This window comes from Corynebacterium suedekumii (assembly GCF_030252185.1).
Lineage (GTDB): Bacteria > Actinomycetota > Actinomycetes > Mycobacteriales > Mycobacteriaceae > Corynebacterium > Corynebacterium suedekumii.
This window is the reverse complement of record NZ_CP126970.1, coordinates 2,272,041-2,502,726: the sequence shown is the minus strand read 5'-3', so window position 1 is coordinate 2,502,726 and position 230,686 is coordinate 2,272,041. Positions and strand designations below refer to the sequence as shown.

Sequence of the window (230,686 nt, the reverse complement as noted above, 5' to 3'; positions counted from 1 at the left end):
TCGGTGCCGGAGCCGCGCATGCTGCTGATCAAGCCGTACGAGATGAACGTGATGAACGAGATCGAGAACGCGATCCGCAACTCCGATCTCGGCGTCAACCCGACCAACGACGGCCAGGTTCTGCGCGTGACCATCCCGCAGCTGACGGAGGAGCGTCGTCGGGATCTGGTGAAGGTGGCCAAGTCCAAGGGTGAGGACGGCAAGATCGCGGTCCGCAACATCCGCCGCAAGGGCATGGAGCAGCTGAAGAAGCTGCAGAAGGACGGCGACGCCGGCGAGGACGAGGTGCAGGCGGCGGAGAAGGAGCTGGACAAGGTCACCCAGGCCTATGTGGGGCAGATCGATGAGGTCGTGGCGAAGAAGGAAGCGGAGCTGATGGAGGTCTAACCTCCGCATGCTTGTCGACGATCCCTTGTACCCCACCACCGCAGGAGGCTCCAGGTGAGTGCACAACCCACCCCCGGGGCTTCCGAGTCACCCCATCGGCGGCTCATGCCGACCGAACATCTGCCCCGGCCGAAGAACTCGGCGGGGCGCAACCTCCCGGCGGCCATCGGGGTGGGGGTCGTCCTCGGTGCTCTGGTGCTGCTGGCGGTGTGGGCCGGTCCGATCGGCTGGTACCCGCTCGTCGCCGCCGCGGTGGCGGTGGCGACGTGGGAGGTGATCTCCCGGCTGCGTGAGCACTCGTACCACATCCCGCGGGCCCCGATGATGATCCTCGGGCAGGCGATGGTGTGGTTGTCCTGGCCGTTCGAGGCCAGGGGACTGATCGCTGCCTACGTCACCGCGGTGCTGGTGATGATGTTCGGCCGGCTGTTCTACCACGGCCGCACCACGCCGCCGCAGCACTATCTGCGGGACACGGCGGTGTCGCTGTTCGTGCTCACGTGGATCCCGATGTTCGCCTCCTTCGCGGCGATGCTGTCGACGATCTCCTCGGACGGGGTGCCGTCGGGGGCGTACATCGTCACGTTCATGCTCTGCGTCGTCGCCTCCGACACCGGCGGCTACATCGCCGGTGTCATGTTCGGTTCCCACCCCATGGCCCCGGCCGTGAGCCCGAAGAAGTCCTGGGAGGGTTTCGCCGGCTCCATCATCTTCGGCACGATCACCGGAGCGCTGACGGTGTCCCTGCTGCTGGGGTACCAGTGGTGGGCGGGCGCGATCCTCGGCATCGGCCTCGTCGTCTGCGCCACGCTCGGTGATCTGGTGGAGTCCCAGTTCAAGCGCGAGCTGGGCATCAAGGACATGTCCATGCTGCTGCCCGGGCACGGCGGTCTCATGGACCGGCTCGACGGGATGCTCCCGTCCGCCATGGTCACCTGGCTCGTCCTCGGACTACTGGGCAGCTGACCGGAACGACGACGGGGACCCCGCCACTGTGTCACCGTGGCGGGGTCCCCTTCTGTTGTGCCCGGGCTCAGCGACGACGCTGCCTGCGCACCTGGCGACGCAGCTCCAGCATGCGCACGCCACCGACGAGCGCCATGATGAGCGCGCCGGTGATCGCGGAGAACAGGTAGCCGATACCCGCCGGGAAGGCGAAGGACCAGGCGAAGAGGTTGAGTTCGACGGACTGCTGGTTCTGCAGGATGAAGATGAGCAGCAGGATGAGCAGGAGGGCGCCGATGATCAGCGCCGCCCAGGTGCTGCCGGCGACCGAGCTCTTCACCTTGGTCTCGGTGACCACCTCGTCATCCTCGACGTGGACGTCGCGGTGCTCGTCCAGGTGCTGCGGCATCGGTTCATTGCGGACGGCCGGGGCATCAGCGGAGCGGTCGTGGGTGGTGTCGTAGGCGGGGTCGACCGGGTCGTGGCGTTCCGCCGGCTGCTCGCCGTACTCTGGGGTGCGTGAAGTCATACAGTCATTCAACGCTGGCACGGTGACTTTTGCCACCAGCCCACACCGGTGACGTGCCAACAATTCGGTAACGGGCACCGGCACATGCAAGGATGAAGGCATTATGGCTGAACCGATTGCCCTCCAGTTCTCCGCCCCGAAGCGGGGCATGCCGCCGACCCACTTCGCCGACCTGACCCGTGAGCAGCGTATCGACGAGCTCAAGGAGCTCGGCCTGCCGAAGTTCCGCGCCGACCAGATCGCCCGCCACTACTACGGGCGTTTTGAGGCGGACCCGTCCACCATGACGGATCTGCCGGCGCAGGCACGCGCGGACGTCGCAAAGAAGCTGTTCCCCACGCTGCTCACGCCGGTGCGCGTGATCGAGACGGACGAGGGGGACACCACGAAGTCCCTGTGGCGTCTCAACGACGGCACCCTGCTCGAGTCCGTGCTCATGCGCTACCCGGGTAGGGCGACGCTGTGCATCTCCTCCCAGGCCGGATGCGGCATGGCGTGCCCGTTCTGCGCCACCGGCCAGGGTGGGCTCGACCGCAACCTGTCCACCGGCGAGATCGTCGACCAGGTCCGGGCCGCCGCCGGCGCCATGGAGGCCGAGGGCGGTCGCCTGTCCAACATCGTGTTCATGGGCATGGGCGAGCCGCTGGCCAACTACAAGCGTGTCGTCTCCGCCGTCCGGCAGATCACCTCGCCCGCGCCGGAGGGCTTCGGCATCTCCCAGCGCAACGTCACCGTCTCCACCGTGGGGCTCGCACCGGCGATCCGGAAGCTGGCGGACGAGGACATGTCCGTCACCCTCGCTGTGTCGCTGCACACCCCGGACGATGAGCTCCGCGACACCCTCGTGCCCATCAACAACCGCTTCTCCGTCGAGGAGGTCCTCGACGCCGCCCGCTACTACGCCGACAGGTCCGGCCGCCGCGTGTCCATCGAGTACGCCCTCATCCGCGACATCAACGACCAGGGCTGGCGCGCCGACCTGCTGGGAAAGAAGCTGCACAAGGCCCTCGGCCCCAAGGTCCACGTCAACCTCATCCCCCTCAACCCGACCCCGGGCTCGAAGTGGGACGCCTCCCCGAAGGAACGCCAGGACGAGTTCGTCCGCCGCGTCATCGCCCAGGGCGTGACCTGCACGGTGCGTGACACCAAGGGCCAGGAGATCGCTGCGGCCTGCGGTCAGCTCGCCGCCGAGGAGACTACCGGAGAGACTGCGGGCGCGTAACTGCGCCGATAGGCTCGGGGCATGGATCATCCCGAGCAGTCTCCACAGCCCCACCTGCCGCCCCTGTCGCCGGATCCCACCGAGCCGGCCCTGGCCGTGCGTGACCTGACCAAGATGTTCGGCGACCAGACGGCGGTCGACCGGCTGAGCCTCGACATCCCCCGCGGCGCCCTCTACGGCATCGTCGGCCCCAACGGCGCCGGCAAGACGACGATGATCACCCTGGCCACCGGGCTCGCCCGCCCCGACGCCGGCCGCGCCTGGATCGCCGGGCACGACGTGTGGGCCGACCCGCAGCCGGCGAAGCAGTCCATGGGCCTGCTCGTCGACGGCATCCCCGTCTTCGACCGCCTCTCCGGCCCGGAGTACCTCTCCTACCTCGGCGGCCTGCGCCGCATGGACCCCGCCGTGGTGCAGGATCGTTCCACCGAGCTTCTCGACGCCCTCGGCCTCACCACCGCAGGCGACAAACGCATCGTCGACTACTCCGCCGGCATGACCAAGAAGATCCTGCTCGCCGGCGCCCTGCTCCACGACCCGGACGTCCTCATCCTCGACGAACCCCTCGAGGCCGTCGACCCCGTCTCCGGGCGTCTCATCCAGCAGATCCTCCGCGACTACGCCCGCCGCGGCGGCACCGTCGTCCTCTCCTCCCACGTCATGGAACTGGTGGAGGGCCTGTGCGACCACGTGGCCATCATCAATGACGGCCGAGTCCTCACCGCCGGCCACGTCGACGAGGTCCGCCAGGGACGCAGCCTGGTGGACACGTTCATCGGCTTCGTCGGCGGTGGCCAGCTGCAGGAGGGCTCGCTCGGCTGGCTCCGCGGCGGCGACCGCGTCGACCAGAACAACCTGGGGGAGGGGCGCGCATGACCCGCCTGCTCATCCGGCTGCACACCACCCTGCGGGCCCGACTGGTGGAGGACAACCCGGCGGCGCTGATGGTCACCCTGCTCATGTACCTCTACGCCTTCGGCGGCCTCCTGTTCCTCAGCATCGCCGCGTTTAACGGCGTCGACCAGAGCCACTGGTCGGTGCTGGCGGGCATGGCGGGCATCGGCACGCTCGCGTTCCTCGGCGCAACCCTGATCATCCCCTCCGGAGAGAATGCCCTACGACCCGCCGCCTTCTCCGTCCTGCCCGTCACCGGCCGGGACCTGATCCCCGCCATGGCCTGGGCGTCGCTGCTGACCAGGCGCGGGATCCTGGTGGTCCTGTGTTCCCTCGTCACCGCCGGCGTCGGCGCCGTGCTGCTGTTCGGCCGGGCCGGCCTGGGGTGGTCGGTGGCCTGGGTGCTGGCGATCATCGTGGCCGCCGCCACGACCCTGCTTCTCGCGGAGCTGGCCATGACCGTCGGCGGTGGGGGAGGACGGGCGAAGAAGGAGTCCGCGAACCTCATCGGCTCCGTCATGGTCATCGTGTTCATCTTCGGCTTCAGCTTCCTCTCCGGCACCGGATTCGACCTGATCCCGCTCGACACCGTCGGCGCAGTGCTGGCCTGGACCCCGTTCGCCGCCGCCCCAGGAGCAGTGATCTCCGCAGTCGGCGATGCCTGGGGCAGCGCGGTCATCCAGACGCTCATCGCCGTTGCCACGGTCATCGTCGGGTTCTGGTGCTGGGGCAGGCTCATCGACCGGCAACTCGACGCCCCGCTCGACGCCCTCGGGGGACAGACGGCCGAGACGAATCAACGCCGACGGGGCAGTGGTGAGATCCCGCTCCTGCTGCCCGGGATGCGCCCCACCGCGGGCGGATTCATCTACTCGCGGGTCATCCGCTACCTGCGCCGGGACTCGCGCATGCTCGCCACCATCGTCACCTACCCGATCATGGCCCTGTTCTTCATCGTCCAGGGAGTGCTTGTCGACTCAACCATGATCTACCTCGGCATCTTCTTCACCGCCCTGCTCGGCGGCACCATCGCCTCCAACGACTTCGGCTACGACGGCCCCGCGAACTGGGTCCACATGAGCACCGGTGTGCCCGCCCGGACCGTCCTCCTCGCCCGCCACGCCGCCTACCTCACCCCCATGGCCATCGCCCTGGTGGTGATCTCGGCGGTCTCCTTCCTCTTCGCCTCCGACCGGGGCATCACCGTGCTCGTCGTCGCGGCCGCGGTAGGCATGTTCGCCACCGGCGCCGCCTTCGCCCTCCTGTTGAGCACCTACAACGCCTATGCGACCTCCCGCCCGGGGACCAACCCCTGGGCGGACAAGTCCGGGTACTCCGGACCGGCGTTCATCTCCGCGTTCGCCATGCTGCTGCTGGGCTGGATCCCCTCCGTCCCCGGCATCGCCGCGATGCTCTTCGGCTACCAGTCCGGGGTGACATGGGTTCTCGTCCTCGGTGTCATCCTGGCACTGGCTGTCCCGGCCGCCCTCTACGCCGGCGCGGTGGTCCTGGCCACCCGTCGGGTGGAGCAGCGGTACCCGGAGATCTTCGCCAAGGTCCACGCCTGGGTGAACTGACGGGTCGCCCAGAATCAGCACTGACGTCTGACACCGGGCTCGGTTTCGCGTGTTTTCGCCTCCAGTGTCAGACGCAACTGCCACTGTGCCTACTTGGTGTCTGCGAATCAGCACCAACGTCTGACACCAGGGGGCACATCACCCGGCTTCGGACGCCGGTGTCAGACGCCAGTGCTGCGGGCCTGTCCGGATCCTAAGAATCAGCACCAACGTCTGACACCAGGGGGCACATCACCCGGTTTCGGACGCCGGTGTCAGACGCCAGTGCCACTCATGCGCCTGACCGCGAGAACAAAGAACCGCCCGTCCCGGGTAGCCGGGAGGGCGGTTGTTCGGTGTGTGACCGGACCTAGCGGGTCTCGGTCTCCAGCTCGCGGGAGGCGGTGGAACCGGAGCCGATGTATGCGTCGGTGTTGTTCGCGGCGGGGGAGGTGGCCGGGATCTCGCGCAGGTGGGAGACGCGGGCCGGGTCGATGTTCATGGACCGCAGCTGGGAGTCGGTGAGGGTGGCGTAGGTGCCGGAGAGGGTCTTCTGGTTGTAGACCCAGTCGGGCTCGACGTGGCCGACCGGCTTGTTGCGGGCGGTGACGGTGCGGACCTGGGAGCCGTTGGGCTCGAAGAGGTGGATGAGCAGGCCGACCGCGATGAGGGCGGCGATGACGAGCAGCCAGATGGTCTCGACGTGGCCGGTGTGGTTACCGAAGTTGTAGCCCAGCAGGATCAGCACGGACACCCAGCCGGACACCTGGACGGTGGTGCGGGAGAGCTCGCTCCAGCCGATGGCCGCGGAGGGCACATCCAGGGTGGAGGTCCCCTTGTGGACCTCAGGCACGATCTCGTGGGAAGCAGCCACGTTCTTCTCCTTCTCGCAAAACGTGGTCAAGCCACCGCGGGGGTGGCCTGCACGTTGAACATCCGTCAGTTACTTGCCCCTCATCTTTGCACATCGTGACCCCCACCGCGAGAAAACACCCCCACCTCGTGACAGTGATCCGGGCCATGCGCGCCGGTTGCCCCCGCGGGGTGAAACAATAGGTGGTGTGACTTCACCCAAACGCATCCTCATTCTCGGTTCGACCGGCTCGATCGGCACGCAGGCCCTCGAGGTCATTGCCGACAATCCCGACCGCTTCGTGGTGGTGGGGATCGCGGCGGGCGGGTCGGATCCGGACCTCATCATCAATCAGGCGCGCCGCCTGGGGCTGTCCCCTGGGCAGGTGGCGGTCGCCGACACCGGTGCCGCGGACACGGTGGGCCGCCAGCTGGGTGGGCCGGTCATCGCGGGCCCGGATGCGGCGGAGAAGCTCGTCGACTCCCGCGACGCGGACACTGTCCTCAATGCGTTGGTCGGTTCGCTGGGTCTGGCGGCCACCCTGGCGACGATCACCAGTGGGCGGACGCTGGCACTGGCGAACAAGGAGTCGCTGGTGGCGGGCGGTGACCTGGTCACGGCCTTGGCGGCCCCGGGACAGATCGTGCCGGTGGATTCTGGAGCATTCGGCGATGGCGCAGTGTCTGCATTCGGGGACGGCGGAGGAGGTCGCGCGACTGGTGCTCACTGCCAGTGGTGGGCCGTTCCGCGGGTGGACGCGGGAGCAGATGTGGGATGTGACGCCGGAGCAGGCGGCGGCGCATCCGACGTGGTCGATGGGGCAGATGAACACGCTGAACTCGGCGACGATGGTGAACAAGGGGCTCGAGCTCATCGAGGCGACCCTGCTGTTCGACATCCCGGCCGAGCGCATCGACGTCACCGTGCATCCGCAGTCGATCATCCACTCCATGGTCACCTTCCTCGACGGTGGCACGATCGCGCAGGCGTCGCCGCCGTCGATGAAGTTGCCGATCGCCCTGGCGCTCGACTGGCCGCACCGGGTGCCCGGGGCCCAGCCGGCGTTGGATTTCACCCGGGCGCATGACTGGCGGTTTGAGCCGCTGGATGATGCGGCGTTCCCGGCGGTGCAGCTGGCGAGGGAGGTCGCCACGCGTCGTGGCACCCATCCGGCGGTGTACAACGCGGCGAACGAGGAGGCGGCGGCCGCGTTCCTGCAGGGTCGGATCCGTTTCCCGCAGATCGTCGACACCGTCGCCGAGGTGCTGGCGGGGGCGGACCAGTTCGCCGGTGTACCCTCAAGCGTCGACGACATCCTCGCAGTGGAGCGGGAGGCACGCATGCGGGCCAACGCGGTCGTCGACAAGCTCAGTTAAGTAGAGGAGATCCGTGGCCGCCTACCTGCTCGGCGTGTTCCTGTTCGCCCTCGGCATCGCGGTGACCATCGCGCTGCACGAGGCGGGCCACATGTTCACCGCGCGTGCCTTCGGCATGCGGGTGCGCCGGTACTTCATCGGCTTCGGGCCGACGGTGTGGTCGGTGCGGCGCGGGCACACGCAGTACGGCATCGCCGCGCTGCCGTTCGGTGGTTTCTGCGACATCGCCGGCATGACCGCGCAGGATCCCGTCACCCACGATGAGGCGCCGCACGCGATGGTGAACAAGCCGTGGTGGCAGCGGGTCATCGTGCTCTCGGGCGGGGTGGCGATGAACCTCATCGTCGGTTTCCTCATCCTCTACGGCGTGGCCGTGACCAGCGGTATCCCCAACCCCTACGCCGACACCACGCCGACGGTTGGGCAGGTCGCGTGCGTGTCCGACCAGGTCGACGCGGAGACGCTGGCGGACTGCACCGGCACCGGCCCCGCCGGGGAGGCCGGCATCGAGGTGGGCGACCGCATCCTCGCCATCGACGGGGAGGAGCTCAGCGACTTCTACGCGCTTCGCGACGCCGTCCTCGAACGCCCCGGCGACACCCTCACCCTCACCGTCGAACGCGACGGCGCGACCTCCGAGGTCGACGTCACCGTCGCCTCCGTCACCCGCCTCAACGCCCAGGGCCAGGAGATCCAGGCTGGGGCGATCGGTGTGACCAACGCGCCCATCGTCGACGCCGTCAAGCAGTTCGGCCCCGTCGAGGCCGTCGGCGCCACAGCCACCTTCACCGGCCAGCTGCTCGACGCCACCGTCGAGGGACTGCTGTCCTTCCCGGCGAAGATCCCCGGCGTGGTGGCCTCCATCTTCGGCGCCGAGCGCGACGTCGAGGGGCCCATGAGCGTCGTCGGTGCCTCCCGCGTCGGCGGTGAGCTGGTGGAACGTTCCCTGTGGGACATGTTCTGGATGATGCTCGCCTCCCTCAACTTCTTCCTCGCCCTGTTCAACCTCGTGCCCCTGCCGCCGCTCGACGGCGGGCACATCGCGGTGGTGCTCTACGAGAAGGTCCGCGACTTCTTCCGTCGCCTGCGTGGCCTGGGCCCGGGCGGCCCGGCCAACTACGAGAAGCTCATGCCCGTGACCTACGCCATGGCGGCGGTGCTGCTGACGGTGGGCATGATCGTCATCGTCGCGGACGTGGTCAATCCGGTTCGCCTGTTCGGCTGAGCAGGGGAGTGCGGGGTGCGGTGCTAGAGTGAGGGACACCAAAACTGTTGTCCCCGTCAGGAGAATGTGCACTGTGTCTGCCCCCACCGGACGTCCCGTCGGCCTCGGCATCCCGGACGGCCCGCCGCCGGTGCTGGCGCCGCGACGTAAGACCCGCCAGCTGATGGTCGGCTCCGTCGGCGTCGGCTCGGATCACCCGATCTCGGTGCAGTCCATGACCACCACCAAGACGCACGACATCAACGCCACCCTGCAGCAGATCGCCCAGCTCACCGCGTCCGGCTGCGACATCGTCCGCGTGGCGTGCCCGAAGACGGTGGACGCGGAGGCGCTGCCGATCATCGCGAAGAAGTCGCCGATCCCGGTCATCGCCGACATCCACTTCCAGCCGAAGTACATCTTCTCCGCCATCGACGCCGGCTGTGCCGCCGTGCGCGTCAACCCCGGCAACATCAAGGAGTTCGACGGCCGCGTCAAGGAGGTGGCCAAGGCCGCCGGTGACGCGGGCATCCCGATCCGCATCGGCGTCAACGGCGGTTCCCTGGACAAGCGCCTCATGGAGAAGTACGGCAAGGCCACCCCGGAGGCCCTCGTCGAGTCCGCGATCTGGGAGGCCGGCCTGTTCGAGGAGCACGGCTACGGCGACATCGCCATCTCCGTCAAGCACTCCGACCCGGTCATCATGGTCGAGGCCTACCGTCAGCTCGCCGAGAAGACCGACTACCCGCTGCACCTCGGCGTCACCGAGGCCGGCCCCGCCTTCCAGGGCACCATCAAGTCCTCCGTTGCCTTCGGTGCGCTGCTCAGCCAGGGCATCGGCGACACCATCCGTGTGTCCCTGTCCGCCGACCCGGTGGAGGAGATCAAGGTCGGCGACCAGATCCTGCAGTCGCTCAACCTGCGCCCCCGCAAGCTCGAGATCGTCTCCTGCCCGTCCTGTGGCCGCGCCCAGGTCGACGTGTACACCCTCGCCGAGGAAGTCACCGCCGGTCTCGAGGGCATGGAGTTCCCGCTGCGCGTCGCCGTCATGGGCTGTGTGGTCAACGGCCCGGGTGAGGCCCGCGACGCCGACCTCGGTGTGGCCTCGGGTAACGGCAAGGGCCAGATCTTCGTCAAGGGTGAGGTGATCAAGACCGTGCCCGAGTCCCAGATCGTGCAGACGCTCATCGAGGAGGCCCTCCGCCTGGCCGAGGAGCAGGGACTCGAAGAGGTCGAGGGTGCCCGCCCCGACGTCAAGGTCACCCGCTAGGGCCCGACCATGAGACGCACGACGGCCGCCCTCACGGCGACGCTGCTCGCCTTCTCCCTGGCCTCGTGCACCCCCAAGCCCGCCGACGCGGAGCCGGTCGCCGCGGACTTCCTCGCGGCGCTGAGTGAACGCGACGTCGATACGCTCGGTGAGCTCGTGGACATCCCCGCCGACGCCACGGGAGTCATCGCCGCCACCTACGACGGCCTGCAGGCCGAGGGGCTGAGCACCACGCTCGGCGACGTGACGGTCAACGACAACGTCGCCACCGCCCACTACACCCTCGACTGGCAGCTGCCGCGCGACCGCACCCTCACCTACGACACGTCCATGACGCTGACCCGCACCGGGGAGGACTGGACCGTCCGTTGGCAGCCGACCATCCTGCATCCGCGCCTCGGCGCCAACCAGCACCTCGAACTGCGACCCGTCCCCGCCGGCCGCGCCAGCGTCATCAGCTCCGACGGCGCGGACGTCCTCGAACCCGGCACCACCTGGCGCATCCTGGTGGACACCGACATGCTTGACGACGTCCGCCCCGTCGCCGCCCGCATCGCCGACGCCGTCAACGCCGCGCACGAGCGCGACGACACCGTCGCGCGTATCGACGCCGGCGCCCTCGCCGAACGCCTCAGCCGCGTCGACGGCACCTACTCCGTCACCATGGTCAACCCCACCGAAGGCCCCACCGTCGCGGAGGAGCTGACGGGCGTGGAAGGGGTGATCGTCAACGAGGAGGCCGCGATGGTCACCGTCGACCCGCACTTCGCCCCCGACATCATGTCGCGAGTGTCCGGCATCGTCGCCGATGAACTCGACGGCGCCAACGGCTGGCGCGTCATGGCCGTCAACGAACACGGCGCCCCCATCGACGACGTCGCCTACCACGCCGCCCAGCCCGCCCCCGCCGTCCGCGTCAGCCTCGACCGCGACATCCAACGCGCCGCCCAGGAGGCCGTCAACCTCCAGGCCGGGGCACAGGCCATGCTCGTCGCCGTCCGCCCCTCCACCGGACAGGTCCTCGCCGTCGCCCAGACCGAGAAAGCCGACGAATCCGGCGACCTGGCCCTGACCGGCCAGTACCCGCCCGGCTCCGTGTTCAAGATCGTCACCGCCGTCGCCGGCATCCAGGACGAAGGCCTGACCGCCGACACCGTCGTCCCGTGCCCCGGAGCCATGAACATCCACGGTCGCCAGGTGGTCAACTACAACCAGTTCTCCCTGGGCAACGTCCCCCTCGAGCGGGCCTTCGCCTCCTCCTGCAACACCACCTTCGCCGACATCTCCACCCGACTCGAACCCGGCGAACTCAAGGACACCGCCAAACAGTTCGGCCTGGGCATCGACTACGACATCCCCGGCCTCGGCACCGTCACCGGCTCCGTCCCCGAAGGCGAGACCCCACTCGACCGCACCGAAGCCGGCTACGGCCAGGGTCTCGACCTCGCCAGCCCCTTCGGACTGGCGCTTGTCGCCGCCACCGCCGCCCGTGGCGAGACCCCCGTCCCCGTCCTCATCGAAGGCCACGAGACCGCCGTGAGCGAGGACGTCCCCGCGCCGGACCCCGCGGCCATCGAACAGCTGCAACGCATGATGCGCTCCGTGGTCACCACCGGCACCGCCCGTGGCATGCAGGCCGGTGGCGTCATCCACGGCAAGACCGGCGAAGCCGAGATCAACGACGGCTCGCACGCCTGGTTCGCCGGCTACCGCGACGACGACATCGCCTTCGCCACCCTCGTCGTCCTCGGCGGCGGCTCCGAGGTGTCCGTGGCCATCACCGACCACTTCTTCCAGACCCTCGACAGCTACCGCTCCGGAACCACCCTGCCCGTCACGCCCTAGCAGACCACTCCTGACATGCGGGGACTACGATGTCCCCTATGTCTACGCGAGCACCTCTGACCCCCGGAAAACTGTCCCCGATCCGCACCGTCCCGGACCACATCGAGCGTCCCGAGTACGTGTGGAAGGACGAGGTGCAGGAGAACATCGGCGAACCCTTCGTCCAGACCCCCGAGGTCATCGAGGCCATGCGCGAGGCCTCCAAGATTGCCGCCAACGCCCTCGCCGAGGCCGGCAAGGCCGTCGTCCCCGGGGCGACCACCGACGAGGTCGACCGCATCGCCCACGAGTACATGTGCGACCACGGCGCCTACCCCTCCACCCTGGGCTACCGCGGCTTCCCCAAGTCCACCTGCACCTCCATGAACGAGATCATCTGCCACGGCATCCCCGACAGCACCGTCATCGAGGACGGCGACATCGTCAACATCGACGTCACCGCCTACAAGAACGGCGTCCACGGCGACACCAACGCCACCTTCCTCGCCGGCAACGTCACCGAGGAACACCGCCTCCTGGTCGAGCGCACCCACGAGGCCATGATGCGCGGCATCAAGGTGGCCAAGCCCGGCCGCGAGATCAACGTCATCGGCCGCGTCATCGAGTCCTACGCCAACCGTTTCGGCTACAACGTCGTCCGCGACTTCACCGGCCACGGCGTCGGCCCCACCTTCCACAACGGCCTCGTCGTCCTCCACTACGACTCCACCGTCTACCGCGACATCCTCGAACCCGGCATGACCCTGACCATCGAGCCCATGATCAACCTCGGCGGCCTGGACTACACCATCTGGGACAACGACTGGACCGTGCAGAACAACGACCACCGCTTCACCGCCCAGTTCGAGCACACCATCGTCATCACCGAGGACGGCAACGAGATCCTCACCCTGCCCGACGAGGAGTAGAACTCGCTTCGGGTTCGGTTGGACCCTGCAAACGGGGAGATACCCTGCGCTGCAGCGCAGCGGATCTCCCCGTTTGCAGGGGCCTTCGTTGTCCCGGTAGTCGGCGGACGCGAAAAGGCGCCTCCCACCCGAAGGTGGCAAGCGCCTGATTCAGCTGAGCTGATCAACCCCGCAAGGGGCGTGATGATCAGTAGGGGAGGATGCCCTGGAACTTCAGCCAGTTGATGCCGGCGACGATGGCACCGATGATGGAACCGGCAACGCCGACGTAGGCGATGTTGCGCCAGTCGTCAGCCCACTCGGGGACGCCCGGCTTCTCGTCGGTGGCCTTGTCAGCGGTGGAGGAACCGAGCAGGTCGGTACCGGTGACCTGGTTCGGGCCATCGATGTACGGGCCGTCTTCGCCGTCTTCCCAGGCATCCTTCTTCTCACCCAGCTGGGAGGAGTTGGAGGAGATGTTGAAGGACTGGGTGTCCTCGGCGGCGTCGTCCTGAGCAGCGGCGACGCCGGTGCCGGCGATGGTCAGGGAGAAGGCGGTGGCGGCGGCCACGGCAGTGGTGCGGAACTTACGCATGTGAATTTCCTGCTTTCGAGAGGAGTGGAACGACTCGGACTTAGGCCTGCGGGCCGTGGACGAAGAAGTTGTAGATCGGGCCGACGATGGCGCCGATGACGGTGCCGAAGGCGCCGAGGATGGTGCCGGCGTAGAGGAGCTGAGCCCAACGCGGCTGGGAGTCGAGGTCCTTGGAGGAACCGAAGATTGCCGGGCTCTGGGCTGCGTGGTCACCGTCGAGGTTCAGACCATTGTTGATCTTGGAGGACAGGGAGCCGCCTTCGGCCGGCTCATCGTCGGTGCCGACCGGGGTGTGCGGGAGGACGGGGACGCGCTTGTCCTCGCCGTTCTCCTCGCCCTGGACGATCTCCTCAGCGCCCGGAGCCGGCTCGACGGCATCCTGTGCGGAGACGGCGGAGATGCTGCCGAAGGTCATGGCCAGAGCGGAGGCGCCGGCCACTGCTGCGATGCGGAAAGAACGCATGGTGGTAATTCCTTACTGTTTCGGTTCGATCTAGAAGCCCGGTTGATCGGGTTTCTAGGTGTCTCGGCCTATGGTGCGATAGGCGTTGACACGCGGTCGCCGCAGGGGCTCAGTCCGGTGTCAGATGGAGACTTTAGTAAACCTTACGAGTTAATTCATGCTGACCATGAAAATCTTCAGAAACCCTGTCAGTGGGTCCCTCAATTCGGGTGAAAACTATCCCTGATTTGCGGTGAATGTTATTTGTGTACTGGGCTTATGTGGTTCCTGTGCGCCCTCAGCAGTGATCTGTGAGTTAGGTCACAAAAAGGAGCCTTAAGAACCCTCCAGTCACAGCTCTCACATGCGGCACATGAGAGTAATAAGTATTTTCACAGACTCGACCTCATGAAGGCCCGTAAAAGAGCCGGAAACTAGAACTCCAGGCCCAGAAGAGCGTTCTCGGTGACCTCCGGGAGCGCGGGGTGGATCCAGTACTGCCTGGTGGCCACGTCGCGGACGTCGAGGTCGAAGGCCATGACGGTGATCATCTGCTGGATGAGGGTGGAGGCCTGGGCGCCGAGGTAGTGGGCGCCGAGCAGCTTGCCGGTCGTGCGGTCGGCGATGAGTTTGGCGATGCCCTCGGTGTCCTCCATGGCCCAGCCGTAGGCGACGTCGCCGTAGTTCTGCACCTTGACGGTGATGTCGTGGCCGGCTTCCCGGGCCTCGCGTTCGGTGAGGCCGACGGTGGCGATCTGGGGGTGGGTGAACACGGCGGAGGGGACGTGGTCGTGCGGCATCGGCTGCAGGTCGTCGGGGTGGAGCAGGTTGTGGCGGACGGCGCGCATCTCGGCGTTGGCCACGTGCTTGAGCATGTAGGGGGAGGAGACGTCGCCGAGCGCCCAGACACCGTCGGCGGAGGTGGAGCGGCCGTACTCGTCGACGGCGACCCGGCCGTCGGGGGTCATGGCGACGCCGCCGGCGGCGAGGTCCATCTGGTCGGCGTTGGGGATGCGTCCGGTGGCGACAAGGAGGACGTCGGCGGTGAGGGTGGCGCCGTCGTCAAGCGTGACGGTGACGCCCTCGGCGGTGTCGGCGGCGTCGGTGATGGTGCGGCCGACGCGGAGGTCGAAGCGTTTCGCGGAGATCTCGTTGACGCGGGAGCAGATGTCGGCGTCGGACAGGCGCAGCAGCGAGGAGCGGGAGATGACGTGGACCTTCGTGCCCAGGGCGTCGAAGACGTGCGCGAACTCCATGGCGATGAAGCCGCCGCCGACGATGATGATGGATTCCGGCTGCTCGGGCAGCCGCATGATGTCCTCGTTGGTGTGGTAGGTGACGCCGGAGTCGGCGATGTTGGCGGGGATCATCGGGCGGGAACCGGTGGCGATGACCACCTGGTCGCCGGAGATGACGTCGTCACCCACGCGCAGCGTCCGGTCGCCGACGAAGACGGCGTGCTGGTCGTAGACGTCGATGTTCGGGGTCTCCGGGCCGCGGCGGTAGGCCTCGCCCCCGGCGGCGATGAGGTCGATGCGGTTGTCGAAGGTGCGCCGGATGATCTGCTTCCAGTCCACCCCGTTGACCTGCGAGTCGATGCCCAGGCGCTCCGCGTGGTTGGCGTGGAATGCGGTGTCGGCGGCGTAGACGTACATCTTGGTGGGGATGCAGCCGACGTTGAGGCAGGTGCCGCCGAAGGTGCCCTTCTCCACGATGGCGATGGACCGGTCGTCGAATTCCGGGCCGGGGATCGAGTTGCCCGATCCGGTGCCGATGATGATGAGGTCGTAGTGCTTCTCGACGGGGCCCGGGGTGCTCATTGCGTGCAGTTCTCCTAAAGACGGGTGGATATCCCCGCCAATCCTACAGCTGCGCCAGCCACCTCTCGGTGACGTCGAGGGCCTCGGCCAGTGGCTCCGGGGTGGAGAGGAACACGTCGTGGCGGGCGCCCGCGACGGGGTGGACGGTGACGTCCTCGCCGAGGTGCGGTGCCCAGCGCTGGATCTGTTCGACGTCGAGGACCGTGTCCGCCGTGTTCGCCTTCTCCGAGTAGGGGCGGTTGAGCCGGGAGGTGGCCGAGCACAGCGTGAGCACCGGGACCTGCACGTTGATGGCGTCGGAGTGGACCAGTTTCTGGTTGAGCACCACCTGCCGCAGCCAGCCGAGGTACTTGCGGTGTCCGCCGACCGGTTTGTACTCGGTGTTGAAGTCCCAGTGGCCGTGGTGGTCCCGGTGGATGGACACGCCGTAGGAGCCGAGGTTGCCGCCGGGGATCTCCAGGTGCGGGGCGAGCCTGCCCAGCGCGTTGATCACCGGTCGGCCGAGGGCGACGATCGGGCGGGGGTACATCATGTCCAGCCACGGGCTGTTGAGGATGATGCCCGCCACCTTCGCGTGCAGCGCCCGGTTGTTCCGCGCGAGGTGGTTGGCCCACATGGCCACGATGAGCCCGCCCGTGGAGTGCGCCAGCGGCACCATCGTCGGATGCGTGGCGGTGACCAACGTCAGAGCCGCGGTGAGATCGGGGTAGTAATGGCGGAAGTCATCGGCGTAGTGCCAGTGCTGCCCGGGCTGCCGCGCACGCCCCATCTTCCGCAGGTCCAGCGCGTAGAACGCGTGGCCGGCGGCGTGCAGCCGCTCGGCGACATGCGCCTGGAAGAAGTAGTCCGTCATCCCCGGCACCCACAGCACCGCGCTTCTCGACGCCCAGTCGTCCGGCACCGCCGCATCCTGCGGCAGGTAGCGCACCAGCGTCGCCACCGCCTCGCCCTCACCCTCCGGGTCGGGGCCGAGGCGGATGTCGCGGGCCTGGAAATCGGGTCCGAGGATGTCCTCGCGCCAGTCGGTCACCTCAGGAAGAGTCATGCCTCCACTCTAAAGCCCCGCCCGGACTCCCGGCGGGGGAGGGCCGAGGGGGTGGGAAACCCTCTGTTGCACAACAGAAATCCCGATGTCATGTCCGACCCTGGAATGGGTAGGCGTAAGGTGGAGGGGCACCGAACGATGGGCAAGGTACACCGCCGAGGACGGATCCGTGGCAGGTTCCGGCCCTTCCGCCTGGTTAGAGCAGCGATCAGGTGGGGCCCACCACTTCGACGACGAATGAGGTAATTACAGGTGTCCACCGACAACAAGAACTCCACCCAGGTCACTGACGAGGTTGATGTCGCCCTCGTCGGTGCCGGCATCATGAGCGCCACCCTGGGTGCCATGCTCCGTGAACTGGAGCCCAGCTGGTCCCAGATGATCTTCGAGCGTCTCGACGGCCCCGCACAGGAGTCCTCGTCCCCGTGGAACAACGCCGGCACCGGCCACTCCGCCCTGTGTGAGCTCAACTACACCCCGGAGAAGAACGGCAAGATCGACCTCTCCAAGGCCGTCGCCATCAACGAGAAGTTCCAGGTCTCCCGCCAGTTCTGGTCCCACCAGGTGGACAACGGCGTCCTCGCCGACCCGCGTGACTTCATCAACCCCGTCCCGCACCTGGCCTTCGCCCAGGGCGACGACCAGGTCGACTACCTCCGCCGCCGCTACGAGGCCCTCGCCGGCAACGTGCTGTTCCCGGGCATGGAGTTCGTCGACGACGACGCCGCGTTCGCCGAGAAGCTGCCCGTCATGTCCAAGGGCCGTGACTTCGCCGCCGAGAAGGTCGCCTACTCCGGCACCGAGATCGGCACCGACGTCAACTTCGGCTCCCTGACCAAGCAGTTCCTCACCGCCGCCAAGGCATCCGGCACCGAGGTCCGCTACGGCCATGAGGTCAAGAACCTCACCAAGGAGGGCGGCAAGTGGAAGGTCACCGTCAAGAACGTCCACACCGGTGACACCTCCGTGGTCAAGGCCAAGTTCGTCTTCGTCGGCGCCGGCGGTTACGCCCTCGACCTGCTCCGCAAGGCGGGCGTGCCCGAGGTCCGCGGCTACGCCGGCTTCCCGGTCTCCGGCATGTGGCTGCGTTGCACCAACGAGGAGCTCATCGAGCAGCACGCCGCCAAGGTCTACGGCAAGGCCAAGGTCGGCGCCCCGCCGATGTCCGTCCCGCACCTGGACACCCGCGTCATCGACGGCGAGAAGGGCCTGTTGTTCGGCCCCTACGGCGGCTGGACCCCGAAGTTCCTCAAGGAGGGCTCCTACCTCGACCTGTTCAAGTCGATCCGCCCGGACAACATCCCGTCCTACCTCGGTGTCGCCGCCCAGGAGTTCGCCCTGACCAAGTACCTGGTCCAGGAAGTGGCCAAGGACTTCGACGACCGCCTCGTCGACCTCAAGGACTACGTCCCCTCCGCACAGCCCGAGGACTGGGAGACCATCGTCGCCGGCCAGCGCGTCCAGGTGATCAAGCCGACCGCCGCCCCGCGTTTCGGCTCCCTGGAGTTCGGCACCGCCCTGGTCAACTCCATCGACGGCTCCATCGCCGGCCTGCTCGGCGCGTCCCCGGGTGCCTCCATCGCCCCGGCCGCCATGGTCGAGCTGCTCGAGCGCTGCTTCGGTGAGAACCTCATCGACTGGTCCCCGAAGCTGCACGAGATGATCCCGTCCTACGGCAAGAAGCTCGTCGATGATGAGCAGCTGTTCAACGAGATGTGGGATTACACCCAGAAGACCCTGAAGCTCGACCAGTAGTTTCCGGTCAGCCCGTTCGCCCTCGTCAGCCCCCTATCCGGGGAGTTGACGGGGGCGTACGCTTTTGCCCATGCAGCGAATCATCCCGAACATCTGGTGCAACGGCACCGCCGACGAGGCTGTGGCCTTCTACGTCGACGCCTTTCCCGAAGCCACCGCGGGCTACAGTTACACCTACCCCGAGGAGGGCCTGCCCGACTTCCAGCGGGACATGGCCGGTAAAGACCCTCGGCGCCAACGTGGACATCGACGGCTACACCCTCACCCTCATCAACGCCGGCGACGAGTTCTCACCGACCCCCGCGATCAACTTCTTCGTCAACTTCGACCCCTCCGTGCGGGACGACGCCCGCGGCGATCTCGACCGCCTGTGGGCCAAGCTCACCGACGGCGGACACGTCCTCATGGACCTGGGCTCCTACCCGCACTCGCAGCACTACGGGTGGGTCGCCGACCGCTTCGGCGTCAACTGGCAGCTCATGCTCACCGACCCGACCGGTGACTCGCGGCCGATGATCATCCCCAACCTCATGTTCTGCGGTCCCGCCCAGAACAAGGCGGCCGAGGCCGCCGACCACTACCTCAGCGTGTTCCCCGACTCGCGCCTGGCGCACCGGGTGCCCTACGGCCAGGCCACCGGCCGGGTGACGCCTGAGTCGGTGGTGTTCTCCGACTTCCAGCTCTACGGCGAGTGGCTGTCCGCCATGGACTCCGCGGTGGATCAGCCCTTCACCTTCACCGAGGGCCTGTCGCTGTCGGTCAACTGCCGCGACCAGGCGGAGATCGACCGGATCTGGGAGGCACTCTCGGCCGTGCCCGAGTCCGAGGTGTGCGGCTGGTGCAAGGACTCCTGGGGTGTCAGCTGGCAGATCGTTCCGGAGAACATGGACGAGCTCATGACCCGCCCCGGCGCCTACGAGACGATGATGGGCATGAGCAGGATCGTCATCGACAGGCTCTAGGAGCGGGTCAGTCGAGTCAGGCGGGCACCGTCGCCCTGGGGGAGGCACCGGAGGCGGCGGGCTCGTCTGACGGCAGGGTCGGCCGGAGCAGGAGCATGGCGATGCCGATGACCAGGAGCACGGACGCCTCATGGACGAGCATGCCGAGGGACATCGTCACCCCGCCGAAAAGCACCCCGGCCAGCAGCAGGGCCACGGTGGCCAGTGCGATGGAGATGGTCACCCGCATGGTGCGCACCGTTCGCCGCGCCAGGCCGAGAGCGTAGGGCAGCCGTGGAAGACGGTCGGCCATGAGGGCGATGTCGGCGGTGTCGATGGCGGCCGGTGAGCCGGCGGCGCCCATCGCGACACCGATGTCGGCCTGGGCCAATGCCGGGGTGTCGTTGACACCGTCGCCGACCATCGCCACCGTGTGACCGCGTTCCTGCAGCTGACGCACGAGTGCGAGCTTGTCCTCCGGCAGCAGGCCGGCATGAACCTCGTCCACGTTCAGTTCCGCGGCGATGGTCCGGGCCACCGCCTCGGCGTCCCCGGTGGCCATGATTACCCTCACCCCCTTCTCGTGGAGGGCGCGGACCGCGGCGGGAGCATCCGCCCGGATGGTGTCGGCGACGGCGATAATCCCGACGGGCTCCCCGTCGACACCGACGTACATGGCGGTGCGGCCGAGCTCGTTGAGGTGACGCAGCCGGGTGGGATCCGGCACGGAGTCCAGCAGGTCCGCCGAACCGACGGAGACCAGGTGGCCGTCGATCTGCGCGACGATGCCCCGCCCGGTCACCGGGCGTGCGGTGTGCACCTGACCGATGGACAGGCCCCGGGCGCGGGCACCCCGGATGACAGCCTCGGCGAGCGGATGCTCCGAGGCGGTCTCGGCGCGGGCGGCGAGTTCGAGGACGTCGTCGGCCGAGTAGGCGGGGTCGAGGACGTCGACATCGGTCAGCTCGGGACGTCCGTGGGTGAGGGTGCCGGTCTTGTCGACCACGACGGCGTCGACACGCGCCGAGGTCTCCAGGTACTCACCGCCCTTGATGAGCACCCCGTCCCGGGCCCCGCGCCCGATGCCGGCGACGATGGAGACCGGGATGGCGATGACGAGTGCGCCGGGGCAGGCGATGACCAGGAGGGTCAGCGCCAGGTTGATGTCCCGGGTGAGAAGTCCGACGGCACCGGCGGCGACCATGACGCCGGGGGTGTACCAGCGGGAGAACTTCTCCAGGAAGGTCTGGGTCCGGGCCTTGTCGTCCTGGGCGTCCTCGACGCGGTGGATGATCCTGGCGAGTGTGGAATCCGATCCGACCCGCACGGCCTCGACCCGCAGGATGCCGCTGCGCAGCCACGTGCCCGCGAAGACCTCGTCTCCCGGGGCCTTCTCGGCCGGGACCGATTCACCGGTCATGGTGGATTCGTCGACACCGCCGTGGCCGGAGATGATGTGGCCGTCGACGGGGACCTGCTCACCGTTTTTCACCAGCACGACGTCCCCGGGGACGAGTTCCCAGGTCTCCACCGTGTGGGGCTGACCGTCGCGCAGGACGGTGGCGACGTCCGGGGCGGCGTCGACAAGATCGCTCAGTGCCTGGCGGGTGCGGTTCATCGTCGCCCGCTCCAGCGCCTTGCCCAGGGCGAAGAGGAAGGTGACGGCGGCGGATTCCCACCAGTTCTGCAGGAACAGCGCGCCGATGGCGGCCACGACGACCAGGAGGTCGATGGACACGACCCGGCTTCGCAGGGCATGGAGGGCGGACATCGCGATCGGCCAGCCGGCGACGACGGCGGCGGCGATCATGAGCAGATCGGAGAGTAGGGACCCGGACGGGGTGATGAATGATCCTATGATGAGTAGCCCTGAGACGGCGACGACGCCCCAGGTGCGGGGGATGGTGGTCATGGTGTGCTCCTTTGGGGAGAGGGGAGGTGGTGTCAGCTCTGACGTTATGGCCGCCGCCGGACCGGTTCCTTGACGTGGATCAATCGTCCCGACAGTGGTCCGCAGACGGAGGAACCCCCGCCGATCCCGGGGAAGCCGGGATCGGCGGGGGTTAGGAGGCCGCGTCAGATGGTGGAGGGGCGGGCGGTGTAGCCGGCGTCGGCGACGGCGCGGACGAGCTCCCGGACACTGACCACTTCCGGGTCGTGGGAGACGAGGATGCGGCCGGAGGAGAACTTCACCTCGGCATGGTCAACACCGGGCAGGCCGGAGAGTTTCTTCTCGATCTTTGACACACAGCTCGGGCAGGTGAACTCGTCGGAGCGCAGGGTGGTGAGTGTGAGGGCGGACGGGCTGGTCATGGCAATCAGGTCCTTGTCGTGGGAGTCGGGGTGGATCTTCTGACACCTCTGACGTTAGGAACCGCGCGGGTCGGGTTCCTTGACCCGGATCAAAGATCGCCGGATTCGGTGGCCGACGGGATCAGGACCGCGGCACCAGGGTCTCGAGGGCGTCGTGGTCGGTGATCGCCGTCCACTCCCGGCCGGAGTCGATGACCCCCGACTTCTTCATTCGGGCCAGGACCCGGGAGGCGGACTCGACCGTCGTGCCGGACATGCCGGCGATGTCGTCCCGGCGGAGCCGTACCTGGAGGAGCCGGGAACCGTCCCGCCGGGTCTGACCGAGCTTGCGGTCCAGGTGGATGAGGGTGGCGGCGACCCGCTCTTCGACGGTGGCCGTGGCCTGGGCGATCTCCCGGTTGCGTCCCTGGGCGAGACGCTCCTGCTGGAGACGGATGATCGCGAGGCCGACCGCCGGGTAGTCGGTGACCACTGAACCGAGGGCAGCGGCGGGCAGGAAAAGTCCGCAGGTGGTCTCCATCGCCCACGCCGAGTCGGCGGCGCGGGCACTGTGGGTCTGCAGGGGGCCGATGATGTCCCCGGGGGCGGCGATGTCGACGGTGATCTGCCGGCCGTCGGCGGTGTCCCGGGTGATCCGTGCGCGTCCCGCCACGAGGAGGTAACTGCCGTCGACCTCCTCACCGGCCACCTGGATGGGATCGTCCACACCCCACGACCAGGAACTGACGTGGTGGTCGAACGCCCGGTGCTGTTCCGGGGTCAGGTCCCTGGTCAACGGGGAGCGTGCCATGGCCGCCAACCGGGTGTCCAGGGAACAGCGGTGGGGGCGGGCGCAGTTGGAACGGACAGGGTTGGCGGACATGACTACAGGGTATCTCCCACCCGGAGAGCCTTAGGTGCCGCAGAACGTGCGGTAGGGCCCGAAGTCCTCCGGTGCCGGGTGGGCGTAGCGGACCAGGTCGAGCTTCTCGTCGAAGGGGTGGGTGACGGCGTCGAGAAGCTTATCGAAGGGCGCGAGGTCCCCGTCCACCGCCGCGGACAGCGCCTCCTCCACGAGGTGGTTGCGCGGGATGTAGACGGGGTGGATCCGGCCCAGACGACCGGCGTCGGGGGAGTGCCCGAGCCACCGGGTCAGCCACGGGTCGAGATCGTCGGCGGGGATCATCTCCCGCAGCGTGGTGTCGTCACCGCCGGCGGCGCTGACCAGCCCACGGTGGAAGCGGGTGAGATCGGGGGAGTGGTCGAGCAGGAGCTGCTCGTAGCCGGCGATGACGTCGGTGGCGGTGTCGGGGACGTCGAGTGCCCGCGCCAGCTCGGTGGTTGTCGCCTTCTCCCACCGGTCCTGGAACGTGCCCATGGCCTGGCGGGCATCGTCTACGGCGCGGTCCTCGTCCTCGTTGAACAGCGGAAGCATCGCCTCGGCGAGGCGGGCGAGGTTCCAGCCCAGCACGGCGGGCTGGTTGCGGTAGGCGTAGCGGCCCTGGGTGTCGATGGAGCTGTACACCGTCGTCGGGTCGAAGGAGTCCATGAACGCGCACGGCCCGTAGTCGATGGTCTCACCGGACAAGGTGGTGTTGTCGGTGTTCATCACCCCGTGGATGAATCCGAGCCGCATCCACTGGGCGACGGTGGCCACCTGCCGGTCCATGACCGCGGTGAACACCTCCAGGGGGTCGGTGAGCTGGGGGTAGTGGCGGGCACGGACGTGGTCGGTGAGGCGGGCGGCCAGCCCGAGGCCTTCGTCGCGCAGGCGGGCGTACTGCATCGTGCCCACCCGGAGGTGGCTGGCGGCGACGCGGACGAGGATGGCGGCGGGGACGACGCGGCCGCGCTGGATCTTCCGGCCGGTGGTGATCACCGCCAGGGAACGGGTCGTGGGCACACCGAGGGCGTGCATCGCCTCGGAGACCAGGTACTCGCGGAGCATGGGGCCGAGCGCCCCGCGGCCGTCGCCACCCCGGGAGAACGGGGTGGGGCCGGAGCCCTTGATGTGCAGGTCGACGAGCCCTGCCCCGGTGGGGAGTTCGCCGAGCAGGAGCGCGCGGCCGTCGCCAAGCTGGGGGGAGAATTGGCCGAACTGGTGCCCCGAGTACGCCATGGCGTGGGTGTCGCCGCCGTGTCCGAGGAGGAAGTCCACGCCCTCGTCGCTCCGCAGCCAGTCGACGTCGAGGCCGAGTTCCCGGGCCAGCGGCTCATTGAGGATCAGCAGCGCCGGGTCCGGGGACTCCTCGGCCTGCCAGGAGATGACGAGTTCCGGCAGGTCGTGGGCGAAGGTGTGGTCCAGACGCGGGGTTGTCATGGCCCCAGGGTAACCACCGATAGACTGATCCACCATGACCTCTGACTCTGCCCTGCCCGGCGTCACCCTGGTCGGCGGGGGTCCCGGTGCGTGGGACCTCATCACCGTCCGCGGGATGAACGCGCTTGTCGACGCCGACGTCATCCTCACCGATCACCTCGGCCCCACCGACCAGCTCGACCGCCTCATCGACGTGCCCGGCAAGGAGATCATCGACGTGTCCAAACTGCCGTACAAGCGGCAGGTCTCCCAGGGCAAGACCAACGAGCTCATCGTCTCCCACGCCCGCGCCGGTCGGAAGGTCGTCCGCCTCAAGGGCGGCGACCCCTACGTCTTCGGCCGCGGCTTCGAGGAACTGCAGGTCTGCCGTGAGCACGACATCCCCTGCGAGGTGGTCCCCGGGGTCACCAGCGCCGTCTCCGTCCCCGGTGCCGCGGGCGTGCCGATCACCCAACGCGGTGTCGTGCACTCCTTCACCGTGGTCTCCGGGCACCTGCCGCCCGGCCACCCGTCATCCCTGGTGGACTGGTCCGCCCTGGCGCGGACCGGGGGGACCATCTCCGTGATCATGGGCGTGCGCCACGTCGCCGCCATCGCCGACGCCCTCATGGCCGCCGACCTCGCCCCGGAGACCCCGGCCGCGATCATCCAGGAGGGCACCACCGACGGGCAGCGCAGCTTCCGCTGCACCCTGGGCACCCTCGCCGAGACCATGACCGACCACGCCGTCGAGGCACCGGCTGTCTACGTCATCGGTGAGGTCGCCGGGCTGTGACCCGTGGGGTGATTCCGCCGCTCATCCTGGGCGTGCTCGCGCTGGTCTCCATGGCCGAGCCGTTGTCGATCAACATGTACCTCTCGGGCATGCCCCAGCTGGCGCGTGACCTCGACCTCAGCCAGGCCGGCGCGCAGCTGACCCTGACGTTCTTCCTCGCCGGCATGGCCGTCGGCCAGCTCGCCGCCGGGCCCTGGTCCGACGCGCGAGGACGCCGCGGCCTGTTCCTCACCGGATCCGTGGCCCTGGCCGTGGCGACGGTGCTCGCCGCCGTGGCGCCGCACGCCTGGCTGCTGTTCCTCGCCCGTTTCCTCATGGGGCTGGCCGGCGGCACCGCCGTCGTCCTCGCCCGCGCGGTGGCCGCCGACCTCACGCACGGGCCCGAACTCGCGCGGGTGTTCTCCCTGCTCATGCTCCTCGGCGGCATCGCCCCGGTCATCGGACCCGTCGTCGGCGGCATCCTCGTGGACGGCGTCGGCTGGCGGGGCGTGTTCTGGGTGCTCGCCGGCCTCAACGTCATCGTCGCCCTCGGCGTGTGGCGGGCCGTCCCGGAGACCCTGCCCGCGTCCGACCGCACAGCCGGTGGGTGGCGGCCCCTCCTCACCTCCGTCCGGAAGCTCCTCGCCGACCGGGCCTACGTCTCCTTCACCACCGGCTTCATCTTCTCCTTCGCCACGATGTTCGCCTACGTCTCCGCCTCCCCGTTCATCCTCCAGGAGCACTACGGCTTCAGCCCGGTCCAGTACGCCATGATCTTCGCCGCCAACACCACCGGCATGTTCCTCGTCGCCCTGCTCAACGCCCACCTGGTGACGAAGGTCGGCCCGCTGCCGCTGGCCCGGATCGGCAACATCGTCATGCTCGTGGCCACCGGCTACCTGCTCACCGTCGCGCTTCTCGACGCCCCGCGGTGGTACATCCTCGCCGGACTCTTCACCGTCGTCGCCTCCATGGGACTCAACTTCGCCGACAACTCCGCCCTGGCCATCTCCCGCGCCGGCAAGGCCGCCGGCTCCGCCTCCGCGTTTCTCGGCTCCGGCCAGTTCCTGCTCGCCGGAGTCCTGTCCCCGATCGTCGGCCTCGTCGCCTCCGCGGGACTGTCCCAGCCGGTGGCCATGGCGGCCGTCATGGTGGTCACCGCCATCATCGCCACCGTCGGCGTGCACTCCGGGGCGCGGGCACTGGGGCACGTCAACTGATCCGGGTGACCCGCCCGTCACTGCGCAGGAAGTCGGCGAGGTAGGGAAGGGTGAACGCCACGCGACCCCAGGCGGGGGACTCGATGAGCCCCCGGTCGAGCAGCTTGCCGCGGGTGTCGGTGGCCTCGTTGGGTTTCTTGCCCACTGCCTCCGCGACGGCGGTGGAGGCGACGTCCGCATCATCGCCGATGAGGTCCGCCATGGCCCGTAGGTAGGCCAGCTGCGCCGGTGGCACCCCCTTGAGGGAGGGGGCGTGGACCTGGGAGCCCATGGTCATGACGGCCTCGTCCCGGACGGCCGCGACGTCATCGGCGGTGATCGTCCCCGCGGAACGGTTCCACGCCAGGTAACCGACCAGCTGCACCAGGTAGGGATACCCCTGCGCCACCTCGACGGCCGCCGCGGCACCCGGCTCGTCGAAGGGCCGACCGGATCCCTCGGCGGTGGCGGTCAGCGTGGCTCGGGCGTCCTCGGCGGTGAGCGGTCCGAGCTCGAAGCGGCGGGCCCGGCGCAGGAAGGTGGTGCCGGGCAGGTCGAGCAGTCGGTTGACCCCGTGGGTCAGTCCGGCCATGGCCAGCGACACCTCGAGGTCGTCCCGGATGAGGTCCTGGTAGGCGACGGCGACCTGGGTGAGGTTGTCCGGGTCGGCGTCCTGGACCTCGTCGACGGTGATGAGCACGCCCGCGCCCTGCAGATGGCCGAGGAGATCGCGCAGCCGGGTGATGAGCGTCGGCGTCGGGTCCTGTCCCGGGGTCAGCTCGGTGTCCACCCGCCCGAGACCGGAGATGCTCACGGCGGTGACCTTGCGTCCCGGGGTGGGGCGAGCTCGCGGATCTTCGCGGGGATGGTGGAGTCGACGAGGGTGCGCACCATGTCGTGGCGGCCGGTCGCCCGCAGGACGATCCAGCCCCGCTGGGCGGCGATGTCCTCCAGCTCCGTGAGGAGGACGGTCTTGCCGATGCCGCGCGCCCCGTCGATGATGAGGCTGCGCGTCGGGTCACCGGGGTTGCCGTCGATCGCCAGGGCGAACTCGTCGAGGATGACCCGGCGGCCCGCCCAGTACAGGGGAGAGGCGCCGAAGGTGGGGCGGAAGGGGTTGGTCATGGCCTCATCCTAGCGGTGGTTGATACTTTGATACTTTCCTGAAAAGGCACTTATCTGTCTACTTTCGCTGACAAACCGCCCGGAAAAGCGGCAAAGTGGACAGAAAAGCGCCTCCGGCCTCAGCGGTAGTCCGCGAAGACGCGCTTCTCCCCACCGTCGAGCCGCACGGTCCCGCCGTAGGGGAGGATCCATTGCGGCCGGGTGTGGCCGAAGGGGACACCGACGCAGACGACCGCGTCGGGGTTGTAGCTACGCACGGTGTCCACCACGACGTCGATCTGCTCGCGCCGGGCGAGGGCACGCTCCTCCTCGGTGCGAGGGGGCTCCTGGTGGTGGGTGGTGGGGGTGCGGGCGAGCATGACGCCGGCGACCACGCCGAGGAGTCCCCGTTCGCCGAGGGCGCGGACGATGTCTCGGATCTCAGGAGCGGGTGTCAGGCGCTCCGAGGCCTCGAGCAGCAGAATGCCGCCCCGCAGGTCGTCGACGGCGGGGAACCGGCCGGCGATGCCGAGCTGGGAGAGCACCTCCAGGCAGCCGCCCCACGTCCGGCCCTCGACAGCCTTCTCCGGGCCGGACCACTCCAGCGGGTCACTGGGGACGCGGTGGCCGAACTCCGACAGTGACCTCGGGTCGCCCCAGTCCACGCAGAAGTCCTCGGACTCGGCAGGGTTGGTCACCTCCACCTCGCTGCCGGTGAACAGGGCGGCGCGCAGGGCGGTGAGGTGGGCGGCGTCGATACGCGGGCCGGGGCCGATGTGCACCTGGGTGGAACCGCCGTAGAAGCCGGGGATGCCGAGACGCCACAGGTGGTTGAGCAGGTTGGTGTTGTCGCTGTAGCCGAGGAAACGCTTGGGGTTGGCGCGGATGACCTCGTCGTCCAGGTGAGGGGTGACGGTGATCTGGTCGTTGCCGCCGATGGTGGCCATGATGGCGCGGATGGACGGGTCCGCGAATGCGGCGGTGACGTCCCGGGCGCGATCCACGGGGGACGCGCCGACCTGGCGGGTCGTGGGGTACTCGACCGGCTCTACCCCCAGGTCACGCAGCCGGGTCATCGCCTGCTCGTGCACCGCCGGGTACGCGCCGGGCACGGCGAAGGAGGGGGAGAGGATGGCGACGCGGTCACCTGGTCTAAGCAGGGCAGTCATGGCGATCAGACTACACGCGTCAACGCGGTCGCTGAGGTCTGTTCGATGGTCATGCCGGCGCCCCGGGCGATGTCCGCGACGTCTCCCGCAGTCGCCGCCTCCCCGGGGAGAGCGCGAGCACCCGGGCCAGTTCGCCCTTGTACTGCTTGTTGAAGTGGCTGACCACCTTCCGCGACCCGTCCGCCAGCACCGACTCCACCCGCACGGTCACCGCGCCAGGCACCCGGCCGAGCTGTTGGTAAGTCCCGGACCGCAGGTCGACGACCAGGCCGTCGTGGGACAGCGCCTCGGTGATCGCCTTGCCCCAGCGGGCCTTCATCGTCGGCCGAGTGCCATCGGCGAGGGGGAGCTTCGTGCCGCCGGAGAGCCGGTAATGGGGGATGAGGTCGTCGGCGTGGACGACGCCGAACAGGGCGGAGCCGACGGCGAGGCGTGCGGACGCGGAAGGGGGCAGGGAGGCGGCGTCGAGGGCGTCGAAAAGCACGCCGGTGTAGCGGTGGATCGCCGGCATCGTCGGGGACGTGCGCAGCTGCGTGTTGGCCTCCGCCTCCGTGCGGAGTTTCTCCGAGATCCCCAGAACGCCGAGGGCGTCATCGACCGGGAGTGACTCAAGGTCCGAGATGATCTGCCCGCGCACCGGATTCAGCGTGGGAAACGCCAGCGATCCGAGGTCGAGCGGGCCGTGGGACCCGCCGTGAGCTTTGGTTTCGGACGGTGGCAGCACGATCAGCATGTCGAACAGGGTACCGGGTACAGTTACGGACCATGATCACACGTCTGTCCTCGCTGTTCCTGCGCACCCTGCGCGATGACCCCGCCGACGCGGAGGTCCCCAGCCACAAGCTCCTCGTCCGCGCCGGGTACATCCGCCGTGCCGCGCCGGGCGTGTACACGTGGCTGCCGCTGGGGCTGCGGACGCTGCGCAAGATCGAGGATGTCGTCCGTGAGGAGATGACCGCCATCGGCGGCCAGGAACTGCTGTTCCCCGCGCTGCTGCCGCGCGAGCCCTACGAGAAGACCAACCGCTGGACCGAGTACGGCCCCTCGCTGTTCCGCCTCCAGGACCGCAAGGGCAACGACATGCTGCTCGGCCCCACCCACGAGGAGATGTTCGCGGGTGCGGTCAAGGACATGTACTCCTCCTACAAGGACTTCCCCGTCACGCTCTTCCAGATCCAGACGAAGTACCGCGACGAGGAACGCCCCCGCGCCGGCATCCTCCGCGGCCGCGAGTTCGTGATGAAGGACTCCTACTCCTTCGACATGACCGACGAAGGCCTCGACGCCTCCTACGCCGCCCACCGTGGCGCCTACCAGCGCATTTTCGACCGTCTCGGGCTGTCCTACGTCATCTGCCAGGCCACCTCCGGCGCGATGGGCGGTTCCGCCTCCGAGGAGTTCCTCGCCGTCTCCGCCAACGGTGAGGACACCTTCGTCCGCGCCACCGACGGCGACTACGCCGCCAACGTCGAGGCCGTGGTCACGCAGCCGGGTCAGCCCCGTCCGGTGGCGGGCCTGCCGGAGGCCGTGGAGTACGACACCCCGGACTCCGAGACCATCGCCACCCTGGTGGACTGGGCCAACTCCGAGGGCGTGCGTATCGACGACCGCGAGGTCACCGCCGCAGACACCCTCAAGTGCGTCGTGCTCACCGTCCTCGAACCCGGTGCCGAGGAGCGTGACCTGCTCGGCGTCCTCGTCCCCGGTGACCGCGAGGTGGACATGAAGCGCCTCGAGGCCTCCCTCGAGCCCGCCGAGGTCGCCATGGCGGAGGAGAAGGACTTCAAGCGCAACCCCTTCCTGGTCAAGGGCTACGTCGGCCCGCGCGGCCTCGCCGCCAACGGCGTCCGCGTCCTCGCTGATCCCCGCATCGTGGAGGGCACCTCCTGGATCACCGGCGCCGACGCCCCGAACCGCCACGTCGTCGGACTCGTCGCCGGCCGTGACTTCGAGGTCGACGGCTACGTCGAGGCCGCCGAGATCCGCGAGGGCGACCCCGCCCCCGACGGCCAGGGCACCCTGACGCTGGAGCGCGGCATCGAGATCGGCCACATCTTCCAGCTCGGACGCAAGTACACCGAGGCCTTCGACGTTCAGATCCTCGACGAGAACGGCAAGCGCTCCGTGCCCACCATGGGCTCCTACGGTGTCGGCGTCTCCCGTCTCATGGCCGTGCTCGCCGAGCAGCGTCACGACGCCAAGGGTCTGAGCTGGCCCGTCGAGATCGCCCCGTTCCAGGTCCACGTGGTCGTGGCGAACAAGGACGCCGCCGCCCTCGAGGCCGGCGAGCGGTTGGCCGGGGAACTCGACACCGCCGGCATCGAGGTTCTCTTCGACGACCGCCCCAAGGTCAGCCCCGGCGTGAAGTTCAAGGACGCCGAGCTGCTGGGCATGCCCTTCGCCGTGGTGCTGGGCCGCTCCTTCGCCGACGGCATCGTCGAGCTGCGCGTCCGCGACGGGGAGACCATGGAGGTCCCGGCCGACGAGGTCGTCGCCCGCGTCGTGGAGCTCGTCCGCGGCTGACCTTCGGGATCAGCCTGTCGGGATCACCCTGAATTCGTGGTCCGATACTCGGGATCAGTAGTCCTCCCGACAACGTGATCCCGAATCCGGGACCCGGCACAGCACAAGGCCCTCGACCCCACCCGCACCGGGTGGAGTCGAGGGCCTTTCCGCGTGGCTGTTCCGCTGGCTGCTACAGCTCCGAGGCGGCGGTGGAGCCGGTCAGCTCGCGCTCACCGCGCTCGGTGTCCGCCGAATCCTTGGCGGGCTTGAGCTTGTTGGGCCACCAGAACTTCTCGCCGAGCATCTGGACGATGGCCGGGATGAGGATGGTGCGGACGATGAGGGTGTCCAGGAGCACGCCGATGAAGATGACGATGCCCACCTGGGCCAGCGCGACCAGCGGCAGGACGCCGAGGGCGGCGAACACGGCGGCGAGGAGGATACCGGCGGAGGTGATGACACCACCGGTGGCGGACAGGGAGCGCAGGACACCTTCCTTGGTGCCGTGGTGGCGGGCCTCCTCGCGGGCGCGGGTGATGAGGAAGATCGAGTAGTCGATGCCGAGCGCGACGAGGAAGACGAAGGAGTAGAGCGGGGTGGTGGAGTCGAAACGCTCGAAGCCGAAGATCCCGGTGGAGATCCACCAGCCGAGACCGAGGGCGGCGACGTTGGTCAGCAGCACCGTCGCGGTCATGATGAGCGGGGCGACGAAGGAGCGCAGCAGCACTACGAGGGCGGCGAAGATGAGCGCGAGGATGAGCGGGAAGATGAGGGTGCGGTCCTCGGCGGCGGATTCCTCGGTGTCGACGAGCTGGGCGTCCTGGCCGCCGACGAGGGCGTCCGTGTCGCTGAGCAGCTCGCGCAGTTCGACGGTGTCGGGGCCGGAGATCTGGAGGATCTCGTAGTCACCGGCGGGCTCCTGCGGGATGACGTTGGCGTCCTCGCCCTCGAGGGCGGCGGCGACGGCCTCGACATCCTGGGTGGCCACGATGGACGGGGTGGCCTCCTGGTCGGGGAAAGCCTCCTCGAGGTCGGCGGCGGCGGAGATGGACTCCGGGGTGTCGATGAACTGGTCGGCCTGGGTGACGCCGGTCTTGATCTGGAAGGCACCGATGCAGGCCAGGGCCAGCGCGACCAGCGAGACGGCGGCGACGACGACGGGGCGGGAGCGGACGACGTCACCGATGCGGTTCCAGAACCTGTGCTCGGTCTCGTCGCCGACCTGCGGGACCTTCGGCCAGAAGATCCAGCGGTTGAAGGCTACGAGGGCGCCCGGGAGGACGAACATGGCGAAGAGGAACGCGATGGCGATGCCGATCATCGACGCCAGGCCGAGACCACGGGTGGTGGGCACGGCGGAGAGCAGGAGGCAGCCCACGCCGATGACGACGGTGACGGCGGAGGCGAAGACCGTCTTGATGGTGGGCACCCAGGCCCGGGCCATGGCTTCGAAGCGGTCCTCGGTCCTGTGCAGCTCGTCGCGGTAGCGGGAGATGAGCAGGAGGGCGTAGTTGGTGCCGGCGCCGAAGACGAGGACGGAGAGGATGCCGGCGGTGGATTCGTTCCACACCACGCCGACGGCGTCGAGGACCCAGGTGAAGGCGATCTGCGCGAAGCGGTCGGCGACGGCGATGACCAGCAGCGGGATGATCCACAGGATGGGGGAGCGGTAGGTGACGATGAGCAGGACGGCCACGATGACGCCGGTCACCGCCAGGAGCAGGAAGTTGGCGCCGGAGAACACGCCGGAGAGGTCGGCGTCGATGGCGGCGGGGCCGGTGATCTGCGAGGTGATGTTCCCGGGCAGACCTTCGGCGGCCTGGTCGCGCAGGTCGTTGACCACGTCGACGTTGTCGGTCAGGCCCTCGGACTGCACCTCGATGGGCACGAGGGCGGCGGTCATGTCCTCGTTGGGGATCAGCGGTCCGCCGAGTTGCTCGGCGCGCTGACCCAGGTCGGCCATGTCTATGGTGGTGCCGTCGTCGGTGGTGAACAGGACGATGGCGGCGGCGCCGTTGTCGCCCGGGCGTTCCTGCAGGATCTCGGCGACCTGGGAGGATTCGGCGTCGTCGGGCAGCATGGCGGTCGAGGAGGAGGGCTGTTCAGCCGCTCCGATGGACATCGCGCCGGCGGCGAGGGCTATCAGGAGGAGGGCGAGCCATCGGAAGGCTCTCATCGTGGAAGAAGTCACGACAACGCAGCATACCTTGCCGACGCCGCGTCGTTAAAAGGTCTACGCCCCCACGTCGGGGTGAGTTTCACCACGTCCCGCGACCAGGGCGAGCCACCGGCGCCAGGTGTCGTCATCGGCGTCCCTCACGGCAGTCAGCCAGGCGGCGTCGAGCTCGGTGGCCACCATCCCAGGGAAACCGGGGTCGGCGGGGCCCAGGTCACCGGCGACCTCGTAGCCGGCCTCGGCGACGGGCACGTCGCCGGTGGGGGACAGGACCTCCCGCAGGAGGTCGATGCGGTGCTCGGCGGCGTCGATAAGCGGGTCCACCTGCTCGGCCGGCAGGAACGCGCGGGCGGTACCCAGACCGGAGGTCGCGGCGTACTCGGCGCGCAGCAGCGTGCGGGCCTGCTCGGCCGCCTCAGTGCTCAACTCCACCGCGGGAAGCTCGGCGTCGCCGGCCAGCTGCACGGCCTGGCGGGCGATGAGGTCACGGGAATCGTCGGGGACCTCGTCGACCGCGTCGACCGTCGCGGTGAACGCGTCCGCGGCAGTCGCCTCGCCCGGGGTGTAAGAGCAGGACTCCGGGACAGTGCCGTCGGCGTGGGTGCCGCACAGGCGCGTGATCTCGGCGGCCAACTCGTCCTCGTGGCCCGTGCGCCCGTCGGCGTGGGCGAGGTCGGCGAGCTCCACCAGCTGGCTGTCCGGGCGCGGGCCGAAAGCCTCGACGACGTCATCGACCGTGCACGACGCCAGGAACGGCAGGGCGAGCAGGACGGCGAGACTCCGGATGCGCTGGTTCACGTTGGTCACCCTACCGGCCCGCTATAGGCTGGTGGCCATGGCATTCCCCACCGAAGAACAACTCACCGCGCTCATCGCGCCCGCCGTCGACGGCCTGGACGTCGAGGACATCCGGATCACCCGGGCGGGGAAGAAGTCCGTCATCGCCATCCGCCTCGACGCCGACGACCGCCCCGACCTCGACCGCCTCGAGGTCGTGTCCAGGGACATCTCCGAGCTTCTCGACGCCGCCGAGGACCGCGGCGACGCCTCCTTCGGCGCCGGCTACACCCTCGAGGTCTCCACCCCCGGCGTCGACCTGCCGCTGACGGCCCCGCGCCACTGGCGCCGCAACCGCCACCGCCTGGTCACCCTCGGCGAGCAGGGCACCTGGCGCATCGGTGCCCTCTCCCCGGACGAGAGCTCCGTCGTGCTCGTGCGCACCGTGAAGAAGGACCGCGAGATGCGCATCCTGGAATTGGCCGAGCAGGTGCCCGCGGTGGTAGAAATTGAGTTCGCGAAAGCGCCGGAAGCGGAGACCGAGCTGACCGGCATGGATTTTGATCAGGCACTGGCCTGGCGAGAGGACAACAAGTGAATATCGACATGCAGGCGCTCGTGGCGATTGAGAAGGACAAGGGCATCGCCGTCGATGACCTGCTCGGCACCATCGCCGGGGCCCTCATCCACGCCTACCGCGAGTACCGCGGACTGGGCGAGGAGACCCCGGTCCGCATCGACTTCGACAAGTCCACCGGCTCCGTCACCGTCATCGCCGCCGAGGTCGACGAGGACGGCGAGATCGTCTCCGAGTACGACGACACCCCGGACAACTTCGCCCGCCTCGGCGCCCACGCCGTCCGCGACGCCATCGTCCGTCGCCTCCGCGAAGTCGAGGCCGGCCGCGCCTTCGACGAGTACCAGGAGTTCGAGGGACGGGTCGTCTCCGGCGTGGTCCAGCGCGACGCCACCGCCAACTCCCGCGGCATCGTCATCGTCCAGCTGGGCACCGAGACCGACCCCCAGGACGGCATCCTCCTGCCCGCCGAGCAGATCCCCGGCGAGAAGCTCCGGCACGGCGACCGCGTCAAGGCCTACATCGTCGGCGTGAACAAGGGCCCCCGCAACGTCCAGGTCAACCTCTCACGCACCCACCCCGAACTCGTCCGCGGACTCTTCGAGCTCGAGGTCCCCGAGGTCGCCGACGGCTCCGTCGAGATCATCAACATCGCCCGCGAGGCCGGCCACCGCTCCAAGGTCGCCGTCCTGGGCAAGGTCAAGGGACTCAACGCCAAGGGCGCCTGCATCGGCCCCCGCGGCCAGCGCGTGACCAACATCATGACCGAGCTCGGCGGCGAGAAGATCGACATCATCGACTACTCCGAGGACCCCGGCACCTACGTCGGCAACGCCCTGGCCCCCTCCAAGGTCATCCGCGTCGAGGTCACCGACCCCGAGGCCCAGACCGCCAAGGTCACCGTGCCCGACTACCAGCTCTCCCTCGCCATCGGCCGCGAGGGCCAGAACGCCCGCCTCGCCGCCCGCCTCACCGGCTGGAAGATCGACATCCACTCTGACGCTGAATAGGGGCGCCGAGTGTGTGGGATGAACCGCGCGCGGGTACGGAAGTTCAAATTCAGGTGACGATAGCGTAAACTGGCCGATGGCCCACGTGCGGTCAGAAGTACCCAGATCCACCAGACACCTTCAGATTCCTGAGGAGACGAATGCCGGAGACCCGCGAACGTGCGACAGCACCCCGCGAAATCCGTGTCCGTACCTGTGTCGCGACCCGGGAGCGCAAGCCCGACACCGAGCTGCTCCGGGTGGTCCTCGATCCCGAGGACTCCACCCGAACCCGCCTGCTGGCGGATCCCGCCCGTCGCCTCCCCGGCCGGGGAGCCTGGATCACTCCTGACATCACCGCACTCGAGCTGGCGGAACAGCGCCGCGCCTTCGGGCGGGCGTTCCGGGTGTCCACGGCCGTGGACACAGGTCACGTACGCACGTACCTCGCAGCACCAGCTGCCGGACCCGACATTGTAAGGAAGACCGAACACTGATGAGCACACCACGATGAAGCATCAGCGATGAACGTCAAAGACATCATCTAGAGGTCGAGTCCACCCTCCCCGGGGCACTCTCGACCTCTAGGAAACCCCAGAGGAGAGAAGTGCCCGGAAAGCTACGCGTACATGAGCTGGCGAAACAGCTCGGCGTAACCAGCAAGGAACTGCTTGCCACGCTCAAGGAGCAGGGCGAGTTCGTCAAGACCGCATCGTCGACCATCGAACCCCCGGTGGTCAAGAAGATGCGCGCACACTACAACGCCAACGGCGGGGACGACGGCGCAGCTGCGCCCGCGACCCCGTCCGCCAAGCCCGGCGCCCCCAAGCCGGGTGGCGCCAAGCCGGGAGCCCCGAAGCCGGGCTCCGGCCCCAAGCCGGGTGCCGCCGCCAAGCCGGCCGCCCCCGCACCGGCCGCGAAGCCCGCAGCCGAGAAGCCCGCTCCCCAGGCCCCGAAGCCGGCGGCCGCCGAGAAGCCCGCCGCCCCGGCTCCGAAGCCGGCCGCAGCGGAGAAGTCGGCTGCCCCGGCCGCCAAGCCGGGAGCCCCGAAGCCGGGTGGCGCCAAGCCGGCCGCCCCGGCCCCGAAGCCGGGTGCCGACGGAGCCATGCCGCGCCCGATGCCCAGGCCGGGCGGACGCCCGCGCGTGGCCAACAACCCCTTCTCCTCCGGCACCGAGCGTCCGGCACCCCGTCCGGGTGGCGGCCGTGGCCCCGGCCAGGGCGGCCCGCGCCCGGGTGGGCAGGGTGCCCAGGGTGGTCGCGGTGGCCAGGGTGGTCGCGGCGGTCAGGGTACCGGCCGTCCGGGCGCTGATCGTCCGGCACAGGGCGGCGGACGTCGTCCGAGCCCGGCCATGATGCCCAACCACCCGAGCCCGGGCCAGATGCCGGCCAAGTCCGCCGGCACCGGTCGCGGTGGCCGCGGTGGCTCCGGTGGACCCGGCGGCGGCGGTGGCGGTTTCCGCCCCGGCGGCGGTGGTGGCCGCGGCGGTCGTCGCGGCGGTACCGCGGGTGCCTTCGGACGTCCGGGCGGCGCTCCGCGTCGTGGACGTAAGTCGAAGCGGCAGAAGCGGTCCGAGTACGAGGCAATGCAGGCCCCGAACGTCATCGGTGGCGTTCGCCTGCCCGACGGTCGTGGCGCCACCGTGCGTCTGCGCCGCGGAGCCTCCCTGTCCGATTTCGCGGAGAAGATCAACGCGGATCCGGCAGCTCTCGTGCAGGCTCTGTTCAACCTCGGTGAGATGATCACCGCCACCGCGGCAGTGCCGGAGGAGACCCTCCAGCTGCTCGGTGCCGAGATCAACTACAACGTCGAGGTCGTCTCCCCCGAGGACGAGGACCGCGAGCTGCTCGAGTCCTTCGACCTGCAGTTCGGTGAGGACGAGGGCGACGAGGACGATCTGGCGAAGCGTCCCCCGGTGGTCACCGTCATGGGCCACGTCGACCACGGTAAGACCCGCCTGCTGGACACCATCCGCCAGGCGAACGTGGGTTCCGGCGAGGCCGGCGGCATCACCCAGGGCATCGGCGCCTACCAGGTGCCGATGGAGATCGACGGCCGCGAGCGGAAGATCACCTTCCTGGATACCCCGGGCCACGAGGCGTTCACCGCCATGCGTGCCCGTGGTGCCAAGTCGACCGATATCGCGATCCTCGTCGTCGCCGCGGATGACGGCGTCATGCCGCAGACCGTGGAGGCGATCAACCACGCCAAGGCCGCCGATGTGCCGGTCGTGGTCGCGGTGAACAAGATCGACAAGCCGGAGGCTCAGCCGGACAAGATCCGTGGCCAGCTCACCGAGTACGGGCTGATCCCGGAGGAGTACGGCGGCGACACCATGTTCGTCGACATCTCCGCGAAGCAGGGGACCAACATCGAGGATCTCCTCGAGGCTGTCGTCCTCACCGCGGACGCCTCCCTGGATCTGCGCGCCAACCCGGACATGGCCGCTCAGGGTGTCGCCATCGAGGCGCACCTCGACCGTGGTCGTGGCCCCGTGGCCACCGTCCTGGTCCAGCGCGGCACCCTGCGCGTCGGCGACTCCATCGTCGTGGGTGACACCTACGGCCGTGTCCGTCGCATGATCGACGAGCACGGCCAGGACGTCGACGAGGCGAGTCCGTCCCGTCCGATCCAGATGCAGGGCCTCAACGGCGTCCCCGGTGCCGGTGACAACCTGCTCGTCGTCGAGGATGACCGTGTGGCACGTCAGATCGCCGCGCAGCGCGACGCCCGTAAGCGTGCCGCGATGCAGGCCAAGACCCGCAAGCGTGTCTCCCTCGAGGACCTGGATTCGGTGCTCAAGGAGACCAGTGTCCTCAACCTCATCCTCAAGGGCGACAACGCCGGCTCCGTCGAGGCGCTGGAGGAGGCGCTGCTCAAGATCGAGATGGAGGACGAGGTCGAGCTCAACATCATCGACCGTGGTGTCGGTGCCGTCACGCAGACCAACGTCTCGCTGGCCGCCGCCTCCGACGCGGTGATCATCGCCTTCAACGTCCGCGCTGAGGGCAAGGCGACCGAGGAAGCCAATGCCGAGGGCATTGACATCCGCTACTACACGGTCATCTACCGCGCCATCGAAGAGGTGGAGCAGGCTCTCAAGGGCATGCTCAAGCCGATCTACGAGGAGCGCGAGGTCGGTGTCGCGGAGATCCGCGCGATCTTCAAGGCATCCTCCATCGGCCTCATCGCCGGTTGCATGGTCGAGTCCGGCAAGGTCCGCCGCAACGCGTCGGTCCGCGTCATCCGCGACGGTGCCGTCGTCGCCGACAAGGCGACCATCGAGTCGCTGCGTCGCGAGAAGGACGACGTCACCGAGGTCACCGCCGGCTACGAGTGCGGTATGGTCCTGTCCTACCCGAACATCGAGGTCGGGGACAAGATCGAGGTGTTCGAGCAGGTCGAGGTCCCGCGCGACTAGCATGCCGCGCACCCTCTGGGTGGTCTCTGACCTCCACGTCACCTGGCCCGCCAACCGCGAGCGCGTCGAGCGCCTGCGGCCGGCGGATCCGGGGGACTGGCTGATCGTCGCCGGAGATGTGGCGGAGGCTGTCGACGTTGTCGTCGACACCCTCGCCGCTCTCCGGCGGCGATTTTCGCGTGTCATCTGGACCCCGGAAATCACGAGCTCTTCGCCCGCCCGACGGAACGTTTCAAGGGCCGCGAACGCTACGACCGGCTCGTGGACCTGCTCCGGGAGGTCGGCGTGGACACCCCGGAGGACCCGTACCCGGTGTTCGGTGACGTCACCGTCGCCGCGTTGTTCACCCTCTACGACTACTCCTTCCGGCCGGCGGCTCTGGCCGGTCTGCCGCCGGCGCAGGCCCTCGCCGCCGCCGACACCGCCCGCGCCACGCTTGACGACGTCCTGCGCATCGCCCCCTACGTCGACATCCCCGCGTGGTGCCGCGAACGCGTCGCCTACTCGCAGGCCCGCCTCGACGAGGTGGCCGGACCGACCCTCCTGGTCAACCACTGGCCTCTGGTCATCGAACCGACCCGGGCGATGCGCCAACCGGAGATGGCCCTGTGGTGCGGCACCACCCTGACCCGCGATTTCACCCACCGCTACCGGGCGGTCGCCGCCGTCCACGGCCACCTCCACATGCCCCGGGAGATCCGGGTCGAGGGAGTACCGCACGTCGACGTCTCCCTCGGTTACCCCTTCGAGCAGGCCCATCAGCCACCCCGGGCGTGGCCGCTGCCGGGTCTGCGCATTCCGTGAGGCGCGGAGTCGGTAGACTCACTGTTCTGAAATAACCGTCGACGAGAAGGAGCCGTTCCGACATGGCCGATCATGCCCGCGCCGCCCGTATGGCCAAGCGCATCCAGACCATCGTGGCCTCCGCCATCGAACGCGAGGTCAAGGACCGTCGCCTGGAACTGGTCACCGTCACCGACACCCGTGTCACCGGTGACCTCCACGACGCGACCGTCTTCTACACCGTCCGCGGCCGCACCATCGACGAGGAGCCGGATCTGGACGAGGCCGCGGAGGCCCTCCACCGCGCCCGCGGTCAGCTCCGCAAGATCGTCGGCGATCAGCTCGGTGTTCGTTTCACCCCGACGCTGTCCTTCGAGTACGACGCCGTCCCGCAGGCCTCCGCCCACATGGAGGAGCTGCTCGCCCGCGCGAAGGCCCGCGACGAGGAGCTCGCCCGTCTGCGGGAGAACGCCCGCCCCGTCGGTGACGCCAACCCCTACAAGACCGAGGACCAGGACTAGTGACCCAGTACTCCGAGGCGGCGTCGCTTATCGGGCAGGCGCAGACGGTGGCCGTGGTCGGCCACGTGCGGCCCGACGCCGACGCCATCGGGTCGGTCTGCGCGACAGTCGCGGCGCTGCGTCAGCAGGGCAGGCAGGCGACCGGCTACATCGGTCAGCCCGGACCCTTCGCCGCCAACCTGCTCTCCATCCCGGGGGCGGATGAGGTGGAACTGGCTGCCGAGCTGCGGGAGGTCGACCTCATCATCACCGTCGACTGCGGTTCCCTCGACCGGGCCGGGGCGCTCGCCGAGGAGATCGGCCGGCGTGCCGACATCACCCTGGTGGTCGACCACCACTCCACCAACTCCGGGTTCGGGGTGGTCAACCTCATCGACCTGGACGCCGAGTCCACGACGACGATCCTGGGCCGGCTGTTCGAGGAGCTGGAGATCCAGCTCGATGAGCGGATCGCCCACTGTCTCTACGCCGGTCTGCTCACCGACACCGGCAGCTTCCGGTGGGGTTCACCGGCGATGCACACCTTCGCCGCCCGCCTCATGTCCACGGGTATCGACGTCCGCGCCATCGCCGTCGACCTCCTCGACTCCGGTTCCGTGGCGGACCTGCGCATGATCGGCCAGGCATTGTCGGGGGTGACCGTCCACGAGGCCGGAGACCACCGAGTGGCGGTCATCGTCGCCCCGCACGAGCTGCTCTCCACCGGTTCGTTGTCCGCGGTCGAGGGGCTGGTCGACTTCGTCCGTTCCCTCGGCGGCACCGACCTGGGCGCGGTGTTCAAGGAGACCGTCCCCGGCGTGTGGCACGTCTCGCTGCGCTCCAACGAGATGGACGTCTCGCGGGTGGCTGTGGCACTCGGCGGCGGCGGGCACATTCCGGCCGCCGGGTACACCGCCCGCGGTGACGTGGATGAGGCCCTGGCCGCCCTGCTGGGGGAACTGCGGTCCCGGTGACCGGCCAGGTCCCGCAGGTCACGGCACGGCAGATCTTCGCCCTGGCGCTGCCCGCCCTCGGCGTCCTGGCGGCGACCCCGCTGTACCTGCTTCTCGACACCGCCGTCATCGGCCACCTCGGCTCCTTCGAGCTCGCCGCACTCGCGGCCGGCACGACGGTGCAGTCGACCGTCACCACGCAGCTGACCTTCCTGTCCTACGGCACCACCGCCCGCTCGGCCCGCCTGTTCGGCGCCGGTAATCGTCGCGAGGCCGTCGCCGAGGGAGTCCAGGCCACCTGGGTGGGCCTCGGGGTGGGGCTGGTCATCGCGACCCTGGTGTGGATCTTCGCCGAGCGCATCGCTCTCGCCCTGACCGGCAACCCCGACACCGCGGCCGCGGCGGCCAGCTGGATGCACATCGCGGCACTGGCGATCCCGCTCACGCTCATCGACATGGCCGGCAACGGTTGGCTCCGCGGCGTCCAGAACACCCGCTGGCCGCTGTACTTCACCCTCGCCGGCGTCATCCCCGGGGCGATCCTCATCCCCGTGCTCGTCGCGCGTTACGGACTCGAGGGCTCCGCCATGGCCAACGTCATCGGCCTGACTATCACCTCGGTGTGTTTCCTCGTCGCCCTGCACCGGGAACATGAGGGCAGCTGGGCTCCGCAGTGGTCGATCATGAAACGTCAGCTGGTCATGGGCCGAGACCTCATCCTCCGGTCCCTGTCCTTCCAGGTGGCCTTCGTCTCCGCCGCGGCGGTCGCCGCCCGCTTCGGCACCTCCTCGCTGGCGGCGCACCAGATCATGCTGCAGCTGTGGAACTTCATCACCCTCGTGCTCGACAGCCTGGCCATCGCCGCACAGGCGCTGACGGGTGCGGCGCTCGGCCGGGGGACGGTGGGCGTCGCAAAGCAGGTGGGCGTGCGCGTGACGGCGTACTCCATGGTCTTCGCCGGGGCACTCGGCCTCGTGTTCGCCGTGCTCGCCGGCGTGATCCCACGGATCTTCACCCGCGACGCTGACGTGCTGGCCACCTTGTCGACGCCGTGGTGGCTCATGATCATCATGATCGTCCTCGGCGGCGTCGTCTTCGCCCTCGACGGCGTGCTCCTCGGTGCCGGCGACGCGGCCTACCTGCGCACCATCACCATCGCCTCCGTCCTCATCGGATTCCTGCCCGGCGTGTGGATCTCCTACGCCGTCGACGGCGGCCTCACCGGCATCTGGATCGGCCTCCTCGCGTTCATCGCGATCCGTCTCGCCGCCGTGGTCTGGCGTTTCCGGTCCATGCGCTGGGCCGTGGTCGACCCTGTGGTAGACACAGAACAAGGAGGTAGGTCATGACAACAACACTGTGGGCGGTCAGCGACCTCCACGCCGCCGTCAAGGCCAACGCGGCCCGGATCGACGAGATCCAGCCCGCCGACCCCTCCGACTGGCTCATCGTCGCCGGTGACGTCGCCGAACGCACCGACCTGGTCATCCAGATCCTCGGCCAACTGCGACGCCGCTTCGCCCAGGTCATCTGGGTACCCGGCAACCACGAACTGTTCTCCCGCTCCACCGAACGCCACCAGGGCCGGGAGAAGTACGACGAACTCGTCGAGAGCTGCCGCGCCATCGACGTCCTCACCCCCGAGGACCCGTACCCCGTGTTCAACGGCGTCACCCTCGTCCCGCTGTTCACGCTCTACGACTACAGCTTCCGCGGCGCCGGCATGACCGTCGAACAGGCCGTCGCCGCCGCCCGCGACAAACAGATCATGATGACCGACGAGTTCGCCATCGCCCCCTTCGTGGACATCCGCGCCTGGTGCTGGGACCGCCTCGCGTACTCCATCAAACGACTCTCCCGGATCAACGGGCCGACCATCCTCATCAACCACTGGCCCCTCATCCAGGAACCCACCCTGGACATGCGCATCCCCGAGATCGCCCTGTGGTGCGGCACCCGCCACACCCGGACCTGGGCCGAACGCTACAACGCACAGGCCGTCATCTACGGCCACCTCCACATGCCCGGCGAACGTGAGGTCGCCGGCGTCCGCCACATCGAGGTCTCCCTCGGCTACCCACGCGAATGGGAACGCCACGGCCACCTCAACCCCTGGCCCTACCCCGTGATGACGATGGGGGAGTCCGATGCTTGACCACTCCCTCTTCCCGTCCGACTCGCAGTTCTGTTACGTCATCACCGACAGGCACCGCCCCGACCTGCAGAACTACCTCGGACTCCACCCCCTGGAACAGGCCCTCGTGTCCCACTCCGTGGATATCCGCAAGGCCGAGTTCGGCGACGCCCGCTGGTGCGCCCACAAAGCCCTCGGTGACCTGGGCATCCCCGGACTCGACAGTCTGGAGCCCATCCTGCGCGGCGAACGCGGCATGCCCCTGTGGCCCGCCGGGGTCACCGGTTCCATGACCCACACCGAAGGGTTCCGGGCCGCCGTCGTCGCCCCGACCACCACCGTCCGCTCCATGGGCCTCGACGCTGAACCCGCCGAGGCGCTGCCCCGCGAGATCATCGGCTCCGTCGCCCGACGAGGCGAGATGGCCCAGCTCGACCGACTCCGCGCCAACGGCGTCGACTGCGCCGACCGCCTGCTGTTCTGCGCCAAGGAAGCCACCTACAAGGCCTGGTTCCCCATGACCCACCGGTGGCTCGGATTCGAGGACGCTGAGATCGACCTCCGCGACGACGGGACCTTCATCTCCTACCTCCTCGTCCGGCCGACCCCGGTCCCGTTCATCACCGGCCGGTGGGTCGTCCGCGACGGCTACGTCATCGCGGCGACGGCGGTGACGTAGGGCGGGGCAGTCCTGGGGTATTCGGGAAGGGGCATTTGAGTAGGGGTATCAATCGAGAGCGACCTCTCCAGAACCCGTCATATGCCCCTGCTCGAATGCCCTTTAGCTCATGCCCTGTGGACAAGTCCTCGCCCACGGCCATTCATCCACAGCCAGAAGGCACTGTCGGTGGACCTCGTGGGCGGTCGGGGTGATACTGCGGTCATGCAGAACTGGCACGACAGGATCGAGTTGATCCGGATGCGGTCACACCAGGCCGGGACACCGGCCTTTCGGGCGGAGCTGGCTCGTGGACGATTCACCCTGTTGTGCCCGGAGATTGCTGTGCCGACGCAGGAGTATGCGGCGCTGCGTGTGTGGGAGAGACAAGAGCTGAGAGCATTCAGAGTCGGGCTCGGTACCCGGAAAGCGGTCGTGGTGGGCAAGTCTGCGGCCCGGCTGCACGGCATTCCGGTCCTCGGCTGGAATGAGCCGGTGACGTTGTCTCTGCCGGGACTGTCTCGGCCGCCGAGGGGTCAGTGGCCGCAGGGGGTGGAGTATCGCAAGGCGGCGTTGTTTCCGGAGCACGTCACGGAGCACCACGGCGCCCGGGTGACCCGGATCATCCGGACGGCGGTGGATCTGTCCCGGCACCACGGGGTGATCGACGGGATCGTGGCGTTCGACCACATCCTGGCCATGCCGGGGATGACCCGGGCGCGGGCGGAGGAGACGATCGACCAGCTGGGCCGGATGCGTGGGCTCCAGGCAGCCCGCCGCGCACTGGAGCTGGCGGACCCGCGGGCGGAGAGCCCCATCGAGTCGTGGGCCCGGGCGCAGATTCTCACGGCGGAGCTGCCGGAGGTCACCAGCGTGGAGCTCCAGGTCAGCGTGTTGGACGGCCGGTACCGGGTGGACATCCTGGTCAACGGGTTCCAGGTCGTGGAGACGGACGGGGATCTCAAGTATGACGGGGTGAGCACCGGTATCGCCCCGGAGGAGCAGATGCGGCGGGACCGGGAGCGGGACCGGGCGTTGACGAATGCGGGGATTCCCCGTCTGCATGTCACGCATGCTGATCTGGCGGAGGGCAGTTTCCTCGGCATGCTGCGGGACGCGTTACGGGCCCACGCGGCGAAGGCGGCTTAGAGCGTGGACGGCCGGGCGACGAAGACGGTGGACAGGCGGGTGCCCTTCTCGCGGACAAGCGCGATGGCCTTCCCGTCCGGCGCGACGGCGGCGTGGACACCGTCGAGGCCACGGGGTTCGAGCCATTTGCCCATGGCCAGTGCGGCCGCCTCGTCGGCGGTCAGTTCCAGGACGGGGTAGGAGCGGGTGAGGGCCTGGTCGAGGGTGAGGGAGAGCTGCGGTGAGGTGGTCAGGGTGTCGAGGGTGAGGGCGTCGTCAAGCTGGAAGGGCCCGACGGAGGTGCGGCGCAGGGTGGTGAGGTGGCCGCCGACTCCGAGGGCGTCGCCGAGGTCGCGGGCCAGCGAGCGGATGTAGGTGCCCGACGAGCAGTCGACGCGCACGTCGACGTCGAGGAAGGGGCCGTCGCGGCGGAAGGCGCGGGCGTCGAAACGCGTGATGGTGACCGGGCGGGCGGGGATCTCGACGTCTTCGCCGGAGCGGACGAGTTCGTGGGCGCGGCGGCCGCCGATCTTGATGGCGCTGACGCTGGCGGGGCGCTGCATGATGTCGCCGGTCAGCTCCGCCATCCCGGCGAGCACCTGCTCCGCGCGTATCGACGTCGCGTCCCCCGACGAGACGACCTCACCCTCGGCGTCGTCCGTGGTCGTCGCCGCACCCAGGCGGATGGTCGCGTCGTAGGACTTCGTGGTGGCAACGAGGTGGGCGAGGAACTTCGTGCCCCGTTCCACCCCGGCGACGAGCACACCGGTGGCCATCGGGTCGAGGGTGCCGGCGTGGCCGACGCGGCGGGTGCCGAAGATCCTGCGCAGGCGGGCGACCACATCATGGGAGGTCATGCCCGCCGGCTTGTCCACCACGACGAGTCCGGAACCGGCAAGCGCATCAGTCATACGGGAAGTGTATGCCGTAGTCTGAAGCGGTGATTGTTTGGTACGGCATTGACAAGGTCCCCGACGCGATCGAGGCGTCTGTGGTGACGATCGGGGTGTTCGACGGGGTGCACCGGGGGCACCGACAGCTCATTGAGCGGGCCTCGCAACTCGCCGACGAGCGGGGCGTCCCGGCCGTCATGGTGACCTTCGATCCGCACCCGCTGTCGGTGTTCCTGCCCGAGCGCGCCCCGATGATGCTCACCACCCTCGAGCAGCGGCTCGAGCTGGCGGAGCAGATGGGCATCGACGCGACCCTGGTCATCGACTTCACCCGCGAGCTCGCCGGGCTGACGCCGGACGAGTACTTCACCACCCTGCTGCAGGGCACCCTCAAGGCGTCGGCGGTGGTGGTGGGGGAGAACTTCACCTTCGGCAAGGACGCCGCCGGTACCGCCGACACCGCCTGCACGCTGGGTCAGCGGCTGGACATCGACGTGGAGATCGTCTCCCTGCTGCACGATGGCGACCAGCGGATCTGCTCCTCGAGCATCCGTGACCTGCTGCGCGCCGGCAACGTCGAGGGCGCGGCCTGGGCACTCGGCCATCCCTACACCGTCAACGGCCCCGTCGTCCGCGGCGCGGGCCGGGGCGGCAAGGAACTCGGTTTCCCCACCGCCAACCAGTACTTCACCGACGACGTCGCCCTGCCCGCCGACGGCGTGTACGCCGGCTGGTTCACCGTCCGCGGCCCGCGCGCCATCGACGGCGACATGGAACCCGGTGTGGCCTACCCGGCGGCGATCTCCGTGGGCACCAACCCCACATTCGGCGACGACCGCCGCAGCGTGGAGTCCTTCATCCTCGACCGCGACGCCGACCTCTACGGCTACGACGCCGACGTCTCCTTCATCGGCTACGTCCGCGACATGGTCAAGTTCAACTCCGTCGATGAACTCTTGGCGGCCATCAACAACGACGTGGCCAGGGTCCGCGAGATCCTCGACCTCGACCGAGACCTCACCTAGGAGCACGCTGTGGCACGCAAGATCATCCTCGACCTGGACACCGGCATCGACGACGCCCTCGCCCTGGCGTACGCCCTCGGCTCACCCGAGCTCGACCTCATCGGCGTGACCGGCACCTACGGCAACGTCCTCGTGGACACCGGCGTGCGCAACGCCCTGGCCATCCTCGAACTCTTCGGCCGCCCGGACGTCCCTGTCTTCGCCGGCCCGCCGCACGCCAGCGACCGGGACGGTTTCGAGGTCCTGGAGATCTCCGAGTTCATTCACGGCACCAACGGCATCGGCGAGGCCGTCCTCCCCGAGCCGACCGGCCAGGTTCAGAAGGAAGGTGCCGTCGACTTCCTGCTGCGCTCCGTCCGCGACCACGGCGACGACCTGGTCATCGTCCCCACCGGGCCGTCCACCACCATCGCCGCCGCCGTCGAGGCCGACGACACCTTCGCCGAGAACGTCCACATCATCATGATGGGTGGCGCCCTGAGCGTGCCCGGCAACGTCCGGCCCTGGGCCGAGGCCAACATCAACCAGGACCCGGCCGCCACCGACCTGCTCTTCCGCCGCGCCCACGACGTCACCATGATCGGCCTCGACGTCACCCTGCAGACCCTGCTCACCACCGAACACACCGCCAAGTGGCGGGAACTGGGCACCCCGGGCGGCGACTTCCTCGCGGATGCCACCGACTACTACATCACCGCCTACGAGACGACCGCCCCGCACCTCGGCGGCTGTGGCCTCCACGACCCGCTCGCCGTCGCCGTCGCCGTCGACCCCACCCTGGTCGACCTGTTCCACACCAACCTCAAGGTGGACACCGAGGGCGAGACCCGGGGCCGCACCATCGCCGACGAGACCCGTCTCAACGACCCCGTCAAGACCGCCCACGTGGCTCTCGGTGTCGACGCCGAACGATTCCTCGGCGAGTTCATGACCCGCCTGACTAGGATTGCGGAAAACACCTAGGAGGAACCCCCATGGAGCTGCGCAACGGCATCGCCGCATTCGACCCCGTCACCCTCCGCATCGCGGCCGAACAACTGCTTACCGTGCAGCTGCCGGAGGCCTTCGACGGCGACCTGCCCGACCACCTGGTCGACCTGTCCGAGGTCGAAGTCGGCCCCTTCGCGGTCATCGCCCGCATCGACACCGGCCAACTGACCTGGGACCGCGACGCCAGCCGGGAGGTGTTCACCACGTACCGCGGCACCGAGGCCAGCGGCGTGCGCTTGTCCGGCGCCAAGGTCGCCCAGCTTGACGACGTCCCCGTGGCCCGCGTCAGCGTCCGCCTCAACGGCGACAAACTCCGCGCCTGGTTCGCCGAACTACCCGCCGAGACCCCGTTGGACTCCCTGGAGATCACCGAGCGCGTCCGCACCTGGATGCGCGACTTCTCCCGCCACGACAAGCGCGTGGACACCCTCACCGTCCCGCAGCAGAACGTCAACTACGAAGCCTTCGTCAAAGGCCTCGACCGCTCCGCCCGCCAGAAGATCACCGCCGTCATCGACGAACACGGCGCCCACGTCACCGCCGAGACCGTCATCCCCATGAGCCTGCCCTCCTTCGGCGGCCGACGCGACGCCAAGCTGGGGGAGAAGGGGCCGGTCCTGTTCTGGTTCAGCGAGGGCAACGAGAACAAGGCACTGCCGTTCGCGATCGTGTACACGCAGGCGGAGGCGTGGGTCGTCGCAGAGGGATCGGATTTGTTCCAGCCCCCGGTGACCAGGTAACATTCTCGGAGGCTTTATGCGACTGCGGTCCACAGCAGTCGCGCCACCCGGATGACCGGGACATTTCATGTGGACTGAAACAACGAAAAGAGACACATCATGGCTCTGACTTCCGAGCAGAAGAGTGAAATCCTCAAGGAGTACGGCCTCCACGAGACCGACACCGGTTCCCCCGAGGCGCAGGTCGCAATGCTGACCTCCCGCATCAACACCCTGACCGAGCACCTGAAGTTCCACAAGCACGATCACCACTCCCGTCGTGGTCTGCTGCTGCTCGTCGGCCGTCGTCGTGGCCTGCTGAAGTACCTGGCAGCCAACAACATCGACCGCTACCGTGACCTGATCGCCCGCCTGGGCCTGCGTCGCTAAGGTCGCCAAGAGCGCCACATTTCACCCGCCGTCACCGTCCAGGTGCGGCGGGTTTCGTGATTCACACCAGCAGCAGCCCGGTGCCCACGTTGGTGATCACGTGAGCTACCGCGGCCGGCCAGAGGGAATCGGATCGCAGGCGCAGCCAGCCGAGCAGGATGCCGACGCCGAACTGGACGATGACGAGGGGGTACAGGTGGACGTCGATAAGCAGGAGCAGGAGGTGGGGGATAAGGAAGGCGAACGCCTGCCCCCAGAGGGCGAGGTGGGGGCCGCGCCAGCGGTCGAGCAGGCCCTGGAGGAAGCCGCGGAAGAAGATCTCCTCGCCGAGGGCGGCGGCTGCGACGGACAGGCCCCCGACCAGGGAGACGATCGGGCCGGTGACGTCCGGGTGATCGAGCGACGAGGCGGGGATGAGCGACAGCGCCAGCCAGCCGAGGCCCAGCGACAGCACACCAACGCCGACGCCGGCAGCCAGCCATCGCCACCGCGGCCAGAACAGACCGGCCACCCCGACAGCGCCGGGGGAGAAGCGGTGGACAAGCAGCCACAACAGAGTGGGGATGATCCAGATCACCAGCATTGACATACCTGATAGTGTAGAGACTCGTTGCATTTGACAGCATTTCCGGCGGCACCGACGATCGTCGAGCACGACCCCTTTGAGGAGTAACCCCCTATGACAAACGTTGAAATCAACGTTGATGAAGATTTCGGCATCACCGAAGTTAAGGCCCACATCGACAACGGCGACTTCGGTCAGCGCACCATCACCTTCGAGACCGGGCAGCTCGCCCGTCAGGCCGGTGGCTCCGTCACCACGTACCTGGATGAGGACAACATGCTGCTGGCCACCACCACGGCATCGAACCAGCCCCGCGAGGGCTTCGACTTTTTCCCGCTGACCGTGGACGTGGAAGAGCGGATGTACGCCGCCGGCCGTATCCCCGGTTCCTTCTTCCGCCGCGAGGGTCGCCCGTCGACCGACGCGATCCTGGCCTGCCGGCTGATCGACCGTCCGCTGCGCCCGACCTTCGTGAAGGGTCTGCGCAACGAGGTCCAGGTCGTCATCACCGTCATGTCCCAGGTTCCGGAGGACTACTACGACGTGGTGGCCATCAACGGCGCCTCCGCCGCCACCCAGCTCTCCGGTCTGCCGGTCTCCGGCCCGGTCGGTGGCGTGCGCATCGCCCTGATCGCCGATGACAAGCACCCGAAGGGCCAGTGGGTCGCCTTCCCGAACCAGGCGCAGCGCGAGCAGTGCGTGTTCGAGATGGTCGTCGCCGGCCGCATGGTCGAGCGTAAGCAGGGTCGGAAGACCACCGAGGACGTCGCCATCATGATGGTGGAGGCCGGCGCCGGCAACAACGTCTACGACCTGATCAAGGACGGCGCCCCGGCACCGACCGAGTCCACCGTCTCCGAGGGCATCGAGGCGGCCAAGCCGTTCATCGAGACCCTGTGCAAGGCGCAGGCCGAGCTGGCCGAGCGCACCGCCAAGGAGACCCAGGACTTCCCGCTGTTCCCGGCCTACACCGACGACGTGTTCGCGGCCGTGGAGAAGAAGGCCTCGAAGAAGCTCGCCCAGATCATGACCATCAAGGGCAAGCACGAGCGCGAGGACGCCTCCAACGACTACATGGTGGAGATCGAGGAGCAGCTCGTCGGCTCCTTCGCCGAGAACCCGAACGCCGCCAAGGAGGTCCGCGCGGCCTTCAACGCCGTGATGAAGAACATCGTCCGCTCGAAGATCCTCACCGAGGGTTTCCGTATCGACGGTCGCGGTGTCACCGACATCCGTGACCTCAGCGTCGAGGTCGAGCTCATCCCGCGCGCCCACGGCTCCGCCCTCTTCGAGCGCGGCGAGACCCAGATCCTCGGCGTGACCACCCTGGACATGCTCAAGATGGAGCAGCAGATCGACTCGCTGTCCCCGGAGAAGTCCAAGCGCTACATCCACCACTACAACTTCCCGCCGTACTCCACCGGTGAGACCGGCCGCGTCGGTTCCCCGAAGCGCCGCGAGATCGGCCACGGTGCCCTCGCCGAGCGTGCCCTGGTGCCGGTGATCCCGTCCCGCGAGGAGTTCCCGTACACCATCCGCCAGGTCTCCGAGGCCCTCGGCTCCAACGGTTCGACCTCCATGGGTTCCGTCTGCGCCTCCACCCTGTCGATGTACAACGCCGGTGTGCCGCTGCGCGCCCCGGTCGCCGGCATCGCCATGGGCCTCGTCTCCGGTGACGTCGACGGCGAGACCGAGTACGTCGCCCTGACCGACATCCTCGGTGCCGAGGACGCGTTCGGCGACATGGACTTCAAGGTCGCCGGCACCTCCGAGTTCATCACCGCCCTCCAGCTGGACACCAAGCTCGACGGCATCCCGTCGAAGGTGCTCTCCGATGCCCTGGAGCAGGCCAAGGAGGCCCGCACCACCATCCTGGACACGATGGCCGATGTCATCGACACCCCGGACGAGATGTCCGAGTTCGCCCCGAAGATCACCGCCGTCAAGGTCTCGGTGTCCAAGATCGGTGAGCTCATCGGCCCGAAGGGCAAGACCATCAACTCCATCACGGAGGAGACCGGCGCCGACATCTCCATCGAGGACGACGGCACCGTCTACGTCTCCGCCGCCACCGGCAAGGCCGCGGACGCCGCGATCGAGAAGGTCAACTCCATCGCCAACCCGCAGCTGCCCAAGGTCGGCGAGCGCTACCTGGGCACCGTGGTCAAGACCGTGCCGTTCGGCGCGTTCATCTCCCTGACCCCGGGCCGCGACGGCCTGGTCCACATCTCCAAGCTCGGCGGCGACGAGCGCATCGAGAAGGTCGAGGACGTGGTCAACGTCGGTGACAAGCTCCAGGTCGAGATCGCGGACATCGACAACCGCGGCAAGATCTCCCTGGTCCCCGTCGAGGACTGATCCACCGCTTGACGACGCCCCTGTTCACCCGTGAGCAGGGGCGTTCGGCGTCGGTGGGGTTGGCCCGCGTCATCTAGCCCGGAGCGTCGCCAGATCTGACGGTGCTACTGCCTGACGAAGTCCACCACCACGCGCTTCGGGCCCTCCAGGTAGGTCACCGAGAACGGGTACCGGCCGTCGAGGCCGATGATGAACTCGGAGTGAGCCTCGAAGACGCTGGAGAAGTTGATGCCGGTGATCCCGCCACCACCCGGGTGCGGGCCGTGGTCGATGAGATCAGCGTCCCGGTCCGTGCCGGTGGGGTAGGGGGTGCCCTGGATGGTGAGGTAGAGAGCGGTGGCGCCCTCGTACTCCACGGGGAATCCGGATCCCTGCTGGGCGGGAGTGTCGGTCAGTTCGGCGTACCAGCCGGGCTCACCCTCGCCGGCGAGGTCGAAGACCACTCGGTCGAATCCCTCATGTTCACCGACGCGGATGCCGGTGACCATGAGTTCTTGCTCGCCGCCCGGCGGCTGCATCTTCACCGACATGTCGGGGGAGCCCAAGGCGGAGGTGCCGGGCTCGTCGGCGGGGGTCTCATCTGCACCTTCCGTCGTGGTGGCCGCGCCCCGTGACTGCTGGGTGGCCGGCGACGGAGAGGCCGTGGATGTCACGGTCGACGGGGCGGGCGGGTCCGAGTTATCTGGGGTGGTGCCGCCGCCGGTGCCGCAGGAGACGAGGACCAACGACGTGGCGGTCAGCAGCGCGAGTGACGGGAGAGACGCATGTGTTTTCATACCTTTACCGTAGATGCGATCTGCCAGGAAGAACAGGAGTACCGGTGTTTTGACTCCCAGTTGCAACCTTCGCCGCCGTGTCGGTCGACCTATTCCTCGATGAGCTGGATGTAGTGACCGCAGGTGTCATCGAACACGGCGACGGTCGCCGGGCCGGCCGCGGTCGGCTCCATGGTGAACCGCACCCCGGTCTCACTCAGGCGCCGGTACTCCGCCGCGAGGTCGGAGACCGCGAACTGGGTGAACGGCATGCCGTCCGCATAGAGAGCCTCGCAGAAGGCCCGCGCCGCGGGGTGCCCCATGGGCTCGAGAAGTAGTTCGGGCCCGTCGGGCTGGTCGGGGGAGACGAGGGTCAGCCACCGGGCGTCACCGTCGACCGGGACATCGTGGTGTACCTGAAAACCCAGGACGTCGCGGTAGAAGGCGAGGGCGGCGGACTGGTCGTCGACGTAGATGCTGGTGATGTTGATACGCATGCCGACAGACTACCGGCGCCCGCCTACACTGGGTGGGCGTAGAAAGCAGCGACAGAGCAGAGCACACAGGAGGCAGCATGACGATCAGGGTTGGAGTTCTCGGGGCGAAGGGTCGCGTCGGGTCGGCCGTGTGCGAGGGCGTGGAGGCCGCCGACGATCTGGAGCTGGTGGCCCGGGTCGACCACGGGGATGACCTCCAGGTGCTGGTGGACAATGAGGTGCAGGTCGTCGTGGACTTCACCACCCCGGGTGTGGTCATGGACAATCTGGAGTTCTGCATCGGCCACGGGATCCATGCCGTGGTGGGTACCACCGGTTTCGATGAGGAGCGGCTGACCCAGGTCCGCGAGTGGTGCGGTGCCGAGGGTGCGGGGCATGTGCTCATCGCCCCGAACTTCGCCATCTCGGCGGTGCTGGCGATGGCCTTCGCCACGCAGGCGGCTCGATTCTTCGACTCCGCCGAAGTCGTCGAGTACCACCACCCGAACAAGCTCGACGCCCCCTCCGGCACGGCGATCCACACTGCGCGGGGCATCGCCCAGGCGCGGAAGGACGCCGGCCTCGGCCCGATCCCGGACGCCACCGAGCAGACCCTCGACGGTGCCCGCGGCGCGGACGTCGACGGGGTGCGGGTCCACGGCGTGCGCATGACCGGCATGGTCGCGCACGAGGACATCATCTTCGGCGCCCAGGGCCAGACCCTGACCATCCGCCAGGACTCCTATGACCGCACCTCCTTCGTCCCCGGTGTGCTCGTCGGCGTGCGGGAGATCGCCTCCCATAAGGGGCTGACGGTGGGGCTCGACTCCTACCTGGAGATCTGACGGTGGCCATCCCTGTGGAGCTGGACGTCCAGCTCATCGCCGCCACTGAGTTCCGCGCACCCACCGGGGTGGACTGGCAGGTCGACGAGACCGCGACGGATGCGGAGGCGCTCGTCGAGTTCGCCGGTCGGGCATGTTACGAGACATTCGACAAGCCCAACCAGCGCACCGCCGCCAACGACGCCTACCTGCGCCACATCATGGAGGTCGGGCACCACGCCCTCCTGGAGCACCCCACCGCGACGTTGTACATCCGGGGGATCTCCCGCGCGGCGACGCACGAGCTCGTCCGGCACCGCCACTTCAGCTTCTCCCAGCTCTCGCAGCGTTTCATCCATCCGGACGACTCCGAGGTGGTCCTCCCGCCGCTTATCGCGGGCGATCCGGAGCTCCGCGAGCTCATGCTGCGTGCCGTGAACGAGTCCCGGTTCGTCTACCAGGAGCTTCTCGACGCCCTCGAGGAGAAGCTCGCCGACGAGCCCAACGCCCTGCTCCGCAAGAAGCAGGCGCGCCAGGCCGCACGGAGCATCCTGCCCAACGCGACGGAATCGCGCATCGTGGTCACCGGCAACTTCCGTGCCTGGCGCCACTTCATCGGCGCCCGCGCCACCGAGCATGCGGACGTGGAGATCCGGGCCCTGGCCGTCGCGTGCCTGCGCGCCCTGTCAGCCCAGTCGCCGGTGTTGTTCTCCGACTTCCAGATCTCCACGCTGGCGGACGGCTCCGAGATGGCGGTCAGCCCCTACGCAACCGGGCTGTAGCCCGGTCGTGTCCGAGTCGATGCGCCTGTTCGGGTGCCGAGCGGGTACCCTTGACGCTCATGAGTACAGGTTTGACAGCGAAGACCGGAGCCGAGCACTTCGGTACCGTCTGCGTTGCCATGGTCACCCCGTTCGACCGTGACGGCGCACTTGATATTGACGCTGGACGACGCCTCGCCGCGCATCTGGTCGACAACGGCCTTGATCTCGTTGGTTCTCGCGGGAACCACCGGGGAGTCTCCGACGACCACCGTCGCGGAGAAGTTGAACCTGCTCAAAGCTGTGAAGGAGGAGGTGGGGGACCGCGCCAAGCTCATCGCCGGCGCGGGAACCAACAACACCGCGGCCTCCATCGAGCTGGCACGGGCCTCGGCCGACGCGGGCGCAGACGCCCTGCTGGTGGTCACCCCGTACTATTCCAAGCCCAGCCAGGAAGGCCTCTTCCAGCATTTCTCGGCCGTCGCAGGCGCCACGGATCTGCCGATCTGCCTGTACGACATCCCGCCGCGTTCCTCCATCCCCATCGAGGCGGACACGATCCGCCGCCTGGCGGAGGTCCCGACGATCCTCGCCGTCAAGGACGCGAAGGGCAACATGGCCGAATCTGCCCAGCTCATGCACGAGACCGGCCTGGCCTGGTACTCCGGCGACGATCCGCTGAACATCCCGTGGCTGTCTCTCGGCGCCTCCGGGTTCATCTCCGTCGTCGGGCATGCCGCCCCGGGTCCTCTGCGTGAGCTGTACACGAGTTTCGAGGAAGGCGACCTCGCCCGCGCGCGGGAGATCAACGCCACTGTTCTTGCCCCGCTGATCGAGTCCCAGGCCCGCCTGGGTGGTGTCAGCATGGCCAAATCTGCTCTGCGTCTGCAGGGCTTCGAGGTGGGGGATCCCCGGCTGCCTGTCGTCGCGCCTGACGAGCAGGAGATCGCGGACCTCCGCCGTAACATGGAAAAGGCTGGAGTCCTTTAAATATGACTGAATCCCGTAATCGTCCCAGGAAGGTCAGCCGCAAGGCCGGCCCGCCGGAGGCCACCACCACCGGCTCGCCCGTCTTCCAGGCACCTGAAAAGGTGACGAACGGCGACGCCACCGGTGCGTCCGCCGACACCGCCGAGAAGTCGGCCCCCGCCAACAACTCTTCCGAGAACTCCGGGGCCCGCGACAACGGTGACAACAACCGGAACGGCGGCGACGGCAACAACCGCGGTCGCAGCGCCAACAAGCGCGGCGGCGGCCGCGGGGTCGCGGTGACCGTGGTGGCCGCAACGGCGGCAACCAGAACAACCAGGGACAGGACCAGAAGGGTGGCGGCCGCGGTCGTCGCAACGTGGTCAAGTCCATGCAGGGCGCTGATCTGACCAAGCGTCTGCCGGAGCCGCCGAAGGCCCCGAAGAACGGCCTGCGCATCTACGCGCTCGGCGGTATCTCCGAGATCGGCCGCAACATGACGGTCTTCGAGTACAACAACCGTCTGCTGATCGTCGACTGCGGTGTGCTCTTCCCGTCCTCGGGTGAGCCGGGCGTCGACCTGATCCTGCCGGACTTCGGTCCCATCGAGAACCACCTCGACCGCATCGACGCGCTCGTGATCACCCACGGCCATGAGGACCACATCGGTGCGATCCCGTGGCTGCTCAAGCTGCGTGCGGACATCCCGATCCTCGCCTCCCGCTTCACCGCCGCCCTCATCGCGGCGAAGTGCCAGGAGCACCGCCTGCGTCCGAAGCTCATCGAGGTCAACGAGCAGTCCGACGAGAACCGCGGCCCGTTCAACATCCGTTTCTGGGCCGTCAACCACTCCATCCCGGACTGCCTGGGCCTGGCCATCAAGACGGGTGCCGGCCTGGTCATCCACACCGGCGACATCAAGCTGGACCAGACCCCGACGGACGGTCGCCCGACCGACCTGCCGGCCCTGTCCCGCTTCGGTGACGAGGGCGTGGACCTCATGCTCTGTGACTCCACCAACGCCACCACCCCGGGTGTCTCCGGCTCGGAGGCCGACGTCGCCCCGACCATCAAGCGCCTGGTCATGGAGGCCAAGCAGCGCGTCATCCTCGCCTCCTTCGCCTCCAACGTCTACCGCGTCCAGGCGGCGGTCGACGCCGCCGTGGCCGCCGGCCGCAAGGTCGCCTTCAACGGCCGCTCCATGATCCGCAACATGGAGATCGCCGAGAAGATGGGTTACCTCAAGGCCCCGCGCGGGACCATCGTCTCCATGGACGACGCCTCCCGCATGGCGCCGCACAAGGTCATGCTCATCACCACCGGTACCCAGGGCGAGCCGATGGCGGCCCTGTCCCGCATGGCCCGTCGTGAACACCGTCAGATCACCGTCCGCGACGGCGACCTCATCATCCTGTCCTCCTCGCTCGTCCCGGGCAATGAGGAGGCCGTGTTCGGTGTCATCAACATGCTCGCCCAGATCGGCGCGACCGTGATCACCGGCAAGGACGCCAAGGTCCACACCTCCGGCCACGGTTACTCCGGTGAGCTGCTGTTCCTCTACAACGCGGCCCGCCCGAAGAACGCCATGCCGGTCCACGGCGAGTGGCGCCACCTGCGCGCCAACAAGGAACTGGCCATCTCCACCGGTGTCGACCGGAACAACGTGGTCCTCGCGCAGAACGGCGTCGTCGTCGACCTCGTCGACGGCCGTGCCCAGGTGGTCGGTCAGCTGCCCGTCGGTCATCTCTACGTCGACGGCACCAAGATGGGTGACGTGGACGCGGACGTGCTCGCGGACCGTACCAGCCTCGCCTCGGGTGGTCTCATCAACATCACCGCGGTGATCGACAACCGCACCGGCCGCCTCATGGAGGCGCCGCGGGTGGACACCAAGGGCTTCTCCGACGAGTCGCGCACCATGATGCCGGAGGTCAAGGAACTCGTGGAGACGGTCATGAACGATCTCGCCGCCGAAGGCGAGAACGACCCGTACCGCATGGTCCAGCAGCTGCGTCGCAAGGTCTCCCGCTTCGTGGAGCAGAAGTGGCGTCGTGAGCCGATGATCCTGCCGACGGTCGTCCCGATGTCCTCGGACCTGGACCACCACATCGACGACGACGAGGTCCACGCCTCGGCCCGCCCGTCGCTGTAGTTTCCGGCCACACCCTCTCATGCACCCCAGCACCTATGCTGGGGTGCATGACTTTTTCCAGCGCTGAACGACGCCGCCTGGCCGACCTGTTCCTCGAGCTCGGCCCCGACGCACCGACCCTGTGCGAGGGCTGGACCACCAAGGACCTGGCTGTCCATCTGCTCCTGCGGGAGACCAACCCGATGGCCGCCGCCGGAATCATCGCCCCGGCCGCCCAGGGTCTGGTGGACAAGGCCACCCGCAAGGAGGAGCAGCGGGACTACGCTGACATTGTCCGCGACTGGGGTGAGGGCCCGGGCCGGTTCAACCCTGTCCGCTACATCGACCCGGTGATGAACACCGCCGAGCATTTCATCCATCACGAGGACGTTCGTCGGGGTGGGGGAGTCGTGGAGCCGCGCGACTTCAGTGCGGCGGTCAACGGGCAGCTGTACAAGACGTTGAAGATGATCGCCCCGCGGATGCTGGCCAAGTCGGCTGTCCCGGTGATCCTCCTGCCGACGGATCAGCCGCGTATCGTCACCGCCGATAAACGGGGAGTCTCACCCGACGGGGACGCTGTGGTCCGGGTCAGTGGTGACGTCGGCGAGCTCCTGCTGTGGGTCTACGGCCGGGAGGCGGTGGAGGTGACCGTCGACGGGAACCCGGAGGACATCCACCGATCAAGCCTCTGACCTTGATTGGCCGGGGCGAAATTCTGCCTGTGGTTCCGGTGTGGCTAATGTGATTAGTGGGGTGGGAGCCACTACAGTGGGGGCCATGTCTGTTCGAAGCTCGTCACCACGATCGACCAAGCGCTCCCCGGCCCGCGCCCGCGACAAGGGGCGGTCGGCCGACCGCACCCGTCCCGCCGGGTCCTCCCGCGCCCGGTCGAGCGCTCAGACGGCGCCCACCACGACCGCGTTCCGCGCTGCCGAGACCTCCGAGGAGAGGACCGGCAGCGCTTTCCGTGCGGTCGGGGACGGCCTCGGAGCCATCTTCGGTGCGTCGGCGCGAGGGGTGGGCAACCTCACCCGTGGGGCGGGTCGTCTCGGCCGACGCCGGGATGACGACTACTACGAGGAAGAGGACACCACCACGGTGATCGACAAGCAGGCCGACAGTCCGGACGACACCGCAGATTCCCGCGCGGAGGCCGACCTCGACGGACTGGCCCTGCTCCTCATCGGTCTGGCCGCCGTGCTCGGCGCCTCTGTGTGGCTCGACATCGCCGGTCCCATCGGTGCCGCGATCTCCACGGCGGCACACCTGGCCATCGGTGCGGGCGCCCTGGTGCTGCCGGTCGCCCTCGTGGGCGCGGCCATCGCCCTCATGCTCAATCTGCGTCAGGCCCCGGGGACCGCTCCCGCATAGCCGTGGGCACCGTCCTCATCGTCGTGGCCATGCTCGGACTCGTGCACCTGTTCGCCGGCAACCCCGCCGACTGGGAGGGGCGACTGACCGCCGGTGGCGCGATCGGTGCATGGACCGGCGGGCTGCTGGCCGCGGGATTCAGCGCCTACGTGGCCATCCCGCTGCTCATCCTCGTCATCGTCTACGGTGCCCTCAAGGTCACCGGCATCACCACCCGCCAGGCCGTTGACTTCCTCCGCGAGCAGATCAACGAGTCCCGCCGCCGCATCGGCGACGACGGTTACGCTGACGAGGATGACGATGACCTCTACGGCCACGTCGCCGACGACATCGAGGACCTGGCCGAGGGGCGCGAGCGCACCCCCCGGGCGCTCCCGGAACGCCGTTCCACGCCGCGGGCACTGCGGGCACCGAGAGCGGAGCGGGCAGAGCGACCCACGCGGGCGTCGATAAGCACTCCGTTGGACAACTACCCCGTCGAGGAGCCGGACAACGAGGGGGAGTTCGAGCACGACACGCAGCACACGCTGTTCAACACCCCCGTCACGGGTGCGGCGAAGGACATCTCCGACACCGACGAGTTTCCGGCCGTCACGGATACCCCGGATGCGGTGGACACCTCCCGGGAGGCGATCCGCCAGGCGATTGTCGCCCGTTCCGGTATCGACGCCGCCGCCATCCCCGCCGCCACCCCGAAGTCCGAGCTGGAGAAGGACGTCCCCGTCCCCGAGGCCCGCCAACCGGAGAGCGAGAGCGACTACCAGCTGCCGAGCACCGACCTGCTCGTCGCCGGTGCACCGCCGAAGACCCGCACGGAGACCAACGACCGGATGATCGAGGCGATCACCGACGTGTTCACCGAGTTCAAGATTGACGCCACCGTCACCGGCTTCTCCCGCGGCCCGACGGTCACCCGCTACGAGGTCGAGCTCGGCCCGGGTGTCAAGGTCTCCAAGATCACCAACCTGCAGTCCAACCTCGCCTACGCCGTGGCGACCGAGAACGTCCGACTGCTCACCCCGATCCCGGGCAAGTCCGCCGTCGGTATCGAGGTGCCCAACCTCGACCGTGAGATGGTTCGTCTCGCCGACGTGCTCAATGCGCCGGCGACCCGGGGCAACCACGATCCGATGCTCATCGCGCTGGGCAAGGACATCGAGGGTGAGTTCGTCTCCGCCAGCGTGCAGAAGATGCCGCACCTGCTCGTCGCCGGCTCCACCGGCTCGGGTAAGTCCGCGTTCGTCAACTCCATGCTCGTCTCCCTGCTCACCCGGGCCACGCCGGAGGAGGTCCGCCTCATCCTCGTCGACCCGAAGATGGTGGAGCTGACCCCCTATGAGGGCATCCCGCACCTGATCACGCCGATCATCACCCAGCCGAAGAAGGCCTCGGCCGCGCTGCAGTGGCTCGTCGAGGAGATGGAGCAGCGGTACATGGACATGAAGTCCGCCCGCGTGCGTCACATCAAGGACTACAACCGCAAGGTCAAGGCCGGTGAGATCCAGGCGCCGCTGGGCTCCCAGCGTGAGTACCGCCCGTACCCGATGATCGTCTGTGTCGTCGACGAGCTCGCCGACCTCATGATGACCGCCCCGAAGGAGATCGAGGAGTCGATCGTCCGCATCACCCAGAAGGCCCGTGCGGCCGGTATCCACCTGGTCCTGGCCACGCAGCGACCCTCCGTCGACGTGGTCACCGGTCTGATCAAGACGAACGTGCCCTCCCGCCTGGCGTTCGCCACCTCCTCGCTCACCGACTCCCGCGTCATCCTCGACCAGGCCGGCGCCGAGAAGCTCATCGGCATGGGTGACGCACTGTTCATCCCCCAGGGTGCGGGCAAGCCGCAGCGCCTGCAGGGCTCCTTCGTCACCGACGAGGAGATCCAGGCGGTCGTCGAGGCCGCCAAGAATCAGGCCGCCCCGAACTACACTGAGGGTGTCACCGAGGACAAGGCCGCCGACGCCAAGAAGGACATCGACGAGGACATCGGCAAGGACATGGATGACCTGCTCGAGGCCGTCGAGCTCGTGGTCACCTCCCAGCTGGGCTCCACGTCCATGCTGCAGCGGAAGCTGCGTATCGGCTTCGCCAAGGCCGGCCGGCTCATGGACCTCATGGAGACCCGCGGCGTCGTCGGACCCTCCGAGGGCTCCAAGGCCCGCGACGTGCTGGTCAAGCCGGAGGAGCTGGACACGATCCTGTGGATGATCAAGGGCGCCGACCCGGCCGACGCGCCGAAGGACCTCGACGACGGATACGGCGACGACCTCGGCGCCGCCGTCTCCGGTGATGACGGCAGCGACGGTGGCAGCCCCGGCGATGTTCGCGTCGTCCAGGCCAACCCCGCCGGTGGGGTGTTCTGAGCCACAGGCGTGCTATAGTCGGCGATTGTCATGGAGGGGAGTACCCCGAAAACGGCACAGATCGTCAACACGGATTCCCCGCGGGGAGCCCGGTCGTGCCGGCCCGGTAGCGGGTGGGGGAGACCTCCGGTCATTTTTTCTACCCTTTCAACGACCGGAGGATCAATACCTTGACTGTCCCATTGTGGATCTGGATCGCCACCATTGTGGTGATCGCCGGATTCTTCATCTTCGACTTCTACTCCCACGTCAAGACCCCGCACGAGCCAACCCTCAAGGAGTCGGCGTGGTGGTCCGCGTTCTATGTCGGCCTGGCCCTGTTGTTCGGCGTCTTCGTCTACTTCATGTGGGACCACCAGCACGGCGTGGAGTATTTCACCGGCTACGTGACGGAGAAGGCCCTGAGCGTGGACAACCTCTTCGTCTTCGCCCTCATCATGGGTGCCTTCAAGATCCCGCGGAAATACCAGCAGAAGGTGCTGCTCATCGGCATCGCCCTGGCGCTGATCTTCCGCCTGGTGTTCATCCTCCTGGGTGCCGCCGTCATCGCCGCCTGGTCGGACGTGTTCTACCTGTTCGCCATCTTCCTGCTGTGGACCGCCATCAAGCTCATCTGGGATGAGGCGACCGACGCCCCGGAGACCGACCCCAACGACATGCGCGTGATCAAGTGGCTGCGCAAGGTCGTGCCGGTCACCCCGGGTTACCACGGTGACTCGCTGACCACCCGTTTCCACGGCAAGTTCGCGCTCACCCCGCTGTTCGTGGCGCTGGTGGCCATCGGCATGGTGGACATCATGTTCGCCTTCGACTCCATCCCGGCGATCTACGGCATCACCACCGAGGCGTACCTGGTGTTCACCACCAACGCCTTCTCCCTCATGGGTCTGCGCCAGATGTACTTCCTGCTCGACGGCCTGCTCGACCGCCTGGTGTACCTGCCGTACGGCCTGGGCCTCATCCTCGCGTTCATCGGCGTGAAGCTGCTGCTGCACGCCCTGCACGAGAACAACCTGCCGTTCGTCAACGGTGGTGAGAACGTCAGCGTGCCGGAGATCCCGACGGAACTGTCCCTGGTGGTCATCGTCGGCATACTCGTGGTCACCGTCCTGCTGTCGCTGTGGCGCAACAAGTACGACCAGGCCCAGGGCGGTATCGACACCCGCGTCCGTGCGGAGGAGTGGGACCACGAGCTCACCGACGAGGAGATGTACGACCAGGTGCCGGACGCCCCCGAGGGGCGCGGCGGCTCCGGCAGCACCCGCCTCTAGTTCCTCAGCTGCTCAGCAGCTACTCAGCGAAGACGTTGAGCACCGGGTTCCATTCCCGGATCTCGCGTCCGGCCAGGGCCCCTTCCTGCTGGAAGGGGTCCTGGTCCATGAGTGCCTCCGCATCGGCGACGGTGGCCGGCTCGGGCAGACGGATGATGATGAGCGCGCCGCCGAGCCCGTCGGTGTACGGGCCGGAGCCGACCAGAATGTTCTCGTCGCGCAGACCGCCGAGCCAGGCCCGGTGCTCAGGGCGCAGGGTGATGATCTGTTCGGAGTCGCCGGCGTAGAGGTAGTGGACAGCAAAGTAGTTCATGACCGGGATTCTAGGCCGGTGGCGGTGCCGACGCGGTCGGATCACCCCGCCGGGGTAGGGTGTGTGGCGTGAATGCAGCAACCCCGTCCCCCGCGAGCACGCCGAGCAACCTCAATCTGCCGAACGTGCTCACCAGCCTGCGGATCCTGTTCATCCCGGTGTTCGCGTGGCTCGTGCTCAAGGGGGACGACCAGCACACCACGTGGATGTGGTGGTCCTTCGGTGTCTTCGCTGCACTGATGTTCACCGACAAGCTCGACGGTGACATCGCCCGGGCGCGGGGGCAGATCACGGACTTCGGCAAGATCGCCGACCCCATCGCGGACAAGGCCCTCATGGCCGCCGCTCTCATCTGCCTCAACATCACCGGTGCGCTGCCCGTGTGGATCACGGTGGTCATCCTCGTCCGCGAGTTCGGCATCACCTTCTGGCGCATGTACATGCTGCGCCGCGGCCTGGTCGTCCCGGCGAGCAAGGGCGGCAAGGTCAAGACCGTCCTGCAGTCCCTGGCCGTCGCCCTCTACCTGGTCCCGTTCCCGTCTTGGATGGACATCCCGACGATTGCGGTCATGCTCGCCGCCGTCGCGGTCACCGTGGTCACCGGTGTCCAGTACCTGCTGGACTCCCGACAGAAATGATCGCCCGGCTGCTTGTCGACGCCCTCCGTACCCGGCGTCTGACCGTTTCCTTCTGCGAGTCCCTCACCGCCGGCCTCACGGCCGCGACCCTCGCCGACGTCCCCGGCGCCTCCACCGTCCTGCGGGGCGGCCTGGTCACCTACGCCACCGACCTCAAACACAGCCTGGCCCGCGTTCCCCAGGAGCTTCTCTACGCCCACGGCCCTGTCGCCGAACCCACCGCCGCCGCCATGGCCGCCGGATGCCGCTCCGTGTGCGGCTCTGACTGGGCCGTGGCACTGACCGGCGTCGCCGGCCCCGACACCCAGGACGGTCACCCCGTCGGCGAGGTGTGGCTCGCCTGGGCGGGGGACGGGGGCGTCGATACGCAGCAGCTGGCGCTGAGCGGCACCCGCCGGGAGATCCGGGAGCAGGCCGTCGAGGCCGCGTTGGCCGGCCTGCTGGCCCGGGTGGAGAAAAGGTGAACGGACGGGGAACAAACCGGGACCGTGCGTCGTTATACCGGGTAATGGTTACCACCGCTGTTCTTCACACTCCGATCACCCCGTCCCGCACCACCTCCGGACCCGCTCCCGAGCTGCTGCTGCGCGAGGCACTCGGTGGTGCGCTGCGGGCCTTCCGGGCCGACAAGGGCATCACACTGCGGGAGCTCGCCGAAGCCGCCCGGGTCTCGCCCGGCTACCTCTCCGAACTGGAACGAGGCCGCAAGGAAGTCTCCTCCGAACTTCTCGCCTCGGTCTGCCATGCCCTGGACACCTCCGTCGCCGACGTACTCATTGAGGCCGCCGGTTCCATGGCCCTGCAGTCCGTCGCGGAAGAGCTGGCACACGAGGCCATGTAATGCCCGAGTAGCACCCACGTACAGGTCACTGCTCCGCTACCATGGTGGCGACAGAGGACATGTGCCCTCACCCGATAAACAACATTTAGGAAGGTCCCGATCCGACATGGCTAACCCCTTCGTCAAGGCATGGAAGTACCTGATGGCACTCTTCGACTCGAAGATCGAGGAGAACGCCGATCCGAAGGTGCAGATTCAGCAGGCCATCGAGGATGCCCAGCGCCAGCATCAGGAGCTGTCCCAGCAGGCCGCCGCCGTGATCGGCAACCAGCGCCAGCTGGAGATGCAGCTCAACCGCCGCCTGGGTGAGATCGAGAAGCTGCAGGCCAACACCCGCCAGGCCCTGCAGCTGGCCGACAAGGCCCGCGCCGAGGGCGACGAGAAGAAGGCCGTCGAGTACGAGAACGCGGCCGAGGCCTTCGCCGCTCAGCTAGTCACCGCAGAGCAGTCCGTCGAGGACACCAAGCAGCTGCACGACCAGTCCCTGCAGCAGGCCGACCAGGCGAAGCAGGCCGTCGAGCGCAACGCCATGGCACTGCAGCAGAAGGTCTCCGAGCGCACCAAGCTGCTTTCCCAGCTGGAGCAGGCCAAGATGCAGGAGAAGGTCTCCGAGTCCCTGCAGTCCATGAACGCCATCACCAACGGCTCTACCCCGAACCTGGACCAGGTGCGCGAGAAGATCGAGCGCCGTTACGCCAACGCCCTCGGCCAGGCCGAGCTGGCCCAGAACTCCGTCGAGGGCCGCATGGCGGAGGTCCAGCAGGCCGGTATCCAGATGGCCGGGCACTCCCGCCTCGAGCAGATCCGCGCCGAGATGCAGGGCGGTGGCCAGCTCACCTCCGGACAGAACCCGGCCATCGAGGGCGGCGCCGCAGCCCCCGCCGACGATGCCGCGGCCCAGCGCATGCGCGAGCTGCGCGGCGAATAGCCCCGGAACAATGTCAACCCGCACACCGACCGACCGGTGTGCGGGCTGTGTCGTGCGTACGTAGCCTGGGGCCATGACCACATATCACTTGGACCCGGCCCTGTCCCAGATCGCCTTCGAGGTGCGTCACGCGATGATCACCCGCGTGCGAGGCCTGTTCACCGACGTGGAGGCGACGGTCGTCAACGACACCGTTCAGGCCACCATCGCCGTCGCCTCCCTCGACTCCGGTGTGCGATACCGAGATGACCATCTCCTGGCCGGTGACTTCTTCGACGCCGTCACCCACCCCGAGATCACCTTCCGCTCCACCGAGGTCGAGCGCGACGGGGACGGTGACCGGGCGCGGGTGGTCGGCGAGCTGACGATCAAGGGGATCACCCGGTCGGTCACCCTGGAGGTCATCGACATCGCCGAAGCCGACGTTCCCGTGCCGGCCACCGGAGAGATCGAACACCGACTGGGATTCCGTGCCACCACGACGATCAACCGGAAGGATTTCGGCATCGCCTTCCACGCGGAACTTCCCGGCGGTGGCCTGCTGCTTTCCGACGACGTCCGCATCGAGATCGACGGATCAGCCGTTCAGGCCCCTTGACGTGGGCCCGGACACAGTAAAGGTGAGCCGCATGAGTCTTGTCACGCAACTTGCCACCCAGTTCAAGTTCCTCCTCATCGGCGGAGGGATGATCCTCTCCTCACTCGCCGGCATACCGATGCCGCAGTAGGGGAACCAGAAAGATTGGGCCCCACGGGTGTCGTCAGCCAGACCACTGTGTCTGAGGCGGCCGGCGTCAGTCCGCGGCACCCCGGGCGATGAGCGCTTCCGCGAGCAGACGCGCCCGACGGATGGAACGGACCATCACCGGCGTGCCGAACGCCGTGACGGAGAACCCGGCACCGCGCGCCTTCCGGGCGGCCAGCACGTCCTGGACAGTCGCCAGCTGCAGCGGGATCAGCCGCAGGGTCAGCGAAACCGCCAGAGAGATCGTCTCCACCGGCAGGCCGAACCGCTCGAAGGGGGACAGGCCACGTTCAATCGCGGCCATCAGTTCGGCGATGCTCGTGGTCAGTGTGAGCAGGGCGGCGGCGGCCACCGAGGCGAGCAGGATGAGCACCGTCGTGGCGGCGAACTCCCACCCCCGCTGCCACCACTGGAACGCGCCCAGGACCAGCAGAACGGGCAGAACGGGCAGTGTCTGCCCCAGTGCCGTGCGCACCGGTATCCGGGCGACGATGTAACCGGCCACCACCACCGCGAGCCAGGCTGCGGCCACGAGCGGATCCTTCACCAGGATGGTTGAGGCGAGGATGAACACCAGGAGCAGGATGAACTTCCCGCCGGCCGGAAGTTGATGGATGGGGGAGTCACCGGGCAGGTACACTCCGAGCGGAATGTTCCTCATGTCAGCATGAGTTCCCGGTAGTGAGCGCAGACCTCGGCGGGGTCACCGTCGGCGACGATGCGGCCGTTGTCGAGGCAGAGGACCCGGTCGAAGCCGTCGAGGATGTCCAGATCATGGGTGACCACGATGAGCTGCTGGTCGAGGGCGGCGAATTCCCGGGCGATCCGGGCGCGGTTGCGCAGGTCCAGCAGGGTTGTCGGCTCGTCCGCGATGATGAGGTCCGGTTCGATGACCAGGACTGCCGCCAGGGCGAGCAGCTGCTTCTGGCCGCCGGAGAGGGTGTGCGGTGAGTTGTCGGCGAGGTCCTCGAGGCCGAAGCGGGCCAGGGCGGCGTCGACACGCGTGTCGCGCTCGGCGCGGGCGAGTTTCAGGCGACGGAGGGAGAAGGCGACGTCGTCACGCACCTGGGGCATGACGATCTGATTCTCGGCGTCGGAGAAGACGAATCCGACGCGGCGGCGAATGTCGCGGCCATGTCGGGCGACATCGACGCCGTCGACGAGCACGCGGCCGGAGGTCGGCTCGCCGAGGCCGTTGATGAGCCGGGCCAGGGTGGATTTCCCGGACCCGTTGGCGCCGATGATGCCGATGCGGTGCTCGGTCAGCGACAGGGAGATCCGGGCGAGGGTGGGGTGGGTGTCGCCGTCGAAGGTGGCGGAGACGTCCTCGAAGGTGACGGTGGGCATTTACTTCCTGCGGGCCAGCAGATCGGGGAACGCGGCGTGGATGCCCAGGGCGATGACGACCATGACGGCGAACTTGGCCACGTCCGGGACGAGGAACGCACCCTGTGCGATGATCGCCTCCGTCAGGCTCATGCCCGCGCGCCACACCAGGCCGAGAGCGCCGCAGAGGTACTGGACCAGGAGGCCGACGACGGCCGCGAGAGTGAACCAGCCGATCTGCCCGCCCCGCTTCCTCGGCCGCGCCCGGTAGGCCATGACGCCGGCGACGCCCGCGGACAGGAGGTAGCCCACCAGGTACCCGACGGTCGGGCCGGCCAGTGCCGCCAGGGTGGTGCGACCGCCGGCGAGCACCGGCAGGCCGATGAGACCGAGGAAGAGGAACAGGGCCGCGGCGAGGAAGCCGCGACGGCCGCCGAGGACCAGGCCGGCGAGGACGATGGCGGCGTTCTGCAGCACGATGGGCAGGCCCGCCGCACCGACGGGGATGGCGACGAAGGCCAGCACGATGATGAGTGCGGCGAACACGGCGATGTAGGCGAGATCCTGCACGCCGGACCGCGAGGACGTACGGCCGGATACTGTTGTTGTCATGGTGCGAAAGCCTAACACTGAACATTGTTCAGCCACCACATCGGGTGTTTTGAATGGCGTTCAAGTGGGTGGTTCCGGAAGTGCGGGGTGCGTCGGTATCATCGGCCCCATGCGTTTGACGGAGTTCCACCAGCTCATCACCGACGAGTTCGGGAAGGTCCAGGGCAACTGGATCGTCCATTCGCATGTCCTCGCCGGTTTCGGCCGTACGCCCGAGCAGCTCATCGAGGACGGTGCGGATCTGCGGAAGGTATGGCTTCAGCTGAGTGATGACTTCGACGTCCCGGACAGTCGCCGCCTCGGGCTGGATCAGCCCGGACACTGACCCTCCGACACGGGCGGGCGACACGCCGCCACAATCATTGTGTTCGAACAGTTGTGCGTGTATGTTCGAAGTCGATGTCGCGCACCGCGCCTAACGTGATCCCGGTCAGCACCGCCGGACAGCACGGAGGCGGCGCCGGCGGCACCGTCGCAGAAAAGTTTCCGGCTTCCGGGAGCCGGAGCGGGGAAACCGGAGTCTAACAGTGATGTGGACCCCACCTTCCCGGCCTCAGCGCCGCCGACCACCACCACGACAAAAGGACGAGAGAACACCATGGCACCCAAGAAGAAGACCACCGCAGCAGGCGCCGGCGCCGACCGGCAGAAGGCCCTCGACGCGGCCCTGTCGATGATCGAGAAGGACTTCGGCAAGGGGGCCGTCATGCGCCTGGGCGATGAGAACCGTCCGCCGATCCAGGTCATCTCCTCCGGCAACACCGCCATCGACGTCGCACTCGGCATCGGTGGCTTCCCCCGCGGACGCATTGTCGAGGTCTACGGTCCGGAATCCTCCGGTAAGACCACCGTCGCCCTCCACGCCATCGCTCAGGCCCAGAAGGCCGGCGGCATCGCCGCCTTCATCGACGCAGAGCACGCGCTCGACCCGGACTACGCCAAGAAGCTCGGCGTGGACACCGACGCCCTGCTGGTCTCCCAGCCGGACACCGGTGAGCAGGCACTCGAGATCGCCGACATGCTCGTGCGTTCCGGTGCCATCGACATCATCGTCATCGACTCGGTGGCGGCCCTGACCCCGAAGGCGGAGATCGAGGGCGAGATGGGCGACAGCCACGTCGGCCTCCAGGCCCGCCTCATGAGCCAGGCACTGCGCAAGATGACCGGCGCCCTACACAACTCCAACACCACCGCCATCTTCATCAACCAGCTGCGTGAGAAGATCGGCGTGATGTTCGGCTCCCCGGAGACCACCACCGGCGGTAAGGCTCTGAAGTTCTACTCCTCGGTGCGCTGTGACGTCCGCCGGATCCAGACCCTCAAGGACGGTCAGGACGCCATCGGCAACCGCACCCGTCTCAAGGTGGTCAAGAACAAGGTCTCCCCGCCGTTCAAGATCGCCGAGTTCGACATCATGTACGGCGAGGGCATCTCCCGCGAGTCCTCCATCATCGACATGGGTGTGGAGAACGGCATCGTGAAGAAGTCCGGCTCCTGGTTCACCTACGAAGGAGACCAGCTGGGCCAGGGCAAGGAGAAGGCCCGCCTGCTGCTCAAGGAGACCCCGGAACTCGCCGACGAGATCGAACGCAAGATCCTGGGCAAGCTCGGTGTCGGCCCGGAGGCCGCCAACGCCGCCGACGACAACCTCAGCGACGATCCGGTGGACATGGTCCCCAACGTCGACTTCGACGACGACGATGAGGACACCAGCCTCGTCGCCGGCGGAGCGGCAGCCGCCGAACGGTAGGACGGTGACGTGGTGAGCGTTCACCAGACGGAAACCCAGCAGGAGAAGCTCGACCAGCTCCGCCGGGCCCTGGAGGAGTACGCCTCCGGCGACACTCCGGGGCTGTTCGACCACGAGGCGGAGGCAGCCAAAGCGGCCGTGCGTAAACGCGCGCTCGGGCTGCTCGACCAGCGAGCCCGCTCCCGGCACGAACTGCGGACCCGGCTCATCGATGCCGAGTTCGACCCCCGGGTCGTCGATGACGTCCTCGACGACCTGGCCGGGGTCGGCCTCCTCGACGACCGCACCTTCGCCCATGAATGGGTCCGGCAGCGCCACGCCCGCCGCGGCAAATCCGCCAGGGTCCTGGACATGGAACTGAAGGACAAGGGGGTCGAGCCGGGCATCCGGGCAGACGCCCTCGATCAGATCGACTCCGCCGACGAGGAATCCACCGCCCGCACGGTGGCAGAGAAGAAGGCCCGGACCATCCGGAAGGTGCCGGGCGACCGGGCCGAATCGGACAAGCAGTTGCGGCGCATCGTCGGCGTGCTCGCCCGGCGAGGCTACCCGCAGGGCATGAGTCTGCGCATCGCCCGGGAAGTACTCGACGAGCGGGTCACCGCACTGCAGTGACCCGCTCGACGGGGTGGGGGACTACTGGCCGGGATTCTTGATCTCGGTGTAACCCGGAGCCTGCCAGTCGACGTTGACGTTGTCCTTGGTGTCCAGGCCCTGTTCCGGCTGGTGCGGAACCTTGGCCACGATGTTCTTCCGGGCCCGGCCGGCACGCAGCTGACGCTCGATGCGCTGGGCCAGGGAGGTCAGACCCCAGTTGATGAGGATCATGACGATGGCGACCACCGTGAGCGAGGCCAGGAAGTTCTGGTTGACGGACGCGGACTGGATGCCGGAGCGGACGACCTCGACGTAGCCGATCTGGTAGCCGAGTGCGGAGTCCTTGAGCGCAATGACCATCTGGGCGATGAGCGCCGGCAGCATGGCGGCCACGGCCTGGGGCAGCAGGATCTTGCGCATCGTCTGCTGGTGCGACATGCCCAGGGCACGGGCGGCCTCGGTCTGGCCCTTGGGCAGGGAGTTGATGCCCGAGCGCAGGATCTCGGCGATGACGGAGCCGTTGTACATGGTCAGGCCGAAGACCACGGCGGAGAACGCCAGCTGGCGGGGCGGGACCATGTTGTACACGGCGAAGAGCTGGTAGGCGAAGATCATGAGCAGCAGCACCGGAATGGCACGGAAGAACTCGACGATCACCGCGCAGAACCACCGCAGCGGAGCCAGCTCAGAGAGGCGACCCAGGCCGAGCAGGACGCCGAGGACCAGTGCGAGGATGATGGAGAAGAATGCCGCCCGGAGGGTGCCGAACAGGCCGGGGAGGAGGTAGGTCTCCCAGGTGCGGGCGTCGAGGAACGGGGTCCATTTGTTCGCCTCGAGCTGGCCGTTGGCCTGCATGGTCCACAGGATCCAGGCGACCACGGCCAGGGCGACCAGGGCGGAGATCACGGTGATGGTGAGGTTGAGCCGTCGGCCCTTGGGGCCGGGGGCGTCGTAGAGGACGGTGGCGCGTACGGTCATTACTTCTTCACCGCCATTCGGGTCGACAGGCGGCCGAGAGCCAGCCCGGTGGGCAGGGTGAGGATGATGAAGCCGAGCGCGAAGATGCCGAACACGATGAACAGCATGTTGGCGTGATTCTCGATCGTGGACTTCATGAGCAACGACGCCTCCGCCACGCCGATCGCCGAGGCGATGGTGGTGTTCTTCGTCAACGCGATGAGCGTGTTGCCCAGCGGGACGATGGCGGCGCGGATGGCCTGCGGGAAGATGATCCTGCTGAAGATCTGCCCGAAGTTCAGGCCCAGGGAGCGGGCGGCCTCGGCCTGTCCGAAGTGGACGGTGTTGATGCCGGAGCGCAGGGACTCGGCGACGAAGGCTGAGGTGTAGGCGATGAAGCCGATGATGGCGAGGCGGAAGTTGTTGTCCGCCAGGAACGTGGGTGATTCCCGGTCGGCCATGGCCAGACCGAGGTTCTGGTAGAGGCCGAAGGAGCAGAAGATGATGATGAGCGTCAGCGGGGTGTTGCGCACCGTGTTGATGTAGAAGGTGGCCATGCCCCGCAGAACCGACACGGGGGAGACCCGCATGGCCGTGAGGATGGTGCCGAAGAACATCGCGCCGATGGCGGAGTAGACGGTCAGCTGAATGGTCAGCCAGAACGCCGGCCACAGGTCAGGACCGAGGTCGGCCCAGAGTGCGTCCATGCGGGGTCTCCTAGGTGGAAGCGGTGGAACTGTCGGGCAGGGGTGGGGCGGGTCCGCCGGGACCCTGGGTGACTACTCGATGAAGGAGAGGTCACCCGGGGTGCCCGGCGAGACGGCCTCGTCGCCACCGAGGTTCTTGTCCAGCAGGGTGTCGAACTCACCGGACTCGTGCAGCTTGGTCAGGGCGTCGTTGATGGCGTCGGTGGCCTCCTGGTCGTCCTTGGCCAGGCCGATGCCGTAGTACTCGTCGGTGAACGGCTCACCGTCCTGCTCCATCTCGATGACCTTGAACTGGCCCGGTGCCTGGGCGGAGTAGCCGAGGAGGATGGTGGCGTCGGTGGTCATGGCGTCGATGTTGCCCTGGCGCAGAGCCTCGACGCAGGAGGAGTAGGTGTCGTACTCCTGGAGCTGGACGCCGGGGAGGGCGTCCTTGACTTTCTGGGCCGGGGTGGAGCCGGTGACGGAGCAGAGGATCTTGCCGTCGAGGCTCTCGAGGTCGGTGATCTCGTTCTCGTCCTCGCGGACCAGCAGCGCCTGGTGGGTGACCAGGTAGGGGCCGCCGAAGTTGACGGACTCGGAGCGGCCCTTGTTGATGGAGTAGGTTGCGGCGATGAGGTCGACCTCACCGTTCTGGATGAGGGTCTCGCGCTGTGCGGAGGGGGTCTCGCGCCAGGTGATGGTGGGGGCGTCCCAGCCGTTCTCCTCGGCGATGGAGTTGACCACGTACTCGGCGACGTCGACGTCGAGGCCGGACATGGAGCCGTCCGGGTTGTGCAGACCGAGGCCCGGCTGATCGTACTTGGTGCCGACGGTGACCTCGCCGGCCTCGATGGCGGCGAGCATGCCCTCGGAGGAGGAGCCGGAGCCGCAGGCCACGAGGGCGGTGCCGGCGAGCGCGGTGGTGGCGGTGACGGCGGCGGTACGGAGAATGGTGGAGCGCTTCATGATGACAGTCCTTTGAGTAAGTGGTGAGCGGTGTTAGTGGGACAGGATCTTGCCCAGGAAGTCCTTGGCACGGTCGGTCTTGGGGTTGGAGAAGAACTCCTCGGGGGTGGAGTCCTCGACGATCGCCCCGTCGGCCATGAACAGGACACGGTCGGCCGCCTTCCGGGCGAAGCCCATCTCGTGGGTGACCACGACCATGGTCATGCCTTCGCTGGCCAGGCCGGCCATGACGTCGAGGACCTCGTTGACCATTTCGGGGTCCAGGGCCGACGTCGGTTCGTCGAAGAGCATGATCTTGGGGTTCATCGCCAGTGCGCGGGCGATGGCCACGCGCTGCTGCTGGCCGCCGGACAACTGGGCCGGGTACTTGTCGGCCTGGTTGGCGATGCCGACGCGTTCTAGCAGCGCCATCGCCGTCTTGTCGGCCTCCGCCTTCTTCATCCGGCGGACCTTGAGCGGGCCGAGGGTGACGTTGTCCTTGATGGTCAGGTGGGGGAAGAGGTTGAACTGCTGGAAGACCATGCCCACGTCGGCGCGGAGCTTGGCCAGGTCGCGGCCTTCCTCGGGGAGCAGGTGGCCGTCGATCTCGATGGTGCCCTGCTCGATGGTCTCCAGGCGGTTGATGGTGCGGCAGAGGGTGGACTTGCCGGAGCCGGAGGGGCCGAGGACGACCACGACCTGACCGCGTGGGACCTCGAGGTTGATGTCGGTGAGGGCCTGGAAGTCGTCGAAGAACTTCTGCACGTCGGTCATCCGGATCATGGGATGCTCGCCGGAGGGGGTGACTCCTGCGTCATGATCCGCGGCAGATGTGTTCTGTGTCATAGGACAGATATTAGACACACTCGGCCATTCCCCGAAGCTTTTCCCGCAACATTTTCGCAACATCGTTAATTCTGCACATAACTGCCTAGCCAGGCGCATACACACAAACTTCGCAGACCTGCATTGACCGCGCACTCAGGCGGCCGGCCGGCCGGTTGGGAGGGGGTGGTCCGGGTGGCTACAATGACACCCCGTGGCTCAGCAGACGGAACAGCAGACAAAGCAGCACCCCCGGACCTACGAGGTCCGCACCTTCGGGTGCCAGATGAACGTGCACGACTCCGAGCGGCTCTCCGGACTGCTGGAGGAGGCCGGGTACACCGCCGCCGGTGATGCCGATCCGGATCTCATCGTCTTCAACACGTGCGCCGTCCGGGAGAACGCCGACGAGCGTCTCTACGGCACCCTCGGCCAGCTGCGGGCGACGAAGAAGGACCACCCCGGCATGCAGATCGCCGTCGGTGGCTGCCTCGCCCAGAAGGACCGCGACTCCGTCGTCTCGAAGGCACCGTGGGTGGATGTCGTCTTCGGCACCCACAACATCGGTTCCCTGCCGACCCTGCTGGAACGTTCCCGCCACAACGAGCAGGCCGAGGTGGAGATCGTCGAGGCCCTGGAGGCCTTCCCCTCCGTGCTGCCCGCCAAGCGGGAGTCCGCATACGCGGGTTGGGTGAGCGTGTCCGTCGGCTGCAACAACACCTGCACCTTCTGCATCGTCCCGAGCCTGCGCGGCAAGGAGGTCGACCGCCGTCCCGGGGACATCATCGCCGAGGTCCAGGCCCTGGTGGACCAGGGGGTGACCGAGGTGACCCTGCTCGGCCAGAACGTCAACGCCTACGGCGTGAACTTCGCCGATCCGGAGATGGAGCGCGACCGTTTCGCCTTCTCCTCCCTGCTGCGGGAGTGCGGGAGGATCGAGGGTCTGGAGCGGCTGCGTTTCACCTCCCCGCACCCGGCCGAGTTCACCTCGGATGTCATCGACGCGATGGCGGAGACCCCGAACGTCTGCCCGCAGCTGCACATGCCGCTGCAGTCCGGTTCGGACAAGGTGCTCAAGGAGATGCGCCGTTCCTACCGGTCGAAGAAGTTCCTGGCCATCCTCGACGAGGTCCGTGCGAAGATCCCGCACGCCTCCATCACCACCGACATCATCGTCGGATTCCCGGGTGAGACGGAGGAGGACTTCCAGGCCACCCTGGATGTCGTCGAGCAGGCCCGCTTCACCTCCGCCTACACCTTCCAGTACTCCCCGCGCCCCGGCACCCCGGCGGCGACCTACGCCGAGCAGATCCCCAAGGAGGTCGTCCAGGAGCGTTTCGAGCGTCTCGTCGCCCTCCAGGAGCGCGTCTCCGCTGAACTCAATGCGGAGCTCGTCGGCACGGAGGTCGAGCTGCTCGTCCAGGAGGGTGGCCGCAAGAACAACCGCACGCAGCGGATGACCGGCCGGGCCCGCGACGGCCGGCTCGTCCACTTCGACCCCGCCGGAGCCACCGACGGTGACATCCGTCCCGGAGACGTGGTCACCGTGGTCGTCACCGATTCCGCTCCGCATTACCTGCTTGCCGACGCCGGCGTCCTCACCCACCGCCGCACCCTCGCCGGCGACATGTCCGCTGCCGGGCAGGTGCCCACCACCGCCCCCATCGGCGTCGGCCTCGGCCTGCCGTCCATCGGCGCCCCGGCACCTGCCCCGCAGGCTGCGGGGAGTGCGGCTGCTGACACCCCGGCGGCTATCCTGTTGCCATGAGCGAGACCACCCCGAATCCCGAGCAGATCCGAGCCGACGCCAACAAGGTGCGTGATCTCGCCGCGCAGGAGAAGAAGGCGGCCCGGCGCATGACTCTGGGCACGCATCTGTACACGCTGGTCGCGGCGGTGCTCCTCTACGTGGTCACGCTGATCCTGCCCCAGGCGGGCGACGTCCGGGGCTTCGAGGTTCTGTTCCGCACCCAGGCGGCCAGCGACGCCGGCATCAAGATCACCGAGTACATCTACGCCACCCTCATCTTCCTGGGCCTGGGTGTGTTCACCACGCTCACGCTGCTCACCCGCCGGTCGGTGTTCGGTCTCATCGGCTGGATGCTCACGACCGTGGGCCTGGGTTACTCGATTTTCGCCATCTGGCTGCGGCAGACCCGGAGCAGCACCGGGGACGGGGTGGACCTGGGCATCGGCATGTGGCTGTCCATCATCGCGGTGGCGTTGGCGTTTGTCGCCTACTGCATGGTGGCGCTGCGCCGGGATGACCGTCAGGCGGAACTCGCCCGTTCCCGGGCTGAGCAGGACAGCCTCGACGAAGTGGGCTACGCCCAGCGTTCGGCGATGGTGAGCAAGCAGAACACCGCGGCGGACGACAACCCGCTGCTGCGGGATGACCGGCGCCGCCGGGCCACTGAGCGGCACCAGCGACACCAGGACTGACGGCACTTAAGTGTCCACTGTGCCCTCCAGCGGGGCGCAGAATCGACCAACCTGGACAGTGAATGCCCTCAGAGGCGTTTCTCCCAGCCGGAGCCACCACTGAAACGGGTCCACCCGAGGGCCTCGTTCACCGCGATCATGGCGTGGTTGTCCACCGCGCAGGACGTGTACACGCGGGCGGCGGCGGGGAAGAACGCACCCGCCCGGTTGAGCAGCTCCTGCTTCAGCGCCGTGGCCACCCCGCGCCCCCGGGCCGGGGTGGCCACGGCGGTGAGATCCTGCTCCAGGACCGTCTCGTCGGAACCCTGGTGCATCCTCACCTCGGTGAGGCCGACCGGTCCGGAATCGTCATGGGCGAGGACGATGAGTGAGCGTCGGCCGGTGTCCCGGAGCCGGGCGGCAGCGTCCGTCAGCCGTTGACGGTTCCAGGTGATGTCTGATTCCTGCAGACCACCGCGGGGCATGTCGTCGGAGCCGAGCTGGTAGAGCCCGATGACGTCGTCGGTCAGATGATCCGGCACGTCGAGGTCCACGATCACCGAGATCTCCCACGGGTGGTCGACCGGACGGGGGATCACCGGCAGGTGGCCCTGGATCTCGGTGAGACCGAGCCGGTAGCCGGCGGAGCGCAGCACGGCGGCGAACTCCCCGGTGCCGGGCTCCTCGTCGGCCGGGTGCAGCAGCCAGGTCTGCAGGGTGGTGCGGCCCAGGCGGGCGCCGATGGTGTCGGCCTCGGCGAGCAGCTCGTCGATGATCGCCCGTCCCTCCGGTTCGAACGCAGCCCCGGGGAGCGGTAGGTGGCCAGCGTCGAGGATGACCTCCACGTCGAGGACGTCCCGGTCCTCGGTCAGCGGCATGCCGAGCAGGAGGAAACCGGCCACCTCGGAGTCCGGGTCGGTGACCACGGGATAGCCGAGGGAGGAGAGGGGGAGTTCATGGGGGCGTCGACACGCGCGAGGGCGACCGAGTCGTAGACGGCGGAGCCTCGCAGGCGGTGGGCGAGGCGTTCGACGGACAGGGACGTGGCGGTGTCGCCGGTGGTCTCCTGCGCGGCGAGGTTGGCCATGAAGACCAGCTCACGGAGCACGACGGCCGGCTCCGTTCCCGGAACCGGCCGTTGCAGCTGGATGAACACTACTGGTTGTCCACCGCGTGCTGGGCGGTGTCGGCCCACTCCTGCCACTGGGCGGCCTGCTCACGCAGCTGCGCGGCCTTCTTCGTGTTGCCCTTGGCCTCGGCGGCCTCCGCCTGGGCGGTGAAGTCCTCGACCTTGGCGCGGAATTGGTCGACGCGGGCCTGGGCCTCCGGGTCGGTGCGACGCCACTGGGACTCCTCGAACTCGGCGACGCGCTTCTCGATCGCCCCGATCCTGTCCTCGTACTCCGAGACCTTCCCGCGCGGGACGAAACCGATCTCGTCCCACTTCTCCTGCAGCTCCCGCAGCTTGGCGCGGGCGGACTCGAGCCCCTTGGCCGGGTCGACCTGGGGGTCGTACTCCGCGATGAGGGCGTCCTTGGCCTCGGCGTTGGCCTCGAACTCCTTGTCGCGCTCGGCGTGTTCGGCGTTGCGGGCGTTGAAGAAATGGTCCTGGGCGCCGCGGAAGGCGGCCCACAGCTTGTCGTCGACCTCGCGCGGGGCGCGGCCGGCCTCCTTCCACTCCTTCATCAGGTCACGGAAGGCGCGGGCCGTCTCGTTCCAGTCGGTGGAGTCCTTGATGGCCTCGGCGCGTTCGACCAGCGCCTCCTTGGCGCGGCGGGCGGCGGCCCGGCCCCGGTCGAGGTCGGCGAAGTGGGCGCCCCGGCGGCGGTTGAAGGCGTCGCGGGCACGGGAGTAGCGCTTCCACAGGGAATCGTCCGTCTTCCGGTCGATGCCCCGGATGGTCTTCCACTCCTCCAGGATGGCGCGCAGCCGGTCGCCGGCGGCCTTCCAGTCGGTGGAGTTCTCCGCCAGGTCCTCGGCCTCCGCGGCGAGGGTCTCCTTGCGGGCGACGGCTTCGTCACGACGCCGCGCCTTCTCCGCCTTCGCCTGCTCCCCGGCGGCCTCCGAGTGGTCCATGATGGTGGCCAGTCGCTTGTCCAGGGCGGCGAGATCACCGATGACCGCCGCCGTCGGCAGCGTCTCCCGCAGCTGGGCGGCGGTGGACTTGATGGAGTTCGCCTCGTCGGGACGGGCGGTGAGACGGGTCTCCAGGAGCTCGACCTCGGTCGCCAGGTCGTCGTACCGGGTGCCGTAGTGGGCCAGCCCCTCCTCCGGGGTGCCGGCCTGCCAGGAACCGATCTGACGTTCCCTGTCGCCGTCCTTCACGTAGACGGTGCCGTCCTCGGCCACCCGGCCCCACTTCGCCGGATCATTCTTCGGCGGCACCGGCAGGGAGGCGGCCGGCCGCGGGGAGGGGGTGGGACGCACACCCGGAGTGGCCCCCGGTTTCGGACCCGGCTTGGGCATGTTGCCGGGCGAGGGGGAGGGAGTCGGGGGAGTGGTCATGTCGGATGCCCTTCTTGTCATCATGCCGCGCGACACGGCTGCCGGGGCCTGACCTCGTCAGACCCATGAGTGCTCCAACTAACATACCGTGGCCCCCGTGACCGTGTCAGTAGTATGTCGGTGATGAGTGCGAACCTGATCGTCATGCCCGCCGGCCCGGCCCTGGTGGCGGAGCTCGCTCCGAAGGACCTTGCCGGCGCCCGGCTCCGGCGGTGCCTCCGCGCACTCCTCGACTCCCGGGCGACCGGGGAGATCCACCTCGTGGGCAGCCGCGATCCGCGGTGGGAGACCGGCGTGCCCGGGTCCTTCCGGGCCTGGGGGGCACCGCAGGTCACCGTCGGGGCGGGCCGTCACCTGCCTGAGCTGGTGCAGCGCCACGTCCTCGGCGGTCACGCGGACCGCGTCACCGACACCCGGGAGCGCCTGGGCACCCCGGACCGGGAGGCGCTCACCCTCGTCGCCGTCGACGGCAGTGCGGGCCTGACCCCGCGCGCCCCGCTGGCACTGCTCGACACCGCGGAGGAGGCCGACCGGTGGTGCCGGACGGTGCTCGGCGGGGAGGAGCCGGCGGCGGGGATGGACGCGGCGTCGTTAAGAAACGCCGGTGTGCTGGAACCGGAACTGTGGCTCGAGCTGGCGGCGCTCACGCCGCGGCAGGCGCGGTTGCATGACGCCGACACCACCCACGGGGTGGGCCGCTACGTCGCCGGATGGGAGATCTGACTTGGGACCGATCGCCGTCGTGGGGCCCACCGCCTCCGGGAAATCCGCCCTCGGCCTGGCCCTGGCGCACGAACTGGGCGGGGAGGTGGTCAACGTCGACTCCATGCAGCTCTACCGTGGGATGGACATCGGCACCGCCAAACTCACCGTCGCCGAACGCGAGGGGATCCCGCACCACCAGCTCGACGTGTGGGACGTCACCGAGACGGCGTCGGTGGCCCGTTTCCAGGCCGACGCCATCGCGGACGTGGAGGACATCCTCGCCCGGGGGAAGGTGCCGATCCTCGTCGGTGGCTCCATGCTTTACGTCCAGTCGCTCGTCGACGACTGGCAGTTCCCGCCCACCGACCCGGTCGTCCGGGCGCGGTTCGAGCAGCGCCTGGCCGACATCGGCATCGACGCCCTCCACGCGGAACTCACCGCCGTGGACCCGGCCGCGGCCGCGGTCATCGAGGACAAGGACCCGCGCCGTACCGTCCGGGCCCTGGAGGTCATAGAGCTCACCGGTCGGCCCTTCCAGGCGTCCCAACCGCCGAAGGACGCGCCCCCGCGCTGGGGGACCACCATCCTCGGGCTGCGCACCCACGCGGACTGGCTCAACCCGCGCATCGAGCTGCGCACCCGCCAGATGTTCGACCGGGGCCTGGTGGAGGAGGTCGACCACCTCGTCGCCGACCACGGCCTGGTCGCCGACTCCACCGCCGGCCGCGCCATCGGCTACGCGCAGGTCCTCGCCGCCCGGGCCGGGGAGATGACGTGGGACGAGGCCGTCGAGCGGACGATCACCGGCACCCGCCGGTACGTGCGCCGCCAGCGTTCCTGGTTCAACCGGGACCCACGGATCCACTGGCTCGACGCCGCCGCGACGCCCGTCGGGCAGGCGCTAGAGTTGGTGCGGTGAACAGCATCGACTTCGCCAAAGGCCACGGCACCGAGAACGACTTCCTCATCCTGCCCGACCCCGAGGACCAGCTCGACCTCACCGCGTCCACGGTCGCGAGCCTGTGTGACCGGCGGGCCGGGCTCGGCGCGGACGGCATCCTCCGGGTTGTCCGCGGGGACCACGCCTGGTTCATGGACTACCGCAACGCCGACGGCTCCGTCGCCGAGATGTGCGGCAACGGCGTGCGCGTGTTCGCCCACTACCTCCGCTCCCGTGGCCTGGTGGACTCGGACGAGTTCGTCGTGCGCACCCGCGCCGGCGACCGCACCGTCCTGGTCACCGACTGGGACGAGCAGGACGCGACGGTGAGCGTGGGCATGGGTCCGGCCACCGTCACCGGGGTCTCCACCGCCCGGATCGGTGACCTCTCCCTCGCCGGTCTCGGCGTCGACCTGGGCAACCCGCACCTCGCGGCGGTCATCCCGGGGCTGACACCCGAGCGGTTGGCGGCGCTGGATCTGGTGGCACCGGAGTTCGACGAGGAGTTCTTCCCCGCGGGCGTCAACGTGGAGATCCTCACCGAGCTTGTCGACGACCGCGTCCACATGCGCGTCCACGAACGCGGCGTCGGGGAGACCCGCTCCTGCGGGACCGGCACCGTCGCCGCCGCCCGCGCCGCGCTCGCCGACGCCGGCCTGACCGACGGCGCCGTGACCGTCACCGTCCCCGGTGGGGAGGTCACCGTCACCATCGCCGGCGAGGAGTCGACGTTGACCGGCCCCAGCCGCATCATCGCGACCGGAACGGTGCAGATCTAGTAGTTCGTCCCCAGCCGTTTCGCGGCGTGGCGGGCCGTCAGCCACGCCTCCTTGATGTCCATCGCCCGCTGGTCGGTGACATGCAGCAGCGACTCCAGCTGCCCGACCTCCAGACCGGGGTGCGCCAGGCGTGCCTCGAGGCGGCGGAGGAAACGACGCGAGGTCGCGTACTGGTGATGGAACGCCTCGATGGCCTCGTCATCACAGTCCAGGTCCACCAGTGCCGGACGGAGCAGCGTGCGGTCCGCCAGGGTGTCGGCGTCGGTGGCCGAGGCGAAACGGTCATACTCGGCGAGCACGTCGCTGATGTCCTCCGCCGACAGGGCGATGGAGGAGCGCAGCGCATTCGTCTCCGTGGAATCCGGTCGCTTGCCCAGCACGAGGAAGGCGATCGCCAGAATCGGCAGGAGCAGCAGGAGCCCCTGCAGCTTGAACCAGAAGAGGATGAGCAGACTGCCCGCCAGAATGACCACGAGCGGCCAGCGGAACCGGCGGGGCTCCGGGCGGATCGGCAGTCTCTCAGGCATGGGGTACACCGTCCGTCACCAGTCCTCTAATGGCCCCCACAGCCGCAGGAGCCACCGCAACCACCACAGCCGCCACCGGTGGACAGGGGGGACAGGACCGCCGCGGTGAGCATGGCGGTACCGGCGATGACGCTGTCCTTCGCCGGGACCTCCGCGCCGTCCGGCAGGCACACGTCGAAGGGGAAGGCGCCGTCGACGGTGGCGTGGATGAACCGCTGACCGGTCAGCTGGTTGTGCCGGTACTCGGCGTCGAGCACCCGGGCGGAGAAGGACGCCGACGCATCCGGGGCGGCGGCACCGGAACCGGCGGCCACGACCTGCGCACCCTCGGAGACCAGCAGGCCGAGGACCTCGCCGGTGGCGGCCTCGTAGGACTCGGCGTCCGGGTACACCGTCGTGTCGATGCCGAGGGCGGTGACACCCACCTGCTGCCACTCCTGCGTCGGCTGATCCACCAGCAGCGGACCCTGGGACAGGTTGACCGTCACCGACGTCAGGACCGTGCCGAAGGAATCGAGGATCTCCAGGAACGCCAGCACGTCATTGACCATGCTCACGTGGGCGAACGTCTGGGTCACCGACTCGAACCCCGCGAAGGCGGCGTAGGGCTCGACGGCCAGGATGTTGATCTGGGCGCCCGAGGCGTCCGCGAACTGGATTAGCTGGCCACCTCGGATCTCACCCGCGACCACCAGTTCATTGGTGGCGATGGCGGCCTCGACGGCGTCCTGCCAACGGTCGAATCCCAGTCCGATGCTCTTCAGGTCGGTGCTCATGGCAGACAGTGTAACGGTTAGGGTCGGCTGACAGAACACCACCTGATCACCCGGTCCATGCCCGCCGGGGTGGTGCGCCGTGGAAGAATGAGCGGCAATGACTGAATCGACTGACCGACCCACCCGTGATCACGACGACCTGCTGGCCCGCGCCTTCCGCGACAACGCACCCCAGCCCACGGAAGCGGAGGATCCGGGCGCGGACCTCTCCGACCTGATCAGCCCCACCGTCGGCGAACTTGACCTGGCGGAACGTAACCGATTCCGCCGTATCACCCGCGACACCGAGATCCGCTCCAGCGACGTCGAGGACATCACCGAGGTCGAGTACCGCAAGCTGCGCCTCGAGCAGGTCATCCTCGTCGGCGTGTGGACCGAGGGCACCGCCGCCGAGGTCGAGGCGGCCATGGCCGAACTCCAGGCACTCGCTGAGACCGCCGGCGCCGAGGTCCTGGAGACGCTCTACCAGCGCCGCGACAAACCGGACCCCGGCACCTTCATCGGCTCCGGCAAGGTCACCGAACTCAAGGAGATCATCGCCGCCACGGGAGCCGACACCGTCATCTGCGACGGTGAACTCAGCCCCGGCCAGCTCGTCGCCCTCGAGACCGCGCTGAACACCAAGGTCATCGACCGGACGATGCTCATCCTCGACATCTTCGCCCAGCACGCGAAGTCGAAGGAGGGCAAGGCGCAGGTCAGCCTCGCGCAGATGGAGTACCTCTACACGCGCGTGCGTGGCTGGGGCGGCAACCTCTCCCGTCAGGCCGGTGGCCGGGCCGGCTCCAACGGCGGCGTCGGCCTGCGTGGCCCCGGTGAGACCCGCATCGAGGCGGACCGTCGACGTCTGCGCACCGACATGGCGAAGCTGCGCCGTGAACTCGCCGGCATGAAGACGGCGCGCGAGATCAAGCGCCAGCGCCGGCAGGACTCGACGATCCCGCAGGTGGCCATCGCCGGGTACACCAACGCCGGCAAGTCCTCGCTCATCAACGCGATGACCGGCGCGGGTGTGCTGGTGGAGAACGCCCTGTTCGCCACCCTCGACCCCACGACCCGGCGCGCGGAGCTGGCCGACGGTCGGGCCGTGGTGTTCACCGACACCGTCGGCTTCGTCCGCCACCTGCCCACCCAGCTCGTCGAGGCGTTCAAGTCCACCCTCGAGGAGGTGCTCGCCGCCGACCTCATGCTCCACGTCGTCGACGGCTCGGACCCGTTCCCGCTCAAGCAGATCGAGGCCGTGAACAAGGTCATCTACGACATCGTCAAGGAGACCGGGGAGAGCGCGCCGCCGGAGATCATCGTGGTGAACAAGATCGACGACGCGGACCCACTCGTCCTGGCCGAACTGCGTCACGCCCTCGACCGTGACAACGTCGTCTACGTCTCCGCCCTGACCGGCGAGGGCATCCCGGACCTGCAGGCCCGCATCGAGATCTTCCTCAACTCACTCGACGCTCACGTGCATCTGCTCATCCCGTTCACCCGGGGTGACATCGTCTCCCGCCTCCACGAGTTCGGCACCGTCCGCAGTGAGGAGTACACGGAGGAGGGCACGTTCGTCGACGTCCGGCTGCCGCGCCAGCTGGCGGATGAGCTGGCTGAGTTCGTCGTCGCGGAGCCCGCGGGTGATAATAAGGATTCGTGAGCACACCTACGAGCACGAATCAGGGCCGATACTTCGGCTGGACCGTCCACGGTGACGGCAGGAAGATCCTCCCCGGCGCGGTCGTCGCCCCCGAGGAGCGGCTGAGCTGGCCGCGGACCATCGGCATCGGCATGCAGCACGTCATCGCCATGTTCGGCGCGACGCTGCTGGTGCCCACCCTCACCGGCTTCCCGGTCAACACCACACTGCTGTTCTCGGGCCTGGGCACGATCCTCTTCCTGCTCATCACCCGCAACCGGCTGCCCTCCTACCTCGGGTCCTCCTTCGCGTTCATCGCCCCGCTGGCGGCGAGCCAGGGCTACGGGCCCGGCGCGCAGATCGGCGGCGTCCTCGTCGCGGGCCTGGTGCTCGTGCTCATCGGGTTCATCGTCAAGGCTGCGGGGCGCAAGGTCCTCGACGCGGTCATGCCGCCGGCCGTGACGGGTGCGATCGTCGCGCTCATCGGCCTCAACCTGGCGCCGACGGCGGCCGCGAACTTCGAGACCCAGCCGCTGGTGGCCACGATCACGATGGTGGCCATCCTCGTGGCCACCGTCGCCGGCCGCGGCATGGTCGCCCGCCTGGGCATCCTCATCGGCGTGGTCATCGGCTGGGTGTTCGCGGTGGTGACCGGCAACCTCGCCGAGGGGGCGACGGAGACGATCCGCCAGGCCGCGTGGTTCGGCCTGCCCGAGTTCCACTCCCCGGAGTTCCACCTCTCCGCCATCCTGGTCACCCTGCCGGTGATCATCGTGCTCGTGGCGGAGAACGTCGGTCACGTCAAGGCGGTCAGCGAGATGACCGGCCGCAACCTCGACGACCTGGCCGGCGACGCCCTGGTGGCCGACGGCCTGGCGACCACCCTGGCCGGCAGTTTCGGCGGCTCCGGCACGACGACGTACGCGGAGAACATCGGCGTCATGGCCGCCACCCGCGTGTACTCCACTGCCGCCTACTGGGTCGCCGCGTTCACCGCGATCGCCCTGGCGTTCATCCCGAAGTTCGGGGCGCTGATCTTCACCATCCCCGCGGGTGTGCTCGGCGGCGCCACGCTCGTGCTCTACGGCCTCATCGGCATGCTGGGCATCCGCATCTGGCAGGACAACAACGTCAACTTCAACAACCCGGTCAACCTCACGGCGGCGGCCGTGGCGCTGGTGGCGGGCATCGGCAACCTCACCCTCACCGTCTTCGGTGTCGAGTTGGAGGGCATCGCCTGGGGCTCGGCGGGCATCATCATCGCCTACCCGATCCTCAGGCGCCTGTACGTCACCATGGGTGAGGGACGCAACGCCACCTTCTGACCCACCCGTATGACTCCCGGGGCCGACATGAAGAAACCTTCATGTCGGCCTCATCGGCGCTTCATGGGGGCTTCCTATCGTCAGAACTGTCAGAGACAGACGACGACAACAGGAAGGACCACCGCGATGAGCATCACGGTCGCCATGTACTCCCACGATTCCGTGGGACTGGGTCATCTGCGCCGCAACCGCGCGATCGCGTTCGCCCTGGCGGAGCATCTGCCACCCGGGTCGAGCGGCATCCTCATCGCGGGCCACCCCGCCGCCACCCGCTTCAGCCTCCCGGCCGGCTGGGACTGGTTGGTGCTGCCCGGCTACGCCCGGACCCCGGACGGCTACACCGCCCGTGCCCTGCACATGGGTGTCAGCGGGCTCTCGGAGCTGCGGTCGCTGACCATCACCGCCGCGCTGGCCGCCCTCTCTCCGGACCTGTTCATCGTCGACCGTCACCCCTTCGGCGTCGACGATGAGCTCCGCCCCGTCCTGGACATGCTGCACACCACCGGTTGCGTGACCGTCCTGGGCCTGCGGGAGGTGCTGGACACCCCGGCCGTGGCCCATGCCGAATGGCGCACCGCCGAGACCGCGGCCGCCTATGACGCCCTGTGGGTCTACGGTGACCCGGCGATCCATGACCCGGTGGCCAGCGGCGAGATCCCGGCGGAGCTGGCCCCGCTCGTCTCCTTCACCGGTTACCTCTCCCGCGGCCGCCACGTCGACGAGGGCGACCCGGTCGAGGCGCCCTACCTGATCACCACCGTGGGCGGGGGATCCGACGGCGGGCAGCTGGCCCGGATCGCGGCCCGCACCCGGCCACCGGAGGGGCACCGCCATCTCGTCGTCACGGGACCCCAGATGTCCGAGGCGGAGCTGCTGGCCGTCCGCGCCCTGGCGGCCACCCACCACACCCAGGTCACCCGCTTCGTGCCCAACCTGCCCACCCTCATCCGGGACGCGGCGGGCGTGGTGTGCATGGGCGGCTACAACTCCCTGGCGGAGGTCATGGCCACCGACACCCCGGCGCTGGTCATCCCCCGCAACACCCGCCGCGCGGAGCAGCCCATCCGGGCCCGCGCCCTGGCGGACGCCGCGGTGTCCGACACGATCGACATCAACGACCTCACCCCACGCCGGCTCGGCGAGTGGATGGCCGGCGCCGCCACCCGCCGGGTGTCCCGGGAGCATGTCGACCTCGACGGTCTGCACCGCGTCGGCCACCTGGCCTGCGACCTGCTCGCGGAGGTGAGCTCCCATGTCTAGGACCGGTTACGTGCTCAAGATGTACCCGCGGTTCTCCGAGACGTTCGTCGTCTCCGAGATCCTCGCCCGGGAGGCGGCGGGAGAGGACATCGTCATCTTCTCCCTGCGTCCGTGCACCGACGCCCGGTTCCACCCGGAACTCGCGCGCGTGAAGGCCCCGGTCATCCACGTCGACCGGCCGCGCAGCGCGAGCACCCTGTGGTCCCGGCTCACCCCAGAGGCCGCGCCGGTCCTGTCCGAACTGCTCGATCATGACGTCGACGACGCCGTCCAGGCGGTGCAGGTCGCGCGACTGGCCACCGAGCTCGGCGTGACGCACCTGCACGCCCATTTCGCCACCGTCGCCACCACGGTCGCGCGCCTGGCGGGGAAGATCACCGGGCTGCCGTACTCCTTCACCGCGCACGCCAAGGACATCTTCCACGAGGACGTCGTCGAGGAGGACCTGGCGGCGAAATTCGCCGACGCCCACCACGCGGTGACCATCAGCGGCTACAACAAACGTGACCTCGACGCGCGGTTCCCGGCCTCGGCCGACCGCATCCACCTCGTCCACAACGGTCTCGAACTCGACCGCTTCCCCTACGCCCCGCGCCCCGAATCAGGCCTGCGGCTGCTGTCGGTGGGACGCCTGGTGGAGAAGAAGGGCCTGCACCTGCTCGTCGACGCCGCCGCGGCCCTCCACGGACGGGGCGTGCCCGTCACCGTCGACATCGCCGGGGACGGCCCGCTGCGCGAGGACCTGGCCCGCCAGATCCATTCCCTCGGCCTGGGCGGGCATGTCCGCCTGCTCGGCCCGGTCACCCAGGCCGAGGTCACCCGCCTGCTGGGGGAGTGCGACGTCTTCGTCGCCCCCTTCATCGTCGGGGCGGACGGCAACGCCGACGGCCTGCCCACCGTCCTGCTCGAGGCGATGGCCCGCGGCATGCGCATCGTCGCCGCCGACGTCACCGCCGTCGGCGAGGTCATCACCGAGCAGACCGGGTGGCTCGTCCCCACCGGTGACGTCCACGCGCTTGTCGACGCCGTGGCCGACGCCACCGGCGACACCGGGACGGGGCGGGCGGACGCGGGACGCGCGCTCGTCGAGAAGCTCTGTGATTCCACCCGGCAGGCCCGGGCCCTGCGTGACCTCCAGGAGGCATGATGAACATCGTCTATCTGCTCGCCGACCCCGGCATCGGGGTCTTCGGCTCCAAGGGCGCGTCCGTCCACGTGCAGGAGGTCGTCCGCGCGATGCGTGGGCTGGGACACCACGTCACCGTGCTGTGCATCCGCCGCGGGGAGCGCGACGGCACCGAACTCGTCCCGGACGACCTCGCCGACCTGCCGGTGATCACCGTGCCCGTCCGTTCCGCCTCCGGGTCCGCGAACCGCGAGTTCGAGCTCATCGCCACGGTGGACAAGATGGTGGAGATCGCCGCCGGCCTGCCCTGCGACCTCATCTACGAGCGCTACTCCCTGTTCTCGGACGTCGGCGCGCGGCTCAACCACCTCGCCCCGGTCATCCTCGAGGTCAACGCGCCGCTCATCGACGAACAGACCACCCACCGGCGCCTGCACCACGTCACCCTCGCCCGGGTGCGCACCCTCGCGGCGTTCAGCGGTGCCAGCCTCCTGTCGTGCGTGTCCCGGCCGGTGGCGGACTGGGTCGCCACCCTGTGTCCCGCCGCGCCCGTGGTGGTCACCCCCAACGGCGTCAACACCGACCGCGTCCGCCCCGGCGTCCGCCTGCCCGGCCAGCCGCTCACCGTCGGCTTCCTGGGCACCCTCAAGCCCTGGCACGGCACCGACGTGCTTCTCGACGCCGTCGGCACCGCCCGCAGCACCTGGCGGGTGGAGATCTGCGGCACCGGCCCCGAACTCGACGCCCTGCGTGAGCAGGCCACCCGCCTGAGCCTGGACGTGGTCTTCCACGGCGCCGTCGCCCCGGCGGACGTGCCCGAGATCCTCACCGGCTGGGACGTGGCCACCGCCCCCTACCCGGCCACCGACAACCACTACTTCTCTCCCCTCAAGGTCTACGAGTACCTCGCCGCCGGGCTGCCGGTCATCGCCTCCGCCGTCGGCGAGCTGCCCGAGCTGCTCGGCTACTGCGGTGTGCTCACCACCCCCGGTGACACCGATTCCCTCGCTGCCGCGCTCGACCGCCTGGCCGGCGACCGGGCGGAACGCGAACGGCTCGGCCGACGGGGCCGGGTGCTCGTGGAGACCCACCACACCTGGCGCAGCCGCGTCACCGACCTGCTGGCGGGGGTGTTCGTGTGAGATCCGTGATTCCCGCCCCACTGCGCCGCACCCTCGCGCTCATCGACCTGCGCGAGCACCGCCTCCTGATCATCGTCGGCCTCCTCGCCCTCATCGGTGACGTGGCATTCCGCATCCTCGAACCCTGGCCGATGAAGATCGCCGTGGACACCGTCACCCGGGCCCTCGGCGCCGACATCGCGGTCGCCACCGGCACCCCGGAGGACGTCACCACAACCCTCGTGATGTGGGCACTCATCCTCGCCGGCATCGTCGCCGGGCGGGCGGTGTGCAACTACATCTCCACCATCGCCTTCGCCAAGACCGGTGTGAAGGTGGTGACCCGCCTGCGCACCCGCGTCTTCGACCACATCCAGTCCCTGTCGCTGCAGTACCACTCCCGCGCCTCCATCGGCGACACCTCCCAGCGACTCGTCGGCGACATGGGCCGCCTCCAGGAGGTGGCGGTGACCGCGGGCCTGCCGCTGATCGGCAACCTCGCCACCGTCGTCGTCCTGTTCATCGTCGTCATGGTGCTCAACCCCGTGCTCTCGCTCGTCGTCGTCGCCACCGCCGCGTTGTACCTGCTCATCTCCTCGGTCGCCGCACCACAGATCACCGCCGCCTCCCGCGCCACCCGCAAGGGTGAGGGGCGCCTGGTCGGGGACGCCGCCGAGGCGCTCGCCGCCATCCGCGTCGTCCAGGCCTACGGACTCGAGGACACCATCGCCAGCAGTTTCGCCGCCGGCAACCAGAAGGCACTGACCGCCAACATCCGCGCCCGCCGCCTGGCCGCCCGCCTGGAGCGCTCCACCGACGTCCTCGTCGGCCTCGCCACCGCCGTAGTTCTCGGATTCGGCGGCTGGCAGGTCATGCAGGGCATGATGACCCCCGGCGACATCGTCCTGTTCATGATGTACCTCAAGACCGCCATGAAACCCCTGCGGGACATGGCCAAGTACACCGGCCGCATTGCCCGCGCCCAGGCCAGCGGCGAACGCATCGCCGACCTCATGGACGAACCCGTCGACATCGCCGACCCGGCCGAGCCCCGCGACATGATCGGCGTCGAGGGCACCGTCACCTACGACCGGATCAGCGCCCGCGACGGCCACGGCCGACCCCTGTTCACCGACCTCGGCCTCACCATCCCCGCCGGGCAACGCGTCGGCCTCCTCGGCCCCTCCGGTGCCGGCAAGTCCACTCTCGCCGGCTACCTCGTCCGCCTCGCGGACGTCGACACCGGCGCCGTCCGCCTCGACCACTACGACACCCGCGACGTCCGCCGCGACGAGCTGCGCCAGCAGGTGTCCATCCTCTTCCAGGAATCGGTCCTCTTCGCCACCACCGTCCGTGAGAACATCCGCTACGGGCGCCTGACCGCCACCGACGACGAGGTCATCGACGCCGCCCGCCGCGCCGGCGCCCACGACTTCATCATGGCCCTGCCCGACGGCTACGACTCCGTCCTGGGCAACCGGGGTGACACCCTCTCCGGCGGGCAGCGCCAACGCCTGGCCATCGCCCGCAGCATGGTGCGGGACTCCGCCGTCGTCGTCCTCGACGAACCCACCACCGGCCTCGACCCGGCCTCCCGGGCCCTGGTGGAGGAATCGCTGCACGAACTCACCCGGGGACGCACGACACTGGCCATCACCCACGACATCTCCATGATCCGCTCCCTCGACCGCCTGCTCTGGCTCGAGGACGGACAGATCGTCGAGGACGGCACCCCCGCCGAGCTCCTCACCGACCCCGACACCCGCATCAGCGCCTGGGCCCGCACCCAGGAGGATGCCGTCCACCAGAAGGAACTGCTCTGATGCTTCTCGACGCCCCCACCCTCACTCGCCTGCTCCACCACCGCGTCGAACCCACCCACCTGCGGATCAAACCCGGCCGCAGCACCCACGTCGCCTGGCGCAACCCGGACACCGGCGAGGTCGGCTGGACCCTGTGGACCATCGACCCGGACAAGTACGCCAAGAGCATGTTCCGGGCCGGGGACCTGCTCACCGTCCACGACGCCACCGGACCGTACCTGTTCAGCGGCCCCTGGTACGCCGACCGCCGGCTCATCCCGGCACTCCGCGGCCTGCCCGTCGACCCGGCCGAGCTGGACATCCTCCGCTACATCCCGCACCGCCGTGTGGTGGCCCGGGCAGGGGAGCGGGTCCTGCGCGTCCACGCCGTCCCGGTCGACGCCGACCCCGCCCGGACCTGGCTCCACCACGGGGTGCCCACCCTCCCCGTGACCCGGCACAGCCCCCACATCGTGTCCACCCCCTGGTGGGGTGCCGGCGACCTGCGGACACACCCCGACCATCTCGGCGCCGCCCGGGCGGCCGGACGCGCGATCGCCCGCCTGCACCACACCCCGGTCGAATCCGGAACGCCGGTGTGCCCCGTCGACCCGCACGGTGCCGCCGACGCGGTTGCCCGACACGCCCCGACCCTGGCACCGGAGGCCATCTCGATCGCCGACCGAATCGCCCCGCTGCTCGACAGCGACCGCCCCGCCGTCAACCTCCACGGGGACCTCTCGCCCGACCAGGTGCTCGTCGCCGGCCCCGACAGCGACGAGATCCGGCTCATCGACACCGACCGCGCCGGCGCGGGCCCGGCGGTGCGCGACCTCGGAACATGGAAGGCGAACGCGTCGACCGACCAGTGGACCGCCTTCTGTGCCGGCTACCGGGAGGACGGCGGGGACGTCCACCTCACCGAGATCGCCGCCTGGGAGGCCTACGCCCACCTTTCCGCCGCCCTCGACCCGCTGCGCCGTGACCCGGGCAACGAGAACTGGGAGACCGAGGTCGCCGCCCGCCTCGACGCCGCCCGTGCCGCCCTCGACCTGTTGCCCCGGGGGTCCGTCCACCGGGTCTGGCCCGCCGGGGAACGCCTCGCCGTGGAGTACCTCGACGCCGACGGCACGGTCCGCGCCGGGTTCCGCGCCGACGGCGTGTTCCATCCGGTGCCGTCCCCGGCCGGCGGGACCGTCATCTCCCACCGACCGGGGAAACGTGCCGTCGTGCGCCGCGAGGACGGCAGCTACTCCAAGCTGGTGAAGAAGGGCCGGGCACGGCGGATCCTCACCGCGATCAACGCCGCCCGCCCGCTGGCCGAGCACTTCCGCACCCCGCGGATCCTCGGCGCCGGGGACGACCACGTCACCTTCGCCCCGCTCGAGGGGCTCAGCCTCCACGACCCCACCGCGTTCACGGATGAGCAGTGGCGCACCGCATGGCGCGACATCGCCCGCGCCCTGGGCCGGGCGCAGCAGGAACAGGCGCCGGCGTCCACCCCGGTCCACACCGCGGCGGACGAGGTCGCCGTCCTGCGGCAGTGGGTGCGCACCAGCCGCGTGCTCGTCCCGGACCCCGTCCGCCTGCAGGAGGCCACCGAGCGGGTCATCGCGGACCTGGCCGGCCTGCCCGAGCGGCTGGCCCCGGCCCACCGCGACCTGCACGACAAGCAGCTGTTCCACCACCCGGAGCTCGGCCCCGGACTCATCGACGTGGACACCGCCTGTCTGGCCGACCCCGCCCTGGACGTGGGCAACCTCCGGGCCCACGCCCGCCTCCGTCACCTGCAGGGGCTGTGGACCGGCGAGCAGGCCCGGGTGGTGACCTCCGAGTTCCCCTCCGACGCCGCCGTCGAGGTGTATGAGCGGGCAAGCCTCGTCCGGCTGGCGTGCGTGTACGCGTTCCGCCCTAGGTGGGCACCCCTTGTGGCACCTGTGCTGGGGGAAATATTCTCCCGGGTATGAGCGACTACCGCACCGTGACCGTCCCCGCCCACCACGTCCTAGCCAGCCGGGAGACCATCTCTGCCGACGCCATGGTCGACTACTTCGACCGGGCCTTCACCCAGGCCGCGCGGACGCTGGCTGCGGCCGGCCTGCGCCCGACCGGTGCGGCCCGTGCGTACTACTTCTCGCCGCCGACCGACACCGTCGACCTGGCGGGTGGCTTCGTCGTCCCCGGGGACGGGCTCGACGCCGTGACCCGGGCCATCGACCCGGCCTCCGGGCTGGCGGTCCACCTCATCCCGGAATCCCGCGCCATGGTCACCTCACACCACGGCGGATACGACGGCCTTCCGCAGGCGTGGCAGGAGCTCGTCGACCACGCCCATGCGCAGGGGGAGGAACTCTCGGCACCGTGCTGGGAGGAATATGTCACGATGCCCACTCCTGAGGCCGATCCGGCGGACATGGTCACCGACCTCTACCAGCCGCTGGTCTGAGATTGCGGGCATGAGGAAAGCCCCCGTCCAACCGGACGGGGGCTGTCGGCGTCGGCCGGTCAGGCGTCGAGGTCCGACTCGATGAGCGCGGCGATCTTCTCCACGGCCTCGGCGTTGTCGGAGGTGACGGTGACCTGGTCACCCTTCTCCGCGCCGAGGGCCATGATCATCAGCGAGGAGGCGGCGTCGGCCTCCTCGTCGTCATCACCGGCGAGGGTGAGGATGATGTCGTCGTCGTACTCGCCGGCGGCGTCAGCGACGATGGAGGCGGGGCGGGCGTGCAGGCCGACGGCGGAGCCGACGGTGACGGTCTTGGAAGCCATGGGATGGGTCCTTTCGATGACGAGGTAGTGGGGACCAGTGTAGGGAAGTTAGGACGTGACGGCGACCGGCTGGGTGGCCTGGACCGCCTTTTTCGGCCAGAACTGCTTGAGCGCCAGGACGGTGACGGCGGAGACGATCGTGCCGGCGAGGACGGCGACGAGGAAGCCCCACCACGGGTCGATGGCGAACAGGACGAACACGCCGCCGTGGGGTGCGCGGGACCCGACGCCGAGGGCCATGGAGGTCGCACCGGTGACGGCGCCGCCGACCATCATCGAGGGGATGACACGCAGCGGGTCGGCCGCGGCGAAGGGGATCGCGCCCTCGGAGATGAAGGACAGGCCCAGCAGCCACGCGGACTTGCCGTTCTCCTGCTCGGCCGGGGTGAACAGTCGCTTGCGCACGAGGGTGGCCACGGACAGGGCGATGGGCGGGACCATGCCGGCGGCCATGACGGTCGCCATGATCTGCATGGACGCCTCGTCACCGGTGGACAGGCCGGCAGTGGCGAACAGGTACGCCGCCTTGTTCACGGGGCCACCGAGGTCGAAGCACATCATCAGGCCGAGGATGACGCCGAGGAGCACGGCGGAGGAGCCGGACATGGAGCCGAGCCAGTCGGTCATCCCCGTCATGGCGGCCTCCAGCGGGCGGCCGAGCAGCAGGAACATGAGCAGGCCGATGAGCAGGGAGGTCAGCAGCGGGATGATCACCACGGGCATGAGGGAGCCGAGGATGCGGGGGACCTTCCACGAGCCGATCCAGTAGGCGATGAGGCCGGCGAGGATGCCGGTGACCAGGCCGCCGAGGAAGCCGGCGCCGATGAGGACGGAGATCGCGCCACCGACGAAGCCGGGGGCGATGCCCGGGCGGCCGGCGATGGCGAACGCGGTGTAGCCGGAGAGGGCGGCGACGATGAAGCCCATGGCCATCTGACCGGTGGCGAAGAGGACGGCACCGAGGTAGAGGGCGAGGCCGGAGCGGTCGAAGGTGACGGCTGTGCCGTCGACGTCGACGGTGTTGCCGGGGAGGTTGTTGAGCGAGTGCCCGGTGGCGATCGCCTGCCAGCCGTTGGCCATGTCGTAGCCGCCGACGAGGAAGCCGAGGGCGAGCAGCAGGCCACCGGCGGCGACGAACGGGATCATGTAGGACACGCCCGTCATGACGGCCTGCTGGATGCGCCGGCCCCAGCCCAGCTGGGCGCTGTCGGTGGTGGTCTCGGTGGCGGTGCCGGTGACGGTCCGGGCCTTCGGGTTGGCGGCGGCGGCGACGGCCTCGTCGATCATGACTGCAGGTTCGTTGATGGCGCGTTTGACGCCGGACTCGACGACGGGTTTGCCGGCGAAGCGTTCGCGGTCGCGGACACCGACGTCGGTGGCGAAGATGACGGCGTCAGCTGCGGTGACGGCCGCCGGGTCCATCGGCTTCGTCGAGGAGGAACCCTGGGTCTCCACGACCAGTTCCACATCATCGCGGCCCTCGGCGGCCTGCGCGAGGGCGTCGGCGGCCATGTAAGTGTGGGCGATACCGGTCGGGCAGGCGGTGATGGCCACGATGCGGGTGACCTGCTTGTCGACGCCCCCGTTCCCGCCGCCGCAGGCTTCTTCTTCTCCGCGGTGATCACCTCGGTCACCGCGGTGACGATCTCCTGCTCCGAGCGTGCCTCCCGCAGGCGGGTGAGGAAGTCGCCGCGCACCAGAGCGCGGGCGAGCTTGGACAGGATCTTCAGGTGCTCCTTACCGCCACCGGCCGGGGCGGCGATGAGGAAGACGAGGTCGGCGTCGCCGTCCGGGCCGCCGAAGTCGACGGCGCGGGTCAGGCGGGCGAAGGCGAGGGTCGGTTCGGTGACGGCCTCGGAACGGCAGTGGGGGATGGCGACCTTCCCCGGGACCCCGGTGGGGGCCTGTGCTTCGCGGGCCAGGGCGGCGTCGGCAAGCGAGGAGGCGTCGGAGGCACGGCCGGCGGAGACGACAACGTCGGCCAGGCGGGTGATGACGTCGGTGGGTGTGGACCCGAGGTCCTCATCGAGGACGACGAGGTCGGTGGTGATGATCGCGGGGGTCATGGTTTCCTCGAGGTGACTAGGAGTGGAGTTCGCGTACGCGCGTGTCGGTGAGATTGAGATGGCCGGGGGAGGGGATGGTCGTCCCGGGCAGGGCAGTGGCGGCGGCACCGTAGGCCACGGCCCGGACGAGGCACTGATCGGCGGGCAGGCTGTCCGCCCGCGCCATGAGATAGCCCGCAAGCGAGCTGTCCCCGGCACCGACCGTGGACTTCACCTCCACCGGGGGTGGGGTGGCGTGCCAGGCCCGATTCTCGATGACCAGGACGGCGCCGGAGGCGCCGAGGGTGACCAGGACTTCCTCCACACCCCGGGTGATGATCTTGCGGGCCGCATCAACCACCGGGCGGAGATCGCCGTCGGCGGCCGCGGACTCGAGTTCCTCCCCGTCGACCCCGACCAGCTGGCCGAGTTCCAGCCCGTTCGGTTTGAGCAGGTTGGGCGCGGCGGTCTCCAGTCCCTCGCCCAGGGCCATGATCGCCTCGTCGGAGGTGTCGACCGCGACCGGCAGTCCCGGCAGGGAGCGGCGCACCGTGGACAGCACCCTCGTGTACCAGTCGGTGGGTACCCCGGGTGGCAGGGATCCAGCCAGCACCAGCCAGGAGCACTGCGTGCCCAGTGTGGTGAGGATGCGGATGATCTCCGCTTCGGCATCGTCGGTGATGGTGGCCCCCGGGCCGTTGATCTTGGTGGTCGTGCCGTCGGGCTCCGTCAGGGTGGTGTTCATGCGCACACCCTCGGTGACCGGGACCGCATGGATCGGGATGTCCGCCTGCCGGGCGAGGGCGATGAAGGGATCATCCTCGTCGGCGGGGACCACGGCCAGCGTCCGGCGCCCGGCCAGGGTGAGGGCGTGGGTGACGTTGACCCCTTTGCCGCCGGCGACCTGGGAGATGGCGGCGGGTCGGATGACCTGTCCGCGTTGCAGAGGATCCGTCAACTGCATCGTGGCGTCGATGCTGGGATTCGGCGTCAAGGTGAGGATCACGGCGTGCTCCTGGTCCGTTCTCTCGGTGAAGCCCGGGGAAGGGCCACGTCGGGGAGGTGTATCATGGACGGTGACCATGAGATAGGTCACAGGTGATTTTTGATTGTACCCTAATTCTCGCCCGATTATGCCCGTCTGTCAATACTCTGTGGTCCGGTTTATTGCGAGATTACCGAACATGTGGTGATCTGGGGGGAAGTACACAACAACGTGTGAGATGGGAGACAACCATGGAGGGTGTCCACAGCACCTCTGTCAAGGGCACCGGCGTCGTCGCCGGCATCGCCTACGCCCCGGCGGTCTGGGTACGGCCCCGACCGGAGCTGCCCAAGGCCGGCGCAACCGTGCCGGCGGGGGAGCGGGAGGCAGAGTACGAGCGCTTCGTCGCCGCCGCGGACCTCGTGTCCGAGCGACTCCTCGCCCGTTCAGCCCACGTCGAGGGCTCCGCGTCCGAGGTGCTCAAGGCCACCGCCGGCATGGTCGCCGACCGCGGCTGGCGCAAGGCGGCCCGGAAGGCCGTCAACTCTGGTCACCCCGCCGAGAACGCCACCGTGGAGGCCACGGACAAGTTCGTCACCATGTTTGAGGCCGCCGGCGGAGTCATGGCCGAACGCACCACCGACCTCAAGGACATCCGCGACCGGGTCCTCGCCGAACTGCGCGGCGAAGAGGAACCTGGACTGCCGGAGGTCGACGGTGAGGCCGTGCTCTTCGCCGACGATCTCTCCCCGGCCGACACCGCCACCCTCGACACCGACCACATCGTCGCCCTGGTCACCGAGCTGGGCGGGCCCACCAGTCACACCGCCATCATCGCCCGCCAGCTCAACCTCCCGTGCATCGTCGCCGTCGGTTCCGCCATCTCCTCCATCCCCGCCGGCGAGAAGGTCCTCATCGACGGCGCCATGGGCACCATCACCATGGACACCGACCCGGAGGCCTCCGCAGAGCGAGTCCGCGAATCCCGGGAACGCGCCGCCGTCGTCGCCCAGTGGCGCGGCCCCGCCCAGACCCGCGACGGACATCGCGTCCAGCTGCTGGCCAACGTCGCCGCCGGCAACGCCGCCCGCGTCGCCGCGGAAGGTCAGGCCGAGGGAATCGGCCTCTACCGCACCGAGATGAGCTTCCTCTCCGCCTCTGAGGAACCCAGCGTCGATGAGCAGGCCCGCATCTACCGCAAGGTCTTCGACGCCTTCCCGGACTCCAAGGTGGTCATCCGCACCCTCGACGCCGGATCGGATAAGCCGATCGCCTACGCCACCATGACCGTGGAGGAGAACCCGGCCCTTGGTGTGCGCGGCCTGCGCATCGCCAACAGCAACGAGCCGTTGCTCACCCGCCAGCTCGACGCCATCGCCCAGGCCGCCGAAGGCCGCGGCGAGGGTGCCACCACCTGGGTCATGGCCCCGATGGTCGCCACCGCCCGGGAGGCCAAGTGGTTCGCCGGCCTGTGCCGGGAGCGCGGCCTCATCGCCGGCGCCATGATTGAGGTCCCCGCCGCCGCCCTCATGGCGGACAAGCTCATGCCGCACCTGGACTTCGTGTCCATCGGCACCAACGACCTCACGCAGTACACGATGGCCGCGGACCGACTGTCCCCGCAGCTGGCCTACCTCACCGACCCGTGGCAGCCCGCCGTCCTCCGCCTGATCCGCCACACCTGTCTCATCGGGCACGACACCCAGACCCCGGTCGGTGTCTGCGGCGAGGCAGCGGCCGACCCGATGCTCGCCTGCGTCCTCACCGGACTCGGAGTCGACTCGCTCTCGGCCGCTTCGACCGCCCTGCCGGGCGTGGGTGCGCAGTTGGCGGATGTGGACCTGGAGACCTGCAAGAAAGCCGCCGAGCTCGCGCTCGAATCCGTGGGTGCAGCTGCGGCCCGGGAAGCGGTCCGCGAGCTGCTGCAGGGTTAACGGGGCGGTTACCCCGCGACGATCACGTCGACCTCTCGTTCGCGCAGGGCAGTCACGAAGGACTCCGGCGCGGACGAGTCGGTGATCACCACGTCGATGTCATCGATCCCGGCGAAGCTGACCAGGAAGTCATTGCCCAGCTTCGTCGAGTCGCAGAGGACGACGACCTTGTGGGCGTTGGTGACCATGGCGGATTTGATGGCCGCCTCCTGGGCATCCGCCGTGGACAGCCCGTGGTCGAGCGTGAGAGCGTTCGTGCCGATGAAAGCGACGTCCGCGCGCATGAGCGCCAGGGTCCGCAGGGCGGTGTCACCGACGACCGCCTGAGTGATGGCGCGGACGGAACCACCGAGCAGCTGGACCTCCACCAGGCCTTTGTTGGCCAGATTGAGGGCGATGGGCAGGCTGTTGGTCACGATGGACCACTGCCGGGCGTTCGGTTGCTCGGCGATGAGCTCCGCGAGGGTGCCGATCGTGGTGCCCGAATCCAGGAACAGGCCACCGTTGGGGTCGGGGAGGAACTCGAGAGCCGCCCGCGCGATGGCCGATTTGGCGGTGGGGGCAGAACGGAAACGCGCATCGAGGGTGAACTCCGCGGTCTGGAAGGTCTGGCTCGCCACGGCACCACCATGGACGCGGTGCACCACGCCCTCCCTGTCGAGGACCGCCAGATCTCGGCGGATGGTCTCGGCCGTGACATCGAAGCGGTTCGCCAGCTCTGTCACGTTGACCCGGCCCTCGACGGCGGTGAGGGAGGCGATCTGGCGTCGACGTTCCTCTGCGTACATGGATGTTCCTCACGATCCCACATGAATGGTCGGGGCGAATGCCCGTTTTCCCCATTCTGGCAGAAAGTGATCGGATGTCCGCGTTATCACACCGTGGCCAGCGGTGATGTCCACCGGCCAGCCCGGCGGACGACGTGGAATCACGCGCTCACAGCCCTAAAACCACGCCCGTTCCCGTGGGAGTGTGCAAGACTCCACACAGTCGGGAGTGGCCACTTTCGGGGGTGGAAACGGGCGGACGGGGACTAGAGCTTCCGGAGGACGGAGACGATCTTGCCCATGATCTCCGCGTTCTCGGCAGGAATCGGGGCGTAGTCCTCGTTGTGCGGGAGCAGCCAGACACCGGAGGAGTCCTTGTGGAACTCCTTGGCCGTGGCCTCACCGTCAATGAGCGCTGCGACGAACTCGCCCATCTCCGCCACGGGCTGGGAACGGACGACGACCCAGTCACCGTCAAGGATGCCGGCATCCTTCATGGAATCTCCCACAACCTTGAGCATGAACAGTTCGCCGTCGCCCACCAGGTCGGCCGGCAGTGGGTAGTAGTCCTCCACGTCCTGCTCCGCGAGAATGGGGACCCGGCCGCGATCCGGCCGACCACAGGAATGAAGTTGGTGGCGCCGGCGTCAACGGGCACATCCGACGGGCGTGGTTCCGCGGCCCGACGGCCCGGCTTCTTCACGGTGTCGGTCGACGGCAGAGTGCGTACGTCCACTGCGCGCGGTTTGTTGGCGTCCCTGCGCAGGAAGCCCTTCTTCTCCAGCTGCTTGAGCTGGTAGGCGACCGAGGAGGTGGACTGCAGCCCGGCGGCATCACCGATCTCGCGGATGCTCGGCGGGTAACCCCGCAGGACGACCGCATCCCGGATGACCTCGAGGATCCGACGCTGTCGGTCGGAGAGGTTGGACGGGTCGGGTTTGCCGGTGGGCTGGATGTTCGGGGCGGGACTGGTGCGAGCCATGGTCTGTCATTCCTTACGTCGTCGAGCTGGGTGTTCGCGGGAGAGTTGGTGGTGTTCGAATGGCTGGGGCTGGCGAGCCGTGTACCTGTTACATGTCTACCACGATCTTGTACGGATGTTCGAGAGATACCTGCCCGGTGTGGACAAATTTTCGAACGCCTGCTATAAATCGAACATAGCAGCTAAATCGAACATATGGACGCATGTGGTGTTCGAGAGTGTCGGAACCACCCGATACTCTCGGTCCCACAACCGAAAGGACATTGCCATGACCATCTCCCTCAACCACTCTGTTGCAGGCCACCGTACCCGTCCCGCCACCACGGCAGTCGTCCCGGCAGCTGCGGTGTGGGAGCCCTCCGGTTACCGGGAGGCGAGCGGTGAACAGCGCGCTGTTCGAACGCTGCGGGTGGATGATCGAACGCAGCGACGAGAGACGTCTCCGCCGCGGAGCACTTGGCAGGATCGGGCCCGACGCCGGCGGGAGACCGCCGTCACCTACCTCGTCGGAGCCGTGTTCGGGTTCTGCGTCGTCGGTGCGACCATGCTCGCGGGCGGGGATGAACCTGCCGCTCCGGCGACCGATCCGACCGTGAGTCAGGCGACCGTGTCCGCCCGGTAAGATCGGGGACCAATCATCCTCGTTTCCGGAAGGCGATGAATCCGCGCTGTGTACTGCCCGTTCTGCCACCACGACCATTCCCGCGTCATTGATTCACGCATCATTGACGCGGGTGCCGCGATTCGGCGCCGCCGCGAGTGCACCAGCTGTCAGGGTCGCTTCACCACCATCGAGAAGGCCGTCCTCCTGGTGGTCAAACGAAACGGGGTGACAGAACCTTTCAGTCGCGACAAGGTGGTGCTCGGCGTGCGTCGTGCCTGCCAGGGGCGGGACGTCTCCGATGACGCGCTGAAACGCCTGGCCCAGGAGGTTGAGGAGACCGTCCGTAGCCACGGCAGTTCACAGGTGGACGCCAACGCCATCGGCCTGGCCATCCTCGAGCCATTGCGGGCCCTCGATGAGGTGGCCTACCTGCGTTTCGCCTCCGTGTACAAGTCCTTCGAGTCCGCCGAGGACTTTGAGTCGGAGATCCGGCTGATGCACCGCCGTGCCCGTGAGGACGAGGCGGCGACAGAGGGGGAACCTTTCTAGCGGAGCTTGTCCACCGCCTTCTGGATACGCCGCAGGGAGATGGGGCGTGCGGTCCCCAGTCGCTGGGCGAACAGGCTCACCCGGAGTTCTTCGATCATCCACCGGATGTCCTTGACTTCGCGGGTCTTCTCCCGTCCCCGGGGAAGTTTCGCCAACCGCTGTGACAGGTAGGACTGTGCTTCGTCGACCTCGTACTGCCGGTCGGCGTCTTTGTCCGGGTCGGCGGACATCTCCTGCAGGCGGATGGTCATCGCCTGCAGGTAACGGGGCAGATGTCGCAGATGGGCCATGCCGTGGACTGTCACTGCGTTGCGCGGTAGCAGGAACTGGAGCTGGGCGGTCATGTCGTCGATGGCGTCACCGCTCCACTTCTTCAGTTCACCCTCGACATTCTGGTACTCGACGAGGGCGGGGGCGAGGCCGACGACTGTCCTACGGACGGCGCCGGCCACGTCGGGTGACACCTTCTTCTTCAGGGCAGTGAACGCGTCCGGATCCCGGACCGGGCCCCCGTGTTCGAGCATGAGGTCACGGATGGCGGCGACTCTGGCGTCCTCGACCAGCCCGGCGGCACCGCCGTGCGGGTAATGGTCGACAGCGACCCGCTGTTGCAGGGGCAGCCCCTTGGTCATCTGCTGCACGTTCACGGAGATCTCCCGCAGGAGAAGGGTGAGAGTGGCGGTCATCATGGATGCGTTGGCGGCCGCCTTCGTGGGATGTACCCGCACCTCGACGCCGTCCGGGGTGGCCACGAGGGCGGGGTAGGTGGTCACGGAGTGGCCGTCGACGACGGTGTCCACCTCCTCGGCGATGGTGCCCAGGGTGTCTGCGGTCCACTCCGGGACGGCCGTCGACTCGGCCTGACGCCCCACCCGGCTGACGGAGGAGCTGATGGACCCGGCCTGGCGGCTGACCAGGGCAGCGAGGTTCTTGTCTGCGTCGATGATCTTGCCCCGCTTATCCAGCGCGCCGTAGGTCATCTTCAGGTGGGCAGGCAGGGCCGCCGGGCGGAAGTCCTCGGCGGTGATGTCCCGGGCTCCGAGGGCGCGGAGCACCTGGGCCAGCTGCTCGACGAGGGACCCCTCATAGGGGATCAGGCGCGGGAGCGCCCGGGCGGCGTAGTCGGGGGTGGGGACGACACTGCGCCGCACCTGCTTGGGCAGGGTACGGATGAGCTCGGTGACCAGCTCCTCGCGGAGGCCGGGGACGAGCCAGTCGAATCCGTCGGTGTCCATTCCGGCCAACAGCGGCACGGGGATGAGGACGGTGACGCCGTCCTGGGGGTGGCCGGGCTCGAAACGGTAGGTGAGGTCGTAGTCGATGGAGCCCTTGTGCAAGCGGTCCGGGAACGCGTCCTCGGTGACCGCCCGGGCGTCGTCACCGAGCAGTGCCTCGGGGTCGAAGTCGAGGAGATCGGGGTGGGCGACGCGCTCCTTCTTCCACCAGGAGTCGAAGTGTCGGCCGGTGGTGATGGTGGCGGGTAGTTTCGCGTCGTAGAAGTCGAAGAGGGTGTCCTCGTCGACGACGATGCCGCGGCGGCGTGCCTTGTCCTCGACTTCGGCGGCGGATTCGAGTTTTTCCACGTTGGAGTGGAAGAAGGTGTGGTGGGTGGTCCAGTCGCCCTCGATGAGGGCGTGGCGGATGAACATGTCCCGGGCGGCTTCGGGGTCGACGCGGTGGTAGGGCACGATCCGGTCGGCGATGATGGTGACGCCGTAGAGGGTGGACTTCTGGTGGGCGATGCCGGAGGCGCGCTTCCGGGACCAGGCCGGTTCGGAATGCTGGTGCTTGAGCAGCGGGCCGGCGAGCTTCTCCACCCAGGCGGGTTCGATCTTCGCGACGTCGCGGGCCCACAGTCGGGAGGTCTCCACGAGTTCGGCGGCCATGAGGAACTCCGGCGGCTTCTTGGCCAGGGAGGAGCCGGGGAACACCATGAAGCGGGTGCCGCGGGCCCCCTTGAATTCACGGGAGTTGCCGTCGCGCGCGCCGATGTGGGAGAGCAGCCCGGCGAGGAGGGACTGGTGGATGGCGTCGGGGTAGCGGTCGCCGGCGGTCTCGTGGCGGGTGGACCAGCCGAGGGTGCGTGCGATGTCGCGGAGCTGCCGGACCAGGTCGTACCACTCGCGGATGCGCATGTAGTGGAGGAACTCCTTCTTCATGCGCTTGCGGAAGGCGTTGCCGGTGAGGTCGTCGCGGGACTGGCCGATGTAGTCCCACAGCTGGAGGAAGGAGAGGAAGTCCGAGGTGGTGGACTTGAAGCGGGCGTGGGCCTGGTCGGCCTGCGCCTGGAATTCCAGGGGGCGTTCGCGCACGTCCTGGATGGTCAACGCGGCGACGATGACCACGACGTCGTCAAGCACGCCGAGGCGGTTGGCCTCGACGAGCATGCGGGCCATGCGTGGGTCGACCGGGATGCGGGCGATGTCACGGCCGACGGGGGTGAGCACGGGTTGGCCGTCCTTCTCCTGCTCGGCCAGGGCCCCGAGTTCGTGGAGGAGGAGGAGACCGTCGCGGATGGCGCGGTTCTCCGGGGGCTGGACGAAGGGGAACTCGGTGATGTCACCGAGTCGCATGAGCGCCATCTGGAGGATGACGCTAGCGAGGTTCGTGCGCAGAATCTCCGGGTCAGTGAACTCGGGGCGGGAGAGGAAGTCCTCCTCCGAGTACAGACGGATGGCGATGCCGTCGGCGACACGGCCGCAGCGGCCGGAACGCTGGTTGGCACTGGCCTGGGAGATCGGTTCGATGGGCAGGCGCTGCACCTTGGTGCGGGTGGAGTAGCGCGAGATGCGGGCGGTGCCCGTGTCCACCACATACCGGATGCCGGGGACGGTCAGGGAGGTTTCCGCGATGTTGGTGGACAGCACGATGCGGCGGCCGGCGTGCGGCTGGAACACACGGTGCTGTTCCTGGTTGGACAGGCGGCCGAACAGGGGAGTGACCTCCACGCCCTTCCATTTGCGGCCGGCCATCGCCTCCATGGCGTCGCGGATGTCACGTTCACCCGGGAAGAAGCAGAGGATGTCACCGGGGCCCTCGAGCATGAGTTCCTCGCAGGCCTCGCACACCGCGTCGAGGGGGTCCTGGTCGACGACCTTGCCGGCGGCCTCGAACTCGAGTGGGCGGTACCGGACCTCCACGGGGAAGGTACGGCCCGAGACCTCGATGATGGGGGCGGGCTCGCCCTCGGCGTCCGCGAAATGACCGGCGAAACGCTCCGGGTCGATCGTCGCGGAGGTGATGATCACCTTGAGGTCGGGGCGCTTCGGCAGCAGGGTGCGCAGATAGCCGAGGATGAAGTCGATGTTGAGGGATCGCTCGTGCGCCTCGTCGATGATGATCGTGTCGTAGGCGTTGAGGAAGCGGTCGCGTTGCATCTCGGCGAGCAGAATGCCGTCGGTCATGATTTTGACGGCCGAGGTGGGGGACACGCGGTCATCGAAACGGATGGCGTAACCGACGGTCTCACCGATGTCCTGGCCGAGTTCGTCGGCGATACGCTCGGCGACGGTACGGGCCGCCAGGCGCCGGGGCTGCGTGTGGCCGATGAGGCCGCGGCGGCCGCGCCCGAGTTCGAGGCAGATCTTCGGGATCTGGGTCGTCTTTCCGGAGCCGGTCTCGCCGGCGATGATGACCACCTGGTTCTCCTCGATCGCGGCGGCGATGTCGTCGCGGCGGGCGGAGACGGGCAGGGACTCGGGGTAGGTGATCTCCGGCACGCCGGCATCGATGAGCGTCCGCTTGTCGACGGCGCGCTGCACATCCGCCGCGATCGCCGCCAGCGCCTTGGGGGAGCGCGCCTTGTGCAGGCGCCGGCGGAAGGAGCGGTCGTCGGCGAGCGTCACCTCGGCGAGACGCTCGAGGAGGGATTCACGGGTGATCGGCGGGGAATTCGTCATGGCTGACCGTGAATCCTACCCCGCCTCCCGGCCGACCGGTGCGCGGTGGCCTATCGTGAGGTGCGCACATGTTCCACCATGCTCCCCAGTGAAAGGTCCAGCGAATGACGTATCCCGGACAGGGCGACGGACACGGCCCCGATGAGCCGAGGGACGAGTACCCGCCGTACCCCTCGACCCCGCACCCGGAGGACAACCCCGGCTACGCCGGCCACCAGCAGTACGGTCAGTACAGCGACTACAACGCGTACGACACCGGCGGTGCCGCTCCGGCCACGGGCACCGGCAAGGTGCACGTCATGCAGGCCGTGTCCTGGGCGTTCAAGGCGATCTTCCGCAGCTGGCCGTTGTGGATCCTGGGGGCGCTCGCGTTCTTCGTGCTCACTTTCCTGCTCAGCTTCATCTTCAACATCGGCAACGCGACCGCCGCGGACCCGACGGCCGTCAACGTCGGGGACATCGTCGTCGCCGTCGTCTCCGTCGTCGTCTCGGTCCTCATCTACAACGCCGCCCTCCGGCAGGTGGACAACCGGACGGTCGGGTGGGGGGATCTGACCCGCAACGTCAACTTCTGGCCCACCCTCGGGACCCTGCTGCTCGTACAGCTCGCCGTCGTGGTGATCCTCACCGTGATCGCACTGCCGTTCGCCCTGCCGATGATCAACACGGAGATGACGGACCTGGCTGATGATCAGGTCGCCATGGCGTTCCTCGGCCGGGTGCTCGGCCTCGTCGCCTTCATCCTCTTCGTCAGCCTGTTCCTCTACCCGCTGACCACGTTCATCGCCTGGTACGTCGCGGACCGTCGTGCAGGCATCGGGGAGGCCGTCAAGCTGGGCGTCCGGGCGGGCCTGGCCAATTACGGAAGGCTGCTGCTGTTCTTCTTCGTCTCCGGAATCCTGATCATGATCGCTGCGCTGGTCACCTTCGGCCTCGCGATGATCTTCGTCATGCCGGTGTACACGCTCATTCAGGCGATGCTCTACCGCCAGGCCTCCGCCGGGCCGCTCCCGGCGCCGGCGGACCGTTAGGTCTGGTCAGCCACCGCCGCCTGGTACGCGGCGGTGATGAGCTCCCCGAGGATGCCGAACTCCTCGTTGCGTGAGCTGGAGCTGCGGAACACCAGGCCGACCTCCCGCTGGGCGGTGACGCTGTCATCGAAGCGGGAGACCGCCAGGCCCGGGCGGGTGGTCTCGGTGGACACGGCCGACAGGGGGACGAGCGTGCTGCCCAGGCCACCGGCGACCAGCTGCATGATGGTGGTCAGGGAGGATGCCCGCGTCACCGCGTTCGTCGCCTCGGTGGGGTTGATGTCCGCCGAGCGGCACAGGTCCACGATCTGGTCGTGGAGGCAGTGCCCGTCGTCGAGCAGCAGCAGGTCCAGGTCCTGGAGGCAGTCGAGACCGAGGTCGTCGCGGCCGGCGAACTCGTGTCCGGCCGGGACGACGACGACGAACTCCTCCTTGTAGAGGGGGAGATCGATGACGCCGGAGGCCTCGGACGGCAGCGCCATGAGCGCGACGTCGATCTGTCCGTCCCGCAGCATCTGGACGAGGTGCCGGGTCTGGTCCTCGACGATGCGGGGTTCCAGATCCGGGTACTGCTCGTTGAGGGCGGTGAGCAGTCCGGCGAGGATGTACGGCGCGATGGTGGGGATGATGCCGATGGTCAGCGGGCCGATGAGCGTGCCGTTGGCGCCGCGCGAGCGTGCGAGGAAGGCGTCGGCGGCGTCGAGGGTGGCCTTGGCGAAGGGGAGGAGTTCCTCGCCGGCGGGGGTGACGATGACCCGCCGGGTGGAGCGTTCGATGAGCTGGACGCCGAGTCCGTGTTCCAGGGCGACCAGGGCCTGGGAGAGGGAGGGTTGGGAGATGCTCAGTTTGGTGGCGGCGGTGCCGAAGTGTTTGTTCTCCGCGATGGTGACGAAAGTCCGCAGCTGGGAGAGTGTCGGACGGTACTCCTTATTGTGCATGCCTATCACTATATACGCACCGTGAAAGATTTAGTTATTGACGGATCGCGGGAACGCGGGCATAATGGTTGGTGGCCGTACAGAGACTGATCTGTTACCGGATCGGGTCCGGCCCGATACCCGCAATCTTTCTGAGGAGACACACCATGGCAATTCTGACCGTTGGAGAGAAGTTCCCCGAGTTCCAGCTCACCGCGCTCAAGGGCGGCGACCTGCACGACGTCAACGCCTCCCAGCCGGAGGACTACTTCGAGACCGTGTCCCTGGACAAGTACGAGGGCAAGTGGAAGATCGTCTTCTTCTACCCCAAGGACTTCACCTTCGTCTGCCCGACCGAGATCGCCGCGTTCGGCAAGCTCGACGAGGAGTTCCAGGACCGCGACACCCAGGTTCTCGGCGGCTCCACCGACAACGAGTTCGCCCACTTCAACTGGCGTGCGACCCACCCGGAGCTCAAGGAGGTTCCGTTCCCGATGTTCGCCGACGTCAAGCACGACCTCATTCGTGCCCTCGGCGTCGAGAACGCTGACGGTGTCGCTGACCGCGCCACCTTCATCATCGACCCGGACGGCATCATCCAGTTCGTGTCCGTCACCCCGGACGCCGTGGGCCGCAACGTCGACGAGGTCCTGCGTGTCCTCGACGCGCTGCAGTCCGAAGAGGTCTGCGCCTGCAACTGGCAGGCCAACGACCCGACCAAGAACATCGACAAGCTGGCAGTCGTCCAGGAGGGCCTGAAGTAACACATGTCCATCGATAACCTGAAGAACTCCCTGCCCGAGTACGCCAAGGACCAGAAGCTCAACCTGGGCTCCCTGACCCGGTCCACCGAGCTCAGCGAGCAGCAGCTGTGGGGCACCCTGGTCGCCTCCGCCGCCGCCACCCGCAATGACACCGTCTTCTCCGAGATCGCGGAGGAGGCCAAGGAGCACCTGAGCGACGAGGCTTTCGAGGCCGCTCTCGGCGCCGCCACCGTCATGGCCATGAACAACGTGGCCTACCGCGCCAAGGGCTGGCTCGGCGATGACTTCGCACAGGTCAAGTTCGGCCTGCGCATGAACATCATCTCCAAGCCGGGTGTCGAGAAGGCCGACTTCGAGCTGTGGTCCCTGGCCGTCTCCACCATCAACGGCTGTGAGCACTGCGCCGTCGCGCACTCCAACACCGTCCGCGAGGAGGGTCTGACCAAGGAGCAGGTCTGGGAGGCCGTCAAGGTCGCCGCTGTCGTCCAGGCAGTGGCCCAGACCGTCCAGGTCGAGGCTGCCCGTTAAGCACTGACGCTTATCGACGCATGCTGGCGCCGCCACCCACGAGGGTGGCGGCGTTTTGCTGTGTCTGGCCGTGTCCGGCACAGATCACCTGGCGGGGACGGTGACCTCGGCTAGGTCGTTGCCGCCGGCGTCATCCAGGTCGACCTCCCAGGACAACGCGCCGTCGTCCTCGTCGAGCTCGGCCTCGTCCACCACGCCGCCGTCGTGCTGCGCGAGCGCCTGCCGCATGGCCTCTGCGGCGGTGACGGTGGCGGCGCGGGCCTCGGCGACGTCATCGTCGTCGCCCTCCCGCTCTTCTTCGCGGACATTCCCGTCGTCGTCGACCTCCAGCTCGATCACCTGGTCGCCGACCACGACATCGATGTCGTAGGCGACGCGCCCGTCCTCCCGGTCGATGTCGGTGATGATGCCGCCAGGATGGGCGGCGAGCACAGCGTCTACGGCCGCGAAGACGGGATCATTGCCCGCGGCGGGGGACCGGGTGGCTTCCGTTGTCTGGGCTGCAGAGGTCTCAGTCGAGGCCTGCTCGGTGGCGGTCTCGGTGACTGTGGTGGTGGTCGTACCGGTGTCCGTGCACGCGCTCAGGGCGAGCGCGCTGACACCGACAAGGGCCACAGCTGCAGAAATCTTCATGGGTTCCTCCTTCATCGGTTGTTTCCTTCACCCTACGAAGCGGAGATGAAACGACGATGAAATATGGAGGAGTCTGTCTTCATGTGGGTTCCCCGGCGCCCTGACATGCAACAGGCCCGCCCCCTGCCGGAGCAGGAGAGGCGGGCCTGAGAGAGCCGGTTAGTTGGCGGCGACGTCCAGCTCGGCCAGGTCGTTGCGGTCAGCGTCGTCCAGCTGGACCTTCCAGACCAGGTTGCCGTCCTCGTCCTCGAGCTCCAGCTCGTCGAGCACGCCCTCGGGGTGCAGCTCGAGAGCCTCGTTGACGGCGTCGGTGGCGGAGACGGTGGAGGCCTGGGCCTTCTCGACGTCCTCGCCGTCAGTCTCGCGGTCATCCTCGACGACGTTGCCCTCGAAGTCGACCTCGAGATCGATGACCTCTTCGCCGGTGACGACGTCGAAGTCGAAGGCGTCACGGTCGTCCTCGCGGTCGATGCCGACGATGATGCCGTCCGGGTGATCGGCCATGACGGCGTCGATGGCACGGAAAACGGGATCCTCGCCCTCGGCCTGGGCGGCGACGCTGGTGGAGGCCGCAGCCTCCTCGTCCACGGTCTCCTCCGCGGCATCGGTGGTGGTGGCGACGGCGGTGTCCTCTGCCGGAGTGGTGTCGGTCGCGGTGTCATCGGTGCTGCTGCAGGCGCTGAGGAAGAGGCCCGCGGAAGCGGCGATGGCGGTGAGCTTGAGTGCGCGTGAAGTCATGTTTTCACTCCTGGGTATCGGTTGTGGTGCTCGTATGAAGACATCCACCAGTGTACGTATGTATGCCGCAAAGCGCATTAAAGTGTGATCACGAACGACCGACCCGGACTATGTCTACGCTTGGAGTGATGGATCTCTTCGAGTACCAGGCACGCGAGCTTTTCGACGCCCACGACGTTCCCGTCCTGCCCGCCACCGTCGCCGGCACCCCCGACGAAGCAGAGGATGCCGCCGCCGGGATCGGTGGCGTCACCGTGGTCAAAGCCCAGGTCAGAACCGGCGGCCGCGGCAAAGCCGGCGGCATCGCCGTCGCCGAGTCGCCGGAGAAGGCCCGGGAGGCCGCCGCCCGGATCCTCGACCTGGAGATCAAGGGGCATCCGGTGGACAAGGTGATGGTCACCCAGGGCGCGGACATCGCGGAGGAGTACTACTTCTCCCTCCTCATCGACCGCGCCGAGCGCTCCTACCTGACGATGTTCTCCGCCGAGGGCGGCGTCGACATCGAGCAACTGGCCGCCGAACGCCCCGACGACCTGGTCCGGGAGACGGTGGATCCACTGACCGGCATGGACGACGAGACAGCCGGGCGTCTGGTCGCGGGGCTTCCCGCCGAGGTGGGGGAGAAGATCGTCCCTGTGCTGCAGCGCCTCTACGAGGTCTTCCGCGACGAGGACGCCACCCTCGTGGAGGTCAATCCGCTCATCCTCACCGATGACGGCGACATCATCGCCCTCGACGCGAAGATCACCCTCGACGACAACGCCGCCTTCCGCCATGACAACCGCGACTCCCTGTCGGATGAGGCGGGCGAGCTCGACCCCCTCGAACGACGGGCCCGCGACCACGGGTTGAAGTACGTCACCCTCGACGGGTCGGTCGGCATCATCGGCAACGGCGCCGGCCTGGTGATGTCCACCCTCGATGTGGTCGGCATGGCCGGCGGCGATCCCGCGAACTTCCTCGACATCGGCGGCGGCGCCTCCCCGGAGACGATGACCGCCAGCCTGGAGATCGTGCTCGGCGACGAGCAGGTCCGCAGCGTCCTCATCAACGTCTTCGGCGGGATCACCGCCTGCGACGACGTTGCCCGCGGCATCGTCGCGGCACTCGAGGAACTGGGCGACTCCGCCACCAAGCCACTCGTCGTCCGCCTCGACGGCAACAATGTCGAGGAGGGCCGGGCGATCCTCGCCGACCTGGACCATTCCCTGGTCACCGTGGTCTCCAGCATGAACGAAGCCGCCGATGAGGCAGTGAGAAAGGCATCCCACGTCAGTGTTTCTTGACCACCACTCCCGGATCGTCGTGCAGGGCATGACCGGCAACGAAGGCCGCGAACACACCACCCGGATGCTCGCCGCCGGCGCGACCATCGTCGGGGGGACCAATCCGAGGAAGGCAGGGGAGACGATCACCCTCCACGACACCGAACTGCCCGTGTTCGGTACCGTCGCCGAGGCCATGGAGACCACCGGGGCCGACGTCTCCGTCATCTTCGTGCCGGCCCCCTTCGTCAAGGACGCCGTCATCGAGGCCATTGACGCGGGCATGCCGCTGGTTGCCGTCATCACCGAGGGCGCGCCCGTCCAGGACACCGCAGAGGCGCTGGCTCACGCTCGCAGGAGCGGAACCACCCGAATCATCGGCCCGAACTGTCCCGGCATCATCACCCCGGGTCAGTCCCTGGCGGGCATCATCCCCGCCACCATCGCGGGTCCCGGCCCGGTCGGCCTCATCTCCAAGTCCGGCACCCTGACGTACCAGATGATGAACGAGCTTGCCGACGTCGGCATCTCCACCGCCATCGGCATCGGCGGCGACCCCATCATCGGCACCGACTTCATCGACGCCCTCACCGCCTTCGAGGCGGACCCGGACACCCAGGCCATCGTCATGATCGGCGAGATCGGCGGCGATGCCGAGGAGCGTGCCGCCGAGTTCATCCGCGAACACGTGTCCAAGCCCGTCGTCGGCTACGTCGCCGGATTCACCGCGCCCGAGGGCAAGACCATGGGGCATGCGGGAGCGATCGTCACCGGCTCCGTCGGCACCGCCCAGGCCAAGAAGGAGGCCCTCGAGGCAGCCGGAGTGCGGGTGGGTACCACTCCGACGGAGGCGGCGGAGATCATGAAGGAGATCGTGGCCGACCTGTAGGGGAGTCGCGTCGGCCGGACCGTTCGGCGAACTCGTCGAGGAGCTCGAGCACGTCGGGAGCGCGCCATGCCCGTGTCGAGCGGTCAATCTGCGAACCGATGAGGATGCCGTTGCCCTCGAGGCGGTCGAGGGCCTTCCGAGCATTGGCTGGGGTGAGATCCAGTTCATCGGCGACCTGGCGTGCCGTGACGAGCGGCCGCGCGAGAAGGAGATCCAGGGCGCGCCAATCGGCGGCGTCGCGACGCGCCGTCACCGAATCCTCCCAGGACTCGCGGACAACCGACAATTCCTCGGCGAGCCAGCCGCCCAACTCGGCGGCACGCAGGGCCGCGACGGCGAGCATCTCGATGATGGGGTGGGGATCCCCGTCGCGATAGGCGTCGAGGGATTGGAAGTAGGCGGGAACATTCGTCAGCAGTCCAGCGGAGACGGGAAGGGCCGTGTGCCGGGTCAGACCCCGTGCATGGAGGAGGGCGTGGATCAGCGCCCGGCCGGTCCTTCCGTTCCCGTCTGTGAAGGGGTGGATAGTCTCCACCTGGGCATGAGCCAGTGCGGCGTGGACCAGGACCGGCAGATCGGTCCTGGACAGAAAGGCCTCGAGGTCCCTGAGGAGGTCAGGAACCGCCGGCGCTGCCGGGGGTACGAATAGTGCCCCTTCCGGGTGAAGGTCGCTTCCGCCGATCCACACGGGTTCATCGCGCACAACACCAGCGATGTCCGGCGAGCTCGGTCCCAGGAGAATTCTGTGCATCTCAAGGAGGGCGGAGGTCGTCGGAGTTGTCGTGGAACTGACTGCTGCCCGCATCTGCCGGGTGTTGGCGACGATGAGCCCCGCATTCCCGTGCATCGAACCCAGCAGTTCAGCTTCCAGCACCCGTCGGGCGGAGGACGTCAACTGCTCAATGCGACTGGAGGCCACAGACTCGCTACGCAGGAGCAGTGGGGAAAAGGGGACGAGTCGGGCGGCATCCTGGACGTCAAATCGGGCGACGGCGATGGTCGCTTCATCAACGAGGGCGGCGAGAGGACCGGGAAGCGCCAGGCCGGCATCGGCAATCTGAGGAACCACGGCGCTGGTGTAACTGGTCGGCATCCGCTGCTGTGCGCGGCGGGATACCGGCAGGCGGGAAACCCACGGGAGGATTTCCCAGGTGACGTTCGGCCACGGGGTCATAGGGGAATGGTAGACCGATTATCCATTCTCCTGCAACGTAACTGCGAATGGATAGTGCACTATCCATTCGTCAGGACCCTCCGGGCGAATGGATCAACTTCTAGCGCTGCTCGATTTCCAGGGACGTCAGCCGCACCTCTCCGGCCTCGTCGGAGGCGTCGAGGTCGACGACGGCGACGAAGGCGAAGGAGTTGTCACCCTCGGGATCCTTGATCGTCTGGCGGACCGTCCACAGGCGGCCGTCCTGGGTGAGATGGAAGTACTCCGTGGAGCGGGCGTCCATGCCGGTGTCCAGGTCGGCGTATTCGTCGAAGTAGTCGTCCATCGCGGCGCCGAAATCGGGCCTGTCGTCACGCTCGAGGTACTCGGTGAGGCGGGCGAGGTCGTCCTCCTTCTCGTAGGCGAACAGTTCGACGAACCGCCACATGAGGTTGCGCACCATGATGGTGAATGCACGGCGGTTGGAGGTGAGCGCCGAGGGGTCCTCCACGCCGAAGGCGAGCTCGCGTTCGAGGGCCTCCTTGGAGATGGGGGTCTCGTCGTCGGACATGTGGGCCCACTCGTCGACGAGGGAGGAGTCCACCTGTTTGATGAGCTCGCCGAGCCATTCGACGACGTCGTCAAGCTGATCCGTCATCGCCTCCTGCGGGACGGACTGGCGCAGCGTGCGCCACGCATCGGTGAGGTACCGCAGAACGACGCCCTCGGATCGGGCGAGACCGTAGGTGGCGATGAGGTCGGAGAACGTCATCGCGTGCTCGATCATGTCGCGGACGACGGACTTCGGGGAGAGTTCGAACTCGCGGACCCAGGGGTGGCCCTCGGCGAAGGTGTCGAAGGCGTCCTCGAGTTCCTCGGCCAGGGGTTTCGGCCAGGTGACGTCCTCGATGATGGCCATACGTTCGGTGTAGTCGACGCCCTCGGCCTTGAGGGCGGCGATCTCCTCGCCGCGCGCGGCCTTCTGCTGGGCGACGAGCACCTGGCGGGGATCATCGAGGATCGCCTCATAGGTGGAGATGACGTCGTGGGTGTAGGACTCCGCCTCCCGGTCGAGCAGCGTCACCGCGGCCAGCGCGAAGGGGGACAGGGGCTGGTTGAGGGCGAAGTCGCGCTGCAGTTCCTCGGTGAGGTGGTACGGGCGGCCCTCGCTGTCGACCCCGTCGGCGGCCTTGACCACAATGCCCGCGTTGACCAGACCCCGGAACAGCTCCAGGGCGGTGAGGATGTCACGGTTCTGCTTGGCGCGGGTATCGTGGTTGCCGCGCAGCAGGTTCTTCAGGTGCTCGTAGCCGTTGCCGGGGCGGGCGATGACGTTGATGAGCATGGAGTTGGACACCCGGAACTGGGAGACCATCGGCTCGGGTTCGGCGGTGGTGAGGCGTTCGAAGGTCTTCTCCGACCAGGTGACCTCGCCTTCGCGGGCGGACTTCTTGCGCAGCTTCTTCAGCTTCTTCTCGTCGGTGCCGGCCCGCTGGCGCAGCCGCCAGTTCTCGATCTCGTGCTCCGGGGCCTCGATGACCACGGTGCCCTCGGTGTCGTATCCCGCCCGTCCCGCGCGGCCGGCGATCTGGTGGAACTCCCGCGACTTGAGGATGCGCTGCTTCACCCCGTCGTACTTGGCCAGGCCGGTGAACAGGACGGTGCGGATGGGCACGTTGATGCCCACGCCGAGGGTGTCGGTGCCGCAGATGACCTTGAGCAGGCCGGTCTGGGAGAGACGCTCGACAAGGCGGCGGTACTTGGGCAGCATGCCGGCGTGGTGGACGCCGATGCCGCGACGCAGCAGCTTCGACAACGTTCTGCCGTAGGTGGTGGTGAACTTGAAGTCACCGATCTCGGCGACGATCTTCTCCTTCGTCTCGTCGTCGATGATCTTCAGTGACGTCAGCGCCTGCGCTCGTTCGGTGGCCTCCCGTTGGGAGAAGTGGACCACGTAGATCGGGGCCTTGCCGTCCTTGAGCAGTTCCTCGATCGTCTCGTGGACGGGGGTGTAGACGTAGGAGAACTCCAACGGCACCGGGCGGGTGGACCCCGCGACCAGCGAGGTGGTCCGCCCGGTGCGTCGGGTGAGATCCTCCTGGAGGAAGGTCGTGTCGCCGAGGGTGGCGGACATGAGCAGGAACTGGGCCTGCGGCAGCTCGAGCAGCGGCACCTGCCACGCCCAGCCGCGTTCCGGATCGGAGTAGTAGTGGAATTCGTCCATGACCACCTGGTCGATGTCCGCGTCCCTGCCGTCGCGCAGCGCGATGTTGGCCACGATCTCCGCGGTGGCGGCGATGATGGGGGCGCGGCCGTTGACGGTGGCATCGCCGGTCATCATGCCGACGTTCTCCGGGCCGAAGATCTCGCACAGGGCGAAGAACTTCTCGCTCACCAGCGCCTTGATCGGAGCGGTGTAGAAGGAGCGCTGACCTCGGGCCATGGCGATGAAGTGGGCGGCGTTGGCCACCATGGACTTGCCGGAGCCGGTGGGGGTGGCCAGGATGACGTTGTCCCCGGCCAGGATCCCCAGGGCCGCCTCCTCCTGGGCGGGGTAGAGCTCAATGCCTCGTCCCCGAACCCAACTGAGAAAGCTGTCGAAAATGCTTTCATCCAGGAGGCTTTCGGGGACGTCGGTCAGGTCGGGCAGCATCTGGGCGAGATTCACACCCTCCAACGTAGCGGCTACTCGTCGTCGTCCGGCAGATCAGGCCCGTTGTCCTGCTCGTCGAGGGTGGCCAGGAAGCGCTCGAACTCCTCACCGATCTCATCACCGGTGGGCATGTCCTGCTCCCCGGGCAGCATCGCCTTCGGATGGGCGTTGCGGTAACGCTCCAGTTCCTCGTCGTACTGCTGCTCCAGCTGATGCACCACGTGCTGGATCTCGGCGGAGTCCTCCACCTGTTCCGTCAGCTGCGCGGTGACGCGCACGCTGTCCTGCTCGAGGCTGCGCAGCGGCAGGGCAAGGTCGGAGGTGCGTGCCACGGCGTCGAGAAGCTCATGCGTGGCGGCCGGGTACGGCGACGCCGCGAGATAGTGCGGCACGTGTGCAGTGTAGCCGGCGACGTTGAGGCCTCGCTTGTGCAGCGCGCGCTCGATCATCATCGACGCCGAACCGGGCATGATGACCTTCGCGTCATAGGTGAACATGTCGCGCACCATCTCCACCGAGTTCCCGTGCGCCGAGACGACGAGCGGCCGGGTGTGGGGGACCGCCATCGGCGCCGAATACAGGCAGATGGTGCGGTCGACCTCGAACTTCTCGGCCAGATCCGCCACCGCCTCGGTGAACGCCTCCCACCGCAGGTCCGGCTCGGGGCCGGACAGCAGCAGGAAGGACTTGCCCTTCGTGTCCCGCAGCACCCGGATCCCGAGGCTGAGGTCCTCGATCCCGGTGAGCTGGTGGTTGTCCATGGTCACCGTGGGGCGGCGCGAACGGTAGTCGATGAGTTCGTCGTTGTTGAAGGACGCGACCGACCGGGAGTCGAGCGCGGCCAGAAGATGGTCCGCGCTGGCCTCCACCGCATGGCCGGCGTCCGCGTACCCCTGCAGAGCGACGATGAGCGTGGGACCTGTGTGCTGACCCGACGCCACCTCCGGTGCCGGGTACTCCAGCTCGTACATGCGACGCTGATTGTCCTGCATACCCGTCATCCTCCTTCGCTTGAAACGCTGAAAACTGTCGTTGTCCGATACAACGTCGGGCCGGGCGGACTTAATCCCGATGAGGTTGTCCATCCACTGTAACCGCACCATCTTGCCGGTTGAGGTTGCCCACCGCCACCCGGGGTCCCGTGCCCCTGTGGACAACTTCCGAATTCCACAGGTTCCCGGCTCGGCCCCCGGACGTGTCCCTCGCGCGTCCCGCCGCTGCACACGATGCTCAAGGGCATGACCACCGCCACCAGCTCCACCCAGCCCATCCAGACACCCGGACAACTCATCGCCAACCTGCCCGCCCTGCTCGGCTTCTACCCGGAGGACTCGCTCGTCCTCATCGGTTTCACCGCCACCGGCCCCCGCTCCTCCCGCTTCACCCTCGGGCCCGTCCTGCGGATCGACCTCGACGATCTCGGGGTGCTGCCGGAGATCGCCGACCACCTCGACCGCCACAAACTCGACCTCGTCTTCGGCTTCCTCATCACCGGGCGCGACGACGAGGACCTCGAGCTCATCGTCGACGAGCTCTTTGCCGTCGCCGAGGTCGGACTCATCGACATCTCCTCCTGCTGGGCGGTCCGCCGCGTCCTCACCGGTGAACCCTTCGCCCTCGTCTTCGGCCCGGACATCCCGGAGCCGGAGTGGAGCAGTGGGGTCGTGGCACCGGTGACCCAGGCCGAGGCGATGGCCCCGTTCCTCGTCCAGGGGGAACTGCCCGACCTGACCCGGGACGAACACCTCGATCACGTCGCCCGCTACAACCCCACCTTCGAGGAGTCGGAGATCGATGTCCTGGCCCGATTCGCCCACTCCTACGCCGCTGAGCTGCAGACCAGTCCGGGCACGGTGCGTGACGTCATCCTCGATTTCCGGCACATCCTCGCCGAGATTGCCGATCAGGAGACCAGCGTGGAGGAGCTCATGGCCGACGAGGAGGTGCTCGTGGCCACCGCGACGATCCTCGCGGGCATCGAGCTTCGCGACGCCGCCATGGGCGACGTCCTCGACCACGCCCCACCCGCCGCGCGGCTCATGCTGGCGGTGGCCCGCACCTTCGGCGGGACCATCCGCTGCAACGCACTGTGTCTCTACGCCCTGGCCGCCATCGGGATCGAGATGTCGGTGCGCGCCATGCCGGCGCTTATGGCGTCAGCGGCGGAGAAGGAGGACCATTCGCTGACCCACCTCATGATCGGCCCGTGCCAGGCAGGGGCGTACAGCACCCTCCTCTACGCGCTGCACGAGGGCAGCCGCATGGTCCGGGACCGCTACGGGCTCTACCGGCGGGCCGAGTAGGCGCGGTCGCCGAGCCGGCTGGTGAACGCCCACGCGTCCTCGACGATGGTGCGCAGGTCGGTGCGGCTGGGCCGCCAGCCGAGTTCTTCATGGGCCCGCTCGGAGGAGGCGATGAGCGTGGCCGGATCGCCGGCTCGGCGTGGCGCATTCTCCGCCGGGATGGGATGCCCGGTGACCTCCCGGCAGGCGGCGATGACCTCGGCCACCGAATACCCGTCTCCGGACCCGAGGTTGAAGATCCGGTGGGTCCCGGGGGTGTTCGACTCCAGGGCCAGGACGTGGGCGTCCGCCAGGTCGCGGACGTGGATGTAGTCGCGCACCGCGGTGCCGTCCTTGGTGGGCCAGTCATCGCCGAACACGGAGATCTTCTCCCGGTGGCCGAGTGCGACCTGCAGCACCAGGGGGATGAGGTGGGTCTCGATCTCCCGGTTCTCACCGACCTCGCCGTAGGCGCCGGCCACGTTGAAGTAACGCAGGCTCGTCGCACCCAGACCATGGGCGGCGGCGTAGGAGGTGATGGCGTGGTCGATGGCCAGCTTCGTCGCCCCGTAGGGGTTGGTCGGCGCGGTCGGCATGTCCTCGGTGATGGGCACCTGCTCCGGCTCACCGTAGGTGGCGGCGGTGGAGGAGAACACCAGGTTGTCCACCCCGTGGGCTCGCATGGCGTCGAGCAGGCGCAGCGTGGTCACCACGTTGTGCTGCCAGTACTCCTCCGGCCTGACCATGGACTCGCCGACCAGGGAGCGGGCGGCGAAGTGGACCACACCGTCGAAACCGCCGTCGGCGAGCACCTCGTCGGCGACGTCCGCGACATCCCCCTCGACGAGACGGGCGCCGGCGGGCACGGCCTCACGGTTGCCGGTGGTGAAGTTGTCGATGACGGTGACATCGTGGCCGGCCTCGAGCAGGACGGTGGCACACACACTGCCGACGTACCCGGCACCGCCGGTGATGAGAAGCTTCATGCCGGTCCCCTAGACGCGTTCGATGCGGATGGCGTGGGCGAGATCGGAGTTGATCTCCACCTCGCGGTTACCCGAGCTGATGCGGACGGTGCCGTTGTCGTTGACCACGGTGACGGTGGAACCGACGGTGATGCCGGCGTCATGCAGCTGCGCGAACTGCTCCGCGTCCACCTGCAGGATCTCGTTGAGCTGCACGATGCGCGCCTCGACCGGACGGCCCTCCGCCAGGTCGACCGCGCGGATGCCGAACTCCGTGTCCTGGAGCGAACCGTGCACGCCCAGGCCCTCCAGCCCCGGGATCGGGTTGCCGAAGGGGGACCGGCTGGCGTCACCGAGGACAGCGACCACGCGCTGCTCGACGGCCTCGCTCATCACGTGCTCCCAGCGGCACGCCTCGTCATGGACCTGGTGGATGTCCAGGCCGAGGATGTCGGTGAGCAGACGCTCCGCCAGGCGGTGCTTGCGCATCACGGCGGTGGCCAGCCGGCGACCCTCCTGGGTCATCTCGAGGCTGCGGTCCGGCCGGACGACGACGAGGTCGTCGCGCTCCATGCGGGCGACGGTCTGGCTGACCGTGGGGCCGGACTGCTCGAGGCGCTCGGCGATGCGGGCACGCAGCGGGGTGATGCCCTCTTCCTCGAGCTCGTAGATGGTCCGCAGATACATCTCGGTGGTATCGACCAAGTCCTTCACGTCCGGGAACCTTTCTGCAGTGAAGTCAAGACACAACTCGATTAACCCTATCCTAAAAAGCCCTCCCACCGGGGATGGAAAAGCCCGCCGCACGAGGCGACGGGCAGGAGGCGACAGGGCGGTGGCTACAGGGCGTACTCACGCAGACGGTCGGCGCGGCGGCCGTCACGCAGCTTGCTCATCACTTCGCGCTCGATCTGGCGCACGCGTTCCCGGGAGAGCCCGAAGCGGCGGCCGATCTGGTCGAGTGTGCGCGGCACCCCGTCATCCAGGCCGTAGCGCAGACGGATGACGTCCTGCTCCCGCTCCTCGAGGGTGGCCAGGACGGAGCGGATGTCGGAGTGACGCATCGAGGCGACGACGGCGGTCTCCGCGTCGGTGGCCTCCGCGTCCTCGATGAAGTCACCCAGTGGGGCCTCTTCGTCGGCGCCGACGGGCATGTCCAGGCTCACCGGGTCGCGGGACTGGCGCAGCAGCATCTCGATCTTGGATTCGTCGATGCCGGACTCCTCCGCCAGTTCCTCGTTGGTGGCCTCCCGGCCGAGGGACTGGTAGAGCTCGCGCTTGATGCGGGAGAGCTTGTTCACCTGCTCCACCAGGTGGACGGGGAGCCGGATGGTGCGGGACTGGTCGGCCATGCCACGGGTGATGGCCTGGCGGATCCACCAGGTGGCGTAGGTGGAGAACTTGAATCCCTTGGCGTAGTCGAACTTCTCCATCGCGCGGATGAGACCGAGGTTGCCCTCCTGGATGAGGTCCAGCAGCGGCATGCCGCGGCCGGTGTAGCGCTTGGCCAGGGAGACGACCAGACGGAGGTTGGCCTCCAGCAGGTGGGCGCGGGCCTTGTTGCCCTCCTTGACCAGGACCTTCAGGTCGCGCTTCATGGCGCGGGTGAGGGGTTCCTCCGAGTTGTGGAGGAGGTGGTCGGCGTAGAGGCCGACCTCGATGCGCTGGGCGAGTTCGACCTCGTCCTCGGCGGTGAGCAGGGCGGTCTTGCCGATCCCGTTGAGATAGACCCGGACCAGGTCTGCAGACGGATTGTCATTGGTCTGCCCGCGACGGCTGCCGCGGTCGCGGGTCTCTTCTACGTCCGTGTCCTGCAGGGAAGGGTTGGTCATGTGTGAAGCCTCCTGTAGTCTCGCCGGTCTTACAGGTACAACGCCATGCGTAACGAAATAGTTCCCGGGACCGACGGATCAGCATTCCACCAGTACGGTGAAGGGTCCCTCGTTGACGGAGGCGACCTGCATCATGGCGCCGAATCTGCCCTGTTCGACGTGGATGCCACGGGCGCGCAGCCCGTCGGCGATGCGGGTGATCACCGGTTCGGCGATCTCGCCGGGGGCGGCGTCGGACCAGCTGGGGCGGCGGCCCTTGCGTGTCTGCCCGTGGAGCGTGAACTGGCTGACCAGCAGCACGGAGGCGCCGGACTCCTCGACGCCGCGTTCGCCGTCGAGGATGCGCAGCTCGGCGATCTTGCGCACCATGGTCTCCCAGGCGCCGTCGGCGTCCTCGCGCCCGACCCCGACCAGCGCCAGCAGCCCGCCGTCGATGGCGCCGACCACCTCGCCGTCGACGGTCACGGAGGCGGAGCTGACCCGGCTGAGCACGGCCCTCATGCCGGCATCACCAGGCCGTGCCGGACAAGGTCGACGACGGCGGGGACGGCGGCACTGACCAGCGACTGCTCATCCAGGCCGTTGGCCATGGCGTAGAGCTCGGCAGTCTCCCGCAGGCTCAGTCCCTGCGGGTGCAGGCCGGCGACGATCGCGGCCAGATGCGTATCGACGTCGTGGCTCCACCGTGGCCCGTCCGTCCGGGTCAGGCGGAGTGCGGCGCGGGTGAATCCGACACCGGCGTCCTCGTCCGGCACCGAGATCTCCTCCCGGGCCAGGCCCGGGCGGGGCCGGAAACGCGCGTCGGCGATCTCGTCGGTGGTCCGGTCCCGCAGCCAGGCGGTCCGTTCGAAGTACTCCTCGACCTCGGGGCCGAGGGGGTCGGTGAAACTCTGCGGCATCTCCTCGGCGAGGATCTCGGAGGGCTGGTCGCCGATCATGCGGATGGCCACGAAACCGAAACCGATGCCGGTGACCCCGTGGGCGTCGAAATGCGCCAGCCAGGCGCGGGTGCGTTCGTCGGCCTCGGGGGAGCGGGGGTCGATGGACTCGTCGCGGAGCCAGGTGCCCACGTACAGGGCCGGGTCCGCGCAGTCGCGTTCGATGATCCACGCCGCCACGCCGGTGTCGGGCAGCCAGGAGGCCACCCGCTGCTGCCAGGACTGCTCATGGGTGTGCACCCAGGCGGCGAGGAGGTGGGCGGTGCCACCGTCGGTGAGGTGCTCCGGGGCCTGCGAGATGACGAGTTCGCTGGCGCCGTCGAGGTTGAGGCCGGAGTCGCGGTAGACGTGGCCGACCTCGGGCAGGCCGACGACGAAGGGTGGGTTGGCCACGATCCGGTCGAAACGCCGGCCGGCGACGGGCTCGAACCAGGGGCCCTCGAGCAGCTCCACGTCGGCACCCGCCCCGGCGAAGGTGGCCTCCGCCAGATCGAGGGCGCGGGGGTGGACGTCGGTGGCGGTGACCGCCGCACCGAGCTGCCCCAGGGCCTGCACACCGGAACCGGTGCCCAGGTCGAGGACGGAGTCCACCGGCGTGACCGGGGTGGACTGCAGCAGGGAAAGACTCGCGGCGCCGACGCCGAGGACATGGTCGGGGCCGGGGACCCGGACGGTCAGCGCGGCGTCCGGGTCGGAGAACACCCAGCGGTCCTCGCCCACGATGACGTGGGGACGGATGTCCAGTGCGAGGCGGACGGTGCCGTGGGGATCGGCGTGGGCGACGCGGGCGTCGATAAGCCGGGCGGCGAGGGAGGCGCCCACCAGATCGGCGAGTGCGGTCGCGGGCAGCGGATCCCGGAGGATGAACGCCCGGATGAGACCGGACAGGGCGGAGTCGTCGGCGGTCGCGTACCGGACCGCGGCGGGTTCACCCCGGTACAACGCATCGAGGGCGTCGGGCCCGAGATGGGCGGCCAGGCCGTCGGCGGTGAAACCCGCCTCGGCGAAGAACGCGGTCAACTCCGCCGCGAGATCGGTGACGGGGGTACGGCTCACGGGTTCTCCTCGTGGTCGATCGTGTCATGGTGCTCCGGCAGTTCCCGCTGCCGTCGGTTCTCCAGCTCGAACTGCTGTTGCTGCTCCCGGGCCAGCGCCGGCTTGTACACGTTGCCGGCCCGTTTGTCCCGCGGTTCACCCCGGCCGTTGGCCACGACCACGGCGATCCACGGCAGGGGGACGGAGATGACGAACAGGGCCGCGGAGATGATCCAGTTCTCCCACCACAGGTACGTCATCATGCTGAGCAGCAGAAACGGGATGCGCAGGCCCTGGATCCAGGCGTAGGCCTTCTCCCGGTGGTGCCGGTCGTCGGACGGGGAACGGCGGGCATCGGTGATCAGCTCCGCGCGGCGCCGACCCCAGCGTGGGCTCCTGTGACCGGTCTGCTCGTCCATACGGTCAGGGTAGCCCCCATGTGCCGGAAACCGAGATCGTGGGGCATGATGGGACGGGTGAGAACGAGTACGAAGACCATCGAACGCCCAGACGTCACCGAAGACACCCAGCTCGACGACGGCACCCCGAAGTTCTTCCACTACGTCAAGAAGAACCAGATCGTCGACTCCGCCGTGAGCGGCAAAATGGTCGTCGCCCTGTGCGGTGAGACCTTCCCGGTGACCAAGCAGGCCAAGCCGGGCTCCCCGGTGTGCCCCGACTGCGAACGGATCTACCAGGGTCTGCGCAAGAAGTGAGTGGGGGAGCAACGGGGCAGCTGCGCGCCTGGCAGCGGGCGGCGCTGACCAAGTACCTGCTGCACAAACCGAAGGACTTCCTGGCGGTGGCGACCCCGGGCGCGGGTAAGACGACCTTCGCCCTGCGGGTGGCCACCGAGCTGACGTCGAACCGCACCGTCGACCGCGTCATCGTCGTCGTCCCCACCGAGCACCTCAAGGTGCAGTGGTCGGCAGCCGCCGCCCGGGTCGGTCTGTCGCTGGACCCCAGGTTCACCAACTCCTCCGCGGTCAACCCGGCCTACGACGGTGTCGTGGTCACCTACGCCCAGGTGGCCATGCACCCCTTCAAGCACCGGGCGGTGGCCACAGCCAAGCGCACCCTGGTCATCCTCGACGAGATCCACCACGGCGGTGACGCCAAGAGCTGGGGCGACGGCATCCGGGAGGCCTACGACGACGCCGAGCACCGGCTCGCCCTGACCGGTACCCCGTTCCGCTCGGACGACTCGCAGATCCCCTTCGTCCGCTACGAGCAGGACGGGGAGGGTCACCTCGTCTCTCGCGCCGACCACACCTACGGCTACTCGGACGCGCTGCGCGACGGCGTCGTCCGCCCCGTGGTGTTCCTCGCCTACTCCGGTGAGGCCCGCTGGCGGGACAGCGCCGGTGAGGAGTACGCCGCCCGCCTGGGTGAGCCGCTCAACCCCGAGCAGACGGCGCGCGCGTGGAAGACGGCCCTGGACCCGAAGGGCGACTGGATCCCGGCCGTCCTCAGCGCCGCCCACACCCGGCTGCAGCAGCTGCGCCGCAACATGCCGGACGCCGGTGGGCTGGTCATCGCCACGGACACGACGACCGCGCGGGCCTACGCGAGGATTCTGTCGACGTTGTCGAGCACCCCGGTCGCCGTCATCCTCTCCGACGAACCCGGCTCCTCCGACCGCATCAAGGAGTTCAGCGACTCCACCGACGAATGGATGGTCGCCGTCCGCATGGTGTCCGAGGGTGTCGACGTCCCGCGGCTCGCCGTCGGCGTCTACGCCACCTCCGCGTCCACCCCGTTGTTCTTCGCCCAGGCCATCGGCCGTTTCGTGCGTTCGCGCATGCCCGGTGAGACCGCGAGCGTGTTCCTGCCCTCCGTGCCCGTCCTGCTGGACCTGGCCGCCAAACTGGAGACCTCCCGCGACCACGTCCTGGGCAAACCCGACCGACCCAAGGAGGGCTGGGACGACGAGGCCCTCGCGGAGGCCAACCGGGAGCAGAACGAGCCGGACGAGGAGAAGGGCTACGAGTCCCTCGGCGCCGAGGCCGAACTGGACTCGCTCATCTACGACGGTTCGACCTACGGCACCGCCACCATCGCGGGTTCCGAGGAGGAGGCGGACTACCTCGGCCTGCCCGGCCTGCTCGACGCCGAGCAGATGCGTGCCCTGCTGCGCAAGCGCCAGGAGGAACAGCTCGACGCCCGCGATGCCGCGGCGACGGAACCGTCGGAGGGGAACCGGCAGGCGTCGGAACGCGTCGCCAGCGCCGAGATCCCCCAGTTGAAGAAGGAACTCAACGCGCTGGTCTCCATCACCGCCGGCCGCACCGGGCGCCCGCACGGCGCGATCCACACCGAGGCCCGCAACGCCTGCGGTGGACCGCCCACCGCGATGTGCACCGCCGAGCAGCTGCGCGACCGCATCGCCTACCTCCGGCGCTGGTGATGCAGCAGAACTCGGTGGCGCCCTGGGCACTCGCGCTGTCCCTGGTGTCTCTGGGCCTGGCACTGAGCCTGGTGGGCACGCTGTTCGCCCTGCCGGTGGCGCTGGTGTCCCTCATCCTCGGCGTCGTTGCCGTGGTCCGCTCCCGGCGGATCCCGGGCCCGCTGGCACGCACCGGGTCCTCGGTCACGGCGATCATCTGCTCGCTCATCGCGCTGGTCATCTCCGCCCTCCTCTGGGCCGTGGTGCTGTACTACCTGGGGATGACGGAACTCCCCGAGTGCTGGGGTTCCGACCCCGTCGCCCGGCAGGAGTGCATCGACGCGATCCGGGGTACCCCGTAAAGTCGGTGCCGATTGGTTACCCTGGGACAGGCACTTATCAACCCGAAAGGACCCGGCGATGACCACTCCGAACGATCCGAATCAGCCGAACTACGACGCCTACCGCTACCCGGAAACCCCGGGCCAGACTCCGCCGCAGGACAACTACGGCGGGTACCAGAGCACCTACGACGCCCCGCCGGCCGGTAACTGGGCGGTCGACGCCGCCCGGAACGGGGTGGCCCCGTGGGCCCTCGGTGTGTCCATCCTGGCGCTGGTGATGACGGTGAGCATCTTCCTCACCGCCTTCGCCGCCCCGGTCGCACTCATCGCCCTCATTCTCGCCATCGTGGCGCTGGTGAAGTCCCGGAAGATCACCGGCCCGTACGCGCGGAAGGGCATGTCCATCACGGCGCTGGTCCTGTCGATCATCGCGCTGGTGCTGTCCGTCCTGTTCTGGGTGGTGATCACTGTGTTCCTCTCCGAGTCCGGCGTCATGGACTGCTTCACCCTCACTGACCCGGCCGCCCAGCAGGCATGTGTCGACCAGGCCCTCAATGACCTCTCCAACGCCTAGCCGGATCCGCTACGCCACCCCGGACATCGCCCGGGGCATCGCTCTGCTGGGCATTGCCCTGGCGAACATCTCCACCGCGTGGATCCTCACCACCGACGCCTCCTACGCCGAGCATTTCGGTGGGGTGTACGGGCAGGGGAGTGTCCTGGAGAATCTGGCCGTGGTGTTCTCGGCGATGTTCGTCCACGTCCGAGGACTGCCGATGTTCACCACCCTGCTGGGCTTCGGAGTCGGCCTCATCACCATGAGCCTGTGGCGGCGGAACTATCCGCTGCCGAGGGCCCGGACGGTGCTGCTGCGCCGCTACGGGCTGCTGGCGGTGTTCGGCCTCGTCCACCTGGTGCTGCTGTTCTTCGGCGACATCATGGTCTCCTACGGCCTCGGCGCGATGGTGCTGGCGACGATGATCTCGCTCAAGGACCGCACGCTCATGATCATCGCGTGGGTGCTCATCGGCATTCAGATCGCCTTCACCACCGCCGGTGCCGTGGTGATGGCACTGGTGCCCGACCTCATGGCCTTCGGGCTCGGCGACATCGCCGACAACTCCTCCTACCTCGGCTACCTGCGCACCAACCTCGTCGTCGGCGGGTCCCAGCTCATGGCACTGCCCGTCACCGTCGGCATGCTGCTGCCGCTGATGATCATCGGTTTCGTCTGGGCCCGGAGGGAGTGCTCGCCGACCTTGACGCACACGCGACGCTGCTGCGCCGTTGGGTCGCGGTGACGGTGGCCGTCATCCTCCTGGTCGGCCTGCCGTGGGGCCTGGCCGCCGTCGGCGTCCTGCCCGGGAACCTGGAGGCGTTCTTCTCCGTCGTCAACGGCGGCGTGGGCATGCTCACCGGTCCCGGCATCCTCGCCGCCATCGCGCTGGCGTGCCGTGGCATCCAGGAGCGTATCGACGCCGGCTCCTACCGCCCGTCCGTCCCCGTCCGGGCCGTGACGGCGCTGGGTCGACGCTCCATGAGTGGCTACATCATGCAGTCGTTCCTGTTTCTCGTCCTCACCCAGCCGTTCACCCTCGGGTGGGGCATCGGGTCCGGCGTACTCACCCAGATGGGCATAGCCTTCCTGGTGTGGCTGATCACCCTGGTCCTGGCATACGTAGGGGACCTGGCCGGATGGCCAGGCCCCTTCGAGTGGCTGCACCGCCGTCTCGCCTACGGCAGGGGCGGACTCTAGTCCAGGTAGTCGCGCAGCACCTGCGATCGCGACGGGTGCCGGAGCTTGGACATCGTCTTCGACTCGATCTGCCGGATGCGCTCACGCGTCACGCCGTAGACCTGGCCGATCTCGTCCAGGGTCCGCGGCATGCCGTCGGTGAGGCCGAAGCGCAGCTTGACCACACCCGCCTCACGCTCGGACAGGGTCTGCAGGACGTCCTGCAGCTGATCCTGGAGGAGGGTGAAGGACACGGCGTCGACAGCGACAACCGCCTCCGAGTCCTCGATGAAGTCACCGAGCTGAGAGTCACCCTCGTCGCCGATGGTCTGGTCCAGGGAGATGGGCTCGCGGGCGTACTGCTGGATCTCGAGGACCTTCTCCTCGGTTATGTCCATCTCCTTGGCCAGCTCCTGCGGAGTGGGCTCGCGGCCCAGATCCTGCAGCAGCTCACGCTGGATACGACCCAGCTTGTTGATGACCTCCACCATGTGCACCGGGATACGGATGGTGCGGGCCTGGTCGGCCATGGCGCGGGTGATGGCCTGCCGGATCCACCACGTGGCATAGGTGGAGAACTTGTAGCCCTTGGTGTAGTCGAACTTCTCCACCGCGCGGATGAGACCGAGGTTGCCTTCCTGGATGAGGTCCAGGAACGCCATGCCGCGGCCGGTGTAGCGCTTGGCCAGGGAGACGACGAGACGGAGGTTGGCCTCCAGCAGGTGGTTCTTCGCCTTACGGCCGTCGCGGGCGATCGCGCGCAGGTCACGCTTGACCGCAGGAGTGAGCTTGGCGTCCTTGTCGCCGTCAGCGAAAGCGGACTCCATCTGTTCCATGCGGTAGGTGGCGTAGAGACCGGCCTCGATGCGCTTGGCCAGGGACACCTCCTGCTCGGCGTTGAGCAGCGCGACCTTGCCGATCTGCTTGAGGTAGGCGCGGACCGAGTCGGCGGAGGCGGTCAGCTCCGCGTCCTTGCGGGCCTGGCGGAGGGTGGCGGACTCGTCCTCGTCCCAGACGGACGCACCCTCGTCCTCCTCTTCTTCCTCCTCCTCAGCGTCCTCGCCGAGTTCCTCCTCGTCGAGGGCGGGCTCCTCGAAGTCCTCGTCGTTGGCGATCTCCGGCTCGAACTCCCCGTCCTCCGCGACCTCCGGAGCTTCAGCGTCGACGGCAGCGGGGGCGTCCGTCTTCTTCGTCGCCTTCCGCGCGGTCTTGCGGGTCGTCTTCTTGGCCGTTTTCTTGGCGGCCTTGCGCGCCGTCTTCTTGGCCACCTTACGGGCGGCCTTCTTCACCGGAGTGTCCTCGGTACCGTCCAGTGCCTTGTCTGAAGAATCTGTGGCTGCCACGTACGCCCTTTCGACTTGCTCATTCGTTCGTGTGCGCCAGTGCCCTCAACATGGGGTCACTGCCGTCACGGTCAACCGCCCAGTATAGGGCAACTATTCCCGACCGGTCACATTGCCCGACTAAGGAGTCAGGTGCTCACGGACGGCCATCGCTGCGCCGACAATACCTGCCCGGTTGCGCAGGGTGGCCGGCACGACCGGCGTGTCCACCGAGACATGGTCGATCCATTTGGCGTGGTCGCGGCTGATGCCGCCCCCCACCACGAACGCGGTGGGGTTGAACAGGCGCTCATATTCGGCGAGGACCTTGGACAGGCGCTTTCCCCACTTCTTGAAGCTGAGCTCCTCGCGGTCCTTCGCGGCGGAGGAGGCCCGCTTCTCCGCCTCGTATCGGCCGATGATCATGTGGCCGAGTTCGGTGTTGGGGAAGAGATGCCCGTCGGTGATGAACGCGGAGCCGATACCGGTGCCGAGGGTGAGGAAGATGACTGACCCGGTCCGTGCAACGGGGTCGCCGAAGGCCACCTCGGCCAGGCCTGCGGCGTCGGCGTCGTTGAGCACGCTGATCTCCCGTTCGTCGAGGTGCCGGCCGAACAGTTCGTGGACGTCGGTGCCGATCCATGACGGGTCGATGTTCGCGGCCGTCAACGCGACCTGGCCCTTGATCACCGAGGGGATCGCGATGCCGACGGGTCCGTCCCACTCGGCCTTCGTGAGGATCTCCGCGACCGTCGCGGCCACCGCATCCGGGGTCGCCGGTTTCGGGGTCTTGATCCTGATGCGGTCGTCGGCGAATTCGCCGGTCTCGAGGTTGACCCGGGCACCCTTGATGCCGGAACCGCCGATGTCAATGCCGTAGCCGATCTGCTCCATGGCGACCAGTGTACAAATCACGGGCACAATGGGCTCATGAACTCACAGCTCGGCGACCTTCGAGACCTTAGAGACACTGCCGTCCTCATCGCGCAGGAGACCGCGGCACTGATCCGGTCCAGCACCACCCGGGAGGTGATGGCGACGAAGTCGTCCTCGGTGGACCCCGTGACCGTGGTGGACACGATGGCAGAGGAGCACATCGCCACCCGCCTGGCGGAGCTGCGGCCCGACGACGGGCTGATCGGGGAGGAGGGGAACGAGCGGGCGTCGAGAAGCGGGGTGTCCTGGGTGGTGGACCCCATCGACGGGACGGTGAACTTCCTCTACGGCATCCCCGAGTACGCGGTGTCCATCGCGGCCGCCGTCGACGGCGAGGTCGTCGCCGGGGCAGTGGTCAACGCCGCCACCGGAGTCGTCTACTCTGCAGCCGCGGGGGAGGGCGCCACCCGGGACGGGCAGCCGCTGCGGTGCACCACCGTCGAGGACCCCTCGCGGGCGCTGCTCGCTACCGGGTTCTCCTACTCGGCGTCGCGACGCCGCGCGCAGGCCGAGCTGCTCACCCGCATCCTCCCGCAGGTCCGGGACATCCGGCGGATGGGGGCCGCGGCCCTCGACCTCTGCCGGGTCGCCGAGGGCAGCGTCGACGCCTACTACGAGCACGGGATCAACTGCTGGGACTACGCCGCGGGACTGGTCATCGCCCGCGAATCCGGTGCCGTGGCGCGGGTGCCCCGCCTGTCCACACCCGGCTCCCTCGGGGAGGTCACCTTCGTCGCCGCCGGACCCCTGGCACCGGCTCTGACATCCGTGCTCACGGAAGCCGGTGTATTCACTTCGTTGGGAAGGTGAATTTATTAGTTCTGACCTGTGGGTATGACAGAAACGCAATTAGCGCTTACTATGCGCCCAGACATGTAGGTCACCACGACATAAGGACGATGATTCATGGCCACCGATTACGATGCCCCGCGCCGCCGCGTCGAGGACGAGCTGGAGACCGATTCCCTCGAGGGCCTCAAGGCCGCTGAGAATCAGAATCCCGGCATCGACGACGACGGAGACATCGTCGAGCCCTTCGAGCTGCCGGCCGTGGACCTGACCGGCGAAGAGCTCAACGTCACCGTCGTGCCCAAGCAGTCGAACGAGTTCACCTGCTCGATCTGCTTCCTGGTGCAGCGCAACAACCTCAAGTCCCACACCGAGCCGGACGGCTCCGAGGTCTGTCTCGACTGCGCCTAGCGGTAGTGCGCCAGGGAGGTCTCCGTCTGCTCCGGCAGGAAGGCCTCCAGCAGCGCCTCGGGGTTCCGGGTGCTGATGAGCCAGTAGGGGGTGGGGTCCTCCGGGTCATCGAGCACCAGCATCACCATTTCGTGCACCCACCCGTGGGACACCACGAACGCCGCGGGGTCCAGCTGGCGACCCATCGCGTTGCGCTTCGCGGTCGCCGGCACCGCCAGGGACCGTGACACCACATCATCCGGCAGGGACGCCGACCTCACGTTGAGCCACTTCGTCCCGTCCGGGTCCTGTTCGACGGTCACCGTCGTCGACGACCATGACACCAGCACCCACACCGCCGCCGCGGTGAGCACCACGGCGGGGACGATCAACCACCAGATGTTCCGGTTATTGGCCAGCTGCGCGGTGGTCAGCGCTACCAGTAGTCCGGCCAGAATCCACCAGTAGACGGGGACCCACTGGCGCTCGCGGTAGAGAACTGAAGAATCGGTGTCACTCACGCCTGCCCACTCTACTGCACCGGAAATGCCCGGTAGATTGGTGGCCGTGACTGAAAATTCTGTGAAGATCCTCCGCCTGGACAAGGACCTGCCGCTGCCCGTGCGCGCCCACCGTGGTGACGCCGGCGCCGACCTCTTCGCCACCTCCGACGTCGTCCTGGCACCGGGGGAGCGCGCGCTGGTGGGCACCGGCATCGCCCTCGCCCTGCCGCTGGGCACCGTCGGGCTCGTCCATCCGCGTTCCGGGCTGGCGGCGCGGGAGGGTCTGAGCATAGTCAACGCCCCCGGCACCATCGACGCCGACTACCGCGGGGAGGTCAAGGTCTGCCTGATCAACCTCGACCGCGACACCCCCATCACCGTCACCCGCGGCATGCGCATCGCCCAGCTGGTCATCCAGCGGGTCGAGCTCGTCGACTTCGTCGAGGTCGACGAACTGGACGAGACCGTCCGGGGCGAGGGGGGCCACGGGTCGACCGGTACAGTGGGGCCGACACACTAGAACGAGGAGATGACTGATGGCACTGTGGCCATTCGGCAAGAACAACGACGAGCCGGAGTCGACCTACTCAGACGAAACCCCGGAGGTTCCGGAGGAACAGGGACCGGTCACCGGCCCCTTCGACGGAGATACCGTCGCCATCGAGGAGTTCGACTTCACGGACTTCTCCCTGGGTCTGCTCAACCTCGGGTCGATGAAGATCCCCCTGCCGAAGAACTCCCAGGTGCAGGTCGAGATGGGCGACGCCGGCCCGAAGATGGTCCACCTCGTCACCGAGTTCGGCCGGGTCACCCCCGTCGCGTTCGCCGCCCCGCGTTCCGCCGGCCAGTGGAGCGAATCCACCGAGCAGATCACCCAGGGCATGATCGGCGACGGCCTCACCGTCGACGTCGAGCAGGGCCCCTGGGGCCCCGAGGTCGTGGGCACGGGGGAGCACGGCGCCATCCGGGTCATCGGTGTGGAGGGACCGCGCTGGATGCTGCGCATGACCGCCACCGCCCCGCACGACAAGGCCGATGGCCTGCGTGACCTGACCCGGGAGATCACCGCCCGCACCTTCGTCTACCGCGGCGACAACCCCATTCTGGCGGGCAACTCCCTGCCCGTCGTCCTGCCCCAGCAGCTGGTCGCCCAGGTGCAGCAGGCCATGCAACAGCGAAATGAGCAGCAGAAGTGACCGAACTCGACAAGGGCACCACCCGGGACCTGCACATCACCCGGATGGCCCACGGCGGTGAGGGCATCGCCGAGATCGACGGTCGCGTCGTCTTCGTCCGCGGTGCCTACCCCGGTGACACCGTCACCGCCACCATCACCAGGGTGAAGAAGAACTTCGCCCGCGCTGAGACCGATTCGGTCGTCGAGGCCGGTCCCTTCCGCGTCGAACAGGCCTGCCCGGCGGCCGCCGCCGGTGCCGGCTGCTGCGACTTCGGTGATCTCGACCCCACCCGGGAGCTCGACCTCAAGGCCGGCATCCTCACCGGCCAGCTCACCCGCCTCGGCCGAGTCGCTGACCTGCCACGAATTGAACCGATTGACCTGCTGCCTGCCCGCGGCTGGCGCACCCGCGTCCGTCTCGGCGTTGATGAGCAGGGCCGCGCCGGTTTCCGCGCCCGCGGTTCCAACGACATCGTCCCGGTCGCCTGCACCCAGGTCGTCGACGGGCTTCTCGACGGTCTCATCGGCGACCGCCGCTTCACCCCCGGCGCCGAGGTGGTCGCCGTCCTGGACAGCGAGGGCCAGCGCCACGTCGTGGAGACCCGCCGCGCCCCCCGCGGACGCCGGGTGGAGAGGGTCACCGATGTGCTCGAGGGCACCGGCACCGTCACCGAGCATGCCGACGGCCACACCTTCCGCTTCCCCGCGACCGCCTTCTGGCAGGCCCACACCAACGCCCCCGACGCCTACACCGGCGTCATCCGGCGCTGGCTCGCCGACCTGCCCGACTCCGAGGCCGATGAGCAGATCGGCTGGGACCTCTACGGCGGCGTCGGCCTGTTCATCCCTGCCATCGCCGACAGTCTCGGCGGCACCCCGGTCATCCACTCCGTGGACTACTCCCCGGCGGCAGCGGAGCTGGCGCAGGAGGGCCTCGCCCCCTACCGCGTGGAGCGGCACAACAGGCGGGTGGAGGCGGCCGTCGCCACGCTGCCGACACCGCGGGTGGTCGTGCTCGATCCGCCGCGCACCGGCGCCGGGGACGAGGTGGTGACCGCAGTCGCCGCCGAGGCCCCCGAGACCGTCATCCACATCGGCTGCGACCCCGCGACCTTCTCCCGGGACATCGCCGCCTGGGGTGCCGCTGGCTACCAGCTCATCCGGTTGGCCGTGGTCAACGCCTTCCCCGGGACACACCACTTCGAGATCGTCGCCGAACTGAATCCCGGGAAACAGTCCGGGTAACATGGCTGGATACCGTTCAACGACAGAAGGAGACGATCGGATACCCATGGGACTTCTCAGTGGACTGTCGTCGCCCGCCGACCTCAAGCGCCTCGATGAGTCGCAGCTCGTCGAGCTGGCGGCAGAGATCCGACAGCTTCTCGTGGAGAAGGTCTCCGCCACCGGCGGTCACCTCGGACCCAACCTCGGTGTCGTCGAGCTGACGATCGCCCTGCACCGGGTGTTCGACTCGCCCGAGGATCCCTTCATATTCGACACCTCCCACCAGTCGTACGTGCACAAGATCCTCACGGGGCGCGCGGACAAGTTCGACACCCTCCGGCAGAAGGGCGGAATCTCCGGTTACACCGCCCGGACGGAGTCGGAGCACGACTGGACCGAATCCTCCCACGCCTCCGCGTCCCTGTCCTACGCCGACGGCCTGGCCAAGGCACTGTCGCTGACCGGCCGAGGCGACCGCAACGTCGTCGCTGTCGTCGGCGACGGGGCGCTCACCGGCGGAATGTGCTGGGAGGCGCTCAACAACATCGCCCCCGGCCAGGACCGCAACGTGGTCGTTGTGGTCAACGACAACGGCCGTTCCTACTCGCCGACGATCGGTGGCTTCGCCACCAACCTCGCCATGTTGCGCATGCAGCGCAGCTACGACGAGATCATGGACCACGGCAAGAAGACCCTCAAGTCCATGGGCTGGGTCGGCGAGCGCACCTTCGAGGCCCTCCAGGCCTTCAAAGAGGGCGTGAAGTCCCAGGTCATTCCCACCGAGATGTTCCCGGAACTGGGCATGAAGTACATCGGCCCCGTCAACGGTCACGACATGGACCAGGTCCTCAACGCGATGACCTACGCCCGCAACTACGAGGGCCCCATCATCGTCCACGTGGTCACGGAGAAAGGCCACGGCTTCGCTCCCGCGGTCAATGACGTCGCCGACCAGATGCACGCCACCGGCATCATCGACCCGGTGACCGGAATTCCCGTGGCGGAGGCCGCGCCCGACTGGACGAGCATCTTCGCCCAGGAGGTCATCCTGGCCGCCGAGCAGCGGGAAGACATCGTCGCCATCACCGCCGCCATGGCCGGCCCCACCGGCCTGGCCGCCTTCGCGGAGCGGTTCCCCGAGCGCTTCTACGATGTGGGCATCGCCGAGCAGCACGCCGTCACCTCCGCCGCCGGCCTCGCCCTGGGCGGCCTGCACCCGGTGGTGGCCATCTACTCGACCTTCCTCAACCGGGCGTTCGACCAGATGCTTCTCGACGTCGCCCTCCTCGACCTCCCCGTCACCTTCGTCCTCGACCGGGCCGGCGTCACCGGCTCCGACGGCGCCAGCCACAACGGCGTGTGGGACATGGCGATCACCTCCATCGTCCCCGGCATCAAGGTGGCCGCACCCCGTGACGGTGGCCAACTGCGGGAGCTGTTCCACGAGGCGCTCGAGGTGTCCGACGGTCCCACGGTCGTCCGCTACCCGAAAGGTGCTCTCCCGGAGGAGCACGAGGAACTCATGCGCCTGGAGGACGGGGTGGACATCCTCCGGTACTCCGACTCTTCTGACGACGCGGTCGACGTCCTCCTCATCGCCGTCGGCTCCTTCGTCGGCACCGCACTCGCGGCGGCCGAGCGGCTCGAAGGCGTCAACGTCACCGTCGTCGACCCGCGGTGGATCGTCCCCGTCGCACAGTCGATCGTGGCCATGGCGGATGACCATGACCTGGTCGTCGTGCTCGAGGACGGCATCGTCCGCGGTGGCGTGGGGTCGCTGATCTCGGAGGCCCTGTCGGCCGCCGAGGTGGACACTCCGCTGCGCCGGCTGGCGTTCCCGGATGTGTTCCCGTTGCACTCCTCTCGCAGTGAGCTCCTCGCGGAGGTCGGGCTCGACGTCGACGGTGTCGTCGACTCCATCAACAGGTGGCTGGCTCCCTCCACTGAAAACTGATCCGGGCCCGCCGGAGCCATTCCTCGGGCTCTGACTTGCGGGGACGGGGAAGCAGACACTCCGGGAGGTCCGGGTCCGGCGGGGGCGGTACCTTCCGGCTCTGCGATTCCGCCCGCGCTCGGTCATTGCGCGCCTGACGGCGCTGGTCGAAGGTGCGCAGCCACAGCTTCGACTCCGTGGACAACGGCCCCGACGGGGTGTCGCTGAGCCAGGTGCCGTCACCGAGCAGCCAGATCACCTCTTCGCCGTGGCGGACATAGGCCACCCGACCGGAGGTCTTGAGATTGTGGTGGCGCCGGCACAGCTTGAGCATGTTGTTCGAGTCAGTGGGCCCGCCATCCCCGTGGTTGACGGTGTGGTCGTTGTCGCAGAAGGTGGCGTCGACCTGACAGCCGGGGAACTGGCACACCCCGTCGCGCCCCTCGAGGAAGGCCTCCAGGTCTGCGGGGGTCACGTAGGCCGCCGTGCTCACCTCGGCGGCGTCGGCCATGTCGCGCTCCCGACCGGCACGCTCGACCAGCACCGTGGAGACCCGGGCATTCAGCCAGCCGACCCGTGGGAGATAGGCCGGGGCATCGGGGATGTCGGTGGCCCGGTAGACGTTGAGGATCACCTGCACTCCGTCATCGCCGGTGACCAACCGGTGCAGGGCCTGGGCCATGCTGAGGTTCTCGCGGGCGGCGAGTTTGCGGACACAGGCGTCGATCTCGAGGCCGGTGACCTCGTCGACATGTGCGCTGAGATCGGCGGAGCCGTCATCGTTGAAGGCGAGGTGATAGAACTCGGTCGGTGGGGTCGGGTCCGGTTCGTCGGGGCCGAGGGTGTCATCGAGCAGAAGCAGGAGATCGGAGATGAAGGTCCGGATCTTCCGGGCGGAGGGCATGAGCTGGTTGGGTCGGGTGGGGGTGAGGAAACGGACCAGTTCCTCGTCGACGTCGGCTAAGTAGGCGCGGTCCGCCACGGCGAGGGCGCGGTCGATGGTGCGCAGGCGGCACATGTCGATGTGGTGCAGCTCGGCCTGCAGGGCCCGCAGGCGGGGAAGTTCGTCGAGGGTGGTGATGGCGTCGAGGTTGTCCTGGATGTAGCCGGCGCCCATGCCGGTGACGCGGGCGACGGAGGCGCAGTAGGCGGCGACGTCGAGGGTCGGGTCAAGGGCGGTGTGCAGGGCGCGCCAGCGACTGTGGTCGGCGATCTCCACGGCGAGCGAGGCGGCGGCGAGTGGGTTGTCGGGACTGGTGTGGGAGTAGAAGGCGGTCAAGGTGGACACCTCCGAAGGGTTGGATCAGGTGTTCGACCATCACCCTAGGAGCACCCTCCGACACCGACCCCGTCGGTTAACCCCGGACGGGGGTGAGCAGTGGGCTGAGCAGCGGCATGGCCAGCTCCAACTGCCAGGCCCGCGCCTCGTGGTCGCTGAGGAAATCAGCGAGATCCATGGGGCTGAGCGTGGTCTGGGTCGACTCCCACACGGCGGCGCGGAGGACGGCGGGGCGGAGCAGATTCTCCGTCGGGACGGAGACCTCGACGGCCAGGTCGGCGAGTGCCTCCCGGGCTGCCACCAGCCGCCCGTGCGCCTCCGGATAGTCTCGGGCCCAGGTCTGGTGGGAGGGGGTGCCCCGGTCGGGACGCTGCCGGGCCGGCCAGGTCGCGGGATCGGAGGCGCGGGCACGGGTGAGGATCTGGAACCAGAAGCTGGTCGCCGACTTCCGTCGCCCCGGGAAGCCCCGCACCCGGGCGAGTTGGGCGGGGGTGTCCGGCAGTGTCCGGGCGACCTCGACGAGCACCTTGTTGGGCAGGACGCGGGAGACGGCACGGTCATTGTCCACCGCGATGGTCTCCCGGGCCAGCCAGAGTTCACGCGCGACGGCCAGTTGTTCGGGCCGGGTGAGGGTGGAGACTCCCTTGGTGTCCTGCCAGGTGGTGGAGGCGGGCTCGGTGATGTCGGCGTGGGTGGCGCGGATGTGCTCGAATTCCTCGGTGGCCCAGTCGAGTTTGCCCTGGGCGTCGAGGATCTCCGCCATGGCCTCGGCAAGGTCGAGGAGGAGTTCGACGTCGAGTGCGGCGTAGGCGAGCCAGTTCTCGGGGAGGGGGCGTTGTGACCAGTCCTCGGCGCCGTGGCCCTTGCGGAGGTGGACGTCGAAGATCTGCTCGGTCATGGCGGCGAGGTTGACGTGGTCGAATCCGGCGAGGCGGCTGGCTAGTTCGGTGTCGAACAGGGAGCCGGGGTAGAGGCCGAGCCAGGCGAGGCAGGGCAGGTCGGAGGCGGCCGCGTGGATGACCCAGTCGGCACCACTGAGGACGGGGGCCAGCGCGGCGGTGAGGTCGTCGCGGTGGCCCTCCGGGTCGAGGAGGAGCGTGCCGACGCCGCGGCGGCGGATCTGCAGGAGGAAGGCGCGGTCGTCGTAACGGAAGCCGGAGGCGCGTTCGGTGTCGACGGCGATGGGTCCCTGCCCGGCGGCCAGGGCGGAGGCGGCCGCGTGGAAGCCGGCCGGGGTGTCGATGAGCGGCGGTACCCCGCCGGAGGGGAGATCCATGGTCTCAGAGCCTAACCGAGGCGCGTGACTCCCTCAGGCGGAAGACCGGCGACGTTGGCCAGCACGCGGGAGAATGCGAGGACGTGGGGGGTGAGGTCGAGTGCCTCGGCGGTCCAGGAGGCGCGCATCTCCAGCTGGTGGGAGCGCGGCGGGCCGCCGATCTCGCCGAACCGGACGGACGCGGTGGCGGTGACGGTGCCGCCGAGGTTGGTGAGGGTGGCGCCGGTGTCGGCGAGCGCCTCCGTCAACCACTCCCAGGCGACGTCCGGCAGCAGCGGGTCGGACGCGAGTTCATGCTCCATGTCGGCCTGGATGTAGGCCACCAGTCGCATCGCCCCGTCCCAGGCCTCCTCCGCACCGGGGTCGTGGAGGAGGATGAGACGGCCGAAGGCGTCACCGGAGTCGGTGTCCTGCTCATCGCGTTCCACCTCCAGGCCCACAGCGTGGCTGAAGGGGGCGAGGCGCTGCGGCGGGCGGATCGTTCCGAGGGTGATCTCGGGGCGCAGCTGTGCGGCGTGCATGGACTCAACTGCCTGGGTGAATGCCGGCGGAGTGGAGTTGCCGGAGTTGGTCGGCAGGTGCGTCGGGGTGGCGTCGTTGAACACGTTCCCAAGGTAACCACCTGACCTGGTGCGGCAGGGTAAGGCGCGCCGGTGGTCGCCCGCCCCGGGTATCCAACTTATGATGGATGGAGTCCGATCGTATCCCGCAGAAAGAGGTCATCCGTGAGCAAACTGAATTTCGACGAGCTCAACAGCGTGCAGCGCTACACCCAGTTCGTCACCCTCCGCGCCATCCCCGGCGCCCTGGGTAGTGAGCGAGACGGGATCATCGACGAGGTCCGCCGGTTCCTGGCGTCCCTCGAGGAGGAGGGACTGGTCACGGTCCGCGGCATCTACGACATCTCCGCCATCCGTGCGGAGGCGGACATGATGATCTGGTGGCACGCCGAGCAGTTCGAGCAGCTCCAGGCCGCCTACAACCGGTTCCGCCGCACCACGGTGCTGGGCCAGTCGATGGAGGTGTTCTGGATCGGCACCGGCCTGCACCGTCCGGCCGAGTTCAACCGCTCCCACCTGCCGTCCTTCATCATGGGGGAGGACGCGGAGGCGTGGATCACCGTCTACCCGTTCGTGCGTTCCTATGACTGGTACCTGCTGGAGCCGACGGAGCGTCGCCGGATCCTCTCCGAGCACGGCCAGGCCGCCCGTGATTTCCCGGATGTGCGCGCCAACACGGTCCCCGCGTTCGCGCTGGGTGACTACGAGTGGCTGCTGGCCTTCGAGGGCCCGGAGCTGGGCCGCATCGTCGACCTGATGCACAAGATGCGTTACACCGACGCCCGACTGCACGTGCGCGAGGAGCTGCCGTTCTTCTCCGGTCGCCGCGTGGCGGACGTCGCCGAGATCATCGAGGTTCTTCCGTGAGCCGCAGGCTGATGGAGTTGATGCAGTAACGCAGGTCGGTGGGGGTGTCATAGCCCTCACCGGCGAAGACGTGCCCGAGGTGGGACTCGCAGTTCGCGCAGAGCACCTCGGTGCGCGTCATACCGTGCGACGTGTCGGTCTTCTCGATGATCCGGTCACCGGCCAGGGGGAGAAGAAGGACGGCCAGCCGCAGTGCGACTCGAACTTCTGGTTGGAGCGGAACAGTTCCGCGCCGCAGGCCCGGCAGGAGTACACGCCCTCGGTGGTGGTGTCGGTGTATTCGCCGACGCCCGGCGGCTCAGTCCCGGCCTGTCGCAGGACGTGATACTCCTGCGGGGTCAGGCGCTGGCGCCATTCGTCGTCGCTGATCAGCTTGAAGTCGGTCATACTCCTGCGAACGCTTGTCGACGCCCGCGTATTCCCCACGCCACCACATCAGCACGCACGTGGTGGTCACCACCAGCAGCAGCGCCCACCCGAAGGTGGGCTTGAAAAAGTCCATCCACCGGCTGACGTCGTGCCAGGTCGAGGACATCCACCCGTCGGGGGAGAGGAAGAGATAGGCAGCCAGCCACGCCGGCCACGCGTGGAACACGCTGGTGCGCAGCAGGACCGTGAAGATCATCGGGAACAACATCATGGAGTAGTACATCTGCCCCAGCGAGGACAGGAAGAACACCCCGGTCATGAGCAGCCCGGTCGTGGTGGTGGCCCACAGCAGCGGGTCGGTGTGACGCCAGCGCAGCAGCACGATGACACCGACCGCGACAATGACGGCGAACAGCAGCCAGATGAGCGACTCCAGCACCGGCGGCATGCCGAAGTAGACCGAGATGCCGGCCAGGGAGGAGTTGGCGTAGTCGCGGACCTGCCCGAGGTAGGGCACGAGGCGGGTGACGTAGTCGCCGGCGCCGGGCACGAGAGGCCAGGCGATGAGGTTGAACGCCACCGGGACGGTGACGCCACCGACGATGGTGCGCCAGTCGAACTTCACCGCCGGCAGGAAGAGCAGGGGAGCGAACTGCGGCTTGATGAGGATCGCCAGTCCGATGACGATGCCCGACCACCAGCTGCGCCCGTGCAGCAGCAGCCACAGGAATCCGACGAGCGTGAGGAAGAGCACCCCGTTGATGTTGGAGAAGATGAGCGTGTTGCGCACCGATTCGGTGAGGAACGCCAGGGCGACGGCCGCAGGGAACACGACCGAGCGCAGCGAGTAACCGAACATCCGGGTGAGGACCGCCAGCCCGGCGATGATGGCAGCGGCGTTGACCACGATGAACCACGACCGGGCGGCGTCGAAGTCCGAGACCGTCCCCAGCGGGGACAGCAGGAGCGTGGCGCCGGGGTTGTAGAGGTAGTGCGGATCCACGTGATGGTAGATCTCGTTGTAGACGGGGACCCCGTCGAGGAAACGGCGGATCGCCGAGTACACGGTGGTGAAGTCGTCGGTGGTCGCGCCGTTGAACGCCAGGATGAACACCCGGTGGAACACCAGCATCACGGCCAGCGGCCAGGCGACGGCGGTGCCGACGGCGTCGAACGGGGTGCGCCGACGCGGACGGAACTCGTCCGTCAACGGGTCCGGGGCCACCCAGAGGCGGTCGAGTCGGGGAATCGGCGTAGTCACGGACCCACACTAACCGAGCGGATTCCTCCGGTAGCGGAGAAACACCGTGCCGTCCGCCGTCGCCGCCAGGTGATCCAGGGCGAGGCGTCGGTGGACCGGGCCGGTGAGCAGCTGCTTGTCGGCGGGGGAGTGCAGGACCGGGTCGATGGTGAGGTGGAGGACGTCGACGAGGTCGGCATGGAAGAGCTGGGAGTACAGGCTCGGGCCGCCCTCGCAGGAGATGCGGCGGTGCCCGAGGCCGTGGAGGGTGGCCACGATGTCCTCCGCGCCGCCCGAACCGGTGGAAACGAGGGTCGCACCGGCGGCGGTGAGGAGGGCGCGGCGGTGGGTGAGGGCGGCGTCGTCAAGCGAGGACTGCGGGACCAGCAACAGTGGCGAACCCTCGGTGAACACGCGGGTGCCCGGATCGAGGGAGAGGCTGCGGGTGACCACCGCCAGCGGAGTCGGGGAGCCGCCGTAGTCCTCCGCCGTGACCGTGCCCGCGCCGACGAGGACCACATCCGCCCAGTCACGCAGCTCCAGCAGAAGTGCGGTGTCGGTGGCGTTTCCCATCGTCCCGGTGTCACCGTCCAACCGGGCGGCACCGTTGGCGGTGGTGACGGCCACGGCGCGGAGCTCGGGCAGGTCGGGGCCAATGAGGTCCGCCGGTGCGATCTCGGGGGGAAAATGCGACATGGGCCCGACCTTAGTCGGACCCATGAACTGAGCGGATGACGAGACTCGAACTCGCGACCCTCACCTTGGCAAGGTGATGCGCTACCAACTGCGCTACATCCGCATCGAGGTTTTACCCTCTGTGCGCGATACTGGGATTGAACCAGTGACCTCTTCCGTGTCAGGGAAGCGCTCTCCCGCTGAGCTAATCGCGCGTGAGTTAAACAACGTCTAACTAGAGGTGGAAACGGGAATCGAACCCGTGTGCACGGTTTTGCAGACCGTTGCCTCACCACTCGGCCATTCCACCGTTACAGATACCTCGGTGAGAAGATACCAGAGCGGATGACGAGACTCGAACTCGCGACCCTCACCTTGGCAAGGTGATGCGCTACCAACTGCGCTACATCCGCATCGAGGTTTTACCCTCTGTGCGCGATACTGGGATTGAACCAGTGACCTCTTCCGTGTCAGGGAAGCGCTCTCCCGCTGAGCTAATCGCGCGGGTTCATTTCATACCGATTGGCCCGGTGAAATGAGAGCGGATGACGAGACTCGAACTCGCGACCCTCACCTTGGCAAGGTGATGCGCTACCAACTGCGCTACATCCGCATGCACCGGCGTTGCTTGGTGCGAGAATGAACTTTATCCTCAACCGCCGTCACAATACAAATCCCCAGCTGGCAGGCGGAATCCGCGGGCGGGGAGTGGGCGTGAATGACACCGGTGTTATTCGCCCGCCACCTGCGGATTAGGACACCGGAGGTGGTGTTGTGTAATGTTCGATAGCGCACAAGCACGGTCCTATGGCTCAGTGGAAGAGCGTTCCGTTCACACCGGAAAGGTCGCTGGTTCGAACCCAGCTAGGACCACCACCGACACCCTCCCCGGCGGAGGGTGTTTTTTCCATGCCCGTGGCCTGAATCACCTCCGAGGGGTTTGCTCCGGTCAGGGGAGGTTCGTGAATAAAAATCCTGGGTGGCCGGAAGGTGAATGGGAACTAACCCTGGGCAGGGGCCGACTGTTTCCATGATCCCCGCACCGTGCGGGTATCGTATGCCCCGACCACCCGACCCCACCCGAAGGTGACACCCCACGTGAAACTGTTCCGAGTCCTCGCCGCGCCCCTGGCCGTCGGCATCCTGGCCGTCTCCGCCCCCGTCGCGGCGGCGCACGATGTCGTCGTCGGTGGTGAGCCCGCTGACCAGGCCGTGCTCGAGGAGTTCCCGGACGAGGTGTCCCTGGAGTTCTCCGGGTACATCCAGGAGGACTTCAACACCTTCGCCGTTTCCGACGTCGCCACCGATGAGGTGCTGTTCTCCGGCGAACCCGCCATCGACGGTCGCTGGGCCCGCCTCGAGGTGCCCGGTGAGGTGGACCCCGGTGACGGTCAGTACCGCATCGGTTTCCAGATCACCTCCTCCGACGGCCACTCCACCCGCGGGATGACCACCTTCACCGTGGGTGAGGCAAAGCCGGCCGAAGAGACAGAACAGGCACCGGTCTCGGAAGAAGAATCGGGCGGGCTGGTCGATGGACCGCTCGCCTGGGTCCTGGGAGCAGTGGGCATACTCGCCATCCTCGGTGTCATCGCCATGGCGATCGCCCGGGGCCGGAACACCCCACAGGAGTAGAACATGAGAATTCGAGGACTGGTCGCCGTCACCGCGGCCGCGCTGGCACTGGCCGGATGCAGCCCGACCAATGAGAACGCCGCTGAGGAATCGTCCGGCGACGTGACCTTCACCGACGGTGTCGTCCGTGCCAAGGGCACCGACAAGGAGATGACCGGCATCTTCGGCACCTTCCACAACGGCACCGATGAGGACGTCACCATCACCGGCTTCACCTCCGACGTCGAGGGCACCTACGAGATCCACGAGGTCGTCGACGGCGTCATGCAGGAGAAGGAGGGCGGCATCACCATCCCCGCCGGCGGCAGCCACGAGATGGCCCCGGGCAATGACCACATGATGATCCTCGACCATCCGGCCGAGATCCCCGCCGGTGACGTCGTCGACCTCACCATCGAGCTGGGCAACGGCGAGACTCTCGAGGTCGAGGACGTCGCCGTACGCACCATGAACCCGGGCGACGAGGACTACGGCGAGGACGGGGAACTGTCCGGCCACGAGCCCGAGCACGACCACTAGAAGGAGCACCATGTCATCGCTGTCCCGGCGGGGTTTTCTCACCGGACTGTCCGTCACCGCAGGAGGGGCGGCGCTGGCTGCCTGTTCCACCGATGAGCAGGACCGGGTCATGGCGCAGGGGGAGGGCGACACCCGGCTGCAGGACGCCATCGTCGCGTTCGATGACGTGCACCAGGCGGGTATCGCCACGCCCGTGCAGACCCACCTCAACCTCATCGCGTTCACCCTGGCGGACGGCGTCGACCGGGCGGGCCTGACGCGGCTCATGCGGTCCTGGACCGAGGACTCCCGCGCGCTGTGCACCGGCGAGACGCCGCTGGGCAGCCTCGAACCTGAACTGGTCGTCGCACCCGCCAACCTCACCATCACCTGCGGGTTCGGCCCGCGCATCTTCGACGTCGCCGGGCTGACGGAGAAGCGCCCCGACTGGCTCACCCCGCTCCCGGACTTCAGCCGGGATGAACTGGATCCACAGTGGGGCCAGTCCGACCTGGTCATCCAGGTGTGCGCCGATGATCCGCTCATGGTTTCTCACGCCACCCGGCATCTCGTGCGTTCGGGTGTGGACTACGCCCGGGTGGCCTGGCTCCAGCAGGGCTTCCTCCACGCCGACGGCTCCGTCTCCGAGGGCACCACGCCCCGCAACCTCTTCGGCCAGGTGGACGGTACCGTCAACCCCCGACAGGACGAGGACTTCGACGATCAGGTGTGGATCTCCGGTAACCAGCCGGCGTGGGCGCAGGGGTCGACGTCGATGGTGGTCCGCCGGATCACCATGAACATGGACACGTGGGAGATGCTCGACCGCACCTCCCGGGAGGTGTCCATGGGCCGCAGTCTGCACAACGGTGCGCCCCTGACGGGGACGGAGGAGTTCGACGAGCCGGATTTCGCGGCCGTCGACAAGTACGGCCTGCCGGTGATCGACAAGGACAGCCACGTCGCCCGCGCCCACCACCCGGACCAGAAACTCCTGCGCCGCCCCTACAACTACGATCTCCCGCCGGAGCCGGGCAGCGAACAACTGTCCAACTCCGGTCTGGTGTTCATCTGCTACCAGCAGGACCCGGTGCGCCAGTACGTCCCCATCCAGCAACGGCTTGACGACGCCGACCGGCTCAACGAGTGGATCTCCCACATCGGCTCCGCGGTGTACTGGATCCCGCCGGGCACGAGCCCCGACGGGCGCGAGCGGGACAGGTTCTGGGCGCAACGCCTCCTCGAGGACGAGTGAGGCCTACCCCGCGGGGTAGGATGATCCGCGAACGTCAGACGTTGAGCAGGCGGCGGCCAGGTATGCCGCCGCCTGCGCGAGCGCAGTAAGGAGCGCAGCACACTCATGGTGAACACCACCGTTTCCCCGTTCCAGGTACCCGCCGGCACCGCCGTCGGAACCGCCATGCGGGAGCTTGACCTGCCCAACAAGGGCCCGGACGCCATCGTCTGCGTCCGGGACACCGAGGGGCAGCTCAAGGATCTGGCCCACGTGCCCGACACGGACGGTGAGTTCACCCCGGTGCCCGCCAACTCCGAGGCCGGTCGCTCCGTGATCCGCCATTCCTGCGCCCACGTCCTCGCGCAGGCCGTGCAGGCCGAGTTCCCCGGCACGAAGCTGGGAATCGGCCCGGCCATCGAGAACGGCTTCTACTACGACTTCCAGGTGGCCGAGCCCTTCACCCCGGAGGATCTGAAGACGCTGGAGAAGCGGATGAAGAAGATCATCAAGTCCGGGCAGCGCTTCGAACGCCGGGTGTACGAGTCCGCCGAGGCCGCCGCCGCGGAGCTCAAGGATGAGCCGTTCAAGCTCGAGCTCGTGCAGGACAAGGGCAACGTCGACCCGAACTCGGACGAGGCCACCGAGGTCGGTGCCGGTGATCTCACCGCCTACGACAACGTCAACCCGCGCACCAACGAGGTGGAGTGGTCGGATCTGTGCCGCGGCCCGCACATCCCCACCACCCGCTACATCCCGGCCTTCGCCCTCACCCGGTCCTCGGCCGCCTACTGGCGCGGCGACCAGGCCAACGCCGACCTGCAGCGCATCTACGGCACCGCCTGGGAGTCGAAGGAGGCGCTCGAGGAGTACCAGCACATGCTGGCCGAGGCCGAAAAGCGCGACCACCGTCGCCTCGGCGCAGAACTCGACCTGTTCTCCTTCCCGGATGAGATCGGCTCGGGTTTCCCGGTGTTCCACCCCGACGGCGGCATCGTCCGCCTGGAGATGGAGGAGCACTCCCGTCGACGGCACATCGAGGCCGGGTACTCCTTCGTCAACACCCCGCACATCACCAAGGGAGATCTCTTCGAGAAGTCGGGCCACCTCGGCTTCTACAAGGAGGGCATGTTCCCGCCGCTGCAGCTGGACGCGGAGTATGACGAGGACGGCAACGAGACGAAGCCGGGCCAGGACTACTACGCCAAGCCGATGAACTGCCCCATGCACAACCTCATCTTCGATTCCCGGGGCCGGTCCTACCGCGAGTTGCCGCTGCGCCTGTTCGAGTTCGGCACCGTCTACCGCTACGAGAAGTCCGGCGTCATCCACGGCCTCACCCGCGCCCGCGGGTTCACGCAGGACGACGCCCACATCTACTGCACCGACGACCAGCTCGAGGACGAGCTGACCACCGTCCTCGACTTCATCATCTCCCTGCTCAAGGACTACGGCCTGGACGACTTCTACCTGGAGCTGTCCACCCGGGACCCGAAGAAGTCCGTTGGCTCGGACGAGATCTGGGAGCGGTCCACCGAGATCCTGCAGCGGGTGGCCGACGCCTCCGGCCTCACCCTCGTGCCGGACCCCGAAGGAGCGGCCTTCTACGGCCCGAAGATCTCCGTGCAGGCACGCGACGCCATCGGCCGGACCTGGCAGATGTCCACCGTGCAGCTCGACTTCAACCTGCCGGAGCGCTTCAACCTGGAGTACACCGCCTCCGACGGAACCAAGAAGCGCCCCATCATGATCCACCGCGCGCTCTTCGGCTCCATCGAGCGCTTCTTCGGCGTGCTGCTCGAGCACTACGCCGGTGCGTTCCCGGTGTGGCTGGCCCCGCACCAGGTCATCGGCATCCCGGTCGCGGACGACTTCGCCCCGCACCTGGAGAAGATCACCGACCAGCTGCGCCAGCGGGGCATCCGCGCCGAGGTGGACACCTCCGATGACCGCATGCAGAAGAAGATCCGCACCCACACCACCGGCAAGGTGCCTTTCATGCTGCTGGCCGGTGCCCGCGACGTGGAGGCCGACGCCGTCAGCTTCCGCTTCCTCGACGGCACCCAGGTCAACGGTGTGCCCGTCGACGAGGCCGTCAACCTCATCGACGCGTGGGTGAAGGAACGGATCAACGAGCAGCCGAGTGAGGAAGCCCTTGCAGCGCGGCGCTGAGGACACCTGGGTCGACACCGGGGTGGGGGAGCCGGACGCCCTCACCCGCCTGTGGGCGCCTTACCGGATGGGGTACATCGCCGAGCGGCCCGGTCACGCTGAGCCGCACGACCCCTTCCTGGAGGCGCCGAAACGCAGCGACGAGGAGGCCCTCATCGTCGCCCGCGGTGAGTCCGTGTTCGCCATCCTCAACCTGTACCCGTACAACGCCGGGCACCTCATGGTCATCCCGTACCGCAAGGTCGCCAGCATCGAGGATCTCGACGACGCCGAGACCGCGGAGATGATGGTCTTCGCCAAACACGCGGTCAAGGTCCTGCGGAAGGTCTCGCGGCCCGAGGGGATCAACGTCGGTTTCAACCTGGGCCGTGCCTCCGGCGGGTCCGTCGGCGACCACCTGCACATGCACATCGTCCCGCGGTGGGCCGGTGACGCGAACTTCCTCACCATCCTCGGCGGCACGAAGGTGCTGCCCCAGCTCCTGCGGGACACCCGGAAGCTGCTGGCGGACGCGTGGGACCAGGTCGACGGGGGGACCCGTGCTTAGTGTCCACGGCCGCCGGCCGGCCGCCGTCATCGTCGAACCGCTCGCCCGGGCGCTGCTGAAGACGGGTGTCAGCCCCAACACCGTCACCGTCGCCGGTGCCGCGGTGACCATCGCCATCACCGTCGTGCTCATCCCCACCGGTCACCTCGTGTGGGCGGCAGTGCTGTCGGGCCTGTTCGCCGCCTTCGACATGATCGACGGCACCATGGCCCGCCTGCGGGGCGGCGGCACCCGCTTCGGCGCGACACTCGACGCCACCTGCGACCGGATCACCGACGGCGCACTGTTCGCCGCCATCACCTGGTGGCTGATCTACTCCTACGACGCCCACCCCTCCCTCGTCGTCGCCGCCTTCATCGTCCTGGTGTCCTCCCAGGTCATCAGCTACGTCAAGGCCCGCGGCGAGGCGAGCGGCTTCCGCATGGTCGGCGGACTCATCGAACGCCCCGAACGGCTCATCATCGGGCTGGTGGGTGTCGGTCTCCAGGGGTTCGGCGTCCCCTACGCCATCGACGTCGCCATCTGGGTGCTGGCCGCCGGTTCGGTCATCACCGTCATCCAACGACTCATGCTGGCCAACCGGGACGACCGCGCCCGGGAGACCATCGCGCCCCCGGCCGGCGCTGAGGCGGCGAAGTGAATCTGGCGGCCCTGGGGTACCTGGCGGGCTGGCGGATGGTGCGTCTGCTGCCGGAACCGGTGGCCCGGGCACTGTTCCGAGCCGGGGCGGACAAGGCCAGTGACCACGGTCGGGGGATGGAGCAGCTGCGGCGCAACCTCATCCGCGTCGTGGGGGCGGAGAACGTCACCGCGGAGCTGGTGCGGGATTCGGTGCGTTCCTACGCGCGCTACTGGTTGGAGGCCTTCCGCCTGCCGGCGATGAAGGACGACCCGCGACTGGATGCGCGTCTGGCGGCGGGCGTGGTGGGCCGGGAGCATCTCGATGCCTCCCTGGCCGCCGGCCGCGGGGTCATTCTCGCGCTGCCGCACTCGGGTAACTGGGACATGGCGGGTACGTTTCTCGTCCGTCATTACGGCCAGTTCACCACCGTGGCGGAACGACTGAAGCCGGAGGTGCTGTTCACCGCGTTCGTCGAGTTCCGGGAGTCCCTCGGCTTCGAGGTCCTGCCGCTGACCGGTGGGCGGCCGGCCTTCCCCCGGCTCCGGGAGGTGCTCGAGGGTGGTGGCATCGTCTGCCTGCTCGGGGAGCGTGATCTCACGGACCGGGGGATCGCCGTCGACTTCTTCGGCGAGGAGACGACCATGCCCGCCGGGCCCGCCCAGCTGGCGGTGGCGACCGGCGCCGCCCTGCACGCGGTGCACTGCTGGTTCGAGGAGGACGGGTGGGGTTTCTCCGTGTCGGAGGAGATCGCCGTGGATGACGTGGGCGCCACCACCCAGCGCCTCGCCGACCGGTTCGCGGTAAATATCGCCCGGCACCCGGCGGACTGGCACATGCTGCAGCCGCAGTGGACGGCGGACAAGCGGGGGAGAGGCTGATGCGCGTCGGTATCGTCTGCCCCTACTCCTTCGATGAACCCGGCGGAGTTCAAGCCCACATCCTTGACCTTGCGCAGGTGCTCATCGATTCCGGCCACCATGTCGGCGTCCTCGGGCCGGCGTCGGCGGACACGGAGCTGCCCGGCTTCGTCACCCGGGGCGGCCGGAGCGTGCCGGTGCGCTACAACGGTTCTGTCGCCCGGCTGTCCATCGGCCCGCACGTGCGCACGAAGATCCGCGAGTTCATCGGTCAGGGAGATTCGACCTCCTCCACATCCACGAACCCAACTCGCCGAGCTACTCCATGGCGGCGTTGTGGATGGCGTCGGGGCCCATCGTGGCCACCTACCACGCCTCGAGCGCCGGCTCGCGAATGCTGGCGCTGACCCGCCCGCTGCTGCGCCCGGCCCTGGAGAAGATCCGCGGCGGGATCGCGGTCTCCGAGATGGCGCGCCGCTGGCAGGTCGAGCAGCTCGGCGGCGACCCGGTGCTCATCCCCAACGGGGTGGACACCTCCCGCTACGCCGCGTCCCGTGTGCCGGAGGACCAAAAGTCGGGGCCGGTGGAGATCGTCTTCCTCGGCCGCCTCGACGACTCCCGCAAGGGACTGGACATTCTTCTCGACGCCCTCCGCCTCGTCGACCGCGACATCCGGGTCACCGTCATCGGCGGCGGCCGCCCGCGCCACGCACCCGGGGTGGAGTTCGTCGGGCGGGTGAGCGACGAGGTCAAGGCCCTCATCCTCGGCCGCGCCGACATCTACGTCGCCCCCAACACCGGCGGTGAGAGCTTCGGCATCGTGCTGGTGGAGGCGATGGCGGCGGGCTGCGCGGTCGTCGCCAGTGACCTCGAGGCCTTCGCCGCCGTCTGCGACGACGCGGGCCTGCTCTTCGAGACGGGCTCGGCGTCGGCACTCGCCGCGGCGCTGCAGTCGCTTATCGACGCCCCCGCCGCCCGCGCCCGGCTCGTCGCCGCCGGCACCGAACGTGCCCGCCGGTATGACTGGCAGAGCGTGGCCCGCGACGTGCTCACCGTCTATGAGACCGTCGCCGACGGCACGACCGTGGAGGTGGACCGGTGATCTGGTACATCCTCGCCGCCGTCATCATCACGGCGATCGCCCTGTGGGCCTACTTCACCGCGCAGCGGCTCAACCGTCTGCACATCCGCACCGACTCGGCGCTCGCCGCCCTGCAGGCCGCGCTCGACCGGCGGGCGGCCGTCCTCGCGGTGGTAGAACCGGAGGCGATGCCGCTGGCCGTCGCCGCGGAGAACCACGCCCTCGACCACGGCCGGCTCGAGGCCCGGGCCGTGCGGGAGCGGCAGATCTCCCAGGCCATCGAGGCGCTCGGGCCTCATCGACCGGTCCAGCTCGTCGACGCGGAGGTACGCGTCCAGCTGGCCCACCGCTTCTACAACGAGGCCGTCGCCGACACCCGGGCGCTGCGGCTACGCCCGGCCGTGCGCGCGCTGCGGCTCGGCGGGACAGCCCCGCTGCCCGAGTTCTTTGAACACCACTCGTCCCAGCCACCAGGCGGACAGCAGGGTGAGGAGCACGACGAGTCCGTTCCGCGCGACCAGTAACGTCAGCGGCAGTCCTGCGGAGGCGATGTCCTGGTAGAGGACGTCGTAATGGACCGGGTAGATGAGGAAGGTCAGTCCCGCCGCAATGACGGTCAGCACCGCCATCGCGCGCACCTGCCAGTCGGCGCTGACGCACAGGCACACGGCGAGCAGCGGACCGATCCACACGAGATACTGCGGGGAAAACACCTTGTTGGTGACGATGAGCAGCAGCACCAGCAGCAGGGCGAACGCCAGCGCGGAACGGGGATGCCAGCGGTCGGTGAGCATCATCGTCGCGGCGACGATGACCGCGAAACCGAGGACGACGAGTATGCCCACGTCGACGGCCGTGACGGCCCCGTCGGTAACGGGCCCGTGGATCTCGAAGCTCTTCGACGAGGAGTAGCCGATCCAGTAGTCGGTCGGGTTGCGGTGGGCGTCGAGCATGAACGGGGTGGCCGCCAGGGACTCGATCTGCAGGCCCCGCTCACCCTGGTAGGTCAGTGGGCTGATGAGCCGGTCCACCCCGGAGGTGACCACCGTGACCAGGGCGAAGGCGGCAAGGCTGCCGAAGAACGCGAGCAGCCGCAGCCAGGTGCCGGCCCGCCGGAGACCTCCCACGAGACTTGCGGCGAGCACACCCGGCCACAGCTTCACTACGGTGGCCGCCGCCAACGCCACCGACGCCCAGGCGGGACGGTGGAACAGCAGCGCACCGAAGGCGGCGACGAGCAGGCCGGGGAACAGATCCAGCCGCAGGTAGAACACGTGCCCCACGGCGAGGCCGAAGCACACCCAGAACCAGCCGGCGGTGAGCCGGCTGCGGTCGGTGCGGCGGAGGATGAGGGCGAGGAAGGCGGCGTCGAGAAGCAGGCACATGACCAGGAAGCCGACGCGGAACGTCTCCCAGGAATCGCCGGTGAGCAGGGCGAGGAACCGGACCGGCCACACCCCGGCGTCCGGGTACTCCGTCAGGGCGGTCGGGTCGAGCCCGGTGACGCCGTTGAAGTAGTAGCGGACGTCCCCGAAGGGACGCTGGTCACGCCAGATCAGCCAGCAGAGCAGGAGACGGGAGATGAGCCACCCGATCCACACCGCCGGGCGCGTCATCCGGTGATCGCCTCAGGGTCGTAGGGCTGGCCCATGGTGAGCAGGGCGATGAACACGATGACGATGACCACCGCGAGCACCGCGATGGAGCGGGCGGGATGACGGACGAACTGGGCCAGCACCTTGTCCGGCAGCGACGTCGGCTGCTCATCGGTGCCACGGAAACGCCAGCCGCCCTCGAGCAGACCCCGCCGGTCCGCCCACATGGTGAACGGCCACGCGGCCCACGGGACAACGGAGACGAACAGACCGAGCACGCCGTGCCCGAAGGACCACCGGTTGTTCACCCACAGCAGGACGGTGATGGCGACGAAGCAGAGGAAACCGAAGCCGTGGACCCCGCCGGCGACGGGCATGAGCGCGTCCGTCGTGCCCGAGTACTTGAGGATCATCCCCAGGATGAGCAGTGTCCAGGTGACCATCTCGGTGGCGGCGGCGAGCCGGTGAAGATTCTTCGGTGTCATGGGTGGACATGCTAGTGGCTAGACTCGACAGACGGTGAACCGGTAAGGAGAACACGCGTGAGCACGATTGAACAGATCCTCAGCCTCGAGCGGATCGACGAACTCATCTTCCGGGGTGATCCGGTGGAGTCGGCGCTCACCCGCACCTTCGGCGGGCAGGTCGCCGCCCAGGCGCTGGTGGCCGCCACCGAGACGATCACGGACAAGGCCGTCCACTCCCTGCACGGCTACTTCGTGGCCCCCGGCAAGGCGGACCAACCCACCGTCTACCTCGTCGACCCGATCCGGGACGGCCGGAGTTTCTCCTCCCGCCAGGTCCGTGCCATCCAGGACGGCGAGACCATCTTCTCCATGCAGGCCAGCTTCCACCGGCGCGGGGACGTCGGGCCCGAGCACTCCGACCTCATGCGCGACGTCCCGGACCCGGAGACCCTGCCGGTCGACCCGTCGACCATGCCCGTCAGCTCCCGGGCCCTGCTGGAGGAGTGGGGCGACTGGGACATCCGGGTCGTGCCCTCCGACCGCTACGAGCACAACCCGTACACCCCGAGCCAGCAGGTGGTGTGGTTCCGTTCGAAGCGCCCCCTGCCGGATGACGAGACCCTGCACGTGTGCACCCTGGCCTACATGTCCGACATGACACTGCTGCACTCCTCGCTGGTCCCGCACCCCGGGCACAAGGTGCAGATGGCCAGCCTCGACCACGCCATGTGGTTCCTGAGGCCCTTCCGCACCGACGAGTGGCTGCTCTACGACCAGGTCTCCCCGTCCGCCTCCGCGGGCCGGGCACTGACCCACGGGCGGATCTTCGACCGGGCCGGCAACCTCGTCGCCATGGTCACCCAGGAGGGGCTCACCCGCACGCTGCGCGAGGGTGCCCAGTCCGTCCCCTCGCGTCGCCCCGAGGACTGAGCCGCACGCTGCGTATAGTGGAGCGAGTCAAAAACGTCGCCGTGCTCCCCACAGAGGGGTCGAGCACGCGGACCGATGAAAGGTAGTGAACATGGCAGGCCATTCCAAGTGGGCGACCACCAAGCACAAGAAGGCCGCGAACGACGCCAAGCGTGGCAAAGAATTCGCGAAGATGATCAAGAACATCGAGGTCGCGGCCCGGCAGGGTGGCGGCGACCCCGCGGCCAACCCGACGCTCGACGACATGATCAAGAAGGCCAAGAAGGCCTCGGTCCCCAACGACAACATCGAGCGCGCCCGCAAGCGCGGCTCCGGTGAGGAGGCCGGCGGCGCCGACTGGGAGACCATCACCTACGAGGGGTACGGCCCCAACGGTGTGGCCATGCTCATCGAGTGCCTCACCGACAACCGCAACCGCGCCGCCACCGAGGTCCGCACCGCCATGTCGCGCAACGGCGGCAACCTCGGCGAGTCCGGCTCCGTGGCCTACATGTTCACCCGCACCGGCATCGTCGTCGTGGACAAGGGTGAGCTCACCGAGGACGACGTGCTCATGGCCGTCCTCGAGGCCGGCGCCGAGGAGGTCAACGACCTGGGCGAGAAGTTCGAGATCGTCTGCGCCCCGACCGACATCGCCACCGTCCGGGAGGCTCTCGAGGACGCCGGTATCGAGGTCGACGACTCCGATCAGGATTTCCGCGCCACGGTCGAGGTGCCGCTGGAGCTCGAGGACGCGAAGAAGGTGTTCCGTCTCATCGACGCGCTGGAGGACTCCGACGACGTGCAGAACGTCTACACCAACGCCGACGTCGCCGACGAGGTCCTGGCACAGCTCTGATCTTTCGGACACGTGTGCTATACCTGGGTGTGTGAACAGTCTGGAGAACCTGCGGGTGATGGGCATCGACCCGGGTCTGACCCGGTGCGGGCTCTCCGTCGTCCAGGCCGGTCGCGGTCGGGCGGTCCTGCCCGTCGCGGTGGGCGTCGTCCGCACCCCGGCCGGTGCCGAACTGGCGGAACGCCTCAAGCGGCTTTCGGCCGCCGTCAACGACTGGATGGATGACTACCAGCCCGACGTCGTCGCCATCGAGCGCGTGTTCGAGCGTGGCAACGTCTCCACCGTCATGCACACCGCCCACGCCGTCGGCGTCCTCGTCCTGGGGGCGGCCCAGCGCGACATCCCGGTGCACATGTACACCCCGTCGGAGGTCAAGAAGGCCGTCTCCGGCAACGGGCGTGCGGACAAGAAACAGATGACCACCATGATCACCCGGATCCTCGGGCTGTCCGAACCCCCGAAGCCGGCCGACGCCGCCGACGCCCTCGCCCTGGCCGTGTGCCACTGCTGGCGCGCACCCCTGCTGGCCCGGACCGGCGCCCTGCTGGAATCCTCCACCGAAAGGACCCGCCCATGATCGCCTCGCTGCGCGGCACCGTCATCTCCCTCGGCCTCGATCACGCGGTCATCGAATGCGCCGGGGTGGGCTACCGCGTGGAGGCGACCCCGGGGACGTTGGCCACCCTGACCCGGGGCGAGGACGCGACCGTCCTGACCTACCTCGCGGTCAAGGAGGACGCGATGACCCTCTACGGCTTCGTCTCCGACGAGGACCGCGGGATGTTCCACCTCCTGCAGACCGTCACCGGCCTGGGCCCGCGCCTCGCGGTGGCCTCCCTGTCGGTGATGAACGCCGGGGAGATCTCCCAGGCCATCGCCGGGGAGGACGCCAAGGCGCTGCAGCGGATCCCCGGGGTGGGCAAACGTATGGCCGAACGCCTCGTCCTGGAACTGCGGGACAAGGTCGCCGCCTACACGCCGGCCGAGGTCCCCACGACGACGCCGCTGCCGATCGCCGCCGCCGGCGTCGCCGACCAGGTCACCGAGGCACTCATGGGCCTCGGATTCACCGACCGGGTCGCCGTCCCCGTCGTCGAGGGCGTGCTCACCGACAACCCGGAACTGGACACGGCCGCCGCGCTGCGCGCCGCCCTGAGCCAGCTCGGCCGGAAGTAGGGGAGCGGGCACATGTCTGACGTGGAGCGCACCGAGTTCCAGCTGCCCGAGCGGGACGTGGTGGACACTCGCCTGCAGGCCGGCGAACAGGACGCGGAGACGACGCTGCGCCCGCGCAGCCTCGACGAGTTCATCGGCCAGCAGAAGGTCCGCAGCCAGCTCTCCCTCGTGCTCACCGGCGCGAAGAACCGGGGGGTCACCCCCGACCACGTCCTGCTGTCCGGCCCGCCCGGCCTGGGCAAGACGACCATGGCCATGATCATCGCGCAGGAACTGAACACGAACCTGCGCATGACGTCCGGGCCCGCGCTCGAACGGGCGGGTGACCTCGCCGCGATGCTGTCGAACCTCATGGAGGGCGACGTCCTGTTCATCGACGAGATCCACCGCATCGCCCGCCCGGCGGAGGAGATGCTCTACATGGCGATGGAGGACTTCCGAATCGACGTCATCGTGGGCAAGGGTCCCGGCGCCACCTCCATCCCACTGGAGATCCCCCCGTTCACCCTCGTCGCCGCGACCACCCGCTCGGGCATGCTCACCGGCCCGCTGCGCGACCGCTTCGGATTCACTGCCCAGATGGAGTTCTACGACGTCACCGACCTCACCCGCGTGGTCACCCGCGCGGCGACGATTCTCGGTGTGAGCATCGACCATGACGCCGCCGTCGAGATCGCCTCCCGCTCGCGGGGCACACCCCGCATCGCCAACCGGCTACTGCGCCGGGTGCGCGACTTCGCGGAGGTCAACGCCGACGGTCACATCGACATGGCCGCCGCCCGGGGAGCCCTCGAGGTCTTCGACGTCGACGAGGCCGGCCTCGACCGCCTCGACCGTGCCGTCCTCAGCGCGCTCATCCGCGGACACGGCGGCGGGCCCGTGGGTGTGAACACCCTCGCCGTCGCAGTGGGGGAGGAGTCCACCACCGTCGAGGAGGTGTGCGAACCCTACCTCGTCCGCGCCGGCCTCATCGCCCGCACCGGACGCGGCCGGGTCGCCACCGCCGCCGCCTGGCACCACCTCGGGCTCACGCCACCCGACGGGACCCTGGGTCTGCACTGATCCGGGGCCGTCTGGCAGACTGAACCACCATGGATCTCATTCTTCTCCTTCTCATCATGGCCGTGTTCATCCTGCCGTCCTTCTTCATGATGCGCTCCCAGCGTCGCCGCCAGGCCGAGCTGCAGAACATGCAGGCCTCCGTCGGCATCGGTGACCGCGTGGTCACCGTCTCCGGCATCCACGGCACCATCACCGGTGAGCAGGGTGACCAGATCACCGTCGAGATCGCACCGTCCGTGGACGTGACCATGGACCGCATCGCCATCCTCCGTAAGGCCACCCCGCAGGACCTCGGCACCGCGACCCCGACCGCGGACCCCCTGGGCACCGCCCCGGCCGGCTCCGACGAGACCGGTTACCGGCACCCCGAGTACCCGGTGGACGATGATCACCCGGAGAACCACCCCGACGGCGGGCGCCCGGACAACCGCTGACGGAGGTCGTCGCGCTGGCCGGCGGTGAACCCGGTGGACCGGACAGCCAGCTGGACTTGTCCGGGTCGGACTCGGACCCACCCGGTGCCATGACGTAGCATGGTCGGTTGTTCGACGAGTTCGACCGCAAGCCGCCGCGATCCCCATCGTCGGCGGCAACGCACATTCTTGGCCTCACATCAGCCCCCAGTCGAGGGCCTGTTCCCGGAGGAGCTACCTCATTGACCGCATCTAACCGACGCGCCGCAGCCGGCGGCAGTCAGCGGACCTGGCCGAAGCGCGCGCTGGCCCTGTTCGTCCTGGCCCTCGCCGTGATCTGGGCCCTCGTATTCTTCACCGGCGACCGGCAGGCGTCCCCCAAGTTGGGCATCGACCTGCAGGGTGGCACCCGGGTCACCCTCGTCCCGCAGGGTGAGGAGCCGACGCAGGAGCAGCTCTCCCAGGCGCGGGTCATCCTGGAAAACCGCGTCAACGGCATGGGTGTCAGCGGTGCCAGCGTGGTCTCCGACGGCAACACCCTGGTCATCACCGTTCCGGGCGAGGACACCTCGCAGGCCCGCGCGGTCGGCCAGACCTCCCAGCTGCTGTTCCGCCCGGTGGGCACCCCGGCGAACCCGGACATGGCCAGCCTGCCGGACGTGCTCGGTGACATGGCCAACCGGTGGGTCGAATTCGGTGTGGTCACCCCGGAGCAGGCCGAGGCCTCCATCTCCACGGTCATCGACGCCGTCAACCAGCAGCAGGGCGAGGACGCCACCCCGGTGGAGGCCCCCGAGGTCACCGCCGAGCCGCTGCCGGAACCGGCCAACTCCCTGGAGGCGACGGAACGCCGCCAGGAGACCACCGAGGCGCTGCGCGCCGACCGGCAGTCCACCGACCCGACGGTCCAGGCGGCCGCCAGCACCCTGCTGCAGTGTGACGCCCCGACCGACCTGCTCTCCGGCACCGACGACCCGTCGCTGCCGCTGGTCACCTGTGAGGCCGGCACCGGCCAGGTCTACCTGCTCGATCCCGCCCCGCTGCTCAGCGGCGTCGAGGACCCGGAGGGCCCGCGCCTGACCGGCAACGAGATCGACACCGAGCGCCCCATCACCGGTGGCTTCAACCCGCAGACCGGCCAGATGGAGATCAACTTCGCCTTCAAGACCGAGGGCGCCCCCAACGGCTCCGAGACCTGGGCGAACCTCACCCAGGAGTACCTGCAGCGCCAGATCGCCATCACCCTCGACTCGCGGGTCATCTCCGCCCCGGTCATCCAGTCGGCCACCCCCTTCGGCTCCGCCACCTCCATCACCGGGCAGTTCACCCAGGAGGAGGCCCAGGAGCTGGCCAACAACCTCCGCTACGGCGCGCTGCCACTGTCCTTCGCCGGTGAGGACGGGGAGCCGGGCGGCACCGCCCAGTCCGTCCCCGCCTCCCTCGGCGCCGCCTCCCTGCAGGCGGGCCTCGTCGCCGGCCTCGTGGGCCTGGCCCTGGTGGCGGTGTTCGTCTTCGCCTACTACCGGATGTTCGGCTTCATCTCGCTGATCACCCTGGGCGCCGCCGGCCTGCTGGTCTACGGTTCGCTCATCCTGCTGGGCCGCTGGATCGGCTACTCGCTCGATCTCTCGGGCGTGGCCGGCCTCATCATCGGTATCGGCACCACCGCCGACTCCTTCGTCGTGTTCTATGAGCGCGTCAAGGATGAGGTGCGTGAGGGCCGGACCTTCCGTTCCGCCACCCAGCGTGGTTGGGACAGGGCGAAGCGCACCATCGTCACGGGCAACATGGTCACCCTCATCGGTGCCGTGGTCATCTACTTCCTGGCGGTCGGCGAGGTCAAGGGCTTCGCCTTCACCCTGGGTTTGACCACCGTGTTCGACCTGCTGGTCACCTTCCTGGTCACCGCTCCGCTCATGCTGCTGGCGGCCCGTCGCCCGTTCTTCGCCCGGCCGTCGGTCAACGGCATGGGCAAGGTCTTCGAGCTCGCTGAACAGCAGCGTCGAGAAGCACGCACCACTGAAGAAGCGCCCGCCATCGTCACTGCCGCACCCGAGGAGAAGTAGATGAGCACCGCAACCACCCACTCCCGAGGCATGATCAACCGCCTGTACACCGGCGAGGGCGGTGTCGACTTCATCGGTCGCTCCCGCCTTTGGTACTGGATTACCGCCGGACTGCTCGTCATCTCCATTGCGGCGATCGGTGTCCGCGGATTCGACCTCAGCATCGACTTCGAGGGCGGCACCAAGCTCAACATGCCCGCCGGTGACCTCGTCGCCGAGCAGGTCGAGGAGACCTTCGTCGAGGCCACCGGGGTGACCCCCGAGATCACCCAGATCGTCGGCGCCGGTGACTCCCGCACCCTGGAGATCAACTCCGAGCGACTGACCACCGAGCAGGTCGACTCCGCCCGGGCCGCCATCTACGAGGAGCACCAGCCGCTCGACGCCACCGGCGAACCTTCCCCGGACGCCATCGGTGACTCCACGGTCTCCGAGTCCTGGGGCTCGACGATCACGCAGCGCATGCTCATCGCCATGGCGGTGTTCCTGGGTCTGGCGGCGCTGTACATCGCGCTGCGTCTCGAGCGCGAGATGGCCGCCGCCGCGATGATCGCCCTGGTTGTCGACGGCGTCGTCATCGCCGGCATCTACGCCCTCTTCGGGCTCGAGGTGTCCCCGGCGACCGTCATCGGTCTGCTCACCGTCCTGTCCTTCTCCATCTACGACACGGTCATCGTCTTCGACAAGGTCCGCGAGAACACGGCCGGCTATCTGGACACCCGTCGCCGGACCTACGCGGAGGAGGCGAACCTGGCGGTCAACCAGACCGTCATGCGCTCGATCTCCACGTCAGTGATCTCGGCACTGCCGATCATCGCGCTCATGGTCGTCGCCGTGTGGATGATGGGCGTGGGCACCCTCAAGGACCTCGCCCTCATCCAGCTCATCGGCGTCATCGAAGGCATCTTCTCCTCCATCTTCCTGGCCACCCCGATCCTGGTGAGCCTGGTCAACCGACGCAAGGACACGAAGAAGCACAACGAGGAGGTCGCCGCCTACCGCGCCGGCGAGCTCGACGAGGATTCCGGGGAGACGGAATCGGTGGAGGAGACTGAGCCGAAGCGCAGCGTCGCCGCCCCCCGGCCCTCCGGGTCCAGCTGGCGTCCTGACCGACGGTGACGTCTGCCGTCGTATACTGAGAACTTCACATATCCCTCCAGCACGAAGGCAGGACAGCGTGGGCGCACGGCGCGGGTTCCTCGCGGCAGTGACCGCCGTCAGCATGCTCGCCCTCGCCGCGTGCACCGGCGGCCAGGACGGCGCGGACGGCGGCTCCGGTGATTCCGCGGCACCGCAGTCGACCGATTATTTCGGCTACCTGGTGGACACCGAACTGATCACGTCGAACGCCGCGACCGACATCGGTGCCTCCTCCAACACCGAGGCACTGTCCGGCCGGCTGTACCCGGCGGTGTTCGTGCCGGGCCCGTCGGGGCAGATGATCCCCAACACCGACCTCGTGCGCACCCAGGTGCTTCCCGGGGCGAACCGGCAGGTCATCTACACCATCGCCGAGGACGCCACCTACTCCGACGGCGCCCCGGTCACGTGCACGGACTTCCTCCTGCACGTCAGGGCCGGTCAGCACGAGGGTCTGTTCGGGTCCCATCTGCCGCTGACGGAGAAGATCCTGCGGATCGACTGCCAGCCGGGCGCCAAGCGGTTCACCGTCGTCTTCGACGAGGACGGCGGCGGGCGCTGGCGGCACGTCTTCGGCCCCGGCACCGTCCTGCCCAGTCACGTCATCGCCCAGCGGGCGGGACTGAGCATCACGGACATGCACCGCGCACTGCGGGACGATGATCTGGCGATGCTCCAGGACGTGGCCTCCATCTGGCATGACGGATTCGCCCTGGCCGAGTTCGATCCGGAACTGCAGGTGTCCTCCGGCCCCTTCCGCATCGAGTCGGTGGGGGAGTCCGGAGAGGTCATTCTCGCCCCCAACGACCACTACTTCGGGGATGCCCCGAGTCTTGACCGGCTCGTGGTGTGGCCGAGTGGTTCCGATCAGCGCCAGCTGGCGGAATCCGGCGCCCTGCAGATCGCCGACGTGCGGGTCGGAGAACCGGAATGGGTCAACCGGGACGACCCCACCAACGTCTTCGACCTCGAAGCGGGGGTGGGTGATCTCACCGAGACGCTGCGGCTCGGCGATGCCGGAGTGTTCGCATATCCCGCGGCGCGCGCCGCGTTCGCCGCGTGTGTGGATCAGACGGCGGTGGCGGCGGCGTCGTCACGCGTGTCCGGGATCGACGTGCCCGCGGTGACGCTCAACTCCCTGCCGCACCACGACCCCCTCGCCGGTTATCTCGCCGACGTGACCACCCCGCACCTGGCGGTGGACATCCCGGCCGCGCAGGCCTACGCGGGAATGACGGTGCGGATCGGGTACCCGGGCGTCAACGAACGCAAGGCCGCCATGGTCGAGGCGATCCGGGCCTCCTGCGAGCCGGCGGGCATCACCGTCGTCGACGCCTCCGCCGAGGCGGGCAGCCTCTCCGATCTCACCCGCGTGACCACCGGTCGGTGGGGTGAGCAGATCATCCACGAGGGGGCGCTCGACGCGGTGCTCATGGGCATCGACCCGATGGCGGAGATCGACGCACCCTCGGCACGCGCCACGGAGGTCGACCACCTCCGCTCGGTGGAGTCGACCCTGTGGGAGGAGGTGCCGATGATCCCGCTCGCAGCGCAGCCCCGACGATTCGTGATCGACCGCACAGTAGGTAACGTGGTGGTGTACACGGGACTGGCCGGCATCGGCTGGAACATGGACCGATGGCACGTGAGTGAGGACAACGATGCTCGACAAGACCCAGACTCGAACTAACCGCTACGACTCGGCCCGGGAGGCACTGGCGGACAAGATCCGCCTCGTGCAGGACTTCCCCGCCGAGGGTGTCCTGTTCGAGGATCTCACGCCGGTGCTCGCCGACGCCGACGCCTTCCACATCGTGGTCGACGAACTCTCCGACGCCTGCCAGGCCATGGGCGCCGACCTCATCGGCGGTCTCGACGCCCGCGGTTTCCTCCTCGGCTCGGCGGTGGCCTACAACCTCGGCCTGGGCATCCTCGCCATCCGTAAGAAGGGCAAGCTGCCGCCACCGGTGCACACCCAGGAGTACGCCCTGGAGTACGGCAGCGCCGCGCTGGAGATCCCCGCGGACGGGCAGGACCTGGCCGGTAAGCGCGTGGTGCTTGTCGACGACGTGCTGGCCACCGGCGGCACACTCCTCGCCGCCCGCGATCTCATCCAGGCCTCCGGCGGCACCGTCGTCGGCTACGTCGTCGTCCTGGAGGTGGAGTCCCTGGGCGGCCGTGACCGCCTCAGCGGTGCTCCGCTGGTGGTGATAAACGCATGACCGAGGAACGCCCCCGCAGCCGCAACGCCGTCGGCGTGCGCAGCATGTCCGCCCGGCTCGCCCGCAGCCTCACCGGCACGCGGGTCAAGTCGAACCCGGTGCTCGACCCGCTGCTGTCCATCCACCGCCAGTTCCACCCCAAGGCGGACGCGGAGGTGCTCTCCCGGGCCTACGAGACCGCCGAGCGGCTCCACGAGGGCGTGGTGCGCAAGTCGGGCGATCCGTACATCACCCACCCGCTGGCCGTGGCCACCATCGCCGCCGAGATCGGCATGGACACCACCACCCTCGTCGCCGCCCTGCTGCACGACACCGTCGAGGACACCGACTACGGACTCGAGCAGCTCACCGACGAGTTCGGCGCCGAGGTCGCCCGCCTGGTCGACGGGGTGACCAAGCTGGACAAGGTCGCGCTCGGGGCGGCCGCCGAGGCCGAGACCATCCGCAAGATGATCGTCGCCATGGCCCAGGACCCCCGCGTCCTGGTGATCAAGGTGGCCGACCGCCTGCACAATATGCGCACCATGCGCTTCCTCCCGCCGGAGAAACAGGCCAAGAAGGCCCGCCAGACCCTCGAGGTCATCGCGCCGCTGGCTCACCGCCTGGGCATGGCCAACGTCAAGTGGGAGCTGGAGGATCTGTCCTTCGCCATCCTCTACCCGAAGAAGTACGACGAGATCGTCCGCCTCGTCGCCGACCGTGCACCGTCGCGCGACCGGGCTCTCAAGGCCATCACCGAGCAGGTCACCGCCGCCCTGCGGGAGAACAACATCGAGGCCGACGTCATGGGCCGGCCCAAGCACTACTGGTCGATCTACCAGAAGATGATCGTCCGCGGCCGCGACTTCGACGAGATCTTCGACCTCGTGGGCATCCGCATCCTCGTGGACAACATCAACAACTGCTACGCCGCCATCGGTGTCGTCCACTCCATCTTCTCCGCCCTCCCGGGCCGCTTCAAGGACTACATCTCCTCGCCCCGCTTCGGCGTCTACCAGTCGCTCCACACCAGCGTCATGGCACTGGAGGGCAAGCCCCTCGAGGTGCAGGTGCGCACCCACGAGATGCACTACAACGCCGAGTTCGGCGTCGCCGCCCACTGGCGGTACAAGGAGACCAAGGGCTCCCACAAGGGCGACCGGGAGGAGGTCGACCAGATGGCGTGGATGCGCCAGCTGCTCGACTGGCAGAAGGAGGCCGCGGACCCCAACGAGTTCCTCGACTCCCTGCGCTACGACCTCACGGCCCGGCAGATCTTCGTGTTCACCCCCAAGGGCGACGTAGTCAACCTGCCTGCCGACGCCACCCCGGTCGACTTCGCCTACGCCGTCCACACCGAGGTCGGCCACCGGTGCATCGGTGCCAAGGTCAACGGCAAGCTCGTCGCCCTGGAATCGACCCTCAAGTCCGGCGACCGCGTCGAGGTGTTCACCTCCAAGGACGAGAACGCCGGCCCCTCCCTCGACTGGCAGGACTTCGTCATCTCCCCGCGGGCGAAGGCGAAGATCCGGCAGTGGTTCGCCAAGGAACGCCGCGAGGAGCACCTCGACGCCGGCCGTGACGCCCTCGCCGCCGAGGTCCAGCGTGGCGGCCTGCCCATGCACCGGCTGTTCACCGCCCAGTCCATGAAGACGGTGGCCACCCAGCTGCACTACCCGGACGTCGACGCCCTCTACACCGCCATCGGTGCCGGCCACGTCTCCGCCCAGCACGTGGCCAACCAGCTCATGGCCATCTTCGGCGACCAGGACGACGCCGTCGACGCCCTCGCCGCCCGCGCCCCCATCTCCGAGCTCATCAGTTCGCAGGCCAAGGCCGCGGACTCCGAGGCCGGCACCGGGATCCTCGTCGAGGGCAGCCCCGACGTCATGGCGAAGATGGCCAAGTGCTGCCAGCCGGTGCCGGGAGACGAGATCTTCGGCTTCGTCACCCGCGGCGGGGGAGTCTCCGTCCACCGCACCGACTGCACCAACGCCGACAAACTCAACGACGAACCGGCCCGCCTGGTGTCGGTGGCCTGGGCACCGCGGGGGATCTCCGGCGGAGCATTCGCCGCGACCCTCCAGCTGGAGGCGCTCGACCGTCAGGGCCTGCTCTTCGAGATCACCCGCGTGTTCAGCGACCAGAAACTCTCGGTCATGTCGATGAACTCCCACGCCGCCGACGACCACATCGCCACCATCCGGCTGACGTTCACCGTCTCCGACACGAAACAGCTCGGCCAGCTGCTCACCACCCTGCGCAACACCGAGGGCGTGTTCGACGTCTACCGCGTCACCGCCTGACCCACATGTGGGGGTGGCGCGGGTGGCCGCGAGGTGAACACTTGTCCGCCCGCAGGTGAAGGCCCAGTTCGCAGAATTAACTGAGCCTGTGACATGCCTGGATAAGGGATAGAAAGATATCACCGATATCAGTCCTCAGAATTTCCAGGAGTTCCCCGTGAACAAGTCCCGTCGTCTGGGCCGCCTCATCGCCGCCACGACCACCGCGTCCGTCGCCCTCACCCTCGCGCCGGCGGCAATCGCCCAGGAGACCGTCGAATTCTCCGTCTCCAACATCACCGACTTCCACGGCTACCTTGAGTTCGACGACTACAACGGTTACCTCGGTGCCGCCCTGCTCGCCGGCCTGAACAACCAGATCAACGGCGACGAGAACGTCTTCACCACTTCGGGCGACAACGTCGGTGGCTCCAACTTCGTCTCCGCCATCTCGAATGACGAGGACACCCTCCAGGCCCTCAACGCCGCGGGTGTCGACGTCTCCGCCGTGGGCAACCATGAGTTCGACCAGGGCCAGGACGACCTGCGCAACCGCATCGTCCCTGCCTCCGACTACCCGATCCTCGGCGCCAACGTCTACCGCAACGGTGAGCGCATCCTGCCGGCGCACGACATCCAGGAGCGCAACGGCGTCCGCATCGCCTTCGTCGGCACCGTCACCCCGCAGACCGCCAAGAAGGTCGCCCCTTCCGCCATCGAGGGCGTCGAGTTCCGCGACCCCGTCGCCGAGACCAACCAGGTGGCCCGGGAACTCATCGACGGTGACCAGGCCGACGTGGTCATCGCCCTCATGCACGACGACGCTGCCTCCCTCGCCGCAGGGTTCGACACTGACTACGTCGACGCCGTCTTCGGCGGCGACTCGCACGTCGTCCACGCGGCCCAGACCCCGATCATCGCCGCCCAGTCCGGTGAGTACGGCAAGATCCTCACCGACATCGACTTCACCTTCAACCCGACCACCCGGGAGATCACCGCCGCCGAGATCACCCAGTACGACCTCGCCGCCGCCCAGGCCACCGGAGCCACCCCGGACGCCACCGTCGCCGCCATCGTCGACCAGGCCCGGACCCAGGCAGACGTCCTCGGCGCCGAGCAGGTCGCCACCCTGGCCAACTCCTTCTCCCGCGGCAACGACTACGGCCTCGACCAGAACGGCAACCCCACAACCGGCAACAACCGCGGGTCCGAGTCCACCCTCAACCACCTCATCGCCGAAGCCGGCCGCGCCAGCATGGCCGACTTCCTCGGTGAGGAGGTCGACCTCGGCTTCATGAACGCCGGCGGCGTCCGCCAGGACCTCCCGGCCGGCGAGGTCACCTACCGCGACGTGTTCAACATCCAGCCCTTCGGCAACGGCATCGCCGTCGGCAAGCTCACCGGCGCCGACATCCTCCTCGCCCTGGAGCAGCAGTGGAAGGACGCGGCCGCCAGCCGCCCGCGCCTGGCCCTCGGCTTCTCCGACGGCTTCTCCTACAGCTACGACCCCACCGCACCGCAGGGGGAGCGGGTCATCGAGGCCACCCTCCACGGCGAGGCCATCGACCCCGCCCGCACCTACTCCGTGGCCATGTCCTCCTTCCTCTTCGACGGCGGCGACGGATTCGACGCCTTCACCAACGTCACCGACTACCGAGACGTCGGCTACAAGGACGTCACCGCCCTCGCCGACTACCTTGAGGCCAACCCCGCCGTCGAGCCCCGCGGCGCCCAGGGTGACGTGGGCGTGACCATCGACGGCACCCTCGCCGCCGGTGAGACCGTCACCCTCAACCTCACCTCGCTCAACTACTCCACCGAGACCGAACCCCAGGCCACCGCCGTGACCGCCACCCTCGGTGACGCCACCGGCACCGCGGACATTGACACGCGGTTCATCCCGGAGTTCGACCGCTACAACGAGCACGGCACCGCGACCGTCGAGCTCACCATTCCCGAGGGCCTGACCGGCACCCAGCAGATCATCATCACCACCGACACCGGCACCGAGGTCACCGTCCCGGTCACCATCGACGGCACCGACGCCGGCACAGGTGACGACGACTCCGACGGTTCCTCCGCCGGCAGCTCCGCCGCCGGAATCGTCGCCATCCTCGCGGCCGTCGCCGGCATCCTCGGCGGTGTCCAGTTCTTCGCCCCCGAACTGTTCGCGGGTGTGACCTCCCAGATCGAGGCCCAGATCAACGCGCTGCTCAACCCGTAGAATCACGGCATGCCCCACCCCGACCTCGATCACGTCCTCGATCTGGAACGCGAGCTGCAGACACCTGCCGTGCGAGGTGACGTCGACCGACTCAGGGAACTGCTGGCCCCCGACTTCCTCGAGATCGGTGCCTCCGGGCGTCAGTGGGACAGGGAAGCGATCCTCAATCTGCTCTCCCACGAGTCGGGTGATGACATTCGGATGTCCCACCTGGCGGCGAGGGCACTGACCCCGGAGATCATCCAGGTCTTCTGGGTGTCAGAACAGCAGGGGCGTCGGGCCAGGAGAACCTCGCTGTGGCTACGGGCGGCTGGGCGGTGGCAGCAGGTGTACCACCAGGGCACGGTGCTCTGACGCGTACCCTCGGAGGCTGTGGACTTCCTGATCACTGAACTCAGCATCGAACCCCGGCGGATTCCGGTCGTCGTCCTCTCTGCGATCGGGATCTATCTCGGATTCATGGTCCTGGTGAAGATCTTCGGCTCCCGGGTCTTGAGCTCCATGACGGCCTCCGACGCCGTCGTGGTCATCATGTTCGGTGCTGTGGGCGGGCGTGTCATCCTCGGCCACCCGCCGACCCTCGCCGCCGGCCTCATCGGACTGTTCACCCTCATGCTTCTCGAAGCCGCCTTCGGCACCCTCCGCCGCTACACCGGGTGGGGCAGGCGCCTGGACCGCAGCCCCGTCCTCGTCGTCGCCGACGGACAGCTCCTGCCGGAGAACATGCGACGCTGCCACGTCAGTCGCACCGACGTCTACTCCGCGGTGCGCCGTGCCGGCCTGGGCAGCCTCGACGGTGTCCAGGCGATGATCCTCGAACCCACCGGCACTCTCTCCATCATCAGGACCGGTCAACCGCTGGACAGGGACGTACTCCGCAACGTTCGTGGGGCCGACCGCCTGGGCTGATTCAAAAAAACCGCCTCCCGTGGGGGAGGCGGTTTACGTTACTGCCGGGGCAGTAGGAGGTCTTACATGATGCGCTGGGCGAAGACGAAGACGGTGGAGAGGGCGCCGATGATGGCGGTGAAGACGCCGATCCACTCGCGGATCTCCTTGGCCTCGAGGTCGTCGGAGGAGCCCTCGCCGTTCTCGTTGGAGGAGCTGCCGAAGGAGGAGGAGTTGTCGGCCGGAGCCGGAGCCGGGGTGTCGTCGCCCTCGGTGCCGTCGTTGTCGGAGCCGCCGTCCTCGGTGCCGGTGCCCTCGCCGGCCTCCTGGGAGGTGTTGACCTCGGAGTTGGCCGGAGCATCTTCAGCGAAGGCCGGGGCGGTCATGCCGGAGACGGTCAGGGCAGCGGTGGTGGCAACGGCGGCGAGGGCCTTGCGGGAGAAGAGCTTCATGTAATTGATTCCTTAGAGGAGAAGGATCGCGATGACATGGGACAGATTAACCGGCGCATCAAGGGTTTGCAACAGTGACATTACAATTTGCTGTCAAAACTGTTACTGCTGTGACGTGTGTGAAAGAACGGGACCCGCCCACGTGGGCGGGTCCCGTCTGAGAGTCAGCTGAAGTTGACCTGTTAAGTCAGGGAGGCGGTCTCGATGCGGACCTCCTCGGCGGGGGCACCGTCACCGGCACCGCCCTCGACACCGGTCTCGGCGATGCCGTCGAGGGTGGCCAGGCCCTCCTCGGAGATCTGGCCGAAGTAGGTGTAGTTCGGGGCCAGGGGAGAGTCCTCGTAGTTGAGGAAGAACTGGGAACCGTTGGTGTCGGCACCCGCGTTCGCCATGGCGATGGAACCGCGCGGGTAGATGACCGGGGAGGTGGCCTCGCCCTCGAGCTCGTCGGTCGGGTACTCGTTGGCGAACTGGAAGCCCGGGCCACCGGAGCCGGCGCCGGACGGGTCACCGCACTGGAGGACGAAGATGCCGGAGGTGGTCAGGCGGTGGCAGACGGTGTCGTCGTAGTAGCCGTTGTCCACCAGGTGCTCGATGGCGTTGACGGTGCAGGGGGCGGTGGTGCGGTCGAGCTCCATGCCGATCTCACCCTGGTTGGTGGCCAGGGTGACGTTGAGCGTGCCGGTGGTGGGGATGTTCTCGGTCGGCGGGGTGCCGGCGTCGCGGGAGGCCTCGCCCGCTTCCGGGTACTCGCAGGTGACGGTCTCCGGCAGGGGCTGCGCGCGGGTCATGGCCAGCGGCTCCATCTCCGGGGTCTCCGGGGTGGTGGCCTCGGTCGACTCCTCGGAGGCGGTGATCTCCTCGTCGGAGGAGCGGGTGGCCAGGAACCAGATGCCGGCGACGATGACCACGATGGCCACGGCTGCGGCCAGGGCGACCTTGATGGGCTTGGACTTTTCGGCGCGGTCGCGGGACTTGAGTTCGCGGTCGAGCTGGGCGAGGGCGTCCTCGCCGCGTTTCTTGTTGCTGGTCACCGGTTGATCTTCCTCAGGCGTCGACGGATGTACGGACAGTGGCACAGTCTAGCGCCCTGGCAGGCGGGCGGAATGATCTCTACGCTTGTGGCATGGCTAACGTAACCTTCAAGAACAACGCAACCACCACCGTCGGCGAGCTTCCCCAGGTGGGGGACCAGCTCCCTGACTTCACCGTGGTCGGCACCGATCTCGCGGACGTCACCCCGGGTGACTTCGCCGGCAAGCGGGTCGTGCTCAACATCTTCCCCTCCCTGGACACCGGCGTGTGCGCGGCGTCCGTCCGTGAGTTCAACGAGCGGGCGACTTCCCTGGACAACACCGTCGTCCTCAACGTCTCCAAGGACCTGCCCTTCGCCCAGGAGCGTTTCTGCGCCGCCGAGGGCATCGAGAACGCGATTGCCGCCTCCGCGTTCCGTTCCTCCTTCGGTGAGGACTTCGGCGTGACCCTGCAGGGTTCCCCGCTGGAGGGCCTGCTCGCCCGCTCCGTCGTCGTCGCCGACGAGAACGGCAAGGTCATCTACACCCAGCTGGTCGAGGAGATCACCGACGAGCCGGACTACGACGCCGCCGTCAACGCCCTCTAGGCAATGCAGCTCTACGGTTTCGCCGCGGGCCCGTACCAGACCAACTGTTACCTGTTGGCCGGGGACGGGTCCGCGGTGGTCATTGACCCCGGCATGCACACCCACGACCGGGTGGTCGACCTGCTCGAGGAGCACGGCCTGGAGCTGGAGGCGGTCGTGCTCACCCACGGCCACATCGACCACACCCGGGACGCGGGCCAGCTGGCGCGCCGGTTCTCGGTGCCGGTGTACATCCACCCCGCCGACGCGTTCATGCTCGAGGGCGGGGAGGGGGTGTCACCGCAGTCGCAGATTCTTTTCGACGCCGCGAACATGACGCCCGTCAGCGACCTGCGGTCGCTGCAGGACGGGCAGAGAGTGACCCTCGCTGGCGTCGATACGCTCGTGCGCCATGCCCCGGGGCATTCCCCCGGCAGCGTGCTGCTCATCGCCGACGAGTTCGCCTTCACCGGTGACGTGCTGTTCCAGGGGTCGATCGGGCGCACCGACCTGCCGCACTCCGACCCGGCCGCGATGGACGCCAGTCTGCGCGGGCCCGTGTGGGAGATGGCGGATGCGCTGCAACTGCTGCCCGGCCACGGCGGGGTCACCTCCATGCGGGCTGAGCGATCCGGCAACCCCTTCCTGCGGAACCTCCGGTGACGACGGGTACTGTGAGTACCCGTGAGTGAGAAGAAGTTTCAGGCCCTGTCCGCACCCAAGGGTGTCCCGGACTACGTCCCCCCGGTGTCCCCGGTGTTCCTCAAGGTGCGCGACACCCTGATCCACCAGGCCCACCTGGCCGGCTTCCAGCACATCGAGCTGCCGATCTTCGAGGACACCGCCCTGTTCGCCCGCGGCGTCGGCGAGTCCACGGACGTGGTGAGCAAGGAGATGTACACCTTCGCCGACCGGGGCGACCGCTCCGTCACCCTGCGTCCCGAGGGCACCGCAGGTGTCATGCGCGCGGTCATCGAGCACAACCTCGACCGGGGCCAGCTGCCCGTCAAGCTCAACTACGCGGGCCCTTTCTTCCGTTATGAGCGTCCCCAGGCCGGCCGCTACCGCCAGCTGCAGCAGGTCGGCGTCGAGGCGATCGGTGTCGATGACCCGGCCCTCGACGCCGAGATCGTCGCACTGGCCGACCGCTCCTACCGTTCCCTCGGCCTGACCGGATTCCGCCTGGAACTGACCAGCCTGGGTGACCACACCTGCCGCCCCGCCTACCGGGAGAAGCTGCAGCAGTTTCTCTTCACCCTGCCCCTCGACGAGGAGACCCGCAAACGCGCGGAGCTCAACCCGCTGCGCGTGCTCGACGACAAGCGCCCGGAGGTCCAGGAGATGACCGCCGACGCCCCGCTCATGCTCGACCACCTCTCGGCCGAGTCCCGCGAGCACTTCGAGACCGTCACCGGGCTTCTCGACGACATGTCCGTCCCCTACGTGATCAACCCCCGCATGGTCCGTGGCCTGGACTACTACACCAAGACCTGCTTCGAGTTCGTCCACGACGGCCTCGGCGCCCAGTCCGGCATCGGCGGCGGCGGCCGCTACGACGGCCTCATGGCACAGCTCGGCGGGCAGGACCTGTCCGGCATCGGCTACGGCCTCGGCGTCGACCGCACCGTCCTGGCACTCGAGGCCGAGGGCGTGGTCCTCGACGGCGTGGACCGTCGCGTCGACGTCTACGGGGTCGCCCTCGGTGCGGAGGCCAAGAGGCGCATGGCCCGGCTCATCAACGACCTGCGTGCCGCCGGCATCGCCGTCGACATGTCCTACGGCGACCGCGGCCTCAAGGGCGCGATGAAGGGCGCGGACCGCGCCGGTGCCCGTTTCGCCCTCGTCCTCGGCGAGTCCGAACTTGCCGACGGCCAGGTCCAGGTCAAGGACCTCGGCTCCCATGACCAGGCGGGCGTCGCACTCGACGAGGTCGTCGCGGAGCTGGGTCGCCGCCTGACCTAGTCGGGCAGCAGTGCGCGCAGTGCGGCGACGTTCTCGTTGAACGTGTCCCGGGCCTGACGCACCGGGTCTGCGGGCAGGGCGGCCCGTGTCATCTCGACGAGCACGGGATCCTGCGGGTTCTGCCGCTGCTTGGCCAGCAGGAAGGTGGTGACGTCCGCCGTCGACGTCGTCGAGTTGCCCCAGTGCGGGGCCTCCGTCGTCGCCCGGAGTCCGTAGTAGTCGGCGGTGTGGCGGATGGCGCCGGGATAGCGGGCCTGCAGCTCGGAGGCCGTCGCATCATCGGAGGTGCGCACCATGTGACGGGCCTTCTCCGCGTCCGCCGGATCGCCGTGGGACAGGACGTAGTCGGCGAGGTAGAGCTTGATCAGCGAGAGCGCGGGTCGGGACTCGTGTTCGTTGCCGGTGCCGGCGTGGAAGCCGGTGGCCGGGTGGTCGACGCTCATGGCGGTGCGGGGCAGGGCCGGCAGGGTGCCGGCCTCAGAAGCAGGGGCAGCGGTGGTGGCGTGGAGCAGGGCGGTGGCCAGGGGGAGGAGGCTGCGGTTCATGCCCGCCACTGTTGTCCACCTATCGGTCGCCGGCAACCGTGGCAGCGGTCGTCTGAGGAAACTCTCATCCGGGCCGGCTGAATAATAATCTCCGGGGAAGTTCTGGTGACACCATTGCTGCTGTTAGCGTGGACGGATCATTGACCTCCCCCAGGGACCAAGGAGCACGCATGACCGTCACCGTCGGAGTGGATGTCGGAACGCAGGGCAGCAAGGCGGGGGTGTACACCGCCGACGGGGTGCAGGTGGGTAAGGCGTATGCCCCGCACACCATCGACTACCTCGGCCCCGGCCGCGCGGAGATGGACGTTGAGCACCTTGTCACCGCTGCCTTCGCCGCCATCGCGGACGCGCTCGATGACGCCGTCGCCGCCGGAATCCACCGCTCCGAGGTCGCCGGCATCGCCCTGTCCGGCATCCTCGTCGGCCAGGTCCTGCTTGACGAGGACGGCCAGATCCTCCACCCGGTGATCACCAGCCTGGACACCCGCGCCGAGGGGCATGCCGCGGCCGCCGCCCGCGACCTGGAACCGCTGTGGCTCACCGAGTCCGGTACCTCCACCCTCGACGCCTACGCCGCCCCCTTCCAGCTGCAGTGGATCCGCGACCACCGCCCCGAGGTGTTCGACCGCGTCGCCCGTAGCGTCTCCGTGGCGCCCTATGTCTCCGCGCGGCTGGCCGGCCTGACCCAGCAGGAGATGGTCACCGACCCCACCCACGTCTCCGGGTGGATGGTCGGCTGGGACTACGCCACCGGTGACTTCTCCCCACGCCAGTTCGCCGCCTTCGGCCTGCCCACCGACATCCTTCCCCGGGTCGTCCCCTCCGACAGCGTCATCGGTCACGTCACCGCCGAGGCCGCCGACCGGACCGGCCTGCCCGAGGGCACCCCCGTCATCGCCGGCGCCGGGGATGTCATGCAGTCCACCCTGGCCACCGGCATGACCGACACCGGCCAGGCCACCGACTCGGCCGGTACGACAAGCATCCTCACCGTCGGCGTCGACGGGATCATCCCCGAGGTCACCGACATGCCCGGCATGCTCTTCAGCCTGGGCACCCTGCCGGGGCAGGCCATCTACTGGGGGTACATCCGCGCCGGCGGGCTCTCCCTGCGCTGGTTCCGCGACCACGTGGCCCGCCTGGACGGGGACGACTCCATCTACGCCACCTTCGACGCACTCGCCGAGCAGGTCGCCCCCGGCTCGGACGGTGTGCTCTTCCTGCCGTACCTGGCCGGCGGCAACCCGGACAGCCCGCATGCCTCCGGTACCTGGCTCGGCATGGATTCCGGCACCGACACCGCCCGCCTGTGGCGCAGCGCCCTCGAGGCCGTCGCCTTCGAGTACGCCGCCACCCTGGGGGTCGTCGAACGCGGCGGCGTCGACCTCTCCGAAGTCCTGGTCACCGGTGGTGGGGCGGGGAGTACGGTGTGGAATCAGATCAAGGCGGACGTCACCGGCGTGCCGTGGCGGCGACCCCACCGCGTCGACGGCCCACCCCTGGCCAATGCCGCGCTGGTCAACCAGGCCCTCGGGCTCACCTCGGACATGGCGGCCCAGCTCGCCGACTGGACCTCCGGTGGGGAGACCGTCACAACGGACGAGGACGCCCACGAGATCTACCGGCGGGCCGCCGAGATCCGCACCCGGCTGCTCGCCGGGCCGATGCAGGAGGTCTTCGCCTCCGTCCGCCAACTTCGACACCTCTAGGAGAAACACCATGACCCTGCTGTACAAGTGGAACGCCACCGCCCCCGACGTCGAACTGCTGCGCACCGACAACCCCACCGAGATCGCCGCCGAACTGCAGACCCTGGGCGTGCGCTACGACCGGTGGGCCACCAAGGAGCTCGCCGACGACGCCGACCAGGACGCCGTCCTCGCCGCCTACGCCGAGGAGGTGCGCAGGATCAGCGAGGAGGAGAACTTCGTCACCGTCGACGTCGCCCGCCTCCGCGACACCGGCCAGCCCGACTTCGCCGCCACGGCGAAGGGTGCCCGGGAGAAGTTCCTCGACGAACACACCCACGCCGACGACGAGGTCCGCTTCTTCGTCGAGGGCTCCGGCACCTTCTACCTGCACATCGACGACACCGTCTACGGTGTCGTCTGCGAGGCCGGCGACCTGCTCTCCGTCCCCGAGGGAGCCACCCACTGGTTCGACATGGGGGTCAATGACCCGCAGTTCTGCGCCATCCGCTTCTTCCATGACGGCGAGGGCTGGGTCGGCGACTTCACAGGGAGAAGATCTCCGCCTCCTTCCCCGGCCACGACGAACTCATCGCCGGAAAGTAGCACCCATGATCACCCTGCCCCGCCCCAGCGTCATCGTCCTCGACATCGAGGGCACCACGTCCTCGACGTGGTTCGTCCACGACACCCTCTACCCCTACTCCCGGGAGCGTTTCGCCGCGATCCTGTCGCGCCGTGACCGGCACCCGGACGTCGAACGCGCCCGCACGCAGATCGTCGAGGAGGCGGGACTGGCGGGGGACGCGGGCGTCGAGAAGCTCGTCGCGGCCCTCGAGGGCTGGCTGGACAACGACGAGAAACGCACACCGCTGAAGACCCTGCAGGGTCTGATCTGGGCGGAGGGTTTCGCGGCAGGGGAGCTGACCTCGCACTTCTACCCGGACGCGATTCCCGCGATCCGGCGCTGGCACGAGCAGGGCATCGGGCTGCAGATCTTCTCCTCCGGCTCTGTCAACGCGCAGACCTCCTGGTTCGGCAACACCCCCGACGGGGACCTGCTGCCGCTGTTCTCCGGCCACTTCGACACCGAGAACGTCGGCCCGAAGAAACTCGCCGCCTCCTACGCCACCATCCGCGAGGAGATCGGGGTGCCGGCGGAGCAGCTGCTGTTCTTCTCCGACCTCGTCGAGGAACTCGACGCGGCCCGTGCGGACGGCTGGGGCACCGTCGGCGTGCGCCGCGAGGGCGACCAGTACTTCGACCGCGGCGTGGGCGAGCACCCCGAGATCGCCTCCTTCGACGAGGTGGAGTTCCGGTGAGCGTCCTCGGCCAGCCCGTCAGCGGGCGTTATGATGTCGCCGTCATCGGCGGCGGCATCTCCGGCGTCCAGATCGCCCGCCACGCCGCCGGACGTGGCCTGCGCACCGTCCTGTTCGAACGCGACGACTTCGGCTCCGGCACCTCCGCCGCCACCACCAAGGCCATCCACGGCGGCCTGCGCTACCTCGAGCAGTACGACTTCGGCGTCGTCGCCGAGTCCGTGAGCGAACGCCGCTATCTCGGCCTCGCCGCCCCGCACCTTGTGCAGCCGCGCAGTTTCCTGCTCACCGCCTATGACTGGTCCGCTCCTCCGGCACCGGTCCTCGGTGCGGGAGTCGCCCTCTACGAGGCGATGGCCCTGCGCCGCAACGTCGGCGTGCCCAAGGACATCCGCTCGCCCCGCTTCCGTTGGGTGGGCAAGAAGGCGCTACTCAAGCAGGTTCCGTGGCTCACCCCCGAGGGCTTGACCGGTGCGTGGCGCCACGACGACACCCTCAACATCCACCCCGAGCGCCTCCTGTTGGCCATTCTGCAGAGCTTCGTCGCCGACGCCGGCACCGCCGTCAACCATGCGCCGGTCACCGGTCTGCTCCGCGACGCCGCCGGCACCGTCCGCGGCGTGCAGGTCACCGGCGACACCGACATCGAGGCCACCGTGGTCATCAACGCCGCGGGCCCGTGGGTCGCCGCCGCCCTCGGCGATCTCGCCGAACCCGCCGGCGTCCGGGTGAAGCAGGCCAAGGGCGTCCACCTGGTCACCCGTGACCTGGGCGGGCGCGACGGCGTGTTCGTGCGCGGGCGCAACGGACGCCACATCGTGGTCAACCCCTGGGAGGGCAAGACCCTCGTCGGGCCGACGGACACCGCGATGGCGGGCAGCGCCGACGACGCCGTCGCCGACGTCGACGACATCAACCTGCTGCGCGAGACCATCGACTCCGTCTCCGCGACGCCGCTGACCCGGGAGGACGTCGAATCCACCATCGTCGGCGTGCGCCCGCTCGTCGACGACGGCTCCGACACCTACACCTCCTCCCGCCGCTTCGACATCCGCGACCACGCCGACGGCGGGCTGCCCGGCCTCTACACCGTCACCGGCGGCAAGTGGACCACGGGGCGGGCGATGGGGGAGAAGGTCATGGACACGGTGATCAGGGCACAGCGCGACCAGCTGCCACCGACCCGCGACTTCGACTCCCGTCACCTCGGCCTGTCGACCTCCTTCGGCGACTACGACACCGTCGCCGCCGCCTTCGAGGCCGCCGCCGCCCGCCGGCCTGAGGCCGGCCTGCCGCGGGAGACCCGCATCCATCTCGCCCGGCTCTACGGCACCGCCCACGAACAGGTCCTGCGTCTGGTCACGGAGCATCCGGAGCTGGCTGAGCGCGTCGACGGCAGCGATGACATCCTCGCCCAGGCCGTGTACGCGGTGACCGAGGAGGCCGCCGAGAACCTCACGGACGTCCTCGACCGGCGGCTGACCGTGGGCACCCTCGGATTGGTCTCCGAGCAGGCCGTGAATCAGGTGGCGGGCACCATCGCTCCGTTGCTGGGCTGGGACGACGCCACCCGCGACGGCCAGGCGCAGGCGTACCTGGCTCAGCTGGCCGGTGAGACGGCCGTCATCGACGACGCTTTTCGCTCCACGCCGCCCACGCGATAGCTGCACACACCGGCGCCCATACCTTCTCCGCACGGGCGGGGGAGAGGGCATTGGGAATGGTGGCCACCGCCATGACAGTGGCCAGCGCCCCCAGGCCGGCCCGGGAGCCGATGCCGACCGCGGCGGCGACGCCGAGGTAGACCGGTGCCGCCACCGCGCTGCTCAGCCGGAGATGACCGGGCAGGACCCCGGAATGGGCGCCACCGTAGGAGGCGGCACCCCACGGCCGGCCCAGGGCCAGACCGGCCTGGAACACCCCCAGGGTGGTGAGACCGGTGGCCATGACGATGCGGGCGATCATGTCAGCACTCCGTGATGTTGACGGGCAGGCCGAGGTTGACGGCCAGCCCTCCGGTGGAGGTCTCCTTGTACTTGGTCATCATGTCGCGACCGGTCTCGGCCATCGTGGCCACGACCTCGTCGAGGGTGACCCGGTTGGTGCCGTTGCCCAGCCGGGCCAGGCGGGCGGCGTTGATGGACTTCACCGCGCCGATGGCGTTGCGCTCGATGCAGGGGATCTGCACGAGCCCACCGACCGGGTCACAGGTCAGGCCGAGGTTGTGCTCCAGGGCGATCTCGGCGGCGTTCTCGACCTGAGCCGTGCTGCCACCGAGGATGGCGCACAGGCCCGCCGCGGCCATCGCGGAAGCGGACCCCACCTCACCTTGGCAGCCGACCTCCGCACCCGAGATCGAGGCGTTCTCCTTGATGATGATCCCGATTGCCCCGGCCACGAGCAGGAAATCCCGGGCATCTTCCCGGGAGAACTCGGGCAGGAAGTCCCGCGCGTAGTGCATGACGGCAGGAATGATCCCGGCCGCACCGTTCGTGGGCGCGGTGACGATCCGCCCGCCGGCCGCATTCTCCTCGTTGACCGCCAGAGCGTAGAGATTGACCCACTCAATCGCGCCCAGCCCGCCGTCGTAGTTTCCCTCGGACTGGCCGATGAGCTGGGCGTACAGGCCCGGCGCGCGTCGGACGACACCGAGCCCGCCGGGCAGCAACCCGCTGGTGGCGATGCCGGCGGTGACGCACTGGCGCATGGTCATCCACACCTCGTCGAGGTGCTGGTCCACTCCGGGGCGCAGGGCGTTCTCGTTGTGGCGCATCAGTTCTGCGACGGTGAGCTTCTCCCGCGCGCAGTGGGCCAGCAGATCCTGCGCGCTCGTGAAGGGGTACGGCACCTCCCCGGTCGGGGCGGCGGTGGCGGCGCCGGAGGGTAGGCCGGTGGTGGAGCGGGCGTCGAACTCCGCCTGCGAGAGGATGAAACCGCCGCCGACGGAGAAGAAACGGTCGCCGTTGAAGGCGACACAGTTGGGGTGTTCCGCCACCGGTGTCGGGTCGAAGGTCAGCCGATAGCTGATCGTCCCGGCTGGGCCGGTGAACTCCCCCGCGGCCGGGATCTGGGCGCCGAGCGGGGGATCCGCGTCAGCGGGCACGGTCGTCGGTGTCCACCCGACGAGACCGAGAAGAATGGCCCGGTCGGTGCCGTGACCGGCGCCCGTGGCAGCCAGTGATCCGTGGAGAATGATGTCCACGTGGTCCGGCAGGCCACCCTGCTGCTCCACCCAGGCGCCGGCGGCCCGCATGGGACCGACCGTATGGGAGGAGGAGGGTCCGATACCGACGCTGAACAGGTCCAGGACGCTGATGGTCATGGCCGCCAGCCTACTGGCCGTCGTGGCCCTTTAACAGGGCGGCGAAATCGACGAAACCCTCGCCGGGCTCCACACCCGTGCGTCGGCGCACACCCTGGCCCTCGGCGGTGACCCCACCGAGGCCGCCGACGCTGGCGGAGGCCACCATCTGATCGGCGAGCTCACCCGCGGCACGGTTGACCCGGGACTCCAGGCCGGCACCGTCCTCGGAACCGAAGTCATCGGTCGCGGCGAACACACCGGTGGGGACGACGAACGCACGCATGTAGGTCATCAGCGGACGCAGCGCGTAGTCCAGGACCAGCGAATGCCGGGCGGTACCCGCCGTCGCCGCGATGATGACCGGCATGCCGTTGAGCGCATCCTGGTCGAGCACGTCGAAGAACGTCTTGAACAGGCCCGAATAGCTCGCCTTGAACACCGGAGTGACCACGACCAGGCCGTCGGAGGCGGAGACCTTCGCCTTCACCTCATCGAGGGCGGGGGAGGACATGCCGGTGGTCAGCGAGCGACCGAGGTCATTGACCAGCTCACGCAGCTCGATGACCTCCACCTCCAGGGACTCCCCGCGGGCGGAGACCGCGGCGGTGACCGCCGCTGCGATGGAGTCGGCCACCCGGCGGGTGGTGGACGGAGTGGACAGGCCGGAGGAGATGACGGTGAGAGTACGCACCTACGCCTCCTCTTCCACCGGGCGCACCTTGAAGTGCGGGGAATCCGGGGTGTTCTTCAACGACGCGTGGGTCGGCGGGTCGGACGGGACGTGATCGGGGCGACGCGCCTCCATGCGGGTACGCAGCTCCGGCACGACCTGGGTGCCCAGAATCTCGATCTGCTCGAGCACCATCTCCAGCGGCAGGCCGGCGTGGTCGATGAGGAAGAGCTGACGCTGGTAGTCGCCCACCCAGTCCGCGAACTCCATAGTGCGGTCGATGACCTGCTCCACCGTGCCCACCGTCAGCGGCGTCATGTCGGTGAACTCCTCCATCGACGGGCCGTGGCCGTACACCGGAGCATTGTCGAAGTAGGGGCGGAAGGTCTCCTTCGCCTCCTCCTCCGTCGCACCGATGAACACCTGGCCACCGAGACCCACGATGGCCTGGTCCGCCTGGCCGTGACCGTAGGACTCGTAACGACGACGGTAGATCTCCACCATCTTCGCCGTGTGCTCCTTGTTCCAGAAGATGTTGTTGTGGAAGAAGCCGTCACCGTAGAACGCGGCCTGCTCGGCAATCTGCACGGAACGAATGGAACCGTGCCACACGAACGGCGGAACACCGTCGAGCGGGGCCGGAGTGGAGGTGTACCCTTGCAGCGGAGTACGGAACTGGCCCTGCCAGTTGACCACCGGCTCACGCCACAGCCGGCGCAGCAGATGATAGTTCTCGATCGCCAGTGGAATGCCCTGGCGGATGTCCTTGCCGAACCACGGGTACACCGGACCGGTGTTGCCACGGCCCATCATGAGGTCCACCCGGCCGTCGGCCAGGTGCTGGAGGTAGGCGTAATCCTCGGCGATCTTCACCGGGTCATTGGTGGTGATCAGCGTGGTGGCGGTGGACAGCTGGAGACGTTCGGTCTGGGCCGCTATGTTGGCCAGCAGCACAGGTGGGGTGCCGGGGGCGACGAAGGGCGGGTTGTGGTGCTCGCCGGTGGCGAAGACGTCGAGGCCGACCTCCTCGGCCTTCTTGGCGATGGCGACGGTGGCCTTGATCCGCTCATTCTCGGTCGGGGTCTTGCCGGTTGTCGGATCCTGCGTGACGTCACCGATGGTGAAGATGCCGAACTGCATTGTTAACTCCTTTGTGGGTTGCTAATGCCCACACTGTATGTGACATGTCAACAATGTGTCAAGGAGGGTTCCGCTCGGTCGGTCCGCCGTGGGGTGTGCGGCGAGGGGAGAATTTTCGTCTTTTTCGATCTGATCCAGAACGTGCAGGTCAGGGCGCTTTCAAGGAAGGGGTGGAAACGAAAGGAACGAAAGAACCCCGAGGCTTTCGATTTTTTCGAATCGCCCTGCCCCTGGGATGGGCTCCTGACCAGCGAGAATGGAAGGGAAACGAAAAGAACGAAAGAACCTGCTCCTGGGCCCACCTCCCTCGGCCCCGTCGTTCAGGAGTCCACCGCCTCCATCAGCCGGGCGATGTCGGAGCCGCCGATCACCCGGATCGGGCGCTGATCCTTCCGGCCGTCCTCCGTGATCAGTCCCGCCCGCGGCAGCGATCCGTCCTTCCCGGGCGTGGTCATGGCATCCAGCGCCGCCTGGGCGGTGACGTCCCGGGGCAGGAACACCGCCCGGTCCGTTGATTCGGCGTAGCGCAGGACCTCTGCCACGGAACGGGCGTCGAGATGGTCGTTGTCGTCCAGATCTGCGGCGACCCAACGGGCGATGGTGTTGGTGGTGAGCAGGTCCACCGATCGTCCGTTGTCGTAGACGGGGAACTGGCTGATCTCGGTGTCCCGGATGACCGCGAGCACGGTGCCGATCGGTGCGGTGGGGGAGAAGGTGCGCACCTCCTGTGGCCCGAGGACGGTGAGCGCCAACGGGGGATCGCGGAGGATGTCGCGGATGTGCTCGATCTCGGCGACGGTTTCCGGGAGTGGTTCGGCGATGGGGCGCAGGTCGTCGGTGTAGCGGCCGTGGCTGATGGCATTGCGGAGGTCACCGAACTCTCGTAGATCGGCGGCCTGGTCCTCGGAGATGAGGTGGCGTTTGTTGGCCTGGTCCACCATCCACCGGAAGCTGTCGGTCTTCTTCGCGCCGAGGGTCTCCCGGAGGTGTGATTCGATGTCGTTGAAGGCGGCCAGGAAGGGGATTGCCCGATTGTCAGTCACGTCTCCAGCGTAGACTTTTCGGTCATGGCCGTTTCCCGTGACGAGCTGCGGTACCTGCTCCAGCAGGCCGACCGTGTCCTCGAGATCGTTCCTTCCGCCCGCGCGCTTCTCGACGCCGCCCCGGCCACCGTCCGCGGCGTTCTCACCATCGCCGATGAGGACGGCTCCGCCCACCTCATCATTCCCGGGGCGACGGTGTTCCCGCCGTCGCTCTATGCCACGTCCGAACTCGACGGCCTGCCGGGTGCCCGGGAGCGGCTGGGGGAGTTTCTGGCCCGGGCCGGGACGGTGGCGATGGTGCGTTCCCGGGCCCGTGACGCTGCTCCGGGTTTCTTGGTCGCATCTTCGGTGGGGCGAAGGTGGAGCAGGCGCAGCGCGCGGCGGAGGAGCTGCGGGGGCGGCTGGCTGACCCGGGGATGGATGCTCTGTTCTCGGATGCCCGTGGGTACGTCGAACTGGCTCATGCCGCCTCGGCGCTGCAGCAGCGGGGTGTGCATCTGTTTGCTGGTCCGCATGGCACTCCGGACCGGCTCATCGACGCTGCCAGAGAAGCGGTGGAGCAGGCGGTGGGGTCATCGCTGGTGTTCGAGACCTACGATCCCACCCGCCTGCACCAGGTCCTCGCCGCGGCCCGACGTCTGCGCGATGATCCGCATTCTGAGCCGGCGCTGCGGCTGGCGGCGGAGCGGCAGTTGGATGCGCTCACCGCTGAGCGTGCTGGGGTGCTGCTCGCCCAGTTGCCGGTGGAGGCCCTGAAGACGGCCACCAATGAACGACTGCGGTTCAGCGGCCTCGATCAGGTTCGGGTGAACACGGTGGCGGACGTGCTCGCCGCCCCGGTCGGTCTGCTGACCCAGGTCCAGGGCATCGGTGAGCAGACGGCCCGACGCCTCAAGGCCGCGGCTGAAGCCCTGCGGCAGGAGGCCGTGGCCACCCACACGCACGGTATCGGTGACACTCCGACCGCCGCCGCGACCGCCCTGGTCCGGGTGTTGGCCAGCTTCGACCACATCAACACCCTCGACGAGGTCGAGCGCGCCCGCCGGCGGCGCATCCTGGGGTACGCGGAGACCATTCCGGCGGTGGGCGGGGTTGAGCCCTGGGCGGTCGGCCTCAGCGGCAGCCGGGTCGGGTGGGACCGGTTCATCGACGACATCGACTGGGCCCACGCCCATCCGGCGGTGCTCGCCCCCGCCCGGCCGGTCACTCTCGGTGAGGACACCTGGTCGGACTATCTCGCCCGGCCCGCCCACTACCAGGGGCTGTTGGCCACGCTGCTCGACCTGGAGGTGGAGGGTGGCGACGACCTCGCCGCCGACGTCCTCGAACGCATCCGGGCCCTGCGACTGGACCAGACGCACCTGACGGACCTGCACCTGCGCGGGTACCAGTCCTTCGGCGCGCGTTTCACGATCGTCCAGGAGAAGGTGATCCTCGGCGACGAGATGGGCCTGGGCAAGACGGTCCAGGCGTTGGCCGTCGCGGCCCACCTCGGTGGGCGGACCCTGGTGGTCTGTCCCGCGTCCGTGGTCACCAACTGGGTGCGCGAGTCCCGGCGCTTCACCGATCTGCCGGTGTACAAGGCGCACGGGGACGGCAAGGAGGACGCCGTCCGGGCCTGGGAGGACACGGGTGGTATCTGCGTGGTCACCTATGACGGTGCCCGCACCATGGACCTGCCCACCCCGGAGTTTGTCGTGGTGGATGAGGCGCACATGATCAAGAACCCGGCCGCCGCCCGGACGAGGGCGTGCCGCGCGCTCATCGACGCCGCCTCCCACGCCCTCCTCATGACCGGTACGCCGCTGGAGAACCGGGTCGCGGAGTTCGCCACGTTGGTCAGTTACGTCGCACCCGATCTGCTGGTCGCGGGGATGGAGTCGATGTCGGCGGAGGATTTCCGCGTCCGGGTCGCGCCGGCCTACCTGCGGCGTAACCAGGCCGACGTCCTCGATGAGCTGCCCGAGAAACTCGACCAGCTCGACTGGATCGACCTCACGGAGGCGGATCAGGCGCATTACGCCGAGGCGGTCGAGGCCGGGAACTTCATGGCCATGCGCCGGGCCCCCATGACCACGCCTGACGCGGTGCCGGCGAAACTCGAGCGGATCATGGAGATCGTCGAGGAGGCCGCCGAGTCAGACCGGCGGGTGCTCGTGTTCACCTACTTCCTCGACGTCCTGGGCGTCCTCGAACGGGCACTGGGGGATCGGGTCGTGGGCACCGTCTCCGGGGCGGTGTCCCCGAACCAGCGTCAGGAGCTCATCGACGCGCTCGGTAAGGCCCCGGGCGGCTCCGTCCTGCTCGCCCAGATCACCGCCGGCGGCACGGGCCTGAACATCCAGACGGCGTCTGTGGTCATCCTCGTCGAACCACAGGTCAAGCCGTCGATCGAGGCGCAGGCCATCGCCCGGGTCCACCGGATGGGGCAGACCTCCACCGTCCTGGTCCACCGCCTGGTGGCCGATGACACCGTCGACGAGCGCATGCTCGAGATGCTCGCCGGGAAGTCGGCGATCTTCGACGCCTACGCGCGGCCCTCGGAATCCGCGTCCGTCCACGACGCCGTCGACGTCACCGAGAGGCAGCTGGCCGCGGAGATCATCGCCGCCGAGCGCGAGCGGCTCGGCTTCGCAGCCTCCTGACACGGCGACACCCCCGCATCTCGGTGAGACACGGGGGCGTCGATAAGCGGTGGACTAGGAGTTGTACACGCCTCGATTGAGGGTGTCGCAGGCAGCCATGGTGCCCTCACGGTAGCCGGTGAGCAGGGCGTTCTGGCGCTGCTCGGAGGAACCGTGGGTCCACAGGTCCGGGCGGACCTCGCCGCCGGAGCGCTGCTGGATGTTGTCGTCGCCGACGGCGCGGGCGGTGTCGATGGCGCCAGCAACCTGCTCCTCGGTGATCGGCTCAAGCAGGGCGTCATCGCCCTTGTCGGCCTGGCTGATCCAGATGCCGGCGTAGCAGTCGGCCTGGAGCTCGATCTTGACAGCGTTGGAGTCCTCGCCGGGATCGTTGTAGTTGCTCAGGGACAGGGTGCCCTCGAGCTGCTGGATGTGGTGGGCGAACTCGTGCGCCACGATGTACATCTGCGCCAGCGGGGCGTTGGTGCCGCCGAGCTGTTCGAGCTGCTCGAAGAAGGAGACGTCGAAGTACGCGCCCTGGTCGGCGGGGCAGTAGAACGGGCCGGTCTGGGCGGAGGCCATGCCGCAGCCGGACTGGGTGGTGTCCTGGAAGACCACCAGAAGGGGTTCGGTGTACTCGATGCCGGCCTGCTCGGGAAGCATCGTCGACCACATCCGGTCGACGGAGACCGCGGCCGCCTCGACGCGGCAGTCCGTGTACTCGTTGGCGTCATTGATGGTGTTGCAGTGCTCGAGGGAACCGGAGCGCTCACCCTGTTGCCCGCCGCCGGTGATCTGGCCGAGATCACTGGGGTTGCCGCCGAAGAGGAGGAAGAGTCCGATGAGCAGGAGGGAGCCGAGGCCACCGCCCGCGGCGACGACACCGCCGCGGCCACCACCGCTGGTACGCGCGCGACGACCGCCGGTGTAGTTGGCGTCTTTACGGAAAGTCATGCGCTCATCATTACATAGATCACACCTGGGGTGGGGCGCAGCGATCAGTAAAAAGAGGGGAGGGGTACACTCCACCGGAGAAACGACTGCCCCTAGACGATCTCTAGACGATCCTGGAAGGACGTAGAACGAACGTGCTGCGCACTCACCTCGCGGGTGACCTCCGCAAAGAAACCGCCGGCCAGAATGTGACGCTGACGGGCTGGGTGTCCCGTCGCCGTGACCATGGCGGCGTCATCTTCATCGACCTGCGGGACCGTTCCGGCATCGCCCAGGTCGTGTTCCGTGAGTCGGATGTGGCCGAGCGGGCCCATGACCTGCGTTCCGAGTACTGCGTGCGCGTCACCGGCGTCGTCGAGCCCCGCCCGGAGGGCTCCGAGAACCCGAACCTGGCCTCCGGCGACATCGAGGTCAACGTCTCCGAGCTGGAGGTCCTCAACTCCTCCGCCCCGCTGCCGTTCCAGATCGACGATCCCTCCTCCTCCGGCGAGGTCGGCGAGGAGGCGCGCCTGCGCTACCGCTACCTCGACCTGCGCCGCCGCACCCAGGGTGATGCCCTGCGGCTGCGCTCCAAGGCGAACCAGGCCGCCCGCCGGGTGCTCGACACCCACGAGTTCACCGAGATCGAGACCCCGACGCTGACGCGTTCCACCCCGGAGGGTGCCCGCGACTTCCTCGTGCCGGCTCGCCTCAAGCCGGGTTCCTTCTACGCCCTGCCGCAGTCCCCGCAGCTGTTCAAGCAGCTGCTCATGGTCGCCGGCATGGAGCGTTACTACCAGATCGCCCGCTGCTACCGTGACGAGGACTTCCGCGCCGACCGCCAGCCGGAGTTCACGCAGCTGGACGTGGAGATGAGCTTCGTCGACCAGGATGACGTCATCGCCCTGGCCGAGGAGATCCTCGTCGAGCTGTGGAAGCTCATCGGCTACGAGATCACCACCCCGATCCCACGGATGACCTACGCCGACGCGATGCGCCGCTACGGTTCCGACAAGCCGGACCTGCGCTTCGACATCGAGATCACCGAGTGCACCGAGTTCTTCGCCGACACCACCTTCCGCGTGTTCAAGAACGAGTACGTCGGCGCCGTGGTCATGGAGGGTGGTGCCTCGCAGCCGCGTCGTCAGCTCGACGCCTGGCAGGAGTGGGCCAAGCAGCGTGGCGCCAAGGGCCTGGCCTACATCCTCGTCGGCGAGGACGGTGAGCTCTCCGGCCCCGTGGCCAAGAACATCACCGACGCCGAGCGTGAGGGCATCGCCGCCCACGTCGGCGCGAAGCCCGGCGACGCCATCTTTTTCGCCGCCGGCGAGACCAAGTCCTCCCGCGCACTGCTCGGCGCCGCCCGCGGTGAGATCGCCGACAAGCTCGGCCTGATCAAGGAAGGCGACTGGGCCTTCACCTGGGTGGTCGACGCCCCGATGTTCGAGCCCGCCGCCGACGCCACCGCCTCCGGCGACGTCGCCCTGGGTCACTCGAAGTGGACCGCCGTCCACCACGCCTTCACCTCCCCGAAGCCGGAGTGGATCGACTCCTTCGACGAGAACCCGGGCGAGGCCACCGCCTACGCCTACGACATCGTCTGCAACGGCAACGAGATCGGTGGCGGTTCCATCCGTATCCACCAGCGCGATGTGCAGGAGCGGGTCTTCGAGGTCATGGGCATCACCGAGGAGGAGGCGCAGGAGAAGTTCGGCTTCCTGCTCGACGCCTTCGCGTTCGGCGCCCCGCCGCACGGTGGCATCGCCTTCGGCTGGGACCGCATCGTGTCCCTGCTCGGCGGGTTCGACTCCATCCGCGACGTCATCGCCTTCCCGAAGTCCGGTGGCGGCGTCGACCCGCTCACCGACGCCCCGGCCCCGATCACCGCGCAACAGCGCAAGGAGTCCGGCATCGACGCCAAGCCGAAGAAGACCGAGAACGCCGACCAGGCGTAACCGACCCGGACCAAGGAACGCACAGCCCATGCCACTGCTCACCCATGACGACATCGTCGGCGTTGCCGCGGACCTGCTCTCGAAGCGATTCGGCGGGTCCCAGCAGCTCACCGATGTCCAGCAGCTCAGTGGCTCGGGCAGCGCCATCGTCCTGCGCGCCCGCGTGGCGCCCTCGCCGTTCCTGCAGCAGCGCTCCGTCATCCTCAAGTACGTCCCCGTCACCGGGGAGCAGCTTGACGACGCCGCCCTCATCCGCGAGATCGTCTCCTACCAGTTCACCACCTCGCTGAGCGAGGTGGTCCGCCCCGGCCCCGTCCTGTTGGCACACGACGTGGCCCAGCGGATCATCGTCATCACCGACTCCGGCGACGGCGACACCTTCGCCGACCTGCTGGAGACCGACAACGGGGAACGTCGGGTCAACATCCTGCGCAACCTGGGCACCGCCCTGGGTCGGATGCACTCCGGCACCGCGCAGCGCGAGCACGACTTCGAGATCCTGCTCACCCGCATGCTGCGCAACCACCCCGACTTCGGGGAGATCCAGCGGTTGCGCGACACCGCGCTGCTGCAGTCCATCACCATCGGCGAGCAGCTGCTGCGCAACGCCGGCTTCGACATCCCCGACCTCGTGAGCACCTTCGCGGCCGACGGTCGCAGCCGGCTGCTCGCCGCCCACCACCGGGCCTTCACCCCCTTCGACCTCTCGCCCGACAACATCATCGTCGCCGAGAAGACCCATTTCCTCGACTACGAATGGGCCGGGTTCCGCGACGTCAGCTTCGACATCGCGTGCGTCATCGCCGGCTTCCCCCAGTTCGTGTTCTCCCACCCGATCAGCGACGACGAGGCGGACGTCTTCGTCGAGGCCTGGGTTCACGAGGTCTCCCAGCTGTGGCCGAACGTGACCAACGAGGCTCACCTGCACTCCCGCGTCGTGGCGGCCCTGCTCGGCTGGGCGCTGTCCACCGTCGCAATCATGGAGTTCGGCTCCCTGTCCGGGGCGGTCGCCGCCCTCCACCTCGAGGACGGGGACTTCGACGCCGAGGCGATGGAGACCGACGGCCGGCTGCTGCGCCCGGGTAACCACGGCCCCTTCGCCCGGGAGGAGCTCATCGTCCGCCGCGACATGTACGAGACCTTCGAGGCGCTGGCCCGCTACGCCGCCCGCGGTGTCGACCCCTCCTACGGGGTCATCGCGGCCTTCGCCCGCGAGGTCGCCGCCCGCGTCGCCGAACCGGGCCTGCCGGGATACTGACCGTGTCCCAGGACGCACTGTTCGGCGGGTCGGCGGAGGAGCCGGCCGAGGATTTCTTCCACGCCGGCTCCCACGCCCCGCTCGCGGCCCGGATGCGCCCGCGCACCCTCGATGAGGTCGTCGGCCAGGACCACCTGCTCGGCCCCGGCCGCCCGCTGCGCCGGCTGGTCGAGGGATCGGGGGAGGCCTCGGTCATCCTCTACGGCCCACCCGGCACCGGCAAGACGACGATCGCCTCCCTGGTGTCCTCGGCCACCGACCGCAACTTCGTCGGCCTCTCCGCCCTGAACTCCGGGGTTAAGGAGGTCCGGGAGGTGATCACCAAGGCCCGCCGCGACCTCATCCACGGTGAACGCACCGTCCTGTTCATCGACGAGGTGCACCGCTTCTCCAAGACCCAGCAGGACGCCCTGCTCGGTGCGGTGGAGAACCGGACCGTCCTGCTCGTCGCCGCCACCACCGAGAACCCCTCGTTCTCCGTCGTCGCCCCGCTGCTGTCCCGGTCCCTGCTGCTGCAGCTCAAACCCCTCGACGAGGCCGCCGTGCGCGAGGTCCTCACCCGTGCGCTCACCGACGAGCGCGGACTTGCCGGGCGCGTGCGTGCCGATTCCGACGCCCTCGACCAGCTCGTCCTGCTCGCCGGGGGAGACGCCCGGCGGGCGCTGACCTACCTCGAGGCGGCAGCGGAGGCGGCGGCAGAGGAGGGGGACGAGGGGGCGTCGATAAGCACGGAGACGGTGCGGGACAACGTCAACCGCGCCGTGGTGCGCTACGACCGTGACGGTGACCAGCACTACGACGTCATCAGCGCGTTCATCAAGTCCATCCGCGGCTCGGACGTCGACGCCGCCCTGCACTACCTCGCGCGGATGCTCGAGGCGGGGGAGGACCCGCGATTCATCGCCCGGCGACTGATCATCCACTCCTCCGAGGACATCGGCATGGCGGATCCCACCGCCCTGCAGACCGCGGTGGCCGCCGCCCAGGCCGTCGCACTGATCGGCATGCCCGAGGCCCGGCTCACCCTCGCGCAGGCCACCATCCACCTGGCCACCGCCCCGAAGTCCCCGGCGGTGATCAACGCCATCTCCGCCGCGCAGGCCGACGTGCGCGAGGGGAGGATCGGGCACGTGCCCGCCCACCTGCGGGACGGCCATTACGAGGGTGCCAAACGCCTTGGCAACGCCGTGGGCTACCGCTTCCCGCACGACGATCCCCGGGGCGTGGTGGAACAGCAGTACATCCCCGACGACCTGACCGATGCCGTGTACTACCGGCCCACCGAGCACGGCGCGGAGAAGCGCATCGCCGGCTACCTTGGCCGGCTACGCCAGATGGTGCGGGGCAAGAAGTAGCCGGCCCGGTGGGCGAGTACAGTTGAGGACCGACCTGTCACCACCTGTATAAGCGAGGACCACCACCGTGCAGACCCATGAGATCCGGGAGCGTTTCACCCGTCACTTCGTCGAGGCCGGACACGCGGACGTCCCCAGCGCCTCGCTGATCCTCGAGGACCCGGACCTGCTGTTCGTCAACGCCGGCATGGTGCCCTTCAAGCCCTACTTCCTCGGCGAGCAGAACCCGCCGTACCCCAACGGCACCGCCACCTCCATCCAGAAGTGCGTGCGCACCCTCGACATCGAGGAAGTGGGCGTGACCACCCGCCACAACACCTTCTTCCAGATGGCCGGCAACTTCTCCTTCGGCCAGTACTTCAAGGAAGGTGCGATCACCCACGCCTGGCAGCTGCTCACCGGACCGCAGGAGGACGGCGGCTACGGCCTCGACCCCGAACGCCTGTGGGTCACCGTCTACCTCGACGACGACGAGGCCGCCGAGATCTGGGAGAAGAAGATCGGCGTGCCCGCCGAGCGTATCCAGCGCCTGGGCATGGCCGACAACTACTGGTCCATGGGCGTGCCCGGGCCCTGTGGCCCCTGCTCCGAGATCTACTACGACCGTGGCCCCGAGCACGGCAGGGAGGGCGGCCCCGAGGCCGACGACACCCGCTACCTGGAGATCTGGAACCTCGTGTTCATGGAGAAGGAGCGCGGCGCCGGCACCGGCAAGGACTCCTTCGAGATCCTCGGCGACCTGCCGAAGAAGAACATCGACACCGGCATGGGCGTCGAACGCGTCGCCTGCCTGCTCCAGGGCGTGGACAACGTCTACGAGACCGACCTGCTGCGCCCGGTCATCGACGTCGCCGAGCAGATCACCGGCGCCCGCTACGAGGGCGACGGCCAGGACGCCATCCGCTTCCGCGTCATCGCCGACCACTCGCGCACCGGCATGATGCTCATCCTCGACGGCGTCACCCCGTCCAACGAGGGCCGCGGCTACATCCTCCGCCGCCTGCTGCGCCGCATCATCCGATCCGCCCGCCTGCTCGGCGCCACCGGTGAGACCCTCGAGCGTTTCATGAACACCATCATGGACACCATGACGCCGTCCTACCCGGAGATCGCCCAGAACCGCGACCGCATCGTCCGGACCGCCGTGGCGGAGGAGCGCGCCTTCCTCAAGACCCTGGAGTCCGGCACCCACCGCTTCGACGAGGCCGCCGACCGCATCAAGTCGGCGGGTGTGACCACCTTCTCCGGCGAGGACGCCTTCACCCTCCACGACACCTACGGTTTCCCCATCGACCTCACCCTCGAGATGGCCGCCGAGGCCGGCCTCGATGTCGACGTCGCCGGTTTCGAGGCCGCCATGAGCGAGCAGCGGGCCCGGGCCAAGGCCGACAACCAGGCCAAGAAGCACGGCCATGCCGACGTGTCCGTCTACCGCGAGTGGGTGGACGACAACCCCACCGAGTTCGTCGGCTTCTCCGAGCTCACCGCCGACGCGAAGGTCCTCGGCCTGGTCATCGACGGCCAGTCCGTCACCCACGCCACCGAAGGTGACGAGGTGGAGGTCATCCTCGACGTCTCCCCGCTCTACGCCGAGTCCGGCGGCCAGACCGCCGACCGCGGCCGCCTCGTCGCCGACGGCACGATCCTGGAGGTCAACGATGTCCAGAAGATCGGCAAGAAGCTGTGGGTCCACAAGGCCACCGTCACCGCCGGCGGCATCGACCTGGGCCAGGCCGTCCGCGCGGAGGTCGACCCCGACTGGCGACACGGCGCCCGCCAGGCACACACCGGCACCCACCTCATCCACGCCGCCCTGCGCCAGGTGCTCGGCCCCACCGCCGTCCAGGCCGGCTCGCTCAACCGCCCCGGCTACCTGCGTTTCGACTTCAACTACACCGACCAGCTCACCCCGGAGCAGCTGACCGAGATCACGACGATCGCCAACCAGGCCGTCGACGCCGACTTCGCCGTCAACACCATCGAGACCACCCTCGACGAGGCGAAGAAGATGGGTGCGATGGCCCTGTTCGGCGAGAACTACGGCACCGACGTCCGTGTCGTCGAGATCGGCGGGCCCTTCTCCATCGAGCTGTGCGGCGGCACCCACACTGAGCACACCTCCCAGATCGGCCCCGTCGCCGTCCTTGGCGAATCCTCCGTCGGCTCCGGCGCCCGCCGCATCGAGGCGTACTCCGGCATGGACTCCTTCCGCTACTACTCCAAGGAGGCCGCGCTGGCCTCCGGCCTGGCCGCCTCCCTCAAGGCGCCGACGGAGGAACTGCCGGAACGCGTCTCCCAGCTGACGGAGAAGCTGCGGGCCGCCGAGAAGGAGATCGCCGCCCTGCGCCGCCAGCAGCTGGCCTCCCGCACCGGTGAACTGCTCGCCCAGGCCCAACAGGTCGGGGAGATCACCGTGCTCACCCACCGCCTGCCTGACGGGGTGTCCGGTGGCGACCTGCGCACCATCGCCACCGACCTGCGTGGCCGCTTGGCCGGGAAGGCGGGCGTCGTGGTCCTGGCCTCGGCGGACGGCGACAAGCTACCGTTCATCGTCGGAGCGACGAAGGAGGCCGTCGACCTGGGCGTGAAGTCCGGCGACCTGGTCAAGGTCCTGTCCGGCCACGTCAACGGCCGCGGTGGCGGCAAGCCCGACATGGCCCAGGGGTCCGGCTCCGACGCCGCCGGGCTCGACGCCGGCTTCGCCGCCGTGCGGGATGAACTGGCCCGACGCTGACCATCGCGGTAACATCACGAAACGGTTACGGGACACGCCGGTACCGGTGGCATCGGTCCGGCGTGGTGGCGATTACATTTGACCCACGCCCGGCCTGACCGCGGCGGGTGACGCCCCCGCGCACCGACACCGACGAAAGGTCCCCACCCACGATGAAGGTCTCACCCGACACCCCGGGCGTCGACGACCCCGGAGCTGGGCGTCGCCTCGGCATCGACGTGGGAACCGTCCGCATCGGCGTCGCCGTCTCCGACCGGGGAGCCGTCCTGGCCACCCCGGTGGAGACGGTGCCGCGGGAAACCGGCCTCAAGGGCCGGGACATGGGCGACATCGACCGCCTGCTGGCGCTCGTGGACGAGTACGAGGTCGTGGAGATCGTCGTGGGCCTGCCCCGCGATCTGCAGGGCAACGGCTCCGCCAGCGTCAAACACGCGAAGGACATCGCGTTCCGTCTCCGTCGTCGGATCACCGGCGCCGGCCAGGACATCCCGGTCCGCATGGGCGATGAACGCCTCACCACCGTCGCCGCCACCTCGGCACTGCGTGCCTCCGGTGTCTCGGAGAAGGCGGGCCGGAAGGTCATCGACCAGGCCGCGGCGGTGGAGATCCTCCAGTCCTGGCTCGATGCCCGAACCTCAGCGACAGCCACCACTACCCAGGAGCAGCACCCATGAGTACCCACTCTCCCGCCCGTGGCCCCGGTGGCCGACGCATGGACAACAAGTTCGTCAAGCGCCGCCAGCGCGGACTCGCGGTGCTCGTGGCATCGCTCATCCTCATCATCGGCGCCGTGATCTACATCGGCATGCAGATCTCCGGTAGTGGATCCTCCGGCTCCACCAACTCCGCCGACTTCGAGGGCACCGGCAACGGGGTCGACCAGCTGGTGGAGATCCCCGAGGGCTCCGCCGTGTCCCTGCTGGGTCCGGAGCTGGAGGAGCGCGGCATCGTCAAGACCGACGGCGCCTTCCAGACCGCCGCCGCCAACAACCCCGACGCCGCCGCCATCCAGCCGGGCATCTACCGCCTGCAGGAGGAGATGAGTGCCTCGGCGGCGGTCCAGGCGCTGCTCGACCCCGCCAACCGCGTGGAGATGCTCGACATCCACGGCGGCTCCACGCTGCTCGACGTCCGCGTCGTCGGTGGTCAGACCCGCCCCGGTGTCTACAGCCAGATCTCCGCGGTGACCTGCACCGAGGGCTCTGAGAACTGCATCACCGCCCAGCAGCTCGAGCAGGTCGGCGCCTCCGCCGACCTCGAGGCACTGGGTGTGCCGGAGTGGGCCCGCGAGGCCGTCGCCGCCCGCGGCAACGACCCCAAGCGCCTCGAGGGCCTCATCGCCCCCGGCCAGTACGTGGTCAACCCCGCGCACGACGCCGAGGGCATCCTCACCGGCCTCATCACCCGCTCGGCCAACCAGTTCAACGAGACGGGCATCGTCGACCGGGCCGGCGCCATCGGCCTGACACCCTATGAACTGCTCACCGCGGCCTCCCTCGTCGAGCGCGAGGCCCCGGCGGGTGAGTTCGACAAGGTCGCCCGCGTCATCCTCAACCGCCTCGAGGAGCCCATGCGGCTCGAGTTCGACTCCACCGTCAACTACGGCCTGGAGGACGTCGAGGTGGCCACCACCGACGAGGACCGCGCCAACGTCACCCCGTGGAACACCTACGCCACGGACGGTCTGCCCGAGACCCCCATCGCCGCCGCCTCCATCGAGGCCATCGAGGCTATGGAGCATCCCGCCGAGGGCAACTGGCTGTTCTTCGTCACCGTCGACCAGGACGGCACCACCGTGTTCAACGACACCTTCGAGCAGCACCTCGAGGACGTCCAGCAGGCCCTCGAGTCGGGCGTCCTGGACACCAACCGATGAAGGCGGCCGTCCTCGGTTCGCCGATCGAGCATTCCCGGTCGCCGATCCTGCACAACGCCGGCTACCGGGAGCTGGGCATGGACGGGTGGGAGTACACCCGCATCCGGTGCACCGCCGAGGACCTGCCGGGCATCGTCGGCGGGGCGGAGGAGTCCTTCGTCGGTTTCTCCGTCACCATGCCGTCCAAGTTCGCGGCCCTCGAGTTCGCCGACGACGTCACCGAGCGGGCCCAGCAGATCGGCTCCGCCAACACGCTGGTGCGCACCGGCGACGGTTGGCGGGCCGACAACACCGACTGCGACGGTGTCACCGGCGCACTCGGTGAGCTCATGGGTGACACCCCGATCCGACGGGCACTGGTCGTCGGTGGGGGAGGAACCGCGCGTCCCGCCCTGTGGGCGCTCGCCCAGGCCGGGGTGGAGGAGATCACCGTGATCAACCGGACCGACCGCAGCGCCGAACTGGCACCGCTGCTCGAGCCCGCCAGGGTGCAGGTGCGGTTCCTCGGGTTCGACGCCGACCTGTCGACGGCCTCGATCGAGGCGGACGTGGTCGTCTCCACCGTCCCTTCCGCCGCTCTCGACGGGCATGAGTCAGCTCTGGCGCACGCGCCGGTCCTCGACGTCATCTACGATCCCTGGCCCACCCGCCTGACCACCGCGGCCGCCGCCAACGGCTACCTCACCGTCGGTGGTCACGTCATGCTCGCCCACCAGGCCTTCGGCCAGTTCGAACAGTTCACCGGTCGCCCCGCCCCCCGCGACGCCATGCGGCAGGCGCTGGAGGATTCCCTGCGCTAGGCTGCGGGGCATGTGGGTGCTCGGGGGAGCCGTTGCCGTCACCGTCTGCTGGGCCGTGGCGTTGTTGCTTGTCGACGAGAAACGTCGCCGCCTTCCGGACCTCCTCACCCTGCCCGCGGCCGCGGGTGCCGCGTTCGGCGCCGCGGTCACGGACCCGATTCTCCTGCTCGGCGGGCTGGGCTGGGCGGGGCTCTACCTCCTCCTGGGGGTGAGCTTCGGTGGCGTCGGGGGAGGGGACGTCAAGCTCGGGCTGAGCCTGGGGATCCTCGCCGCTGCGGCCGGTGGGACAGCGGCGTGGTTCGTGGCGGTGCTGGGGGCGTCCGTGGTGACGGTGCTGCGCGGCGCACTCACGCGGCGGAAGGCGGTGGCCCACGGGCCGTCGATGCTGCTGTCCACCGCGTTCGCGGTGGGCATGTGGTTCGGTGCGTAATTCCGGCGTCCACGGCGTCTATGTCGGAGAAATCGGCGCTCCATGAGACAATGTCCGCATGCTTCGATGGACTACCGCAGGGGAATCGCACGGTCAGGCGCTGATCGCCCTGCTTGAACACATGCCCGCCGGCGTTCCGGTCACCCGCGAGGAGATCGCCACCCAGCTTTCCCGCCGTCGCCTCGGCTACGGCCGCGGCGCCCGCATGAAGTTCGAGGCCGATGAACTCACCCTGCTCACCGGCATCCGGCACGGTTACACCCTGGGCAGCCCCATCGCGGTGATGATCGGCAACACCGAGTGGCCGAAGTGGACCACCATCATGTCCGCCGAGCCCGTCGACATGGACGACGAGGACGTGGCCAAGGCCATGACCTCCGGTCGGGGTGCTAAGCTCACCCGCCCCCGCCCCGGGCACGCCGACTTCGCCGGCATGATCAAGTACAACCACGACGAGGCCCGCCCGATCCTCGAACGCTCCTCCGCCCGCGAGACCGCCGCGCGTGTCGCCGCCGCCGCCATCGCCCGCAGCTTCCTGCGTGAGACCCTCGGCGTCGAGGTCCTCAGCCACGTCATCTCCATCGGCCGCTCCGAGGTCGTCGAAGGGGAGCAGCCGACCTTCGCCGATCTGGAGAAGATCGACGAGTCCCCGGTGCGTGCCTTCAACCGCGTCGCCGAGGAGTCCATGATCGCGGAGATCGAGGCGGCCAAGAAGGCCGGTGACACCCTCGGCGGCATCGTGGAGGTCATCGTCGAGGGCCTGCCCATCGGCCTGGGTTCCCATGTCTCCGGTGAGGACCGGCTCGACGCCCAGCTCGCCGCCGCCCTCATGGGCATCCAGGCCATCAAGGGCGTCGAGGTCGGTGACGGTTTCGAGGAGGCCCGCCGTCGCGGCAGCGAGGCCCACGACGAGATGGTCCGGACCGCCGACGGCGTCGACCGCCTGAGCAATCGCGCCGGCGGCCTCGAGGGTGGCATGACCAACGGCCAGACCCTCCGCGTCCGGGCAGCCATGAAGCCGATCTCCACGGTGCCGCGGGCCCTCAGGACAGTCGACATGACCGACGGGTCCGCCGCCACCGGCATCCACCAGCGTTCCGACGTCTGCGCGGTCCCCGCCGCCGGAGTCGTCGCTGAGGCCATGGTCGCCCTCGTCCTCGCCCGCGCCGTGCTGGAGAAGTTCGGCGGCGACTCCCTCGCGGAGACGAAGCGCAACATCGACTCCTACCGTGACTATGTCGCCGGCCGCCTGGATTTCGGGGAGGAGGCATGACCCACCCCGACAGCCTCGACCTGAGCACCTCGGTCTGCCACACCCGCCCCCGTGTCGTCCTCGTCGGCCCACCCGGCGCCGGCAAGTCCACCATCGGCCGCCGTCTCGCCCGGGCGCTGGCACTGCCGTTGGTGGATTCCGATCAGCTCATCGAGCAGGAGACCGGCCGTTCCTGCGGTGACGTGTTCTCCGAACTCGGCGAACCCGCCTTCCGGGAACTCGAGGCCCGCCACGTGGCTGCCGCGCTCGCAAGCGGCGGTGTGGTCAGTCTCGGTGGTGGCGCCGTGCTCACCGACGCCACCCGGCGGCTGCTCACCCAGCACGACGTCGTGTGGGTCGACGTCTCCGTCGAGGAGGGGGTCCGCCGTACCGCGCACGAGACCTCCCGCCCGGTACTCGCCGCCGAGGACCCGGCCGCGCACTACCGCAACCTCATCGAACAGCGTTCCCCGCTCTACCACGAGGTCGCCGGATTCCGGGTGCGCACCGACGGCCGCACTCCCGCGCAGGTTGTCGCCGACATCCTGGGCTACCTCGACGCGCTCTAGAAAGGACACCGCCCCGTGACGACGATCCCGGTCACCGGACCCACCCCCTACGAGGTCACCATCGACCACGGCCTCGACACCGCGATCGCCGACCGCGCGGCCGCCACCGGCGCGGCCAAGGTGATGATCATCCACCAGCCGACGCTCACCGAACCCGCGGCCGCCCTCGGCCGGGCCGTCGAGGAGCGCGGCCTCGAGGTCGTCCTCGCCGAGGTTCCCGACGCCGAACCCGGCAAGACCCTCGACGTCGCCGGCACCCTGTGGGACCGCCTCGGCGCGGAGACCTTCGGTCGCCGCGACGTCATCATCGGCCTCGGCGGGGGAGCGGTCACCGACCTCGCCGGCTTCGTCGCCGCCGCCTGGATGCGCGGCATCAAGGTCATCCAGGTGCCCACCACGCTGCTGGCGATGGTCGACGCCGCCGTCGGCGGCAAGACCGGCATCAACACCGCCGCGGGCAAGAACCTCGTCGGGGCGTTCCACGAGCCGGACGCCGTGTTCATCGACCTCGACCGCCTGGCCACCCTGCCGGAGGAGGAACTGGTGGCCGGCTCCGCCGAGATCATCAAGACCGGCTTCATCGCCGACACCGCCATCCTCGACCGCTACGAGTCCGACCCGGCCGCCTGCCTGCGCGCCGACGGGCACCTGCCCGAACTCATCGCCCGGTCGGTCACCGTCAAGGCGAACGTCGTCGGCCAGGACCTCAAGGAGGCCGGCCTGCGGGAGATCCTCAACTACGGGCACACCTTCGGCCACGCCGTCGAGCTGCGGGAGAACTTCCACTGGCGTCACGGCAACGCCGTCGCCGTGGGCATGATGTTCATCGCCCACCTCGCTCAGCAGCGCGGGCTCATCGACGCCGACCTCGTCGCCCGTCACGCCGCCATCCTCGAATCCATCGGCCTGCCCGTGAGCTACGAGCCCGGGCACTTCGACGAGCTCTACGCCGGCATGACCCGGGACAAGAAGAACCGCGACGGCCACATCCGCTTCGTGGCACTCACCGGACCGGGGCAGACAACCCGCCTCGAGGGTCCGGGCGTCGACGAACTGCGCGCCGCCTACGACGCGATCTCCCGGGAGGCGTGATGAAGGTCCTGGTCCTCAACGGCCCCAACCTCAACCGCCTGGGGCGACGCCAGCCGGAGGTGTACGGATCGACGACGCTCGCGGACGTGGAGAAGCTCATCGCGGAGCGGGCCGTGACGCTCGGCGTCGAGGTGGAGTGCCGTCAGTCCAACCACGAGGGTGACCTGCTCGACTGGGCGCACGAGGCGGCCGACCACGGCTGGGCCGTGATCATCAACCCCGGTGGCTTCACCCACACCTCCGTCGCCCTGCGTGACGCGCTGGCCGAGGTCGCCGACGGCGCCGGCTTCGTCGAGGTCCACATCTCCAACGTCCACGCCCGGGAGGAGTTCCGGCAGCACAGCTACCTCTCACCGATCGCCCGCGGCGTCATCGCCGGGCTCGGCGTGACCGGCTACCTCCTCGCACTGGAGTATCTCGCCGAGCATCCGGCCCCGTAGCGCCGGTGACGGGGGCCCGCCGGATACAGTTGTGTGCAGCACACCACAACTCTTAAACGCAGGAGGAGCCCCCATGGCCTACGCGGATACCCGTTTCGCCACCCGTCGCCGAGCACTGTCAGCCAAGCTCGCCGGCATGCGCATCGACGAGATGCTGGTGACCAACCTCATCCACGTGCGCTACCTCTCCGGGTTCTCCGGCTCCAACGCCGCCCTCGTCCTGGCCAAGGACCTCACCGCGACGATCTGCACTGACGGGCGCTACACCACCCAGATCGCCGAGGAGGTCCCGGACATTGAGGCGGTCATCGACCGGCCCAGCGCCGAGGCCCTGCTCGCGCGCATCGAGGGCCCGCGTCGCGTCGGCTTCGAGGCCGACTACGTCTCCGTCGCCCAGCTGGAGAAGCTGCAGGCCGCCTGCCAGGAGGATGTCACCCTCGTGCCCGTCACCGGGATCATCGAGGACATCCGCCTGACCAAGGACAACACCGAACGCATCCGCCTCACCGAGGTCGCCGAGCTGGCGTGTGAGGCCTTCGAGCAGCTCATCGACGCCGGTGAGCTCGCCGTCGGCCGGTCCGAACGCGACGTCGCCGCCGACCTCGAGTACCGCATGCGCCGCCTCGGGGCGGAACGCCCCAGCTTCGACACCATCGTCGCCTCCGGCGAGAACTCCGCCAAGCCGCACCACTCCGCCGGTGACCGCATCATCCACCGCGGCGACCTGGTCATCGTCGACTTCGGTGCCCACTCCCGCGGCTTCAACTCGGACATGACCCGCACCGTCGTCATGGGCGAGGCCGACGAGTTCTCCCGCGAGATCTACGACATCGTCCTGCGCGCCCAGCTCGCCGGTGTCGAGGCCGCCACCCCGGGCACGACACTCGTCGACGTCGACGCCGCCGCCCGCGCGGTCATCGAGGACGCCGGCTACGGCGACTACTTCGTCCACTCCACCGGACACGGCATCGGGCTCGAGGTCCACGAGGCACCGTCGGCCTCGAAGATCGGGGAGGGGGAGCTGCGCGAACACATGACCCTGACCATCGAGCCGGGCATCTACGTCCCGGGCCGCGGCGGTGTGCGGATCGAGGACACCGTCCTCATCACCGCCGGGCCGGCCCACATAATCACCCCGGTCAAGAAGGACCTGCTCGTGGTGTAGGCTGGGAAAGCTGATAATCCAGGACAACCATCAAAGGGAGATAGCTTCGTGGCATCCACCGCTGATTTCAAGAACGGTCTCGTGCTCAAGGTCGACGGCAAGCTCCAGCAGATCATCGAGTTCCAGCACGTGAAGCCGGGCAAGGGCCCCGCCTTCGTGCGCACCAAGCTCAAGGATGTCGTCTCCGGCAAGACCATCGACAAGACCTGGAACGCCGGCGTCAAGGTCGAGACCGCCACCGTGGACCGCCGCGACATGACCTACCTGTACAACGACGGCTCCTCCTACGTCGTCATGGACGACAAGAACTACGAGCAGGTCGAGCTGAGCCCGGACAAGTTCGGCAAGGCCGCCGACTTCCTCCTGGAGAACATGCGCGTCCAGGTCTCCTTCCACGAGGGCGAGGCACTGTTCGCCGAGCTCCCGGTCTCCGTTGACCTGACCATCTCCCACACCGAGCCCGGCCTGCAGGGCGACCGTTCCTCCGGTGGCACCAAGCCCGCCACCCTGGAGACCGGCGCCGAGATCCAGGTGCCGCTGTTCCTGGAGACCGGCAACGTGGTCAAGGTGGACACCCGCACCGGCGACTACCTCTCCCGCGTCTCCAACTAGGGGCGACACCTACTGTGACTGACACCCCCAACGAGGCGGCCGACGAGCAGAACTGGCGCCGCCACGGATCGCGCTACCGCGCCCGCCGACGCGCCGTGGACATCCTCTTCGAGGCCGAGGCCCGGGACCTGGATCCCGTCGCCGTGGTCGAGGACCGCGTGCAGCTGTCCCGCCAGGCCGATTCCGCCGTCGCCCCGGTCGCCGACTACACCCGGCAGATCGTCGCCGGTGCCGCCGAGGAACTGGACACCATCGACGAAGCCATCGAGCGCTACCTGGCGGAGACCTGGGAGCTGGACCGCCTGCCCGCCGTCGACCGCGCCATTCTGCGCGTCGCCGTGTGGGAGATCCTGTTCAACCCGGAGGTTGACTCACCCGTCGCCGTGGTCGAGGGCGTCGAGCTGGCGTCCCAGTACGGCAACGACGTCGCCGCCCCCTACATCCACGCGGTGCTCGACGATGTCGCCCAGTCCACCTCGGACCTCCATCCGCTGGCCACGGCGGAGGCTGACGCCGACGCCGTCGCCGAGCCGATCGCGGACTCCGAGTCCGACCCGGAGTTCACCCCGGAGGACCCGACCGTCGACGCCGAGCCGCGTCCGGCCTCCGCAGCCGATCCCGGCCCCGGCCCGTCCCGCACCACCGAGGATCCGGACATCTCCTGAGTGCAGTTGTGCCTACGATGGTGGGCATGGACAAATTCACCATGGATGAGGCATTCCAGCACCGGGTCGGCCCCGACTTCTCACTCGCCGACGTCGACCCGGGTTCCACGCCCGGTTTCGAATGGGACAAGAAGGACTGGGAGCGTGAGTTCCACGAGCACGACGACGAACTCGATGAGCTCCAGGAGAAGCTCTTCGCCAACGGCCGCGCCAAGGTGCCCGGCACCGGCGCGGTGCTCCTGGTCCTGCAGGGCATGGACACCTCCGGTAAGGGTGGCGTCGTCCGCCACGTGTTCCGTGCCTTCGACCCGCAGGCCCTGAAGATCGCCGCCTTCGGCGCGCCGACCGCGGAGGAACGCAAGCACGACTTCCTCTGGCGGGTTCGCCCGCAGGAGCCGGAGATCGGCCAGATCGCGGTGTTCGACCGCTCCCACTACGAGGACGTCCTCATCCAGCGCGTGCGCCAGATGGCCCCGCCGGAGGAGATCGAACGCCGCTACGGCGCCATCGTCGACTTTGAGAAGGAGATGGCGGACCGCAATGTCCGCATCATCAAGGTGATGCTGCACATCTCCCGGGAGTTCCAGGCGGAGAATCTACTCGAGCGGCTCGAGGACCCGGAGAAGCACTGGAAGTACAACCCCGGCGACATCGACGAGCGGATGCTCTGGGACGAGTACCAGGAGGCGTACGAGATCGCGATGACGCGGACCTCCACTGATCACGCGCCCTGGTACTGCATCCCGGGCGACAACAAGAAGTACGCCCGCATGGCGGTCAAGTACCTCGTGCTCGACGCCCTGCGCTCCCTCGACCTGACGTGGCCGCCGGCCGACGTCGATGTCGAGGCCGAGAAGGAGCGTCTGGCGAACTCCTAGGAGTTCTGGTGCTCGTCGAGCTGCTTCTCGACGGCCGCGCGCAGCTCCGCCAGTTCCTCCGCCGCGACCTTGACGCCGTCCTGGGTGGCCAGGACGGCGTCAACAGCGTCGCGCAGCGTCGCCGACAGCTGGGCGTCGGTCAGGCCCGCGGCGATGCTGAACTCGCGTTCGGTGCGGACGATGAGGTTCTCGCCGCGGTCCATGACGGATGCGCGGGCGCCGAAGCTCACGCAGTTGACCTGGTTGCTGGCCAGGTAGAGCGTCGGGTCGGCGTCGGCGAGGGTCTGCTCGGTGACGGTGTCCGCGCGCACGAGGGCGACGGAGCCGAGGACCGCGAAGGTGACGGGCAGTCCGTTGAGGTTCGCGGAGGCGACGTCGTTGCCCTCGTGGACGTCGAGCTGGACGTCGAACCCGGACATGGCGTCGGCCACCCGCTGGATGGTGACGGGGGTGATGTCGGTGTTACTGCTCATTGTGGGGATCCTCCCAGGTGACGAGTTCCGGCAGCTGCTTCTCCACCCAGTCGTAGGCGCGCAGGACGCCGTCGAGGGAGGACATGACGAAGGCGCCGATCTGGTTGCGGCTCAGGCCCTCGGCGGTGTTGACCTGCCGGTGGGCACTGATGGTGAGGTGCCCTTCGCCGACGGAGGACTCGAAGAAGCGCAGCGTCGGCATGTACTGGGACTGGTTCCACTCGGAGACGATGCCGAGAACCTTCGGCGCGTCGGCCTTGGTCACCTCGCCGCGCCACATCGAGTCGCAGATGAGGCGGTCGCCGTCGAGGCTGAAGGCGATGGCGGCGTTGATGAAACCGGTACGGACCACGACGGTGGACGCCTCACCGTCGGGGACGGGGGCGGACTCCAGGCGGTACTGCAGGCCCTCGGCCTCCAGCAGCTCGGCCAGCCGCTCCGGGGTCACCGGGGCGACCGGGGTGTCGGGAATGGGGGAGGATGGTGGATTAGTCACCTGGCCCACCCTAATGGCTACTCCTGGGTCGTGTCAGGCTCCTCCACCACGCCGGGACCGGCGAGCTCCTCGCCGCCGAGTTCGTGGGCCAGTGCGGTGGTGATGTCCGGATAGCGGAAGGTGTGCGCGGCGTCGACAAGCGTCGCGGGGACCACCCGCTGATCGGCCAGCGCCAGCTGCTGCGCACCCTCCTTGCCCAGCAGGATGGTGGGGCCGAGGGAGGGGACGGGGATCTTCACCGGTCGGCGCAGCTGTTTCGCCAGAGCGGCGGTGAGATCGCGGTTGAGCACGGGATGGGGGGACACGCCGTTGACCACGCCGCGGAGGTCGTTGTCGATGACGGCGCGGAAGAGGAGGTCGGTGAGGTCGTCCAGGCTGATCCAGGAGAACCAGAAGTTGCCGTCGCCGAAGCTGCCGCCCAGGCCGGTGGCGGACAGGGCCTTGAGGACCGGGAGCATGCCGCTGCGCCCGGACATGACCGATCCCGTGCGGACCCGGAGGACCCGCTTGCCGGCGGCTTCGGCGGGGGCGGTGGCGGCCTCCCAGTCGCTGACCACGTCGGCGAGGAAGCCCTCGCCGCGCTCGGCGGACTCGTCGAGGACCTCCTCGCCCCGGTCGTAGCCGTAGTAGCCGATGGAGGAACCGGAGACCATGGTGGTCACGGTGGGGGAGTCGGCGACCAGCTGGGCCAGGCGGCGGGTCGGTTCGATGCGGGAGTCGCGGATGACCTTCTTGTGGGCGTCGTTGAAACGGCCGTAGAAGGGTTCGCCGGCGAGGTGGACGACGACGTCGACCCCGTCGAGCAGGTGCGGGTCGGGGGAGAAGGTGTCCCAGTAGCGCTGGCCCGGTTTCGCGTTCTTGCGCACCAGGCGGATGACGTGGTGGCCGGCGGTGCTCAGCTGGGCGTTGAGGGCGCGGCCGACCAGGCCCCGGGAGCCGGTGAGCGCGATGGTCAGCGGCCGGTCCGGCTGGAGGTGCTCCATCCGGTTGAGGAAGGCGATGTCGTTGATGAGCTGGTGCTGGCGGTAGGCGAAGAAGCTGGCCAGGGTGGACCCGGGCATGCGGGTGGTCACGGTGTCGGTGACCAGGGTGCCGTCCGGGTGGTCGGCGAAGTCGTGGACGTGGCGCCAGTTGGCCAGCATCTTCACTGGCGCGGAGGTGCACACGTCAGTGAAGCGGTGGCCGCGGCGGAAGTTGGACAGGTCATGCCGGGAGGTCCACTTGAGGCCGGCCGGGAGGGCGAAGACGGAGGTGCCGTCGGAGAGCTTGTCCGCCTGCGTGAGCGGGGTCAGGGGCAGGAACGGCGGGGTGAGCCGGGCCATCGCCCCCGGGCGGGTGTGCCAGTCCCACACCCGCTCGCGGTCGGCGGGGACGACGTGGCTGGTGGTCAGGCTCACAGGCGGGTGTCTCTCTCGTCGGTCGGCGGGCACGCGGGGTGGTGGGCCCGGTGATGCTATGATCAGCGTCAGGTATCAAGCATAGACACCAATCGAACCATTCAGACATCCTTTAAGGACCGCACAGAGAGGCGGGGAAGGAGGTCACGATGAGTGAACACACCGGCGGCGCCGGCACCGTCGAGCTACTCGGCTCGGACGATGTCGCGCGGACCGTCGCACGCATCGCGCACCAGATCATCGAGAAGACGGCGCTGGATTCACCGGACGCCACCCCGGTCATGCTGCTGGGCATCCCGTCGGGGGGAGTGCCCCTGGCACAGCGGCTGGCGGCCAAGATCGAGGAGTTCTCCGGCGTGGCCGTGCCCGTCGGCGCCCTGGACATCACCCTCTACCGCGACGACCTGCGTCGCGGCCCGCACCGGGCGCTCAAGCCCACCACCATCCCGGCCGGGGGTATTGACGGGGTGACCGTCGTCCTTGTCGACGACGTGCTCTACTCCGGCCGCACCATCCGCGCCGCCCTCGACGCGTTGCGCGACATCGGTCGGCCCGAGAACATCCAGCTCGCGGTCCTCGTCGACCGGGGCCACCGTCAGCTGCCCATTCGCGCGGACTACGTGGGCAAGAACCTGCCCACCTCCCGGGCGGAGGACATCACCGTGCTGCTCGAGGCCATTGACGGCCGGGACGCGGTCGAGCTGATCCACCACGAGGACACCCGCGAGGAGAACCCGCGATGAAACACCTGCTGTCCATCTCCGACCTCGACCGGGACGAGATCATCGGCCTCATGGACGAGGCTGACCGGTTCCGCGAGGCGCTCGAGGGCCGGGAGATCAAGAAGCTGCCCACCCTGCGGGGCCGGACGATCTACACCCTGTTCTACGAGAACTCCACCCGCACCCGCTCCTCCTTCGAGACGGCCGGCAAGTGGATGAGCGCCGACGTGATCAACCTCTCGGCGTCGACCTCGTCGGTGAAGAAGGGCGAGTCCCTCAAGGACACCGCCCTGACGCTGGCCTCCATCGGCGCGGACGCCATCATCATGCGCCACCCCTCCTCGGGGGCCGCGCAGCTCGTCGCGGACTGGGTCGCCCCCGGCGGGGTCGGCCCGAGCGTGATCAACGCCGGTGACGGCACCCACCAGCACCCCACCCAGGCCCTGCTCGACGCGGTGACCATGCGTCAGCGCATCGGGGATGTGGCGGGGCGGAAGATCCTCATCGTCGGCGACGTCCTCCACTCCCGGGTCGTGCGCTCCAACGTGGACCTGCTGTCCACCCTCGGCGCCGAGGTCGTGCTCGTCGCCCCGCCGACGCTGCTGCCGCACGGTGTGGAGCAGTGGCCGGTGCGCACCACCCAGGACTTCGACGCCGAGATCGCCGACGCCGACGTGGTGATGATGCTGCGCGTCCAGGCCGAGCGCATGCAGGGCGGGTTCTTCCCCTCCCACCGCGAGTACGCCACCTTCTTCGGCCTGTCCAAGGCCCGCGCCGCGCGGATGAAGAAGGACGCGATCATCATGCACCCGGGCCCGATGCTGCGCGGCATGGAGATCAACTACGCCGTCGCCGACTATGACACCACCGCCATCCTCCAGCAGGTCAACAACGGTGTTCACCTGCGTATGGCCGTCCTGTTCACCCTGCTCGTCGGCGACAGCGCCGAGGCCGGATACTAAGGAGAATCCACCCATGACCTATCCCGCCACCGGTCCGCTCGCCCCGGCCGAACAGGGCACCCTCAAGCTTGTCGACGTCCGCCCCTACGGCGAGGGTGAGCCCGTCACCGTCCGCATCGAGGACGGCGTCATCGTCTCCCTCGACGCCGACCCGGACGCCGACGCCGACCGGGTCATCGAGGGCCACGGCCACGTCCTCCTCCCGGGCCTGGTGGACATGCACGTCCACCTGCGTGAACCCGGCCGAGAGGACACCGAGACCATCATCACCGGTTCCCAGGCCGCCGCCAAGGGCGGGTTCACCGCCGTGTTCACCATGGCGAACACCGCGCCGGTCATGGACCAGCCGGTCATCGCCGAGTCGGTGTGGCTCAAGGGCCAGCACGCCGGCATCTGCGACGTCCACCCGGTCGGTTCCATCACCAAGGGCCTGGCCGGCAAGGAGCTCACCGAGTTCGGCATGATGACCACCTCCCAGGCGAAGGTGCGGATGTTCTCCGACGACGGCAAGTGCGTCGACGACCCGCAGCTGATGCGCCGCGCCCTCGAGTACGCCAAGGGGCAGGGCGTGCTGCTGGCCCAGCATGCCGAGGAGCCCCGGCTGACGGAAGGCGCGGTCGCCCACGAAGGGGAGACCGCCGCCAAGCTCGGCCTGCGCGGCTGGCCGCGCGCCGCCGAGGAGTCCATCGTCGCCCGGGACGCCCTGCTCGCCCGCGACTACGGCAACCGCGTCCACATCTGCCACGCCTCGACCACCGGCACCGTCGAACTCGTCGCCTGGGCCAAGGGGCAGGGCATCCCGCTGACCGCCGAGGTCACCCCGCACCACCTGCTGCTCACCGACGAGAAGCTGCACACCTACGACGGCACCTACCGCGTCAACCCGCCGCTGCGGGAGGAGCACGACACCCTCGCCCTGCGGAAGGCGCTGCTCGACGGGACCATCGACTGCGTGGCCACCGACCATGCCCCGCACGGTTCGGAGGACAAGTGCTGCGAGTTCGAGCACGCCCGCCCCGGCATGCTCGGCCTGGAGACCTCCCTGGCGGTCATCGCCGACCTGTTCATCGCCACCGGGGAGGCCGACTGGCGATGGGTGGCCAAGGTGATGAGCGAGCGCCCCGCCGAGATCGTGCAGCTGCCCGACCACGGCCGACCCATCGCCGAGGGGGAGCCGGCCAACCTCACCATCGTCGATCCCGGGGCCACCTGGACCGCCCACGGCGCCGACATGGCGTCCAAGGCCGAGAACACCCCGTACGAGGGCATGGACTTCGGTGCGAAGGTGACCACCACCATCCTGCGGGGCCGGGTGACCTGCGCCGACGGCGTGCCGGCCGAGCCGCGTGAGAACAACTAGAACTTCCGTATAAGATACAGGCAGATGAATAACATGCAGATTGCTCAGTCGACCCCCGCGAAAGGTGACGCAGTGACGTCCTCCACCCCCGCCCGCATCCCGGCCGTGCTCGTCCTCGCCGACGGCCGCACCTTCCGCGGCTACAACTTCGGCGCCCGGCGCACCACCCTCGGCGAGGCGGTGTTCACCACCGCCATGACCGGCTACCAGGAGACCATGACGGACCCCTCCTACCACCGGCAGATCGTGGTCACCACCGCGCCGCAGATCGGCAACACCGGCTGGAACGACGAGGACAACGAGTCCCGCACCGGCGACATCTGGGTCGCCGGCCTGGTCATCCGTGACCTCGCGCACCGCGTGTCCAACTGGCGGGCGCAGCGCACCCTGCCCGAGGAGATGGAGAAGCAGGACGTGGTGGGCATCCGCGGCGTCGATACGCGCGCCCTGGTGCGGCACCTCCGGGACAACGGCTCCCTGGCCGCCGGCATCTTCACCGGTGAGGACGCGCAGCGTCCGGTCGAGGAGCTCGTCGCCGAGGTCACCGCGCAGCCGTCCATGAAGGGCGCGGACCTGTCCGCCGAGGTCTCCACCGACGAGCCCTACGAGGTGCCCGCCGTCGGGGACACCCGGTACACCGTCGTCGCCTACGACCTCGGCATCAAGACCGCCACCCCGGGCCACTTCGCCCAGCGCGGCATCCGCACCGTCGTCGTGCCCGCCAACACCCCCGTGGAGAAGATCCGGGAGTACCGCCCGGACGGGGTGTTCCTCTCCAACGGCCCCGGCGACCCCGCCACCGCCGACGAGATGGTGGAGATCACCCGCCAGGTCATCGAGGCCGGCATCCCGCTGTTCGGCATCTGCTTCGGTAACCAGATCCTCGGCCGCGCCCTCGGACTGGACACCTACAAGCTCAAGTTCGGCCACCGCGGCATCAACGTCCCCGTGATCAACAAGGTCACCGGCAAGATCGACATCACCTCCCAGAACCACGGCTTCGCCCTCCGGGCACCCGAGGGGGAGAGCTTCGACACCGACTTCGGCCCTGCCCGGGTCACCCACCGCTGCCTCAACGACGACACCGTCGAAGGCGTGGCCCTGGACAACGGCAAGGCCTTCTCCGTCCAGTACCACCCCGAGTCCGCCGCCGGCCCCCACGACGCGAACCCGCTGTTCGACCAGTTCATCTCCCTGATGGACGAGTACCGCGCCGCGAACGCCGCCAAGTAAGCACCAGGAACGAGAAGAAGGAACACCCATGCCCAAGCGCACAGACATCAACCACGTCCTGGTCATCGGCTCCGGCCCCATCGTCATCGGCCAGGCCTGCGAATTCGACTACTCCGGCACCCAGGCGTGCCGCGTCCTCAAGGAGGAGGGCCTGCGGGTCACCCTCATCAACTCCAACCCGGCCACTATCATGACCGACCCGGAGTTCGCCGACCACACCTACGTCGAACCGATCCAGCCCGAGTACATCGAGAAGATCTTCGAGAAGGAGATCGAGCAGGGCCACCCGATCGACGCCGTGCTGGCCACCCTCGGCGGCCAGACCGCCCTCAACGCCGCCATCCAGCTCGACCGCCGCGGCACCCTGGAGAAGTTCGGCGTCGAACTCATCGGCGCCGACATCGAGGCCATCGAGCGCGGTGAGGACCGCCAGAAGTTCAAGGACATCGTCGCCACCATCGGCGGCGAATCCGCCCGCTCCCGGGTGTGCCACAACATGGACGAGGTCCACGAGACCGTCGCCGAACTCGGCCTGCCCGTCGTCGTCCGCCCGTCGTTCACCATGGGCGGCCTCGGCTCCGGTCTCGCCTACACCAACGAGGACCTGGAGCGCATCGCCGGCGGCGGCCTCGCCGCCTCCCCGGAGGCCAACGTCCTCATCGAGGAGTCCATCCTCGGGTGGAAGGAGTTCGAGCTCGAGCTCATGCGCGACGGCGACGACAACGTCGTGGTCATCGCCTCCATCGAGAACGTCGACGCCCTCGGCGTCCACACCGGCGACTCCGTCACCGTCGCCCCGGCTCTGACCCTGACCGACCGCGAGTTCCAGAAGATGCGCGACCAGGGCATCGCCATCATCCGCGAGGTCGGCGTCGACACCGGCGGCTGCAACATCCAGTTCGCCGTCAACCCCGACGACGGCCGCATCATCACCATCGAGATGAACCCGCGCGTCTCCCGATCTTCGGCGCTGGCGTCGAAGGCCACCGGCTTCCCGATCGCTAAGATCGCCGCCAAGCTCGCCATCGGCTACACCCTCGACGAGATCACCAACGACATCACCGGTGTCACCCCGGCCGCCTTCGAGCCGACGCTCGACTACGTCATCGTCAAGGCCCCGCGCTTCGCTTTCGAGAAGTTCCCCGGCGCCGACGACACCCTCACCACCACCATGAAGTCCGTCGGTGAGGCCATGGGCATCGGCCGCAACTACATCGCCGGCCTCAACAAGGTCATGCGCTCCCTGGAACAGAAGCAGTCCGGTTTCTGGACCAAGCCCGACGAGTACTTCGCCGGTGAGCGTGCCACCGACCTGCCGGCCGTCCTCGAGGACCTCAAGCGCCCCACCGACGGCCGCATGTACGACATCGAGCTGGCCATGCGCCTCGGCGCCTCCATCGAGGAGCTCTACGAGGCCTCCTCCGTCGACCCGTGGTTCCTCGCTGAGCTCCAGGCGCTGGTGGACTTCCGCCAGACGCTTCTCGACGCCCCCGTCCTCGACGCCGAGCTCCTCCGTGAAGCCAAGTACCTCGGCCTCTCCGACGCCCAGATCGCCGTCCTGCGCCCCGAGTTCGCCGGCGAGGAGGGCGTGCGCCGCCTGCGCTGGTCCCTGGGCATCCGCCCGGTGTTCAAGACCGTGGACACCTGCGCCGCCGAGTTCGAGGCCCAGACCCCGTACCACTACTCCGCCTACGAGCTCGACCCGGAGGCCGAGACCGAGGTCGAGCCGCAGACCGAGAAGGAGAAGGTCATCATCTTGGGCTCCGGCCCGAACCGCATCGGCCAGGGCATCGAGTTCGACTACTCCTGCGTCCACGCCGCCCTCGAGCTGTCCCGCATCGGCTACGAGACCGTCATGGTCAACTGCAACCCGGAGACCGTCTCCACCGACTACGACACCGCCGACCGCCTCTACTTCGAGCCGCTGACCTTCGAGGACGTCATGGAGGTCTACCACGCGGAGGCCACCTCCGGCACCGTCGCGGGTGTCATCGTCCAGCTCGGCGGCCAGACCCCCCTCGGCCTGGCCCAGCAGCTCGCCGACGCCGGCGTCCCCGTGGTGGGCACCAGCCCGGAGGCCATCAACCTGGCCGAGGACCGCGGCGAGTTCGGCGAGGTCCTCCGTGCCGCCGCCCTGCCGGCCCCCGCCTTCGGCACCGCCACCTCCTTCGAGGAGGCACGTGAGGTCGCCGACGAGATCGGTTACCCGGTGCTCGTCCGCCCCTCCTACGTCCTCGGCGGCCGCGGCATGGAGATCGTCTACGACGAGCCCTCCCTGTCCGACTACATCTCGCGGGCCACCGAGCTCAACCCGGAGCACCCGGTCCTCGTCGACCGCTTCCTCGACTCCGCGATCGAGATCGACGTCGACGCCCTGTGTGACGGCGAGGACGTCTACCTCGCCGGCGTCATGGAGCACATCGAGGAGGCCGGCATCCACTCCGGCGACTCCGCCTGCGCCCTGCCTCCCATGACCCTCGGTGCGGAGGACATCGAGAAGGTCCGTCAGTCCACGAAGGCGCTCGCCCACGGCATCGGCGTCCAGGGCCTGATGAACGTGCAGTTCGCACTCAAGGACGACATCCTCTACGTCATCGAGGCCAACCCGCGCGCCTCCCGCACCGTGCCCTTCGTGTCCAAGGCCACCGGCGTCCACCTGGCCAAGGCCGCCTCCCGCACCATGCTCGGCGCCACGCTGGCGGAGCTCAAGGAGGAGGGCATGATCCCGACTGACTACGACGGTGGCTCCCTCCCGCTCGAGCACCCCATCGCGGTGAAAGAGGCCGTGCTGCCGTTCAACCGCTTCCGCCGCCCGGACGGCAAGATGCTCGACACCCTGCTGTCCCCGGAGATGAAGTCCACCGGCGAGGTCATGGGTCTGGCCGACAACTTCGGCGCCGCCTACGCCAAGGCCGAGGCCGGCGCGTTCGGCGAACTGCCCACCTCCGGCACCGTGTTCGTCTCCGTGGCCAACCGGGACAAGCGCACCCTCATCTTCCCGATCCAGCGTCTGTCCTCCCTCGGCTTCACCCTCCTGGCCACCGCCGGCACCGCCGCCATGCTGCGCCGCAACGGCATCGAGTGTGAGACCGTGCTCAAGGCCTCCGACACCCGGGACGGCGAGGGCCAGTCCATCGTCGACCTCATCCTCGCCGGCGACGTCGACCTCATCCTCAACACCCCGGCCGGATCCGCCGGTGCCCGCCATGACGGCTACGACATCCGCGCCGCGGCCGTCAGCGTCGGTGTCCCGCTGGTCACCACCGTCCAGGGTGTCACCGCCGCCGTCCAGGGCATCGAGGCCCTGCGCGCCGGCAATCTCGAGGTCCGCGCCCTGCAGGAGCTCGACCACACGGCGGGGCAGTAGCGTGACGTTCGGACAGCAGCTTCTCGACGCCGCCGCCTCCCGCGGTCGGCTGTGCGTCGGCATCGACCCGCACGCCGCACTGCTCGCGCAGTGGGGCCTGGGCGATGACGTCGCCGGGTTGGCCGAGTTCAGCCGGCGCTGCGTCGAGGCCTTCGCCGAGACCGTCGTCCTGGTCAAGCCGCAGGTGGCGTTCTACGAGCGCTTCGGCGCCGAGGGCTTCCGGGTCCTCGAGCAGACGCTGACGGACCTGCGGGAGGCCGGCTGCCTCGTCGTCGCCGACGCCAAGCGCGGGGACATCGGCTCCACCATGGCCGGCTACGCCGACGCCTGGCTGGGGGAGACCTCCCCGCTGCGGGCCGATGCCGTCACGGTGTCCCCGTACCTCGGGGTCGGGGCCCTCCGCCCCGTCGTCGAGCTGGCCGAGCAGACCGGTCGGGGAGTGTTCGTCCTCGCGGCCACCTCCAATCCGGAAGCCGTCGAGCTGCAGAACCACGTGGGCACCGACGGGCGCACCATCGCCCAGCAGGTGGTCGACGAGTGTGCGTCATGGAATGCCGGACACGAGGGGGCGGGAAACATCGGCGTCGTCGTCGGCGCCACCCTGGCGTCTGCGCCGGACCTGTCGAACCTCAACGGGCCGGTGCTCATGCCTGGCGTCGGCGCCCAGGGCGGGTCGGCGGAGGATGTGGCGCGGATCGCGCGCGGCGTCGAGAAGCTCGCGTTCCCCAACATCTCCCGCGCCGTGCTTTCCGCCGGCCCCGAGGTGGCTGACCTGCGGAAAGCCGCCGAGGCGGCGGCGGGAGACTTTCCGGGTGCCGATGAGTGTGTCTGAGGCCCACTGTCCTGGTACTTTGGACTGCGCGACGCGTTGACGTGCCCAAACAGGGCGCGGGAACGTGACCGTCACCCGGCCGGTGCTAGACTGGCCGGAGTTCAGGACATGCTCCTGGAAACCGGTACACATGTACCCGACAACAACCGAACTATCCCCCCATTTGAATCGGAGGAACCCCGTGGCCCTTCCCCAGTTGACCGACGAGCAGCGCAAGGAAGCCCTCGCGAAGGCCGCAGAGGCCCGCAAGGCACGTGCAGAGCTCAAGGCTGAACTCAAGCGCGGCAGCACCAACCTCAAGGAGGTTCTGGACAAGGCCCAGGACGACGAGATCATCGGCAAGACCAAGGTCTCCGCTCTCCTCGAGGCTCTCCCGAAGGTCGGCAAGGTCAAGGCAAAGGAGATCATGGACGAGCTGGAGATCGCCCAGACCCGCCGTCTGCGCGGCCTCGGCGACCGTCAGCGTCGCGCCCTGCTGGAGCGCTTCGGCTTCTCCGAGGACTAGAGCGTGCCCGGCGTGAACCCCGCGGGGCGGCTGGTCGTACTGGCCGGCCCCTCCGCCGTAGGTAAATCCACCGTGGTTCATCGCCTGCGCAGTGACGTCGACCGGCTCTACTTCAGCGTCTCCATGACCACCCGGGCCCCGCGGCCCGGTGAAGTCGACGGCGTCGACTACTTCTTCGTCACCTCAGAACAGTTCCAGGACAACATCGATCGTGGACGGATGCTCGAATGGGCGGACATTCACGGCGGCATCCAGCGCTCCGGCACCCCGGCGGCCCCCGTTCAGGAGGCCATGGCCGACGGACGTCCGGTGCTGGTGGAGGTCGACCTGGAGGGCGCCCGCAACGTCAAGGCCATGATGCCGGAGGCGGAGACCGTCTTCCTCGCACCCCCTCCTGGGAGGTGCTCGTGCAGCGTCTCACCGGCCGCGGAACGGAACCGGAGGACGTCATCGAGCGTCGTCTGCAGACCGCCCGCGAGGAACTGGCCGCCAGGTCCGAGTTCGACCACGTCGTGGTCAACGAGGACGTGGATGAGGCCGTGGCCGAGATCAGTGCTATCCTGCAGGGCGCAGAGCGCAGGACCTAAGAACGTCTACCCAATGAAAAGGTTTAAGTGACCAACGTGAGCAACGAGCAGACCACGTCCGCCGCCGTCTACGACGCGCCGGAGGGCATCACCTCCCCGCCGATCGACGCACTGCTGGACAAGGTCTCCTCCAAGTACGCCCTGGTGATCTTCGCCGCCAAGCGTGCGCGGCAGATCAACAGCTACTACCAGCAGCACGACGAAGGCGTCTTCGAGTTCGTCGGCCCGCTGGTGACCCCGGAGCCGGGTGAGAAGCCGCTGTCCATCGCGCTGCGCGAGATCGAGGCCGGCCTGCTCGACCACGAGGAAGGCAACTAGCCCCTCCCCGCTCTCACGTCCCCGCCCACACCGTGGCCGGGGACGTCGGTGATTCTGGGTAGAGTCGGTGGCGTTGTCCGACATCTACCTGGGGAGAATGCACATGACTGAGCCGCGCCGGATCGTCGTCGGGGTGTCCGGGGGAATCGCCGCCTACAAGGCGTGCCACCTCGTCCGGGATCTCAAGGAGGCCGGTGACGACGTCCGCGTCGTCCCCACCCCCAACGCCCTCACCTTCGTCGGGGCCGCCACCTTCGAGGCGTTGAGCGGCCATCCCGTGTCCACCACCGTCTTCGACGCCGTCGACGAGGTGCAGCACGTCCGCATCGGCCAGGAGGCGGACGCGGTGGTCATCGCCCCGGCGACCGCCGACGTCATCGCCCGGCTGGTGGCCGGCCGCGCCGACGATCTGCTCACCGCCACCGTCCTGGTGGCCACCTGCCCGGTCATCGTCGTCCCGGCGATGCACACCGAGATGTGGCACAACGCCGCGACGCGGGCGAACGTGGCCACCCTCCGCGACCGCGGCGTCATCGTCATGGAGCCCGCCCACGGTCGGCTGACCGGCAAGGACACCGGCCCCGGGCGCCTCCCGGAGCCGGAGCAGATCGCCGACCTCGTCCGCGTCGTCCTCGACGGGCATGAGCTCGTCCCGGACTGGGCGGGGAAAAAGGTCCTCATCACCGCCGGCGGCACCCAGGAGGCGCTTGACCCGGTGCGGTTCCTGGGCAACCGGTCCTCGGGTCGGCAGGGCTACGCTCTGGCGGAGATCGCCGCGCACCGCGGCGCCGAGGTCACCATCGTGGCGGGCGCGACCGATGATCTGCCCGTGCCCTCCGGGGCGGAGATCCACCGGGTGACGTCGACCCGGGAGATGGCGGGGGCCGTCGAGAAGCATGCGCCGGAGGCGGACGTGATCATCATGGCCGCTGCCGTCGCCGATTTCCGGCCCGTCTCCGCGGCCGGGTCGAAGCTGAAGAAGGGCGCGGACGAGGACGCGCTCATGCGGGTCGAGCTGGTGGAGAACCCCGACATCCTGGCCACCACCGTGGAACGCAGGCGAAACGGGGAGGTGCCGGCGGAGACGGTCATCGTCGGGTTCGCCGCGGAGACCGGTGACGCCGACACCACGGCGCTGGAGTACGCACAGGCCAAACTGGCCCGCAAGGGCTGTGACCTCATCATGGCCAACGAGGTGGGCGAGGGGAAGGTGTTCGGTGAGGACCGTAACCGGGGGTGGCTGCTGGCCGCGGACGGTGCGGTCACCGAGGTGGCGGACGGGTCCAAGCACGCCGTCGCGGCGCAGATCCTCGACGCGGTCGACGCCTTCCGGGCGCGAGATTGACGCGGTTAGACAGCTTGGTCTATATTGGGCGAGGCACTGACTACGTCAACACGATTTCCGCACTGAAAGAAGCACCCCTTGGCTGAAGATCCCGCAACCACCACCGTCGCCTTCGACAAGCCGGCACCCATCCGGCTGTTCACCAGCGAATCGGTCACGGAGGGGCACCCGGACAAGATCTGCGACGCCATCTCGGACGCCATCCTCGACGAGCTGCTCGCCGTCGACGCCGGCTCCCGCGTCGCCGTGGAGACACTGGTGACCACCGGCCAGGTCCACGTTGTCGGCGAGGTCCGGACCAGCGGGTACGTCGAGATCCCGCAGCTGGTGCGCAAGACCCTGGTCGACATCGGCTTCGACTCCTCCGACGTCGGCTTCGACGGCCGCACCTGCGGCGTCAACATCGCCATCGGCGAGCAGTCCCCGGAGATCGGCCACGGCGTGGACACCTCCCACGAGGTCCGCTCCGGCAGCTCCGTCGAGGACGACGACCTCGCCGGCGCCGGCGACCAGGGCCTCATGTTCGGCTACGCCTCCGACGAGACCCCCGAATACATGCCGCTGCCCATCGCCCTGGCCCACCGCCTGGCCCGCCGGCTGACCCAGGTGCGCAAGGAGGGCATCGTCCCCGACCTGCGCCCCGACGGCAAGACCCAGGTCACCTTCGCCTACGACGCCGACGACCGCCCCGTCCGGCTGGACACCATCGTCATCTCCACCCAGCATGCGCGTGGGGTGAAGCAGGAGTGGCTCGAGGCTCAGCTGCGCGAGCACGTCGTCGACTGGGTCATCGCCGACGCCGGCATCACCGACCTCGTCGACGATGAACTGACCCTCCTGGTCAACCCCTCCGGCTCCTTCGTCCTCGGCGGCCCCATGGGTGACGCCGGTCTCACCGGCCGCAAGATCATCGTGGACACCTACGGTGGCATGGCCCGCCACGGCGGCGGCGCCTTCTCCGGCAAGGACCCCTCCAAGGTCGACCGCTCCGCTGCCTACGCCATGCGGTGGGTGGCCAAGAACATCGTCGCCGCCGGCCTGGCCAAACGCGCCGAGGTCCAGGTCGCCTACGCCATCGGCCGCGCCAAGCCCGTCGGCCTGTACGTGGAGACCTTCGGCACCGCCGCCGAGGGCCTGAGCGACGAAGCGATCCAGGGTGCCGTGGAGAAGGTCTTCGACCTGCGCCCGGCCGCCATCATCCGTGAGCTCGACCTGCAGCGACCCATCTACCGGCAGACGGCCGCCTACGGCCACTTCGGTCGCCTCGACCTCGACCTGCCCTGGGAGCGCACCGACCGTGTCTCCGCCCTGCAGGCCGCCCTGTAAGATTCCGGCCTATGGCCTCCCCCCGCGTCCCCGCTGAGCATCAGCCGGTGGCGCGGGTTCTGCCGCTGCTGGGCCTGGCACACCTCGACCGGCCCTTCGACTACCTCATCTCCGCGGAGCAGGATGAGCAGGTGGTCCCCGGCGTCCGGGTCCGGGTCCGCTTCGCCGGCCGGCTCGTCGACGCCCTCGTCCTCGACCGCGTCGCCGCCTCCGACCACGAGCTCAAGTACCTCGAGCGCGTCATCTCACCGGAGGTGGTGTACCCGGGCTCTACCGCGAAGCTTGTCGACGCCCTCGCCGCCCGCTACGCCGGCATCCGCTCCGACATCATCCGCTCCGCGATTCCCTCGCGGCACGCCCGCGCTGAGGAGTCCGACAACACGATCCCCTGGTCCAGGCTCGGTCCTGTGAGCGAACCGGACCTGTCCAGCTGGTCGTCCTACCGATTCGGCGAATCCTTCGTCGACGCCGTGGTCGACGGGGTGACCGCCCGCGCGGCATGGCAGATCGCCCCCGGCGACGACTGGGCCTCCGCCCTGGCGGCGTTGGCCGTGAAGGTGGTCAAGGACGGCGGCGGCGCTCTGCTCGTCGTACCCGACCAGCGCGATGTGGACACGCTCGAGACGGCCCTGCGGGAACTGGTGTCCTCGAAACAGATCACGGTCCTCAACGCCGGACTCGGGCCGCAGGCCCGGTACCGCCGATTCCTCTCCATCCTCCACGGCCAGGGCCGGCTGGTCGTGGGCACCCGCTCCGCCGCCTTCGCCCCTGTCGCCGACTTGCGGCTGGCGGTGATCCTCCACGACGGCGACGACAACCTCGTCGATCCCCGCGCCCCCTACGTCCACGCCCGGGAGGTCCTGACCACCCGCAGCGCCATCGAGGGCTGCTCACTGGTCATCGCCGGACACACCCGCACCGCTGAGGCACAGCTGCTCGTCGAATCCGGCTGGGCCCACGACCTCGTGGCACCCCGGGAGGTCCTCCGCTCCCGGAGCCCGCTCATCCGCGCCGCTGCCGACACCGAGTTTGAGCTGGTCAAAGACCCCGGGCCGGGTCCTCGCGGGTGCCCGGCATCGCCTTCGACGTGGTCCGCCGGGCGCTCGAACGTGATGAGCCCGTGCTCGTCCAGGTACCCCGCAAGGGATACGTCCCGACCCTGTCCTGCGGCACCTGCCGGGCCCCGGCCCGCTGCCGACAGTGCAACGGGCCACTGGGACTGCCCACGGCCGGTTCGTCCGGACCGGGTGAGGCCGGGGTGCCCACCTGCCGCTGGTGCGGGAGACCCGACGCCCGCCACCGCTGCACCGAATGCGGCTCCGTGAAACTCCGCGCCGTGGTGCTCGGTGCCGACCGCACCGCCCAGGAACTGGGACGGGCCTTCGCCCAGACCAGGGTGATCACCTCCGGCGGCAACAAGGTGGTCGCCGATGTCGCCTGCGAGTCTTCCCTGGTGGTGGCCACCCCGGGCGCCGAACCACGCGTCCTCGGCGGCCGGTACGGTGCCGCGGTTCTCCTGGACACCTGGGCCCTGCTCGGCCGCCAGGACCTCCGCGCCACCGAGGAGACGCTGGCCAAGTGGGCCGCCGTGGCGACACTGGTTGCTCCCCATGAGGCCGGGGGCGAGGTCATCGTCGTGGCCGATCCCGGCCTGGCCGTCGTGCAGCACCTCATCCGCTGGGACATGGTCGGCGCGGCCGCAACTGAGCTGCAGCAGCGCCGCGAGGTCGGATTCCCGCCAGCGGTCCACATGGCCGCGATCGACGGCGCGAACGCCTCGCTGGACACCTTCCTGACGGTCCTCGAGGTGCCGGACGGGGAGAGGTGCTCGGGCCCGTGGACCTCCCACCCGGTGTCTCGCTGCCCGGCGAGTACGACGAGTCGCGCTTCGGACCCGCCCAGCGCATCCTGCTTCGGGTGCCCCTGGGGCCGCGGTCGGAGCTGGGCACGGCCCTGAAGGCGGCGGCGGTCGCCCGGGCGGGCCGCAAGGACGACCTGCCCCTGCGGATCCAGGTGGACCCGATCCAGATCGGTTGATGCTGTTCGCTTGACTGTGTGATAAGGGGGTTGACGATGCTTTGTGGCGGGTACAGGATCGAACATGTAATCGAAAGTGCAGGGGTGTTCGTCGTTCGTCAAGGGGGTGGTGGTAGTGGAGTCCGTGGACGAGGTCTCGGGGGCGGTGGATGACATCGCCGCAGGGCTGGAACGTCTCAGCGCGATCTTCGCCGCCCCCGACGCACTGCCATTCCGAACGGTTGCGCCGCAGATGGAGCGCCTGGAGAACGCACTGGCCGCCAAGGCCTTCATCGACGCCAGCTTCGCCTGGGCCGCGGACCAGTCCGACGCCGGGCGGCTCGTCGGCGCCACCCGCGCCCTGGACTACCTCATGGTCAGCCTCGGGCTGTCCCGCGCAGAGGCACTCGACCGCCTCAACCGCGGCCGGGACCTCTTCGCCCGGCCGACCGTCACACCCCCGCCTGCCCCGGCTCCGGAACCCGACGAGACCGAGGAGCAACGACGCGCCCGCGAGGAAGAACTGGCCAGGATCCGCGCCGAGGAACAGCGCCGACTCGAGGCCGAACGCGAGGCCCAGGAACGGGCCCGCGACGAGGCCCGGTCCCGCGCCTCCGCCGAAAAGCAGCGGATCATCCAGCAGGAACTGCGATCCCTGTCCGAACACTCCACTCCGGGCCGGGCTGAACTACTGGCGCAGGCCCTGGCTGAGGCCAAGCTCCGCGCCCCGGAGGATCTGCGGCAGTGGGTCCGAGACCGAGTCCGCCTGGCCAACTCCCGTGGCAGAAAAGCAGACGGGACCCGGGATCTCTACGCCGCCACGAAGAAGCGCATGGTGAGCATGAGCAAGCAGGACGCCGACGGGGAGTGCACGTCCGGGCCTACCTGCCCGCCGCCATGGCCGCCAAACTCAAGGCGGCCCTTGCCCCGGGGCGGCGCCCCGGCGTCAACGCCTCCGTCCCGCCGGAGGAGGACAAACGCAGCATGCAGGCCCGTGGTGCAGACCAGCTGGACGCAATCCTGGACGCATACCTCGCCGCCGGAAACGTGGCCAACCGACGGGGCGTGGGCTCCGTGGTGGTGAGCATGACCGCCGCCGACGTGGACACCCTGTCCGCCGACGATCGCTTCGCCACGAATACCGGCCACCTGCTCAGCCCCGTGGACATCCTCCAGCTCGGCATGGCGCAGTACGACATCGGCGTGGTCCACGACGCCGACGGGCTGCCACTGCACCTCGCCCGGACCCGCCGGTCCGCCTCCCTGGCCCAGCGGCTCGCCCTGTTCGCCCGGGAACTGTGCTGCACCCGACCCGACTGCACCGAGGCTCACTGCGACTCCGACGTCCACCACCTCGTGGCCTGGGCGGAAGGCGGGAACACCGACATCGAGAACTCCTCCACGGTGTGCCGTCCCCACCACGGTGACAACAACGACCGGCACGACGGAAGCGGGGGACTCGGCCACCTGGCCACGGACCCGGACACCGGGAGAGTCGGCTGGCATCCACCCGACGGCGGGCCACTCCGGTTCAACGAGACGACATTCCAGCAGTACTCCGCCGGGGCGAAGATCCGTCGCGCGCGTGAGCGGTCCGGTGGGCGGGAGAACTTCCGGGACCCGGAAGAACCGCCACCGCTGTTCGACATCGTGTCCTGACCCGATCGGAGGTGACCCGAGGGGGCAGTAGACTGCCTAGAGACCGATCCCCGTCACCGCCCGCCGAAGGAGCCCCGCCCACCCATGACTGTCCGTGAGATCCGCCTGTTCGGTGACCCTGTCCTCACCACCCGGTCGGACGAGATCACCGTCTTCGACGACGCCCTCGCCGTGCTCGTCGAGGACATGCTCGAGACGATGGACGACGCCGGCGGTGTCGGTCTTGCCGCCAACCAGGTCGGCATCACCCGGCGCGTGTTCGTCTACGACTGCAGCCACATTGAGGACGGCCTGCGCGGACACATCATCAACCCCGTGTGGGAGGCGATCGGCGAGGAGACCCAGGTCGGCCCCGAAGGCTGCCTGTCCATCCCGGAGATCTCCGAGGACACCGAACGCTACGAGACCGTCCGGGTCTCCGGACAGGACGTCACCGGCAAGCCCGTCGCCCTGGTCGCCAGCGGTCTCATGGCCCGGTGCATCCAGCACGAGACCGACCACCTGGACGGGGTGCTGTTCCTGCGTCGCCTCGCCCCGGAGCAGCGCAAGGCCGCCATGGCCGCGATCCGCACCGCCGACTGGTTCACCGCCTGAGCCTGCCTGACTCTGAAGGAGACCCCACCACATGCGCCTGATATTCGCCGGAACCCCTGAACCTGCGGTCGTGGCCCTGCGCCGTCTGCTGGAGACTGACCACGAGATCGTCGCCGTCATCACCCGTCCCGACGCCCGCCGGGGACGCGGCCGGACGCTCCACCCGTCACCGGTCTCCGCCCTCGCCCAGGAGCGCGGCATCGAGGTTCTCACCCCGACCACCCTCAAGGCCGGTACCGAGGACGGCGACGCCCTCCGGGCGCGCCTCACGGAGTTGGCACCCGACGCCATCCCGGTCGTCGCCTACGGCAACCTCATCACCCGGGACCTGCTCGACGTGCCCACCCACGGCTGGGTCAACCTGCACTTCTCGCTGTTGCCCGCGTGGCGCGGCGCCGCCCCGGTGCAGGCCGCGATCCGGGCGGGGGACGACATCACCGGTGCCTCCACCTTCCGCATCGACGAGGGGCTGGACACCGGCCCGGTCCTGGGCACCGTCACCGAGACGATCCGGACCACCGACACTGCCGACGACCTCCTCACGCGCCTGGCCTACTCCGGCGCTGACCTGCTTGCCGCCACCATGGACGGACTCGAGTCCGGGGCGATCGTGCCGCAGCCCCAGACCGGGGAGGCCACCCACGCCGCGAAGATCAGCACCGAGGACGCCCGCATCGACTGGTCCGCCCCGGCTTTCGCCATCGACCGCCACATCCGCGCCCACACCCCGGGCCCCGGGGCCTGGACCATGCTCGGTGAGGACCGTCTCAAGGTCGGACCCGTGCGGGTGCTCGGCGATGACGCAGAGGACCTGCCCGCCGGCCACCTCTCCGTTGGTCGTTCCGAGGTCCATGTCGGCACCGGTGCCGGTACCGTCGCCCTGGGGCAGATCCAGCCCCCGGGCAAGAAGATGATGAACGCGGCCGACTGGGCCCGCGGCAACGCGGCCCTCCAGGCCGGGGAACAGGTGAACTTCTCATGAGTGGTGGATTCCGGTCACGTACCAGGCGCGGCGACGAGCAGAAGAACAGCCCGCGAGGCGAGAAGCAGAACCAGGCGAGGACGGGCGGACCGGCGCGTCCGTCCCGCCCGCCGCAGAAGAACCGCCAGCCGGAGCGCGCCCGCTCCGTCCCCGGGCTCGATGCCCCGCGGTTGCTCGCCCATGAGGTGCTCGGCAGGGTCCGGCAGGACGCCGCCTACGCCAACCTCATCCTGCCCAAGGCGCTGCGCCAGTGGAAGATCACTGAGCGCGACGCCGCCTTCACCACCGAGATCACCTACGGAACCCTGCGGACCATGGGTGTGCTCGACGCGGTCATCGCCGACTGCTCGAGCCGGCCGTTGGAGCAGATCGCCCCGGAGGTGCTCGACGCGCTCCGACTCGGCGCCTACCAGCTGCTCTACACCCGGGTGGAGCCGCACGCCGCCGTCGACACCACCGTCCGGCTGGTCGAGGCGTCCGGCAACGGGAAGGCCAAGGGGTTCGCCAACGCCATCATGCGCACCATCTCCCGGACGTCCCCCGAGAAGTGGATCGAGAAGCTCACCCCCCGTGGTGAGATCGCGGCGGCCGCCTTCCGCCACGCCCACCCGACGTGGATCGCGGAGTCCTTCTCCCGGGTCCTCGGGCTGGGCGAACTCGACGCCGCCCTCGACGCCGATTCCGAGCGGCCCACGGTTCATCTCGCGGCCCGGCCCGGCGAGATCTCCGGTGAGGAACTGGCGCTGATGACCGGGGGAGAGGAGGGACCGTACTCGCCCTACGCGGTCCGGCTGGAGTCCGGCGATCCCGGTGACCTCGACCCCGTCCGCGACGGCCTGGCCACGGTGCAGGATGAGGGTTCCCAGCTCATCGCCCGCGCCGTTGTCGAGGCCCCGGTCGAGGGGCCGGACAACGGGCGTTGGCTCGATCTGTGCGCGGGCCCCGGCGGCAAGGCCGCCCTCATGGGGGCACTCGCGCGTATCGACGCCGCCCACGTCGACGCCGTCGAGGTCTCCCCGCACCGCGCGAAGCTGGTCGAGCAGGCCACTCGGGGGCTGCCTGTGACGGTCCACGTCGCCGACGGCCGTGACCCCGGCCTGGAACCCGGTTACGACCGGGTCCTTGTCGACGCGCCCTGCACCGGCCTCGGTGCACTCCGGCGTCGCCCGGAGGCCCGGTGGCGCAAGTCCGAGTCCGACATCGCAGAACTCACTCCGCTGCAGTCCGATCTCCTCGCTTCCGCCCTGCGACTCGTCCGGCCCGGCGGCGTCGTCGTCTACTCCACCTGCTCACCGGATCTCCGTGAGACCCGCGCCATCGTCGACCGGGCTGTCAGCGAGTTGGGGGCCGTCGAGGTCGACGCACACGAGTTCGTCGCCCCCATGGCCGATGTCGGTGATCACCCCAGCGTGCAGATGTGGCCGCACCGCCACGGCACCGACGCCATGTTCGTCGCCATGCTCCGCCGGCCCCTGGACAGGTAGCCTCGCGGCCATGGGAATGTTCGCCGACTACTGGGCCGTGTCCGAGGACGAGCTGGGCCGGGTGACCGGTGGCGGGGACGCGGCCGCTGAGGTCATCGCCAAACTCATGGAGACCGCCGACGATGACCCCGACCGGATCAGCACCGACCTGGCCAAGGACTGGGACGTCCTCGACATCGTCCTCGTCGGTGCCCCGCCGGTGGGCACGCCACGAACGTCGGTGGATGACGCCGTCATGGGTACCGCCGAGGTCCCCGGTGGATTCGACGGTGGATACCTGGCCACCAGTGATCCCGCCGCGACGAAGGCCATCGCCGCCCGGCTGGCCACGGTGGATCTCACCGAACGACTCCGCGCCTACGACGACGAGGCCATGGGCCGCGACGACGTCTACGCACCCTACGATCCGGCCGACCGGGGCACGATGGAGGAGGTCCTCACCGGGCACTTGGCCACCCTGCGGGAGTTCTACCGTCGGGCCGCCGAGGCGGACCGGGGCGTCGTGGTCTTCATCATCTGATCCCGACGCCTACCGGCCCGTGAAACGTGGCGCCCGCTTACCGGAGCGGGCGGCCCGGGACTCCTGTGCGTCCGCGGAGTGCCAGGCGGCCTGGGCCGCCTGCCACCGGGTGGCACCGTCGTAGGGACGGTGCGAGGAGTGGGCGAACTCGTACTTGAGGTGGCGCAGCGTCAACGGTGCCTTGGCGGCGACCAGGTTCGCCAGTTCCAACGCGGCGTCGAATCCGCCGGTCCGCACCGCGAACCCGGACCGTTCGGCATCCGCGGCCGACAGCTCTGCGCCGGTGAAGAGCATCTGGCGGGCGATGGAGCCGTCGACGAGATGTTCTAGGGTCCGGATGGTCACCTCGTCGAGGGCGATGGCGACATCGACGATGGGGACCCGGAACGTGGCGGTATCGTCGACGACTCGGAGGTCGCAGGCCATGGCCAGCTGGGTGCCGGCGCCGATGGCGGGGCCGTTGACCCACGCGATCACTGGGATGGGCAGGGTCTGGATGGTCCCGAGCATGTGCAGCAGGGTCTCGTAGAAGCCGTCGGCGTAGACGTCACCGGACAGGTCGGCGCCGGCGGAGAAGACGGTGCCGTCGCCGTGGAGGAGGACCACCCGGGCGCCGTCGTCGACCGCCGCCACCATGGCCTGTTCGATCGCCTCACACATGGGGATGTTGAGGCAGTTGCGTTTGGGGTGGTTGTTGAGCAGGATCTCCCGGATGCGGCCGTCGGCCTGGTCGGTGGTGAGGACGAGTGGGGTGTCCCTGTGCTGATCGGTGGCCACGGGCGGGTCCTTCCTCCGAAACTGGTATCGCTGACCTATCCATCTTGCCTCACCCGGCACTAGTGTGGACACCATGACTGCAGCTGTTCGACCCCGGCCCGTCTCACTCGCGGTACTCCTGGTGCTCGGACTGTTCCTCATGCTCGGGCTCAGTGCCTGTGCGACCGACAGTGCGCGCGACAGCTCCTCCGGTACTGCGGGGGACCAGGGGTCCCGCGGCTCGGCGGCGACCTACGGGGAGGCGGAGGTGGCCCAGGAGCCGGCTGATGCGGGAGCCGCCGGGGACACGGTGACGTCCTCCGCTGACGTCATCACCACGGGGTCCGCCACGGTCCGCACCGATGATCCGGCCACCGCGGCGGGGGACTTCGCCACCCGGGTCTCGGAGCAGGGTGGCCGGGTCGCCGAGACGGAGACCAGCACGCGGAACGACCGGCCGGAGGCGACCGTCACCGCCCGCGTGCCGTCCGGGGACTACCGGTCCACGATCGACGGCCTGGCGGATAAGGGTGAGGTCATCTCGCAGTCGACCCAGTCCACGGATGTCGGCCAGGAGAAGGTCGACCTCGAGGCCCGCCAGCGCGCCCTGCAGACCTCCATCGACCGGCTCACCGAGCTCATGGACGGGGCGGAGTCGGTGGAGGATCTGCTGGCGGCCGAGGTCACCCTCACCCAGCGGCAGGCCGAGCTCGACGGACTGACCTCCCAGCTGGACTACCTCACCGACCAGGTGGCGTTCTCCACCCTGACCGTCACCTTCACCACCGACGAGGCCGGGTATCAGTCGCCGGGCGTGCTGGAACGGGCGTGGGACGCGTTCCTCAGCTCCCTGGAAGCGGTGGTGATCGTGTTCATGGGGATGCTGCCGTGGCTGGTGATCCTCGCGATCATCGCCGCGGTCGTCGTGGCGGTCCTCCGACGACGACGGAAGCGGCGGGCCGGGAAATAGCACCGCGTAGACTCGGGCGCATGGCTACCCCGATCATCGCTCCCAGTATTCTCGCGGCCGATTTCTCCCGTCTCGGCGAGGAGGTCCGCGCCGTCCACAACGCCGACTGGATCCACGTCGACATCATGGACGGGCATTTCGTCCCCAATCTGTCGTTCGGCCCGGACATCACCAGGACGGTGGACAAGGTCACGGACCAGCACCTTGACGTGCACCTGATGATCGAGAACCCGGAGAAGTGGGTCGACGCCTACATCGACGCCGGGGCCGACTGCGTCATCTTCCACGTCGAGGCCACCGAGGATCACGTGGCGCTGGCGAAGCACCTGCGGGACAAGGGCGTCAAGGCCGGGTTCTCCCTCAAGCCGGGTACCCCGATCGAGCCGTACCTGGCTGACCTCGAGAACTTCGACCTCGTGCTGGTCATGAGCGTCGAGCCCGGTTTCGGCGGGCAGTCCTTCATGCCGGACCAGCTGGCCAAGGTCCGCGCTCTGCGGGAGGCGATCGACGCCAACTCCCTCGACACCCTCATCGAGATTGACGGCGGCATCTCCGAGAAGACGATCGAGCAGGCCGCCGAGGCGGGCTGTGACGCCTACGTCGCCGGTTCGGCCGTCTACGGCAAGGACGATCCGGCGGCGGCCGTCGACGAGCTGCGTCGCTTGGCCACCCGGTGACATGACCGCCACCATCGAGGATGCGCTCGCCGCGGCGCTGGCCGCGGGGGCGGAGGTCCGGGGGTCGACCAGCCCCAACCCGCCGGTGGGGGCGGCGATCCTGTCGGCCGACGGGGAGATCGTCGGTGTCGGCGGCACCCAGCCGGCCGGTGGCCCGCACGCGGAGGTGATGGCGCTGCGCCGGGCGGGGGAGCGGGCGCGGGGAGGGACGGCCGTCGTCACGCTGGAGCCCTGCAACCACTCCGGCCGCACGGGCCCCTGCGCGCAGGCGCTTGTCGACGCCGCCGTGGACACCGTCTGCTACCTCCATCCGGACCCCAACGAACAGGCCGCGGGAGGTGCGGAGCACCTCCGGGCCCACGGGATCACCGTGCGTCGCCTCGATGCGCAGGCCCCGGACCTGCTGCCCTGGCTCACCGCTACCCGGTCGGGGCGACCCCATGTGACCCTGAAGTTCGCCCAGACCCTTGACGGGCACACCGCCGCCCCGGACGGCACGAGTCAATGGATCACGGGGGAGGCGGCGCGCCGGCACGTGCATGAGGACCGGCGGCGTCGAGACGCGATCATCGTCGGCACCGGCACCGCCCTGGCCGATGATCCCTCGCTCACCGCCCGCCTGGCGGACGGCGCTCTGCACGACCGGCAGCCGCGACGGGTGGTCATCGGCACCCGCGACCTCGCGGGATCGGCGACCAACCTCCACCGCCTCGGATTCGAGCAGTACCCGGACATCCCGGGCGCGCTCGAGGCCCTGTGGGAATCCGGAGCCCGCGACATCCTCGTCGAGGGCGGGGCGACCCTCGCCTCCGGCATGCTCGAGGCAGGCGTCGTCGATGCCGTCCAGGCCTACGTCGCCCCCACCCTGCTCGGCGGCGGGGCGGGGGTGCTCGCCCGCGCTGTCGCGGGAACACTCGCCGACGCCGCCGTGTTTGACCTGGCAGACGTCACCCGCCTCGGCGGGGACGTCCTGCTCACCCTGACCCGAAAGGACTGACCGGATGTTCACTGGACTCGTCGAGGAGATCGGCACCGTCACCGCCCTGGAGCCGCAGGGGGATGCCCTGCGCCTGACCATCGACGCGCAGACGGTGCTCTCCGACGCAGCCCTCGGTGACTCCATCGCCGTCAACGGTGTGTGTCTGACCGTGGCCACCCTCGGGCCCGGATCCTTCACCGCCGACGTCATGCAGGAGTCCCTCGACCGCACCGGCCTCGGCGGCCTGCAGGAGGGTTCCGCAGTGAACCTGGAGCGTGCCATGGCGGTGGGCGACCGCCTGGGCGGGCACATCATGCAGGGGCACGTCGACGGCACCGCGCAGCTGCTGACCCGCACCTCCTCGGAGCACTGGGACGTCCTCCGCTTCAGCCTGCCCACCGGCCTCGCCCGCTACGTCGTGGAGAAGGGATCCATCGCGGTCAACGGCACATCCCTGACGGTCTCGGCGGTGGGGGAGGACTGGTTCGAGGTCTCGCTCATCCCCACCACCCTCGCCGAGACCACCCACGGACAGCTGGCCACCGGCGACGTGGTCAACCTCGAAGTGGATGTCCTGGCCAAGTACGTGGAGAAGATGCTCGCCGGGCAGGGCACTGACGATCGCCCCCGCGGCGAGGGCTAAGGTTGTCAGGCGTGAGTGACGATTCCCAGGACCCCAACGGCACCCTCCGGCTCGACCCCGTGGAGCAGGCCATCGCCGACATCGCGGCGGGCAAGGCCGTCGTGGTCGTCGACGACGAGGACCGCGAGAACGAGGGCGACCTCATCTTCGCCGCCGAACTGGCCACCCCGGAGCTGGTGGCCTTCATGGTCCGCTACAGCTCCGGTTACATCTGCGTCCCCCTGACCGACGAGGACTGCAACCGCCTCGACCTGCCGCCCATGGTGGCGCAGAACGAGGACGCCCGGCACACCGCCTACACCGTCACCGTCGATGCCGCCACCGGCACCACCGGCATCTCCGCGACCTCCCGCTGCGAGACCATCCAGCGGCTCGCCGACCCGACCACCACCCGCCGCGACTTCACCCGCCCGGGCCACATCGTCCCGCTGCGTGCCGTCGACGGTGGCGTCCTCGCCCGGGACGGCCACACCGAGGCCTCCGTCGACCTCGCCCGCCTCGCCGGGCTGCGGCCGGCCGGCGTGCTGTGCGAGATCGTCTCCGAGGACGACCCCACCGACATGGCCCGCGGCCCGGAACTGCGTCGTTTCGCCGACACCCACGGGTTGACGATGATCTCCATCGAGCAGCTCATCAGCTACCGTCGCCGCACCGAATCCCAGGTGGACCGGGTCGTGGAGACCCGCCTGCCCACCGAGTTCGGCGAGTTCACCGTCTACGGTTACCTCCACGCCATCGACGGCACCGAGTTCGTGGCGCTGGTCGCCGGCGACATCACCGGCGACGGGGACGTGCTCGTCCGCGTCCACTCCGAGTGCCTCACCGGCGACGTCTTCGGTTCCCGCCGCTGCGACTGCGGACCCCAGCTCCATGAATCCATGCGCATGGTCCAGGAGGCCGGCCGGGGCGTGATCATCTACCTCCGGGGCCACGAGGGTCGCGGCATCGGTCTGATGTCCAAACTCAAGGCCTACCAGCTCCAGGACCTGGGGTTGGACACCGTCGACGCCAACCTCGAGCAGGGCCTGCCGGCCGATGCCCGGGAGTACTCCGCCGCCGGTCAGATCCTCCGCGACCTCGGCGTGCGTTCCCTGTCCCTGCTGACCAACAACCCGACCAAGTGCGAGGCGCTCGGCGGCTACGGTGTGGAGATCAGCGGCCGCACCTCCGTGCCGGTCGAACCCAACGAGGACAACATCCGTTACCTGCGGACCAAGCGCGACCGGATGGGCCACGACCTGCCCGTCGTCGACGACTGGGACCGCACACACCAGGAAGGAACTTCCCATGAGTAAGGAGGGACTGCCGCAGGTTGCCCCGCTCGACGCGACCGGACTACGGGTCGCCGTGGTCACCGCCCGGTGGAACACCGAGATCTGCGAGCAGATGCGCGCCCGCGCCGTGGCGGCCGCCGAGGAGGCCGGTGTCGCCGACATCACCCAGGCCCACGTCATGGGTGCCCTCGAGCTGCCCGTCGTGGTCCAGGAGCTCGCCCGTACCCACGACGCCGTCGTGGCCCTGGGGTGCGTCATCCGCGGTGGTACCCCGCACTTCGACTACGTCTGCGACTCCGTCACCGACGGGCTGACCCGCATCGCCCTCGACGAGTCCACCCCGATCGGCAACGGGGTACTGACCACCAACGACCAGCAGCAGGCCGTCGACCGGGCGGGCTTCCCCGACTCGGTCGAGGACAAGGGCGCGGAGGCCATGACCGCCGCCCTCGACGCCGCCCTGACCCTGCGCACCCTCCGCAGCGGCCGGACCGACAGGGGAGACCAGTGACCGAGAGCACCCGCAAGCCGCTGACCGACGAGGAACTCGCCTTCTACAACGCCCTCGACCCGCACGCCGTGACCACCGACAAGCCCTGGGAGCTGGAGATCCGCTCGAAGCGGCTGCGCCTGCTCGCCTGGGTCGCGGTGATCGTCGTCATGGCGGTGCACATCTTCATGGGCGCGGTCGTCGATGTCGAGTTCACCGGCGCGACCGTCACCGGCATCGACATCTTCGCCTTCCCCCTGGTCGGCGTCATCATCTCCGTCCTGGCCTACCTCGCCTTCACCCGGCCCCG

General features: G+C 68.6%; 213 protein-coding genes, 7 tRNA genes and 14 pseudogenes (2 of these 234 only partly in view). 153 read left to right on the top strand and 81 right to left on the bottom strand.

Going from position 1 to position 230,686, the window contains the following annotated elements; genetic code table 11:
• On the top strand, window positions 1-387 hold the 3' portion of the coding sequence (frr, locus tag QP029_RS12525) for a ribosome recycling factor (protein WP_284874592.1). The gene continues 171 nt to the left of window position 1, outside the view; only the last 387 of its 558 coding nucleotides appear in the window; its start codon lies off the left edge, out of view; its stop codon occupies window positions 385-387.
• Window positions 388-492: 105 nt separating this feature from the next.
• Complete coding sequence (locus QP029_RS12520) at window positions 493-1,353, top strand: phosphatidate cytidylyltransferase (RefSeq protein WP_284874591.1); 861 nt, start codon at window positions 493-495, stop codon at window positions 1,351-1,353.
• 67 nt (window positions 1,354-1,420) lie between these two features.
• Here the strand turns inward: QP029_RS12520 and QP029_RS12515 are convergent, their stop codons facing one another.
• Complete coding sequence (locus tag QP029_RS12515) at window positions 1,421-1,861, bottom strand: LapA family protein (protein WP_349293712.1); 441 nt, start codon at window positions 1,859-1,861, stop codon at window positions 1,421-1,423.
• Window positions 1,862-1,964: 103 nt separating this feature from the next.
• Here QP029_RS12515 and rlmN point away from each other — a divergent pair, with 103 nt between their 5' ends.
• From rlmN to QP029_RS12500, 3 genes are read left to right on the top strand one after another with little or no spacing between them, the layout of a single operon-like run.
• Window positions 1,965-3,083, top strand: coding sequence for a dual-specificity RNA methyltransferase RlmN (gene rlmN / locus QP029_RS12510; RefSeq protein ID WP_284874590.1), 1,119 nt, complete (start codon window positions 1,965-1,967; stop codon window positions 3,081-3,083).
• Window positions 3,084-3,104: 21 nt separating this feature from the next.
• Window positions 3,105-3,959: an ABC transporter ATP-binding protein gene (locus QP029_RS12505; protein WP_284874589.1), complete on the top strand. Its 855-nt coding sequence runs from the start codon at window positions 3,105-3,107 to the stop codon at window positions 3,957-3,959.
• On the top strand, window positions 3,956-5,554 hold the full coding sequence (locus QP029_RS12500) for a hypothetical protein (RefSeq protein WP_284874588.1): 1,599 nt from the start codon (window positions 3,956-3,958) through the stop codon (window positions 5,552-5,554). The genes QP029_RS12505 and QP029_RS12500 overlap by 4 nt, the downstream gene beginning before the upstream one ends.
• A 349-nt stretch (window positions 5,555-5,903) precedes the next feature.
• Here the strand turns inward: QP029_RS12500 and QP029_RS12495 are convergent, their stop codons facing one another.
• Window positions 5,904-6,407: a DUF2631 domain-containing protein gene (locus tag QP029_RS12495; protein WP_284874587.1), complete on the bottom strand. Its 504-nt coding sequence runs from the start codon at window positions 6,405-6,407 to the stop codon at window positions 5,904-5,906.
• A gap of 178 nt (window positions 6,408-6,585) precedes the next feature.
• On the opposite strand from QP029_RS12495, the pseudogene dxr reads away from it, so the two are divergent.
• From dxr to map, 5 genes and pseudogenes are all read left to right on the top strand, one after another.
• Window positions 6,586-7,762: pseudogene (gene dxr / locus QP029_RS12490) on the top strand (1-deoxy-D-xylulose-5-phosphate reductoisomerase).
• A 13-nt stretch (window positions 7,763-7,775) separates the two neighbouring features.
• Entirely contained in the window at window positions 7,776-8,987 is a 1,212-nt protein-coding gene (locus QP029_RS12485) for a M50 family metallopeptidase (protein ID WP_284874586.1), read from the top strand.
• Between the two features lie 73 nt (window positions 8,988-9,060).
• Window positions 9,061-10,236, top strand: a complete 1,176-nt coding sequence (gene ispG, locus QP029_RS12480; protein WP_284874585.1) for a flavodoxin-dependent (E)-4-hydroxy-3-methylbut-2-enyl-diphosphate synthase — start codon at window positions 9,061-9,063, stop codon at window positions 10,234-10,236.
• A gap of 9 nt (window positions 10,237-10,245) precedes the next feature.
• Window positions 10,246-12,081 (top strand): penicillin-binding transpeptidase domain-containing protein, encoded by a 1,836-nt coding sequence (locus tag QP029_RS12475; protein WP_284874584.1) that lies wholly within the window; start codon window positions 10,246-10,248, stop codon window positions 12,079-12,081.
• 38 nt (window positions 12,082-12,119) lie between these two features.
• The gene (gene map / locus QP029_RS12470) at window positions 12,120-12,989 is read left to right on the top strand and encodes a type I methionyl aminopeptidase (protein WP_284874583.1); all 870 of its coding nucleotides are present in this window, start codon (window positions 12,120-12,122) and stop codon (window positions 12,987-12,989) included.
• Between the two features lie 187 nt (window positions 12,990-13,176).
• Here map and QP029_RS12465 read toward each other — a convergent pair whose 3' ends face one another.
• The 4 genes from QP029_RS12465 to QP029_RS12450 all read right to left on the bottom strand — a co-directional run bounded on the left by QP029_RS12465 (window position 13,177) and on the right by QP029_RS12450 (window position 16,870).
• Window positions 13,177-13,563 (bottom strand): hypothetical protein, encoded by a 387-nt coding sequence (locus QP029_RS12465; protein ID WP_284874582.1) that lies wholly within the window; start codon window positions 13,561-13,563, stop codon window positions 13,177-13,179.
• A 40-nt stretch (window positions 13,564-13,603) separates the two neighbouring features.
• Window positions 13,604-14,026 (bottom strand): hypothetical protein, encoded by a 423-nt coding sequence (locus QP029_RS12460; RefSeq protein WP_284874581.1) that lies wholly within the window; start codon window positions 14,024-14,026, stop codon window positions 13,604-13,606.
• A gap of 413 nt (window positions 14,027-14,439) precedes the next feature.
• Complete coding sequence (gene mtr / locus QP029_RS12455; protein ID WP_284874580.1) at window positions 14,440-15,825, bottom strand: mycothione reductase; 1,386 nt, start codon at window positions 15,823-15,825, stop codon at window positions 14,440-14,442.
• A gap of 43 nt (window positions 15,826-15,868) precedes the next feature.
• A complete protein-coding gene (locus tag QP029_RS12450; RefSeq protein WP_284874579.1) occupies window positions 15,869-16,870 on the bottom strand; it encodes an alpha/beta hydrolase in 1,002 nt (333 codons plus the stop codon).
• 324 nt (window positions 16,871-17,194) lie between these two features.
• Between QP029_RS12450 and mqo the strand changes: the two genes are divergently transcribed.
• Together mqo and QP029_RS12440 are read left to right on the top strand one after the other, a co-directional pair.
• On the top strand, window positions 17,195-18,625 hold the full coding sequence (gene mqo / locus QP029_RS12445) for a malate dehydrogenase (quinone) (protein ID WP_284876251.1): 1,431 nt from the start codon (window positions 17,195-17,197) through the stop codon (window positions 18,623-18,625).
• A gap of 239 nt (window positions 18,626-18,864) precedes the next feature.
• Complete coding sequence (locus QP029_RS12440; RefSeq protein ID WP_284874578.1) at window positions 18,865-19,587, top strand: VOC family protein; 723 nt, start codon at window positions 18,865-18,867, stop codon at window positions 19,585-19,587.
• A 16-nt stretch (window positions 19,588-19,603) separates the two neighbouring features.
• On the opposite strand, the gene QP029_RS12435 is transcribed toward QP029_RS12440, so the two are convergent.
• The 4 genes from QP029_RS12435 to QP029_RS12420 all read right to left on the bottom strand — a co-directional run bounded on the left by QP029_RS12435 (window position 19,604) and on the right by QP029_RS12420 (window position 24,178).
• Window positions 19,604-21,478, bottom strand: coding sequence for a heavy metal translocating P-type ATPase (locus QP029_RS12435; RefSeq protein WP_284874577.1), 1,875 nt, complete (start codon window positions 21,476-21,478; stop codon window positions 19,604-19,606).
• Window positions 21,479-21,642: 164 nt separating this feature from the next.
• Window positions 21,643-21,879 carry a heavy-metal-associated domain-containing protein gene (locus QP029_RS12430; RefSeq protein ID WP_284874576.1) on the bottom strand — a complete coding sequence of 79 codons (237 nt, stop codon included), beginning with the start codon at window positions 21,877-21,879 and terminating at the stop codon, window positions 21,643-21,645.
• A gap of 121 nt (window positions 21,880-22,000) precedes the next feature.
• Complete coding sequence (locus QP029_RS12425) at window positions 22,001-22,741, bottom strand: Crp/Fnr family transcriptional regulator (RefSeq protein WP_284874575.1); 741 nt, start codon at window positions 22,739-22,741, stop codon at window positions 22,001-22,003.
• A 30-nt stretch (window positions 22,742-22,771) separates the two neighbouring features.
• Window positions 22,772-24,178, bottom strand: coding sequence for a protein adenylyltransferase SelO (locus QP029_RS12420; protein WP_284874574.1), 1,407 nt, complete (start codon window positions 24,176-24,178; stop codon window positions 22,772-22,774).
• 34 nt (window positions 24,179-24,212) lie between these two features.
• Between QP029_RS12420 and cobA the strand changes: the two genes are divergently transcribed.
• Window positions 24,213-24,953 (top strand): uroporphyrinogen-III C-methyltransferase, encoded by a 741-nt coding sequence (gene cobA / locus QP029_RS12415; protein WP_284874573.1) that lies wholly within the window; start codon window positions 24,213-24,215, stop codon window positions 24,951-24,953.
• A complete protein-coding gene (locus QP029_RS12410) occupies window positions 24,950-26,152 on the top strand; it encodes a Bcr/CflA family efflux MFS transporter (RefSeq protein ID WP_284874572.1) in 1,203 nt (400 codons plus the stop codon). The genes cobA and QP029_RS12410 overlap by 4 nt, the downstream gene beginning before the upstream one ends.
• Here QP029_RS12410 and QP029_RS12405 read toward each other — a convergent pair.
• The 4 genes and pseudogenes from QP029_RS12405 to yaaA all read right to left on the bottom strand — a co-directional run bounded on the left by QP029_RS12405 (window position 26,145) and on the right by yaaA (window position 29,137).
• Window positions 26,145-26,945, bottom strand: coding sequence for a DUF8462 domain-containing protein (locus QP029_RS12405; RefSeq protein WP_349293711.1), 801 nt, complete (start codon window positions 26,943-26,945; stop codon window positions 26,145-26,147). The two genes, QP029_RS12410 and QP029_RS12405, sit on opposite strands and share 8 nt — an antisense overlap.
• Window positions 26,942-27,256: an ATP-binding protein gene (locus tag QP029_RS14220; RefSeq protein ID WP_349293710.1), complete on the bottom strand. Its 315-nt coding sequence runs from the start codon at window positions 27,254-27,256 to the stop codon at window positions 26,942-26,944. The genes QP029_RS12405 and QP029_RS14220 overlap by 4 nt, the downstream gene beginning before the upstream one ends.
• 119 nt (window positions 27,257-27,375) lie before the next feature.
• A complete protein-coding gene (locus tag QP029_RS12400; RefSeq protein WP_284874571.1) occupies window positions 27,376-28,404 on the bottom strand; it encodes a S66 family peptidase in 1,029 nt (342 codons plus the stop codon).
• Between the two features lie 5 nt (window positions 28,405-28,409).
• A pseudogene (gene yaaA, locus QP029_RS12395) lies at window positions 28,410-29,137 on the bottom strand (peroxide stress protein YaaA).
• A gap of 32 nt (window positions 29,138-29,169) precedes the next feature.
• Here yaaA and QP029_RS12390 point away from each other — a divergent pair.
• The gene (locus tag QP029_RS12390; protein ID WP_284874570.1) at window positions 29,170-30,927 is read left to right on the top strand and encodes a proline--tRNA ligase; all 1,758 of its coding nucleotides are present in this window, start codon (window positions 29,170-29,172) and stop codon (window positions 30,925-30,927) included.
• Window positions 30,928-31,099: 172 nt separating this feature from the next.
• On the opposite strand, the gene QP029_RS12385 is transcribed toward QP029_RS12390, so the two are convergent.
• A complete protein-coding gene (locus QP029_RS12385; RefSeq protein ID WP_284874569.1) occupies window positions 31,100-33,085 on the bottom strand; it encodes an MMPL family transporter in 1,986 nt (661 codons plus the stop codon).
• Window positions 33,086-33,142: 57 nt separating this feature from the next.
• On the bottom strand, window positions 33,143-33,883 hold the full coding sequence (locus tag QP029_RS12380; RefSeq protein WP_284874568.1) for a hypothetical protein: 741 nt from the start codon (window positions 33,881-33,883) through the stop codon (window positions 33,143-33,145).
• A 37-nt stretch (window positions 33,884-33,920) separates the two neighbouring features.
• Between QP029_RS12380 and rimP the strand changes: the two genes are divergently transcribed.
• From rimP to QP029_RS12325, 11 genes and pseudogenes are all read left to right on the top strand, one after another.
• The gene (rimP, locus tag QP029_RS12375; RefSeq protein ID WP_284874567.1) at window positions 33,921-34,460 is read left to right on the top strand and encodes a ribosome maturation factor RimP; all 540 of its coding nucleotides are present in this window, start codon (window positions 33,921-33,923) and stop codon (window positions 34,458-34,460) included.
• Window positions 34,457-35,449, top strand: coding sequence for a transcription termination factor NusA (gene nusA, locus QP029_RS12370; protein ID WP_284874566.1), 993 nt, complete (start codon window positions 34,457-34,459; stop codon window positions 35,447-35,449). The genes rimP and nusA overlap by 4 nt, the downstream gene beginning before the upstream one ends.
• A 140-nt stretch (window positions 35,450-35,589) precedes the next feature.
• Complete coding sequence (locus QP029_RS12365) at window positions 35,590-35,925, top strand: YlxR family protein (RefSeq protein WP_284874565.1); 336 nt, start codon at window positions 35,590-35,592, stop codon at window positions 35,923-35,925.
• Between the two features lie 110 nt (window positions 35,926-36,035).
• Window positions 36,036-38,849 carry a translation initiation factor IF-2 gene (gene infB / locus QP029_RS12360; RefSeq protein ID WP_284874564.1) on the top strand — a complete coding sequence of 938 codons (2,814 nt, stop codon included), beginning with the start codon at window positions 36,036-36,038 and terminating at the stop codon, window positions 38,847-38,849.
• A 1-nt stretch (window position 38,850) separates the two neighbouring features.
• Window positions 38,851-39,653: pseudogene (locus QP029_RS12355) on the top strand (metallophosphoesterase family protein).
• Between the two features lie 62 nt (window positions 39,654-39,715).
• Window positions 39,716-40,153 carry a 30S ribosome-binding factor RbfA gene (gene rbfA, locus QP029_RS12350; protein WP_284874563.1) on the top strand — a complete coding sequence of 146 codons (438 nt, stop codon included), beginning with the start codon at window positions 39,716-39,718 and terminating at the stop codon, window positions 40,151-40,153.
• Complete coding sequence (locus tag QP029_RS12345; RefSeq protein WP_284874562.1) at window positions 40,153-41,106, top strand: DHH family phosphoesterase; 954 nt, start codon at window positions 40,153-40,155, stop codon at window positions 41,104-41,106. Before rbfA ends, QP029_RS12345 begins: the two co-directional genes overlap by 1 nt.
• Window positions 41,103-42,434 carry an MATE family efflux transporter gene (locus QP029_RS12340; protein WP_284874561.1) on the top strand — a complete coding sequence of 444 codons (1,332 nt, stop codon included), beginning with the start codon at window positions 41,103-41,105 and terminating at the stop codon, window positions 42,432-42,434. The genes QP029_RS12345 and QP029_RS12340 overlap by 4 nt, the downstream gene beginning before the upstream one ends.
• On the top strand, window positions 42,431-43,240 hold the full coding sequence (locus tag QP029_RS12335; RefSeq protein WP_284874560.1) for a metallophosphoesterase family protein: 810 nt from the start codon (window positions 42,431-42,433) through the stop codon (window positions 43,238-43,240). Before QP029_RS12340 ends, QP029_RS12335 begins: the two co-directional genes overlap by 4 nt.
• Entirely contained in the window at window positions 43,233-43,898 is a 666-nt protein-coding gene (locus QP029_RS12330) for a 4'-phosphopantetheinyl transferase family protein (RefSeq protein ID WP_284874559.1), read from the top strand. The genes QP029_RS12335 and QP029_RS12330 overlap by 8 nt, the downstream gene beginning before the upstream one ends.
• 414 nt (window positions 43,899-44,312) lie before the next feature.
• Window positions 44,313-45,026: a hypothetical protein gene (locus tag QP029_RS12325; protein WP_284874558.1), complete on the top strand. Its 714-nt coding sequence runs from the start codon at window positions 44,313-44,315 to the stop codon at window positions 45,024-45,026.
• Here QP029_RS12325 and truB read toward each other — a convergent pair.
• Window positions 45,023-45,916 (bottom strand): tRNA pseudouridine(55) synthase TruB, encoded by an 894-nt coding sequence (gene truB / locus QP029_RS12320; RefSeq protein WP_284874557.1) that lies wholly within the window; start codon window positions 45,914-45,916, stop codon window positions 45,023-45,025. The two genes, QP029_RS12325 and truB, sit on opposite strands and share 4 nt — an antisense overlap.
• 29 nt (window positions 45,917-45,945) lie before the next feature.
• On the opposite strand from truB, the gene QP029_RS12315 reads away from it, so the two are divergent.
• The 4 genes from QP029_RS12315 (at window position 45,946) to rpsO (ending at window position 49,022) form a co-directional block, all read left to right on the top strand.
• Complete coding sequence (locus QP029_RS12315; protein ID WP_284874556.1) at window positions 45,946-46,923, top strand: bifunctional riboflavin kinase/FAD synthetase; 978 nt, start codon at window positions 45,946-45,948, stop codon at window positions 46,921-46,923.
• Between the two features lie 9 nt (window positions 46,924-46,932).
• A complete protein-coding gene (locus QP029_RS12310; protein ID WP_284874555.1) occupies window positions 46,933-47,886 on the top strand; it encodes a nucleoside hydrolase in 954 nt (317 codons plus the stop codon).
• Window positions 47,887-47,897: 11 nt separating this feature from the next.
• A complete protein-coding gene (locus QP029_RS12305) occupies window positions 47,898-48,653 on the top strand; it encodes a hypothetical protein (protein ID WP_284874554.1) in 756 nt (251 codons plus the stop codon).
• Between the two features lie 99 nt (window positions 48,654-48,752).
• Window positions 48,753-49,022, top strand: a complete 270-nt coding sequence (gene rpsO / locus QP029_RS12300) for a 30S ribosomal protein S15 (protein ID WP_284874553.1) — start codon at window positions 48,753-48,755, stop codon at window positions 49,020-49,022.
• A gap of 61 nt (window positions 49,023-49,083) precedes the next feature.
• Here the strand turns inward: rpsO and QP029_RS12295 are convergent, their stop codons facing one another.
• Entirely contained in the window at window positions 49,084-49,611 is a 528-nt protein-coding gene (locus QP029_RS12295; RefSeq protein WP_284874552.1) for a CPBP family intramembrane glutamic endopeptidase, read from the bottom strand.
• Window positions 49,612-49,701: 90 nt separating this feature from the next.
• On the opposite strand from QP029_RS12295, the gene QP029_RS12290 reads away from it, so the two are divergent.
• On the top strand, window positions 49,702-51,945 hold the full coding sequence (locus QP029_RS12290) for a polyribonucleotide nucleotidyltransferase (protein ID WP_284874551.1): 2,244 nt from the start codon (window positions 49,702-49,704) through the stop codon (window positions 51,943-51,945).
• A gap of 104 nt (window positions 51,946-52,049) precedes the next feature.
• Here QP029_RS12290 and QP029_RS12285 read toward each other — a convergent pair whose 3' ends face one another.
• Together QP029_RS12285 and QP029_RS12280 are read right to left on the bottom strand one after the other, a co-directional pair.
• Window positions 52,050-52,721: an AMIN-like domain-containing (lipo)protein gene (locus tag QP029_RS12285; protein WP_284874550.1), complete on the bottom strand. Its 672-nt coding sequence runs from the start codon at window positions 52,719-52,721 to the stop codon at window positions 52,050-52,052.
• Between the two features lie 89 nt (window positions 52,722-52,810).
• On the bottom strand, window positions 52,811-53,197 hold the full coding sequence (locus tag QP029_RS12280) for a VOC family protein (protein ID WP_284874549.1): 387 nt from the start codon (window positions 53,195-53,197) through the stop codon (window positions 52,811-52,813).
• A gap of 77 nt (window positions 53,198-53,274) precedes the next feature.
• Between QP029_RS12280 and dapB the strand changes: the two genes are divergently transcribed.
• From dapB to QP029_RS12245, 7 genes and pseudogenes are all read left to right on the top strand, one after another.
• Window positions 53,275-54,021: a 4-hydroxy-tetrahydrodipicolinate reductase gene (gene dapB, locus QP029_RS12275; protein WP_284874548.1), complete on the top strand. Its 747-nt coding sequence runs from the start codon at window positions 53,275-53,277 to the stop codon at window positions 54,019-54,021.
• A gap of 2 nt (window positions 54,022-54,023) precedes the next feature.
• Complete coding sequence (gene thyX / locus QP029_RS12270) at window positions 54,024-54,782, top strand: FAD-dependent thymidylate synthase (protein ID WP_284874547.1); 759 nt, start codon at window positions 54,024-54,026, stop codon at window positions 54,780-54,782.
• Between the two features lie 59 nt (window positions 54,783-54,841).
• Window positions 54,842-55,751 (top strand): annotated as a pseudogene (gene dapA, locus QP029_RS12265) (4-hydroxy-tetrahydrodipicolinate synthase).
• A gap of 101 nt (window positions 55,752-55,852) precedes the next feature.
• Window positions 55,853-57,882: pseudogene (locus QP029_RS12260) on the top strand (ribonuclease J).
• Between the two features lie 47 nt (window positions 57,883-57,929).
• A complete protein-coding gene (locus QP029_RS12255; RefSeq protein ID WP_284874546.1) occupies window positions 57,930-58,556 on the top strand; it encodes a TIGR03085 family metal-binding protein in 627 nt (208 codons plus the stop codon).
• 85 nt (window positions 58,557-58,641) lie between these two features.
• A pseudogene (locus QP029_RS12250) lies at window positions 58,642-61,598 on the top strand (FtsK/SpoIIIE family DNA translocase).
• Between the two features lie 170 nt (window positions 61,599-61,768).
• The gene (locus QP029_RS12245; RefSeq protein WP_284874545.1) at window positions 61,769-62,869 is read left to right on the top strand and encodes a TerC family protein; all 1,101 of its coding nucleotides are present in this window, start codon (window positions 61,769-61,771) and stop codon (window positions 62,867-62,869) included.
• A 19-nt stretch (window positions 62,870-62,888) separates the two neighbouring features.
• Here QP029_RS12245 and QP029_RS12240 read toward each other — a convergent pair whose 3' ends face one another.
• Window positions 62,889-63,182: a YciI family protein gene (locus tag QP029_RS12240; RefSeq protein ID WP_284874544.1), complete on the bottom strand. Its 294-nt coding sequence runs from the start codon at window positions 63,180-63,182 to the stop codon at window positions 62,889-62,891.
• Between the two features lie 68 nt (window positions 63,183-63,250).
• Between QP029_RS12240 and pgsA (QP029_RS12235) the strand changes: the two genes are divergently transcribed.
• The 5 genes from pgsA (QP029_RS12235) (at window position 63,251) to QP029_RS12215 (ending at window position 66,187) form a co-directional block, all read left to right on the top strand.
• Complete coding sequence (gene pgsA, locus QP029_RS12235; RefSeq protein ID WP_284874543.1) at window positions 63,251-63,820, top strand: CDP-diacylglycerol--glycerol-3-phosphate 3-phosphatidyltransferase; 570 nt, start codon at window positions 63,251-63,253, stop codon at window positions 63,818-63,820.
• Window positions 63,817-64,284, top strand: coding sequence for a CinA family protein (locus QP029_RS12230; protein WP_284874542.1), 468 nt, complete (start codon window positions 63,817-63,819; stop codon window positions 64,282-64,284). The genes pgsA (QP029_RS12235) and QP029_RS12230 overlap by 4 nt, the downstream gene beginning before the upstream one ends.
• 44 nt (window positions 64,285-64,328) lie before the next feature.
• The gene (locus QP029_RS12225; protein ID WP_284874541.1) at window positions 64,329-64,661 is read left to right on the top strand and encodes a helix-turn-helix domain-containing protein; all 333 of its coding nucleotides are present in this window, start codon (window positions 64,329-64,331) and stop codon (window positions 64,659-64,661) included.
• 106 nt (window positions 64,662-64,767) lie between these two features.
• Window positions 64,768-65,589, top strand: coding sequence for a PspA/IM30 family protein (locus QP029_RS12220; protein WP_284874540.1), 822 nt, complete (start codon window positions 64,768-64,770; stop codon window positions 65,587-65,589).
• Window positions 65,590-65,662: 73 nt separating this feature from the next.
• Window positions 65,663-66,187, top strand: coding sequence for a YceI family protein (locus QP029_RS12215; protein WP_284874539.1), 525 nt, complete (start codon window positions 65,663-65,665; stop codon window positions 66,185-66,187).
• A 196-nt stretch (window positions 66,188-66,383) separates the two neighbouring features.
• On the opposite strand, the gene QP029_RS12210 is transcribed toward QP029_RS12215, so the two are convergent.
• The 3 genes from QP029_RS12210 to QP029_RS12200 are packed head-to-tail and all read right to left on the bottom strand — an operon-like array spanning window position 66,384 to window position 68,272.
• Window positions 66,384-66,995: an energy-coupling factor transporter transmembrane component T family protein gene (locus tag QP029_RS12210; RefSeq protein WP_284874538.1), complete on the bottom strand. Its 612-nt coding sequence runs from the start codon at window positions 66,993-66,995 to the stop codon at window positions 66,384-66,386.
• The gene (locus tag QP029_RS12205; protein WP_284874537.1) at window positions 66,992-67,681 is read right to left on the bottom strand and encodes an energy-coupling factor ABC transporter ATP-binding protein; all 690 of its coding nucleotides are present in this window, start codon (window positions 67,679-67,681) and stop codon (window positions 66,992-66,994) included. Before QP029_RS12205 ends, QP029_RS12210 begins: the two co-directional genes overlap by 4 nt.
• Window positions 67,682-68,272: a biotin transporter BioY gene (locus QP029_RS12200; RefSeq protein WP_284874536.1), complete on the bottom strand. Its 591-nt coding sequence runs from the start codon at window positions 68,270-68,272 to the stop codon at window positions 67,682-67,684.
• Between the two features lie 109 nt (window positions 68,273-68,381).
• Between QP029_RS12200 and QP029_RS12195 the strand changes: the two genes are divergently transcribed.
• From QP029_RS12195 to recX, 3 genes are all read left to right on the top strand, one after another.
• Complete coding sequence (locus tag QP029_RS12195; protein WP_284874535.1) at window positions 68,382-68,597, top strand: DUF3046 domain-containing protein; 216 nt, start codon at window positions 68,382-68,384, stop codon at window positions 68,595-68,597.
• 273 nt (window positions 68,598-68,870) lie between these two features.
• Window positions 68,871-70,022 (top strand): recombinase RecA, encoded by a 1,152-nt coding sequence (gene recA / locus QP029_RS12190; protein ID WP_284874534.1) that lies wholly within the window; start codon window positions 68,871-68,873, stop codon window positions 70,020-70,022.
• 12 nt (window positions 70,023-70,034) lie between these two features.
• Window positions 70,035-70,637: a recombination regulator RecX gene (recX, locus tag QP029_RS12185; protein ID WP_284874533.1), complete on the top strand. Its 603-nt coding sequence runs from the start codon at window positions 70,035-70,037 to the stop codon at window positions 70,635-70,637.
• 21 nt (window positions 70,638-70,658) lie between these two features.
• Here the strand turns inward: recX and QP029_RS12180 are convergent, their stop codons facing one another.
• The 4 genes from QP029_RS12180 to gluA form a co-directional block, all read right to left on the bottom strand.
• Entirely contained in the window at window positions 70,659-71,597 is a 939-nt protein-coding gene (locus tag QP029_RS12180) for an amino acid ABC transporter permease (protein WP_284874532.1), read from the bottom strand.
• On the bottom strand, window positions 71,597-72,283 hold the full coding sequence (gluC, locus tag QP029_RS12175) for a glutamate ABC transporter permease GluC (RefSeq protein ID WP_284874531.1): 687 nt from the start codon (window positions 72,281-72,283) through the stop codon (window positions 71,597-71,599). Before gluC ends, QP029_RS12180 begins: the two co-directional genes overlap by 1 nt.
• A 72-nt stretch (window positions 72,284-72,355) precedes the next feature.
• The gene (locus tag QP029_RS12170) at window positions 72,356-73,228 is read right to left on the bottom strand and encodes a glutamate ABC transporter substrate-binding protein (RefSeq protein ID WP_284874530.1); all 873 of its coding nucleotides are present in this window, start codon (window positions 73,226-73,228) and stop codon (window positions 72,356-72,358) included.
• A 33-nt stretch (window positions 73,229-73,261) separates the two neighbouring features.
• A complete protein-coding gene (gene gluA / locus QP029_RS12165) occupies window positions 73,262-73,990 on the bottom strand; it encodes a glutamate ABC transporter ATP-binding protein GluA (RefSeq protein WP_284876250.1) in 729 nt (242 codons plus the stop codon).
• Between the two features lie 328 nt (window positions 73,991-74,318).
• Between gluA and miaB the strand changes: the two genes are divergently transcribed.
• A complete protein-coding gene (miaB, locus tag QP029_RS12160; RefSeq protein WP_284876249.1) occupies window positions 74,319-75,800 on the top strand; it encodes a tRNA (N6-isopentenyl adenosine(37)-C2)-methylthiotransferase MiaB in 1,482 nt (493 codons plus the stop codon).
• Window positions 75,797-76,474, top strand: coding sequence for an Rv2732c family membrane protein (locus QP029_RS12155; protein WP_284874529.1), 678 nt, complete (start codon window positions 75,797-75,799; stop codon window positions 76,472-76,474). Before miaB ends, QP029_RS12155 begins: the two co-directional genes overlap by 4 nt.
• Before the next feature lie 68 nt (window positions 76,475-76,542).
• Here the strand turns inward: QP029_RS12155 and QP029_RS12150 are convergent, their stop codons facing one another.
• Genes QP029_RS12150 through QP029_RS12140 form a run of 3 tightly spaced genes read right to left on the bottom strand, consistent with a single transcriptional unit; the run spans window position 76,543 to window position 78,958 of the window.
• Window positions 76,543-77,379 carry a GNAT family N-acetyltransferase gene (locus tag QP029_RS12150; RefSeq protein WP_284874528.1) on the bottom strand — a complete coding sequence of 279 codons (837 nt, stop codon included), beginning with the start codon at window positions 77,377-77,379 and terminating at the stop codon, window positions 76,543-76,545.
• Window positions 77,322-77,609: a hypothetical protein gene (locus QP029_RS12145; RefSeq protein ID WP_284874527.1), complete on the bottom strand. Its 288-nt coding sequence runs from the start codon at window positions 77,607-77,609 to the stop codon at window positions 77,322-77,324. Before QP029_RS12145 ends, QP029_RS12150 begins: the two co-directional genes overlap by 58 nt.
• Window positions 77,609-78,958, bottom strand: coding sequence for a DUF349 domain-containing protein (locus QP029_RS12140; RefSeq protein WP_284874526.1), 1,350 nt, complete (start codon window positions 78,956-78,958; stop codon window positions 77,609-77,611). Before QP029_RS12140 ends, QP029_RS12145 begins: the two co-directional genes overlap by 1 nt.
• Window positions 78,959-79,072: 114 nt before the next feature.
• Between QP029_RS12140 and QP029_RS12135 the strand changes: the two genes are divergently transcribed.
• The 3 genes from QP029_RS12135 to dapF are packed head-to-tail and all read left to right on the top strand — an operon-like array spanning window position 79,073 to window position 81,382.
• Entirely contained in the window at window positions 79,073-79,681 is a 609-nt protein-coding gene (locus QP029_RS12135; protein ID WP_432418683.1) for a hypothetical protein, read from the top strand.
• A gap of 1 nt (window position 79,682) precedes the next feature.
• Complete coding sequence (gene miaA / locus QP029_RS12130) at window positions 79,683-80,582, top strand: tRNA (adenosine(37)-N6)-dimethylallyltransferase MiaA (protein WP_284874524.1); 900 nt, start codon at window positions 79,683-79,685, stop codon at window positions 80,580-80,582.
• Between the two features lie 5 nt (window positions 80,583-80,587).
• The gene (gene dapF, locus QP029_RS12125; protein WP_284876248.1) at window positions 80,588-81,382 is read left to right on the top strand and encodes a diaminopimelate epimerase; all 795 of its coding nucleotides are present in this window, start codon (window positions 80,588-80,590) and stop codon (window positions 81,380-81,382) included.
• Here dapF and QP029_RS12120 read toward each other — a convergent pair.
• A complete protein-coding gene (locus tag QP029_RS12120; protein WP_284874523.1) occupies window positions 81,379-81,909 on the bottom strand; it encodes a hypothetical protein in 531 nt (176 codons plus the stop codon). The genes dapF and QP029_RS12120 overlap by 4 nt on opposite strands.
• Before the next feature lie 26 nt (window positions 81,910-81,935).
• Window positions 81,936-82,685 (bottom strand): hypothetical protein, encoded by a 750-nt coding sequence (locus QP029_RS12115; RefSeq protein ID WP_284874522.1) that lies wholly within the window; start codon window positions 82,683-82,685, stop codon window positions 81,936-81,938.
• A 97-nt stretch (window positions 82,686-82,782) separates the two neighbouring features.
• On the opposite strand from QP029_RS12115, the gene hflX reads away from it, so the two are divergent.
• The 8 genes from hflX (at window position 82,783) to QP029_RS12075 (ending at window position 93,392) form a co-directional block, all read left to right on the top strand.
• On the top strand, window positions 82,783-84,333 hold the full coding sequence (hflX, locus tag QP029_RS12110; RefSeq protein ID WP_284874521.1) for a GTPase HflX: 1,551 nt from the start codon (window positions 82,783-82,785) through the stop codon (window positions 84,331-84,333).
• Window positions 84,330-85,637 (top strand): uracil-xanthine permease family protein, encoded by a 1,308-nt coding sequence (locus QP029_RS12105; RefSeq protein ID WP_284874520.1) that lies wholly within the window; start codon window positions 84,330-84,332, stop codon window positions 85,635-85,637. The genes hflX and QP029_RS12105 overlap by 4 nt, the downstream gene beginning before the upstream one ends.
• 126 nt (window positions 85,638-85,763) lie before the next feature.
• A complete protein-coding gene (locus QP029_RS12100; protein WP_284874519.1) occupies window positions 85,764-86,897 on the top strand; it encodes a glycosyltransferase family protein in 1,134 nt (377 codons plus the stop codon).
• A complete protein-coding gene (locus tag QP029_RS12095) occupies window positions 86,890-88,044 on the top strand; it encodes a glycosyltransferase family 4 protein (RefSeq protein WP_284874518.1) in 1,155 nt (384 codons plus the stop codon). The genes QP029_RS12100 and QP029_RS12095 overlap by 8 nt, the downstream gene beginning before the upstream one ends.
• Window positions 88,041-89,165, top strand: coding sequence for a glycosyltransferase family 4 protein (locus tag QP029_RS12090; RefSeq protein ID WP_284874517.1), 1,125 nt, complete (start codon window positions 88,041-88,043; stop codon window positions 89,163-89,165). Before QP029_RS12095 ends, QP029_RS12090 begins: the two co-directional genes overlap by 4 nt.
• Window positions 89,162-90,967 (top strand): ABC transporter ATP-binding protein, encoded by a 1,806-nt coding sequence (locus QP029_RS12085; RefSeq protein WP_284874516.1) that lies wholly within the window; start codon window positions 89,162-89,164, stop codon window positions 90,965-90,967. The genes QP029_RS12090 and QP029_RS12085 overlap by 4 nt, the downstream gene beginning before the upstream one ends.
• Window positions 90,967-92,913, top strand: a complete 1,947-nt coding sequence (locus QP029_RS12080; RefSeq protein WP_284874515.1) for a phosphotransferase — start codon at window positions 90,967-90,969, stop codon at window positions 92,911-92,913. The genes QP029_RS12085 and QP029_RS12080 overlap by 1 nt, the downstream gene beginning before the upstream one ends.
• Window positions 92,910-93,392 (top strand): GyrI-like domain-containing protein, encoded by a 483-nt coding sequence (locus tag QP029_RS12075; RefSeq protein WP_284874514.1) that lies wholly within the window; start codon window positions 92,910-92,912, stop codon window positions 93,390-93,392. Before QP029_RS12080 ends, QP029_RS12075 begins: the two co-directional genes overlap by 4 nt.
• A 59-nt stretch (window positions 93,393-93,451) precedes the next feature.
• Here QP029_RS12075 and QP029_RS12070 read toward each other — a convergent pair whose 3' ends face one another.
• The 3 genes and pseudogenes from QP029_RS12070 to QP029_RS12060 all read right to left on the bottom strand — a co-directional run bounded on the left by QP029_RS12070 (window position 93,452) and on the right by QP029_RS12060 (window position 96,766).
• Window positions 93,452-93,715 carry an HPr family phosphocarrier protein gene (locus QP029_RS12070; RefSeq protein ID WP_284874513.1) on the bottom strand — a complete coding sequence of 88 codons (264 nt, stop codon included), beginning with the start codon at window positions 93,713-93,715 and terminating at the stop codon, window positions 93,452-93,454.
• A gap of 48 nt (window positions 93,716-93,763) precedes the next feature.
• Window positions 93,764-95,781: pseudogene (locus QP029_RS12065) on the bottom strand (PTS fructose transporter subunit IIABC).
• A 16-nt stretch (window positions 95,782-95,797) separates the two neighbouring features.
• Entirely contained in the window at window positions 95,798-96,766 is a 969-nt protein-coding gene (locus QP029_RS12060; RefSeq protein WP_284874512.1) for a 1-phosphofructokinase family hexose kinase, read from the bottom strand.
• Window positions 96,767-96,996: 230 nt separating this feature from the next.
• Here QP029_RS12060 and ptsP point away from each other — a divergent pair, with 230 nt between their 5' ends.
• Window positions 96,997-98,679, top strand: a complete 1,683-nt coding sequence (ptsP, locus tag QP029_RS12055; protein ID WP_284876247.1) for a phosphoenolpyruvate--protein phosphotransferase — start codon at window positions 96,997-96,999, stop codon at window positions 98,677-98,679.
• 8 nt (window positions 98,680-98,687) lie between these two features.
• On the opposite strand, the gene QP029_RS12050 is transcribed toward ptsP, so the two are convergent.
• Together QP029_RS12050 and lexA are read right to left on the bottom strand one after the other, a co-directional pair.
• Window positions 98,688-99,467, bottom strand: a complete 780-nt coding sequence (locus QP029_RS12050) for a DeoR/GlpR family DNA-binding transcription regulator (RefSeq protein ID WP_284874511.1) — start codon at window positions 99,465-99,467, stop codon at window positions 98,688-98,690.
• Window positions 99,468-99,712: 245 nt separating this feature from the next.
• Window positions 99,713-100,428: pseudogene (lexA, locus tag QP029_RS12045) on the bottom strand (transcriptional repressor LexA).
• 268 nt (window positions 100,429-100,696) lie between these two features.
• Here lexA and QP029_RS12040 point away from each other — a divergent pair.
• Window positions 100,697-101,050 carry a hypothetical protein gene (locus tag QP029_RS12040; RefSeq protein ID WP_284874510.1) on the top strand — a complete coding sequence of 118 codons (354 nt, stop codon included), beginning with the start codon at window positions 100,697-100,699 and terminating at the stop codon, window positions 101,048-101,050.
• A gap of 48 nt (window positions 101,051-101,098) precedes the next feature.
• On the top strand, window positions 101,099-101,581 hold the full coding sequence (gene nrdR / locus QP029_RS12035) for a transcriptional regulator NrdR (protein WP_284874509.1): 483 nt from the start codon (window positions 101,099-101,101) through the stop codon (window positions 101,579-101,581).
• Here the strand turns inward: nrdR and hrpA are convergent.
• Window positions 101,578-105,480: an ATP-dependent RNA helicase HrpA gene (gene hrpA, locus QP029_RS12030; RefSeq protein ID WP_284874508.1), complete on the bottom strand. Its 3,903-nt coding sequence runs from the start codon at window positions 105,478-105,480 to the stop codon at window positions 101,578-101,580. The genes nrdR and hrpA overlap by 4 nt on opposite strands.
• A gap of 104 nt (window positions 105,481-105,584) precedes the next feature.
• On the opposite strand from hrpA, the gene QP029_RS12025 reads away from it, so the two are divergent.
• On the top strand, window positions 105,585-106,511 hold the full coding sequence (locus QP029_RS12025; protein WP_284874507.1) for a DUF975 family protein: 927 nt from the start codon (window positions 105,585-105,587) through the stop codon (window positions 106,509-106,511).
• Here the strand turns inward: QP029_RS12025 and QP029_RS12020 are convergent.
• Window positions 106,508-107,449, bottom strand: a complete 942-nt coding sequence (locus QP029_RS12020) for a hydrogen peroxide-inducible genes activator (protein ID WP_284874506.1) — start codon at window positions 107,447-107,449, stop codon at window positions 106,508-106,510. The two genes, QP029_RS12025 and QP029_RS12020, sit on opposite strands and share 4 nt — an antisense overlap.
• Window positions 107,450-107,595: 146 nt before the next feature.
• Here QP029_RS12020 and QP029_RS12015 point away from each other — a divergent pair, with 146 nt between their 5' ends.
• The gene (locus QP029_RS12015; RefSeq protein WP_284874505.1) at window positions 107,596-108,192 is read left to right on the top strand and encodes a peroxiredoxin; all 597 of its coding nucleotides are present in this window, start codon (window positions 107,596-107,598) and stop codon (window positions 108,190-108,192) included.
• 3 nt (window positions 108,193-108,195) lie between these two features.
• Window positions 108,196-108,720, top strand: a complete 525-nt coding sequence (gene ahpD, locus QP029_RS12010; RefSeq protein ID WP_284874504.1) for an alkylhydroperoxidase, AhpD family — start codon at window positions 108,196-108,198, stop codon at window positions 108,718-108,720.
• Window positions 108,721-108,804: 84 nt separating this feature from the next.
• Here ahpD and QP029_RS12005 read toward each other — a convergent pair whose 3' ends face one another.
• Both QP029_RS12005 and QP029_RS12000 read right to left on the bottom strand, forming a co-directional pair.
• Window positions 108,805-109,353, bottom strand: a complete 549-nt coding sequence (locus QP029_RS12005; RefSeq protein ID WP_284874503.1) for a PepSY domain-containing protein — start codon at window positions 109,351-109,353, stop codon at window positions 108,805-108,807.
• A 159-nt stretch (window positions 109,354-109,512) separates the two neighbouring features.
• Window positions 109,513-110,091 carry a hypothetical protein gene (locus QP029_RS12000; protein ID WP_284874502.1) on the bottom strand — a complete coding sequence of 193 codons (579 nt, stop codon included), beginning with the start codon at window positions 110,089-110,091 and terminating at the stop codon, window positions 109,513-109,515.
• A 128-nt stretch (window positions 110,092-110,219) separates the two neighbouring features.
• Here QP029_RS12000 and sucC point away from each other — a divergent pair, with 128 nt between their 5' ends.
• The gene (gene sucC, locus QP029_RS11995) at window positions 110,220-111,377 is read left to right on the top strand and encodes an ADP-forming succinate--CoA ligase subunit beta (protein WP_284874501.1); all 1,158 of its coding nucleotides are present in this window, start codon (window positions 110,220-110,222) and stop codon (window positions 111,375-111,377) included.
• Window positions 111,378-111,405: 28 nt separating this feature from the next.
• Window positions 111,406-112,245, top strand: a complete 840-nt coding sequence (gene sucD, locus QP029_RS11990; protein ID WP_284876246.1) for a succinate--CoA ligase subunit alpha — start codon at window positions 111,406-111,408, stop codon at window positions 112,243-112,245.
• Here the strand turns inward: sucD and QP029_RS11985 are convergent.
• The 3 genes from QP029_RS11985 to QP029_RS11975 all read right to left on the bottom strand — a co-directional run bounded on the left by QP029_RS11985 (window position 112,217) and on the right by QP029_RS11975 (window position 117,043).
• Window positions 112,217-113,419, bottom strand: coding sequence for a Fic family protein (locus QP029_RS11985; protein WP_284874500.1), 1,203 nt, complete (start codon window positions 113,417-113,419; stop codon window positions 112,217-112,219). The genes sucD and QP029_RS11985 overlap by 29 nt on opposite strands.
• A 100-nt stretch (window positions 113,420-113,519) precedes the next feature.
• Window positions 113,520-116,051, bottom strand: coding sequence for a DEAD/DEAH box helicase (locus tag QP029_RS11980; protein ID WP_284876245.1), 2,532 nt, complete (start codon window positions 116,049-116,051; stop codon window positions 113,520-113,522).
• A gap of 32 nt (window positions 116,052-116,083) precedes the next feature.
• Entirely contained in the window at window positions 116,084-117,043 is a 960-nt protein-coding gene (locus QP029_RS11975; RefSeq protein ID WP_284874499.1) for a PAC2 family protein, read from the bottom strand.
• A 246-nt stretch (window positions 117,044-117,289) separates the two neighbouring features.
• Here QP029_RS11975 and QP029_RS11970 point away from each other — a divergent pair, with 246 nt between their 5' ends.
• Window positions 117,290-118,354 (top strand): DUF4192 domain-containing protein, encoded by a 1,065-nt coding sequence (locus QP029_RS11970; RefSeq protein WP_284874498.1) that lies wholly within the window; start codon window positions 117,290-117,292, stop codon window positions 118,352-118,354.
• Here QP029_RS11970 and galE read toward each other — a convergent pair.
• The 6 genes from galE to QP029_RS11940 form a co-directional block, all read right to left on the bottom strand.
• Complete coding sequence (gene galE / locus QP029_RS11965; RefSeq protein WP_284874497.1) at window positions 118,336-119,319, bottom strand: UDP-glucose 4-epimerase GalE; 984 nt, start codon at window positions 119,317-119,319, stop codon at window positions 118,336-118,338. The genes QP029_RS11970 and galE overlap by 19 nt on opposite strands.
• Before the next feature lie 9 nt (window positions 119,320-119,328).
• Complete coding sequence (locus QP029_RS11960) at window positions 119,329-120,012, bottom strand: metal-dependent transcriptional regulator (RefSeq protein ID WP_284874496.1); 684 nt, start codon at window positions 120,010-120,012, stop codon at window positions 119,329-119,331.
• A 125-nt stretch (window positions 120,013-120,137) separates the two neighbouring features.
• Entirely contained in the window at window positions 120,138-121,130 is a 993-nt protein-coding gene (locus QP029_RS11955; protein WP_284874495.1) for a sigma-70 family RNA polymerase sigma factor, read from the bottom strand.
• Window positions 121,131-121,208: 78 nt separating this feature from the next.
• The gene (dtd, locus tag QP029_RS11950) at window positions 121,209-121,631 is read right to left on the bottom strand and encodes a D-aminoacyl-tRNA deacylase (RefSeq protein WP_284874494.1); all 423 of its coding nucleotides are present in this window, start codon (window positions 121,629-121,631) and stop codon (window positions 121,209-121,211) included.
• Entirely contained in the window at window positions 121,628-123,124 is a 1,497-nt protein-coding gene (locus tag QP029_RS11945) for a DUF7782 domain-containing protein (protein WP_284874493.1), read from the bottom strand. The genes dtd and QP029_RS11945 overlap by 4 nt, the downstream gene beginning before the upstream one ends.
• Window positions 123,121-123,522, bottom strand: coding sequence for a DUF3099 domain-containing protein (locus QP029_RS11940; protein ID WP_284874492.1), 402 nt, complete (start codon window positions 123,520-123,522; stop codon window positions 123,121-123,123). Before QP029_RS11940 ends, QP029_RS11945 begins: the two co-directional genes overlap by 4 nt.
• Window positions 123,523-123,579: 57 nt before the next feature.
• Between QP029_RS11940 and QP029_RS11935 the strand changes: the two genes are divergently transcribed.
• Genes QP029_RS11935 through QP029_RS11910 form a run of 6 tightly spaced genes read left to right on the top strand, consistent with a single transcriptional unit; the run spans window position 123,580 to window position 127,589 of the window.
• Window positions 123,580-123,819, top strand: coding sequence for a DUF3039 domain-containing protein (locus QP029_RS11935; protein ID WP_284874491.1), 240 nt, complete (start codon window positions 123,580-123,582; stop codon window positions 123,817-123,819).
• Entirely contained in the window at window positions 123,816-125,510 is a 1,695-nt protein-coding gene (locus QP029_RS11930) for a DEAD/DEAH box helicase (protein ID WP_284874490.1), read from the top strand. Before QP029_RS11935 ends, QP029_RS11930 begins: the two co-directional genes overlap by 4 nt.
• On the top strand, window positions 125,507-125,851 hold the full coding sequence (locus tag QP029_RS11925; RefSeq protein ID WP_284874489.1) for a hypothetical protein: 345 nt from the start codon (window positions 125,507-125,509) through the stop codon (window positions 125,849-125,851). Before QP029_RS11930 ends, QP029_RS11925 begins: the two co-directional genes overlap by 4 nt.
• Before the next feature lie 58 nt (window positions 125,852-125,909).
• The gene (locus tag QP029_RS11920; protein ID WP_284874488.1) at window positions 125,910-126,407 is read left to right on the top strand and encodes a DUF4190 domain-containing protein; all 498 of its coding nucleotides are present in this window, start codon (window positions 125,910-125,912) and stop codon (window positions 126,405-126,407) included.
• Window positions 126,388-127,134 (top strand): DUF418 domain-containing protein, encoded by a 747-nt coding sequence (locus QP029_RS11915; protein ID WP_284874487.1) that lies wholly within the window; start codon window positions 126,388-126,390, stop codon window positions 127,132-127,134. Before QP029_RS11920 ends, QP029_RS11915 begins: the two co-directional genes overlap by 20 nt.
• Window positions 127,080-127,589 carry a DUF418 domain-containing protein gene (locus QP029_RS11910; protein WP_284874486.1) on the top strand — a complete coding sequence of 170 codons (510 nt, stop codon included), beginning with the start codon at window positions 127,080-127,082 and terminating at the stop codon, window positions 127,587-127,589. The genes QP029_RS11915 and QP029_RS11910 overlap by 55 nt, the downstream gene beginning before the upstream one ends.
• Here the strand turns inward: QP029_RS11910 and QP029_RS11905 are convergent.
• Together QP029_RS11905 and ppgK are read right to left on the bottom strand one after the other, a co-directional pair.
• Window positions 127,586-128,911, bottom strand: coding sequence for an RNA polymerase sigma factor (locus QP029_RS11905; protein WP_284874485.1), 1,326 nt, complete (start codon window positions 128,909-128,911; stop codon window positions 127,586-127,588). The two genes, QP029_RS11910 and QP029_RS11905, sit on opposite strands and share 4 nt — an antisense overlap.
• Window positions 128,912-129,031: 120 nt before the next feature.
• Window positions 129,032-129,784: a polyphosphate--glucose phosphotransferase gene (gene ppgK, locus QP029_RS11900; protein ID WP_284874484.1), complete on the bottom strand. Its 753-nt coding sequence runs from the start codon at window positions 129,782-129,784 to the stop codon at window positions 129,032-129,034.
• Between the two features lie 36 nt (window positions 129,785-129,820).
• Here ppgK and QP029_RS11895 point away from each other — a divergent pair, with 36 nt between their 5' ends.
• On the top strand, window positions 129,821-130,636 hold the full coding sequence (locus tag QP029_RS11895; protein ID WP_284874483.1) for an inositol monophosphatase family protein: 816 nt from the start codon (window positions 129,821-129,823) through the stop codon (window positions 130,634-130,636).
• A 96-nt stretch (window positions 130,637-130,732) separates the two neighbouring features.
• Window positions 130,733-131,026: a DUF4193 domain-containing protein gene (locus QP029_RS11890; protein WP_284874482.1), complete on the top strand. Its 294-nt coding sequence runs from the start codon at window positions 130,733-130,735 to the stop codon at window positions 131,024-131,026.
• Here the strand turns inward: QP029_RS11890 and QP029_RS11885 are convergent.
• A complete protein-coding gene (locus QP029_RS11885; RefSeq protein WP_284874481.1) occupies window positions 131,023-131,526 on the bottom strand; it encodes a DUF3093 domain-containing protein in 504 nt (167 codons plus the stop codon). The two genes, QP029_RS11890 and QP029_RS11885, sit on opposite strands and share 4 nt — an antisense overlap.
• Before the next feature lie 46 nt (window positions 131,527-131,572).
• Here QP029_RS11885 and dut point away from each other — a divergent pair, with 46 nt between their 5' ends.
• The 4 genes and pseudogenes from dut (at window position 131,573) to dxs (ending at window position 135,866) form a co-directional block, all read left to right on the top strand.
• Window positions 131,573-132,028 (top strand): dUTP diphosphatase, encoded by a 456-nt coding sequence (gene dut, locus QP029_RS11880; RefSeq protein WP_284874480.1) that lies wholly within the window; start codon window positions 131,573-131,575, stop codon window positions 132,026-132,028.
• 16 nt (window positions 132,029-132,044) lie between these two features.
• A pseudogene (locus QP029_RS11875) lies at window positions 132,045-132,698 on the top strand (DUF3710 domain-containing protein); the annotation flags it as partial.
• A 2-nt stretch (window positions 132,699-132,700) separates the two neighbouring features.
• A complete protein-coding gene (locus QP029_RS11870; protein ID WP_284874479.1) occupies window positions 132,701-133,930 on the top strand; it encodes a class I SAM-dependent RNA methyltransferase in 1,230 nt (409 codons plus the stop codon).
• Window positions 133,931-133,976: 46 nt separating this feature from the next.
• On the top strand, window positions 133,977-135,866 hold the full coding sequence (dxs, locus tag QP029_RS11865; protein ID WP_284874478.1) for a 1-deoxy-D-xylulose-5-phosphate synthase: 1,890 nt from the start codon (window positions 133,977-133,979) through the stop codon (window positions 135,864-135,866).
• Here the strand turns inward: dxs and QP029_RS11860 are convergent.
• The 3 genes from QP029_RS11860 to QP029_RS11850 all read right to left on the bottom strand — a co-directional run bounded on the left by QP029_RS11860 (window position 135,832) and on the right by QP029_RS11850 (window position 139,005).
• The gene (locus tag QP029_RS11860) at window positions 135,832-137,133 is read right to left on the bottom strand and encodes an HNH endonuclease signature motif containing protein (protein ID WP_284874477.1); all 1,302 of its coding nucleotides are present in this window, start codon (window positions 137,131-137,133) and stop codon (window positions 135,832-135,834) included. The two genes, dxs and QP029_RS11860, sit on opposite strands and share 35 nt — an antisense overlap.
• A 67-nt stretch (window positions 137,134-137,200) precedes the next feature.
• Window positions 137,201-138,400: a ribonuclease D gene (locus QP029_RS11855; protein ID WP_284874476.1), complete on the bottom strand. Its 1,200-nt coding sequence runs from the start codon at window positions 138,398-138,400 to the stop codon at window positions 137,201-137,203.
• An 11-nt stretch (window positions 138,401-138,411) separates the two neighbouring features.
• Window positions 138,412-139,005, bottom strand: a complete 594-nt coding sequence (locus tag QP029_RS11850; protein ID WP_432418682.1) for a DUF3000 domain-containing protein — start codon at window positions 139,003-139,005, stop codon at window positions 138,412-138,414.
• Window positions 139,006-139,125: 120 nt separating this feature from the next.
• Between QP029_RS11850 and hemQ the strand changes: the two genes are divergently transcribed.
• Window positions 139,126-139,827: a hydrogen peroxide-dependent heme synthase gene (hemQ, locus tag QP029_RS11845; RefSeq protein WP_284874475.1), complete on the top strand. Its 702-nt coding sequence runs from the start codon at window positions 139,126-139,128 to the stop codon at window positions 139,825-139,827.
• Here the strand turns inward: hemQ and msrB are convergent.
• The 9 genes and pseudogenes from msrB to QP029_RS11800 form a co-directional block, all read right to left on the bottom strand.
• A pseudogene (msrB, locus tag QP029_RS11840) lies at window positions 139,808-140,214 on the bottom strand (peptide-methionine (R)-S-oxide reductase MsrB). The gene hemQ and the pseudogene msrB sit on opposite strands and share 20 nt — an antisense overlap.
• Entirely contained in the window at window positions 140,126-141,457 is a 1,332-nt protein-coding gene (locus QP029_RS11835) for a glycosyltransferase family 87 protein (protein ID WP_284874474.1), read from the bottom strand. The pseudogene msrB and the gene QP029_RS11835 overlap by 89 nt, the downstream one beginning before the upstream one ends.
• A 9-nt stretch (window positions 141,458-141,466) precedes the next feature.
• On the bottom strand, window positions 141,467-142,132 hold the full coding sequence (locus QP029_RS11830; RefSeq protein ID WP_284874473.1) for a dihydrofolate reductase family protein: 666 nt from the start codon (window positions 142,130-142,132) through the stop codon (window positions 141,467-141,469).
• A gap of 30 nt (window positions 142,133-142,162) precedes the next feature.
• Window positions 142,163-142,235: transfer RNA gene (locus QP029_RS11825), tRNA-Gly, on the bottom strand.
• Window positions 142,236-142,254: 19 nt separating this feature from the next.
• Window positions 142,255-142,326 (bottom strand) — tRNA-Val (locus QP029_RS11820).
• A gap of 24 nt (window positions 142,327-142,350) precedes the next feature.
• A tRNA-Cys gene (locus QP029_RS11815) sits at window positions 142,351-142,421 on the bottom strand.
• Between the two features lie 30 nt (window positions 142,422-142,451).
• A tRNA-Gly gene (locus tag QP029_RS11810) sits at window positions 142,452-142,524 on the bottom strand.
• 19 nt (window positions 142,525-142,543) lie between these two features.
• A tRNA-Val gene (locus QP029_RS11805) sits at window positions 142,544-142,615 on the bottom strand.
• 36 nt (window positions 142,616-142,651) lie between these two features.
• Window positions 142,652-142,724: transfer RNA gene (locus tag QP029_RS11800), tRNA-Gly, on the bottom strand.
• Between the two features lie 188 nt (window positions 142,725-142,912).
• Here QP029_RS11800 and QP029_RS11795 point away from each other — a divergent pair.
• The 10 genes and pseudogenes from QP029_RS11795 (at window position 142,913) to QP029_RS11750 (ending at window position 151,281) form a co-directional block, all read left to right on the top strand.
• Window positions 142,913-142,987: transfer RNA gene (locus QP029_RS11795), tRNA-Val, on the top strand.
• A 222-nt stretch (window positions 142,988-143,209) separates the two neighbouring features.
• On the top strand, window positions 143,210-143,746 hold the full coding sequence (locus QP029_RS11790; RefSeq protein WP_284874472.1) for a copper resistance CopC family protein: 537 nt from the start codon (window positions 143,210-143,212) through the stop codon (window positions 143,744-143,746).
• 3 nt (window positions 143,747-143,749) lie between these two features.
• Complete coding sequence (locus tag QP029_RS11785; protein ID WP_284874471.1) at window positions 143,750-144,265, top strand: copper chaperone PCu(A)C; 516 nt, start codon at window positions 143,750-143,752, stop codon at window positions 144,263-144,265.
• A gap of 10 nt (window positions 144,266-144,275) precedes the next feature.
• The gene (locus QP029_RS11780) at window positions 144,276-145,499 is read left to right on the top strand and encodes a Dyp-type peroxidase (RefSeq protein WP_284874470.1); all 1,224 of its coding nucleotides are present in this window, start codon (window positions 144,276-144,278) and stop codon (window positions 145,497-145,499) included.
• Window positions 145,500-145,604: 105 nt separating this feature from the next.
• Complete coding sequence (thrS, locus tag QP029_RS11775; RefSeq protein WP_284874469.1) at window positions 145,605-147,650, top strand: threonine--tRNA ligase; 2,046 nt, start codon at window positions 145,605-145,607, stop codon at window positions 147,648-147,650.
• Complete coding sequence (locus tag QP029_RS11770; protein WP_284874468.1) at window positions 147,634-148,197, top strand: ATP adenylyltransferase; 564 nt, start codon at window positions 147,634-147,636, stop codon at window positions 148,195-148,197. The genes thrS and QP029_RS11770 overlap by 17 nt, the downstream gene beginning before the upstream one ends.
• Window positions 148,190-148,837, top strand: coding sequence for a phosphatidylinositol phosphate synthase (pgsA, locus tag QP029_RS11765; protein ID WP_284874467.1), 648 nt, complete (start codon window positions 148,190-148,192; stop codon window positions 148,835-148,837). Before QP029_RS11770 ends, pgsA (QP029_RS11765) begins: the two co-directional genes overlap by 8 nt.
• Before the next feature lie 35 nt (window positions 148,838-148,872).
• Window positions 148,873-149,697, top strand: a complete 825-nt coding sequence (locus QP029_RS11760) for a phosphatidylinositol mannoside acyltransferase (protein WP_284876243.1) — start codon at window positions 148,873-148,875, stop codon at window positions 149,695-149,697.
• A pseudogene (locus tag QP029_RS11755) lies at window positions 149,697-150,778 on the top strand (glycosyltransferase family 4 protein). Before QP029_RS11760 ends, QP029_RS11755 begins: the two are co-directional and overlap by 1 nt.
• Window positions 150,775-151,281 (top strand): hypothetical protein, encoded by a 507-nt coding sequence (locus QP029_RS11750; protein WP_284874466.1) that lies wholly within the window; start codon window positions 150,775-150,777, stop codon window positions 151,279-151,281. The pseudogene QP029_RS11755 and the gene QP029_RS11750 overlap by 4 nt, the downstream one beginning before the upstream one ends.
• Window positions 151,282-151,830: 549 nt before the next feature.
• Here QP029_RS11750 and QP029_RS11745 read toward each other — a convergent pair.
• A pseudogene (locus QP029_RS11745) lies at window positions 151,831-152,373 on the bottom strand (DUF2029 domain-containing protein); the annotation flags it as partial.
• Window positions 152,370-152,837: a DUF3817 domain-containing protein gene (locus QP029_RS11740; RefSeq protein WP_284874465.1), complete on the bottom strand. Its 468-nt coding sequence runs from the start codon at window positions 152,835-152,837 to the stop codon at window positions 152,370-152,372. The gene QP029_RS11740 and the pseudogene QP029_RS11745, both read right to left, overlap by 4 nt.
• Before the next feature lie 57 nt (window positions 152,838-152,894).
• Between QP029_RS11740 and QP029_RS11735 the strand changes: the two genes are divergently transcribed.
• The 14 genes from QP029_RS11735 to QP029_RS11670 all read left to right on the top strand — a co-directional run bounded on the left by QP029_RS11735 (window position 152,895) and on the right by QP029_RS11670 (window position 168,063).
• Window positions 152,895-153,749, top strand: coding sequence for an acyl-CoA thioesterase (locus QP029_RS11735; protein WP_284874464.1), 855 nt, complete (start codon window positions 152,895-152,897; stop codon window positions 153,747-153,749).
• A gap of 91 nt (window positions 153,750-153,840) precedes the next feature.
• Complete coding sequence (locus QP029_RS11730; RefSeq protein WP_284874463.1) at window positions 153,841-154,587, top strand: YebC/PmpR family DNA-binding transcriptional regulator; 747 nt, start codon at window positions 153,841-153,843, stop codon at window positions 154,585-154,587.
• 58 nt (window positions 154,588-154,645) lie between these two features.
• Window positions 154,646-155,164: a crossover junction endodeoxyribonuclease RuvC gene (gene ruvC / locus QP029_RS11725; protein ID WP_284876242.1), complete on the top strand. Its 519-nt coding sequence runs from the start codon at window positions 154,646-154,648 to the stop codon at window positions 155,162-155,164.
• Window positions 155,161-155,763, top strand: coding sequence for a Holliday junction branch migration protein RuvA (gene ruvA, locus QP029_RS11720; protein WP_284874462.1), 603 nt, complete (start codon window positions 155,161-155,163; stop codon window positions 155,761-155,763). Before ruvC ends, ruvA begins: the two co-directional genes overlap by 4 nt.
• A 12-nt stretch (window positions 155,764-155,775) precedes the next feature.
• A complete protein-coding gene (gene ruvB / locus QP029_RS11715; protein WP_284874461.1) occupies window positions 155,776-156,825 on the top strand; it encodes a Holliday junction branch migration DNA helicase RuvB in 1,050 nt (349 codons plus the stop codon).
• Window positions 156,826-156,854: 29 nt separating this feature from the next.
• A complete protein-coding gene (yajC, locus tag QP029_RS11710; protein ID WP_284874460.1) occupies window positions 156,855-157,259 on the top strand; it encodes a preprotein translocase subunit YajC in 405 nt (134 codons plus the stop codon).
• A 221-nt stretch (window positions 157,260-157,480) separates the two neighbouring features.
• A complete protein-coding gene (gene secD, locus QP029_RS11705) occupies window positions 157,481-159,304 on the top strand; it encodes a protein translocase subunit SecD (RefSeq protein ID WP_284874459.1) in 1,824 nt (607 codons plus the stop codon).
• Window positions 159,305-160,423 (top strand): protein translocase subunit SecF, encoded by a 1,119-nt coding sequence (gene secF / locus QP029_RS11700; RefSeq protein ID WP_284874458.1) that lies wholly within the window; start codon window positions 159,305-159,307, stop codon window positions 160,421-160,423. It begins immediately after the preceding gene.
• A gap of 103 nt (window positions 160,424-160,526) precedes the next feature.
• A complete protein-coding gene (locus QP029_RS11695) occupies window positions 160,527-162,134 on the top strand; it encodes an ABC transporter substrate-binding protein (protein WP_284876241.1) in 1,608 nt (535 codons plus the stop codon).
• Window positions 162,106-162,666, top strand: a complete 561-nt coding sequence (locus QP029_RS11690; protein WP_284874457.1) for an adenine phosphoribosyltransferase — start codon at window positions 162,106-162,108, stop codon at window positions 162,664-162,666. The genes QP029_RS11695 and QP029_RS11690 overlap by 29 nt, the downstream gene beginning before the upstream one ends.
• Window positions 162,663-164,951: a RelA/SpoT family protein gene (locus QP029_RS11685; RefSeq protein WP_284874456.1), complete on the top strand. Its 2,289-nt coding sequence runs from the start codon at window positions 162,663-162,665 to the stop codon at window positions 164,949-164,951. The genes QP029_RS11690 and QP029_RS11685 overlap by 4 nt, the downstream gene beginning before the upstream one ends.
• Window positions 164,952-165,108: 157 nt before the next feature.
• On the top strand, window positions 165,109-167,154 hold the full coding sequence (locus QP029_RS11680; RefSeq protein WP_284874455.1) for a bifunctional metallophosphatase/5'-nucleotidase: 2,046 nt from the start codon (window positions 165,109-165,111) through the stop codon (window positions 167,152-167,154).
• A gap of 9 nt (window positions 167,155-167,163) precedes the next feature.
• Window positions 167,164-167,508, top strand: a complete 345-nt coding sequence (locus tag QP029_RS11675) for a nuclear transport factor 2 family protein (RefSeq protein ID WP_284874454.1) — start codon at window positions 167,164-167,166, stop codon at window positions 167,506-167,508.
• Window positions 167,509-167,526: 18 nt separating this feature from the next.
• Window positions 167,527-168,063, top strand: coding sequence for a DUF421 domain-containing protein (locus tag QP029_RS11670; protein ID WP_432418681.1), 537 nt, complete (start codon window positions 167,527-167,529; stop codon window positions 168,061-168,063).
• Between the two features lie 62 nt (window positions 168,064-168,125).
• On the opposite strand, the gene QP029_RS11665 is transcribed toward QP029_RS11670, so the two are convergent.
• Both QP029_RS11665 and QP029_RS11660 read right to left on the bottom strand, forming a co-directional pair.
• Window positions 168,126-168,494 (bottom strand): hypothetical protein, encoded by a 369-nt coding sequence (locus QP029_RS11665; protein WP_284874453.1) that lies wholly within the window; start codon window positions 168,492-168,494, stop codon window positions 168,126-168,128.
• A 182-nt stretch (window positions 168,495-168,676) separates the two neighbouring features.
• Window positions 168,677-169,528, bottom strand: a complete 852-nt coding sequence (locus tag QP029_RS11660; RefSeq protein WP_284874452.1) for a peptidylprolyl isomerase — start codon at window positions 169,526-169,528, stop codon at window positions 168,677-168,679.
• A 92-nt stretch (window positions 169,529-169,620) separates the two neighbouring features.
• Here QP029_RS11660 and tpx point away from each other — a divergent pair, with 92 nt between their 5' ends.
• From tpx to hisS, 3 genes are read left to right on the top strand one after another with little or no spacing between them, the layout of a single operon-like run.
• The gene (gene tpx / locus QP029_RS11655) at window positions 169,621-170,115 is read left to right on the top strand and encodes a thiol peroxidase (RefSeq protein WP_284874451.1); all 495 of its coding nucleotides are present in this window, start codon (window positions 169,621-169,623) and stop codon (window positions 170,113-170,115) included.
• 3 nt (window positions 170,116-170,118) lie between these two features.
• A complete protein-coding gene (locus QP029_RS11650; RefSeq protein WP_284874450.1) occupies window positions 170,119-170,757 on the top strand; it encodes an MBL fold metallo-hydrolase in 639 nt (212 codons plus the stop codon).
• 21 nt (window positions 170,758-170,778) lie between these two features.
• Window positions 170,779-172,056 (top strand): histidine--tRNA ligase, encoded by a 1,278-nt coding sequence (hisS, locus tag QP029_RS11645; protein WP_284874449.1) that lies wholly within the window; start codon window positions 170,779-170,781, stop codon window positions 172,054-172,056.
• Here hisS and QP029_RS11640 read toward each other — a convergent pair.
• A complete protein-coding gene (locus tag QP029_RS11640; RefSeq protein WP_284874448.1) occupies window positions 172,053-172,601 on the bottom strand; it encodes a hypothetical protein in 549 nt (182 codons plus the stop codon). The genes hisS and QP029_RS11640 overlap by 4 nt on opposite strands.
• Window positions 172,602-172,771: 170 nt before the next feature.
• Between QP029_RS11640 and QP029_RS11635 the strand changes: the two genes are divergently transcribed.
• Genes QP029_RS11635 through QP029_RS11620 form a run of 4 tightly spaced genes read left to right on the top strand, consistent with a single transcriptional unit; the run spans window position 172,772 to window position 177,278 of the window.
• A complete protein-coding gene (locus tag QP029_RS11635; protein ID WP_284874447.1) occupies window positions 172,772-174,313 on the top strand; it encodes a xylulokinase in 1,542 nt (513 codons plus the stop codon).
• 10 nt (window positions 174,314-174,323) lie between these two features.
• Complete coding sequence (locus tag QP029_RS11630; RefSeq protein WP_284874446.1) at window positions 174,324-175,034, top strand: 1,2-dihydroxy-3-keto-5-methylthiopentene dioxygenase; 711 nt, start codon at window positions 174,324-174,326, stop codon at window positions 175,032-175,034.
• Window positions 174,931-175,614, top strand: coding sequence for an acireductone synthase (gene mtnC, locus QP029_RS11625; RefSeq protein ID WP_284876239.1), 684 nt, complete (start codon window positions 174,931-174,933; stop codon window positions 175,612-175,614). The genes QP029_RS11630 and mtnC overlap by 104 nt, the downstream gene beginning before the upstream one ends.
• Entirely contained in the window at window positions 175,611-177,278 is a 1,668-nt protein-coding gene (locus QP029_RS11620; protein WP_284874445.1) for a glycerol-3-phosphate dehydrogenase/oxidase, read from the top strand. Before mtnC ends, QP029_RS11620 begins: the two co-directional genes overlap by 4 nt.
• On the opposite strand, the gene QP029_RS11615 is transcribed toward QP029_RS11620, so the two are convergent.
• The 5 genes from QP029_RS11615 to QP029_RS11595 all read right to left on the bottom strand — a co-directional run bounded on the left by QP029_RS11615 (window position 177,238) and on the right by QP029_RS11595 (window position 181,771).
• Complete coding sequence (locus QP029_RS11615; RefSeq protein WP_284874444.1) at window positions 177,238-177,579, bottom strand: hypothetical protein; 342 nt, start codon at window positions 177,577-177,579, stop codon at window positions 177,238-177,240. The genes QP029_RS11620 and QP029_RS11615 overlap by 41 nt on opposite strands.
• 1 nt (window position 177,580) lies before the next feature.
• Window positions 177,581-178,936 carry an L-serine ammonia-lyase gene (locus QP029_RS11610; protein ID WP_284874443.1) on the bottom strand — a complete coding sequence of 452 codons (1,356 nt, stop codon included), beginning with the start codon at window positions 178,934-178,936 and terminating at the stop codon, window positions 177,581-177,583.
• A 10-nt stretch (window positions 178,937-178,946) separates the two neighbouring features.
• Complete coding sequence (locus QP029_RS11605; protein ID WP_284874442.1) at window positions 178,947-179,609, bottom strand: FMN reductase; 663 nt, start codon at window positions 179,607-179,609, stop codon at window positions 178,947-178,949.
• Window positions 179,610-180,728: an LLM class flavin-dependent oxidoreductase gene (locus tag QP029_RS11600; protein ID WP_284874441.1), complete on the bottom strand. Its 1,119-nt coding sequence runs from the start codon at window positions 180,726-180,728 to the stop codon at window positions 179,610-179,612.
• 320 nt (window positions 180,729-181,048) lie between these two features.
• Complete coding sequence (locus QP029_RS11595; protein WP_284876238.1) at window positions 181,049-181,771, bottom strand: CBS domain-containing protein; 723 nt, start codon at window positions 181,769-181,771, stop codon at window positions 181,049-181,051.
• A gap of 359 nt (window positions 181,772-182,130) precedes the next feature.
• On the opposite strand from QP029_RS11595, the gene QP029_RS11590 reads away from it, so the two are divergent.
• Window positions 182,131-184,416, top strand: a complete 2,286-nt coding sequence (locus QP029_RS11590; protein WP_284874440.1) for a DEAD/DEAH box helicase — start codon at window positions 182,131-182,133, stop codon at window positions 184,414-184,416.
• Between the two features lie 54 nt (window positions 184,417-184,470).
• Here the strand turns inward: QP029_RS11590 and ypfJ are convergent, their stop codons facing one another.
• Complete coding sequence (gene ypfJ, locus QP029_RS11585) at window positions 184,471-185,349, bottom strand: KPN_02809 family neutral zinc metallopeptidase (RefSeq protein WP_284874439.1); 879 nt, start codon at window positions 185,347-185,349, stop codon at window positions 184,471-184,473.
• 134 nt (window positions 185,350-185,483) lie between these two features.
• Here ypfJ and aspS point away from each other — a divergent pair, with 134 nt between their 5' ends.
• From aspS to QP029_RS11505, 16 genes are all read left to right on the top strand, one after another.
• Window positions 185,484-187,283 carry an aspartate--tRNA ligase gene (gene aspS / locus QP029_RS11580; RefSeq protein ID WP_284874438.1) on the top strand — a complete coding sequence of 600 codons (1,800 nt, stop codon included), beginning with the start codon at window positions 185,484-185,486 and terminating at the stop codon, window positions 187,281-187,283.
• A 34-nt stretch (window positions 187,284-187,317) separates the two neighbouring features.
• Window positions 187,318-188,541, top strand: coding sequence for a phosphotransferase (locus QP029_RS11575; protein WP_284876237.1), 1,224 nt, complete (start codon window positions 187,318-187,320; stop codon window positions 188,539-188,541).
• Between the two features lie 2 nt (window positions 188,542-188,543).
• Window positions 188,544-189,896, top strand: coding sequence for a replication-associated recombination protein A (locus QP029_RS11570; RefSeq protein ID WP_284874437.1), 1,353 nt, complete (start codon window positions 188,544-188,546; stop codon window positions 189,894-189,896).
• Window positions 189,897-189,963: 67 nt separating this feature from the next.
• Window positions 189,964-192,630: an alanine--tRNA ligase gene (gene alaS / locus QP029_RS11565; protein ID WP_284874436.1), complete on the top strand. Its 2,667-nt coding sequence runs from the start codon at window positions 189,964-189,966 to the stop codon at window positions 192,628-192,630.
• A 152-nt stretch (window positions 192,631-192,782) separates the two neighbouring features.
• On the top strand, window positions 192,783-193,304 hold the full coding sequence (gene ruvX / locus QP029_RS11560; protein ID WP_284874435.1) for a Holliday junction resolvase RuvX: 522 nt from the start codon (window positions 192,783-192,785) through the stop codon (window positions 193,302-193,304).
• Window positions 193,301-194,506 carry an endolytic transglycosylase MltG gene (gene mltG / locus QP029_RS11555; RefSeq protein ID WP_284874434.1) on the top strand — a complete coding sequence of 402 codons (1,206 nt, stop codon included), beginning with the start codon at window positions 193,301-193,303 and terminating at the stop codon, window positions 194,504-194,506. The genes ruvX and mltG overlap by 4 nt, the downstream gene beginning before the upstream one ends.
• On the top strand, window positions 194,503-195,306 hold the full coding sequence (locus QP029_RS11550) for a shikimate dehydrogenase (protein WP_284874433.1): 804 nt from the start codon (window positions 194,503-194,505) through the stop codon (window positions 195,304-195,306). Before mltG ends, QP029_RS11550 begins: the two co-directional genes overlap by 4 nt.
• A 10-nt stretch (window positions 195,307-195,316) precedes the next feature.
• Window positions 195,317-195,736, top strand: a complete 420-nt coding sequence (locus QP029_RS11545; RefSeq protein ID WP_284874432.1) for a prepilin peptidase — start codon at window positions 195,317-195,319, stop codon at window positions 195,734-195,736.
• Between the two features lie 58 nt (window positions 195,737-195,794).
• Complete coding sequence (gene aroC / locus QP029_RS11540; RefSeq protein ID WP_284874431.1) at window positions 195,795-197,009, top strand: chorismate synthase; 1,215 nt, start codon at window positions 195,795-195,797, stop codon at window positions 197,007-197,009.
• On the top strand, window positions 197,006-197,557 hold the full coding sequence (locus QP029_RS11535) for a shikimate kinase (RefSeq protein WP_284874430.1): 552 nt from the start codon (window positions 197,006-197,008) through the stop codon (window positions 197,555-197,557). The genes aroC and QP029_RS11535 overlap by 4 nt, the downstream gene beginning before the upstream one ends.
• Before the next feature lie 15 nt (window positions 197,558-197,572).
• Window positions 197,573-198,649 (top strand): 3-dehydroquinate synthase, encoded by a 1,077-nt coding sequence (aroB, locus tag QP029_RS11530; protein ID WP_284874429.1) that lies wholly within the window; start codon window positions 197,573-197,575, stop codon window positions 198,647-198,649.
• Entirely contained in the window at window positions 198,649-199,089 is a 441-nt protein-coding gene (gene aroQ / locus QP029_RS11525; protein ID WP_284874428.1) for a type II 3-dehydroquinate dehydratase, read from the top strand. The genes aroB and aroQ overlap by 1 nt, the downstream gene beginning before the upstream one ends.
• 73 nt (window positions 199,090-199,162) lie before the next feature.
• Window positions 199,163-200,254 carry an aminopeptidase P family protein gene (locus QP029_RS11520; RefSeq protein ID WP_284874427.1) on the top strand — a complete coding sequence of 364 codons (1,092 nt, stop codon included), beginning with the start codon at window positions 199,163-199,165 and terminating at the stop codon, window positions 200,252-200,254.
• 48 nt (window positions 200,255-200,302) lie between these two features.
• Window positions 200,303-200,866 (top strand): elongation factor P, encoded by a 564-nt coding sequence (efp, locus tag QP029_RS11515; RefSeq protein ID WP_284874426.1) that lies wholly within the window; start codon window positions 200,303-200,305, stop codon window positions 200,864-200,866.
• Between the two features lie 14 nt (window positions 200,867-200,880).
• Entirely contained in the window at window positions 200,881-201,531 is a 651-nt protein-coding gene (nusB, locus tag QP029_RS11510; protein WP_284874425.1) for a transcription antitermination factor NusB, read from the top strand.
• Between the two features lie 26 nt (window positions 201,532-201,557).
• Window positions 201,558-202,409, top strand: coding sequence for a PPK2 family polyphosphate kinase (locus QP029_RS11505; protein ID WP_284874424.1), 852 nt, complete (start codon window positions 201,558-201,560; stop codon window positions 202,407-202,409).
• Here QP029_RS11505 and QP029_RS11500 read toward each other — a convergent pair.
• Genes QP029_RS11500 through QP029_RS11490 form a run of 3 tightly spaced genes read right to left on the bottom strand, consistent with a single transcriptional unit; the run spans window position 202,406 to window position 204,775 of the window.
• Window positions 202,406-202,882: a YbjN domain-containing protein gene (locus QP029_RS11500; RefSeq protein ID WP_284874423.1), complete on the bottom strand. Its 477-nt coding sequence runs from the start codon at window positions 202,880-202,882 to the stop codon at window positions 202,406-202,408. The two genes, QP029_RS11505 and QP029_RS11500, sit on opposite strands and share 4 nt — an antisense overlap.
• Window positions 202,872-203,378, bottom strand: coding sequence for a YbjN domain-containing protein (locus tag QP029_RS11495; RefSeq protein WP_284874422.1), 507 nt, complete (start codon window positions 203,376-203,378; stop codon window positions 202,872-202,874). The genes QP029_RS11500 and QP029_RS11495 overlap by 11 nt, the downstream gene beginning before the upstream one ends.
• A 17-nt stretch (window positions 203,379-203,395) precedes the next feature.
• Window positions 203,396-204,775, bottom strand: a complete 1,380-nt coding sequence (locus QP029_RS11490; protein ID WP_284874421.1) for a TIGR01777 family oxidoreductase — start codon at window positions 204,773-204,775, stop codon at window positions 203,396-203,398.
• A 149-nt stretch (window positions 204,776-204,924) separates the two neighbouring features.
• On the opposite strand from QP029_RS11490, the gene pyrR reads away from it, so the two are divergent.
• The 17 genes and pseudogenes from pyrR (at window position 204,925) to QP029_RS11405 (ending at window position 224,587) form a co-directional block, all read left to right on the top strand.
• The gene (pyrR, locus tag QP029_RS11485) at window positions 204,925-205,518 is read left to right on the top strand and encodes a bifunctional pyr operon transcriptional regulator/uracil phosphoribosyltransferase PyrR (protein WP_284874420.1); all 594 of its coding nucleotides are present in this window, start codon (window positions 204,925-204,927) and stop codon (window positions 205,516-205,518) included.
• On the top strand, window positions 205,515-206,459 hold the full coding sequence (locus QP029_RS11480) for an aspartate carbamoyltransferase catalytic subunit (RefSeq protein WP_284874419.1): 945 nt from the start codon (window positions 205,515-205,517) through the stop codon (window positions 206,457-206,459). Before pyrR ends, QP029_RS11480 begins: the two co-directional genes overlap by 4 nt.
• A gap of 13 nt (window positions 206,460-206,472) precedes the next feature.
• Window positions 206,473-207,819 (top strand): dihydroorotase, encoded by a 1,347-nt coding sequence (locus QP029_RS11475; RefSeq protein WP_284874418.1) that lies wholly within the window; start codon window positions 206,473-206,475, stop codon window positions 207,817-207,819.
• A gap of 24 nt (window positions 207,820-207,843) precedes the next feature.
• Complete coding sequence (carA, locus tag QP029_RS11470; RefSeq protein ID WP_284874417.1) at window positions 207,844-209,052, top strand: glutamine-hydrolyzing carbamoyl-phosphate synthase small subunit; 1,209 nt, start codon at window positions 207,844-207,846, stop codon at window positions 209,050-209,052.
• A gap of 28 nt (window positions 209,053-209,080) precedes the next feature.
• Entirely contained in the window at window positions 209,081-212,419 is a 3,339-nt protein-coding gene (gene carB / locus QP029_RS11465; protein WP_284874416.1) for a carbamoyl-phosphate synthase large subunit, read from the top strand.
• A gap of 1 nt (window position 212,420) precedes the next feature.
• Window positions 212,421-213,251: an orotidine-5'-phosphate decarboxylase gene (gene pyrF, locus QP029_RS11460; RefSeq protein WP_284874415.1), complete on the top strand. Its 831-nt coding sequence runs from the start codon at window positions 212,421-212,423 to the stop codon at window positions 213,249-213,251.
• A gap of 181 nt (window positions 213,252-213,432) precedes the next feature.
• Window positions 213,433-213,756: an integration host factor, actinobacterial type gene (gene mihF, locus QP029_RS11455; RefSeq protein ID WP_284874414.1), complete on the top strand. Its 324-nt coding sequence runs from the start codon at window positions 213,433-213,435 to the stop codon at window positions 213,754-213,756.
• Window positions 213,757-213,759: 3 nt separating this feature from the next.
• Window positions 213,760-214,343 (top strand): annotated as a pseudogene (gene gmk, locus QP029_RS11450) (guanylate kinase).
• 27 nt (window positions 214,344-214,370) lie between these two features.
• Window positions 214,371-214,661: a DNA-directed RNA polymerase subunit omega gene (gene rpoZ, locus QP029_RS11445; protein WP_284874413.1), complete on the top strand. Its 291-nt coding sequence runs from the start codon at window positions 214,371-214,373 to the stop codon at window positions 214,659-214,661.
• Between the two features lie 97 nt (window positions 214,662-214,758).
• Window positions 214,759-216,006, top strand: a complete 1,248-nt coding sequence (gene coaBC / locus QP029_RS11440; RefSeq protein WP_432418733.1) for a bifunctional phosphopantothenoylcysteine decarboxylase/phosphopantothenate--cysteine ligase CoaBC — start codon at window positions 214,759-214,761, stop codon at window positions 216,004-216,006.
• A gap of 78 nt (window positions 216,007-216,084) precedes the next feature.
• Window positions 216,085-217,332, top strand: coding sequence for a methionine adenosyltransferase (gene metK / locus QP029_RS11435; protein ID WP_284874411.1), 1,248 nt, complete (start codon window positions 216,085-216,087; stop codon window positions 217,330-217,332).
• 11 nt (window positions 217,333-217,343) lie between these two features.
• A pseudogene (locus QP029_RS11430) lies at window positions 217,344-219,369 on the top strand (primosomal protein N').
• Window positions 219,370-220,245: 876 nt separating this feature from the next.
• Window positions 220,246-221,007, top strand: a complete 762-nt coding sequence (locus tag QP029_RS11425) for an HNH endonuclease signature motif containing protein (protein WP_284874410.1) — start codon at window positions 220,246-220,248, stop codon at window positions 221,005-221,007.
• Window positions 221,008-221,091: 84 nt separating this feature from the next.
• Complete coding sequence (def, locus tag QP029_RS11420) at window positions 221,092-221,601, top strand: peptide deformylase (protein ID WP_284874409.1); 510 nt, start codon at window positions 221,092-221,094, stop codon at window positions 221,599-221,601.
• A gap of 31 nt (window positions 221,602-221,632) precedes the next feature.
• A complete protein-coding gene (gene fmt / locus QP029_RS11415; RefSeq protein WP_284874408.1) occupies window positions 221,633-222,583 on the top strand; it encodes a methionyl-tRNA formyltransferase in 951 nt (316 codons plus the stop codon).
• Window positions 222,580-224,067, top strand: coding sequence for an RsmB/NOP family class I SAM-dependent RNA methyltransferase (locus tag QP029_RS11410; protein ID WP_284874407.1), 1,488 nt, complete (start codon window positions 222,580-222,582; stop codon window positions 224,065-224,067). Before fmt ends, QP029_RS11410 begins: the two co-directional genes overlap by 4 nt.
• A 10-nt stretch (window positions 224,068-224,077) precedes the next feature.
• Window positions 224,078-224,587, top strand: coding sequence for a DUF1877 family protein (locus QP029_RS11405; RefSeq protein WP_284874406.1), 510 nt, complete (start codon window positions 224,078-224,080; stop codon window positions 224,585-224,587).
• Between the two features lie 9 nt (window positions 224,588-224,596).
• Here the strand turns inward: QP029_RS11405 and QP029_RS11400 are convergent, their stop codons facing one another.
• On the bottom strand, window positions 224,597-225,364 hold the full coding sequence (locus QP029_RS11400; protein ID WP_284874405.1) for an enoyl-CoA hydratase: 768 nt from the start codon (window positions 225,362-225,364) through the stop codon (window positions 224,597-224,599).
• A gap of 73 nt (window positions 225,365-225,437) precedes the next feature.
• Between QP029_RS11400 and QP029_RS11395 the strand changes: the two genes are divergently transcribed.
• The 7 genes in view from QP029_RS11395 to QP029_RS11365 are tightly spaced (at most 20 nt apart) and all read left to right on the top strand, a layout consistent with a single transcriptional unit that may run on beyond the window.
• Window positions 225,438-226,313, top strand: a complete 876-nt coding sequence (locus QP029_RS11395) for a DUF4349 domain-containing protein (RefSeq protein ID WP_284874404.1) — start codon at window positions 225,438-225,440, stop codon at window positions 226,311-226,313.
• Between the two features lie 20 nt (window positions 226,314-226,333).
• Window positions 226,334-226,990, top strand: coding sequence for a ribulose-phosphate 3-epimerase (rpe, locus tag QP029_RS11390; protein ID WP_284874403.1), 657 nt, complete (start codon window positions 226,334-226,336; stop codon window positions 226,988-226,990).
• A gap of 1 nt (window position 226,991) precedes the next feature.
• Entirely contained in the window at window positions 226,992-227,987 is a 996-nt protein-coding gene (ribD, locus tag QP029_RS11385; RefSeq protein WP_284874402.1) for a bifunctional diaminohydroxyphosphoribosylaminopyrimidine deaminase/5-amino-6-(5-phosphoribosylamino)uracil reductase RibD, read from the top strand.
• Between the two features lie 4 nt (window positions 227,988-227,991).
• The gene (locus tag QP029_RS11380) at window positions 227,992-228,612 is read left to right on the top strand and encodes a riboflavin synthase (RefSeq protein WP_284874401.1); all 621 of its coding nucleotides are present in this window, start codon (window positions 227,992-227,994) and stop codon (window positions 228,610-228,612) included.
• Between the two features lie 11 nt (window positions 228,613-228,623).
• The gene (locus QP029_RS11375; protein WP_284874400.1) at window positions 228,624-229,907 is read left to right on the top strand and encodes a bifunctional 3,4-dihydroxy-2-butanone-4-phosphate synthase/GTP cyclohydrolase II; all 1,284 of its coding nucleotides are present in this window, start codon (window positions 228,624-228,626) and stop codon (window positions 229,905-229,907) included.
• Window positions 229,900-230,397 carry a 6,7-dimethyl-8-ribityllumazine synthase gene (ribH, locus tag QP029_RS11370; protein WP_284874399.1) on the top strand — a complete coding sequence of 166 codons (498 nt, stop codon included), beginning with the start codon at window positions 229,900-229,902 and terminating at the stop codon, window positions 230,395-230,397. Before QP029_RS11375 ends, ribH begins: the two co-directional genes overlap by 8 nt.
• Window positions 230,394-230,686, top strand: the 5' portion of a protein-coding gene (locus QP029_RS11365; RefSeq protein ID WP_284874398.1) for a PH domain-containing protein. 235 nt of this gene lie beyond the right edge of the window; only the first 293 of its 528 coding nucleotides appear in the window; it begins with the start codon at window positions 230,394-230,396; the stop codon falls past the right edge of the window. Before ribH ends, QP029_RS11365 begins: the two co-directional genes overlap by 4 nt.

Coding starts and splice junctions, on each gene's coding strand:
- QP029_RS12520 (WP_284874591.1), top strand. CDS start 493: ATGCCGACCGAACATCTGCCCCGGCCGAAGAACTCGGCGGGGCGCAAC.
- QP029_RS12515 (WP_349293712.1), bottom strand. CDS start 1,861: ATGACTTCACGCACCCCAGAGTACGGCGAGCAGCCGGCGGAACGCCAC.
- rlmN (WP_284874590.1), top strand. CDS start 1,965: ATGGCTGAACCGATTGCCCTCCAGTTCTCCGCCCCGAAGCGGGGCATG.
- QP029_RS12505 (WP_284874589.1), top strand. CDS start 3,105: ATGGATCATCCCGAGCAGTCTCCACAGCCCCACCTGCCGCCCCTGTCG.
- QP029_RS12500 (WP_284874588.1), top strand. CDS start 3,956: ATGACCCGCCTGCTCATCCGGCTGCACACCACCCTGCGGGCCCGACTG.
- QP029_RS12475 (WP_284874584.1), top strand. CDS start 10,246: ATGAGACGCACGACGGCCGCCCTCACGGCGACGCTGCTCGCCTTCTCC.
- map (WP_284874583.1), top strand. CDS start 12,120: ATGTCTACGCGAGCACCTCTGACCCCCGGAAAACTGTCCCCGATCCGC.
- QP029_RS12465 (WP_284874582.1), bottom strand. CDS start 13,563: ATGCGTAAGTTCCGCACCACTGCCGTGGCCGCCGCCACCGCCTTCTCC.
- QP029_RS12460 (WP_284874581.1), bottom strand. CDS start 14,026: ATGCGTTCTTTCCGCATCGCAGCAGTGGCCGGCGCCTCCGCTCTGGCC.
- mtr (WP_284874580.1), bottom strand. CDS start 15,825: ATGAGCACCCCGGGCCCCGTCGAGAAGCACTACGACCTCATCATCATC.
- QP029_RS12450 (WP_284874579.1), bottom strand. CDS start 16,870: ATGACTCTTCCTGAGGTGACCGACTGGCGCGAGGACATCCTCGGACCC.
- mqo (WP_284876251.1), top strand. CDS start 17,195: ATGAGCGCCACCCTGGGTGCCATGCTCCGTGAACTGGAGCCCAGCTGG.
- QP029_RS12435 (WP_284874577.1), bottom strand. CDS start 21,478: ATGACCACCATCCCCCGCACCTGGGGCGTCGTCGCCGTCTCAGGGCTA.
- QP029_RS12430 (WP_284874576.1), bottom strand. CDS start 21,879: ATGACCAGCCCGTCCGCCCTCACACTCACCACCCTGCGCTCCGACGAG.
- QP029_RS12425 (WP_284874575.1), bottom strand. CDS start 22,741: ATGTCCGCCAACCCTGTCCGTTCCAACTGCGCCCGCCCCCACCGCTGT.
- QP029_RS12420 (WP_284874574.1), bottom strand. CDS start 24,178: ATGACAACCCCGCGTCTGGACCACACCTTCGCCCACGACCTGCCGGAA.
- cobA (WP_284874573.1), top strand. CDS start 24,213: ATGACCTCTGACTCTGCCCTGCCCGGCGTCACCCTGGTCGGCGGGGGT.
- QP029_RS14220 (WP_349293710.1), bottom strand. CDS start 27,256: ATGACCAACCCCTTCCGCCCCACCTTCGGCGCCTCTCCCCTGTACTGG.
- QP029_RS12400 (WP_284874571.1), bottom strand. CDS start 28,404: ATGACTGCCCTGCTTAGACCAGGTGACCGCGTCGCCATCCTCTCCCCC.
- QP029_RS12390 (WP_284874570.1), top strand. CDS start 29,170: ATGATCACACGTCTGTCCTCGCTGTTCCTGCGCACCCTGCGCGATGAC.
- QP029_RS12385 (WP_284874569.1), bottom strand. CDS start 33,085: ATGAGAGCCTTCCGATGGCTCGCCCTCCTCCTGATAGCCCTCGCCGCC.
- rimP (WP_284874567.1), top strand. CDS start 33,921: ATGGCATTCCCCACCGAAGAACAACTCACCGCGCTCATCGCGCCCGCC.
- QP029_RS12365 (WP_284874565.1), top strand. CDS start 35,590: ATGCCGGAGACCCGCGAACGTGCGACAGCACCCCGCGAAATCCGTGTC.
- rbfA (WP_284874563.1), top strand. CDS start 39,716: ATGGCCGATCATGCCCGCGCCGCCCGTATGGCCAAGCGCATCCAGACC.
- QP029_RS12335 (WP_284874560.1), top strand. CDS start 42,431: ATGACAACAACACTGTGGGCGGTCAGCGACCTCCACGCCGCCGTCAAG.
- QP029_RS12330 (WP_284874559.1), top strand. CDS start 43,233: ATGCTTGACCACTCCCTCTTCCCGTCCGACTCGCAGTTCTGTTACGTC.
- truB (WP_284874557.1), bottom strand. CDS start 45,916: ATGACTGATGCGCTTGCCGGTTCCGGACTCGTCGTGGTGGACAAGCCG.
- QP029_RS12305 (WP_284874554.1), top strand. CDS start 47,898: ATGGAGCTGCGCAACGGCATCGCCGCATTCGACCCCGTCACCCTCCGC.
- rpsO (WP_284874553.1), top strand. CDS start 48,753: ATGGCTCTGACTTCCGAGCAGAAGAGTGAAATCCTCAAGGAGTACGGC.
- QP029_RS12295 (WP_284874552.1), bottom strand. CDS start 49,611: ATGTCAATGCTGGTGATCTGGATCATCCCCACTCTGTTGTGGCTGCTT.
- QP029_RS12290 (WP_284874551.1), top strand. CDS start 49,702: ATGACAAACGTTGAAATCAACGTTGATGAAGATTTCGGCATCACCGAA.
- QP029_RS12285 (WP_284874550.1), bottom strand. CDS start 52,721: ATGAAAACACATGCGTCTCTCCCGTCACTCGCGCTGCTGACCGCCACG.
- QP029_RS12280 (WP_284874549.1), bottom strand. CDS start 53,197: ATGCGTATCAACATCACCAGCATCTACGTCGACGACCAGTCCGCCGCC.
- dapB (WP_284874548.1), top strand. CDS start 53,275: ATGACGATCAGGGTTGGAGTTCTCGGGGCGAAGGGTCGCGTCGGGTCG.
- QP029_RS12255 (WP_284874546.1), top strand. CDS start 57,930: ATGACTTTTTCCAGCGCTGAACGACGCCGCCTGGCCGACCTGTTCCTC.
- QP029_RS12240 (WP_284874544.1), bottom strand. CDS start 63,182: ATGAACTACTTTGCTGTCCACTACCTCTACGCCGGCGACTCCGAACAG.
- QP029_RS12230 (WP_284874542.1), top strand. CDS start 63,817: ATGATCGCCCGGCTGCTTGTCGACGCCCTCCGTACCCGGCGTCTGACC.
- QP029_RS12225 (WP_284874541.1), top strand. CDS start 64,329: ATGGTTACCACCGCTGTTCTTCACACTCCGATCACCCCGTCCCGCACC.
- QP029_RS12220 (WP_284874540.1), top strand. CDS start 64,768: ATGGCTAACCCCTTCGTCAAGGCATGGAAGTACCTGATGGCACTCTTC.
- QP029_RS12215 (WP_284874539.1), top strand. CDS start 65,663: ATGACCACATATCACTTGGACCCGGCCCTGTCCCAGATCGCCTTCGAG.
- QP029_RS12210 (WP_284874538.1), bottom strand. CDS start 66,995: ATGAGGAACATTCCGCTCGGAGTGTACCTGCCCGGTGACTCCCCCATC.
- QP029_RS12205 (WP_284874537.1), bottom strand. CDS start 67,681: ATGCCCACCGTCACCTTCGAGGACGTCTCCGCCACCTTCGACGGCGAC.
- QP029_RS12200 (WP_284874536.1), bottom strand. CDS start 68,272: ATGACAACAACAGTATCCGGCCGTACGTCCTCGCGGTCCGGCGTGCAG.
- QP029_RS12195 (WP_284874535.1), top strand. CDS start 68,382: ATGCGTTTGACGGAGTTCCACCAGCTCATCACCGACGAGTTCGGGAAG.
- recA (WP_284874534.1), top strand. CDS start 68,871: ATGGCACCCAAGAAGAAGACCACCGCAGCAGGCGCCGGCGCCGACCGG.
- QP029_RS12180 (WP_284874532.1), bottom strand. CDS start 71,597: ATGACCGTACGCGCCACCGTCCTCTACGACGCCCCCGGCCCCAAGGGC.
- gluC (WP_284874531.1), bottom strand. CDS start 72,283: ATGGACGCACTCTGGGCCGACCTCGGTCCTGACCTGTGGCCGGCGTTC.
- QP029_RS12170 (WP_284874530.1), bottom strand. CDS start 73,228: ATGAAGCGCTCCACCATTCTCCGTACCGCCGCCGTCACCGCCACCACC.
- gluA (WP_284876250.1), bottom strand. CDS start 73,990: ATGATCCGGATGACCGACGTGCAGAAGTTCTTCGACGACTTCCAGGCC.
- miaB (WP_284876249.1), top strand. CDS start 74,319: ATGAACGTGCACGACTCCGAGCGGCTCTCCGGACTGCTGGAGGAGGCC.
- QP029_RS12155 (WP_284874529.1), top strand. CDS start 75,797: ATGAGCGAGACCACCCCGAATCCCGAGCAGATCCGAGCCGACGCCAAC.
- QP029_RS12140 (WP_284874526.1), bottom strand. CDS start 78,958: ATGACCACTCCCCCGACTCCCTCCCCCTCGCCCGGCAACATGCCCAAG.
- QP029_RS12135 (WP_432418683.1), top strand. CDS start 79,073: ATGTCGGTGATGAGTGCGAACCTGATCGTCATGCCCGCCGGCCCGGCC.
- QP029_RS12120 (WP_284874523.1), bottom strand. CDS start 81,909: ATGCCTGAGAGACTGCCGATCCGCCCGGAGCCCCGCCGGTTCCGCTGG.
- QP029_RS12115 (WP_284874522.1), bottom strand. CDS start 82,685: ATGAGCACCGACCTGAAGAGCATCGGACTGGGATTCGACCGTTGGCAG.
- hflX (WP_284874521.1), top strand. CDS start 82,783: ATGACTGAATCGACTGACCGACCCACCCGTGATCACGACGACCTGCTG.
- QP029_RS12100 (WP_284874519.1), top strand. CDS start 85,764: ATGAGCATCACGGTCGCCATGTACTCCCACGATTCCGTGGGACTGGGT.
- QP029_RS12095 (WP_284874518.1), top strand. CDS start 86,890: ATGTCTAGGACCGGTTACGTGCTCAAGATGTACCCGCGGTTCTCCGAG.
- QP029_RS12090 (WP_284874517.1), top strand. CDS start 88,041: ATGATGAACATCGTCTATCTGCTCGCCGACCCCGGCATCGGGGTCTTC.
- QP029_RS12080 (WP_284874515.1), top strand. CDS start 90,967: ATGCTTCTCGACGCCCCCACCCTCACTCGCCTGCTCCACCACCGCGTC.
- QP029_RS12075 (WP_284874514.1), top strand. CDS start 92,910: ATGAGCGACTACCGCACCGTGACCGTCCCCGCCCACCACGTCCTAGCC.
- QP029_RS12070 (WP_284874513.1), bottom strand. CDS start 93,715: ATGGCTTCCAAGACCGTCACCGTCGGCTCCGCCGTCGGCCTGCACGCC.
- ptsP (WP_284876247.1), top strand. CDS start 96,997: ATGGAGGGTGTCCACAGCACCTCTGTCAAGGGCACCGGCGTCGTCGCC.
- QP029_RS12050 (WP_284874511.1), bottom strand. CDS start 99,467: ATGTACGCAGAGGAACGTCGACGCCAGATCGCCTCCCTCACCGCCGTC.
- QP029_RS12040 (WP_284874510.1), top strand. CDS start 100,697: ATGACCATCTCCCTCAACCACTCTGTTGCAGGCCACCGTACCCGTCCC.
- hrpA (WP_284874508.1), bottom strand. CDS start 105,480: ATGACGAATTCCCCGCCGATCACCCGTGAATCCCTCCTCGAGCGTCTC.
- QP029_RS12025 (WP_284874507.1), top strand. CDS start 105,585: ATGACGTATCCCGGACAGGGCGACGGACACGGCCCCGATGAGCCGAGG.
- QP029_RS12020 (WP_284874506.1), bottom strand. CDS start 107,449: ATGCACAATAAGGAGTACCGTCCGACACTCTCCCAGCTGCGGACTTTC.
- QP029_RS12015 (WP_284874505.1), top strand. CDS start 107,596: ATGGCAATTCTGACCGTTGGAGAGAAGTTCCCCGAGTTCCAGCTCACC.
- ahpD (WP_284874504.1), top strand. CDS start 108,196: ATGTCCATCGATAACCTGAAGAACTCCCTGCCCGAGTACGCCAAGGAC.
- QP029_RS12005 (WP_284874503.1), bottom strand. CDS start 109,353: ATGAAGATTTCTGCAGCTGTGGCCCTTGTCGGTGTCAGCGCGCTCGCC.
- QP029_RS12000 (WP_284874502.1), bottom strand. CDS start 110,091: ATGACTTCACGCGCACTCAAGCTCACCGCCATCGCCGCTTCCGCGGGC.
- sucC (WP_284874501.1), top strand. CDS start 110,220: ATGGATCTCTTCGAGTACCAGGCACGCGAGCTTTTCGACGCCCACGAC.
- sucD (WP_284876246.1), top strand. CDS start 111,406: ATGACCGGCAACGAAGGCCGCGAACACACCACCCGGATGCTCGCCGCC.
- QP029_RS11985 (WP_284874500.1), bottom strand. CDS start 113,419: ATGACCCCGTGGCCGAACGTCACCTGGGAAATCCTCCCGTGGGTTTCC.
- QP029_RS11980 (WP_284876245.1), bottom strand. CDS start 116,051: ATGCTGCCCGACCTGACCGACGTCCCCGAAAGCCTCCTGGATGAAAGC.
- QP029_RS11975 (WP_284874499.1), bottom strand. CDS start 117,043: ATGCAGGACAATCAGCGTCGCATGTACGAGCTGGAGTACCCGGCACCG.
- QP029_RS11970 (WP_284874498.1), top strand. CDS start 117,290: ATGACCACCGCCACCAGCTCCACCCAGCCCATCCAGACACCCGGACAA.
- galE (WP_284874497.1), bottom strand. CDS start 119,319: ATGAAGCTTCTCATCACCGGCGGTGCCGGGTACGTCGGCAGTGTGTGT.
- QP029_RS11955 (WP_284874495.1), bottom strand. CDS start 121,130: ATGACCAACCCTTCCCTGCAGGACACGGACGTAGAAGAGACCCGCGAC.
- dtd (WP_284874494.1), bottom strand. CDS start 121,631: ATGAGGGCCGTGCTCAGCCGGGTCAGCTCCGCCTCCGTGACCGTCGAC.
- QP029_RS11940 (WP_284874492.1), bottom strand. CDS start 123,522: ATGGACGAGCAGACCGGTCACAGGAGCCCACGCTGGGGTCGGCGCCGC.
- QP029_RS11920 (WP_284874488.1), top strand. CDS start 125,910: ATGACCACTCCGAACGATCCGAATCAGCCGAACTACGACGCCTACCGC.
- QP029_RS11915 (WP_284874487.1), top strand. CDS start 126,388: ATGACCTCTCCAACGCCTAGCCGGATCCGCTACGCCACCCCGGACATC.
- ppgK (WP_284874484.1), bottom strand. CDS start 129,784: ATGGAGCAGATCGGCTACGGCATTGACATCGGCGGTTCCGGCATCAAG.
- QP029_RS11895 (WP_284874483.1), top strand. CDS start 129,821: ATGAACTCACAGCTCGGCGACCTTCGAGACCTTAGAGACACTGCCGTC.
- QP029_RS11890 (WP_284874482.1), top strand. CDS start 130,733: ATGGCCACCGATTACGATGCCCCGCGCCGCCGCGTCGAGGACGAGCTG.
- dxs (WP_284874478.1), top strand. CDS start 133,977: ATGGGACTTCTCAGTGGACTGTCGTCGCCCGCCGACCTCAAGCGCCTC.
- QP029_RS11855 (WP_284874476.1), bottom strand. CDS start 138,400: ATGGATCTCCCCTCCGGCGGGGTACCGCCGCTCATCGACACCCCGGCC.
- QP029_RS11830 (WP_284874473.1), bottom strand. CDS start 142,132: ATGTCGCATTTTCCCCCCGAGATCGCACCGGCGGACCTCATTGGCCCC.
- QP029_RS11785 (WP_284874471.1), top strand. CDS start 143,750: ATGAGAATTCGAGGACTGGTCGCCGTCACCGCGGCCGCGCTGGCACTG.
- QP029_RS11780 (WP_284874470.1), top strand. CDS start 144,276: ATGTCATCGCTGTCCCGGCGGGGTTTTCTCACCGGACTGTCCGTCACC.
- thrS (WP_284874469.1), top strand. CDS start 145,605: ATGGTGAACACCACCGTTTCCCCGTTCCAGGTACCCGCCGGCACCGCC.
- QP029_RS11760 (WP_284876243.1), top strand. CDS start 148,873: ATGGTGCGTCTGCTGCCGGAACCGGTGGCCCGGGCACTGTTCCGAGCC.
- QP029_RS11740 (WP_284874465.1), bottom strand. CDS start 152,837: ATGACACCGAAGAATCTTCACCGGCTCGCCGCCGCCACCGAGATGGTC.
- QP029_RS11730 (WP_284874463.1), top strand. CDS start 153,841: ATGGCAGGCCATTCCAAGTGGGCGACCACCAAGCACAAGAAGGCCGCG.
- ruvC (WP_284876242.1), top strand. CDS start 154,646: ATGGGCATCGACCCGGGTCTGACCCGGTGCGGGCTCTCCGTCGTCCAG.
- ruvA (WP_284874462.1), top strand. CDS start 155,161: ATGATCGCCTCGCTGCGCGGCACCGTCATCTCCCTCGGCCTCGATCAC.
- ruvB (WP_284874461.1), top strand. CDS start 155,776: ATGTCTGACGTGGAGCGCACCGAGTTCCAGCTGCCCGAGCGGGACGTG.
- yajC (WP_284874460.1), top strand. CDS start 156,855: ATGGATCTCATTCTTCTCCTTCTCATCATGGCCGTGTTCATCCTGCCG.
- secF (WP_284874458.1), top strand. CDS start 159,305: ATGAGCACCGCAACCACCCACTCCCGAGGCATGATCAACCGCCTGTAC.
- QP029_RS11695 (WP_284876241.1), top strand. CDS start 160,527: ATGCTCGCCCTCGCCGCGTGCACCGGCGGCCAGGACGGCGCGGACGGC.
- QP029_RS11690 (WP_284874457.1), top strand. CDS start 162,106: ATGCTCGACAAGACCCAGACTCGAACTAACCGCTACGACTCGGCCCGG.
- QP029_RS11685 (WP_284874456.1), top strand. CDS start 162,663: ATGACCGAGGAACGCCCCCGCAGCCGCAACGCCGTCGGCGTGCGCAGC.
- QP029_RS11675 (WP_284874454.1), top strand. CDS start 167,164: ATGCCCCACCCCGACCTCGATCACGTCCTCGATCTGGAACGCGAGCTG.
- QP029_RS11665 (WP_284874453.1), bottom strand. CDS start 168,494: ATGAAGCTCTTCTCCCGCAAGGCCCTCGCCGCCGTTGCCACCACCGCT.
- tpx (WP_284874451.1), top strand. CDS start 169,621: ATGGCTAACGTAACCTTCAAGAACAACGCAACCACCACCGTCGGCGAG.
- QP029_RS11650 (WP_284874450.1), top strand. CDS start 170,119: ATGCAGCTCTACGGTTTCGCCGCGGGCCCGTACCAGACCAACTGTTAC.
- QP029_RS11640 (WP_284874448.1), bottom strand. CDS start 172,601: ATGAACCGCAGCCTCCTCCCCCTGGCCACCGCCCTGCTCCACGCCACC.
- QP029_RS11635 (WP_284874447.1), top strand. CDS start 172,772: ATGACCGTCACCGTCGGAGTGGATGTCGGAACGCAGGGCAGCAAGGCG.
- QP029_RS11630 (WP_284874446.1), top strand. CDS start 174,324: ATGACCCTGCTGTACAAGTGGAACGCCACCGCCCCCGACGTCGAACTG.
- QP029_RS11615 (WP_284874444.1), bottom strand. CDS start 177,579: ATGATCGCCCGCATCGTCATGGCCACCGGTCTCACCACCCTGGGGGTG.
- QP029_RS11610 (WP_284874443.1), bottom strand. CDS start 178,936: ATGACCATCAGCGTCCTGGACCTGTTCAGCGTCGGTATCGGACCCTCC.
- QP029_RS11600 (WP_284874441.1), bottom strand. CDS start 180,728: ATGCAGTTCGGCATCTTCACCATCGGTGACGTCACGCAGGATCCGACA.
- ypfJ (WP_284874439.1), bottom strand. CDS start 185,349: ATGACTTTCCGTAAAGACGCCAACTACACCGGCGGTCGTCGCGCGCGT.
- ruvX (WP_284874435.1), top strand. CDS start 192,783: ATGAAGGTCTCACCCGACACCCCGGGCGTCGACGACCCCGGAGCTGGG.
- mltG (WP_284874434.1), top strand. CDS start 193,301: ATGAGTACCCACTCTCCCGCCCGTGGCCCCGGTGGCCGACGCATGGAC.
- QP029_RS11550 (WP_284874433.1), top strand. CDS start 194,503: ATGAAGGCGGCCGTCCTCGGTTCGCCGATCGAGCATTCCCGGTCGCCG.
- QP029_RS11545 (WP_284874432.1), top strand. CDS start 195,317: ATGTGGGTGCTCGGGGGAGCCGTTGCCGTCACCGTCTGCTGGGCCGTG.
- aroC (WP_284874431.1), top strand. CDS start 195,795: ATGCTTCGATGGACTACCGCAGGGGAATCGCACGGTCAGGCGCTGATC.
- QP029_RS11535 (WP_284874430.1), top strand. CDS start 197,006: ATGACCCACCCCGACAGCCTCGACCTGAGCACCTCGGTCTGCCACACC.
- aroQ (WP_284874428.1), top strand. CDS start 198,649: ATGAAGGTCCTGGTCCTCAACGGCCCCAACCTCAACCGCCTGGGGCGA.
- QP029_RS11520 (WP_284874427.1), top strand. CDS start 199,163: ATGGCCTACGCGGATACCCGTTTCGCCACCCGTCGCCGAGCACTGTCA.
- QP029_RS11505 (WP_284874424.1), top strand. CDS start 201,558: ATGGACAAATTCACCATGGATGAGGCATTCCAGCACCGGGTCGGCCCC.
- QP029_RS11500 (WP_284874423.1), bottom strand. CDS start 202,882: ATGAGCAGTAACACCGACATCACCCCCGTCACCATCCAGCGGGTGGCC.
- pyrR (WP_284874420.1), top strand. CDS start 204,925: ATGAGTGAACACACCGGCGGCGCCGGCACCGTCGAGCTACTCGGCTCG.
- QP029_RS11480 (WP_284874419.1), top strand. CDS start 205,515: ATGAAACACCTGCTGTCCATCTCCGACCTCGACCGGGACGAGATCATC.
- QP029_RS11475 (WP_284874418.1), top strand. CDS start 206,473: ATGACCTATCCCGCCACCGGTCCGCTCGCCCCGGCCGAACAGGGCACC.
- carA (WP_284874417.1), top strand. CDS start 207,844: ATGAATAACATGCAGATTGCTCAGTCGACCCCCGCGAAAGGTGACGCA.
- carB (WP_284874416.1), top strand. CDS start 209,081: ATGCCCAAGCGCACAGACATCAACCACGTCCTGGTCATCGGCTCCGGC.
- coaBC (WP_432418733.1), top strand. CDS start 214,759: ATGCACATGACTGAGCCGCGCCGGATCGTCGTCGGGGTGTCCGGGGGA.
- QP029_RS11425 (WP_284874410.1), top strand. CDS start 220,246: ATGGCCGCCAAACTCAAGGCGGCCCTTGCCCCGGGGCGGCGCCCCGGC.
- def (WP_284874409.1), top strand. CDS start 221,092: ATGACTGTCCGTGAGATCCGCCTGTTCGGTGACCCTGTCCTCACCACC.
- fmt (WP_284874408.1), top strand. CDS start 221,633: ATGCGCCTGATATTCGCCGGAACCCCTGAACCTGCGGTCGTGGCCCTG.
- QP029_RS11410 (WP_284874407.1), top strand. CDS start 222,580: ATGAGTGGTGGATTCCGGTCACGTACCAGGCGCGGCGACGAGCAGAAG.
- QP029_RS11405 (WP_284874406.1), top strand. CDS start 224,078: ATGGGAATGTTCGCCGACTACTGGGCCGTGTCCGAGGACGAGCTGGGC.
- QP029_RS11395 (WP_284874404.1), top strand. CDS start 225,438: ATGACTGCAGCTGTTCGACCCCGGCCCGTCTCACTCGCGGTACTCCTG.
- rpe (WP_284874403.1), top strand. CDS start 226,334: ATGGCTACCCCGATCATCGCTCCCAGTATTCTCGCGGCCGATTTCTCC.
- ribD (WP_284874402.1), top strand. CDS start 226,992: ATGACCGCCACCATCGAGGATGCGCTCGCCGCGGCGCTGGCCGCGGGG.
- QP029_RS11380 (WP_284874401.1), top strand. CDS start 227,992: ATGTTCACTGGACTCGTCGAGGAGATCGGCACCGTCACCGCCCTGGAG.
- ribH (WP_284874399.1), top strand. CDS start 229,900: ATGAGTAAGGAGGGACTGCCGCAGGTTGCCCCGCTCGACGCGACCGGA.